207 protein-coding genes, 3 tRNA genes, 1 other RNA gene, 7 pseudogenes and 1 riboswitch are annotated in these 221,687 nt (G+C 71.0%); of the genes and pseudogenes, 135 read left to right on the top strand and 83 right to left on the bottom strand.

Annotation, left to right across the window (positions count from 1 at the left end):
• A pseudogene (locus ACGFH8_RS06780) lies at window positions 1-221 on the bottom strand (phytochelatin synthase); the annotation flags it as partial.
• A gap of 895 nt (window positions 222-1,116) precedes the next feature.
• A complete protein-coding gene (locus ACGFH8_RS06775; protein WP_393364385.1) occupies window positions 1,117-2,892 on the bottom strand; it encodes a family 20 glycosylhydrolase in 1,776 nt (591 codons plus the stop codon).
• 314 nt (window positions 2,893-3,206) lie between these two features.
• Here ACGFH8_RS06775 and ppdK point away from each other — a divergent pair, with 314 nt between their 5' ends.
• Window positions 3,207-5,969 (top strand): pyruvate, phosphate dikinase, encoded by a 2,763-nt coding sequence (ppdK, locus tag ACGFH8_RS06770; RefSeq protein WP_393364382.1) that lies wholly within the window; start codon window positions 3,207-3,209, stop codon window positions 5,967-5,969.
• A 49-nt stretch (window positions 5,970-6,018) separates the two neighbouring features.
• On the opposite strand, the gene ACGFH8_RS06765 is transcribed toward ppdK, so the two are convergent.
• Window positions 6,019-6,519: a roadblock/LC7 domain-containing protein gene (locus ACGFH8_RS06765; protein ID WP_393364379.1), complete on the bottom strand. Its 501-nt coding sequence runs from the start codon at window positions 6,517-6,519 to the stop codon at window positions 6,019-6,021.
• A 252-nt stretch (window positions 6,520-6,771) separates the two neighbouring features.
• Here ACGFH8_RS06765 and ACGFH8_RS06760 point away from each other — a divergent pair, with 252 nt between their 5' ends.
• Genes ACGFH8_RS06760 through ACGFH8_RS06750 form a run of 3 tightly spaced genes read left to right on the top strand, consistent with a single transcriptional unit; the run spans window position 6,772 to window position 9,273 of the window.
• The gene (locus ACGFH8_RS06760; RefSeq protein ID WP_393364376.1) at window positions 6,772-7,125 is read left to right on the top strand and encodes a VOC family protein; all 354 of its coding nucleotides are present in this window, start codon (window positions 6,772-6,774) and stop codon (window positions 7,123-7,125) included.
• A 42-nt stretch (window positions 7,126-7,167) separates the two neighbouring features.
• Window positions 7,168-8,424, top strand: a complete 1,257-nt coding sequence (locus tag ACGFH8_RS06755) for a deoxyguanosinetriphosphate triphosphohydrolase (RefSeq protein ID WP_393364373.1) — start codon at window positions 7,168-7,170, stop codon at window positions 8,422-8,424.
• A 15-nt stretch (window positions 8,425-8,439) separates the two neighbouring features.
• Window positions 8,440-9,273, top strand: a complete 834-nt coding sequence (locus ACGFH8_RS06750; protein WP_393364371.1) for a siderophore-interacting protein — start codon at window positions 8,440-8,442, stop codon at window positions 9,271-9,273.
• 6 nt (window positions 9,274-9,279) lie between these two features.
• On the opposite strand, the gene ACGFH8_RS06745 is transcribed toward ACGFH8_RS06750, so the two are convergent.
• Window positions 9,280-10,485, bottom strand: a complete 1,206-nt coding sequence (locus tag ACGFH8_RS06745) for a low temperature requirement protein A (protein ID WP_393364368.1) — start codon at window positions 10,483-10,485, stop codon at window positions 9,280-9,282.
• A 135-nt stretch (window positions 10,486-10,620) separates the two neighbouring features.
• Here ACGFH8_RS06745 and dnaG point away from each other — a divergent pair, with 135 nt between their 5' ends.
• The 26 genes from dnaG to ACGFH8_RS06615 all read left to right on the top strand — a co-directional run bounded on the left by dnaG (window position 10,621) and on the right by ACGFH8_RS06615 (window position 41,465).
• On the top strand, window positions 10,621-12,501 hold the full coding sequence (gene dnaG, locus ACGFH8_RS06740; protein ID WP_393364365.1) for a DNA primase: 1,881 nt from the start codon (window positions 10,621-10,623) through the stop codon (window positions 12,499-12,501).
• Window positions 12,502-13,038 carry a hypothetical protein gene (locus ACGFH8_RS06735; protein WP_393364362.1) on the top strand — a complete coding sequence of 179 codons (537 nt, stop codon included), beginning with the start codon at window positions 12,502-12,504 and terminating at the stop codon, window positions 13,036-13,038.
• A 161-nt stretch (window positions 13,039-13,199) separates the two neighbouring features.
• Window positions 13,200-14,132 (top strand): ABC transporter ATP-binding protein, encoded by a 933-nt coding sequence (locus ACGFH8_RS06730; protein WP_393364359.1) that lies wholly within the window; start codon window positions 13,200-13,202, stop codon window positions 14,130-14,132.
• A gap of 321 nt (window positions 14,133-14,453) precedes the next feature.
• A complete protein-coding gene (locus ACGFH8_RS06725) occupies window positions 14,454-14,993 on the top strand; it encodes a hypothetical protein (protein ID WP_393364356.1) in 540 nt (179 codons plus the stop codon).
• Window positions 14,994-15,214: 221 nt separating this feature from the next.
• Window positions 15,215-15,445 (top strand): Scr1 family TA system antitoxin-like transcriptional regulator, encoded by a 231-nt coding sequence (locus tag ACGFH8_RS06720; protein ID WP_393364354.1) that lies wholly within the window; start codon window positions 15,215-15,217, stop codon window positions 15,443-15,445.
• Window positions 15,436-15,627: a DUF397 domain-containing protein gene (locus ACGFH8_RS06715; protein ID WP_393364352.1), complete on the top strand. Its 192-nt coding sequence runs from the start codon at window positions 15,436-15,438 to the stop codon at window positions 15,625-15,627. The genes ACGFH8_RS06720 and ACGFH8_RS06715 overlap by 10 nt, the downstream gene beginning before the upstream one ends.
• A gap of 296 nt (window positions 15,628-15,923) precedes the next feature.
• Window positions 15,924-16,712 (top strand): ABC transporter permease, encoded by a 789-nt coding sequence (locus ACGFH8_RS06710; RefSeq protein ID WP_393364560.1) that lies wholly within the window; start codon window positions 15,924-15,926, stop codon window positions 16,710-16,712.
• A 171-nt stretch (window positions 16,713-16,883) separates the two neighbouring features.
• Window positions 16,884-17,693 (top strand): ABC transporter permease, encoded by an 810-nt coding sequence (locus ACGFH8_RS06705; protein ID WP_393364349.1) that lies wholly within the window; start codon window positions 16,884-16,886, stop codon window positions 17,691-17,693.
• Between the two features lie 63 nt (window positions 17,694-17,756).
• On the top strand, window positions 17,757-18,776 hold the full coding sequence (locus ACGFH8_RS06700) for a YihY/virulence factor BrkB family protein (RefSeq protein WP_393364345.1): 1,020 nt from the start codon (window positions 17,757-17,759) through the stop codon (window positions 18,774-18,776).
• 272 nt (window positions 18,777-19,048) lie between these two features.
• A complete protein-coding gene (locus ACGFH8_RS06695; RefSeq protein WP_393364342.1) occupies window positions 19,049-20,227 on the top strand; it encodes an ROK family protein in 1,179 nt (392 codons plus the stop codon).
• Window positions 20,228-20,360: 133 nt separating this feature from the next.
• Window positions 20,361-21,869, top strand: a complete 1,509-nt coding sequence (locus tag ACGFH8_RS06690; protein WP_393364558.1) for a sugar ABC transporter ATP-binding protein — start codon at window positions 20,361-20,363, stop codon at window positions 21,867-21,869.
• Entirely contained in the window at window positions 21,866-22,993 is a 1,128-nt protein-coding gene (locus ACGFH8_RS06685; RefSeq protein WP_393364339.1) for an ABC transporter permease, read from the top strand. The genes ACGFH8_RS06690 and ACGFH8_RS06685 overlap by 4 nt, the downstream gene beginning before the upstream one ends.
• A 98-nt stretch (window positions 22,994-23,091) precedes the next feature.
• Window positions 23,092-24,144 (top strand): substrate-binding domain-containing protein, encoded by a 1,053-nt coding sequence (locus tag ACGFH8_RS06680; protein ID WP_393364336.1) that lies wholly within the window; start codon window positions 23,092-23,094, stop codon window positions 24,142-24,144.
• 53 nt (window positions 24,145-24,197) lie between these two features.
• A complete protein-coding gene (locus tag ACGFH8_RS06675) occupies window positions 24,198-25,373 on the top strand; it encodes a Gfo/Idh/MocA family protein (RefSeq protein WP_393364555.1) in 1,176 nt (391 codons plus the stop codon).
• Window positions 25,374-25,854: 481 nt separating this feature from the next.
• On the top strand, window positions 25,855-27,021 hold the full coding sequence (locus tag ACGFH8_RS06670) for an inositol-3-phosphate synthase (protein ID WP_393364334.1): 1,167 nt from the start codon (window positions 25,855-25,857) through the stop codon (window positions 27,019-27,021).
• Entirely contained in the window at window positions 27,005-27,955 is a 951-nt protein-coding gene (locus tag ACGFH8_RS06665; protein ID WP_393364331.1) for an SCO3242 family prenyltransferase, read from the top strand. The genes ACGFH8_RS06670 and ACGFH8_RS06665 overlap by 17 nt, the downstream gene beginning before the upstream one ends.
• The gene (locus ACGFH8_RS06660; RefSeq protein WP_393364328.1) at window positions 27,952-28,926 is read left to right on the top strand and encodes a sugar phosphate isomerase/epimerase family protein; all 975 of its coding nucleotides are present in this window, start codon (window positions 27,952-27,954) and stop codon (window positions 28,924-28,926) included. The genes ACGFH8_RS06665 and ACGFH8_RS06660 overlap by 4 nt, the downstream gene beginning before the upstream one ends.
• Window positions 28,927-28,982: 56 nt before the next feature.
• Window positions 28,983-29,591: an EboA domain-containing protein gene (locus ACGFH8_RS06655; RefSeq protein WP_393364326.1), complete on the top strand. Its 609-nt coding sequence runs from the start codon at window positions 28,983-28,985 to the stop codon at window positions 29,589-29,591.
• A gap of 1 nt (window position 29,592) precedes the next feature.
• The gene (locus ACGFH8_RS06650) at window positions 29,593-30,450 is read left to right on the top strand and encodes a TatD family hydrolase (RefSeq protein WP_393364323.1); all 858 of its coding nucleotides are present in this window, start codon (window positions 29,593-29,595) and stop codon (window positions 30,448-30,450) included.
• Window positions 30,450-31,649, top strand: a complete 1,200-nt coding sequence (eboE, locus tag ACGFH8_RS06645; protein WP_393364321.1) for a metabolite traffic protein EboE — start codon at window positions 30,450-30,452, stop codon at window positions 31,647-31,649. The genes ACGFH8_RS06650 and eboE overlap by 1 nt, the downstream gene beginning before the upstream one ends.
• Window positions 31,646-33,061, top strand: coding sequence for an alkaline phosphatase family protein (locus ACGFH8_RS06640; protein WP_393364318.1), 1,416 nt, complete (start codon window positions 31,646-31,648; stop codon window positions 33,059-33,061). The genes eboE and ACGFH8_RS06640 overlap by 4 nt, the downstream gene beginning before the upstream one ends.
• Window positions 33,058-34,125: a polyprenyl synthetase family protein gene (locus ACGFH8_RS06635; protein ID WP_393364316.1), complete on the top strand. Its 1,068-nt coding sequence runs from the start codon at window positions 33,058-33,060 to the stop codon at window positions 34,123-34,125. Before ACGFH8_RS06640 ends, ACGFH8_RS06635 begins: the two co-directional genes overlap by 4 nt.
• Before the next feature lie 215 nt (window positions 34,126-34,340).
• Window positions 34,341-37,193 (top strand): PQQ-dependent sugar dehydrogenase, encoded by a 2,853-nt coding sequence (locus ACGFH8_RS06630; protein ID WP_393364313.1) that lies wholly within the window; start codon window positions 34,341-34,343, stop codon window positions 37,191-37,193.
• A 75-nt stretch (window positions 37,194-37,268) separates the two neighbouring features.
• Window positions 37,269-39,374 carry a ThuA domain-containing protein gene (locus tag ACGFH8_RS06625; protein WP_393364309.1) on the top strand — a complete coding sequence of 702 codons (2,106 nt, stop codon included), beginning with the start codon at window positions 37,269-37,271 and terminating at the stop codon, window positions 39,372-39,374.
• A 382-nt stretch (window positions 39,375-39,756) separates the two neighbouring features.
• Complete coding sequence (locus tag ACGFH8_RS06620) at window positions 39,757-40,245, top strand: sensor histidine kinase (RefSeq protein WP_393364306.1); 489 nt, start codon at window positions 39,757-39,759, stop codon at window positions 40,243-40,245.
• A gap of 212 nt (window positions 40,246-40,457) precedes the next feature.
• A complete protein-coding gene (locus tag ACGFH8_RS06615) occupies window positions 40,458-41,465 on the top strand; it encodes a sugar phosphate isomerase/epimerase family protein (protein ID WP_393364303.1) in 1,008 nt (335 codons plus the stop codon).
• 64 nt (window positions 41,466-41,529) lie between these two features.
• Here the strand turns inward: ACGFH8_RS06615 and ACGFH8_RS06610 are convergent, their stop codons facing one another.
• Window positions 41,530-41,937 (bottom strand): hypothetical protein, encoded by a 408-nt coding sequence (locus tag ACGFH8_RS06610; protein WP_393364300.1) that lies wholly within the window; start codon window positions 41,935-41,937, stop codon window positions 41,530-41,532.
• A gap of 261 nt (window positions 41,938-42,198) precedes the next feature.
• Here ACGFH8_RS06610 and ACGFH8_RS06605 point away from each other — a divergent pair.
• A tRNA-Asn gene (locus tag ACGFH8_RS06605) sits at window positions 42,199-42,271 on the top strand.
• Between the two features lie 42 nt (window positions 42,272-42,313).
• Here ACGFH8_RS06605 and ACGFH8_RS06600 read toward each other — a convergent pair.
• Complete coding sequence (locus ACGFH8_RS06600) at window positions 42,314-42,886, bottom strand: TetR family transcriptional regulator (RefSeq protein WP_393364297.1); 573 nt, start codon at window positions 42,884-42,886, stop codon at window positions 42,314-42,316.
• A 2-nt stretch (window positions 42,887-42,888) separates the two neighbouring features.
• Window positions 42,889-44,442, bottom strand: a complete 1,554-nt coding sequence (locus ACGFH8_RS06595; protein WP_393364295.1) for an MFS transporter — start codon at window positions 44,440-44,442, stop codon at window positions 42,889-42,891.
• A 237-nt stretch (window positions 44,443-44,679) separates the two neighbouring features.
• On the opposite strand from ACGFH8_RS06595, the gene ACGFH8_RS06590 reads away from it, so the two are divergent.
• The 4 genes from ACGFH8_RS06590 to ACGFH8_RS06575 all read left to right on the top strand — a co-directional run bounded on the left by ACGFH8_RS06590 (window position 44,680) and on the right by ACGFH8_RS06575 (window position 49,088).
• Window positions 44,680-46,797, top strand: coding sequence for an MMPL family transporter (locus ACGFH8_RS06590; RefSeq protein WP_393364292.1), 2,118 nt, complete (start codon window positions 44,680-44,682; stop codon window positions 46,795-46,797).
• Window positions 46,787-48,025, top strand: coding sequence for an FAD-dependent oxidoreductase (locus tag ACGFH8_RS06585; protein ID WP_393364289.1), 1,239 nt, complete (start codon window positions 46,787-46,789; stop codon window positions 48,023-48,025). The genes ACGFH8_RS06590 and ACGFH8_RS06585 overlap by 11 nt, the downstream gene beginning before the upstream one ends.
• 122 nt (window positions 48,026-48,147) lie before the next feature.
• Window positions 48,148-48,224 (top strand) — tRNA-Ile (locus ACGFH8_RS06580).
• Between the two features lie 348 nt (window positions 48,225-48,572).
• Window positions 48,573-49,088 (top strand): hypothetical protein, encoded by a 516-nt coding sequence (locus ACGFH8_RS06575; protein WP_393364286.1) that lies wholly within the window; start codon window positions 48,573-48,575, stop codon window positions 49,086-49,088.
• A gap of 215 nt (window positions 49,089-49,303) precedes the next feature.
• Here the strand turns inward: ACGFH8_RS06575 and ACGFH8_RS06570 are convergent, their stop codons facing one another.
• Window positions 49,304-49,687, bottom strand: coding sequence for an MmcQ/YjbR family DNA-binding protein (locus tag ACGFH8_RS06570; protein WP_393364283.1), 384 nt, complete (start codon window positions 49,685-49,687; stop codon window positions 49,304-49,306).
• Between the two features lie 180 nt (window positions 49,688-49,867).
• Here ACGFH8_RS06570 and ACGFH8_RS06565 point away from each other — a divergent pair, with 180 nt between their 5' ends.
• A complete protein-coding gene (locus ACGFH8_RS06565) occupies window positions 49,868-50,395 on the top strand; it encodes a GIY-YIG nuclease family protein (protein ID WP_393364280.1) in 528 nt (175 codons plus the stop codon).
• 158 nt (window positions 50,396-50,553) lie between these two features.
• On the opposite strand, the gene ACGFH8_RS06560 is transcribed toward ACGFH8_RS06565, so the two are convergent.
• The 5 genes from ACGFH8_RS06560 to ACGFH8_RS06540 form a co-directional block, all read right to left on the bottom strand.
• Window positions 50,554-51,021 carry an NUDIX hydrolase gene (locus ACGFH8_RS06560; RefSeq protein ID WP_393364277.1) on the bottom strand — a complete coding sequence of 156 codons (468 nt, stop codon included), beginning with the start codon at window positions 51,019-51,021 and terminating at the stop codon, window positions 50,554-50,556.
• A 293-nt stretch (window positions 51,022-51,314) separates the two neighbouring features.
• Complete coding sequence (locus ACGFH8_RS06555; protein WP_393364274.1) at window positions 51,315-52,226, bottom strand: hypothetical protein; 912 nt, start codon at window positions 52,224-52,226, stop codon at window positions 51,315-51,317.
• 83 nt (window positions 52,227-52,309) lie between these two features.
• The gene (locus ACGFH8_RS06550) at window positions 52,310-52,714 is read right to left on the bottom strand and encodes a PH domain-containing protein (RefSeq protein ID WP_393364272.1); all 405 of its coding nucleotides are present in this window, start codon (window positions 52,712-52,714) and stop codon (window positions 52,310-52,312) included.
• A 113-nt stretch (window positions 52,715-52,827) separates the two neighbouring features.
• A complete protein-coding gene (locus tag ACGFH8_RS06545; protein WP_393364269.1) occupies window positions 52,828-53,238 on the bottom strand; it encodes a squamosa promoter-binding protein 15 in 411 nt (136 codons plus the stop codon).
• A 35-nt stretch (window positions 53,239-53,273) separates the two neighbouring features.
• Complete coding sequence (locus ACGFH8_RS06540) at window positions 53,274-53,708, bottom strand: YybH family protein (RefSeq protein WP_393364266.1); 435 nt, start codon at window positions 53,706-53,708, stop codon at window positions 53,274-53,276.
• A 39-nt stretch (window positions 53,709-53,747) separates the two neighbouring features.
• Between ACGFH8_RS06540 and ACGFH8_RS06535 the strand changes: the two genes are divergently transcribed.
• On the top strand, window positions 53,748-54,116 hold the full coding sequence (locus ACGFH8_RS06535) for a winged helix-turn-helix transcriptional regulator (protein WP_393364552.1): 369 nt from the start codon (window positions 53,748-53,750) through the stop codon (window positions 54,114-54,116).
• A gap of 126 nt (window positions 54,117-54,242) precedes the next feature.
• On the opposite strand, the gene ACGFH8_RS06530 is transcribed toward ACGFH8_RS06535, so the two are convergent.
• Window positions 54,243-54,779, bottom strand: a complete 537-nt coding sequence (locus ACGFH8_RS06530; RefSeq protein ID WP_393364263.1) for a hypothetical protein — start codon at window positions 54,777-54,779, stop codon at window positions 54,243-54,245.
• A 245-nt stretch (window positions 54,780-55,024) separates the two neighbouring features.
• Here ACGFH8_RS06530 and ACGFH8_RS06525 point away from each other — a divergent pair, with 245 nt between their 5' ends.
• From ACGFH8_RS06525 to ACGFH8_RS06515, 3 genes are all read left to right on the top strand, one after another.
• Window positions 55,025-55,552 (top strand): excalibur calcium-binding domain-containing protein, encoded by a 528-nt coding sequence (locus tag ACGFH8_RS06525; protein WP_393364260.1) that lies wholly within the window; start codon window positions 55,025-55,027, stop codon window positions 55,550-55,552.
• 433 nt (window positions 55,553-55,985) lie between these two features.
• Window positions 55,986-56,492 carry a GNAT family N-acetyltransferase gene (locus tag ACGFH8_RS06520; RefSeq protein WP_393364257.1) on the top strand — a complete coding sequence of 169 codons (507 nt, stop codon included), beginning with the start codon at window positions 55,986-55,988 and terminating at the stop codon, window positions 56,490-56,492.
• 34 nt (window positions 56,493-56,526) lie between these two features.
• Complete coding sequence (locus tag ACGFH8_RS06515) at window positions 56,527-57,165, top strand: LysE family translocator (RefSeq protein ID WP_393364254.1); 639 nt, start codon at window positions 56,527-56,529, stop codon at window positions 57,163-57,165.
• 61 nt (window positions 57,166-57,226) lie between these two features.
• On the opposite strand, the gene ACGFH8_RS06510 is transcribed toward ACGFH8_RS06515, so the two are convergent.
• Together ACGFH8_RS06510 and ACGFH8_RS06505 are read right to left on the bottom strand one after the other, a co-directional pair.
• Window positions 57,227-58,357 (bottom strand): acyltransferase family protein, encoded by a 1,131-nt coding sequence (locus ACGFH8_RS06510; protein ID WP_393364251.1) that lies wholly within the window; start codon window positions 58,355-58,357, stop codon window positions 57,227-57,229.
• A 156-nt stretch (window positions 58,358-58,513) separates the two neighbouring features.
• The gene (locus tag ACGFH8_RS06505; protein WP_393364248.1) at window positions 58,514-59,590 is read right to left on the bottom strand and encodes an NAD(P)-dependent alcohol dehydrogenase; all 1,077 of its coding nucleotides are present in this window, start codon (window positions 59,588-59,590) and stop codon (window positions 58,514-58,516) included.
• Between the two features lie 115 nt (window positions 59,591-59,705).
• Between ACGFH8_RS06505 and ACGFH8_RS06500 the strand changes: the two genes are divergently transcribed.
• The gene (locus ACGFH8_RS06500) at window positions 59,706-60,509 is read left to right on the top strand and encodes a helix-turn-helix domain-containing protein (RefSeq protein ID WP_393364245.1); all 804 of its coding nucleotides are present in this window, start codon (window positions 59,706-59,708) and stop codon (window positions 60,507-60,509) included.
• Between the two features lie 8 nt (window positions 60,510-60,517).
• Here ACGFH8_RS06500 and ACGFH8_RS06495 read toward each other — a convergent pair whose 3' ends face one another.
• Together ACGFH8_RS06495 and ACGFH8_RS06490 are read right to left on the bottom strand one after the other, a co-directional pair.
• Window positions 60,518-60,973: a hypothetical protein gene (locus ACGFH8_RS06495; protein ID WP_393364242.1), complete on the bottom strand. Its 456-nt coding sequence runs from the start codon at window positions 60,971-60,973 to the stop codon at window positions 60,518-60,520.
• Between the two features lie 93 nt (window positions 60,974-61,066).
• Entirely contained in the window at window positions 61,067-61,825 is a 759-nt protein-coding gene (locus tag ACGFH8_RS06490) for a TetR/AcrR family transcriptional regulator (protein WP_393364240.1), read from the bottom strand.
• 125 nt (window positions 61,826-61,950) lie between these two features.
• Here ACGFH8_RS06490 and ACGFH8_RS06485 point away from each other — a divergent pair, with 125 nt between their 5' ends.
• Complete coding sequence (locus ACGFH8_RS06485; RefSeq protein WP_393364238.1) at window positions 61,951-63,141, top strand: DUF418 domain-containing protein; 1,191 nt, start codon at window positions 61,951-61,953, stop codon at window positions 63,139-63,141.
• Window positions 63,142-63,289: 148 nt separating this feature from the next.
• Window positions 63,290-63,997 (top strand): cytidylate kinase family protein, encoded by a 708-nt coding sequence (locus ACGFH8_RS06480; protein WP_393364235.1) that lies wholly within the window; start codon window positions 63,290-63,292, stop codon window positions 63,995-63,997.
• On the opposite strand, the gene ACGFH8_RS06475 is transcribed toward ACGFH8_RS06480, so the two are convergent.
• On the bottom strand, window positions 63,994-64,698 hold the full coding sequence (locus ACGFH8_RS06475) for a TMEM175 family protein (protein WP_393364233.1): 705 nt from the start codon (window positions 64,696-64,698) through the stop codon (window positions 63,994-63,996). The genes ACGFH8_RS06480 and ACGFH8_RS06475 overlap by 4 nt on opposite strands.
• A 196-nt stretch (window positions 64,699-64,894) precedes the next feature.
• Between ACGFH8_RS06475 and ACGFH8_RS06470 the strand changes: the two genes are divergently transcribed.
• On the top strand, window positions 64,895-65,458 hold the full coding sequence (locus ACGFH8_RS06470; RefSeq protein ID WP_393364231.1) for a hypothetical protein: 564 nt from the start codon (window positions 64,895-64,897) through the stop codon (window positions 65,456-65,458).
• A gap of 37 nt (window positions 65,459-65,495) precedes the next feature.
• Here ACGFH8_RS06470 and ACGFH8_RS06465 read toward each other — a convergent pair whose 3' ends face one another.
• On the bottom strand, window positions 65,496-68,567 hold the full coding sequence (locus ACGFH8_RS06465) for a BTAD domain-containing putative transcriptional regulator (RefSeq protein WP_393364228.1): 3,072 nt from the start codon (window positions 68,565-68,567) through the stop codon (window positions 65,496-65,498).
• A 214-nt stretch (window positions 68,568-68,781) separates the two neighbouring features.
• Between ACGFH8_RS06465 and ACGFH8_RS06460 the strand changes: the two genes are divergently transcribed.
• The 4 genes from ACGFH8_RS06460 to ACGFH8_RS06445 all read left to right on the top strand — a co-directional run bounded on the left by ACGFH8_RS06460 (window position 68,782) and on the right by ACGFH8_RS06445 (window position 74,179).
• Window positions 68,782-69,576 carry a hypothetical protein gene (locus ACGFH8_RS06460; protein ID WP_393364225.1) on the top strand — a complete coding sequence of 265 codons (795 nt, stop codon included), beginning with the start codon at window positions 68,782-68,784 and terminating at the stop codon, window positions 69,574-69,576.
• Between the two features lie 79 nt (window positions 69,577-69,655).
• On the top strand, window positions 69,656-72,436 hold the full coding sequence (locus ACGFH8_RS06455; protein WP_393364222.1) for a BTAD domain-containing putative transcriptional regulator: 2,781 nt from the start codon (window positions 69,656-69,658) through the stop codon (window positions 72,434-72,436).
• 92 nt (window positions 72,437-72,528) lie between these two features.
• Window positions 72,529-73,248 (top strand): hypothetical protein, encoded by a 720-nt coding sequence (locus ACGFH8_RS06450; protein ID WP_393364219.1) that lies wholly within the window; start codon window positions 72,529-72,531, stop codon window positions 73,246-73,248.
• Window positions 73,249-73,291: 43 nt separating this feature from the next.
• Window positions 73,292-74,179: a hypothetical protein gene (locus ACGFH8_RS06445; RefSeq protein ID WP_393364216.1), complete on the top strand. Its 888-nt coding sequence runs from the start codon at window positions 73,292-73,294 to the stop codon at window positions 74,177-74,179.
• A gap of 84 nt (window positions 74,180-74,263) precedes the next feature.
• Here ACGFH8_RS06445 and ACGFH8_RS06440 read toward each other — a convergent pair whose 3' ends face one another.
• Window positions 74,264-75,250, bottom strand: coding sequence for an AraC family transcriptional regulator (locus ACGFH8_RS06440; RefSeq protein WP_393364213.1), 987 nt, complete (start codon window positions 75,248-75,250; stop codon window positions 74,264-74,266).
• 429 nt (window positions 75,251-75,679) lie between these two features.
• Between ACGFH8_RS06440 and ACGFH8_RS06435 the strand changes: the two genes are divergently transcribed.
• The 3 genes from ACGFH8_RS06435 to ACGFH8_RS06425 all read left to right on the top strand — a co-directional run bounded on the left by ACGFH8_RS06435 (window position 75,680) and on the right by ACGFH8_RS06425 (window position 78,424).
• Window positions 75,680-76,498, top strand: coding sequence for a hypothetical protein (locus ACGFH8_RS06435; protein WP_393364210.1), 819 nt, complete (start codon window positions 75,680-75,682; stop codon window positions 76,496-76,498).
• Window positions 76,495-76,905, top strand: a complete 411-nt coding sequence (locus ACGFH8_RS06430) for a lasso peptide biosynthesis B2 protein (RefSeq protein WP_393364207.1) — start codon at window positions 76,495-76,497, stop codon at window positions 76,903-76,905. Before ACGFH8_RS06435 ends, ACGFH8_RS06430 begins: the two co-directional genes overlap by 4 nt.
• A gap of 592 nt (window positions 76,906-77,497) precedes the next feature.
• The gene (locus ACGFH8_RS06425) at window positions 77,498-78,424 is read left to right on the top strand and encodes an AraC family transcriptional regulator (RefSeq protein WP_393364204.1); all 927 of its coding nucleotides are present in this window, start codon (window positions 77,498-77,500) and stop codon (window positions 78,422-78,424) included.
• A gap of 8 nt (window positions 78,425-78,432) precedes the next feature.
• Here the strand turns inward: ACGFH8_RS06425 and ACGFH8_RS06420 are convergent, their stop codons facing one another.
• On the bottom strand, window positions 78,433-78,894 hold the full coding sequence (locus ACGFH8_RS06420) for a GNAT family N-acetyltransferase (protein WP_393364201.1): 462 nt from the start codon (window positions 78,892-78,894) through the stop codon (window positions 78,433-78,435).
• A gap of 33 nt (window positions 78,895-78,927) precedes the next feature.
• Here ACGFH8_RS06420 and ACGFH8_RS06415 point away from each other — a divergent pair, with 33 nt between their 5' ends.
• Entirely contained in the window at window positions 78,928-79,419 is a 492-nt protein-coding gene (locus ACGFH8_RS06415; RefSeq protein ID WP_393364198.1) for a YcxB family protein, read from the top strand.
• Window positions 79,420-79,463: 44 nt separating this feature from the next.
• Here the strand turns inward: ACGFH8_RS06415 and ACGFH8_RS06410 are convergent, their stop codons facing one another.
• Entirely contained in the window at window positions 79,464-80,408 is a 945-nt protein-coding gene (locus ACGFH8_RS06410; protein WP_393364195.1) for a GlxA family transcriptional regulator, read from the bottom strand.
• Window positions 80,409-80,461: 53 nt separating this feature from the next.
• On the opposite strand from ACGFH8_RS06410, the gene ACGFH8_RS06405 reads away from it, so the two are divergent.
• On the top strand, window positions 80,462-81,049 hold the full coding sequence (locus ACGFH8_RS06405) for a DJ-1/PfpI family protein (RefSeq protein WP_393364192.1): 588 nt from the start codon (window positions 80,462-80,464) through the stop codon (window positions 81,047-81,049).
• A 103-nt stretch (window positions 81,050-81,152) separates the two neighbouring features.
• Here the strand turns inward: ACGFH8_RS06405 and ACGFH8_RS06400 are convergent.
• Both ACGFH8_RS06400 and ACGFH8_RS06395 read right to left on the bottom strand, forming a co-directional pair.
• Window positions 81,153-81,341: pseudogene (locus ACGFH8_RS06400) on the bottom strand (cell division protein DivIVA); the annotation flags it as partial.
• Window positions 81,342-81,685: 344 nt separating this feature from the next.
• Entirely contained in the window at window positions 81,686-82,225 is a 540-nt protein-coding gene (locus tag ACGFH8_RS06395) for a TetR/AcrR family transcriptional regulator (RefSeq protein WP_393364189.1), read from the bottom strand.
• An 85-nt stretch (window positions 82,226-82,310) separates the two neighbouring features.
• On the opposite strand from ACGFH8_RS06395, the gene ACGFH8_RS06390 reads away from it, so the two are divergent.
• Window positions 82,311-83,204 carry an NmrA family NAD(P)-binding protein gene (locus ACGFH8_RS06390; protein ID WP_393364186.1) on the top strand — a complete coding sequence of 298 codons (894 nt, stop codon included), beginning with the start codon at window positions 82,311-82,313 and terminating at the stop codon, window positions 83,202-83,204.
• 9 nt (window positions 83,205-83,213) lie between these two features.
• On the opposite strand, the gene ACGFH8_RS06385 is transcribed toward ACGFH8_RS06390, so the two are convergent.
• Together ACGFH8_RS06385 and ACGFH8_RS06380 are read right to left on the bottom strand one after the other, a co-directional pair.
• Window positions 83,214-84,401: an NAD(P)/FAD-dependent oxidoreductase gene (locus tag ACGFH8_RS06385; protein ID WP_393364183.1), complete on the bottom strand. Its 1,188-nt coding sequence runs from the start codon at window positions 84,399-84,401 to the stop codon at window positions 83,214-83,216.
• Window positions 84,402-84,483: 82 nt separating this feature from the next.
• Complete coding sequence (locus ACGFH8_RS06380) at window positions 84,484-85,428, bottom strand: RNA polymerase sigma-70 factor (RefSeq protein WP_393364180.1); 945 nt, start codon at window positions 85,426-85,428, stop codon at window positions 84,484-84,486.
• Between the two features lie 84 nt (window positions 85,429-85,512).
• Here ACGFH8_RS06380 and ACGFH8_RS06375 point away from each other — a divergent pair, with 84 nt between their 5' ends.
• Window positions 85,513-86,709: an epoxide hydrolase family protein gene (locus ACGFH8_RS06375; protein ID WP_393364178.1), complete on the top strand. Its 1,197-nt coding sequence runs from the start codon at window positions 85,513-85,515 to the stop codon at window positions 86,707-86,709.
• Here the strand turns inward: ACGFH8_RS06375 and ACGFH8_RS06370 are convergent.
• The 4 genes from ACGFH8_RS06370 to ACGFH8_RS06355 form a co-directional block, all read right to left on the bottom strand.
• Entirely contained in the window at window positions 86,669-87,940 is a 1,272-nt protein-coding gene (locus ACGFH8_RS06370; protein WP_393364175.1) for an MFS transporter, read from the bottom strand. The genes ACGFH8_RS06375 and ACGFH8_RS06370 overlap by 41 nt on opposite strands.
• Before the next feature lie 74 nt (window positions 87,941-88,014).
• The gene (locus ACGFH8_RS06365; RefSeq protein WP_393364173.1) at window positions 88,015-88,494 is read right to left on the bottom strand and encodes a hypothetical protein; all 480 of its coding nucleotides are present in this window, start codon (window positions 88,492-88,494) and stop codon (window positions 88,015-88,017) included.
• A gap of 3 nt (window positions 88,495-88,497) precedes the next feature.
• On the bottom strand, window positions 88,498-88,956 hold the full coding sequence (locus ACGFH8_RS06360) for a GNAT family N-acetyltransferase (RefSeq protein WP_393364170.1): 459 nt from the start codon (window positions 88,954-88,956) through the stop codon (window positions 88,498-88,500).
• Between the two features lie 29 nt (window positions 88,957-88,985).
• On the bottom strand, window positions 88,986-89,612 hold the full coding sequence (locus ACGFH8_RS06355) for a TetR/AcrR family transcriptional regulator (protein ID WP_393364167.1): 627 nt from the start codon (window positions 89,610-89,612) through the stop codon (window positions 88,986-88,988).
• Window positions 89,613-89,712: 100 nt separating this feature from the next.
• On the opposite strand from ACGFH8_RS06355, the gene ACGFH8_RS06350 reads away from it, so the two are divergent.
• The 6 genes and pseudogenes from ACGFH8_RS06350 to ACGFH8_RS06325 all read left to right on the top strand — a co-directional run bounded on the left by ACGFH8_RS06350 (window position 89,713) and on the right by ACGFH8_RS06325 (window position 94,332).
• Window positions 89,713-90,732: an aldo/keto reductase gene (locus ACGFH8_RS06350; protein ID WP_393364165.1), complete on the top strand. Its 1,020-nt coding sequence runs from the start codon at window positions 89,713-89,715 to the stop codon at window positions 90,730-90,732.
• Window positions 90,705-90,899, top strand: a pseudogene (locus ACGFH8_RS06345) (Uma2 family endonuclease); the annotation flags it as partial. The gene ACGFH8_RS06350 and the pseudogene ACGFH8_RS06345, both read left to right, overlap by 28 nt.
• Window positions 90,900-90,940: 41 nt before the next feature.
• Window positions 90,941-91,735, top strand: a complete 795-nt coding sequence (locus ACGFH8_RS06340; RefSeq protein WP_393364162.1) for a class I SAM-dependent methyltransferase — start codon at window positions 90,941-90,943, stop codon at window positions 91,733-91,735.
• A 288-nt stretch (window positions 91,736-92,023) separates the two neighbouring features.
• Window positions 92,024-92,293, top strand: a complete 270-nt coding sequence (locus ACGFH8_RS06335) for a hypothetical protein (RefSeq protein ID WP_393364159.1) — start codon at window positions 92,024-92,026, stop codon at window positions 92,291-92,293.
• Window positions 92,293-93,333 carry a hypothetical protein gene (locus ACGFH8_RS06330; protein ID WP_393364156.1) on the top strand — a complete coding sequence of 347 codons (1,041 nt, stop codon included), beginning with the start codon at window positions 92,293-92,295 and terminating at the stop codon, window positions 93,331-93,333. The genes ACGFH8_RS06335 and ACGFH8_RS06330 overlap by 1 nt, the downstream gene beginning before the upstream one ends.
• Before the next feature lie 69 nt (window positions 93,334-93,402).
• On the top strand, window positions 93,403-94,332 hold the full coding sequence (locus tag ACGFH8_RS06325) for an LLM class F420-dependent oxidoreductase (protein ID WP_393364154.1): 930 nt from the start codon (window positions 93,403-93,405) through the stop codon (window positions 94,330-94,332).
• 32 nt (window positions 94,333-94,364) lie between these two features.
• Here ACGFH8_RS06325 and ACGFH8_RS06320 read toward each other — a convergent pair whose 3' ends face one another.
• The gene (locus ACGFH8_RS06320) at window positions 94,365-94,802 is read right to left on the bottom strand and encodes a hypothetical protein (protein ID WP_393364151.1); all 438 of its coding nucleotides are present in this window, start codon (window positions 94,800-94,802) and stop codon (window positions 94,365-94,367) included.
• 221 nt (window positions 94,803-95,023) lie between these two features.
• Here ACGFH8_RS06320 and ACGFH8_RS06315 point away from each other — a divergent pair, with 221 nt between their 5' ends.
• Window positions 95,024-95,674 carry a hypothetical protein gene (locus tag ACGFH8_RS06315; RefSeq protein WP_393364148.1) on the top strand — a complete coding sequence of 217 codons (651 nt, stop codon included), beginning with the start codon at window positions 95,024-95,026 and terminating at the stop codon, window positions 95,672-95,674.
• Window positions 95,671-96,954, top strand: coding sequence for an FAD-binding protein (locus tag ACGFH8_RS06310; RefSeq protein WP_393364146.1), 1,284 nt, complete (start codon window positions 95,671-95,673; stop codon window positions 96,952-96,954). Before ACGFH8_RS06315 ends, ACGFH8_RS06310 begins: the two co-directional genes overlap by 4 nt.
• An 81-nt stretch (window positions 96,955-97,035) precedes the next feature.
• On the opposite strand, the gene ACGFH8_RS06305 is transcribed toward ACGFH8_RS06310, so the two are convergent.
• The gene (locus tag ACGFH8_RS06305; RefSeq protein ID WP_393364143.1) at window positions 97,036-98,196 is read right to left on the bottom strand and encodes a site-2 protease family protein; all 1,161 of its coding nucleotides are present in this window, start codon (window positions 98,194-98,196) and stop codon (window positions 97,036-97,038) included.
• Window positions 98,197-98,322: 126 nt separating this feature from the next.
• On the opposite strand from ACGFH8_RS06305, the gene ACGFH8_RS06300 reads away from it, so the two are divergent.
• The 3 genes from ACGFH8_RS06300 to ACGFH8_RS06290 all read left to right on the top strand — a co-directional run bounded on the left by ACGFH8_RS06300 (window position 98,323) and on the right by ACGFH8_RS06290 (window position 99,712).
• Window positions 98,323-98,604, top strand: coding sequence for a hypothetical protein (locus tag ACGFH8_RS06300; protein ID WP_393364141.1), 282 nt, complete (start codon window positions 98,323-98,325; stop codon window positions 98,602-98,604).
• A complete protein-coding gene (locus ACGFH8_RS06295; protein ID WP_393364138.1) occupies window positions 98,601-99,014 on the top strand; it encodes a type II toxin-antitoxin system VapC family toxin in 414 nt (137 codons plus the stop codon). The genes ACGFH8_RS06300 and ACGFH8_RS06295 overlap by 4 nt, the downstream gene beginning before the upstream one ends.
• Window positions 99,015-99,097: 83 nt before the next feature.
• Window positions 99,098-99,712 (top strand): DUF6082 family protein, encoded by a 615-nt coding sequence (locus ACGFH8_RS06290; protein WP_393364135.1) that lies wholly within the window; start codon window positions 99,098-99,100, stop codon window positions 99,710-99,712.
• Between the two features lie 90 nt (window positions 99,713-99,802).
• Here the strand turns inward: ACGFH8_RS06290 and ACGFH8_RS06285 are convergent, their stop codons facing one another.
• The gene (locus tag ACGFH8_RS06285; protein WP_393364132.1) at window positions 99,803-100,657 is read right to left on the bottom strand and encodes an alpha/beta hydrolase; all 855 of its coding nucleotides are present in this window, start codon (window positions 100,655-100,657) and stop codon (window positions 99,803-99,805) included.
• 206 nt (window positions 100,658-100,863) lie between these two features.
• Between ACGFH8_RS06285 and ACGFH8_RS06280 the strand changes: the two genes are divergently transcribed.
• From ACGFH8_RS06280 to ACGFH8_RS06265, 4 genes are read left to right on the top strand one after another with little or no spacing between them, the layout of a single operon-like run.
• Window positions 100,864-101,763, top strand: a complete 900-nt coding sequence (locus tag ACGFH8_RS06280) for an ABC transporter ATP-binding protein (RefSeq protein WP_393364129.1) — start codon at window positions 100,864-100,866, stop codon at window positions 101,761-101,763.
• A gap of 1 nt (window position 101,764) precedes the next feature.
• Window positions 101,765-102,565, top strand: coding sequence for an ABC transporter permease (locus tag ACGFH8_RS06275; protein WP_393364126.1), 801 nt, complete (start codon window positions 101,765-101,767; stop codon window positions 102,563-102,565).
• Window positions 102,566-102,593: 28 nt separating this feature from the next.
• Window positions 102,594-103,724, top strand: a complete 1,131-nt coding sequence (locus ACGFH8_RS06270; protein WP_393364123.1) for a histidine kinase — start codon at window positions 102,594-102,596, stop codon at window positions 103,722-103,724.
• On the top strand, window positions 103,721-104,365 hold the full coding sequence (locus ACGFH8_RS06265) for a response regulator (RefSeq protein WP_393364120.1): 645 nt from the start codon (window positions 103,721-103,723) through the stop codon (window positions 104,363-104,365). Before ACGFH8_RS06270 ends, ACGFH8_RS06265 begins: the two co-directional genes overlap by 4 nt.
• Window positions 104,366-104,375: 10 nt before the next feature.
• Here the strand turns inward: ACGFH8_RS06265 and ACGFH8_RS06260 are convergent, their stop codons facing one another.
• Complete coding sequence (locus tag ACGFH8_RS06260; protein WP_393364117.1) at window positions 104,376-105,284, bottom strand: L,D-transpeptidase; 909 nt, start codon at window positions 105,282-105,284, stop codon at window positions 104,376-104,378.
• A gap of 188 nt (window positions 105,285-105,472) precedes the next feature.
• On the opposite strand from ACGFH8_RS06260, the gene ACGFH8_RS06255 reads away from it, so the two are divergent.
• The 4 genes from ACGFH8_RS06255 to ACGFH8_RS06240 are packed head-to-tail and all read left to right on the top strand — an operon-like array spanning window position 105,473 to window position 110,157.
• A complete protein-coding gene (locus tag ACGFH8_RS06255; RefSeq protein WP_393364114.1) occupies window positions 105,473-107,125 on the top strand; it encodes a hypothetical protein in 1,653 nt (550 codons plus the stop codon).
• On the top strand, window positions 107,122-108,588 hold the full coding sequence (locus ACGFH8_RS06250; RefSeq protein WP_393364111.1) for an NADH-ubiquinone oxidoreductase-F iron-sulfur binding region domain-containing protein: 1,467 nt from the start codon (window positions 107,122-107,124) through the stop codon (window positions 108,586-108,588). Before ACGFH8_RS06255 ends, ACGFH8_RS06250 begins: the two co-directional genes overlap by 4 nt.
• Before the next feature lie 37 nt (window positions 108,589-108,625).
• Window positions 108,626-109,246 (top strand): TlpA family protein disulfide reductase, encoded by a 621-nt coding sequence (locus tag ACGFH8_RS06245; RefSeq protein WP_393364108.1) that lies wholly within the window; start codon window positions 108,626-108,628, stop codon window positions 109,244-109,246.
• The gene (locus tag ACGFH8_RS06240) at window positions 109,243-110,157 is read left to right on the top strand and encodes a cytochrome c biogenesis CcdA family protein (RefSeq protein ID WP_393364105.1); all 915 of its coding nucleotides are present in this window, start codon (window positions 109,243-109,245) and stop codon (window positions 110,155-110,157) included. The genes ACGFH8_RS06245 and ACGFH8_RS06240 overlap by 4 nt, the downstream gene beginning before the upstream one ends.
• A 53-nt stretch (window positions 110,158-110,210) precedes the next feature.
• Here the strand turns inward: ACGFH8_RS06240 and serS are convergent, their stop codons facing one another.
• The 5 genes from serS to ACGFH8_RS06215 all read right to left on the bottom strand — a co-directional run bounded on the left by serS (window position 110,211) and on the right by ACGFH8_RS06215 (window position 115,522).
• Window positions 110,211-111,494, bottom strand: a complete 1,284-nt coding sequence (gene serS / locus ACGFH8_RS06235; RefSeq protein ID WP_393364102.1) for a serine--tRNA ligase — start codon at window positions 111,492-111,494, stop codon at window positions 110,211-110,213.
• A 96-nt stretch (window positions 111,495-111,590) separates the two neighbouring features.
• Window positions 111,591-112,679, bottom strand: a complete 1,089-nt coding sequence (locus ACGFH8_RS06230) for a MerR family transcriptional regulator (RefSeq protein WP_393364549.1) — start codon at window positions 112,677-112,679, stop codon at window positions 111,591-111,593.
• A 43-nt stretch (window positions 112,680-112,722) separates the two neighbouring features.
• Window positions 112,723-113,904 (bottom strand): saccharopine dehydrogenase family protein, encoded by a 1,182-nt coding sequence (locus ACGFH8_RS06225; protein ID WP_393364099.1) that lies wholly within the window; start codon window positions 113,902-113,904, stop codon window positions 112,723-112,725.
• Window positions 113,905-113,954: 50 nt separating this feature from the next.
• Window positions 113,955-115,088: an alcohol dehydrogenase catalytic domain-containing protein gene (locus tag ACGFH8_RS06220; RefSeq protein WP_393364096.1), complete on the bottom strand. Its 1,134-nt coding sequence runs from the start codon at window positions 115,086-115,088 to the stop codon at window positions 113,955-113,957.
• The gene (locus ACGFH8_RS06215; RefSeq protein ID WP_393364093.1) at window positions 115,085-115,522 is read right to left on the bottom strand and encodes a hypothetical protein; all 438 of its coding nucleotides are present in this window, start codon (window positions 115,520-115,522) and stop codon (window positions 115,085-115,087) included. Before ACGFH8_RS06215 ends, ACGFH8_RS06220 begins: the two co-directional genes overlap by 4 nt.
• Before the next feature lie 151 nt (window positions 115,523-115,673).
• On the opposite strand from ACGFH8_RS06215, the gene ACGFH8_RS06210 reads away from it, so the two are divergent.
• Window positions 115,674-118,613, top strand: coding sequence for a LuxR C-terminal-related transcriptional regulator (locus ACGFH8_RS06210; RefSeq protein ID WP_393364090.1), 2,940 nt, complete (start codon window positions 115,674-115,676; stop codon window positions 118,611-118,613).
• Between the two features lie 12 nt (window positions 118,614-118,625).
• On the opposite strand, the gene ACGFH8_RS06205 is transcribed toward ACGFH8_RS06210, so the two are convergent.
• The 3 genes from ACGFH8_RS06205 to ACGFH8_RS06195 all read right to left on the bottom strand — a co-directional run bounded on the left by ACGFH8_RS06205 (window position 118,626) and on the right by ACGFH8_RS06195 (window position 120,515).
• Window positions 118,626-119,174 carry a DsbA family protein gene (locus tag ACGFH8_RS06205; RefSeq protein ID WP_393364088.1) on the bottom strand — a complete coding sequence of 183 codons (549 nt, stop codon included), beginning with the start codon at window positions 119,172-119,174 and terminating at the stop codon, window positions 118,626-118,628.
• Entirely contained in the window at window positions 119,171-119,668 is a 498-nt protein-coding gene (locus ACGFH8_RS06200; RefSeq protein WP_393364085.1) for a redoxin domain-containing protein, read from the bottom strand. Before ACGFH8_RS06200 ends, ACGFH8_RS06205 begins: the two co-directional genes overlap by 4 nt.
• Before the next feature lie 160 nt (window positions 119,669-119,828).
• Complete coding sequence (locus ACGFH8_RS06195; protein WP_393364082.1) at window positions 119,829-120,515, bottom strand: BON domain-containing protein; 687 nt, start codon at window positions 120,513-120,515, stop codon at window positions 119,829-119,831.
• A 380-nt stretch (window positions 120,516-120,895) separates the two neighbouring features.
• Here ACGFH8_RS06195 and ACGFH8_RS06190 point away from each other — a divergent pair, with 380 nt between their 5' ends.
• Window positions 120,896-123,649 (top strand): cellulose binding domain-containing protein, encoded by a 2,754-nt coding sequence (locus ACGFH8_RS06190; RefSeq protein ID WP_393364079.1) that lies wholly within the window; start codon window positions 120,896-120,898, stop codon window positions 123,647-123,649.
• 261 nt (window positions 123,650-123,910) lie between these two features.
• Here the strand turns inward: ACGFH8_RS06190 and ACGFH8_RS06185 are convergent, their stop codons facing one another.
• Together ACGFH8_RS06185 and ACGFH8_RS06180 are read right to left on the bottom strand one after the other, a co-directional pair.
• Window positions 123,911-124,309: a hypothetical protein gene (locus ACGFH8_RS06185; protein ID WP_393364075.1), complete on the bottom strand. Its 399-nt coding sequence runs from the start codon at window positions 124,307-124,309 to the stop codon at window positions 123,911-123,913.
• Between the two features lie 141 nt (window positions 124,310-124,450).
• A complete protein-coding gene (locus ACGFH8_RS06180; RefSeq protein WP_393364072.1) occupies window positions 124,451-124,591 on the bottom strand; it encodes a hypothetical protein in 141 nt (46 codons plus the stop codon).
• A 485-nt stretch (window positions 124,592-125,076) separates the two neighbouring features.
• Here ACGFH8_RS06180 and ACGFH8_RS06175 point away from each other — a divergent pair, with 485 nt between their 5' ends.
• Window positions 125,077-125,439, top strand: coding sequence for an STAS domain-containing protein (locus ACGFH8_RS06175; protein ID WP_030330302.1), 363 nt, complete (start codon window positions 125,077-125,079; stop codon window positions 125,437-125,439).
• A gap of 19 nt (window positions 125,440-125,458) precedes the next feature.
• Here the strand turns inward: ACGFH8_RS06175 and surE are convergent, their stop codons facing one another.
• Entirely contained in the window at window positions 125,459-126,286 is an 828-nt protein-coding gene (gene surE, locus ACGFH8_RS06170) for a 5'/3'-nucleotidase SurE (protein WP_393364069.1), read from the bottom strand.
• Window positions 126,283-127,260, bottom strand: a complete 978-nt coding sequence (locus ACGFH8_RS06165) for a PfkB family carbohydrate kinase (RefSeq protein ID WP_393364066.1) — start codon at window positions 127,258-127,260, stop codon at window positions 126,283-126,285. The genes surE and ACGFH8_RS06165 overlap by 4 nt, the downstream gene beginning before the upstream one ends.
• A gap of 188 nt (window positions 127,261-127,448) precedes the next feature.
• On the opposite strand from ACGFH8_RS06165, the gene ACGFH8_RS06160 reads away from it, so the two are divergent.
• The gene (locus tag ACGFH8_RS06160) at window positions 127,449-127,916 is read left to right on the top strand and encodes an SRPBCC family protein (protein ID WP_393364063.1); all 468 of its coding nucleotides are present in this window, start codon (window positions 127,449-127,451) and stop codon (window positions 127,914-127,916) included.
• A 349-nt stretch (window positions 127,917-128,265) separates the two neighbouring features.
• On the opposite strand, the gene ACGFH8_RS06155 is transcribed toward ACGFH8_RS06160, so the two are convergent.
• From ACGFH8_RS06155 to ACGFH8_RS06135, 5 genes are all read right to left on the bottom strand, one after another.
• A complete protein-coding gene (locus ACGFH8_RS06155) occupies window positions 128,266-128,766 on the bottom strand; it encodes a hypothetical protein (protein WP_393364060.1) in 501 nt (166 codons plus the stop codon).
• A gap of 367 nt (window positions 128,767-129,133) precedes the next feature.
• Window positions 129,134-130,201 carry a coiled-coil domain-containing protein gene (locus ACGFH8_RS06150; protein ID WP_393364057.1) on the bottom strand — a complete coding sequence of 356 codons (1,068 nt, stop codon included), beginning with the start codon at window positions 130,199-130,201 and terminating at the stop codon, window positions 129,134-129,136.
• A 5-nt stretch (window positions 130,202-130,206) separates the two neighbouring features.
• Window positions 130,207-130,338: riboswitch (cyclic di-AMP (ydaO/yuaA leader) on the bottom strand.
• 111 nt (window positions 130,339-130,449) lie between these two features.
• On the bottom strand, window positions 130,450-131,367 hold the full coding sequence (locus tag ACGFH8_RS06145) for a cation diffusion facilitator family transporter (RefSeq protein WP_393364054.1): 918 nt from the start codon (window positions 131,365-131,367) through the stop codon (window positions 130,450-130,452).
• A gap of 106 nt (window positions 131,368-131,473) precedes the next feature.
• On the bottom strand, window positions 131,474-133,588 hold the full coding sequence (locus ACGFH8_RS06140; protein ID WP_393364051.1) for a HelD family protein: 2,115 nt from the start codon (window positions 133,586-133,588) through the stop codon (window positions 131,474-131,476).
• Between the two features lie 108 nt (window positions 133,589-133,696).
• Window positions 133,697-134,644: an alpha/beta fold hydrolase gene (locus tag ACGFH8_RS06135; protein WP_393364048.1), complete on the bottom strand. Its 948-nt coding sequence runs from the start codon at window positions 134,642-134,644 to the stop codon at window positions 133,697-133,699.
• Between the two features lie 160 nt (window positions 134,645-134,804).
• Here ACGFH8_RS06135 and ACGFH8_RS06130 point away from each other — a divergent pair, with 160 nt between their 5' ends.
• Entirely contained in the window at window positions 134,805-135,431 is a 627-nt protein-coding gene (locus ACGFH8_RS06130) for a carbonic anhydrase (RefSeq protein WP_393364045.1), read from the top strand.
• A 166-nt stretch (window positions 135,432-135,597) separates the two neighbouring features.
• Here the strand turns inward: ACGFH8_RS06130 and ACGFH8_RS06125 are convergent, their stop codons facing one another.
• Entirely contained in the window at window positions 135,598-135,927 is a 330-nt protein-coding gene (locus ACGFH8_RS06125) for a hypothetical protein (RefSeq protein ID WP_030330285.1), read from the bottom strand.
• Between the two features lie 309 nt (window positions 135,928-136,236).
• Here ACGFH8_RS06125 and ACGFH8_RS06120 point away from each other — a divergent pair, with 309 nt between their 5' ends.
• From ACGFH8_RS06120 to ACGFH8_RS06110, 3 genes are all read left to right on the top strand, one after another.
• Window positions 136,237-136,728 carry a DUF3145 domain-containing protein gene (locus ACGFH8_RS06120; protein WP_393364043.1) on the top strand — a complete coding sequence of 164 codons (492 nt, stop codon included), beginning with the start codon at window positions 136,237-136,239 and terminating at the stop codon, window positions 136,726-136,728.
• An 86-nt stretch (window positions 136,729-136,814) separates the two neighbouring features.
• Window positions 136,815-138,548 (top strand): glycoside hydrolase family 3 protein, encoded by a 1,734-nt coding sequence (locus ACGFH8_RS06115; RefSeq protein WP_393364040.1) that lies wholly within the window; start codon window positions 136,815-136,817, stop codon window positions 138,546-138,548.
• 144 nt (window positions 138,549-138,692) lie between these two features.
• Window positions 138,693-138,911: a hypothetical protein gene (locus tag ACGFH8_RS06110; RefSeq protein ID WP_393364037.1), complete on the top strand. Its 219-nt coding sequence runs from the start codon at window positions 138,693-138,695 to the stop codon at window positions 138,909-138,911.
• A 48-nt stretch (window positions 138,912-138,959) separates the two neighbouring features.
• Here ACGFH8_RS06110 and fabF read toward each other — a convergent pair whose 3' ends face one another.
• The 7 genes and pseudogenes from fabF to ACGFH8_RS06075 form a co-directional block, all read right to left on the bottom strand.
• Entirely contained in the window at window positions 138,960-140,186 is a 1,227-nt protein-coding gene (fabF, locus tag ACGFH8_RS06105; protein ID WP_393364034.1) for a beta-ketoacyl-ACP synthase II, read from the bottom strand.
• Window positions 140,187-140,188: 2 nt separating this feature from the next.
• The gene (locus tag ACGFH8_RS06100; protein ID WP_030330276.1) at window positions 140,189-140,428 is read right to left on the bottom strand and encodes an acyl carrier protein; all 240 of its coding nucleotides are present in this window, start codon (window positions 140,426-140,428) and stop codon (window positions 140,189-140,191) included.
• An 85-nt stretch (window positions 140,429-140,513) separates the two neighbouring features.
• Window positions 140,514-141,458 (bottom strand): beta-ketoacyl-ACP synthase III, encoded by a 945-nt coding sequence (locus ACGFH8_RS06095; RefSeq protein ID WP_393364030.1) that lies wholly within the window; start codon window positions 141,456-141,458, stop codon window positions 140,514-140,516.
• Between the two features lie 5 nt (window positions 141,459-141,463).
• A pseudogene (locus tag ACGFH8_RS06090) lies at window positions 141,464-142,381 on the bottom strand (ACP S-malonyltransferase); the annotation flags it as partial.
• A 78-nt stretch (window positions 142,382-142,459) separates the two neighbouring features.
• Complete coding sequence (locus ACGFH8_RS06085; protein WP_393364027.1) at window positions 142,460-143,761, bottom strand: PucR family transcriptional regulator; 1,302 nt, start codon at window positions 143,759-143,761, stop codon at window positions 142,460-142,462.
• 33 nt (window positions 143,762-143,794) lie between these two features.
• Entirely contained in the window at window positions 143,795-144,469 is a 675-nt protein-coding gene (locus tag ACGFH8_RS06080; RefSeq protein WP_393364024.1) for a response regulator, read from the bottom strand.
• Window positions 144,466-145,671, bottom strand: coding sequence for a sensor histidine kinase (locus ACGFH8_RS06075; protein WP_393364021.1), 1,206 nt, complete (start codon window positions 145,669-145,671; stop codon window positions 144,466-144,468). The genes ACGFH8_RS06080 and ACGFH8_RS06075 overlap by 4 nt, the downstream gene beginning before the upstream one ends.
• Window positions 145,672-145,790: 119 nt before the next feature.
• Here ACGFH8_RS06075 and ACGFH8_RS06070 point away from each other — a divergent pair, with 119 nt between their 5' ends.
• Window positions 145,791-146,333, top strand: a complete 543-nt coding sequence (locus ACGFH8_RS06070) for an orotate phosphoribosyltransferase (protein WP_393364018.1) — start codon at window positions 145,791-145,793, stop codon at window positions 146,331-146,333.
• A gap of 212 nt (window positions 146,334-146,545) precedes the next feature.
• Entirely contained in the window at window positions 146,546-146,866 is a 321-nt protein-coding gene (locus tag ACGFH8_RS06065) for a hypothetical protein (RefSeq protein WP_393364015.1), read from the top strand.
• Window positions 146,867-146,898: 32 nt separating this feature from the next.
• Here the strand turns inward: ACGFH8_RS06065 and ACGFH8_RS06060 are convergent, their stop codons facing one another.
• Window positions 146,899-147,549 carry a hypothetical protein gene (locus ACGFH8_RS06060; RefSeq protein WP_393364012.1) on the bottom strand — a complete coding sequence of 217 codons (651 nt, stop codon included), beginning with the start codon at window positions 147,547-147,549 and terminating at the stop codon, window positions 146,899-146,901.
• Between the two features lie 252 nt (window positions 147,550-147,801).
• Between ACGFH8_RS06060 and ACGFH8_RS06055 the strand changes: the two genes are divergently transcribed.
• Entirely contained in the window at window positions 147,802-148,416 is a 615-nt protein-coding gene (locus ACGFH8_RS06055; protein ID WP_393364009.1) for a copper resistance protein CopC, read from the top strand.
• 50 nt (window positions 148,417-148,466) lie between these two features.
• On the opposite strand, the gene gltX is transcribed toward ACGFH8_RS06055, so the two are convergent.
• From gltX to ACGFH8_RS06040, 3 genes are read right to left on the bottom strand one after another with little or no spacing between them, the layout of a single operon-like run.
• Window positions 148,467-149,876, bottom strand: a complete 1,410-nt coding sequence (gltX, locus tag ACGFH8_RS06050) for a glutamate--tRNA ligase (RefSeq protein ID WP_393364006.1) — start codon at window positions 149,874-149,876, stop codon at window positions 148,467-148,469.
• Between the two features lie 51 nt (window positions 149,877-149,927).
• On the bottom strand, window positions 149,928-151,205 hold the full coding sequence (locus ACGFH8_RS06045; RefSeq protein WP_393364003.1) for an MFS transporter: 1,278 nt from the start codon (window positions 151,203-151,205) through the stop codon (window positions 149,928-149,930).
• On the bottom strand, window positions 151,202-152,551 hold the full coding sequence (locus tag ACGFH8_RS06040) for a GH1 family beta-glucosidase (RefSeq protein WP_393364000.1): 1,350 nt from the start codon (window positions 152,549-152,551) through the stop codon (window positions 151,202-151,204). Before ACGFH8_RS06040 ends, ACGFH8_RS06045 begins: the two co-directional genes overlap by 4 nt.
• A gap of 188 nt (window positions 152,552-152,739) precedes the next feature.
• Between ACGFH8_RS06040 and ACGFH8_RS06035 the strand changes: the two genes are divergently transcribed.
• On the top strand, window positions 152,740-153,186 hold the full coding sequence (locus tag ACGFH8_RS06035) for an SRPBCC family protein (protein ID WP_393363997.1): 447 nt from the start codon (window positions 152,740-152,742) through the stop codon (window positions 153,184-153,186).
• Window positions 153,187-153,319: 133 nt separating this feature from the next.
• Here ACGFH8_RS06035 and aceE read toward each other — a convergent pair whose 3' ends face one another.
• Window positions 153,320-156,058, bottom strand: coding sequence for a pyruvate dehydrogenase (acetyl-transferring), homodimeric type (aceE, locus tag ACGFH8_RS06030; RefSeq protein WP_393363994.1), 2,739 nt, complete (start codon window positions 156,056-156,058; stop codon window positions 153,320-153,322).
• 178 nt (window positions 156,059-156,236) lie between these two features.
• On the opposite strand from aceE, the gene ACGFH8_RS06025 reads away from it, so the two are divergent.
• Window positions 156,237-156,731 (top strand): hypothetical protein, encoded by a 495-nt coding sequence (locus tag ACGFH8_RS06025; protein ID WP_393363991.1) that lies wholly within the window; start codon window positions 156,237-156,239, stop codon window positions 156,729-156,731.
• 26 nt (window positions 156,732-156,757) lie between these two features.
• Window positions 156,758-157,162: a YjbQ family protein gene (locus ACGFH8_RS06020; RefSeq protein ID WP_393321419.1), complete on the top strand. Its 405-nt coding sequence runs from the start codon at window positions 156,758-156,760 to the stop codon at window positions 157,160-157,162.
• Between the two features lie 122 nt (window positions 157,163-157,284).
• Here ACGFH8_RS06020 and ACGFH8_RS06015 read toward each other — a convergent pair whose 3' ends face one another.
• Window positions 157,285-158,931 (bottom strand): alkaline phosphatase D family protein, encoded by a 1,647-nt coding sequence (locus ACGFH8_RS06015; protein WP_393363989.1) that lies wholly within the window; start codon window positions 158,929-158,931, stop codon window positions 157,285-157,287.
• Between the two features lie 349 nt (window positions 158,932-159,280).
• Between ACGFH8_RS06015 and ACGFH8_RS06010 the strand changes: the two genes are divergently transcribed.
• The 7 genes and pseudogenes from ACGFH8_RS06010 to ACGFH8_RS05980 all read left to right on the top strand — a co-directional run bounded on the left by ACGFH8_RS06010 (window position 159,281) and on the right by ACGFH8_RS05980 (window position 164,209).
• Entirely contained in the window at window positions 159,281-159,685 is a 405-nt protein-coding gene (locus ACGFH8_RS06010; RefSeq protein WP_393364546.1) for a MarR family winged helix-turn-helix transcriptional regulator, read from the top strand.
• A 51-nt stretch (window positions 159,686-159,736) separates the two neighbouring features.
• Window positions 159,737-160,123 (top strand): annotated as a pseudogene (locus ACGFH8_RS06005) (transketolase); the annotation flags it as partial.
• Window positions 160,124-160,312: 189 nt separating this feature from the next.
• Window positions 160,313-162,283: pseudogene (locus ACGFH8_RS06000) on the top strand (thiamine pyrophosphate-dependent enzyme); the annotation flags it as partial.
• A gap of 112 nt (window positions 162,284-162,395) precedes the next feature.
• Window positions 162,396-162,833, top strand: a complete 438-nt coding sequence (locus ACGFH8_RS05995) for a DUF3052 domain-containing protein (protein ID WP_110565654.1) — start codon at window positions 162,396-162,398, stop codon at window positions 162,831-162,833.
• Between the two features lie 88 nt (window positions 162,834-162,921).
• Window positions 162,922-163,386: a peroxiredoxin gene (locus ACGFH8_RS05990; protein ID WP_393363986.1), complete on the top strand. Its 465-nt coding sequence runs from the start codon at window positions 162,922-162,924 to the stop codon at window positions 163,384-163,386.
• A 77-nt stretch (window positions 163,387-163,463) separates the two neighbouring features.
• Window positions 163,464-163,535 (top strand) — tRNA-Val (locus ACGFH8_RS05985).
• 110 nt (window positions 163,536-163,645) lie between these two features.
• Window positions 163,646-164,209 carry an SUKH-4 family immunity protein gene (locus ACGFH8_RS05980; protein ID WP_393363983.1) on the top strand — a complete coding sequence of 188 codons (564 nt, stop codon included), beginning with the start codon at window positions 163,646-163,648 and terminating at the stop codon, window positions 164,207-164,209.
• 254 nt (window positions 164,210-164,463) lie between these two features.
• Here ACGFH8_RS05980 and ACGFH8_RS05975 read toward each other — a convergent pair whose 3' ends face one another.
• The gene (locus ACGFH8_RS05975) at window positions 164,464-165,051 is read right to left on the bottom strand and encodes a TetR/AcrR family transcriptional regulator (protein WP_393363980.1); all 588 of its coding nucleotides are present in this window, start codon (window positions 165,049-165,051) and stop codon (window positions 164,464-164,466) included.
• Between the two features lie 83 nt (window positions 165,052-165,134).
• Here ACGFH8_RS05975 and ACGFH8_RS05970 point away from each other — a divergent pair, with 83 nt between their 5' ends.
• The 3 genes and pseudogenes from ACGFH8_RS05970 (at window position 165,135) to ACGFH8_RS05960 (ending at window position 166,415) form a co-directional block, all read left to right on the top strand.
• Window positions 165,135-165,551, top strand: coding sequence for a nuclear transport factor 2 family protein (locus ACGFH8_RS05970; RefSeq protein WP_393363977.1), 417 nt, complete (start codon window positions 165,135-165,137; stop codon window positions 165,549-165,551).
• Window positions 165,548-165,625 (top strand): annotated as a pseudogene (locus tag ACGFH8_RS05965) (hypothetical protein); the annotation flags it as partial. The gene ACGFH8_RS05970 and the pseudogene ACGFH8_RS05965, both read left to right, overlap by 4 nt.
• A gap of 238 nt (window positions 165,626-165,863) precedes the next feature.
• Window positions 165,864-166,415, top strand: coding sequence for a DinB family protein (locus ACGFH8_RS05960; RefSeq protein ID WP_393363975.1), 552 nt, complete (start codon window positions 165,864-165,866; stop codon window positions 166,413-166,415).
• 14 nt (window positions 166,416-166,429) lie between these two features.
• Here ACGFH8_RS05960 and ACGFH8_RS05955 read toward each other — a convergent pair whose 3' ends face one another.
• Genes ACGFH8_RS05955 through ACGFH8_RS05940 form a run of 4 tightly spaced genes read right to left on the bottom strand, consistent with a single transcriptional unit; the run spans window position 166,430 to window position 169,950 of the window.
• The gene (locus ACGFH8_RS05955; protein ID WP_393363972.1) at window positions 166,430-167,182 is read right to left on the bottom strand and encodes a hypothetical protein; all 753 of its coding nucleotides are present in this window, start codon (window positions 167,180-167,182) and stop codon (window positions 166,430-166,432) included.
• A gap of 43 nt (window positions 167,183-167,225) precedes the next feature.
• Entirely contained in the window at window positions 167,226-168,617 is a 1,392-nt protein-coding gene (locus tag ACGFH8_RS05950; protein ID WP_393363969.1) for a hypothetical protein, read from the bottom strand.
• Window positions 168,614-169,150: a SigE family RNA polymerase sigma factor gene (locus ACGFH8_RS05945; protein ID WP_393363966.1), complete on the bottom strand. Its 537-nt coding sequence runs from the start codon at window positions 169,148-169,150 to the stop codon at window positions 168,614-168,616. Before ACGFH8_RS05945 ends, ACGFH8_RS05950 begins: the two co-directional genes overlap by 4 nt.
• A 59-nt stretch (window positions 169,151-169,209) precedes the next feature.
• On the bottom strand, window positions 169,210-169,950 hold the full coding sequence (locus tag ACGFH8_RS05940; protein WP_393363963.1) for an SDR family NAD(P)-dependent oxidoreductase: 741 nt from the start codon (window positions 169,948-169,950) through the stop codon (window positions 169,210-169,212).
• A gap of 187 nt (window positions 169,951-170,137) precedes the next feature.
• On the opposite strand from ACGFH8_RS05940, the gene ACGFH8_RS05935 reads away from it, so the two are divergent.
• Together ACGFH8_RS05935 and ACGFH8_RS05930 are read left to right on the top strand one after the other, a co-directional pair.
• Window positions 170,138-170,596, top strand: coding sequence for a GNAT family N-acetyltransferase (locus ACGFH8_RS05935; RefSeq protein ID WP_393363960.1), 459 nt, complete (start codon window positions 170,138-170,140; stop codon window positions 170,594-170,596).
• Window positions 170,597-170,691: 95 nt separating this feature from the next.
• Window positions 170,692-171,834: a polysaccharide pyruvyl transferase family protein gene (locus ACGFH8_RS05930; RefSeq protein WP_393363957.1), complete on the top strand. Its 1,143-nt coding sequence runs from the start codon at window positions 170,692-170,694 to the stop codon at window positions 171,832-171,834.
• 8 nt (window positions 171,835-171,842) lie between these two features.
• On the opposite strand, the gene ACGFH8_RS05925 is transcribed toward ACGFH8_RS05930, so the two are convergent.
• Window positions 171,843-172,049: a hypothetical protein gene (locus ACGFH8_RS05925; protein WP_393363954.1), complete on the bottom strand. Its 207-nt coding sequence runs from the start codon at window positions 172,047-172,049 to the stop codon at window positions 171,843-171,845.
• An 83-nt stretch (window positions 172,050-172,132) separates the two neighbouring features.
• Between ACGFH8_RS05925 and ACGFH8_RS05920 the strand changes: the two genes are divergently transcribed.
• The 3 genes from ACGFH8_RS05920 (at window position 172,133) to ACGFH8_RS05910 (ending at window position 177,208) form a co-directional block, all read left to right on the top strand.
• Entirely contained in the window at window positions 172,133-172,651 is a 519-nt protein-coding gene (locus tag ACGFH8_RS05920; protein WP_393363951.1) for a DinB family protein, read from the top strand.
• A 152-nt stretch (window positions 172,652-172,803) separates the two neighbouring features.
• Complete coding sequence (locus ACGFH8_RS05915) at window positions 172,804-176,208, top strand: SNF2-related protein (RefSeq protein WP_393363948.1); 3,405 nt, start codon at window positions 172,804-172,806, stop codon at window positions 176,206-176,208.
• Between the two features lie 97 nt (window positions 176,209-176,305).
• Entirely contained in the window at window positions 176,306-177,208 is a 903-nt protein-coding gene (locus ACGFH8_RS05910) for an SWIM zinc finger family protein (protein WP_393363945.1), read from the top strand.
• Window positions 177,209-177,212: 4 nt separating this feature from the next.
• Here the strand turns inward: ACGFH8_RS05910 and ACGFH8_RS05905 are convergent, their stop codons facing one another.
• A complete protein-coding gene (locus ACGFH8_RS05905; RefSeq protein ID WP_355028062.1) occupies window positions 177,213-177,470 on the bottom strand; it encodes a DUF3040 domain-containing protein in 258 nt (85 codons plus the stop codon).
• Window positions 177,471-177,901: 431 nt separating this feature from the next.
• On the opposite strand from ACGFH8_RS05905, the gene ACGFH8_RS05900 reads away from it, so the two are divergent.
• The 5 genes from ACGFH8_RS05900 to ACGFH8_RS05880 are packed head-to-tail and all read left to right on the top strand — an operon-like array spanning window position 177,902 to window position 184,206.
• Window positions 177,902-180,004, top strand: a complete 2,103-nt coding sequence (locus tag ACGFH8_RS05900) for a DUF1800 domain-containing protein (protein WP_393363942.1) — start codon at window positions 177,902-177,904, stop codon at window positions 180,002-180,004.
• Window positions 180,005-180,012: 8 nt separating this feature from the next.
• Window positions 180,013-181,395 carry a DUF1501 domain-containing protein gene (locus ACGFH8_RS05895; RefSeq protein ID WP_393363938.1) on the top strand — a complete coding sequence of 461 codons (1,383 nt, stop codon included), beginning with the start codon at window positions 180,013-180,015 and terminating at the stop codon, window positions 181,393-181,395.
• Window positions 181,392-182,810, top strand: coding sequence for a ferric reductase-like transmembrane domain-containing protein (locus tag ACGFH8_RS05890; protein WP_393363935.1), 1,419 nt, complete (start codon window positions 181,392-181,394; stop codon window positions 182,808-182,810). Before ACGFH8_RS05895 ends, ACGFH8_RS05890 begins: the two co-directional genes overlap by 4 nt.
• Window positions 182,811-182,822: 12 nt before the next feature.
• On the top strand, window positions 182,823-183,434 hold the full coding sequence (locus tag ACGFH8_RS05885) for an FMN-binding protein (protein ID WP_393363932.1): 612 nt from the start codon (window positions 182,823-182,825) through the stop codon (window positions 183,432-183,434).
• A gap of 49 nt (window positions 183,435-183,483) precedes the next feature.
• Window positions 183,484-184,206 carry an FAD:protein FMN transferase gene (locus ACGFH8_RS05880; RefSeq protein ID WP_393364543.1) on the top strand — a complete coding sequence of 241 codons (723 nt, stop codon included), beginning with the start codon at window positions 183,484-183,486 and terminating at the stop codon, window positions 184,204-184,206.
• Between the two features lie 413 nt (window positions 184,207-184,619).
• On the opposite strand, the gene ACGFH8_RS05875 is transcribed toward ACGFH8_RS05880, so the two are convergent.
• Window positions 184,620-185,291 (bottom strand): bifunctional DNA primase/polymerase, encoded by a 672-nt coding sequence (locus tag ACGFH8_RS05875; RefSeq protein WP_393363929.1) that lies wholly within the window; start codon window positions 185,289-185,291, stop codon window positions 184,620-184,622.
• Window positions 185,292-185,539: 248 nt separating this feature from the next.
• On the opposite strand from ACGFH8_RS05875, the gene ACGFH8_RS05870 reads away from it, so the two are divergent.
• The 7 genes from ACGFH8_RS05870 (at window position 185,540) to mctP (ending at window position 192,249) form a co-directional block, all read left to right on the top strand.
• Window positions 185,540-186,769, top strand: a complete 1,230-nt coding sequence (locus ACGFH8_RS05870) for a helix-turn-helix domain-containing protein (RefSeq protein WP_393363926.1) — start codon at window positions 185,540-185,542, stop codon at window positions 186,767-186,769.
• Between the two features lie 16 nt (window positions 186,770-186,785).
• Entirely contained in the window at window positions 186,786-187,358 is a 573-nt protein-coding gene (locus ACGFH8_RS05865; protein ID WP_393363923.1) for a flavoprotein, read from the top strand.
• A gap of 121 nt (window positions 187,359-187,479) precedes the next feature.
• Window positions 187,480-188,316, top strand: a complete 837-nt coding sequence (locus ACGFH8_RS05860) for a Nif3-like dinuclear metal center hexameric protein (protein ID WP_393364540.1) — start codon at window positions 187,480-187,482, stop codon at window positions 188,314-188,316.
• Window positions 188,306-189,043 (top strand): zinc ribbon domain-containing protein, encoded by a 738-nt coding sequence (locus ACGFH8_RS05855; protein WP_393363920.1) that lies wholly within the window; start codon window positions 188,306-188,308, stop codon window positions 189,041-189,043. The genes ACGFH8_RS05860 and ACGFH8_RS05855 overlap by 11 nt, the downstream gene beginning before the upstream one ends.
• A 3-nt stretch (window positions 189,044-189,046) precedes the next feature.
• Window positions 189,047-190,189, top strand: coding sequence for a bifunctional RNase H/acid phosphatase (locus tag ACGFH8_RS05850; protein WP_393363917.1), 1,143 nt, complete (start codon window positions 189,047-189,049; stop codon window positions 190,187-190,189).
• 165 nt (window positions 190,190-190,354) lie between these two features.
• Window positions 190,355-190,597 carry a DUF3311 domain-containing protein gene (locus ACGFH8_RS05845; protein WP_393363914.1) on the top strand — a complete coding sequence of 81 codons (243 nt, stop codon included), beginning with the start codon at window positions 190,355-190,357 and terminating at the stop codon, window positions 190,595-190,597.
• Window positions 190,597-192,249: a monocarboxylate uptake permease MctP gene (gene mctP / locus ACGFH8_RS05840; protein WP_393363911.1), complete on the top strand. Its 1,653-nt coding sequence runs from the start codon at window positions 190,597-190,599 to the stop codon at window positions 192,247-192,249. The genes ACGFH8_RS05845 and mctP overlap by 1 nt, the downstream gene beginning before the upstream one ends.
• A 134-nt stretch (window positions 192,250-192,383) precedes the next feature.
• Here mctP and ACGFH8_RS05835 read toward each other — a convergent pair whose 3' ends face one another.
• Entirely contained in the window at window positions 192,384-192,839 is a 456-nt protein-coding gene (locus ACGFH8_RS05835; RefSeq protein WP_393363908.1) for a MarR family winged helix-turn-helix transcriptional regulator, read from the bottom strand.
• Between the two features lie 54 nt (window positions 192,840-192,893).
• On the opposite strand from ACGFH8_RS05835, the gene ACGFH8_RS05830 reads away from it, so the two are divergent.
• On the top strand, window positions 192,894-194,117 hold the full coding sequence (locus ACGFH8_RS05830; RefSeq protein WP_393363905.1) for an MFS transporter: 1,224 nt from the start codon (window positions 192,894-192,896) through the stop codon (window positions 194,115-194,117).
• Window positions 194,118-194,133: 16 nt separating this feature from the next.
• On the opposite strand, the gene ACGFH8_RS05825 is transcribed toward ACGFH8_RS05830, so the two are convergent.
• Together ACGFH8_RS05825 and ACGFH8_RS05820 are read right to left on the bottom strand one after the other, a co-directional pair.
• Complete coding sequence (locus ACGFH8_RS05825) at window positions 194,134-194,895, bottom strand: sulfite exporter TauE/SafE family protein (RefSeq protein ID WP_393363902.1); 762 nt, start codon at window positions 194,893-194,895, stop codon at window positions 194,134-194,136.
• Between the two features lie 143 nt (window positions 194,896-195,038).
• Window positions 195,039-195,287 (bottom strand): hypothetical protein, encoded by a 249-nt coding sequence (locus ACGFH8_RS05820; protein WP_393363899.1) that lies wholly within the window; start codon window positions 195,285-195,287, stop codon window positions 195,039-195,041.
• A gap of 210 nt (window positions 195,288-195,497) precedes the next feature.
• Here ACGFH8_RS05820 and ACGFH8_RS05815 point away from each other — a divergent pair, with 210 nt between their 5' ends.
• The 4 genes from ACGFH8_RS05815 to ACGFH8_RS05800 all read left to right on the top strand — a co-directional run bounded on the left by ACGFH8_RS05815 (window position 195,498) and on the right by ACGFH8_RS05800 (window position 199,350).
• Window positions 195,498-196,031 carry a hypothetical protein gene (locus ACGFH8_RS05815; RefSeq protein WP_393363896.1) on the top strand — a complete coding sequence of 178 codons (534 nt, stop codon included), beginning with the start codon at window positions 195,498-195,500 and terminating at the stop codon, window positions 196,029-196,031.
• Between the two features lie 68 nt (window positions 196,032-196,099).
• Window positions 196,100-197,056: a threonine/serine dehydratase gene (locus tag ACGFH8_RS05810; RefSeq protein ID WP_393363893.1), complete on the top strand. Its 957-nt coding sequence runs from the start codon at window positions 196,100-196,102 to the stop codon at window positions 197,054-197,056.
• A 112-nt stretch (window positions 197,057-197,168) separates the two neighbouring features.
• Window positions 197,169-197,584: RNase P RNA component class A (rnpB, locus tag ACGFH8_RS05805), an RNA gene on the top strand.
• 188 nt (window positions 197,585-197,772) lie between these two features.
• Window positions 197,773-199,350, top strand: a complete 1,578-nt coding sequence (locus ACGFH8_RS05800; RefSeq protein WP_393363890.1) for a protein NO VEIN domain-containing protein — start codon at window positions 197,773-197,775, stop codon at window positions 199,348-199,350.
• A gap of 720 nt (window positions 199,351-200,070) precedes the next feature.
• On the opposite strand, the gene ACGFH8_RS05795 is transcribed toward ACGFH8_RS05800, so the two are convergent.
• Window positions 200,071-202,941 carry a tetratricopeptide repeat protein gene (locus ACGFH8_RS05795; RefSeq protein ID WP_393363887.1) on the bottom strand — a complete coding sequence of 957 codons (2,871 nt, stop codon included), beginning with the start codon at window positions 202,939-202,941 and terminating at the stop codon, window positions 200,071-200,073.
• A complete protein-coding gene (locus ACGFH8_RS05790) occupies window positions 202,938-203,351 on the bottom strand; it encodes a hypothetical protein (RefSeq protein ID WP_393363884.1) in 414 nt (137 codons plus the stop codon). The genes ACGFH8_RS05795 and ACGFH8_RS05790 overlap by 4 nt, the downstream gene beginning before the upstream one ends.
• A gap of 787 nt (window positions 203,352-204,138) precedes the next feature.
• On the opposite strand from ACGFH8_RS05790, the gene ACGFH8_RS05785 reads away from it, so the two are divergent.
• Window positions 204,139-204,870, top strand: a complete 732-nt coding sequence (locus tag ACGFH8_RS05785; RefSeq protein WP_393363879.1) for a hypothetical protein — start codon at window positions 204,139-204,141, stop codon at window positions 204,868-204,870.
• 756 nt (window positions 204,871-205,626) lie between these two features.
• On the opposite strand, the gene ACGFH8_RS05780 is transcribed toward ACGFH8_RS05785, so the two are convergent.
• From ACGFH8_RS05780 to ACGFH8_RS05770, 3 genes are all read right to left on the bottom strand, one after another.
• Entirely contained in the window at window positions 205,627-206,517 is an 891-nt protein-coding gene (locus ACGFH8_RS05780) for a DNA-processing protein DprA (RefSeq protein ID WP_393363877.1), read from the bottom strand.
• 37 nt (window positions 206,518-206,554) lie between these two features.
• Entirely contained in the window at window positions 206,555-207,955 is a 1,401-nt protein-coding gene (locus tag ACGFH8_RS05775; protein WP_393363873.1) for an SIR2 family protein, read from the bottom strand.
• A 522-nt stretch (window positions 207,956-208,477) separates the two neighbouring features.
• Window positions 208,478-208,900, bottom strand: a complete 423-nt coding sequence (locus tag ACGFH8_RS05770) for a GntR family transcriptional regulator (RefSeq protein WP_393363870.1) — start codon at window positions 208,898-208,900, stop codon at window positions 208,478-208,480.
• A 543-nt stretch (window positions 208,901-209,443) separates the two neighbouring features.
• On the opposite strand from ACGFH8_RS05770, the gene ACGFH8_RS05765 reads away from it, so the two are divergent.
• The 4 genes from ACGFH8_RS05765 to ACGFH8_RS05750 all read left to right on the top strand — a co-directional run bounded on the left by ACGFH8_RS05765 (window position 209,444) and on the right by ACGFH8_RS05750 (window position 211,860).
• Window positions 209,444-209,788 carry a hypothetical protein gene (locus tag ACGFH8_RS05765; RefSeq protein ID WP_357079395.1) on the top strand — a complete coding sequence of 115 codons (345 nt, stop codon included), beginning with the start codon at window positions 209,444-209,446 and terminating at the stop codon, window positions 209,786-209,788.
• Between the two features lie 91 nt (window positions 209,789-209,879).
• Window positions 209,880-210,125, top strand: a complete 246-nt coding sequence (locus tag ACGFH8_RS05760; RefSeq protein WP_393363867.1) for a precorrin-4 C11-methyltransferase — start codon at window positions 209,880-209,882, stop codon at window positions 210,123-210,125.
• A gap of 149 nt (window positions 210,126-210,274) precedes the next feature.
• The gene (locus ACGFH8_RS05755) at window positions 210,275-211,096 is read left to right on the top strand and encodes a GntR family transcriptional regulator (RefSeq protein WP_393363864.1); all 822 of its coding nucleotides are present in this window, start codon (window positions 210,275-210,277) and stop codon (window positions 211,094-211,096) included.
• The gene (locus ACGFH8_RS05750; RefSeq protein WP_393363861.1) at window positions 211,084-211,860 is read left to right on the top strand and encodes a glycosyltransferase family 2 protein; all 777 of its coding nucleotides are present in this window, start codon (window positions 211,084-211,086) and stop codon (window positions 211,858-211,860) included. The genes ACGFH8_RS05755 and ACGFH8_RS05750 overlap by 13 nt, the downstream gene beginning before the upstream one ends.
• Here the strand turns inward: ACGFH8_RS05750 and ACGFH8_RS05745 are convergent.
• Entirely contained in the window at window positions 211,850-212,293 is a 444-nt protein-coding gene (locus tag ACGFH8_RS05745) for a hypothetical protein (protein WP_393363859.1), read from the bottom strand. The genes ACGFH8_RS05750 and ACGFH8_RS05745 overlap by 11 nt on opposite strands.
• Before the next feature lie 483 nt (window positions 212,294-212,776).
• Here ACGFH8_RS05745 and ACGFH8_RS05740 point away from each other — a divergent pair, with 483 nt between their 5' ends.
• From ACGFH8_RS05740 to ACGFH8_RS05695, 10 genes are all read left to right on the top strand, one after another.
• Entirely contained in the window at window positions 212,777-213,172 is a 396-nt protein-coding gene (locus ACGFH8_RS05740; protein ID WP_091402451.1) for a transcriptional regulator, read from the top strand.
• Window positions 213,173-213,347: 175 nt separating this feature from the next.
• A complete protein-coding gene (locus tag ACGFH8_RS05735; protein ID WP_393363856.1) occupies window positions 213,348-214,943 on the top strand; it encodes an FtsK/SpoIIIE domain-containing protein in 1,596 nt (531 codons plus the stop codon).
• On the top strand, window positions 214,940-215,206 hold the full coding sequence (locus ACGFH8_RS05730) for a hypothetical protein (RefSeq protein WP_393363854.1): 267 nt from the start codon (window positions 214,940-214,942) through the stop codon (window positions 215,204-215,206). Before ACGFH8_RS05735 ends, ACGFH8_RS05730 begins: the two co-directional genes overlap by 4 nt.
• Before the next feature lie 3 nt (window positions 215,207-215,209).
• Window positions 215,210-215,398 carry a hypothetical protein gene (locus ACGFH8_RS05725; RefSeq protein ID WP_393363851.1) on the top strand — a complete coding sequence of 63 codons (189 nt, stop codon included), beginning with the start codon at window positions 215,210-215,212 and terminating at the stop codon, window positions 215,396-215,398.
• Window positions 215,395-215,967: a DUF2637 domain-containing protein gene (locus tag ACGFH8_RS05720; protein WP_393363848.1), complete on the top strand. Its 573-nt coding sequence runs from the start codon at window positions 215,395-215,397 to the stop codon at window positions 215,965-215,967. The genes ACGFH8_RS05725 and ACGFH8_RS05720 overlap by 4 nt, the downstream gene beginning before the upstream one ends.
• Window positions 215,964-217,712 carry a replication initiator gene (locus ACGFH8_RS05715; protein ID WP_393363845.1) on the top strand — a complete coding sequence of 583 codons (1,749 nt, stop codon included), beginning with the start codon at window positions 215,964-215,966 and terminating at the stop codon, window positions 217,710-217,712. The genes ACGFH8_RS05720 and ACGFH8_RS05715 overlap by 4 nt, the downstream gene beginning before the upstream one ends.
• Window positions 217,712-217,894, top strand: a complete 183-nt coding sequence (locus tag ACGFH8_RS05710; protein WP_393363842.1) for a helix-turn-helix domain-containing protein — start codon at window positions 217,712-217,714, stop codon at window positions 217,892-217,894. Before ACGFH8_RS05715 ends, ACGFH8_RS05710 begins: the two co-directional genes overlap by 1 nt.
• A gap of 29 nt (window positions 217,895-217,923) precedes the next feature.
• Window positions 217,924-219,090: a tyrosine-type recombinase/integrase gene (locus tag ACGFH8_RS05705; RefSeq protein WP_393363839.1), complete on the top strand. Its 1,167-nt coding sequence runs from the start codon at window positions 217,924-217,926 to the stop codon at window positions 219,088-219,090.
• A gap of 72 nt (window positions 219,091-219,162) precedes the next feature.
• Window positions 219,163-220,896 (top strand): DUF262 domain-containing protein, encoded by a 1,734-nt coding sequence (locus ACGFH8_RS05700; RefSeq protein WP_393363836.1) that lies wholly within the window; start codon window positions 219,163-219,165, stop codon window positions 220,894-220,896.
• Window positions 220,897-221,418: 522 nt separating this feature from the next.
• Window positions 221,419-221,604, top strand: coding sequence for a hypothetical protein (locus tag ACGFH8_RS05695; protein ID WP_393363833.1), 186 nt, complete (start codon window positions 221,419-221,421; stop codon window positions 221,602-221,604).
• Window positions 221,605-221,687: the final 83 nt, after the last annotated feature.

Below are 221,687 nucleotides of genomic sequence, written 5' to 3'. Positions count from 1 at the left end.
TTACGGGTCGCGGCGGGCCCGCAGTAGTAGAAGTTCGGCTGCGCCTCGTAGCGCACACCCAGTTCCCGCTCACCGTGGGTCTTGCGGTCGGTCTGAGTCTGCGTGGCCGGCTTGGCCTCCGACGCGGCGTAGGCGGCGGTGACGGGTCCGGCGATGGCTCCGCCGGTGAACGCGAGGCCGGCGGCGGTCAGAGCGGTCTTACGGATCAGATCGGTACGCATGATGGCGTGCTCCTCTGCATCGGGGGAACCCACACAGCACTCAACGGGGGAGGTGCGGCCGTGCGGGGAAGTTCGTGCCCGGCAGCCCTGGAGGGGCCGGCGTCGGGCGGGGGTGTAACGGTGCGGGCTGGCGGGTCATGCCGCCTACCCGGGGGCTCGGCTGTCACGGGCCCTCGGCCGTCAGGGGTGCTCGGCCGTGTGGTGGTGTAACCGTCCGGACCGGCTGCGCATTCCGCCTTACCGGGGCCCGGCCGTTGTGGCGCTTGGCGGTGCGGGGGATGTAACCGGGCCGGGTCGGCGGGTGTTCCCGTTGGCCGTCTCCGGTGGGAGCACCTGGCGGCTGCCGTGCCCGGCCGTTGTGGTGCTCGGCCGTGCGGGGGACGTAACCGGGCCGGCCTGCCGGGTGTTCCCGACGAGGCCGCGCACTGCGACTCGACGGTCTCGGTAGCCGGCCGCCCTCGCCGCGACCTGCCAGGTACAACGACCCGGGCCGGCCGCCGATTCCACCACCGGGGTGGCCCCGGCAACCCGACAATCCCGCCCAAAACCGACAGCCCGTCCACCCAGCGAACGGACACGGCAGACGAGGCGGCGTGATCGACTCGGGTTCTCGAAAATTGCGGTGTCCGGGTGTCGGGGATGGCCCGACATCATGAAAGTCGAGTGGACCATGTCGGTCCGCGACGTTTGCGGCCGAACGGGGTCGACTCGGAGGCCAGACCGCCCCGCTCCGCGATCTTGCACTTTCTGTCCCGACACAAGGGGCATTGCACCTATAGGGACAACCGATAGTGCAAGATCGGCGCCAACTTCTCGCGAGACGGCGTGGACCGGATCGGCGTCCAACGTCCGCGGCGACTGCCGGGCGGGCCGGGGTGAACCGGCGCGCCGAGGGTCAGGGCGTGGCGCTGTCGGTTTGTGGCACGGTGCGCTGTGCCGGGATGGTCGGGGTGCCCGGCCAGGGGACCTCGGGTGCGCGGTGGAAGGCGATCCCGGCAGCCGCCCACCGCGGGCCCTGACCGGCCAGCCGGTCACGGAAGTCGGCCCAGTCGTGGGTGGCCCGGGGTGACCAGCCCAGCTCGGCGATGGCGGGGAGCCGGGGCAGGAGCAGGAACTCGATGTCGGCCAGCGAGGTGACCGACTCGGTCCAGAGCGGGGCTTCCACCCCGAGGACGGCCGTGGCGGGCACGTCGGAGACGTGTGTGCCCGGATCCCAGTCGTACGCCTTGCGCACGTCGATCAGCCCGGCCCAGTCGTGTCCGATCGGGGTGTCCGGGGCGTACTTCATGTCCAGGTAGGCGTGGTTGCCGGGGGAGACGATGAGGCGGGCGCCCCGGCGGACCGCGTCGGCCGTGGTGGGGTCGTCGGCGTTCGTGCCCCACCACTGCAGCACCCGTCCGTCGACGTGGCCGGCCGGCGCGAGCTGGTGCCAGCCGACGACGGTCTTGCCGAGGTCGGCCACGATGCGCTGGACCCGTTCCACGAAACCGGTGTAGACCTCGCCCTTCACCTTGAACGCCTCGTCGCCGCCGATGTGCAGCAACGGCCCGGGGGTGAGTGCGGCCACCTCGCCCAGCACGTCGGTGACGAAGTCGTACGTCCGCTCGTCGGAGGGGTCGACGTAGCTGAAACCGACCTCGGTGCCGGTGTACGGCGGTGGCGCGATCTTGTCCGGTGCCAGCTCCGGGTACGCGACAAGCGCCGAGTTGGTGTGCCCGGGGAGGTCGATCTCCGGGACGACTGTGATGTGGCGGGCGGCGGCGTAGGAGACGATCCGCCGGTAGTCGGCCTTCGTGTAGTGCCCCCCGGGGCCGCCGCCGACCTCGGTCGTCCCGCCCACGGCTGTCAACCTCGGCCAGGAGTCGACGGCGATCCGCCAACCCTGGTCGTCGGTGAGGTGCAGGTGCAGGTGGTTGAGCTTGTAGCGGGCCAGGTGGTCCACGACGCGCAGGACGTCCTCGACGGTGAAGAAGTGCCGTGCGACGTCGAGCATCGCGCCCCGGTAGGGGAAGCGGGGAGTGTCGGTGATGGTCCCACCGGGCAGCGCCCACCGTGTGGCGACCGGGGTCCGGCTCTCGATGGCCGATGGCAGCAGTTGGCGCAGGGTCTGCACGCCGTGGAACAGGCCGGCGGCGGTGGCGGCGGTGAGGCGTACCCCGTCGCGGGCGACGTCGAGCCGGTAGCCCTCCGCGCCGAGACCGGCGGCCGCGTCCAGCACCAGCGCGATACCGCCGACCAGCTCCGGCGCGACGGCGTCGGTCACCGACAGCGGAGGCGCGGCGGTGTCGGTGGCCGGCGGCGCAGGCGTGGTGGCGTCCGGCGGCGCAGGCGCGGCGGCGTCCGTGGCCGGCAGCGGAGACGTGGTCGGCAACGGACGGGAGGCGGCGTGGATCACCGGCAGCGGGTAGCCGGTGGCGGGCCGGAGCAGCTCGGCGAGCTGCGCGGCGACGGCGAGCGCGGCGGGGTCGGCGCTGGCCACGATCACCGCTTCGGCCGGGAGGACCCAGTCCTCGGTCGGGTCCGCCTCGACCTGTGCGGGAGCGGGCACGACGTCGGACAGCCGGTGCGCGGCCGATGGAGCGGTCCGGGGCGTCGGGGTGGCCGCGTCCGATTCCCGCGCCGGTGGCGGCACCGGACCGGTGGCGGGAGCGGGGGAGGGGATGGTCGACACGGCGGCGACTCCGGGGGGTGTATTCGCGTCGGTTATGGCAAAAGTGAGGTTCACCGGCTGGCGTGCCGTCAAGCGTACGACGCGCGGCCGGGATGCGTGATGGTGCGCGTGGAAGCGTTCCCAAAAACCGGTACGAACACGGATAGTCGTGACGGCTGTGCCAATTGTCACCGAACGGTCCCAGGTCACCCGATGTTCGCTTAGCCTTCGCCCACCGATCGGCGTCGACCCCGGGATTACCGGAGGTCCGTCCCGGGGTAGGAAAAAACTGAACCTTCGTTAAGTGTCCATCCGGCGCGTGTGTGGAGGCTTTGGTGGCAGCGCAAGAAACCGTCGACCACAAGTACGTCTACGACTTCTCCGAAGGCAACAAGGACCTCAAGGACCTGCTCGGCGGCAAGGGGGCGAACCTCGCCGAGATGACGAACCTCGGCCTGCCCGTTCCCCCCGGCTTCACCATCACCACCGAGGCCTGCCAGGCGTACCTCGCGACGGGACGGGAGCCGGACGGGCTCGCCGGTCAGATCGAGGCGCACCTGGAATCGCTGGAACGCGCGATGGGCAAACGACTCGGCGACCCGCGCGACCCGCTGCTGGTCTCCGTCCGCTCCGGCGCCAAGTTCTCCATGCCCGGCATGATGGAGACCGTCCTCAACGTCGGCCTCAACGACCAGAGCGTGGTCGGGCTCTCCGCGCAGGCCGGCGGCACCGGCGATCCGGCCGCCTCCGGCGGCGCGGCCGGCCAGGCCGCCTCCGGCGGCGCGGACAGGTTCGCCTGGGACTCCTACCGCCGCCTCATCCAGATGTTCGGCAAGACCGTCTGCGAGGTGCCGGGCGAGGAGTTCGAGCACGCGCTCGACGAGATCAAGAGCGCCAAGGGTACGCAGAACGACCTCGACCTGGACGCGGACGACCTGCGTGGGCTCGTCGACGCGTACAAGAAGATCTTTTTGAAGCACACCGGTCGCGAGTTCCCGCAGCAGCCGCGCGAACAGCTCGACCTCGCCATCCGGGCGGTCTTCGAGTCGTGGAACGCCGAGCGCGCGGTGCTCTACCGCCGCCAGGAGCGCATCCCGGCCGACCTCGGCACCGCGGTCAACGTGGTGACGATGGTCTTCGGCAACCTGGGCCCGGATTCCGGCACCGGTGTCGCGTTCACCCGGGACCCGGCCAGTGGGGCGCAGGGCATCTACGGCGACTATCTGGCCAACGCGCAGGGCGAGGACGTGGTGGCCGGCATCCGCAACACGGTGCCGCTGCAGGAGTTGGCGCAGCTCGACAGGGCCTCCTACGACGAGTTGCTCGGCATCATGGCCCGGTTGGAGGAGCACTACCGGGACCTGTGCGACATCGAGTTCACCATCGAACGCGGCAAGCTGTGGATGTTGCAGACCCGGGTGGGCAAGCGCACGGCCGCCGCCGCGTTCGTCATCGCCGGGCAACTCGTCGACGAGGGCCTGATCGACCTGGACGAGGCGCTGCACCGGGTCAACGGCGCGCAGTTGGCCCAGCTGATGTTCCCCCGCTTCCAACTCGACCACGAGTTCCAGCCGGTCGCCACGGGCATCGGCGCCTCACCCGGCGCGGCGTCGGGCACCGTGGTCTTCACCTCCGCGCGGGCCGTCGAGCTGGCTGCCGAGGGACGGTCGGTGATCCTGGTCCGCCGGGAGACCAACCCGGACGACCTGAACGGCATGATCGCCGCGAAGGGCATCCTCACCTCGCGCGGTGGCAAGACCAGCCACGCCGCCGTGGTGGCCCGGGGCATGGGCAAGACCTGCGTCTCCGGTGCCGACGCGATCGACGTGAACGTGCCGGCGAAGCGGTTCACCGTGGCCGGGCAGACCGTCGACGAGGGCGACATGGTGTCCATCGACGGCACGACCGGCAAGGTCTACCTCGGCGAGGTGCCGGTCATGCCGTCGGAGGTGGTGCAGTACTTCGAGGGCAGCCTCGATCCCGAGCACATCGACAACCCGCTGGTCCGGGCCGTACACCGGATCATGACGCACGCCGACGGCAAGCGGCGGCTGGCGGTCCGCACGAACGCCGACACCGGCGCGGACGCGGCTCGGGCCCGACGGTTCGGCGCCGAGGGCATCGGGCTGTGCCGTACCGAGCACATGTTCCTCGGCGACCGCCGCGAGCTGGTCGAGCGGCTGATCCTGGCTCGGGCTCCGGGCGAGCGGGAAGAGGCGCTGGCGGCCCTGCTGCCGTTGCAGCGGGCCGACTTCGAGGAGATCTTCCGGGAGATGGATGGCCTGCCGGTCACCGTCCGGCTCATCGATCCGCCGCTGCACGAGTTCCTGCCGCCGTTGGAGCAGCTCGCGGTCAACGTGGCGGTCGCCCAGGAACGCGGCGAGGACGTCGCCAAGGAGGAGGCGTTGCTCGCCGCCGTTCGGCGGATGCACGAGGAGAACCCGATGCTCGGGCTGCGCGGCGTCCGTCTCGGCCTGGTCATCCCCGGCCTGTTCGCGATGCAGGTCCGGGCCATCGCCGAGGCGGCCGTGAGCTGTGCCCGCGGCGGCGGGGTAGCGAAACCGGAGATCATGGTGCCGCTGGTCGGGGCCGTGCAGGAGTTGGAGACGGTCCGCGCCGAGGCCGAGAAGATCATCGCCGAGGTGGTCGGGGACAGCGGGGTCGAGGTGCTGATCGGCACGATGATCGAGGTGCCTCGGGCGGCGCTGACCGCCGGCCAGATCGCCGAGGCGGCACAGTTCTTCTCCTTCGGCACCAACGACCTGACCCAGATGGGCTGGGGCTTCTCCCGCGACGACGTCGAGGGCGCGTTCTTCTGGCGCTACCTGGAACTGGGCATCTTCGGCATCTCGCCGTTCGAGTCGATCGACCGCGACGGCGTCGGCCGGCTGGTGCGGATCGCCGCCGAGGAGGGCCGGGCCGCCCGGCCCGGCTTGAAGCTCGGGGTCTGCGGCGAGCACGGCGGCGACCCCGACTCGGTGCACTTCTTCCACGAGGTCGGTCTGGACTACGTGTCCTGCTCACCGTTCCGGGTGCCGGTGGCCCGGCTGGAGGCCGGTCGGGCGGTCGTGGAGACGGGCGGCTCGGACAGCCGGTGACGTGGGCCGGCGGCGGACCGGGCGACCCGGCCGCCGCCGGCGCCGACGATCAGATCGGCGGGCGACGCCAGGCCGGCCGGGTCGAGCGGCGTAACTGGGTGGGCAGGGTCGCCATCGGGGTACGCACGGCAAGCGGCGCGTGCCCCAACGGAACCGCACTGGCGCCGCCACCGCCGACGCGCGTGTCCAACACCGAGCCGGTGCGCCGGGCCACCGCCCGCGCCTCCTCGTGCAGCGCCTCCAGATCGTCCGCCGCCGACACGGTGACAAGGGTCAGCAGGGCGGTGCGCCCGGCCGGGTAGGTCACCACGCAGCCGGCCGTCGTGCAGACCACCGACTCCCGGAACTCACCCCGCCGGACGGTGTCGGCCACTCGGTGACCGAGCCCGAAACTGGCGGCGGCCAACGCGGCGAGATGGGTGGCGTCGGTGCTGGGCAGATCGCTGGAGATGAGCAACCCGTCGGTGCCGGCCAGCACCGTCCCGGCAACCTCGGGTCGGCGCCGACGCAGCCCCCGTAGCTCCGTACCCACCACCGTGTCTGCGTCCACGAGCTGCTCCCTTACCGGTCGGGATCTGCGTGTCGGTCGGCTCGTCACGTTCCGCGCTGGAAACGCTACCGGTGGCCACCTCTGCCCGCGAGCCCGTAACCCAGGGCGATCGGCCCACAACTCCGGGCCGATCGGCGGTTGTGGACGATTCATCGACGCGTCGGGGGCACGACGGCCAGCCGTGACCGGCGTAACCTTGGCTCGCTCGCAAACGGCTGATTGCGTACGCCGTCGAACGGGAAAGGTGACTGAATGACCAGCGTCTGGGAGAACCTGACCGTCGACGCCCGCGACCCGGCCAGACTGGCCCGCTGGTGGGCCGAGGCACTCGGCTACCAGGTCGTCACCGACAACCCCGACGAGGTGGAGATCCGCAAGTCCGCGGACCGTCTCCCCGGCCTGGTCTTCGTGCCGGTGACCGAGGGCAAGGAACGCAAGAACCGGCTGCACCTCGACCTGCGCCCCGCCGATCGGGAGGCCGAGGTCGAACGGCTTGTCGACATGGGCGCCCGGCACGTCGACGTCGGCCAGGGCGACGTCGAGTGGACGGTGCTCGCCGACCCGGAGGGCAACGAGTTCTGCGTCCTCCGTGAGCGCGAGGAGTGAGCCGGTCTTGCGAGCCCCGCAGTCGCGAACAGCGGCGGCTGCGTGAGAAGTGAGCCGGACGCACGGTGGGTGCGGGAGGCGCCCAAGGACACCGGGCACCGCCGCTCACCGTACGAGCGCGACCGTGCCCGGGTGCTGCACTCGGCGGCGTTCCGTCGGCTGGCCACCAAGACCCAGGTACACACCGCCGGGACCGACGACTTCCTGCGTACGCGGCTGACGCACTCGCTCGAGGTGGCGCAGATCGCCCGGGAAATGGGTGCCCGGTTGGGCTGTGACCCGGACGTGGTCGACGTCGCCGGGCTCGCCCACGACCTCGGGCATCCGCCGTTCGGGCACAACGGCGAGTCCGCTCTGGACCTGCTGGCCACACCCTGCGGCGGCTTCGAGGGCAACGCGCAGACGTTGCGGGTGCTGACCCGGCTCGAGGCGAAGGTGCTCGCCCCGGACGGCTCGCCCGCGGGCCTCAATCTGACCCGCGCGTCGCTCGACGCGATCGGCAAGTACCCCTGGCCGCGTCGCCCGGGGCAGCGCAAGTTCGGGGTGTACGCCGACGACGCACCGGTCTTCGGCTGGATCCGGGTCGGTGCGCCCGGCGACCGGCGCTGCCTCGAGGCACAGGTGATGGACTGGGCCGACGACGTCGCGTACTCGGTGCACGACGTGGAGGACGGCATCCACGGCGGGTACGTGACGCTGGGCCCGCTGCTGGCGGACGCCGACGAGCGGGCCGCGCTCTGCGCCGACGTGGCCGCAGCCTACTCCGGTGAGTCCGCCGCCGACCTGGCCGAGGTGCTGGTGGACCTGTTGGCCGACCCGCTGCTCGCCCCGCTCGCCGGGTACGACGGCAGCCACCGCGCCCAGGTCGCGTTGAAGGCCACCACAAGCGGGCTGACCGGCCGGTTCGTGTCGGCGGCGGTGGCCGCCACCGAGGAGCGCTCCGGCCCCGGCCCGCACCGCCGCTATGACGCCGATCTGGTGGTGCCGAGGCTGGTCCGGGCCCAGTGTGCGCTGCTCAAGGGCATCGCCCTGCGGTACGTGATGCGTCGTTCCGGGTTCCGGGGCCGCTACGAGCGGCAGCGGACGATGCTCGCCGAGTTGGTGGCCGCGCTGCTCCGGCGCGCGCCGGACGGGCTCGATCCGATCTTCGCCCCGCTGTGGCGGGCGGCCCCGGACGACACCGCCCGACTGCGGGTGGTGATCGACCAGGTCGCCTCGCTCACCGACCCGGCGGCGGTGACCTGGCACACCCGCCTGACCGGCAACGGCGCACCGCCGACCGACCACGCGCCAGCTTAGGCTAGCCTAACTGGTATGACGGAACGCCCCAGGAACGTCACCACGGTCCACGTGCTGCGCACCGAGCGGCCCACCCCGCACCTGATCCGGCTCGTCCTCGGCGGGGACGAGCTGGCCGGCCTGCCGGTGGGCGAGTTCACCGACCACTACATCAAGCTGGTGTTCCCGCAGCCCGGCGTCGCGTACCCGCGGCCGTTGGACCTCGCCGCGATCCGCCGGGACCTGCCCCGGGAGCAGTGGCCCCGGCTGCGCGCGTACACCGTGCGGCGGTGGGACCCGCTGGCCGAGGAGCTGACCGTGGACGTGGTGCACCACGGCGACGAGGGGTTGGCCGGCCCGTGGGCCGCCGCGCTGCGTCCGGGTGACCCGGTGCACTTCGTCGGCCCCGGCGGGGCGTACGCCCCGAGCCCGGACGCGGACTGGCACCTGCTGGTGGGTGACGAGAGCGCCCTGCCGGCGATCGCCGCCGCGCTGGAGCGGCTGCCGTTGGGCGCGCCGGCCCACGTCTTCGTGGAGATCGGCGACCCGGCGGACGAGCAGAAGCTGCCCAGCCCCGGCGCGGTCGAGCTGACCTGGGTGCACCGTGGCGACGGCCCGGTGGGTGCGGCGCTTGTCGCGGCGGTACGGGCGTTGGAGTTCCCGGCCGGCCAGGTGCACGCGTTCGTGCACGGCGAGGCGGCCTTCGTCCGGGACCTGCGCCGGCTGCTGCGCGGCGAGCGGGGCGTACCCCTCGACCGGCTCTCCATCTCCGGCTACTGGCGGCGCGGCATGGACGACGAGGGCTGGCGCTCCACGAAGGCCGACTGGAACAGCCAGGTGGCAGCCGAGGAGACCACCGCCGCAGCCTAGGCTCGCTCACTCCTCGGGCGCGCGGTTCGCCTCGCCGGCGCGGGCGAGTCGTCGGCTGAGCAGCACGGCGTACCCGACGACCGCCAGCGCGAGCAACGCCAGCATCAGCCTCGGCCCATGCACCGTCGCCGTGATCAGGCTGACCGAGAGCACCCCGTAGGCGGCGATCGCCAACCGGGCGAGGCTCGGTCGGGTCCACAGCCAGTACAGGGCCAGGCCACACACCGTCCACACGACCATCGCCCCGCCCAGCAGCAGCCGCAGTTCCAGCGGCAGCCGAGCCGCGTCGTCGTCGACAAGCCGGACCACCTGGCCGAGAGCCCAGCCGAGCAGCAGTAACGCGCCGCCGAGCGGGATGTGCAGGAAGCTGTACGCCTGCCCGCCGCGCAGCCGACGCTGGAGCAGGCGGGTGGTGACGAACGTGGTGTAGACCCACCAGACGGCCGCCGGGATCAGGAAGGCCATCGCGGCGGTGAGGATCATGTGGGGCGGGGGGTGGTCCGGCACCGCGAAGAGCAGGCTGGCCAGCGCGCTGCCCAGCACGATGATGGTGAACTGGCCGATCCGTTCCGGCAGGTGCCGGTTGTCCACCGGCCAGCGGTTGAGCCAGCGCACCCCGACCCAGGGCGTGGCCAGTTCGATGACCATCGCGACGATCCACAGGACGGGGCGCAGCTCGGTGGGCGTGAACAGCGACACCAGCCAGATCAGCCAGCCCGACCCGAAGCCGATCAGGTAGACGGTCGTCACCATGCGGGCCATCGCGCTGGTCGGGCGGGCCCGCAGGTACAGCAGGAGCAGCACGCCTCGCACGATCAGGTACCCGACCGGCAGCAGCACGCTCTCCGGCACCTCGTCGACCCCGAGCGTCATCGCGCCCGCGCCGACCAACGCGACGAGCACCAGCAGTCGGTGCGGCGCGTCGTCGGGGTCGAACCGGGTGTCGTAGTAGACCTGCCCCAGCCAGGCCCACTGGATCACCACGAAGAGCCCGATCACGGCCAGCACGGCCGTCGGCGACGGGGTCGGCTCGTTGCCCAGCCGGGCCGCCACCGCCGCCAGCGCGTACACGAAGATCAGGTCGAGGAACAGCTCCAGCCAGGTCGCGTGCCGGTGGCCGGCCTCGTCGGCCTGCGGGGTCAGTCCGCGCAGCCCGACCCTGTTGGCCAGCCAGTTCGGCACGTGGCGGGCTCCGGTCCGTACCCTGCGCATCTGGTCATGGTCCCCGTGCGGACCCGGCTTGCGGGCCGGAACCGCCCAGCCGGCAGCGGTGGCCGCCACACCGGCATCCCCCGGCCGGCGTGTCGTCGGTCCGGCAGGGCAGGATGTACGCCGAGGGGGTGGCGCATGGCTGGGCGGATCCGGGACGAGGACATCGCACTGGTCCGGGAACGCACCTCGATCGGGGATGTGATCTCCGAGACGGTCACCCTCAAGTCGGCGGGTGGCGGCAACCTGAAGGGCCTGTGCCCGTTCCACGACGAGAAGAGCCCGTCGTTCAACGTGTCCCCGGCCCGCAACGTCTGGTACTGCTTCGGCTGCGGGGCCGGCGGCGACGCCATCAAGTTCCTGATGGACGCCGACCACCTCAGCTTCGTGGAGTCCGTCGAGCGGCTGGCCGGCCGCGCCGGCATCCAACTGCGCTACATCGAGGACGACAAGGGCACCCCGCGCCCCCGCCCGCAGCAGGGTCAACGCCAGCGTCTGGTCGCCGCGCACGCCGCCGCCGTCGAGTTTTACCGGGCGCAGCTCAGCACGGCCGGGGCCCGGCCGGCCCGCGAGTTCCTGGCCAAACGGGGCTTCGACCGGGCCGCCGCCGAGCGCTACGGCTGCGGCTTCGCGCCGGAGGGCTGGGACCTGCTCACCAAGCACCTGCGCCAGCAGGGTTTCACCCACCAGGAGCTGGTCACCGCCGGGTTGTCCCGGGAGTCCCGCTCCGGCACGCTCATCGACAGGTTCCGCCGTCGGCTGCTCTGGCCGATCCGCGACCTCGCCGGCGACGTGATCGGCTTCGGCGCGCGCAAGCTCTTCGACGACGACGACGGCCCGAAATACCTCAACACCCCCGAGACGCCGATCTACAAGAAGTCGCACGTGCTCTACGGCATCGACCAGGCCAAGCGGGAGATCGCCAAGCAGGGTCGGGCGGTCATCGTCGAGGGCTACACCGACGTGATGGCCTGCCACCTCGCCGGGGTGACGACGGCGGTGGCGACCTGCGGCACCGCGTTCGCCGCGGACCACATCTCGGTCCTGCGGCGGCTGCTGTTCGACAGCGACGAGGTGGCCGGCGAGATCATCTTCACCTTCGACGGTGACGCCGCCGGCCAGAAGGCCGCGCTGCGCGCCTTCGAGGACGACCAGCGGTTCGTCGGGCGTACGTTCATCGCGGTCAGCCCGGACAACATGGACCCGTGCGATCTGCGGCTGGCCAAGGGTGACCTGGCGGTCCGGGATCTGGTCGCCCGCCGTGAGCCGCTCGTCGACTTCGCGCTGCGGCACGTGATCAGCCGCTTCGACCTGGACACCGTCGACGGCCGGGTCGAGGCCATGCGCCACGCCGCGCCGCTCGTCGCGCGACTCAAGGACCGGGAAAAACGCCCGGAGTACGTCCGCAAACTCGCCATGGACCTCGGGATGGAGATCGAGCCGGTGCAGCGGGCCGTGCTCGCCGCCGCCAACACTCCACCGCCCGGCGCCCGCGACGCCGGCCCCGCCGCCCGGCCCGCCTCGGCTCGCCCCGAGCCGACTCTGGACAGCCCGCAGTCGATGGTCGAGCGGGAGGCGCTGAAGCTCGCCCTCCAGCAGCCGGTCCTGGCCGGGCCGATGTTCGACGCGGTCGAGTCGCCCGAATACCGCCACCCGGTGCACGTCGCGGTGCGTGCCGCCATCGCGGCGGCCGGTGGCGCCGCGTCGGCGACCGGCGGCGCGGTGTGGATCGAGTCGGTCCGCGACGCCTGCGACGATCTGGCCGCGGCGGCGCTTGTCGGCGAGTTGGCGGTGGAGCCGCTGCGCATCGACGGCGAACCGGACCCGCGCTACGTGTCGATCACCATGGCGCGGGTGCAGTTCGGGTCGGTGACCGCCCGCGTCCGGGACCTCAAGTCGCGCATCCAGCGGATCAACCCGGTAAACAACAAGGACGAGTACTTCGCCGCCTTCGGTGAGCTGCTGTCCCTGGAGCAGCACGCCCGGGCGCTGCGCGAACAGGCCGCGGGAGGCCTCTAGATGGGACTGTTCAGCCGTAAGCCGAAGCTGCCACCTGCCGACCGGCCACCGCTGGTCGCCGACGAACGGGTGTTGGCCTGGGCGGCGGCCGGTAACGGCGAGGGCGACGGGGTGGTGGTCGCCACCAATCTCGGGCTGTGGCTGCCCGGTCGAGGGCACCGGCTCGGCTGGCACACCATCCTCAAGGCGGTCTGGTCCGGCCGGGAGCTGACCGTCACACCTGCCGAGACGGTCGCCGAACGCGACGGCTACGCGCTCGTCGCCGACGGCCCGGCCGAGACATACTTCCTCCTCGATCCGCAGGAGCTGCCGCACCAGGTGCGGGCACGGGTGACTCGTTCGGTGGCGTACACCGAGCACCAGCAGGTGCCCGGCGGCGCGGCGCGGGTCGCGGCCCGCCGCGTGGCCGGAGCCGACGGTCTGACCTGGACGGTCCGCCTGGATCCCGGCACCCCGGCGGACGACGAGGCCCTGCTGGCCGAGACCGACCGCCTGGTCGGCGTGGCCCGTGCCGCCACCGCCCCCGGCGACCTCTGACCACCCCGCCACCTCCGCTGCCGCGATCTTGCACTTTCTGTCCCGACATAGGGGGCAGGTCGTCGCATCTGGACGACAGAAACTGCAAGATCGACAGGGTGGGGGTGTCTGGCGTCGTATTTGCGTGGAGGCATGTCGGGCCCGGCCGTTAGGGTCGGGCGGTGACTTCGGGGCGGCCACTGATTCAGGCACGCGGGCTGGTGAAGCGGTTCGGCGACTTCACCGCCGTGGACGGCATCGACGTCGAGGTGCGCTCGGGTGAGGCCTTCGGTTTCCTCGGGCCCAACGGCGCGGGCAAGTCCTCCACCATGCGGATGGTCGGCTGCACGTCCCCACCCAGCGGTGGTGAGCTGCGCATCCTCGGCATGGACCCGGTCGCCGACGGGCCCGCGATCCGAGCCCGGCTGGGCGTGTGCCCCCAGTTGGACAATCTCGACCCGGAGCTGACCGTCCGGGAGAACCTGACGGTCTACGCGCGCTACTTCGGCATCACCCGCCGGGCGGCCCGGGAGCGGGCCGACGAGCTGCTCGACTTCGTCCAGCTCACCGAGCGGGCCGGCAGCAAGGTCGAGCCGCTGTCCGGCGGGATGAAGCGCCGGCTGACCATCGCCCGCGCGCTTGTCAACGATCCGGAGATCGTGCTGCTCGACGAGCCGACCACCGGGCTCGACCCGCAGGCCCGGCACCTGGTGTGGGAGCGGCTGTTCCGGCTCAAGCAGCGGGGCGTCACGCTTGTGCTCACCACGCACTACATGGACGAGGCCGAGCAGCTCTGCGACCGGCTGGTGGTGATGGACGGCGGGCGGATCGTCGCCGAGGGCTCGCCCCGGGCGCTCATCGAGCGACACTCCACCCGGGAGGTGGTCGAGCTGCGCTTCGCCGCCGATTCGCAGGAGCCGTTCGCCCGTAAGCTCGACGGCTTGGGGGAGCGGGTCGAGGTGCTGCCCGACCGGGTCCTGCTCTACGTGCCCGACGGCGACGCGGCGGTCGCCGAGGTCGCCGCGCTCGGGCTCGACCCGGCCAACGTGCTGGTGCGACGCAGCGGCCTGGAGGACGTCTTCCTACACCTGACCGGCCGCACCCTGGTCGACTGATCCACTCGGCTTCCGTGAAGTCGGGGTGTCCGAGTGGCGCTGACAGCCCGACTTCCCGGAAGCCGAGTCGGTCAAGCCGGCGGGACCAGGGCAGCCGGCCCGGCCCAGGCGGCCGGGAGAAGGGCAGGCGGGCGGGACAAGGGCCGGCGGGCGGGACAAGGGCAGGCGGGCGGGACAAGGGCGCGCCGGGCTGAGGGCGGGTGGTCGGGTCTGGCGGGATGGCTGGGCTGCGGGCGGACCGGAACGGCTGGGTGGAACGCGGGCGACAAGCCGACGGGGTCGTAAGGTGACCGGCGGACTGCCGTACCCCGAAGGAGTTTCATGTCTGATCTGGTGATCGCCAACCGACGTCAGGCCGGGCTGACCGCCCTCTACCTGGGCATCTTCGCGATGGTCTGGTTCAGCGTGCCGGCGGCGGAGCAACCCCTGCGCGCCCTGCTGGTGGTGGGCAGCATCGTCGCTCTGCTCACCGCCGCGCTGGGCGGCGTGCTGTCGGCCCGACTCCGGGGGGCCGGCGTCCCTCGGGACCGGGCGGCCGACCGTCCGTACGTGCTCATCGTCGTCGCCGAGTTCGCCGCCGCCGGCCTGGGTGCTGCCGTGTTGGTCGCGGCCGGCTGGTCGGAGTACGTACCGGTGCTTGTCTGCCTGGTGGTCGGTCTGCACTTCTTCCCGCTCGCCCCGCTGTTGCGCGACCCGCTGCTGCGGCCGCTCGGCGGCGCGCTGTGCCTGGTGGCGGCGGCGGGCCTCGTCACCGGCCTCGCCTCGGCGGTCTCCGCCGGCCTGGTGGTCGGGGTCGGCGCGGGCGTGCTGCTGCTCGCCTACGCGGTGCAGGCGCTGATCCGCGCGTACCGACCCGCCTGACCGCCAAAGCCCGACGAGGCCGACCGATCGTTGGCAGCTCAGCAGCAATCGTTCCGGCGTGTCGAGCTGCTGAGCTGCCAACGATCACCGCTCAACGGGCTCTGGCCCAGGTGATGAAACGGTCGACGAGTACGCGTTGCGTCGCCACGTCGGCGGGCGGGAGGTGATGCGGGAGCAGTTGCGGCATCGGTTCGTCCCTGCCCCGGGTCCGAATCCAGGTCGTGCCGCTGTCGGCCGGTGCGTACGCCGGGCTCGATGGTCCCTTCGTGATCGCCACGACAGCCACCGGGGAAGATGTGGTCTACCTGGACGGGCAGCGCCACGGGCAGGTGACCGACCGGGCCGAGTACGTGCGGCAGATGGTCGAGGTGGGAAAGTCGATCCGCGGTGAGGCACTATCGCAGCAGCAGTCCCTCGACCTGATCGCGGACGTGGCCGAGACATGGAGCTGACTGGCGCCCGATGGCGCAAGGGCACCCGCAGCAACAGCAGCGGCGGTGCCTGTGTGGAGGTTGCCGACAACCTGCCCGGTGTGGTGGCCGTCCGTGACTCGAAGGACCCGACCGGCCCAGTGCTGGCCTTCACGCCCGACGCGTGGCGCGCGTTCGTCGGTTCGGACGCCGTGGGCCGGTAGATAGCGACCACGCCGTCTAGATCGACTCGGTTTCCGGGGAGTCGGGGCATCGCGGGGGGCGTTGCTACCCCGGCTTCCCGGAAGCCGAGTCGATCAGGGGCCCGCGTCGGGGCGGGGGTCGCGCCGGGCGGGGTCCGGGCCGCTGGGCGAAAGTCGCGGGGCGAAAGCCGCTGGGCGAAAGTCGCGGGCGAAAGTCGCGGGGTGAAACCCGGGCGACACGTCAAGGGCGGCGTCGTAGGGTGGCCGGCGACCTGTCGTACCCCGGGGGTAGGAAGGTCGGGACGGGGGTGGTCGTGGTGCGGGTGGCGGTGCGGGCGCGGTCGCCGTGGGTGCCGGCGTGGGCGGTGTTCGAGCACTACCTGGTCGGTCTGCGGCGCACCTGGCGGGCCGGGGTGTTCTCCTCGTTCCTGCTGCCGGTGCTGACAGTCGTCGGCTTCGGGGTGGGCGTCGGTGGTTACATCGACCAGGGCGTCGGCGGGGTGCGCTACCTCGACTGGCTGGTCCCCGGGCTGATCGCCTCGACCGCGTTGCAGGTGACGGTCGGGGACTCGACCTGGCCGGTGTTCAGCAACTTCCAGTGGGTCAAGACCTACTTCGCGCAGAGCGCCTCGCCGCTGCGGGTGGGCGACATCGTGCTGGGGCACCTGGCCTTCGTGCTGTTCCGGGTGCTCACCACCATCGCGGCGTTCCTGCTGGTCACCGGGCTGTTCGGGGCGTTGCGCTCACCGTGGGCGGTGGCCACTTTGCCGGTGGTGGCGTTGCTGGGGTTGGCCGTCGCCGCGCCGGTCTTCGCGTACGCCGCGTGGGTGTCCACCGACAATTTTCTCGCGATGCTGTTCCGGTTCGCGATCATCCCGATGACGCTCTTCGCCGGGGTGTTCTTCCCGGTGGAGTCGCTGCCGGACGCGCTGCGGTGGCTGGCGTATGCGACGCCGCTGTGGCACGCCGTCGACCTCTGCCGCGCGGCCACGCTCGGGGTCGCCCCCCAGTGGTCGATCGCCGGGCACCTGCTCTACCTGGCCGCGTGGGCAGGTGTCGGTTGGCTGCTGGCGCTGCGCGCGTTCCGTCGCAAACTCGTCGTCTGAGGCCTGTGTCATGAGAACTGGCCGGCCTGCGGTGGGCCCGGACGACGACCGGCGGCGTTGCGGTTCCGCCCGGATACCACATCGGTATCCGAACGAAACCGCGCCTTGCCGGATCGCCGCTCGGACTCCGCCTCGGCTCGACCGCCCTCATGAAACAGTTAGGGAGATCCCATGATCACGTTGGTTCTGCCCCGGCTGGTGGACGTCTCCTCCGCCTCCCGGCGGTCCGCGTCGGTGGTGGGGCGCAACGTCGCGGCGCTGAAGCCGGTCTACTGGCTGCTGCTGCTCTCCGGTTTCGTGGAGCCGTTGCTCTATCTGCTCTCGATCGGCGTGGGCGTCGGCGCGCTGATCGGTGACCTGCCGCTGCCCGACGGGCGGCTGGTGTCGTACGCCGGGTTCGTGGCCCCGGCGATGCTCGCCTCCTCGGCGATGACCGGGGCGATCTCGGAGACCACGTTCAACTTCTTCGGCAAGATGAAATACATGAAGCTGTACGACGGGGTGATCGCCACCCCGGTACGGCCGTTCGAGATCGCTCTCGGTGAGCTGGGTTGGGCGATGCTGCGGGGCAGCTCCTACTCGGCCGCCTTCCTCGTGGTGATGGTCGCACTGGACCTGACGACCGTCACCCGTGCGTTGACAGCTCTCCCGGCCGCGATGCTCGTCGGGTTCGCGTTCGGGGGGATCGGCATGGCGGTCTCCACCCTCATGCGCAGTTGGCAGGACTTCGACCTGCTGGGGTCGGCGCAGTTCACCCTGTTCCTCTTCTCCGGCACGTTCGTGCCGGCGCAGGCGTACCCGACCCTGCTGCACTGGCTGGTCGAGATCACCCCGCTGTACCGGTCGGTGCACCTGATTCGCGGGCTCGCGTTGGGCAGCGGTGGCTGGGTCTGGTTGCTCGATGTGCTCTACCTGCTGGCGTGGCTGGCGGTCGGCCTGGTGGTGGCCTCGCGCCGGATGGGCAGGTTGCTCTACCAGTAGGGGTTACCGGCGCCCGTCGACGGGGCATGTCGGAGGTGACACCACCGACGAAGAGGAGGGGCGATGACCTCGGACGAGTCTGCCGCCCACCGGGCGCGCGCCGACGCCAGCGCGCCGGTCGGGCCCGACGCGGGGCCGGACAGCCCCACCGACCTGCCCGGCAGCGGGTGGAAGGCGGCGCTGCGGCGTACCGTCACCGAATTCCAGGACGACAGCCTGACCGACTGGGCGGCGGCGCTCACCTACTACGGGGTGCTGTCCATCTTCCCCGGCGTGCTGGTGTTGATCTCGATCCTCGGTCTGCTCGGCACGAGCGCCACCGAGGGGGTCAAGGAGACCGTCGACCAGGCGGTGCCGAACGACAGCATCCGGCAGATCATCACCGAGGCGATCGCCACGGCGGACAAGAACGGCGGCCTGGCCAGCGTCGCGGCGATCATCGGTGTGGTGGCCGCGTTCTGGTCCGCGTCCGGCTACATCGGCGCGTTCATGCGCGCCTCGAACAGCATCTACGACGTGCCGGAGGGCCGGCCGATCTGGAAGACGCTGCCGATCCGGCTGGGCGTGACCGCTGTGGTCGGGGTGCTGTTGCTGGCCAGTGCGGTGATCGTGGTCTTCACCGGCCGCCTCGCCGAAGCGGTGGGGGACGTGGTCGGCCTCGGCTCGGCGGCGGTCACGGTGTGGGACGTCGCCAAGTGGCCGGTGCTGCTGATCCTGGTCAGCCTGATGTTCGCGATCCTCTACTGGGCCTCACCGAACGCCCGGCACGGCGGGTTCCGCTGGGTCAGTCCGGGTGGGGTGCTGGCCGTGGTGATCTGGCTGGTGATCTCCGGCCTGTTCGCCCTCTACGTGAGCAACTTCGGCTCGTACAACAAGACGTACGGGGCGCTGGCCGGGGTGATCATCTTCTTGGTCTGGCTCTGGCTGAGCAACATCGCGATCCTGCTGGGCGCCGAGTTCGACGCCGAGTTGGAGCGGGGTCGGGCCATCGCGGCCGGTCATGCCGTCGACGACGAGCCGTACGTCGAGCTGCGCGACGACCGCAAGCTTCGCAAGAAGCGCAACGCCGCCGGCCGCCGCTGACGAACCCCGCGCCGACCTGCACCGACCGCCCCGCCATCGGAGATCGACCGGCGGGGCGGTTTCGTGTGTGTCGATGGAACTGCGGGCGAGCGAACGCGGGCAGCCCGTGATCCTTTTCTTGATCGACTAGTAGCTTTTGTTCTTTCGGACAAAAGTTCATCTCGGAACGGTTGAAGCTCTGGACACGCGGTGCAGAGCGCTCCTACTGTGTCGGACACAACACTTCGACATTGCGTCGATGTGAACGATGCCAATGAAGAGGTGACCCCCCGGTGCGCACCGACGACCCCCTGCACGTCCGACTGTTGCGGTTGCTCCGCGACGAGGGGGCCGTCTCCCGTGCCGAGTTGGGCGACCGCCTCCAGATGCCGCGCCCGCGCATGCTGGCCGAGCTGGATCGCCTGGTCGCACTGGGTTACGTCGCCGAGGCGGGGCTCGCGGCCTCCCGGGGTGGGCGCCGCTCGACCCTGGTCGAGCTGAACCCGAAGCTGCGCTTCGCCGCCGTCGACCTCGGTGCGAGTTCGATGGACATCGAGGTGGTCAACGGCCGCCTCGAACCGGTCGCCCAGTACGCCGAGCCGGCCGACATCCGCAACGGACCGAAGGTGACCCTGCAACGGGTCAACGAGTTGCTGCACAAGGCCCGGGTCGACGGCGCGTACGAGCGGTTGGACGCGGTGGGCATCGGCGTCCCCGGCCCGGTCAGCTTCCGCGACGGCGTTCCGGTCTCGCCGCCGATCATGCCGGGCTGGGACCGGTACCCGGTGCGCGAGTTGCTCAGCCGGGAGCACGGCTGCCCGGCGGTGGTCGACAACGACGTCAACATCATGGCGATCGGCGAGCGGCACGGTGGGGTGGCCCACTCGGTGGACGACTTCCTCTTCGTGAAGATCGGCACCGGCATCGGGTGCGGCATCTACCTCACCGGCGAGGTCTACCGGGGCACCGACGGCTGCGCCGGCGACATCGGCCACATCCAGGTCGACTCGCACGGTCCGATGTGCTCCTGCGGCAACGTCGGCTGCCTGGAGGCGCTGTTCAGCGGCGCCGCACTGGCCAAGGACGCCGCAGCCGCCGCCCGCAGTGGGACGTCGCCGGCGCTTGCCGAGCGGCTGGCGCTGCGCGGGGTGGTGACCGCGCTGGACGTCGCCGAGGGCGCCGTCGAGGGCGACGTGACCTGCATCCAACTGATCCGCGACGGCGGACGGCGGGTCGGCGGAGTGCTCGCCAGCCTGGTCAGCTTCACCAACCCTTCCATGATCGTGATCGGTGGCGGGCTGGCCCAACTCGGGCACATCCTGCTGGCCGAGATCCGCAGCGTGGTCTACCGCCGGTCGCTGCCGCTGGCCACCGGCAACCTGCCGGTCGTGCTGTCCGAACTCGGTGGACGTGCCGGTGTCACCGGCGCGGCGGTGCTCGCCGGCGATGTCGCCTTCGGGGAAGCCGCATGAACCTGATCGAAACCCTGTCGTGAGCGAGGAGGAGACTGTGGCTCTGCCCGAGGATGACCCCGCCACCGCGTCGGCCGAGGCCGTCGCCGAGGCACCGCTGGTCGAGGCTCCCGCCGACACCGTCGCGGGCGAGGTGGTCCTGCGCCTCACCGATGTCGTCAAGACGTTCCCCGGCGTACGCGCGCTCGACGGTGTGCAGCTCGAGGTGCGTGCCGGCGAGGTGCACTGCCTGCTCGGGCAGAACGGCGCCGGCAAGTCGACCCTGATCAAGGTGCTCTCCGGGGTGCACCAACCGGATTCCGGGCAGGTGGAGTGGCGCGGCGAGCCGGCCACGTTCACCAACCCGCAGGCCGCGATGAAGGCCGGCATCGCCACCATCTACCAGGAGCTCGACCTCGTCGAGGACCTGTCGGTGGCGGAGAACGCCTTCCTCGGGCACGAGTACCGCAGCTTCGGGTTCGTCCGGCGCGGCCGGATGGCCCGGCACACCCGGCAGATCCTCAGCCGGCTCGGCCACGGCGAGATTCCGCCCGGCCGGATGGTGAGGTCGCTGCCGGCCGCCGGCAAGCAGATCGTCAGCATGGCCCGGGCGCTGTCGCACGAGGCACGACTGATCATCATGGACGAGCCGAGCGCGGTGCTGGCCCACGACGAGGTCGGCAACCTGTTCCGGATCATCCGGGAGCTGACCGCGCAGGGCATCGCCGTCATCTACATCTCCCACCGCATGGAGGAGATCCGCGAGATCGGCGACCGGGTCACCGTACTCAAGGACGGTCGGACCACCGCGGCGAACCTGCCGGCGCGCGATACCCCGACCCGCGACCTGGTCAGCCGGATGACCGGCCGGACCATCGAGTACGTCTTCCCGGACCGGCCGGCCGAGGACCCCGCGGGCGCCGATCTGCTCGAGGTGGAGGGGTTGACCCGCGCCGGCGAGTTCGCCGACGTCTCGCTGAACGTGCGCGCCGGGGAGATCGTCGGCATCGCGGGGCTGGTCGGCTCCGGCCGCTCCGAGTTGCTGGAGACCATCTACGGTGCCCGTCTCGCGGAGGCCGGGTCGGTCCGGATGAACGGGAAGGCGCTGCGTCCCGGCGTCGGCGCCGCCGTGCGGGCCGGCATGGGGATGGCCCCGGAGGAACGCAAGAGCCAGGCGCTGCTGCTCGGCGAGCCGATCTACCGCAACGTCACGCTGGCCACCTTCGGCCGGTACGCGCGGCTCGGCTTCACGAACGCCGCCAAGGAGCGCGCCGAGGCGGACCGGATCGCGGAGAGCCTGGAGCTGCGGCCCCGGGACGTCGACCGGCCGGTACGCACGCTGTCCGGCGGCAACCAGCAGAAGGTGGTGGTCGGGCGGTGGCTGCTCGGCGGCACCAAGCTGTTGTTGCTCGACGAGCCCACCCGGGGCGTGGACGTGGGCGCTCGGGCTGAGCTTTACCAGGTCATCCGGGGTCTGGCCGCGCAGGGCGTCGGGGTGCTGCTGGTCTCCAGCGAGGTGCCCGAGGTGCTGGGTCTGGCCGACCGCGTGCTGGTGATGCGGGAAGGGCGGGTCGTGCGTGAAGCAGCGGCCGGCGAACTTGACGAAAACACTGTGCTTGACCTCGTGATGGCGGGGTCCTTGATGGAAGGCGCACCGGCATGAGCGACGCGACTCCCACTCCCACCGCGACACCGGAGCGCCCGCAGCTTCCGGCCCAGTCGCCGCCGGTGGACCCGGCGGAGACGGCGGTGGCCAGCAACAAGGCAGGGTCCACGGGCCGACTGTCCTGGTGGCGCGGCGACGGCGGTGACGGCGCGAAGCGCAACCTCGGCCTGATCGGGGTGCTGGCCGCACTGATCCTGGTCGGCGCGATCACCAAGCCGGACCTGTACGGCGACCCGAACTGGGTCTGGAACAACGTGCTGGCGATCCTGCAGCTCGCCTCGGTCGTCGGCGTGGTCACGGTCGGGATGACCTTCGTGATCATCGGCGGTGGGATCGACCTGTCGGTAGGTGCGATCGTCGCGTTGGCCGGGGTCTGGTGCACCACGGTGGCCACCCAGACCTACGGCGCCGGCGGCATGATCTTCACCGCCCTCGTGGTCGGTATCTGCGTCGGCCTGGTCAACGGCGTGCTCATCTCGTACGGGCGGCTCGTTCCCTTCATCGCGACGCTCGCGATGCTGGTGGCGGCACGCGGTCTCGCGGCGTCGATCTCCAACAAGCAGACCCAGGTGTCGAGCAGCACCTTCATCAACGACATCGCGGCGCGCAAGATCGTCGGTATCCCGATCCTGGTCTACATCCTGGGCGCGGTGGTGCTGGCCGGATGGGTCCTGCTCAACCGCACGACCTTCGGCCGGCGGACCATCGCCGTCGGCGGCAACCCGGAAGCGGCCCGGTTGGCGGGCATCAACGTCCGGCGGCACACCATGCTGCTCTACGCGCTCTCCGGCCTCTGCTGCGGCATCGCGGCGATCATGCTCACCTCGCAGGCCACCTCGGCGCAGGCGGCGATGGCCAACCTGTACGAGTTGGACGCGATCGCCGCGGCGATCATCGGCGGGACGTTGCTCAGCGGTGGCCGGGGCACGATCGTCGGCTCGCTGCTCGGCGTCATCATCTTCGCCACGATCACCAACCTCTTCGCCATCAACGGCCTCTCCATCGAGGCGCAGAACATGGTCAAGGGCGGCATCATCGTCGCCGCCGTCCTGATCCAGCAGTTCCAGTTCAAGTCCGTCACTCGGCTCTTCGCGCGGAACAGGGTCACCACCGCAACCTGACGCACCGCACCGATGTCCCTGGCCAGGTCGAGCAATTCGACACCGGCCGGGCCCCGCACACCCTTACTCACTCAAATCCCGCTCCCAGGAGGTCGTTCATGACCCAGCACAGTCGCGACCTGTCGCGCCGCCGGTTGCTCTTCGGTGGAGCCGCAGTTGGCGCCGCCACCCTGTTGACCGCCTGCACCAGCAACGAGACCCCGGCGGCCAGCACCCAGACCAAGGCCGCCGGCAACGCCGAGGGCAACAACGCCCCGGGCAAGAAGGTCGTCATCGGCTTCTCCGCCCCGGCCGCCGACCACGGTTGGATGGGCGCGATCCACGCCAACGCCAAGGCGCAGGCCGCCGCGTACTCCGATGTGGAGTTCAAGGAGGTCGACGGCGGGTCGAACTCGGAGGCCCAGCGCTCCACGCTCGGCACCCTGATCGCCCAGAAGCCGGACATCATCGTCGTGCTGCCGCACGACGGCAAGGAGGTCAACGCCGTTGCCCTCCAGGCGATGCAGGCGGGCATCCCGATCGTGAACCTCGACCGGGCGTTCCCCGACGCGCTGGCCTCCCGGCTGGTGATCAAGGGCGACAACTACGGCATGGGCGTGTCGGCCGGGCACTTCATCGGCAAGCAGCTCAAGGACAAGGGCGTCACCAACCCGATCATCGGTGAGATCGCCGGCCTGGAGATCCCGCTGACCGTCGAGCGCAGCAACGGCTTCAAGGCCGCCCTGGCGACCTACGGGTTCACGGTGAAGAACCGCCGTTCGGCCGAGTTCACCTCGGACAGCGGCCAGCGCGAGGCGTCCCAGCTGCTCCAGGCGCTGCCGAAGATCGACGCGATCTGGAACCACGACGACGACCAGGGCATCGGTGTGCTCGCGGCCATCAAGCAGGCCAACCGTTCGGAGTTCTTCATGGTCGGCGGCGCGGGCTCCAAGCTCGCGATCGACGCGATCAAGGCCGACAACACGGTGCTCAAGGCGACGGTCACCTACAACCCGTCAATGGCGTCCTCGGCCATCTCGCTCGCGCGGCTCGTCGCGCAGGGTCGGGGCCTGGGCGACCTGACGGAGCTGCAGGTTCCCAAGGAAGTAACCCTGGCCTCGGAAACGATCACCAAGGAGAACGCGAGCAGCTACGACAAGCTCGGGTTCTGACATACGGGGGGAGACCCACCTTGTCCACGACAGACAAAGAACTGCGGGTCGGCATGGTCGGCTACGCGTTCATGGGCGCCGCGCACTCACAGGCGTGGCGCACCGTGAACCGCGTCTTCGACCTGCCGGCGCGGGCCCGGATGGCGCTGATCTGCGGTCGAGACACAACAAAGGTGGCGGAAGCCGCCGATCGTCTCGGCTGGGACGCGTCCACCACGGACTGGCGAGACTTGATCAACCGGGACGACATCGACGTCGTCGACATCTGCACCCCGGGTGACAGTCACGCCGAGATCGCCCTCGCCGCACTGGCCGCCGGCAAGCACGTCCTGTGCGAGAAGCCGTTGGCCAACACGGTGGAGGAGGCACGGGCGATGACCGCCGCGGCGGACCTCGCCCGGGCCTCCGGGGTGCGATCGATGTGCGGGTTCAACTACCGCCGGGTCCCCGCGGTCACGATGATGCGTCAGATGGTCGCCGACGGACGGCTCGGGGTGATTCGACACGTCCGTGCGACGTACCTGCAGGACTGGATCGTGGACCCGCAGTTCCCGCTGGTCTGGCGGTTGCAGAAGGACAGGGCGGGCTCCGGCGCGCTCGGTGACATCGGTGCGCACATCATCGATCTGACCCAGTTCGTGACCGGTCAGCGGATCAGCGGGGTCAGCGCGGTCACCGAGACCTTCGTCAAGGAGCGGCCGTTGCCGGCCGAGTCGAGCGGGCTGGCGGCCACGGCCGACGGCGGTTCCGCGCCCACCGGGCCGGTCACCGTCGACGACGCCGCGGTCTTCGTGGCCCGGCTCGACGGTGGCGCCCTGGCCACGTACGAGGCGAGCCGCTTCGCCACCGGTCGCAAGAACTCGCTGCGCGTCGAGATCAACGGCTCGCTGGGCAGCGTGATCTTCGATCTGGAGCGGCTCAACGAGCTGGAGTTCTACGACGCCACCCGGCCCAGCGTGGAACAGGGTTTCAGCCGCATCCTGGTGACCGAGGGCGACCACCCGTACATGTCGGCGTGGTGGCCGCCGGGCCACATCATCGGCTACGAGCACTCGTTCACGCACGAGATGCGCGACTTCATCGAGGCGGTCGCCACCGGCGTCGACCCGACTCCTTCCTTCGCCGACGCGTTGCAGGTCCAGCTGGTGCTGGACGCGGTGACCCGCTCGGCGGAACTCGGCTCCTCCTGGACCGAGGTGGAACCGGCGCTGGTCACAGCCGCCGCCTGACAGTTTGACCATCCGCGATGGCGGTGTTCGCACCGCCATCGCCCGACCGGCTTTCCGAAGCCGACCGGCGAGGGACCGACCGCGGATTGCGCCCCGCGGCCGGGACGAGGTCGGCAGCGGAGAGCGTGCAGCCGGGCCGTACGGCCCGGTGGCGCACGAGCAGGACGGTCGTCCGGTGCGACCGGACCGGGATTCCCCGGCCGCACCGGAGGACCGCCACCCATCGGTGGAGACCGGATTCGGGGGAGGCAGGGTCGAGACGCCGACCCGACCCTGCCTACCAGCCCCGTCTGCCCGCACCCGTACCGGGAGCCGGTCCGGCGTCGTCGCCGCCGACGCCGTCGTCGGAAACCGGTGTCATCCCGGTGCGGGGCGGGCGGACGGGGCCCATCCAGGCACGGCCCATATCTTTCCGAAACTTATTCTGATATTCCTATATTTAGCGGTACCGACGGTTCCTCGTGATTGGGGAAGGAGCACCATGCGAACAGGTGTCTGGCTGGTAGGAGCGCGCGGGTCCGTCGCGACCACCAGCATCGTCGGGGGGCTCGCGCTGCGGGCCGGCCTGGCCGGGCCCACCGGCTGCGTCACCGAGCTTCCCGAGCTGCGTGGCCCGGCCCTGCCGGCCTTCGCCGATCTGGTCTTCGGCGGACACGACCTGGCCACCACCCCGCTGTGCAAGCGCGCCGAGGCGCTCGCCGACGCCGGCGTCATCCCCTGGCGGCTGGTCGCCGCGCTCCGCGACGAGCTGGGCGTGGTCGACCAGGAGCTGCGCCCCGCACCCGTGGGCGACACCCAGGCCGACCGGGCCGAGGCCGTGGTCCGCGACCTGACCAGCTTCCGCGAGCGGCACGGGCTGGACCGGGTGGTGGTCGTCAACGTCTCCGCCACCGAACCCACCCCGCCACCGCACCCCGGGCACGCCGACCCCGACGCGCTGCGCGCCGCGCTCAGCGGCCCGGACGAGGTGCTGCCGGTCAGCTCCCTCTACGCGTACGCGGCAGTGCTGGCCGGCTGCCCGTTCGTCGACTTCACCCCGTCCACCGGGCTGCGGCTGCCCGCGCTTGCCGCGCTCGCCGACGAGGCCGGCCTGCCGTACGCAGGGCACGACGGCAAGACCGGGGAGACGCTGGTCAAGTCGGTGCTCGCGCCGATGTTCGCGATGCGCAACCTGGACGTGCGCTCCTGGTCCGGGTTCAACCTGCTCGGCGGTGGCGACGGCGCCACCCTCGCCGACCCGGCCGCCAACGCCGCGAAGGTGCAGAGCAAGCAGCGGGTGCTCGGCGAGACGCTGGGCTACGTCCCGCAGGGCGGCACCCGCATCGAGTACGTCGAGGAGCTCGGCGACTTCAAGACCGCCTGGGATCTGATCACCTTCGCCGGCTTCCTCGGCACCGGCATGCGGATGGAGTTCACCTGGCACGGCTGCGACTCCGCGTTGGCCGCGCCGCTGGTGCTCGACCTGGCCCGGCTCACCGCCGCCGCGCACGCCGCCGGGCACGTGGGGCCGCTGACCGAGCTGGGCTTCTTCTTCAAGGACCCGCTGGGTTCGCCCAGCCACTCCCTGGGCGAGCAGTGGGCCCGGCTGACCGACTTCACCCGGCTCCTGCACGGTGGCGGGGACGGTTCCGATGACCACGCTGGCTGACCTCGCCGAGCTGGTCCGGGCACCGGCCGCGCTCTCGGTGCCCGGCGACGTGGTCGCCGGAGCGGCGGCGGCCGGCGCGTTGGGTCCGCGTACCCCCGCTCTGGCCGGCGCGTCGGTGCTGCTCTACTGGGCCGGCATGGCCGCCAACGACTGGGCCGACCGGGGTCTGGACGCCGTGGAGCGGCCCGAGCGGCCGATTCCCAGCGGGCGGATCACCCCGGCCGCCGCGGTCGGTCTCGCGGCGGGCCTCACGGCCGCCGGCGTCGGCCTGGCCGCCGTCGCGGGCGGTCGCCGCGCCGCCGCGCTCGCCGTGCCGCTGGCCGCCACCATCTGGGGGTACGACCTGCTGGCCAAGAACACCGCCGCCGGTCCGGCCGTGATGGCCGCCTGCCGGGGGCTGGATGTGCTGCTCGGCGCGTCCGGCGGCCGGCTGACCAGGGCGTTGCCGGCGGCGGTCACCGTCGCCGCGCACACCTGGACCGTCACCGCGCTGTCCCGCCGGGAGGTCAGTGGCGCCGACGCCGCGCTGCCGATGCGCACCCTCGCGGGCACCGCGCTCGTCGCCGCCAGCGCCGCCATCCCGCACGCCCGACGCGTGACCGCCCGAGCCGCCGACCGGAGCGAGGCCACCACCCAGGGCCCGGCCGACGAGGTCGGCGCGGGCGCGGGTCGCACCCGATGGGCCCGGGTCGCGGCCGTGCTGCCCGCCGTGCTGGCCGGGTGGTACGCCGCCCGCTACGGCGCGGCCCAGGCCGAGGTGATCCGGGACCCGTCGGCCGGACGGGTTCGCGCCGCCGTCGGCGCCGGGATCACCGGCCTGCCCGCCCTCCAGGGGGCGCTCACCGCGCGCGGCGGCGCCGGCTTGCTCGGCGTGGCGGTCGCGGCTGCCGCGCCGCTGGGTCGACGCCTGGCCCGGAAAGTCTCCCCGACATGACGGTCCCCCAGCCCCGATCCGCGCCGCCGGCGGCCGACGCCACGACGCTGCGCCTCGGGTACGGCACGAACGGCTTCGCCAACCACCGACTCGACGACGCGCTCGCCGTCCTCGCCGACCTCGGGTACGACGGAGTCGCGCTCACCCTCGACCACGACCACCTGGACCCGTTCGCGCCCGGACTCGCCCGCCGGGTGGCAGTCCTCGGCCGGCGGTTGGAGGAGCTGGGTCTGGCGGTGGTGATCGAGACCGGGGCCCGCTACCTGCTCGACCCGTGGCACAAGCACGCCCCGACGTTGCTGCACGACGACCCGACGCGGCGGATCGAGTTCCTGCGCCGGGCCGTTCGGATCGGTGCCGACCTCGGCGCGGAGGCGGTCTCGTTCTGGGCCGGTGTCCGACCCGAAACCGTGTCCCCGCAGTGCGCCTGGGACCGGCTGGTCGCCGGCTGCGCCACCGTTGTCGACGCGGCCGACAGCGCGGGCGTCACCCTCGGCTTCGAGCCCGAACCGGGGATGCTGGTGCAGGACATCGCCGACTGGCGGCGGCTTCGCGCGGCCCTCGGCGACCCGGCCCGCTTCGGCATCACCCTCGACATCGGCCACTGCCGCTGCCTGGAGCCGTGGCCGGTGCCGCAGTGCGTCGCCGAGGTGGCCGACCACCTGGTCAACGTGCAGATCGACGACATGCGCCGGGGTGTGCACGAGCACCTGGAGTTCGGCACCGGCGAGATCGACTTCCCGCCGGTGCTGGCGGCCCTGGCCGAGGCCGGCTACCGCGGCCTGGTCGCCGTGGAGCTGCCCCGGGACTCGCACGCCGCACCGGACGTGGCCGCCCGGTCCATCGATTTCCTGCGCGCGGCCGCCGCTACGGCCACCGGTGACCACTCTGCCAGCCCCCTTTGCTCTGCACCCGCCGAGGCGACACCCACCGAGGCGACACCAGCTGACGAGGCTTCGGCGCACATATAGGTGCAGAGCAAAGGGTGATGGTGGGGCACCTGGAGCAGCACGAGGGAGGAGACGGGATGACACCGGATTCACTACGGGCCGCGCTGGGAGGCGTACCCGATCCCGATTGGCTGGACACGGCGCTGAGCCGGGTCGCGGTCGAGCCCACCGCGATCACCCGGCTCTTCCCCGCCGCCGGCCGGCGGTGCGGTCGGGCCGCGCTGCCCGACGCCCCCGGCTGGACCGCCGACGACGCGGCCCGGGTGCTGCTGCTCACCAGCCTGCCCGGCGACCACGCGGCGTACGCCGAGAGCCTCTACCAGCACGGTGACGCGGCCGAGCGCCGAGCCGTGCTGCGGGCCCTGCCGCTGCTGCCGATCGGCGCCGCCGGGGTGCCGCTGCTGCACGACGCGATCCGCACCAACGACACCCGGCTGGTCGGCGCGGCCCTCGGCCCGTACGCCCGGCACCTCACTCCGGCCGCCTGGCGGCAGGCGGTGCTCAAGTGCGTGTTCAGCGGTGTGCCGTTGGCAGTGGTCGCCGACCTGGAGACCCGTGCCGACGGGGAACTGGCCGCGATGCTGGCGGCGCTTGCCGCCGAGCGGCACGCCGCCGGCCGGGAGTTGCCCGCCGACGCCACCGACCTGCTCGACCGGCTCACCGCCGCACTGCCCCGGGAGGCGTGACATGCGTATCTTCGACCCGCACATCCATATGACCTCACGCACCACCGACGACTACGAACGGATGGCCGCCGCCGGCGTACGCGCCGTGGTGGAGCCGGCGTTCTGGCTGGGTCAGCCGCGCACAAGCGCCGCCTCGTTCACCGACTACTTCGACTCGCTGATCGGCTGGGAGCCGTTCCGGGCCGGGCAGTTCGGGGTGCGGCACTTCGCGACGATCGCGCTGAACCCCAAGGAGGCCAACGACCCGCGCTGCCGCCCCGTCCTCGACCTGCTGCCCCGCTACCTGGACAAGGACGCGGTGGTGGCGGTCGGCGAGATCGGGTACGACTCGATGACGCCGGAGGAGGACGAGGCGTTCGCCGCGCAGCTCGCCCTCGCCGTGGCGTACGACCTGCCGGCGCTCGTGCACACCCCGCACCGGGACAAGGCGCGCGGGTGCGAGCGCACCCTCGCCGTGGTCGCCGAGTCCGGCATCGACGCGGGTCGGGTGGTGGTCGACCACCTCAACGAGGTGACCGTCAAGCTGGTCCGCGACAGCGGCTGCTGGCTGGGTTTCTCCATCTACCCGGACACCAAGATGACCCCGCAGCGGATGGTCGAGCTGCTGCGCGAGTACGGCACGGAACGGATGCTCGTCAACTCCGCCGCCGACTGGGGGCGCTCCGACCCGCTGCTGACCCGGGCCACCGGTGAGGCGATGCTGCTGGCCGGGTTCAGTGACGACGACGTCGACGCGGTGCTGTGGCGCAACCCGGTGGAGTTCTACGGGCAGTCCGGCCGGCTCGACCTCAGCGACCTGGACGTCGCCGCCAAGGTGGACCCGCAGACGGGCAACTCGATCCTGCGCGGCGGCAGCTGATGCGGCTGCGACACGCCGGCGGCGAGACCGTCCATCTCGGCTACTGCACGAACGTGCACCCCGCCGAGGACCTCGCCGGCATCCTCGGTCAACTGGACACCTACGCCGTGCCGGTGCGCGAGGCACTCGGCAGTGACCTGCTGGGCCTCGGCCTGTGGCTGGCCGCCCCGGTCGCCGCCGAGCTGGCCGCCGACCCGACGCTGCGTCGCCGACTGCGCTCCGAGCTGACCGCGCGAGGGCTGGAGGTGGTGACCCTCAACGGCTTCCCGTACGCGGCCTTCCAGGCGCCGGTGGTCAAGCAGGACGTCTACCACCCGGACTGGACCACCGAGCAGCGCCTCACGTACACAGTGAATCTGGCCCGGGTGCTCGCCGACCTGCTGCCCGACGACGCCGCCCGGGGCTCGATCTCCACGCTGCCACTGGCCTGGCGTCACCCCTGGGACACCGCTTCGGCCGACGCGGCCCGGGGCCGGTTGGACCAGTTGGCCGCCGGCCTGGCCGCCGTGCAGCGCGACACCGGCCGCGAGGTGCGGGTGGCGTTCGAGCCGGAACCGGGCTGCGTGGTGGAGAGCACCGGTCAGGCCGCCGCGCTGCTGTCCGGGATGGACACCGAGCGGCTGGGTGTCTGCGTCGACCTGGCCCACCTGGCCTGCGCCTGGGAGGACCCGGCGGAGGCACTGCAACGACTGCGGGCGGCCGGGCTGCCCGTGGTAAAGGTGCAGGTCTCCGCCGCCGTCGAGGCGGCCGACCCGGTCGGCGGCGTCGACGCGTTGCGCCGCTGGGTGGAGCCGCGCTTCCTGCACCAGACCCGGGGCGCCGGCTGTGCGGGCCGGCCCGACCCGGCCGACCCGACGTACGCGGCCGACGACCTGGACGAGGCACTGGACCGGGCGCTGCCCGGCCCGTGGCGGGTGCACTACCACGTGCCCCTGCACGCCCCACCCGAGGAGCCGCTCAGCTCGACCCTGCCGGTGCTCCGCGCAGCCCTGAGAGCGCTCTTCGAGGGCCCGACCGCCGGCTGCGACCACCTCGACGTCGAGACGTACACCTGGGGGGTGCTGCCGGCCGCCCGACGGCCCGGCACCGACGCGGAGCTGGCCGCCGGCATCGCCGCCGAGCTGGCCTTCGCCCGAGACGAACTGGTCGGCCTCGGCCTGACCACAGACCGAACCGTGAGCATGGGGGTGACGCGATGAGCCGGCGACTTGTGGTCCTCGACGTGGTGGGGTTGACCCCACGACTACTGGCGCACATGCCCCGGCTGCGGGGGGTCGCCGACGGCGGCTTCCGGGCCGAGTTGGGCACCGTGTTGCCCGCGGTGACCTGCTCGGTGCAGTCCACGTTCCTCACCGGCGAGACGCCCAGCGGGCACGGGATCGTCGGCAACGGGTGGTATTTCCGGGAGCTGGGCGAGGTGTTGCTGTGGCGGCAGCACAACGCGCTCGTCGGCGGGGAGAAGCTCTGGCAGGCGGCCCGCAAGGCCGAGCCGGGCTACACCGTCGCCAACGTCTGCTGGTGGTACGCCATGGGCGCGGACGTCAACTGGACGGTGACGCCCCGCCCGGTCTACTACGCCGACGGGCGCAAGGAACCGGACTGCTACACCGACCCGCCCGAGCTGCACGACGCGCTCACCGGCCGGCTGGGCACCTTCCCGCTGTTCACCTACTGGGGGCCGACGGCCGGACTGCCGTCGTCGCGGTGGATCTGCCAGGCGGCCGAGCAGATCCTGTCCGACGTGTCACCGGATCTCACCCTGGTCTACGTCCCGCACCTGGACTACGACCTGCAACGGTTCGGCCCGTCGTCGGCCCAGGCCGCCACCGCGGCGGCCGAGCTGGACGCGGTGCTCGGGCCCCTGCTGGACGCCGCCCGCGCCCGGGACGCCACGGTGGTGGTGCTGTCGGAGTACGGCATCACCGACGTGTCCCGGCCGGTGGACGTCAACCGGCTGCTGCGCGCCGAGGGGCTGCTGCACGTGCACACCCAGGCCGGCATGGAATACCTCGACCCGTGGACGTCGAAGGCGTTCGCGGTCGCCGACCACCAGATCGCGCACGTCTACGTCAAGGACCCGGCCGACGTGCCGGCGGTGGCGAAACTCTGCGCCGGCCTGCCCGGGGTGGCCGAGGTGCTCGACGCCGAGGGCAAGGCCGCACACGGGTTGGACCATCCGCGCGCCGGTGAGCTGGTGTTGGTGGCCGAGCCGGACTCCTGGTTCACCTACTACTACTGGCTGGACGACGACCGCGCGCCGGACTTCGCGCGGCTCGTGGAAATTCACCGGAAGCCGGGGTACGACCCCGCCGAGCTGTTCTTCGACCCGGCCAACCCCGGTGCCGCGAAGGCCCGCGCCGGGGTGGCCCTGGCCCGCAAGAAGATCGGCATGCGGTACCTGATGAGCGCTGTCGGCCTGGACGCCGGCGCGCGGGCGGTGAAGGGCTCGCACGGGCGGCTGCCGGACGACCCGGCGGACGCTCCGGTGCTGCTCTGCTCCGACCCGGCGGCGGCCCGGGACAAGATCGCGGCGACCGAGGTCAAGGCGCTGCTGCTGGAGTTGGCCGGGCTGGGTGGCGACCGTTCGACCGGGCCGGGGGAGGGGTCGTGACGGTGACCGTGGCACCCGCCGACGCCAGCGGGCTGCGGGCACGGTTCGACGCGGAGCTGGCCGGGTTCCTCGAACGGCAGGGCCCGGACTGGCCCGACGGCGCGCCACGCGGGGTGTTCACCGCACTGCAACGGTTCGTGCTGGCGGGCGGGAAGCGGTTACGTCCGCTGTTCTGCTACTGGGGCTGGCGCGGCGCGGGGGCCGCCGACAGCACCCCGATCGTGGTGGCCGCGGCGGCGCTTGAGCTGTTCCACGCGTTCGCGCTGATCCACGACGACATCCTGGACGGCAGCGACCGCCGCCGGGGCGAGCCGTCGGTGCACCGGCTCTTCGCCGACCTGCACGCCCGCTCGGCGTGGCGCGGAGACCCGGAGGCGTACGGGCGCAACACCGCCCTGCTCTGCGGGGACCTCTGCGCGGCCTGGTCGGACCAGATGTTCCACGAGTGTGGGCTGAGCACCGAACAGGTGCACCGCGGGTACGGCGTGTTCGCGCTGATGCGGACCGAGGTGATCGCGGGGGAGTACCTGGACCTGGTCTCGGGTGTGGGTGACGGCTCGGTGGCCAGCGCGCTCACCGTGATCCGGATGAAGGCCGCCCGCTACACGGTGACCCGGCCGTTGCAGATCGGGGCGGCCCTGGCCGGCGCGGGGCCCGAGTTGATCGCCGCGCTGGGCGAGTTCGGTGACCCGTTGGGCGACGCGTTCCAGCTCCGCGACGACGTGCTGGGCGTCTTCGGGGACCCGGCGATCACCGGCAAGTCGGTCCTGGACGACCTGCGTGAGGGCAAGCCCACGGTGATGATGGCGTTGGCCCGCAGTGCCGCCGACCGGTCGCAGACCATCCGGCTGCGGGAGCTGTTCGGCAACCCGGCGTTGGACGCCGACGGCGCGGCGGAGCTGCGCGCGATCATCGAGGAAACCGGTGCCCGGGAACGGATCGAGCAGATGATCCGGGTCCGGACCGAAGCAGCGCTCGGTGCCCTGCAGAGCGCCATGGTGGCGGACGAGGCGCGTGCGGCGCTCGTCGCGCTGGCCGGACAGGCAATCGACCGCCACGCGTGATCGGCCACTTTCGAACAGATCGACGAAAGTTGGCGTGGAATCACCGGAAGGTATGGACACATCGACACCCACAACTTAGTGTCGTGACCAACCCCACAATGTTTCATCGAGGTGAACCGGCGGCGCGGTAACACATCGACCACCCTCACCGCTACGGCACCGGCGCGACGGCGCGCGCCCGCCTGGCAGTCACTCGTCAGGAAGGGGCAGCACACATGTCCATGAAGGACGCTCCACACCATCGTTCCCGACGATGGTCCTCCGCCGGATCGGCGCTGCTGCTGGCAGTCGCCGCCGGCACTGTCGCACTCGCCGCCGGCTCGGCTCCCGCACAGGCGCACACGATCGTCGCCACCGACTTCCAGCAGGTCGAGCTGGCCCGCGGCGTCACCGACATGGGCGAGCCCATGTCGCTGGCCGTGCTGCCGGACCGCTCCGTCCTGCACACCGCCCGCAACGGCACCCTGCGCCGCACCGACGCGAACGGCACCACCTCCGTGGTCGGCACCCTGTCGGTCTACAACCACGACGAGGAGGGGTTGCAGGGCGTCGGGGTCGACCCCAACTTCACCAGCAACCGACAGATCTTCCTCTACTACGCGCCGCCCCTCTCCACCCCCGGCGGCGACGCGCCGGCCACCGGCACCGACTTCTCCGCCTGGCAGGGAGTGAACCGCCTCTCCCGGTTCACCCTCAACGCCGACTTCACGATCAACCAGTCGACCAAGGTCGACGTGCTCGACGTGCCGGCCGACCGTGGGCTGTGCTGCCACGTCGGCGGGGACATCGACTTCGACGCCGCCGGCAACCTCTACCTGTCCACCGGCGACGACACCAACCCGTTCGAGTCCGCCGGCTACTCGCCCCTGGACGAGCGGAGCAACCGCAACCCGGCGTACGACGCCCAGCGCAGCGCCGGCAACACCAACGACCTGCGCGGCAAGATCCTGCGGATCAAGGTGAACGCCAACGGCACGTACTCCATCCCCTCGGGCAACCTGTTCGCGCCCGGCACGGCCAGGACCCGGCCGGAGATCTACGCGATGGGGTTCCGCAACCCGTTCCGGATCAGCGTGGACAAGGCCACCGGGGTCGTCTACGTCGGTGACTACGGGCCGGACGCCGGCACCACGAGCTCCACCCGTGGGCCGTCCGGCCAGGTGGAGTTCAACCGGGTCGCCGCACCTGGCAACTACGGCTGGCCGTACTGCACCGGCACCAACACCTCCACCGAGACGTACAACGAGTGGGACTTCGCCAGCAACGCCAGCGGGGCGAAGTACAACTGCGCCAGCGGGCCGACGAACAACTCGTTCCGCAACACCGGCCTGACCACCCTCCCGCCGGCCCAGCCGGCGTGGATCCGGTACGCCGGCGACGCCGGCACCCCGACCGAGTTCGGCGGCGGCTCCGAGTCGCCGATGGGCGGCCCGGTCTACCGGTACAACGCCTCGTCGACCTCCACCACGAAGTTCCCGCAGTCCTTCGACGGGCAGTTCTTCGCCACCGAGTTCGGCCGGGGCTGGATCAAGCCGATCCACGTCAACTCCGACGGCTCCCGGGGCGCCATCGACACGTTCCCGTGGGTCGGCAAGCAGGTGATGGACTCGGCGTTCGGCCCGGACGGCGCGTACTACGTGCTCGACTACGGCACCGGCTACTTCAACGGCGACGCCAACTCGGCGCTCTACCGCTTCGACTACGTCGGCAGCGGCAACCGGGCACCGACGGCCGTGGCCAGCGCCAACCGGACCTCCGGTGCGGCGCCGCTCGCGGTGACCTTCTCCTCGGCCGGCTCGTCCGACCCCGAGGGCGGCGCGCTGACGTACTCGTGGGCCTTCGGTGACGGGACCACCTCGACCGCCGCCAACCCGACGAAGACGTACTCCACGAACGGCACCTACACCGCCACGCTGACGGTGCGGGACGCGCAGGGCGCCACCGGCAGCAGCAGCGTACGGATCAGCGTCGGCAACACCGCGCCCACCGTCACCATCAACAACCCCGGCAACGGCCAGTTGTTCAGCTTCGGCGACACGGTGCCGTACAGCATCACGGTGACCGACCCGGAGGACGGCACGATCGACTGCACGAAGGTCAAGATGACCTACGTGCTCGGGCACGACCAGCACGGACACCAGATCACCTCGAAGACCGGGTGCTCCGGCTCGATCACCATCCCGGTCGACGGTGAGCACGACGACGCGGCGAACATCTTCGCGATCTTCGACGCCGAGTACACCGACGCCGGTGGCCTGACCACGCACACCCAGCACACGCTGCCGCCGCGGCACCGGCAGGCCGAGTTCTTCGGCACCTCGTCCGGGATCAACGTGTTCAGCAAGGCCACGGCCGAGGGCGGCAAGACCGTCGGCGACATCAACAACGGCGACTGGATCGCGTTCCAGCCGTACCGGCTGGGCAACGTGACCTCGTTCAACGCCCGGGTCTCCTCGGCGGGCGCCGGTGGCACCCTCCAGGTCCGGGCCGGCTCGGCCACCGGCACGGTGCTCGGCTCGGCCACGGTCCCGGTGACCGGCGGCTGGGAGACCTTCGCGACGGTGACCGGCACGATCACGAGCCCGCCGACGGGTACGACCACCCTGTACCTGACCTTCGCCGGGTCGGGCACCGGGGCGCTCTACGACCTGGACGCGTTCACGTTCGTCACCGGCACCGCCACCGGCGGGAGTGGCCCGATCAAGGGTCTGGGTGGCAAGTGCCTGGACGTGCGCAGCGCCGCCACCGCCGACGGCACGCAGATCCAGATCTACACCTGCAACGGCAGCGCGGCGCAGACCTGGGCTGTCACCCCGAACTCCACGATCAAGTCGTTGGGCAAGTGCCTGGACGTCGCCGGCGCCGGCACCGCCGACGGCACCAAGATCCAGCTCTACACCTGCAACGGGACCGCGGCGCAGAACTGGGCCGCGCAGGCCGACGGCACGCTCCGCAACGCCGGGTCCGGCAAGTGCCTCGACGTCTCCGACAACAGTTCCGCCGACAGCACCGCGGTTCGCCTGTGGACCTGCACCGCCGCCGCCAACCAAAAGTGGATCCTGCCCTGAGCTGAGTGGTGGGGCCCCCTGTCTTCGCCTACGGTTGGGCAGGGGGCCCTTCCTAACCACAGTTAGGAGAGCGATATGCGCAGACTCCTGCGCCCCGTCCTCGGTGCGGGCCTGGCCGCCCTCGCCGTCATCGCCTGCACCACCCCGGCCAGCCCGGCCAGCGCCGCCGACGCCCCGTACGACGTGCTGGTCTTCTCCAAGACCGCCGGTTTCCGGCACGACGCGATCCCGGTCGGCATCCAGACCATCCGTGACCTGGGCGCGGCGAACAACTTCACGGTCACCGCCACCGAGGACGCGGCCGTGTTCACCACCGCCAACCTCGCCCAGTACGAGGCCGTCGTCTTCCTCAACACCACAGGAGACGTGCTCGACGCCAGCCAGCAGACCGCCTTCGAGTCGTACATCGGCTCGGGTCGCGGATACGTGGGCGTGCACGCGGCCTCGGACACCGAGTACGACTGGCCGTTCTACGGCAACCTGGTGGGCGCGTGGTTCGCCTCCCACCCGGCGATCCAGCAGGCAAACGTCAAGGTGGAGGACCGGGCGCACGCCGCGACGGGTCACCTGCCGCAGACCTGGACCCGCACCGACGAGTGGTACAACTACCGGACCAACGCCCGCTCGACCGCCCACGTGCTGGCGACGCTCGACGAGTCGTCGTACTCCGGTGGCGGCATGGGCGCCGACCACCCGCTGAGCTGGTGCAAGAGCTACAGCGGCGGCCGGTCCTTCTACACCGGGGCCGGGCACACCCAGGCGTCGTACGCGGAGCCAGCGTTCCGGACCCACCTGCTCGGTGGCATCCGGTACGCCGCCGGTCGGAGCAAGGCCGACTGCCGTCCGGAGACCGGCTACACCCCGCTCTACAACGGCTCGACGACCGGCTGGTCGCAGGCCGGCCCGGGCAGCTTCACCAACTCCGACGCCACCCTGACGTCGGTGGGCGGCATGGGGCTGTTCTGGTACAACGCCAAGCAGTTCACCAACTACTCGCTGAAGCTGGACTGGAAGCTGGCCGGGGACGACAACTCCGGCATCTTCATCGGCTTCCCGCCGTCGAGTGACCCGCAGTCGGCGATCAACAACGGCTACGAGGTCCAGATCGACGCCACCGACGCGGTCGACCGCACCACCGGCGCGATCTACACGTACAAGGCGGCCGACATCGCCGCCCGGGACGCGGCGCTCAACGCGCCGGGGGAGTGGAACACCTACGAGCTGCTGGTCGAGGGGGAACGGCTACAGGTCCTCCTCAACGGGGTGAAGATCAACGACTTCACCAACACCGACCCGGTCCGCTCGCTCGCCGGCCACATCGGCATCCAGAACCACGGCACCGGTGACGACACCTTCTTCCGCAACATCCGGATCAAGGAACTGGGCACCACCCCGACGCCCACCGGCACGATCCAGGCCGAGGCGTTCAGCTCGGCCAACGGCGTCTCCGCGTTCGCCAAGGAGGGCGCCAACGGCGGGCAGACCCTGGGCTACATCGAGCCGGGTGACTGGGCCGCGTACAACGGGGTCAACCTGACCGGCGTCACCTCGTTCACGGCCCGGGTCGTCTCCGGCGGGGCGGGCGGCACCATCCAGGTGCGCACCGGCTCGGCGACCGGCCCGGTGCTCGGCTCGGTGGCGGTGCCGAACACCGGCAGTTGGTCGACGTACGCCAACGTCACCACCACGCTCGCCAACGTCCCGTCCGGCACCCAGAACCTCTATCTCACCTTCACCGGTAGTGGTACGGGGCTCTTCGACCTGGACGACTTCACACTGGTCAAGGGTGGCGGCGGCACTCCCGGGGTCGGCCCGATCAAGGGTCTGGCGGGCAAGTGCCTGGACGTGCGCGGCGGCGGTACCGCCGACGGCACCCAGATCCAGCTCTACACCTGCAACGGAGGCGCGGCGCAGACCTGGACCGTGTCCGGCTCGACGATCAAGGCGCTGGGCAAGTGCCTGGACGTCAACGGTGGCGCCTCCGCCAACGGCACCAAGATCCAGCTCTGGAACTGCAACGGCAGCGCCGCGCAGAACTGGGCGGCCCAGTCCGACAGCACCCTGCGCAACCCGTCGTCGGGCAAGTGCCTCGACGTCTCCGGCAACAACTCGGCGGACAGCACCCCCGTACACCTCTGGACCTGCCTCGGCGCGGCCAACCAGAAGTGGACCCTGCCCTAACCGACTATGCAGGGCAGGGCCGACGCCACGGCGTCGGCCCTGCCCTCCCCGTCCCCACCCACCCCACCCCACCGCGCCCACCCCACCCCAGCGCGCCCACCCCACCCCACCGCGCCCACCCCACCCCACCGCGCCCACCCCACCCCACCGCCGCGCCGATCTTGCACTTTCTGTCGGTACTTATGCCACAATCCCGACTCTTCGACAACACAAAATGCAAGATCGGCGGGGCGAGGGTGGGGGCGAAGGGCGGGGCGAGGGCGGGGCGAGGCGGGGCGGGGCGGCGTGGGGAGTGCGGGGCGAGGGCGGGTCGGGCGGGTAAGGCGCGCGGGTCGGTGACGCGGGGGACCGGCGCACAGCCGGCTGCCGTACCTTGACCAGCATGGGGCGGTTCGCGCGGTGGCGCGGGATGGTGCTGGAGCAGGGGCACCGGCTGGCGGGCGCGCTCCGGCGTCCCGAGGAGCCGGACGACCCGTTCGAGCCGACAGGCAGCCTGAACCGGCTCGACGCGCTGGTGGAGGGCTTCGCCGCAGGTCAGCCGGTGCGATGGAGCCTGGCCGGTCAACCCCGGCCGCTCCCGGGACCTGTCGACGCGGTGGCGTACCGGATCATCGAGGAATCGTTGACGAACGCGTGCCGGCACGCCCCGGGCGCGCCGGTCGCGGTCCGCCTGCGCTACGACGCCACGGGCATCACCATCGAGGTCCGCGACGAGGGCGCCGGTGGTGGCACCCAGGGCGCCGGGCGGGGTCTGCTCGGGGTACGCAGGCGCGCCGAACGCCTCGGCGGCACGTTGTCGGCCGGCCCCCGCGCCGGTGGCGGCTTCGCCGTGCGGGCCGCCCTGCCGGCGCCCGAGGAGGTGGCCGAATGATCATCGGGCCGCAGGGCTTTCGCAATGGGGTGTCGCGGAAATAGGGTGGGGGCGGCGACCGTGCAGGTGGCCGGTGACCCGGTGGGAGGCGCAACCCGCCGGGCCCAGGTGTGTTCCGCACCCACCGGTGACCGCTCGGTGCCGCGTACGTCCGGTCACCCTCGCCCCGGTCCGCACCTGGAATCCCCCATGACAATCAGGGGAGAAGAACAATGGCGCGACCCATCACGCTCTTCACCGGCCAGTGGGCCGACCTACCTTTCGAGGAGGTCTGCCGGCTCGCCTCCGAGTGGGGCTACGACGGTCTGGAGATCGCCTGCTGGGGCGACCACTTCGAGGTCGACAAGGCGCTCGCCGACGACTCGTACGTCGAGCGCAAGCGGGAGACCCTCGCGAAGCACAACCTTGAGGTCTTCACGATCTCCAACCACCTGGTCGGCCAGGCCGTCTGCGACCACCCGATCGACGAGCGGCACCAGGACATCCTGCCCGCCCGGATCTGGGGCGACGGGGAGCCCGAGGGGGTCCGCCAGCGGGCCGCCGAGGAGATCAAGGACACCGCGCGGGCGGCGGCGAAGCTCGGAGTGAAGACTGTCGTCGGCTTCACCGGTTCGTCGATCTGGCACACCCTGGCGATGTTCCCGCCGGTGCCGCCGGCGATGATCGAGCGCGGCTACCAGGACTTCGCCGACCGGTGGAACCCGATCCTCGACGTGTTCGACGAGGTGGGGGTGCGGTTCGCGCACGAGGTCCACCCCAGCGAGATCGCGTACGACTACTGGACGACGAAGCGGACGCTGGAGGCCATCGGCAACCGGCCCGCGTTCGGGCTGAACTGGGACCCGTCGCACTTCGTCTGGCAGGAGCTGGACCCGGTGAACTTCATCTTCGACTTCGCCGACCGGATCTACCACGTGGACTGCAAGGACGCCAAGGTGCGCACCGGCGACGGCCGGCGTGGCCGGCTCGCCTCGCACCTGCCCTGGGCCGACCTGCGCCGCGGGTGGGACTTCGTCTCCACCGGCCACGGCGACGTGCCCTGGGAGGACTGCTTCCGCGCGTTGAACGCGATCGGTTACGAGGGCCCGATCTCGGTCGAGTGGGAAGACGCCGGGATGGACCGGCTGGTCGGCGCCCCGGAGGCGTTGCAGTTCGTCCGTCGGCTCGCCTTCGACGCGCCGAGCGCGGCGTTCGACGCGGCGTTCAGCAGCAAGGACTGACCGCACCTCGGACAGACCACGGGCCGGTCGCCCTGCGGCGACCGGCCCGTCGACGTGCGATTGGTCAGAGCGTGCTGGCGTTCGTGCCCGAGCCGGACGGCTTGGTGCGGGGGGTGTTGGTGGACGACGGCGACCCGGAGGTCGTGCCGACCGTGCTGGTGCCCGCCTTGGCGCCCACGGTGGCGGGCGTGCCGGCGAACGCGTCGTCGGCGGCGGTCAGCTCCTGCTTGCCGGTGCTGCCGTTGCCGGTGCCCAGCTTCTCGCCCAGCTTGGACTGGCCGAGCTTGTCCTTACCCTCGCTGTAGAGCTTGTTGGCCTGGGCCTGCGCGACCCCGGCCGCCTCCTGGACGGTCGGGTGGTCGAGCACCTTGCGGCCCTTGACCACGAGCTCTTCGTACTTTTCCCGGCCGGCACGGGCGCCCAGGACGAATCCCGCAGCCAGCCCGCCAAGAAACATGATCTTTCCGCGCATGGCGGCTCCTTCCGTACCTGACGCGCCGTCGCCCCGGCGAGTTGCCCCGTCGGAAGGCGACCTGTTCGCGCCTGCGTCCTCTGTCCGCAGCTAACTACCCATCCTGCTCTCCGCTCAAGCATGCTTGTGCCGGGATGGCGATTTACCCCTATTGTCAATGCGACGGTGGCAGGGAACCCACTGGACCACCACCCGGGGATGTCCTGTAGTCTTGTCCCGTCGCACGGCGTCGGGGAGATCCGATAGTCGCGCGGAGCATGATCCCCTGTAGCTCAATTGGCAGAGCAGCCGGCTGTTAACCGGCAGGTTATTGGTTCGAGTCCAATCGGGGGAGCGTTTACCCAGGCCAGGGGCCCACTCGGTGGCTCTCTTGGCGTCAGAGCGTCAGACCGCGCTCCAACTGCCCGAGGCCGGCATCCATCAGGGTGATGTAGTCGGCATCCTCGTCGGCGTACATCATGGCCGACAGTGACACTCCGATGAGCGCGCCGGCGAACGTGCGCACCTCCAGCTCGTCCGGGCTACGGCCGACCCGCTCGGCGACCGCGGCGGCGAGCATCCGGATGCTGTCGGTGAACGTCTGCAGCATCCGCGCCTGGAGCTCCGGCACTGAGCGGATCACCGCCTGCCGCTCGGTCTCCCAGGTCTTCACCTCCTGGGGAAGTGCGGTGAAGACCGTGCGGAATGCCTCGCGCACCGCCTGGATCGGGGTGAGCTCGGCTGGCTGGGCGCGGAACGCCTCAACGACCTGCTCGTCGAGGCGGTCGTCGAGCAGAACGTCCTCCTTGGTCGGGAAATACCGGAAGAAGGTGCTCGGGGAGACCTCGGCGGCTTCGCAGATCTGGTCGACCCGTGTGTTGGCGTAACCCTGCTGACGGAAGAGGCGTATCGCCTCCTGCTGGATCTGGGCATGCGTCCGTGCCCGCTTCCGTTCCCTCAGACCCGCCACGCTCAACCATCCTTCGCTTGTGCCGCTGCCCTCACCCCTCCCGCACCGGTGCTGGTCAGCTCCGGCTGTGACGCCTGCCGGGCACGGGGGAGGAAGACGACCGCGAGGATAACGCCAAGAATGCCGAATCCGGCACACACGACGAGCATCACGTCCATCGCGTGTACGAACGCGGTCCGCACGGACGTCAGCAGCTCATCCGAAGCGAACCGGTGCGCGACGATGACACCGGCCGCAGCGCTGTCCTCGACGCGGGTGGCGATGTCGCGGGGCACCCCGTCCAGATCGAGCCTGTCCTGGTAGACGATGCTCAGCACGGTGCCCAGCACGGCGACGCCGACGGTGCCGCCGACCTGGCGCAGCGCCTGGATGACCGCCGAGCCGATCCCGCTGCGTTCCTCGGTGAGGGTGCCCAGTGCGGTGTCCATCGCGGTGGGGAGCACGAATCCGATCCCGATGCCGCTGACGGCGATCCAGACCGCGACGAACCAGTAGTCGGAGGAGACCGTCGTCGTGCCGCCGATCAGCAGCCCGACCACGACAAAGGCGAAGCCGATGGAGACCACGAGACCCGCACCGATCTTCACGACGAGCATCTCGGCGATCTGCGCGCCGACGAGCAGCCCGCCGATGACCGGCAGGAGCCGCAGCCCGGTGCCGAGCGCGTCGGCACCGCTGACCGCCTGGAAGAACTGGGGGATCGAGAAGAGCAGGCCGAACGTGGCGAACGAGACGAGTGTCGCCATCGCGCTGCCCCAGGTGAACGGGCGGGAGCGGAACAGGGTGAGGTCGACGAGGGCGCTGCCGGGGCGTCGCTTCTCCCACACCACGAACACGATCAGCAGCACGATGCCGCCGACAAGCGTCGCGAGCACCAGGCCATCGCTCCAGCCCCGGCTGCCGGCCTCGGTGAGCCCGAACGTGAGGCCGGCCAGGCCCACACCCGAGGTGAGGATCCCCAGCAGGTCCAGGCTCGGCTTCTGCGCACTGCGCGATTCCGGCACGAGCATGGAGACCGCCAGCAGGCCGAGCACCACGACCGGCACGTTGATCAGGAAGACCGAGCCCCACCAGAACGTGTCCAGCAGGAAACCGCCGATGATCGGGCCGAGCGGGAAGCTCGCGGCGTTCGCCGTGACCCAGATGCTGACCGCCTTGGCGCGTTCCGCACGGTCGAACAGCAGCGGCAGCGCCGACACGGCGAGCGGGAGCACGAAGGCGGCGCCGAGGCCGAGCAGGGCCCGGGCGCCGATCAGCGTCTCCGGGGACGTGGCATACACGCAGGCCAGCGAGCCCAGGCCGAAGACGGTCAGGCCGGCGAGCAGCAGCTTCTTGCGGCCGAAGCGGTCGCCGAGCAGTCCGGCGGGCAGCATCAGAGCCGCGAGTACGAGGTTGTAGGCATTGGCGAACCACTGCAGGTCGCTGGTGGTGGCGCCCAGGTCGGACGCCAGGGTCGGCAGGGCCACGTTGAGGATCGTCAGATCGAGGCCGATCACCAGGCCGCTCAGCGCGAGAGCCGCGAGTGCCCACCATCGGAAGCGAGGGTCAGGCTGCATGGTAGTAACTCTCATTTAGAAGTAACTGTCTAAAGAAAGCTCTCACCATCAGAGTGTTGGCGTCAAGTGGTCTACGGCGAAGCGCCGTCCTGCGGGTGCGTGACGCCGGAGAATGGGGGAGCGCGTGCCGCGTTTCGGGGTGTGTGAGCCGGTTCGCCCTCCCACGACCTGCGTGGCCGGCAGGATGGTCGGCGTTGACGCAAACTCCCACCGCGTCGATCCATGGGGTGAGTGCGGATGTCCGGACGAGGCGGCAGGGCCACGCTGATCGCGGTGGCGGTCGTGCTGGCCTGGCTGGTGATCGGCGGCGTGGCCGGGCCGTACGCCGGGCGGCTCAGTGAGGTCGCCACCAACGACAACGCCGCCTTCCTGCCCACCGACGCCGAGGCGACCCGCGCCCAGGACCTCACCGGCGACTTCGTCGACCGGCAGACCATCCCGGCGCTCGTCGTCTACGAACGGCCGGCCGGGATCACCGACGCCGACCGGCAGCGGGTCAGCGCCGACGCCGCCCGGTTCGCCCAGGTGCCCGGCGTGCTCACCCCGTTGCCCCCGCCCATTCCGAGCCAGGACGGCCAGGCCCTGCAGGTCGTCGTGCCGGTGGATGACGCCGAGGGGGAGGAGATCGGCTCGGTCGTCGACCAGCTCCGCGACATCACCGGCGGTGACTCCGACGGGCTCAGCGTGGACGTCTCCGGACCCGCCGGCCTGCTCGCCGACCTGATCAAGGTCTTCTCCGCCATCGACGGGCCGCTGCTGCTGGTCACCCTGGTGGTGGTGCTGATCATCCTGTTGGTGGTCTACCGCAGCCCGGTGCTCTGGGTCTTTCCGCTGCTCGCCGCCGGCATGTCGTACGCCCTGGCCTCGGTCTTCGTCTACCTGCTCGCCGACGCCGACGTGGTGAAGCTCAACGGGCAGGCGCAGGGCATCCTCACCGTGCTGGTCTTCGGCGCCGGCACCGACTACGCGCTGCTGATGATCGCCCGCTACCGGGAGGAACTGCACCGCCACGCCCGACCGTGGGACGCCATGCGCACCGCGTGGAAGGGCGCCGCGCCCGCCATCATCGCCTCCGGCGGCACGGTCATCGTCAGCCTGCTCTGCCTGCTGCTGTCCAGCCTCAACTCCAACCGGGCGCTCGGCCCGGTCGCCGCCATCGGCATCGCCGCCACCCTGCTGGTGATGCTCACCTTCCTGCCTGCGCTGCTGGTGCTCGGCGGCCGGTGGGCGTTCTGGCCCCGACGGCCCCGGGAGGACCAGGCCGACCCGCGCGCCGAGCACGGCATCTGGAGCCGCGTCGCCGGTTTCGTGGCCCGGCACGCCCGACCGATCTGGCTGAGCACCGCCGTCGTACTGGCCGTCCTCACACTGGGCCTCACCCAGCTCGGCGCCACCACGCTCGGGCAGTCCGACCTGTTCACCCAGCGCACTGACTCGGTGGACGGGCAGGAGGTGATCTCCCGGCACTTCCCGGCCGGCACGGGCAGCCCGGCCACCATCTTCACCACTGAACAGACCGCCCGGCAGGTCGCCCAGGTGGCGAAGGACGTGCCCGGCGTCGCCGACGTCCGCCCCCTCACCGCCGGCCCGCAGACCGGCCCACCGAAGGAGAACGCCCCACCCAAGGTCGTCGACGGGCGGGTGCAACTGGAGGCCACCCTGGCCGACCCGCCGGACAGCGACGGCGCCGAGCGGACCATCCGGGAGCTGCGGGTGGCCGTACACCGGGTGCCCGGCGCGGACGCGGTGGTCGGCGGCTTCACGGCGATCAACGTGGACACCTCCGACGCCGCGAAGCGCGACCAGAACGTCATCATCCCGGTGGTGCTCGTGGTCATCGCGGTCATCCTGGCCCTGCTGCTGCGGGCGCTGCTCGCCCCGCTGCTGCTGATCGGCACCGTGCTGCTCAGCTTCGCGGCCACCCTCGGCCTCTGCGCGCTGCTGTTCCGGCACGCGTTCGACTTTCCCGGGGTGGACTCGTCGTTCCCGCTGTTCGCCTTCGTCTTCCTGGTCGCCCTCGGCATCGACTACAACATCTTCCTGATGAGCCGGGTACGAGAGGAGTCACTCAAGCGCGGCACCCGCGCCGGAGTGCTGGCCGGCCTCGCCGTCACCGGCGGCGTGATCACCTCCGCCGGCATCGTGCTCGCCGCGACCTTCTCCGCCCTCGCCGTGCTGCCGCTCGTGATCCTCGTCGAGTTGGGTACGGCGGTCGCGATCGGGGTACTGATCGACACGATCATCGTCCGGTCGCTGCTGGTGCCCGCGCTCGCGTACGACATCGGGCCGAAGATCTGGTGGCCGGGCCGACTGTCCCGGGCGAACGGTGAGCGGGAGGCGCGCGATGCTGGCTGAGACGGACGTGGTCATCGTCGGCGGTGGCCTGGCCGGCCTCGCCGCCGCCCGCCGGCTGCACCGCGCCGGCGTGCCCTGGCGGCTGCTGGAGGCCGGCGGCCGACTCGGCGGTCGGGTCGCCACCGACGTCGTCGACGGCTACCTCGTCGACCGCGGCTTCCAGGTGCTCAACACCGCCTACCCGCAGCTCGGCACACTGCTCGACATCGACCGGCTGCACCTCGGGTACTTCACCTCCGGCGTGCTGGTGCGCAAGGGCGACGACCTGCTGCGGCTTGTCAACCCGTTGCGCGAGCCGACCGGCGCCCCCGGCACCGCGCTCGCCGGAGTCGGCACCCTACTCGACCGGCTCCGCTTCGCCGCGCTCGCGACCGGCTGCGCCACCCTGCCGGTGTCCCGGCTGCTCACCGCCCCGGAGACCAGCGCCGAGACGGCGCTGCGCCGGGCGGGCCTCTCCGACGCGATCATCGAGGAGCTGCTGCGGCCGTTCCTGTCCGGTGTGTTCATCGACCGGGAGTTGGCCACCTCCAGCCACGTACTCGCGATGGTGTTGCGCTCCTTCGCCCGCGGCCGGATCGGCCTGCCCGCCGAGGGCATGGCCGCGCTGCCCCGGGCCATCGCCGCGCCGCTCCCCGCCGACCTGCTCGACCTGGACACCCCGGTCGCGGCCGTCGCGCCCGGCCGGGTCCGCACCCAGGCCGGCGACATCCGCTGCCGGGCCGTCGTGGTCGCCGTCGACCCGCCCGCCGCGCCCGCGCTGCTGCCGGCCCTGGCGACGGTACGCATGCACAGCTACACCACCTACTACCACAGCGCGCCGGAGCCGCCGCTTTCCGAACCGATCCTGCTCGTCGACGGCGACCGGCGGGAGATCGTGGCGAACACGGTCGTGCTCAGCAACGCCGCGTCGACGTACGCGCCCGCCGGGCGGCACCTGGTGGCCACGTCGGTGGTCGGCCCGAGCGCGCCACCCGAGCCGACCATCCGGGCCGAGCTGACCCGGCTGTACGGCCGATCCACCGCCGACTGGACACACCTCACCACCGTGGCCGTGCCACAGGCGCTGCCCGCCGCGCCGCCACCGCAGGGACGACTGCGCAAGCCCGTGTCGTTGGGGGAGGGCCTGTTCGTGGCCGGCGACCACCGGGACAGCCCATCGATCCAGGGCGCTCTCGCCAGCGGGTGGCGCGCGGCCGGCGCGGTGTTGGACGAGCTGCGCGCCGGCTGACAGGCGTACCCGAGCACGCTGTTATATTCCTGTAGCCCATCGTGCTGGCGCAGACGTGGGCGCCGGCCGGCGCGGTGCTGGCTGCTGATCGCCGAGCGGGATAAGATCCGGCGCGGTGTTTCGGGGCGGTAGCTCAGCCGGTTAGAGCAGGGGACTCATAATCCCTCGGTCGCGGGTTCGAGTCCCGCCCGCCCCACCACTAGCTCCTGAGCTGGGCCAGACGTGAGAGCGGATGCGGCGGTACACGAACCGCCTCTGCAAACGCGCCGTGACCTGGTGGATCATGGGCGTCAGGTGGGTGCGGCCGTCGTCGTGCGTGACGGCCGAGCGCTCCGAGGGCCGCGGTGATCGGCCGGATCAGGTACGCCCTCGGTAGGCCCTGCTCGTGTGAGCGGTGCCGGAGGTGGCGCCGCCTGGCGGTCCGCCGACGCTGGTGGACGGCTGCGTTGATGGGCTGCCGATCACCTGGCGGAGCTGACAGCGCGCCTTGTCTGCGGCAGATCCGGATACTTGTCGAAATCCGCTGGAGCGGAACTACAGTTCCCCGATGGCGTTCAACTTTGGGATCACCGGCTACCAGCCAGGTTGGCGCAACGGAATCGCTGACGTCGCCGGTCGTCACGGGCAGCGACTGCGAAGCCTTGTCGGCCGCAGGCTGACGTCCACCTGGGTGGTGTGGGATGACGACGACTCGTGGTTCGCCGACTGCCCGGTGGTGCTCGACTTCGATGAAGAGCGCTTGGAGGTCAACCATCAAAAGTTCGATGACCTGTCGATCACCTGGTGCACGATCGATGTGACCCGGGCACCGTTGTGGCCGACGTCGGATGGCTTCCTCCTGCGCTGGCGCGACGATGCTCCGGCGCGGTTGGCTGCCTGGCGCGGGCAGCGGATCGAGGCGGTAGAACTCCTGGAGTACGCCGGGGGCAACCTCGCTGACGGCAGCGTGGCGCTTGGCCTGCGATTCGCGGATGGCTGGCTGACGATCTACAACGCGCTGGACGAAAACGGGATCGAGGCGGGCGAACTCTCCCCGCAGTACCGCCGACACCAGTTGAGATGAGCCCGCAACTCTGCGACTCGACCAGCCGTGAACCCCCGTCCGTCAGGTGCCTTCCGGATCGATCGGACGTCGACGAGCCCGACCAGCGGCATGAGCGTGCACCGGATCAAGGGCGATCAGGGCGACGGAATCGGGCCCAGCATGCGAAGCCTGGTGCGGGCTGACCTGTCGTCGGCATCTTCGACTGAGACTGGCTGCCGAGCAGCTGCGGGTACTCAGGGCCATCGGGAGTCGAGCAGCGCGATCCTGCGGGCCCCGGCCGTACGTCGGTAGCTGGCGTCGAGTAGCTCGCCGACCTCATCCCAGCCGATGTCATCGGTGAGGTCCACCCCGACCCACCCGTAGGCCCCTAGGTAGGCCGGCACGAAGCAACGGTCTTCTGCCAGCAGCGCCGTGCGCTCTTCGGGGTCGACCAGCACGATCACCGACTGTTCGTGCTGTTGATAGACGCCGTCGACCTTCATCGATCCCCCGTAGTAGGCGAAGACTTTGGTGGTGTAGAAGGCGGGACGCCCATGGGAGACCTTCTCGGCCGCGTCGGGGAAGGCCAGGGCGAGCGTCCGCAGCCGGCCCAGGAGCGGGTCTGCCTCGTCAAACATGAGGGGGTGCGGCATACCAGAAGGTAAGCACATCCTGGGCAGCCACGGCGCCCTGCACCACGCGCCTCGCGGCGGATCAGGACGCGGTTCTCACCGCACTGTTCTCGCCGGGCCCGACATGGACGAGGCTCTGGACCGGTCGACCTCGATGTAATCATGCTCGCTCGATAGGGTCACGCCGTGCAGGAAGTCAAAGTGCAGGTGCTGTCCGTCGATGACCTCAGTCCTGCGCTGTCGGAGCACAGCGTGGAGGTCGGCGCGCATCGCATCTTCGGAATCGGCACCGGCGTGGACGAGATCGCCGCCGTTCCGAGGAAGCCTGGTGTCTACGTCTGGGATACGGATGGGGCGGTGCTCTACATCGGCTCGGCAGCCTCGCTCTATAAGCGGTTGACCGATTACGCTAAGTGGCTGGCGGGCTATAAGCCGAACGAACGCTGGGAAGTCAGCGTCATTCACATGCTGAAGATCCACCGCAGCACGGTGAGATGGGTGCAGACCACCGATCACGCCGAGGCGATGCGACTCGAACGCCGCCTAATCGAGTGGCATCGCGCCTCGGTCGGTATTGCGCCGCTGGTCGTGGGCTGGGAAGCGAAGGCGGGCAGTCCTCGCGCCGACGCCGAGAGGTGGGCACAAGGGCTGTGGAACCAGGTGCGACCGGACGTGGCGCCCCAGCCGGCCTCCACAGCAGCCGAACCGACGTGACTGCCGCCTCGTCATCTGCCGCCGCGCCCGCTCGGCGGCAGATGCGAGCGCCGAAATTCGCCAGTCGGCGGGTCCGCGGCATCTGGATCTGCGATGGGCGTCAGTACCGCGTCTTGCCTCACGTCCAGCGGAACCGTGCAGCTGCACCGGCGGCGGACTCAGTGCTGAAGCAGGCCACCGACCGGGACGGGGACGACGTGGCCGGTCGGGGGAAGGGTCTGCGCGAGTGCCAGCCCGACGTCGACCAGCGACGATCGGCGCAGGCGGGCCACATCCGGTATTGAGGTCCAGACCGACTCGGCGGTTTCGCCGTTCGGCTCGGGTCGCAGTGTGCCACCAGTAATGCGGACTCGGTAGAAGATGCCGATGTTCTGGTGCTCGATTCCCAGCCGCGCCTCGGTGGCGGGAATCACCCTCGAGTCCACGCCCAGCAAGCGTTCAACCAGCGCGTCGCAGCCGGTCTCTTCGGCGACCTCGCGGATCACCGTATCGAACGGATCCTCCGCGTGCTCCACCTTGCCCCCCGGAAGGGTCCAGTTGGTGTCGCCGGTCGGTGATACATAGCGGGCGAGCAGTACCTGCCCATCCTCGATGCACACGGCATAAGCCGCCAGCCGGAAACTCATCGGCACCTCCGGCCGGACCCTACGCCACCGTTGGGACAGCACCTGGTCCATGCGCCGGCGATCAGGTGCACGCTCATCGGCATGACAGTGCATCCGTGCCGACAGGAAGCCTGCGAGTTGGTGTGGTTGGCGGCGTCGGCGGAGGGTCTCATTCCCGTGTGGCCGGGGCCTTCGTTGTTCTGAGCATGGCGGGGACGAAGCGTCGTACGTCGATCGTGGTGGTGCGAGAGTCGAGGACGGCGCTTCACGGAGCTGGCCGAGGTCGCCGCCTGTCCGCTCGATCGCATCCGTGGTCACGAGGTCGTCGGGGCGCGGCCCCGACGGACTGCTTCCGGAAGCACGCCGGGCGGGATGATGCCGAACCAGGCTCCGGTGGCGACCATCGAGGCGACGACGTACGCCACCCACCACCCGAGCAGCCCCCACGCGCCTCGGGTGATGGCGCCGGCCAGGCCGGGCGTGACGAACATGAGAAAAAGGAGGGCCAGACGGCCGTACGAGAGGCTGTTCTTCTTCGGCAACCTCTGGGCCTTGCGGAACGGAATGAGTCTGACTCCGTGGGGACGACGGCGCAGCGTGAGACTCGCCGGCCAGAGCCGCCCGTACCCGACCACGTCGACCACGCTGACGCCGGACCCGTGCCGGACCGTGGCCTGACGCGGCCTGGTCAGCTCGCGCAACCACGGTTCCCAGACGACGCGTTGGTGCAGGACACCGCCGTCCCGGCCGTTCACCGTCAGCCACACGGAGTATCCCTTGGGACTGGCGTCGATCCCGCCGGCGGCGCTCACGGCGTGCGCCGCAGCGGTGACCCGCCCCGCACTTCCCGGCTGCGGCGACTGCGCCAGATGCGCGGTCACCATGACGCGCCTCGCGGGAGCACGAGCGGCACCCCACCACTGCACAAGGCGGATGAGCCAGGACAGCACCAGAAAGGCTCCCGGAGCCAGCGTCACGAGGATGACGCCCTCTCGCTGCTCGACCTGCGGGTCGATACCCAGCCGGTACCCCAGCGCGATGACGGCGGTCAACGCGACGACGCTGCCGATCACGACCATCGGCCCGCGAGCACGCCGATTCGCCAAGGCCGCTGCACTCCCGCTGCTGGCCACCGCGCCGTCCTCCCCGATCACCCCACCGGACGTCGCCCCGACGTTAGCAACGCCGGGCAAGGCCGACGTCGCGCGTCCGTTCCAGATCTTCACGACGTACGGCGACGGCAGGCTCTCGTGCGGTGCAGTGCATTTCCCTGTTCAAGGTCGTCCTCGAAGAGGTCCGCTTCACCGGCTCAGGCGCGACTCCGGCTGGCCGCAGTGATCGAGGCCGCTACCTCGTCAGCACGAGTTTGCCTGCCCGTCCACGTCGCGAGGTTGGACTTCTGCACCGCCCACGCGACGACGCGTTCACCCCTCGTGGTCGTGATGGTCAGACCGCCGTACCCGGGCTCGACAGTTGCCACATCGTTGAGGCTGACCTGTTGCGAGCCGTTCGGATTCCGCACGATCACTTTCTCGTCCGTCAGTGTCACTGCCGGGCGGAAGGCGAGCCGAAACCAGCTGACCAGCACACTGAGGCTCGCGAGGAGAGTCACCAGCACGTTGCCCCAGGCCAGCCATGTGAACGTGCCAAGTAGGGGAATGAGAGCCAGTACCCCGAACCGCCCGAGCGGTGAGACCTTCCAGACCTGGTGCATGAGCCGGGATCATACGGGCCATCGAGCAGCCTCAGGGTACGCGGCCGGGGCGTACCGGATCAGGTGGCACGTAGGGCCTGACAGCCGACCGAGCGCGCTCTTCCAAGCTGCGGCTACGACCCGGTGGCGGGCCAGAACTCGTCGTCCTCCTCGTCCGGCGACGAAGGGGCGTACTGCCGCAGAGCGCCGTCGCGGATCATCCAGACGCGGAAGAACGACTCCTCCTGGTCCATCACGAAGAGCTGCACCGCGTTGGGGTGGTGCCAGGCCAGGGAACCGAAATGCTTCACCACAGCAGTGAGGTCGGCGTGGTTGAGCGCCCCGGCGTACACCTCGCACTCGGGGTTCTTGTGTCCGCCCCACTGGTTGTTCGCATCGGTGATCGGGCGCAGGTTGCCGCAGCCGCCCGACCCCATGCCTGGCTCGCGACGGGGGCACTCCTCGTCGAGCCAACCGCTGAACGCCTCAGCGTTGCGGCGGTCCTCCGGATCCACCGACAGCATCACGTTGGCAACCCAGCTCACCGCATCCCCCAATCCATGGCCACGACACAGATGTTCTACCGCTCACCGTGGTGAGTCTCCGACTCGGCAGTGCCGAACGGGTTGTCGATGATGTACCGCCAGCGGCCGTCGGGACCGCAGCGGGCGACATCGGTGGCGGTGCCCTCGATGTGTACGGGTCGGCCGTCGCGGTCGGTGCCGTCGATGGTCCAGTCCACGATGAGCAGGGCGATGTCGTCGGCCACGTAGACGTGGCGGGGTCGCACCTCGATGGGGAGCCCGAGGTCGAGGAGGCGCTGATTGGCGGCAATCCGGGCGGTGCCGGTGACGGGCTGGCCGGGGACTGTGACGAGTAGGCCCTCGGGTTCGTAGACCTGCTCGACCGCCGCGACGTTCCCTGAGTTGAAGGCGCGGGCGAACACCGACGGGTGCTGGGCCGCGCTGTCGCTGAGCGGGACACTCGTGGAGTGGGTGGTGAGATCGTGAGACATGCTGACAGTCAAGGTGCTGCTCGCGGAGGTAACCAAATGGTGAGTGGCGGCTGGGATCGTGACCTGGTGCCGGACCAGCGCGGCGCGGCCCGCCGGCCGGAGCCCAACTGCCCTGTCGAGGTCGCCCTGGCCGCGGTGAGCGGCAGGTGGGCCACCCTGGTGCTGCGGGAGTTGATGCACGGCCCCCGATCGTTCGGCCAACTTCAGGCGGCGCTTCCCGACCTGAGCGCCAAGGTGCTCAGCGAGCGGCTCGCGTCGCTGGCCGCGCAGGGCCTGGTCGAGCGTGACCGCTCTCGCACCTTCCCGCCGAGTACCTGCTATCGCCTCACCCGCGCCGGTACGGAGCTGCGCCGGCTGCTCGTCGAGCTCTACCGGACCGGGGACGCCCTCCTGCGCGAGCGGGCGTGACTGGTGTTACGGGGCCGATGCCGCCACGGCGGTTGCCGCTATGACGGTGGCCACCGCGACCCCAAGCCACGAACGGAGGCGCACGGGGTCGCCTCATCGGGGACTGCCCGACGAGGACGTCCTGAATCAGCCCCAGGGCCCTGCGACCTGCTGAAGCCACGCTCTGTCGGCAGCATTCAACGTGTCGTCGTCCAGCAACGTATGAAGCAGGGAAGCATGTTCGGAAAATATGGCCCTGCACTGTGCGCGTTCCGGATGATCGCTGTCGTTGCCCAGCAGCAGCACCGCGCGCTCGTTATCCGCGTCGACCGGCTGCGATAGTTCAGCGGTGACGACCACGAGGTCGAACAAGCCGGACCGCACCGAGACATCTGGGTTGGCCACCAGCCGAAGCAGGAACGGCAACGCCGCCGGCATTGCCGCGCTCAGGTGGAAGACGCCGTCCAGCAGCACGTTTGTGAGCACGCGTGCAGCCTCGGGGGCGGCGACCTGATCGAGCAGCCCGTAGAACAGAGACGGGATGCCAGCGGGACAGCCGGGAATCTCGGACCAGGCAACCTCGGCGCAGCCCCGCAGCGAGGGATTCTCGCTGGCGGCGCGATCTCGTTGTGGATACTCCTGAAGGAACCGGGCGACAGCGGCCTCCTTGGCTGCGGCATCCATAATGCACATCCCTTGAGGCCCCCGTGTCACACGACGCCAGCTCCGGAGAGCCTCCCATGGATGGCATTCTTCCCGGCCGAGCCACGTACCCAAGCACAGCAAGCCGCTGCCGTCATTGGCGACCGGCCAGCAGCAGGAGGTGCCACCGTGCACTGGGCATCAGTCCTCTCCCGCGATAGCCGATCGGCGGATCACCGCCGCGGCCCGTCCTCGGCACACTCTCGAGGGTGAAGCCTTTACGACCCGTGCAGACGCTGGCCCTCACCGCCGCCGCGGTCGCGGGCATGGTCATCTGCGGCGCGAACATCGGCGACGACGAACCGACCGCCACCCAAACGCAGGTGTCGGCGTCGGCGGAGGTCCACCGCATCACCACCACCCAGACAGGCAACCCAGTGGCTGTGCCGGTACCGGAAGCCAGCGCCGTGGTGGTCGCTCCCCGCACGACGGCACCGCCGGCCCGCAAACCGCCGCCCACCAGCGGCCCATCCGAAGCCCCGTACTACGAGAACTGTGCTGCGGTCCGTGCTGCGGGGGTCGACCCCCTCTACCCGGATGACCCAGGGTTCCGCGCCGAACTGGACCGCGACGGGAACGGCGTGGCGTGCGAACCAGACGGCGGGAACGGGGACACCGGACCCGCACCGGACGGCAACGTGTACTACGCCAACTGCACGGCGGCGCGGGCTGCCGGAGCGGCTCCGATCCGTAAAGGCGACCCGGGCTACTCGCGGAAGCTGGACGGCGACGGCGACGGCATCGGCTGCGAGTAGGCGATACTGCGAAGCCCTGACCTCAATGCAAGGTGCGGGGCTTCGATCGATTCGGTGCTTACGCGGGTCGTCACAATCGCGGCGAAGCCGACGAAAACAGGCCATCGTCTCTTTCTACCGGCAGCTCGTTAAGAGTGAGGCGTGGCTCGTGACGCCCTCAACCGCTGGCGTCGCTAGGCTGTGCGCGAGTAAGGACCTCGACGGTGGCACGGCGTACATGAACCTTTCGTTTCCCGCGTCGGGCACCTTCGACCTGCACGTCGCCGAGTCGGCCGACTCGGGCGCGCAATGCTGACGAGTGCGCACTGAACAGGTGCTCGGTGTGGCCCGACCCGCACGGCATCGAACTCCGTGGCCAACGCCCGCAATCCGCACTGAGTCCGCGTACCGCGCTCGTGTTGGGCCCGCCCGGAACGGTGGGTAGCCTGCCGGGATGGCAAAGGTTGTCACTTACCTGGAGATGAACGACGTCGAGGATCTGCGACCGGGGAAGGTGGTGCCGGACCTTCTCCTGCGGCGCGTTGACGGTGGCCTGCCGCTCGTACGTGCCGTCAGTGCTCAGATCGGAGCCCCCTACGGGTGGCGGAGCGCGTCTCGCACCGACGAAGAGTGGCAGGAGTTGGAGCGGCGTCATCCGCTGCGCCAGTACTGGCTCATCAGCCTGAAGGACCAAACCGTGGGGATTGCTGATCTGGAACCCCACCCGGGCGGCGATGTGGAGATCACCACCTTTGGGTTGTTACCCGAACATGTCGGACGGGGTCTCGGTGGCCATGCGCTGACGCTTGCCATTCGGCAGGCATGGGACAGCGAGGCCGTGGAGTCTCCGACTGTTCGGAGGGTGTGGCTGCACACCTCCTCGTTGGACCACCCGAACGCACTGGGCAACTATCAGCGACGCGGCTTGACCGTCTATCGCACCGAGGTCGAAGACGAGTAACGAGCACCGAGGGCTGTGTGAGCAAGGAGAAGGTGTGATCAGCCGAAACCTGCTACTGCTCTTCCTCGCCACGACCACCCCGATCGTCTGCTTCCCCGGCCCGTCTGTCGCGTTCATCCTGACCAACTCGGTGCAGAAGGGCCGTACCATCGGCCTGTTCAGCTTGCTCGGAGTCGAGATCGGTTATCTGGTACACGTCTTCGGTGCTGTCGTCGGCGTCTCCGCTGTCATAGCAGCGAGCGCTCAGTTGTTCACGGTCGTCAAGCTTGCCGGCGCGGCGTGGCTGCTGTGGCTTGCCTGGAAGGCGTTCCGCTCCCGCAAGGAGGGGACTCTTGCCCAGGCGGGTGACGGTGCCCGCGGAGACCTGAGACGCGTCAGCGCATTCCGCAGTGGCCTGCTCGTCGGTGCGCTCAATCCGAAGACCGCCGTCTTCTTTCTGGCTTTCCTGCCCCAGTTCGTCTCCGCCGACGCGGGTCCCGTCCCCGTCCAGTTGCTGATCTTTGGTTTGCTGTTCATTGCGCTCGCCAGCATTCCCGACCTGTGCTGGGCGTTGGCCGGCGGATTCCTGCGAACGCTCACACCGAGGCTGCAATTACGTTCACTCGACCGGGCTGCCGGCGTGGTCTACTGCGCGCTCGCCGCCTTCGCGTTGACGACGACCACGCGGACGTGAGAATGAACCAAACGCAGATGCGCCCCCACCAACCGGTGGGGGCGCATCGTCCTGCCTGGGCTCAGCGGCGGGTCGCCATCTGCTCGAAGGCGTGCTTCAGGCCGCGACGGAACGCCTGGGAGCCGGGCCGTTCGACGAGCCGGTGCACCAGGTACGACAGCAACAGCACCCCGACCAGTGACGCGGCCAGCAGCAGCCAGCCCGGAAGGTGACCGACGCCGAGCCGCAGTGCCAGGAACACGACGTGGAAGTGGAGCAGGTACAACGGGTAGGTCAGCGCGCCCAGCGTGGCGGTCCCGGGCCAGCGCACCCTCCGGGTCCACCCGAGCGCGACGCCGATCATCAGGGCCAGGGACACGGCGAAGAGGGCCAGGGCGACGGGCGTGTTGATCGGGTCCGTCTTGGCGTGCTCTTCCGTCGCCAGCTCGATCGAGCGGGTCGACAGGATCGCGCTGACCGCCAGCATGCACCACAGCAGGGTGTTCGGACCGAACCGGTGGATCAGGTAGAGCACGATGCCGCACACGAACAGCGGCGCCCACTTCGGCTCCAACAGTTCGACGAGCAGTCGGGCCTCGGACACCTGGGCGAACAGGGCACCCACCAGCCACAGCCCACAGAACGCCACGACCCGGCGGTAGGTGAGGCCCGCCCAGACCAGCGCGGCGAAGAGCAGGTAGAACTTCGCCTCGACCAGCAGCGTCCAGTAGACGGTGTCCAGGTTCGGTACGCCGGCGAGCCCCTGCAGCATGGTCAGGTTGGTCAGTACCTGCGTGAACGTGGGACTGTCGAACCCGGGGGTCGGGTACACGACGAGGATCGCCGCGGTGATCAGCACCGCCACCACGTAGGCGGGTAGCAGGCGGACAGCGCGGGACGTCGCGAACTGGCTGAGCCGCCGGCCCCAGGAGCTCATGCAGATGACGAACCCGGAGATCACGAAGAACGCCGGCACACCCATCCACCCGTAGCGGCTGGCCTGCGCGACGACGTGGCCGAGATAGCTGTCGACGTTCACCCCGTACACGAATCCGACCATCGGCACGACGTGGAACGCGACGACCGACAGGGCTGCGGCGAACCGCAGGACGTCGAGCATGTGCAGTCGGTCCGCCTCGGGGCGGGCGGGGGCGGCGGGCCGCGTCGGTGCTGGGTCGGGGGCCGTCCGGATCCCGTTGTCGGTGATTGTCACCCACGCACCTTAACGACCTGTGCGTTCGCCTGGGCCGTGCGAACGGCCCGCTCTGCCGTCGCCTCGGACCCCCGGTGCTCGACCATCAGGTGAGCGCAACGTCGAACCCGTCCCCGACCAGCCGAAACAAGAGGATGATCTTGCCACGCACGCCGATTACCGGACCTCGATGACGACCTTCCCGAACGGGCGGGCCGACTCGTAGTGCCGGAACGCCTCGGCGGCTTGCGCGAACGGGAACGCACGGTCGGTGACGGGCCGAAGCTGGTGCGCGGTGATGACCTCGTTCAGCTCGACGAGCTGGGCGCGGCTCCCGACTGCCAACGCCCGGACCGTCGCGGCGACACCGAACAGCAGGCGCGGGTCCAGTGGTGGCCAGTCACCCGAGAGGGACCCGACGAACGCCACGTGTCCGTTGACGGCAAGCGACTTCAGCGACTGCTCCAACGTTCCGGCGGTGTCGACGACCCGGTCGACCCCTCGCCCGCCGGTGAGGTCGCGGACCGTGGCAGGCCAGTCGGGATCCGCGCGATAGTTGACGACCTCGTCGGCGCCCAGGTCACGAAGGCGCTGCTCCTTCTCCACCTGGCCCGTCGTGGCGATCACTCTCGCACCGCGGAGCTTGGCCAGTTGGACCGCGAACAGCGATACGCCGCCCGATCCGGTGGCCAGCACCGTGTGCCCGGGCTGGATCCCGGGACCGTCCCCGGTCAGCGCGTTCCAGGCGGTGACGGCAGCGCACGGCAGCGTCGCGGCTTCGGCGTAGGAGAGGTGTTCCGGGATCGGGACGAGGGCTTGCTCCGGCAGGACGGCGAGTTCGGTGAGCATGCCGTCGAGGGAACCTCCCAGTTGCGGCAGGTACGACGGTTGCAGGGGACCGTCCAGCCATTGGGGGAACAGCGCGGCGGTGACCCGGTCACCCGGTCGCACCCGCCGGACACCTGGCCCCACGGCAATCACCTGCCCGGCGCCCTCGGAGACGGGGATGACATCCGACTTGACCGGCAGCACGTACTGACCCCGCAGCACCAGCAGGTCGCGGAAGCTGAGCGAGACGGCGTGGACGGCGACCGCGACCTCACCGATACCTGGCGGGAGCGGTTCGTGGGTACGCAGCCTCAGGCCGGCAATGCCATCGCCGCTGTTCACCCGGTAGCTGCGCACGGACGGGGGCAGCGGCGCAGTCGTCGCGTCATCGCGGTCGGCGAGGGTGATCAGGTCGTTGTCGGCCATGCTGATCCTTCGGTCGTGGATGATCGGTGCGACCACGACTGTTCTGCGCCGCGCGCGCCGCGACAATTCCCCGGAGGGAATCGCCAACCGGCGTGGCACCCGGTACACCTGACGAATGATCACCGAATCCGCAAGCAGCGGGCTCGCGGCCGCGTTGCGCGCCTGGCGCACCCGACGACGGGTCAGCCAACTCGAACTGGCGGTGCGGGCCGGCACCACGCAACGGCACGTCAGCTTCATCGAGAGCGGACGCTCGAACCCCGGTCGGGCGATGGTCATCCGGCTGGCCGAATCGCTGGAGATGCCGATCCGCGAACGCAACGAACTGCTCCTCGCCGCCGGATTCGCGCCCGCGTACCCACAGCACGATCTGGACGACCCCCACCTCGCGCCGGTCCGAACCGCCCTCGAACGCGTTCTGCACGGCCACCTGCCGTACCCGGCCGTGATCGTCGACAGGCACGGCGACCTGGTCTCCGCCAACGCCGGCTTTGACATGATCACCAGGGGAGTGGATCCGCACCTTCTCACCCCACCGGTAAGCGTCCCCCGGGTTCTGCTGCACCCCCGCGGGCTCGCACCCCGCATCGTCAACCTCGACGAGTGGGCCTGGCACATCATCGACAGCGTCCGAGCCGAATGCGTCCGCAACCCGAGCGACCGGCTCCAGCGCCTCGCCGAGGAACTCGTCGACCTGGCACCTCCGCGGCCACGGCAGCTCTCGCCGCATCACCTCGGGTTCGCGGTGCCGCTGCACCTGCGCACGAGCGGCCCGGAGACCCGGGAGCTGCGGCTCATCACCACGCTCACCCACTTCGGCACCGCCACCGACGTCACAATCGCCGAACTGCGACTGGAAGCGTTCCTCCCCGCCGACGAGACCACGAGCGCCGCACTTGCCGAACTCGTCAGGTGGTAAAGACCGCTTCAGCCGAGGTGCAGCAGCAGGACCTGGTCGTCGCGGAGATCGGCGATGCTGTCGCGCAACAGCGTCACCCCCTCCAGACCGGCCACGCCACTCTCCTCGAAGTCCATCCCCATCTCGGCGAAGTAGGCTGCCAGCTCCTCCGCGCGGTGCGCGGCAGGGTCGAGCTGATCCAGGAGCTGCTGGTGGCCTGGCGTGATGAGTACGGTGTAGCCGAGCGCGCTGGTGATGGCATCCGACTCGGCATCGAACTCCGACTGTTGCAGGTCGACGCCGCGCTCGTCCAGATAGGTCAGCACGTACAGCATGCAGTAGCCGGACCAGCCGTACTCCTGCCGCGCCTCGCGCCCGTGCTCGGCCAGGTACGAGTGCAGCGACGACCTCGACGTGCGGGCCAGGCGGGCCAGCTCGGGGACGGTGTCCCTTCCGACCACGGTCAGTGACGCGATTGCGGACATCACACCCTCCGTCGTACGACCTCTGCCTTGCCGCCGTCGGTCGGCTCGCCGGCAGGCTACGGGCAGGGAGTGACACCGCTTCGGGCGTCGGTGTCAGGAGTCGGCGCGCTCGACCCGGACGGCGATGCCGTCGAGGATCACCTCCAGCCCGAGGGTGAAGTCCGCATCGGCGATCGTCGCGTCCGGGGTGTCGGACGGTGGCGCCTCGAACAGGGGCGAGGAGAAGAGGCGGGCTGTCTCGGGGAAGCGGGCGGGATCGACGAGCCGCGCCAGCGCCCGGCCGTATTCGCGTTCGGCGTCGGCCTGCCCCTGGCCTTCGGCCCTACCCTCGGTGAGTTCGCTGTACTGGCGTACCGACTGGACCACGTAGCCGCTGATCAGGGACAGTGCGCCGATCTTGTGTGCCCAGTCCAGGTGGGTGCGGGACATGATCGCCAGGGCGCTCTCCATCCAGGCGATCTGGTTCGGCCCGGCGGGTGGCCCGGAGGTGGGCACGCGCGTCAACCAGGGCCGACGCTGGTAGACCGCTCGCTGCGCGAACGCCCAACCGTATAGCCCTTTCCGCCAGTCGCCGGTGTCGATTGTCGGTGGCTGGCCCAGTGCGGCGTTGGCCATGAGGGTGAGCAACTCGTCCTTGGATCCGACATGCCGGTAGAGCGACATGCTCGTGAACCCGAGGCTCTCGGCGACCTTCGGGAGCGTCACGCCGCCCAGCCCGTCGCGGTCGGCGATCTGCACCGCCGCGGCGACGACCACGTTGACGTCGAGGGTCGCGGGCCGCCCGAGACGCGACGACTCTGGCATTCCCCACAGCCGGCGCAGTGGCACCGGGATGAAGTCCTCGCTGGTCATGGGCTCCCACGTTCGCCCGGACAGTTACCGCCCCATCATGCCAGACCTCATTAGTTTGCCCGTGATACTTTATGGCTGAAACTAAATGCCGAGCGGGGGAGACGACCATGGGCACGGACACCGTTGTGCGGACATCGAGAGGGCCGGTGCTGGGCGTCGAACGCGCCCTCGCGCCGGACCTGGCCCGAGGAGCGATGCTGCTGATCATCGCGCTGGCAAACGTCGCCGGAGTCGTCTTCGCCGGCGAGCCCGGCCTCGACGCCACGCCCGAAGGCGTCGACCGGGGCCTCAATCTCCTGCTCCTGGACCTCGTCCATGCCCGCGGATATCCCGTCTTCGCCGTGATGTTCGGCTACGGACTCGTCCAGCTCGCCCGCCGCCAGGACGCCTCCGGCGCCACTGCGAGGCAGGTCCGTTCCGTGCTGTTACGCCGTAACCTCTGGCTCGTCGTGTTCGGGTTCGCGCACGCCGCACTGCTGTACTACGGCGACTTCCTCGGCGCGTACGGGATCGTCGGCATCGTGATGACCCTGCTGCTCCTGCGCCGCGGCGACAGGTTCCACCGGGTCGCGCTGGTCCTCTGGGCGTTGGCGACAGTCGAGGTGCTGGTCATCGGCGCGATCGTGGTCGGCACCATCCTCGGCGGTTCGGGCGGTTCGGGCGGCTCGGCGCCGCTGCCGTCGACAGATGTCGACTCCCTCGCCGCGCCCGGGTACGCCACGGCGACGCTGGACCGCCTCGGCGAATGGCCGATGCACACGCTCACCGTCCTGCCCTTCATCATGATCGCCTGGCTGGGCATGTGGGCCGCTCGCCACCGCATCCTCGAAGAACCGGCCCGCCACCGGACCCTGCTCACCTGGACCGCCGTCCTCGGCCTCGGGGTCGCCATCGCCGGCGGCCTCCCGGCCGCCCTGGTCGGCGCCGGATGGCTGCACGTCGACGAGTCGGCCGCCAGCCTCATGTTGCTGCTCCACGGCGCCAGCGGCATGTTCGCCGGACCCGGTTACGTGGCCGTCTTCGGCCTGCTCGCCATCCGCGCCACGCGGTCCGGCCGTGTCGTCGGCGCACTCTCCGCCCTGGGCCAGCGCTCCCTGTCGGGATACCTGTTCCAGTCCGTGGCCTGGCTCGTCCTCCTGGCACCCTTCACGCTCGCCCTCGGCGACCGGTTCGGCAGCCCCACGGTGACCGGCCTGGTCATCGCGGTGACCGTCTGGCTCGCCACCGTGTTGATGGCCCGTCAACTCGACAGGCGCGGGCGGCCCGGTCCCGCCGAGGTCGTCCTGCGCCGCCTGACCTATCGGGCGCGGACGTGATCAAGGAATCGTGCGTCGAGCCGTGACCTGGCGCGGCTGTCGGCGGCGTACGACAATGTCCGGACGCCGGCGCGGTCGCGCGCGCAGGCCAGCCCGACCCCGGAAACACATGTCGAGTACGTCGACCTGACCCAGCAGGGACGTTCACATGGTCCACGGCACCCGCGTCGAGTTGCTCGAGCACCTGGCCGAGACTGTCGGATCCGTCGCGGTCGCCCACCCGACGCGGGTCGCCGTCGACGGACCACCCGCCGCCGGTAAGACCACCCTCGCCGACGAGTTGGCCGTCGTCCTGCGCGAACAGGGCCGGGACGTCATCCGCGCCACGATCGACGATTTCCTCCACCCCCGGGCACAGCGCTATCCGCGCGGCGAGTACTCGGCCGAAGGTTGCTACTACGACACCCACGACTACGACGCGCTGAACCGGGTCCTGCTCGATCCGCTCGGGCCGGGCGGACATCGACGCATCCAACACGCGATCTACGACCGCGTCGCGGATGCCGTGCTGTCTCCGGCGCTCACGACTGCCGCAGCGGACGCGGTGCTCGTCTTCGACGGCGTCTTCCTCCTACGCCCGGAGCTGATCGACAGGTGGGAGCTGCGCATCTTCGTGTCGGCGGCACCGGAGAAGACTGTGGATCGTGCCGTGATCCGGGAGCGCGGGGCGTCCACGCGGGCGGACGTCGAACGACGCTGGCGCGAGCGTTACATTCCCTCCCAGCAGCTCTATGCCGACACGGTCCGCCCGACCCGACACGCGGACATCGTCGTGCACAACGACGAGCCCGATCTGCCGGTCTGGGAGATCGCCCAACGAACGGGCTCGACGGCCCCGTTCCCACCGCCTGGCTAACCGTCACAGTGACTCTGCTCCCGGGTGCGCCTGATGCTGTCCACCTCGCCCCTGATGGGCAGCCAGTAGAAGGGGATGAACGCGGTGACCACGACGAGGCCCACGACCGGATGGAGAGCGCCCAGCGCGGTCCCGGCGGCGATCCAGACGGGCGCGGGGCGAAACCGCCTGCTGATCGCCCGGGCGGTGTCGTTGTCGGTGGCGGAGGTCAGCAGGCGGCGGCCTGATCTGGCGTACTCCCAGATCACGTTGAAGAGCAGGGCCGCCACCTCGTAGGTGGCCCCGTAGAAGATGAGCGCCGTGCGCTTGCCGTGGCCGGACTCGAACGCGTTGGCCAGCAGGGACGAGGCGAACGGCAGGAACGCGATCACCATCAGCAGCAGGGTGTTGAGCAGCAGCAGCATGCGGTCGGCGGAACGGATGTGGTCGAACATGACGTGGTGGTTCACCCACATCTGCCCGATCAGCAGGAAGGTGATGGCGTAGGCCACGTAGGAGGGCCACAGCTCGACGAGCCCGCCGAGCAGGTGCTCGGTGTCCTCCGGCGGCTTGATCTCCAGGACGAGCAGGGTGACGGCGATGGCGATCACCGCGTCGCTGAAGGTGACCACCCGCTGCGGATCTCGCTCCGCGCCGATCGGGTTGCTGGACCTGGTCGCGTTATTCGTCGAGGCGTCGTGGGCCGCGCGGAACCAGCGCATGAGCCTCCCGCCTACCGTTGTGTCACCGAGGCGTCTCCGGACAGCAGGACCCGTTGCCCGACCTCTCCGGTGCCGCGCGTTCCCGCCGTCGCACGAACCAAACCGCCGCGAAAATCGTCCAACCCCGGGGTGCACACGTGGGCCGGGCGCATGGTTGTCTGGATTCCGGCTTCAGAGAACACGCGGGGAGCACACCTTGACCGACCCTTACCAGGCCCAGCAGCCGCAGTCGCCCTACCAGCCGGGCGGCCCGGCACACCCGCCGCAGCAGTACCAGCCCCACCCGGTCGGGCAGCAGGATCCCGCGTCGGGTCAGCCCGGCCACCCGTCCTCGCCGCCGGCGGGCACCGCAAGCCGTAGGCCGCTGCTGATCGCCGGCCTCGCCTTCGTCGCCCTCCTGATGCTCACGGCCACCGGGCTCACGGTGTACGAGGGGTTCATCAAGGAGGACTCCGGGGTCGCCGCGTGCAGGGCGATGGCCGAGGGCAAGGACCCGGACGGCAGCGCCAAGGGCTCCGGCGGCAGCACGTTCACCGAAGCCCAGTATCGGAAGACGCGGGAGCTGTTCGAGGACTCCCGGCACGAGGACATCCGCCGACACGGCACCGCGCTCGTCGACATCGCCTGGCAGATCGAGCAACTGCCCAAGGGGCAGGAGATGGGTGCCGTCGCGTTCCTCGCCTCGGTGGAGGCCGCGACCACGGGTCTCCAGACGGCATGCGCCGACCAGGGTGTGACAGTCAAACTCAACGGCAGGTAGCGGAGCGCCGCCCGGTGGGCCCACCGCCCACCGGCTCTCACGCCGCCGCGCTGACCTCCGCCACCCGTCGGGCGAGGTCCCCGCGGGCCTGGGCCGGTACGCCGATGGCCGACATCGCCTCCACGTACCGTCGGTACGCCTGGGCGGCCTCGCCGTGTCGGCCCGCCGCCGTCAGCGTCCGGACGAACTCACCGTGCACGCCCTCGTCGTAGGGTTCCAGCTCCAGCGCGCGGCCGAGGTGCCGGACGGTCTCGTCGGTGTCGCCGAGGGCGTGCGCCAGCGCGGCCAGCTTGCGTACCACGCGCAGGTAGACCCGGCGTGCCTCCTCCCGGGTCGGTCGGGACCAGTCGTCGTACGGCTCGTCCTCCAGGAAGTCACCCCGGTAGCGCTGTTCGGCGAGGAGGAGCGTCGCGCGTGCGTCGTCGGTCGCACCGTGCTCGGCCAGGCGCAGGCCGTGAGCCGATTCGGTGAGGAACTCCTCGACATCCAGCTCCACGTGACCGACGTCGAGCGCCAGACTGGGGTGTACGGCGATGACGAAGTGGTCGGTCGACGCACGGCGCTCCGGGTCGAGCACACCGCGGAGGGTGGACAGGGCCACGGACAGTCGGTGGCTGACCCGGTCCGGGTCCTGGGCGGGCCAGAGCATCTCGCCAAGTTGCTCCCGGGGCACCGCGCGACCGCGCCGGGCGGCGAGGATGCGCAGCAGATCCCGTGCCTTACGGGACTGCCACGCGGTGGCCTGCACCTGCGCGCCGTCCACGAACACCTCGAAGCGTCCGAGGGTGCGGACGGTGACCTGGGCGACGCAGCGGGGGCGCTGCCGACTGAGCGACGGCATCGGCACGCCGGCGCTCGTCAACCGGTCGGCGGCCAGCCGGGCGTCGACCCGTTCCTGCGGGTCCGCCCCGGGTAGTCGGCTGAGCAACACCGCGAGTCGGTCCGCGGCCACGGCCGACCCGATGTCGCGCAGGGTCGCCGCGGCCTCCCGCCAGGCATGGCGGGTGTCGTCGGAGTCGACGGCGGCGGCCCCACGAAGCTCCAACGCCTCGGCGAGGGCCGCACGGTCCCGGTGCAGCCGGGCGGCGGTGGACGCCAGCAGCGCCACCTCGGCGGCCCGCTCATGGTCGCCAGTCTCCAGGGCCACCCAGCCGAGCGCGAGCCGGGCGGTCGCCGAGTCCGGGCCGCGTTCCAGTTCGACGGCGCGTTGGGCCAGGGCGAACGCCGTGGCGCCGTCCTCGGCGGCCAGCACGCGGGCCAGTCCGGCGAGCGCCGGCACCTGGATCTGACTGTCGTTGACGGGTTCGCTGGCGCGCAGCGCCTCCTCGTACGCCGCGCGGGCCAGGTTGGTCCGGCCGCGCAGCGCGTGGACGTCGCCGATCCCCACCAAGGGGTACGCCACCTTGCGGGATCCCATGCGTTGCAGCAGCGGTACGGCCCGTTCGTAACAGGCGGCGGCCTCGGCGAGCTGACCGAGGTGGAAACGGGCACCGCCCTCGTTGCAGAGTGCCAGCGCCAGCATCGCGGCGTGCCCGTTGGCCTGGGCCAACTCCACCGCCGGTCGCACCTCGGCGAGCGCTTCGAGGTATCGGCCCTCGCCGACCAGGGCGGACGCCCGGTTGGCGCGGATGCGGGTCACCTGGATGGTGTCGTGGGCCGCCTCGGCGGCCCGCAACGCCTTCTCGTGATGTTCGTCGGCCGCCGGTCGATCACCGCGCAGCTTGGCGTCGAGAGCGAGCGCGGTGTGCGCGACGGCGAGGGCCGCTTCGCTGCCGACCGCCGCCGCTGCCACGAGGGCCCGTTCGGCGTTGCTCCGGCACGCCTCGGTGTCCCCGGTCGTCCACTGTGCCGAGGCGGTCCAGGCGAGCAGCCGGGCGTTGTCGGTGGACGGGTGCGGGTCGAGCACACCGCGTCGGAAGACCTCGAGGGCGGACTGCGGTTCGCCGCGCAGGTAGTGCACGAGGCCGTACTGCCAGGCGAGTCCGGCGGCGAGGGCGCCCTGGTGATCGTCGAGCGCGGCGTAGACGGCGAGCGCCGCGTCGAAGTCGCCGCGCATCTGGAGCGCCTCCCCGTACAGCAGCCGCAGGCCGTCGGACCGGGCGTGCTCGGTGAGGGCCTGGAAGGCGTCCACGACGGCCTCGGCGCCGCCCGAGGCGAGCAGCTCCGCGCCGTGGCCGGCGAGGATCGGCGCCGTCGCGTCCCGGACACCCGATTTCCCGTACGAGTCCAGGGCCGGGACGAGGTGTCCGTGCTCCGCGTACCAGGCTGCCGCTCGCGCGTGCAGGCGTCGCGCCGCCGCCGGGCCCAACGGGAAGCGGCGGCGGGCGACACTGGCGACGACAGGCACCATCCGGTACGCGGACCCGCTCCCCGGCACCGGGACGAGGATGCCGCAACGGGCCAGTTGGTCCAGCCGATGGCCCCCGTGCCGGTGACCGAGGAAACGGGTCAGCTCGGGGTGGATCGGGTCGAGGCACGCCGCGTCGCGCAGCAGGCGGTGGACTTCGGGCGGCAGCTCCGCGAACACCTCCCGCACCAGATAGGACTCCAGTGGTGTCCCGGGCGCGGCCGGGTTGTCCCGGTCCGTGGCGGTGGCCGTTGGCGCGGCCAGTGTGACAAGCGCCGGCCAGCCCTCGGTCTCGGCGTGGACCCGGGTCGCGAGCGCCGGGTCGGTCCGGCCGCGGTCGGCGGCGAGCACGGACGCCACCTGCTCGGGGGAGAGCCGGAGATCCGCCGGACCGTACTCGGTGAGCAGGGCCGACTGTCGCGGCGACAGGGTTGGCGGGTGGCGCGTCACCAGGACGACCCGGAGCTGCGGGGGTAGGCGTTCCAGCGTGTCCAGCAGGGTCTGTAGCCGGCGGCGGGAGAGGCGCGGAACGCCGTCGAGCACGAGCCAGCTTGGTTCGTCGACGCGCGTGTCGATCGCCGCACCGAGGGTGGCGAGCCAGTCCGGCCCGGCCGTCGCCAGCGCCGCGACGTCCGGTCCGTCGCACCACCGCACCGGGCGGTCGCCCAGCCAGCCGCGCACGGCGACGGTCTTGCCGTACCCGGCCGCGGCGACCACGACGGTGCAGCGCCGGCTCCATCCTCGATCCGTCGTGGCGTTCATCAGTTGCCTTCCGGTCGACGCTGGTCTGAGTCTCATTGGGCGCTGTGCGGGTGCCCGTGCGTACGCGAGCGTCGCCGTTACGACACCGAATCCCGGCGTATTTGACGCCACCTTGACGGCGCTCTGAGCCTCGCCTCGAAGGATGTCCCGGCAAGGCACGCGGAGGGCGATCAGCCCGGTCCGCGTCTCACGATCGATCGGATGAGGAGTTGTGATGGCAAGAGTGCTGTCGGGACGCGCACTGCTCGCAGTGCTTGTCGTCCTACCGACGCTTACCGCGTGGAATGCCGCGCCGGCCAGCGCCGCCGCCGGGTCAGGACCGGTGGCGTACGACGACGAGCAGGTGGACCGCGACGTCGAGTTGGCGCGGCTGGGCTACCGCAACGGTGTGCGGGTGGTGTTCTCCCGCGACGAGCTGTCCGGCGACTGGGGTCTGCGGCAGGACGGGGAGATGGGCCGCAACGCACCCCTGGCGTACGACGACAAACAGAGCATGCTGCAGGCGTACCTGACGATCACGCCCCGGTCCGTGCCGGTGCCGCGGGCGCTGCTGTCGGAGCCGCCGGCCGGCACGCCGACCCCACCGGAGCTGGCCTACCGGACCATCGTGGCGTCCCCGGTCGTCGCCGACGATCTCGCCGCGCCCACGTCGAGCGCGATGTCCACCACGGCGGTGCGGACCTGCTGGGACCTGTACTGGGACCCGTACAACTGGGCCGAGCTGCCCGGCTATCCGAATCCGGCGTCGGTGTGGCACCCGGCGAAGACGTACTACTCGTCGGACTTCGGCGGAATGAAGATGTACTCCTACAGCTACCTCGCCAACTGCGGCGGCGACGCCCGGCACCGGATCTACTACAAGTCGGGCGGGTCCTACTACAAGCACCACGACTACGCGGTGGCATACGCCCACTGGCAGGCGGTCAAGAAGGGTTCGGTGCACCGCTACCGCAAGGTGCACTACGACGGCAATTCGGGGGACACCCGAAACGGCAAGTACGTTGGCTGACGGCGGGCTCTGTCGTCGACCGTGTCCAGTGCGCGACGAACAGAGCGAGGTCACCGGGCCGCGGAACTAGCCTGACCCCGTGATCTCGACGGCTGGCACGGGCGTGCGGATCAGGCTGCTCGGGCCGGTGGAGGTGGTCGTCGCCGACGGTCCGCAGCCGGTGAACGGCAAACGCCGCAAGGCGATACTCGCGACGTTGGCGCTGCACGTGGGCCGGGTGGTCAGCGTCGACCGGCTCATCGACGTCGTCTGGGGGGAGCAGCTACCGGCCACCGCGGCGAACACGCTGCAACGTCACGTCTCCTACCTGCGCGGAGTGCTCGGCGAGCCCGGATCGATAGTGGCGCGCCCGCCCGGTTACGTGCTCGACACCGGGCCGGAGTCCACGGACGTCCAGGCCGCCGAGCGCCTCCTCGAACTGGCCCGGCGGTCGTCGGACCGCAACGAGCGGGTCAACCACCTGACGGCCGCCGTGGCGCTGTGGCGTGGCCCGCCGCTCGCCGACGTGACCGGGTCGGCCTGGATCGAGGAGCAGGCCGAACACCTGGCCCGCCTCCGGTTGGAGGCCGAACGGGCGCTCGCCGAGGCCCGACTGTCCGTCGGCGAGCACGCTCGGCTCGTGCCCGGGTTGGAACGGCTCGTCCGGCAGCACCCCTTCGACGAGCACCTGCACGCGCAACTGATGCTCGCCCTGTACCGCGACGGCCGAGCGGTCGAGGCGGTCGCCACGTACCGGCGGCTGCGCGACACCCTCCGGGAACACCTCGGCATCGACCCGAGCCCACGGCTACGGGATCTGGAGTGCGCCATCCTGCGCCAGGACAGCGCGATCGCCGCACCCGCCCCGGCCGCGCCGGCGCCGCCGTCGGTGGCGGCGCAACTGCCTCCCCCCGTACCGACGTTCGTCGGGCGCGAGGCGGAGCTGGCCGCCCTGGACGCGCTCGTCGACCGGGGCGGGGCCGTGGTGGTGTCCGGGACCGCGGGCGTCGGCAAGACGGCGCTTGCCGTGCACTGGGCGCACCGGGTGGCCGAGCGTTTCCCCGACGGGCAGCTCTACGTCAACCTGCGCGGCTTCGACCCGGGGGCCACACCCACCGAACCGACGCGAGCGCTGCACGGGTTCCTGGAGGCGCTCGGCGTGCCGGCGGCGCGGATGCCGAGCGATCCGGACCAGATGGTGAGCCTGTACCGCACGACGGTGGCCGGCCGGCGTCTGCTGATCGTGCTGGACAACGCACGCGACGCCGAACAGGTCCGGCCACTGCTGCCCGGCTCACCCGACTGCCGCACGATCGTCACCAGCCGCGACCAGCTCAACCCGCTTGTCGTCACCGAAAGCGCCCAACCGCTGCTCCTCGACCTGCTGAGCCCCGGCGAAGCCCGGGACATGCTGGTCCGCCGGCTGGGGGAGCGCCAGGTCAACGCCGAACCCGCGGCGGCCGACCACATCGCCGACAGGTGCGCGCGGCTGCCCATCGCCCTGGCCGTCGTCGCGGCCAGAGTCGCCACCAACAGGCACTTCTCGCTCGGGATGATCGCCGACGAGCTGGACGACCTGGACGCCTTCCACGGCGGCGACGAGGCCACCGACGTGCGGGCGGTCCTCTCCTGGTCGTGCCGGACGCTCAGCCCCGCCGCGCTCCGGCTGTTCCGGCTGCTGAGCCTGCATCCCGGGCCGGACGTCGCCGCCCCGGCCGTGGCCAGCCTGGCCGGCGGCACCCCTCGGTCGAGCGGTCCCGCGCTCACCGAGTTGACCCGGGCGAACCTCCTCACCGAGCACACGTACGGGCGCTACGCGTTCCACGACCTGCTGCGCGCGTACGCCGCGGGCCTCGCCGACGAGACCGAGCCACCGGCGGACCGCCGTGCCGCCGTGCACCGGCTGCTCGACCACTGCCTGCACACCGCACACGCCGCCGACCTCGTCCTGCACCCGCACTTCAGCGAGATCAGCCTCGCGCCGGCGGGGTTGGGCGTGACACCGGAGAGTCCGCGCAGCAGGTCGGCCGCCACGGCGTGGTTCACCGCCGAACTGCCCGTCCTGCTCGCCGCGGTGCCGCTCGCGGCCCGCCTCGGTTTCGAGGGACACGCCTGGCGGCTCGCCTGGACCCTGGCCGGCTTCCTGCACCGGCAGGGGCACTGGCAGGACTGGCTCGGCACGCAACGCGTCGCTCTCGCCGCCGCGTCCCGGATCGGGGACCAGACCGGGCAGGGCCAGGCACACCGCAGCCTCGGCCTCGCCTGCTCCCGACTGCGCCGCTACGACGAGGCCGACGACCACCTGCGGCGCGCGTTCGACCTCTTCACCGAGGTCGGCGACGACGCCGGACGGGCACACACCTGCCTCAACCTCGGTCAGCTGGCCGAGCGGCGCGGCCAGCACCACGAGGCGCTGCACCATTCCCGGCGCGCGTTGACCCTGTTCCGGCGGGCCGGCAACCAGGCCGGGCAGGGCTACACCCTCAACGCCGTCGGTTGGCAGGAAGGGTTGCTCGGCAACCACCACGGTGCCCTCCGGTCGTGCGGGGAGGCGCTGCGGGTGTTGCAGGAGGTGGGCGACGTCCAGGGACAGGCCGACACGTGGGACAGCCTCGGCCACGCCCACCACCAGCTCGGAGACCACAGGCGCGCGGTTGCCTGCTACGGGCACGCACTCGACCTCTTCACACAGGTCAACGACAGGTACGCCGAGGCCAGCACGTACGTCAACCTGGGTGGCAGCCACCGGGCCCTCGCCGACCTCGACGCCACACGTGCCGCCTGGAGCCGGGCCCTGACCATCCTCGACGAACTCGGCGATGCCGACGCCGACTCCATCCGCGCCGACCTCGCACAGCTCGACGCCAGTCGCCTCCTCTGACGTACCGCGCTTTCCGCGCCGTTTCCGGGCCGCGTCAGCGCGGCCCGGCACTCTGCGGACACCGGTTTCTGTTCCGAGGAATGGAGCGTTCGATGAGTCGCTTGGCACGCCGCCTCGCGGTGCTCGGGGTGGTCAGCGCGACGGTGCTGGCCATGTCCACCGCCGCCGTGGCCCAGACCGACAAGCCGCCGACGAAGGGCACCGACTGTGTGGTCCAGCAGGTCGACGACCGTGGCGGGATCGTCCGCACCGAGACCGAGCCCGAGGGCCGGGAGCACGGCAGCTTCCGGTGCGTCGGCGGGCTGTGGACCTTCGCCTGGGACCCCTTCGGCGCGGACGACCTGATCACCGCCGACGCGATCCAGATCAGCCCGGCCGGTGCTGTCTCGGTCCGGCGGTTCACCGGCCCGGCGCTCGGCGACGACCTCACGGTCGGCGAGATAGCCGGCATCGTCCAGGCCGTCAGCGGCAACCGAGAGGTGGTTGTCGACCGCGCGATCGTGGCGGTCGACGACGGCAAGGAACGGACCCCCGAGGAGATCCAGGCGCTGCTGGCCGGCAAGGACACCACGGGCGTACGGGTGCTGGACATCATCGAGAAACCGAACGTCGCCATGTCGACCAAGGACGTCATCGACGAGGCCGGCGGCACCCCGGAGTCGACGGTCGTCTACTTCAGCCTCTGGGGCGCGATCACGTCGGTGTTCGCCTGGATCGTGGACACCATCGGCGAGGTCGGCGAGTGGATCGACGACCACTGCGACTGGGGGTCCCCGAACGACGACGGCGACCTGGTCACGTGTCGCTGGTAGCCCGTCCGACCCCGCCGACCCCGAGCACCGAGACGAGGACACCATGACAGCACTGCGGGACATCACCAGGCGCGTCACCATCGTCACGACAGCCCTGATCGTCGGGCTGACCGCGTCGTACGCCCCGTCGCAGGCCGCCGAGGACGAGGCCCGGACGACGGTCACCGACCATCCCGGCGCGCCGGGGACGATGCTGCAACGGTTCGAGGAACTGACCGGCCGGCCCGTCGGGGACCTGGACACGGTGCTGGCCGTCGACGCCGGAGGTCGTGATCTCACCAGCGACCAGCTCACGGCGCTGGTGGCCGGTGAGCGGGTGGACGGCGTCACCGTCGTGGGCACGATGCCGGGCAGCCGGGACCTCCTCGGCACGACAATGGCCGACCTCGCCGACGGCGCGTACGACGGCAGGGGTGACGGCGGCACGGCGACGTCGCTGCTGTTCGCCTCGTCCACGCCCGACGGCCGGGAGTGGTGCCTGACCATGTGCATCGCCTCGGGCAAGACCGTCTGGGAGTGCATCCTGTCGCGGCGGAAGACCGACCAGATCCTCGCCCTCGACTTCGCTGGCGACACCACGGTGGGCGCGACGAAGGCTGCCTTCGAGAAGGCCAACGGCGTCGCCGCCGAGGGGCCGTACGCCGTGGACACGCTCGTCGGCGACGGCACGCCCTCGGCGGACGAGATCAAGATGCTGCTCGACGGCAAGGACGTCGACTCGCTGCGTCGGGTGGCGACAGTTGACGCACCCGACCCCGGTTGGGCCCTGGCCGACATCGCCGAGAAGTCCGGCGTCCCGTACGTGAAGAAGACGAAGCTCCACATCTTCACCCTCGGGCTTCCCGTCCTCGGGAAGATCGTCGTGGTCTGCGTCTCCACGAACAACGGCAAGACCTGGAAGTGCGAGGCCTACCGGTGGGGCGGGTTCTAGTGCGGGTAGGCCACCGCTGATCGTCGCTTGTGATCGCCGTCCGGGCCCGGTCCGCCAGGCCCGGACGGTGGCCGTCCCGGTAAATCAGGAGTGCAGCGTGTCACTGGGCGACCGGCCGTGCACCACTCGATAGTCGGCGGCGAACCGGCCCGTGTGCGGGTAGCCCCAGCGGCGCGCGATCCCGGCCACGGTGGCTCCCTGGGTCGGATCGGCCCCGAGCAGGTCCTGGTGGGCCCGGTCCAGGCGCGTGCGCCGCAGGTACGCCATCGGAGTGGTGCCCAGCTGGCGGCGAAACGCCGCCTGGAGGGCGCGGGGCGAGACGCGGGCGGCCTCGGCGATCTGGGTGGCGGTGACCGCTTCGGCGAAGTGCGTCTCGATGAACGACACGGCACGGCGGACCGGGCCGGCGGGTAACGGGACGGCCTCCACCCGGTGCGGCACCGTCATCGCGGAGTTCGGAAAGACGGCGAGCGCGGCCGACGCGACCAGGTCGATGGCTGCGCCGACCACGAGCGGGCTGCCGAGCGGCTCCGCCGACCCGTTGAAGAGGTCATAGAGATGAACGGTGGTGCTGTGCCAGAACTGGCCCATCTCCCTGGAGATCGGCGCCATCGCCTCGAAGCGAAAGTCGACCGGATCGATGCCGGTCCGCTCGGTGGCGGCCTCGGTGACGACGCGCGGGTCCAGGTTGACGCAGTAGATATCGAAATCCCGGCAGATATTCGTGAACGGGCGGCCGGTCGGGTTCAGGAGCGCCCCGCCGGGACCGGTCCACGCCCTGTCCCGGCCATCGGTTGTCTCGACCTGACCGCGCAGTACCGAGAGGAACAACAGGTCGGTCAGCGGGTCGAAGAAATGGGCCTCGATGTCCGCGCCGCATCGCACCCGAGCCACCAGGACCGGCCCCGCCTCGGCCGACTCCTGCTGGTAGGTGAACTGCCCGGCGACGTTGTGCGACCGAAGCTCGATCCCCACGCACGCCTGGCTGATCACGTCGTGCGCCGCCGAGACCTCGCGGGTCTCGTACCTGCGCCAGATGGGCGGATCCGCCGACTCGACGTCATGCTGCATGCCCGGCTCCTCGTCGCCAAGCGAGGACCGTCAGACGCGTCTGCTTGGCGACGCACGGTGGGCGGAGATCTTGAAATGTGAAGACACTCCACTGTTCTCAACGATGCCGAGCCTCCGTCGACGTGGGCAGGACCGCACCCGCCACGCCGATGACCGGAATCGCGCTGTCCACAATCCGCACGAGGCGGGCCAGACAGCGCCGACCGGGGCCACGAAAGATCGCTACGGCGGGCCGGACGTGGTAGTTCCGAGAGAACGCGTTTCCGCTGCTCACAAGCCCGTACCATAGGTATCCGCCGGGCGGACGGCGCCGATCGTCCCCGACGGCCGAAACGCCGCGCCGAACACCCTCCGAGGCGGACCGGGCGCCGGGCGGGCAGCCGCACCCGGTGTCGGCCACGCGCCCGAGCGACACCAGGAGACGCACCCATGAGAACCGCCTACGGGCTGCACATCGAGGGACTCGACGAGGTCGTCGACCTGGACGCCGACACGTGCCCACCCGCGGGGAGCCGACCGGTGACCGTACGGCAGCGGAACGTCGTCCCGCCGCCGCCCGCGCCGTTGAACGCCGACCGGATGGTCCGGGTCCTCGCCGACGGCCGTACGCTCGATGTGGACCGGGCCAGCGGCAGCGCCACCTTCTACGGGCCGCCGCTCACCGCGGACCTGCTCGCCCACCCCTACCTCGCCCCGGTGGCCGTGGTGGTCAACCGGTGGGCCGAGCGGGAGACCTTCCACGCCGGGGCGTTCGTCCACGCCGGACGGGCCTGGGTGGTGCTCGGTGGCCGTACCGCCGGCAAGAGCACGCTGCTCGCGGCGCTCGCCGCCCGGGACGTGCCGGTGCTGGCCGACGACATCGTGGTCTGTGCCGGCGGCGACGTGCTCGCCGGCCCACGCTGCGTCGACCTGCGAGAGCCGATCCCCGGGTTCGGGTTGCCCACCCGGGTTGTCCGCGACGACAGCCGGCTTCGGCTCACCCTGCCCGCCGTCACGCCCCGCCTGCCGATCGGCGGTTGGATCTTCCTGCACTGGGGTGACCGGCCCGCGGTGGCCCCGGTCGGTCCGGCCGAGTTGCTGGCCCGCCTCGTCGCCCGTCGCTCCCTGCCCGAGCTGCCCTCCGACCCGGGCGCACTGCTCGCGCTCGCCGGCCGGCCGGGCCTGGACCTGACCCGCCCCCGTGACTGGGCTGCCCTCGATGCCACCCACCGACTCCTCGGCGCTGCGCTCACCGAGTCGTTGCCGTGACGGCCAGCCCCGGCCGCACCCTCGATGCGCTGGCCCGGCTGGTCCGGGGCCACGGGCCACGTGGTGTGGCAGTGGTGGCGTGGACGATGCTGGGCTGTCGGCGAGTCCGTCGCCAGCTCGCCCGAGGCGGGCTGAGCGCGGTACGCCTCACCGCGCCCCCGTCCGGCGGCACCGACACGTTGGTCCGGCAGGCGTTGTGCCGCAGCGGCGGCAACTGCTTGGAGAGCGCGTTGGTGCGGCAGCGCTGGTTCGCCGAGCGGGGGCTGCCGCGGACCGTGGTGATCGGGGTCAGCGCGCCGGCCGCCGGTTTCCACGCCCACGCCTGGCTCGACGGCGACCCCGACCCGCACCGGGACGGGCTGGCCGAGATCCTGCGGCATCCGGTGCCGGCGGCCTGGCTGCGCTGACCGTCGCGCCGACCACGCCAGCCCGGCGGGAACGAGAGGCGCTGGACCGACGAGGGAGACCGGCCGACCGGGGTCGCTTCGTCGCGGACCCCGACCGGCCGGCGATCGGGCCGACCCAGGGTGAGTGGCTCGGACAGCAGAGGGTAGAGCTGTGTGAACAGGGACCGACGTTGCCGAGCGAAGTCGGCAACCCGACAATTCTGTCCGGGAAAACGCGTAACCACATTGACACAATCATGCCGCTCATTCCGGAGACCGCCTCGGTCCAGCCCTGGGATGCGCAGCATCGAATTTGATTGTTGCGTGACAGCGAACCGTCACGCGACCTGTCATTCGTGAAATGGCCAGCCAGATACGGGAACCGGATCGACTTGTCGACTCGGATTGTCCCAGCCTCAGCGGATGTCGGTGCAGTGGGTCCGGAAGTCCCCGACAAGCCGTTGCGAACCACCGGGTGACGCGTTCAAACAGATCGGGCCGGATCGACGGCCGACGGAGGTGACGGCCCATGCCGTGGACGGGGAATCCTGACGGGCCCGAGCCTGTAACCCGAGACATCGTCGAGACTGACGACCCAGAAGAAGCGCACCATGTGATCGCACTGAAGTACGGAGAACACCGCGTGCGGATCTCCGGTCCACCCGCTCGATTCCACTACCGGCAGGCGACGCTGCGCGTCGACGACCTGGAATTCGGTGAGTCCCGATACACGATGCGCAACCGCTCCGAGGCGCTGCCCTATCGCGACTTCACGGCGGTGACGGTGGCGCACGGCCGGTACGCCGTCCGTACCGACACCGAGGAGTTGCGCCTCGGCCCCGGCATGACCGGTCGATACCCGGAGGTGGGTGCGGTCCACCTCATCGACGATCTGACGGCCGTCTCCGTCGGGCTGCCGATGCAACGGGTCGCGGCGGCCGCCTCGGTCCGCACCGGCCTGCCCATCGCGAACTTCCGGTTCACCACGATGGCGCCCCTGTCCCCGGCGATGGCCCTGCTCTGGCAGTCGGTGACGGCGTTCACCCGACGACAACTCGCCGTCAACGCGGTGGCCGCCAGTCCACTGGCCCGCGCCGGCCTGGTGGACCTGATGGCGACCACCGCCGTCGCGGTGTTCCCGAACACCACGATGACCATCAACTACCTGCCCGGACAGGCAGGCGTCGGCCGCGCGATCGTACGCCGGGCCGCCGAGTTCATCGAGGCCCACGCCGCCGCGCCGTTGACGGTGGGCCGGATAGCCGAAGCCTGCGAGGTCAGCCAACGCGCGTTACAGGTGGCGTTCCAGCGTTACCACGGGCAGACCCCGATGGCGTTCCTGCGTGCCGTCCGATTGCGCCAGGCGCACTGGGACCTGCAACACGCCAAGCCGGGGCAGACCGTGGCGGAGACGGCCCGGCGGTGGGGCTGGACCCATCCCGGACGCTTCGCCCAGGCGTACCGCGAGACGTACGGCTGCCATCCCTACGACACCCTCCGCGCGACGGGAGCGTCGGTGCCGACGAGGCCGGGCCAGTGACGATGAGATCATCCTGCGGGTTCGACCAACCGGAGATCGACGAACGGAATCGTGTCACCGTCGAGCACGTACCTGTCGATCTCCACATAGCCATGCCGCTCGGCGAACCGTAGGCCCTCCTCGTTGGAGGCCAGGACGACGGTCTCGATGACTCGGGCGCCGATCTCGTAGGCCGCGGTGAGTGCCTCGTCGTACAGCTGCCCACCAAAACCCCGTCGGCGGTGCTCCGGCAGCACGCGGACGATGACCGTCGCCGTCGCCTGGTCGTCCATCGGCGGCCGGACCGTCGAGCAGCCCACGAGGGTGTCGCCGTGATAGGTGACGTTCAGGCGGTTGCGGGCGGCACGTGCGCGGATCTCGTCGCCCGAGAGTGGGCTGGTCGGGATGATCAGGTTGTGGACGTACTGCCAGTCCGTGCAGACGGCGTCGTCGCCGTCGGGCCGTACCGCCTCGAAGCGAAGGTCACGCATCCGGACAGGCTAGTCGGGCACTATCGTTCTGGCGTGCGCATCCACTTCGACGTCCCCGCCGATCCCGCCTACCCGGGCCGGGTGGCCGCCGCGCTCAGCCGTGTTCGCCTGCGCAGGTACGGCTTGATCGGCGCGGTGCTGGTGGCGGTGGGGGCGATAGGTCTCGCCGTCTCGCGCGGGTCCGACCGGGCCGACCAGTTCTCGCCGCTCTGGATGGCGATGGTCGTGGCCGGCCTGCTGTCGATGCTGTATTCGCCGTGGGTGCGGTGGCGCGCCCGCCGCCGCTCCAGCGGCTACGCGGTCGAGGGCGCCTACGACATCACCGACGACAACATCATGATGCGCAGTGGCTCACAGTCCAGCGGCATCGCCTGGGACGGAGTCGACCAGGTGAAGGACACCCCCGAGTTCTGGATCGTGTTCGTCGGTCGGATGCCGGCCACAGTCATCCCACGTCGCCTGATGTCCGCCGAGGACGACGAGACGCTGCGTGCCCATCTGGCCGACCGTGGCCTGATCCAGTGACTACCCGGCACGGCCGTCGGCCCGCAACGGATCGCGCGGAGGCGTCACGGAGTGAAGGCGCGGCGGTAGGCGGTGGGAGTGGTGGCGAAGGCCCGCCGGAAATGGGCGCGCAGGTTCGTGGCGGTGCCCAGCCCGGTCCGTCTGGCGACCTCGTCGATCGTGATGTCGTCGCTTTCGAGCAGCCCGCAGGCCGCGCGTAGTCGTTGCTCGGTCAGCCATGCCTGCGGACTCAGCCCGAACCGGTGTCGAAAGGTGCGGTGCAACGTACGGGTGGACTGAAGGCCCTGCCGGGCTAGGTCCGCGACGGTGATCGGCAGGTGCAGGTTGGCGGTCGCCCAGCTGGTGACGGCGGTCATCTCGGCGTCGTCCCCGCTCGTGTGGGCGGGGACGAACTGGGCTTGGCCGCCGGCCCGGTGCAACGGTGTGACCATGAGACGGGCGCGATCGATCGCCACGTGCTGGCCGTGGTCCCGGCCGACCAGATAGAGGCACAGGTCGAGGCCGGCGGCGAGGCCGGCGCTTGTCAACACCTGTCCTTCGTCGACGTACAGCGCATTGGCGTCGACGGTGACCTCGGGGTGTTCGCGGGCCAGCGCCTCGGCGTGCATCCAGTGCGTGGTCGCCCGCCGACCGTCGAGCAGCCCGGCCTGGGCCAGTGCGAACGCGCCGGTGCAGATCGAGGCGACGCGGGCGCCACGCCGGTACGCGGCACGCAGGGCGTCGAGTGCCTGGGCCGGTGCGGGTCCTCGGCGGAAACCGGGAACGATCACGGTGTCGGCGTCGGTGAGGGCGTCGATGGTGGCATCGACGGTCAGGCCCAGCCCGGCGGTGGTGGTGGGGACCGCGCCGCCGTCCGGCGAGCAGACGGTGGTCGCGTACCGGCCGTGGCCTTCGTGGCCGAAGACGTGTGTCGCGATGGTCAGGTCGAAGGCGACGACGGGTGGCAGGGCCAGCACCGCGACCCGGTGCGTGGCCGATTGCTTATGCACAGTGGCGAGGATGCCACTCGCCGTCCACGACGGCAGGGCGGGATCCTCGTCGCATGCGGATAGAGATCGTGGTTTTCGACGGCTTCGACGAGTTGGACGTGTTCGGCCCCTTCGAGGTGCTGGCGATCGCCGGATTCGCGGTCGAGCTGGTCGCGGTCGAGCGGCCGGGCCCGGTGGTGAGCATGCGGGGGGTCCAACTCCAGGTGCCCGCGGTGCTCGGTCGGCCCGACGGTGTGGTCGTGCCGGGCGGCGGGTGGCTGAACCGGGCCGCTGCCGGTTCCTGGGCCCAGGCGCAGCACGGCGTGCTCCCCGCTCGGCTGGCCGCGCTGGCCCCCTCGACCCGCTGGATGGCGTCGGTCTGCACGGGCGGTCTGTTGCTGGCGGCCGCCGGACTGCTGGGCCAGCGGCGGGCGACCACCAACCGCAACGCGTACGACGAGTTGCGCTCCTACGGCGTCGACGTCGTCGACGAGCGGGTCGTCGACGACGGGGATCGCATCACCGCGGGTGCGCTCACGGCCGGGCTGGATCTGGCCCTGTGGATCACGGAACGAGAGCGTGACGCGGCCACCGCCGACCGCGTCGCGGCCACCATCGAGTACGCGCGACCGGCTCCCACCTGGCTCGCGCGGGGAAGGTAGAACCGCGAGCGACCCGCCGGCCCGAGAGTCAGCGGCTCGGATCCGCGTCCGTCGCCAGCGCTTGGGTGGGTGGTGTCGGAGGCGGTTCCCAGTGCGGGCCGGCAATGCCGGCCGCCTGTTCGCGTGCCCGGTCGAGGAGCGACTCCGCCTCCCGTCGGGCGGCGGTCACGATGCCCTCCGATTCGCGCCGCGCCTCGGTGCGGTGGTCGTTGGCCTGCTGCTCGGCGAGTCTGAGGATCTGCTCGACCCGGTCGCCCAGGCCGCTGAGGGTGGGCCGCCGCTGTAGGTCCAGCAGTAGTTGGTCCGTGCCGACCGGCGTGCCGGGGCTCGTCCCGGCTGCGGCGTCGTCACGGTCGACCAGGCCGTCCGCGACGAGACGGGATTCCGTGCTGCCCACGAGGGAGAGCACGACGCCGAGCATGGCGACCGCGATGCCGGACCACGCGGCGGCCGGCCCGAGGGACGGGCCGACCGCGACGCCGACACCGAGCCCGAAGAGGACAGCCGCGGTCTTGGCTGGCTTACGCACGAGTCCTCCTCGGGTGGCACGGGCGTGGGCTCCGGTTTCAGCATGACGAACGAGTCAAGCAGGTCGATCCTCGAAAGACCCGGCCCGAGGGCGGGAGATGGCACGGGTCACGCCCCGGGTGGCTGAATTCCCGCCAGAGCGAGGGTCAGGAGCCGCTCCGCCTTTGTCACGTCGGCCGGCTGTGCGGCGAGCGAGATCGCGTTGGCGAGGGTCATCACATCCGCCATGACGACGCCCGGGCGTACGGAACCCTGGTCCGCGGCCCGACGCAGCAGCTTCTCGCCTGCCGCGGTGAGCATCGCGCCACAGGTCCCGTTCTCCTCGGGTGGCGCGTTCAGCAGTGTCACCGCCAGGCCGCGGGTTGTCGTGGCGTACGCGGTGACCTCCCGCAACCAGGTGGTGAGTGCGGCGAGCGCGTCCGGCTCGGCCAGCAGGTCGTCGGCGCGGGCGCACAGGTTGCCGACGCAGGTGCGGAACACGGCTTGGAGCAGAGCCCAGCGGGACGGGAAGTGTCGATGCAGGGTCGCCGAACCCACCCCGGCGGTTCGGGCGATCTCCTCCAGCGACGCGTAGGCGCCGTCGCGGGCGATCGCCTCGGCGGCGGCCGTGACGATGAGGTCGTAGTTGCGTCGTGCGTCCGCTCGCATGGCCCGCCCTTGCCAAAGTGGGGTGGTCCCCCATATCGTAGCCGACGAAAAGTGGGGTGATGCCCCACTTCCTTGGGAGGCGATCATGACTGTCCTTGTCATCGGTGCGACCGGCAAACAGGGCGGGGCGACGGCCCGAGCGCTGCTCGACCGTGGCGTCGCGGTCCGCGCGCTGGTCCGCCACGCCGGCGCCGACAGCGCCCAGGCTCTGCTGAAGCGGGGTGCCGAACTGGTCGAGGGCGACCTGGACGATGCCGCGTCGCTGCTCGCCGCGGCCGAGGGAATGGACGGTGTCTTCTCGATCCCGTATCCCGACGTGGCGAACATGCAGGGCGACGCCGAGCTGAACCGTGGCCGCAACGTCGTCGAGGCCGCGCGACGGGCCGGCGTGTCGCACGTCGTGCACAGCAGCGTCTCCGGTGCCGGCGACTTCCACCGCAACCAGCCCGGCTGGGCCGAGGGGCGCTGGGACAGGCACTACTGGGAGAGCAAGGCGGCCATCGACGACATGGTGCGTACCGGCGGCTTCGCGCTCTGGACCGTGCTGTTGCCCTCCACCTTCATGGAGAACCTTGTCGGCTGGTCCTACCTCTTCGGCGACTGGTCCAGCGGCACGATCATCACCGGGTTCGCCGCGGACGCACGGCTTCCGTGGATCGCCGTCGACGATATCGGCGAAGCCGCGGCGACCGCGTTCACCAACCCGGAGAAGTTCGACGGCCTGGACGTCGAACTCGCCGGCGACCTGCTCACCATGACCGAGGTCGCGGCGATCCTCAGCGAGGTCACCGGCCGGACGATCGCCGCGCCCGTGCTCACCCCGCAACAGGCGGTGGAGCGCGGCCTGCTCCCGGCCATGGTCAACGCGGTCGAGCGGATCAATGAGAACGGAAGCCCCGCCCGACCGGAAATCGCCCGTGCGCTCGGCCTGCCGACCACCGATTTCCGCACCTGGGCCCGCCGCACGTTCTCCGGATAGTCACCCGGGTCACGACGTCGTCGCGAGGGTCTCCGTCCGGGTCACGACGATGCGGTGGCGGCGTACCGGGTACAGGATCGGGCGGGAGACGCTCCACGCCGCGCCCGCGCAGACGACCTCCTTGTAGCGGGCCGCCAACGCGCCCCTGAGTAGGGCGGGCCGGGCCCGGTCGTCGGCTGTCACGTACTGGATGATGCCGTCGCGGCGGCCGAGGCTGATGCACTGGTTGAAATAGCGCAGCGGCGCCTTCGGGATCTTCGTTCGACCGGTCAGCCGGGTGGCGATGGCGTCGGCGGCCTGCCAGGCCATCGGGGTCCCCGAGGCACAGGACATCCGCAGCGGTTTCCCGCCCGGCCCCTCGGCGATTGCGGCGTCGCCGACGGCGTACACGTCGGGGTGGGAGACCGACCGCATCGTGGCGTCGACGACGATCTGCCCGGTGTCCGCGACAGCCAACGTCGTGGCGGCGGCGATGGGGTGTACGGCGAAGCCGGCCGTCCAGACGGTCACCTCGGCCGGGATCACCCGTCCGTCGTCGGTGACCGCGCCGGTGGCGTCGACCCGGGCGATGTCGGTGTGCTCGTGGACGGTGATGCCGAGCCGGTCGCAGACCCCGCGCAGGTGCTGCCGCGCCCTCTCGGTGAGCCAGTCGCCGAGAGCGCCCCGGGCGGCGAGCGCGACGGCAAGGTCCGGGCGGACCTCCGCGATCTCGGTGACCGCTTCGAGGCCGGTGAGACCGCCGCCGACGACGAGCACCGTCGCGCCGGCCGTGAGGTGGGCCAGGCGGTCGCGCAGGCGCAGCGCCGACGGCCTGCCGGCGATGTCGTACGCGTGCTCCGCGACGCCGGGGACGCCGTGGTCCGCGCTGGTGCTGCCCAGGGCGTAGACGAGCGTGTCGTACGCGATCTCGTCGGCGCCATGGTCGGCGGCGAGTGCGACGGTCCTGCGGTCGGTGTCGACGGCGGTGACCCGGGCCACCCGGACCTCGACTCCGGTGCCCGCGTAGACGTCGGCGAGCGGTCGACGCTTGAGGTGCTGCCCGGTGGCGAGTTGGTGCATGCGGACCCGCTCGACGAAGTCGTCCTCGGCGTTGACGATGGTGATCCGCGTGTCGTCGGGGTGCAGCCGCTTGGCGAGACGCCCGGCGGCGATGGCGCCGGCGTATCCGGCCCCGAGGACGACGATCCGGTGCTTCATGGTGGCACTCCTGTCTCGGTGAGGGTCGCTTCCTGAACCGGACAGCGACCCGATTCCTGACAGGAGTCGGCTGAGAGCTGGGTCACCAGACGCGCAGCAGGGGCTCCCCGTGCGCGGAGGTGGACCAGTGGCGGGTGGCCCGTACGAGCTTGTCGGGGTTGACCTGGGTGTGCAGAGCCGCGACGCCGTCGGACGTCACCTTCAGCGACATGACCCCGACGACCTGTTCGTCGAGCACGACCACGAGCGCCGGAGCGCCGTTGACGACCTCGGCGTAGAGCGCGGGGCTGCCGCCCACGATGTCCCGCTTGGCGGTGCTGGGCGCGAACAGGCCCCGCAGGAACCTGGCCACCGCCAGCGCGCCGACGACAGGTGTGGTCCGCGCCGGGATCTTGCCGCCGCCGTCGCCGATGCTCGTCGCGTCGTCGGTGAGGAGGGTGACCAGTCGCTGCGTCTCGCCGTTGGCGGCCGCGGCGAGGAACTCCTCGACGATCCTGCGCGCGGTGGCGCCGTCGACCTGGGCGCGGGCGCGGTCACCGGCGACGTGTTGCCTGGCCCGCCGGTAGATCTGCTGACAGTTCGACTCGCTGACGCCGAGGATGTCGGCGATCTCCGTGTGTGCGTAGCCGAAGGCCTCGCGGAGCACGTACGCCACGCGCTCCTTGGCCGACAGCCGCTCCAACAGGGTGAGCACCGCCATCGAGACCGAGTCGCGCTGCTCGGCGGTGTCGAGCGGGCCGAGCATCCGGTCCCCGGCCAGCACCGGTTCGGGCAGCCAGGTGCCCACGTAGGTCTCGCGCCGGGCCCGCGCCGAGGTGAGCTGGTTGAGGCACACGTTGGTGAGGGCCTTCGTCAGCCAGGCCTCGGGCGTCTCGACCCGCTGCCGGTCGGCGGCCTGCCAGCGCAGGAACGTGTCCTGGACCGCGTCCTCGGCGTCACTCGCCGAGCCCAGCAGCCGGTAGGCGATCGCCTCCAGGCGAGCCCTGGCGCGTTCGAAGAGCTCGACCTCGTCCGGACTGAGCGGCATGGCTCGATAGTTAACCACGCCCGCGACCCCCGTCGGCCGAGCTGTGGGCATGCCGGCCGGCCTTGCCCGTGGAAAACTCTGGCGATGTCGTCTTCTACGGCCCCGTCCGGCTGGCCGCCGGCAGTCGCTGGCGGGCGATCCGTCGACATCCAGCCGTTCCGGGTGGACGTGCCAGAATCCGAGCTTGTCGACCTGCGCGCTCGGCTGGCGCGTACCCGTTGGCCGGAGACGGCGACCGCTCCCGGCTGGGCACACGGCGTACCCCTGCACGAGATGCGGGCCCTCTGCGCGTACTGGGCCGAGGGGTACGACTGGCGGGCCGCCGAGGCGCGGCTCAACGCCTTCCCGCAGTACCTCGTCAGCGTGGACGGCCTGAAGATCCACGTGCTTCACGCCCGGTCACCGCACCCGGGGGCGATGCCGCTGGTCCTGACCCACGGCTGGCCCGGATCGGTGCTGGAACTGGTAGACCTGATCGGACCGTTGACCGATCCCCCGAGGCACGGCGGCACCGCCGGGGACGCCTTCGACGTGGTGATCCCGTCGCTGCCCGGCTACGGTTTCAGCGCCCGGCCCACCGGACCCGGCTGGGGCGTCGAACGGATAGCCGCGAGCTGGGCGGAGATCATGGCGGCGTTCGGCTACGCCCGTTATGGCGCGGCCGGCAGTGACTGGGGCACCAGCGTCTCCAGCATCCTCGGGGCACTCGACGGCGAGCACGTGGCCGGCATCCACCTCGTACCGCCGCTCGCCGGCCCGGATCGGGGCGGAGACACAGACCACACCGATGCCGAACGCGAAGCGTTGGCGCAGATGCGACAGCGCGGCGAGTCCAGCTCGGCGTACTCCGAGGTGCACCGCACCGCCCCGCAGACCGTCGGTTACGCCCTGGTCGACTCGCCGGTCGGCCTGTGCGCGTGGATGGGCGAGAAGCTGCTCACCTGGGCTGACTCCGGTGGCCTCAGCCGCGATCAGATCCTCGACCAGGTCACGTTGTACTGGTTGACCGGCACCGCCGCGTCGTCCGCCCGCCTGTACGCGGAGAGCATCGACCGGGTGTCCGGGTGGATCAGCGGCGCGGACGCCGCCCCGGTACGCGTACCCGTCGGCGCGTCGGTCTTCCCTGCCGAGGTGCCCCGGCCGTCCCGACGTTGGGCGGCCCGCCGTTACCCGGACATCAGGTACTGGAAGGAGCACGACCGCGGCGGGCACTTCCCGGCGCTGGAGGTGCCCGAGCTGCTTATCGCCGACCTGCGCGCCTTCTTCCGGCTGCTGCGGTAGGCCGCCGCAGCACGCGCTTCCGCCGGCCGCCGGACGGCGGAGCCCAGCCGGAGTGACCAGGCCCGAGTGCCTCCCGAGTCGTCGTCGGCGGACGGGCTAGCGTGCCGGCCACCGCCGTCAGGCAGATCACGACGGCGGCGACGAGCGGTGGGCGACCGCCGAGGTGGACGGCCGCCGAGCCGAGGGGGATGGCCAGCACGAGTGGGCCGAACATCGCGGTGTTCGCCGTCGCGGAGACCCGGCCCAGCAGCGCCGACGGTGTGTGCGTCTGCACGGCCGTCACCGCCGCGACCAGGGTCCAGGGCAGGCCGACACCGGCGGCCACCGCCCCGGCGACCGTGACCAGCCACCAGGGCAGGCCACGCGCCAGGCAACCGACAGCGAACAGCACGGTCCCGGCGACGCCGACAGCACCCGGACCCCGGCCGGCCAGGAGTCTGCCGACGAGCAGGCCGCCGATGATGGAACCGGCGCCCTGTGCGCCGGTCAGCACGCCCAGGAACGTCGTCGGGAGGCGGAGTTCGGTGGTCACGATCGTGTAGATCGCCGCGGTCGTGAAGCCGGACATGGCGATCGACACGGCGGCGAGCACGACCGGCACACGCGTCGCCCGCTGTCCGAACAGGACCGACAGTCCGGTACGCAGGTCGGGGCGTCGCTTCGGCGGCGGGACCTGTGGCGTCCGGTTGAGGCGCACCGTCGCGTACAGGATGGCGACCAGGACCGGCATGGCCGCGCTGAGGACGACGACCGCGTGGCCACCGTGCCAGGCGTAGAGGCCCGCTCCGGCCAGGGGAGCGACGAGCTTCATGCCCTCCTGTGCGCTTGAGCGCCACCCGTTGACGTCGCCGAGTTGGGTGGGGGACAGCGCGGACGGCAGCAGCGCCGTCTCACCCGCGTCGATGAGCACGTAGCTGATGCCGTAGACCGAGGAGACGGCGAAGATGAGCCACGTCTGGCCGGGCCCGCGCACCGCGAAGAGGGCCAGCAGGGCGGCGGCCAACACGAGGTTGACCGCGATGACGAGCGGTCGTCGGGGTGCGGTGTCGAGCAGGCCGCCCAGCCACGGGCCGGCGAGCACCGGGGCGTACACGCACAGCCCGGTGAGGGCCGCGAGGCCGGTGGAGCCGGTCAGGTCCAGAGTCCAGATGCCGGCCACCAGGGACATGGCGCTGCTGCCGAAGCCGGACAGCAGGGAGATCGCCACGAACAGTCCAGCGTTGCGCCGCACGAGCCCTCCAGGTTGAGTCGGGACGACTCATCCTTTGGCCTTGAGGCGCGTCCGCGCAAGGGTGACGGCCCGCGTCAACGTGGCATTGACAACGCGGCGTCGATCTTCGCCGTGGCGGCTCGGGCGGGTGCCGGCAGCCGGTCGTCCGCTTCGGCGAGGTCGGCGACGAGGGACTGGGCCAGCGCGTACAGCGACCCCGGGGTGGCGTCCAGGGCGGCGTCCACGGTGCTGCGTACGAGCGCCGCTCGACGGAAGCGTGTGTTCCACAGTCGGTCCGCGGCGATCCATCGATCGAGATCAGCAACGGCGGCCCGCAGCGCGGCGATCTGTGCCGGGTAGCGCAGGTCGCGGTGCTGCTGCCGGGACCTGCGCGCCGCCACCAGGCGCTGCCGGCGCTGCTCGGCGGCCTGCCGGCTGCCGAGACCCAACGCCCGCGCCACCTGCGCCCACGTCGCGCCGTCGTGCCGCGCCCGGTCGATCAGGTCCAGCTCCCGCTCGTCCAGGCGGGCACGGGCGACCTGGACGTCCGCCAACTGCGCCAGCTCCGACGTCATCTGTCAACGATACGTTGACAGCGGCAGCGGTGCGCGCACCATGAACACGTCCACCGGATCCTCGGCCACGAGCGTGAATCCGTGCCGCTCGTACAGCCGCCTTGCCGGACTGCCCCGCAACACGTTCAGCCGGACCAGGGTGCCGTCGCTGTCGCACCGGTGCAGCAGCTCGCGCAGCACGGCCGTGCCGATGCCGCTGCCCTGCACGTGCGGGGACAGGTAGAAGTGCTCCAGCCAGTGGGCGTCGTCCGCCGGGCGCAGCGCCACGCAGCCGGCGAACGCGCCGCCCACCTCGACAACCCAGGTGTACGCCGGAGCGAAGCCGTCCCGCAGGCGCTGCCGCACGCGCGTGTCGTCGTACCGCCCGAGCCGCTCCAGATCCGCCCGCAGCACCACGGCCCGCAGCTCGGCCACGGCGTCGACGTCCGCCACCGAGGCCGGCCGCAGTTCCCACTCCACCATGATCACCACGCTATCGCCGCCGACGGGCCCTACGGGAGGCGCAGCCCGGCGACGAGGAAACCGACCATCCGGCGCGCGTCGTAGCGGGGGTCGGCCGCGCCGATGCAGAGATTGCCGACACCACGCAGTAACTCGAAGGCGTTTACGTCGGGGCGGATGTCGGCCGCCGTGGCGGCGGCGTCGAGCAGGTGGGCGCACACGGGGACGAGCCGGTCGATGAAGTAGGCGTGCAGGGACTCGAAGGCCGCGTTGTCGGACTGCAGCGCCTCGGCGAGGCCGTGCTTCGTGACCAGGAAGTCGACGAAGAGGTCGATCCACTGCGCCAGGGCGGCGTACGGGCTGCCGCTGGTGGCCAGCAGGGCCGGGCCGGCCTGGGCGCACGCCTCGACCTGGTGTCGGTAGACGGCGACGATGAGGTCGGCGCGCGTCGGGAAGTGGCGGTAGATCGTCCCGACACCGACGCCGGCCCTGGCGGCGATGTCCCGCACGGGCGCGTCCACGCCGGAGCTGACGAAGGCCGCGGCGGCGGCGTCCAGCAGGGTCGCCTCGTTGCGCCGGGCGTCGGCCCGCTTCCGGGGGGTGGGTTGTCCTTCCCCGCTGTCGTCGTCGGCCACCGCGCCGTTACCTCCACCACTCGACTTGGCAAACGGAACCATGTTCCGTATCTTTTTAGCGGAACATGGTTCCGTTTGCTCAGCATGACAGAGCGGCGGGGCCGGAGCCAAGCCACGTTGTCGTCGCAGGAAGGGAACGGTCATGCGATACCGCACTCTGGGTCACACCGGCGTCCAGGTCAGCACTCTTGTGCTGGGCGCCATGAACTTCGGCAAGCTGGGAGGAACCACCCAGGAAGAGGTCACCGCGATTGTCGACGTCGCCCTGGACGGGGGAGTCAACCTCATCGACACCGCCGACGTGTACGGCCAGGGCGAATCCGAGGAGATGGTCGGCAGAGCCATCGCCGGTCGCCGGGACGACATCGTGCTGGCGACCAAGGCAGGGCTGCCGATGGGCGACGAGCGCAACCGTCGGGGCAGCTCCCGCCGCTGGCTGGTCACCGCGTTGGACAACAGCCTGCGCCGCCTCGGCGTCGACCATGTCGATCTCTACCAGATCCACAGGTGGGACCCGAGCACGAGTGACGAGGAGACCCTGTCGACACTGACCGACCTGCAGCGGGCCGGCAAGATCCGCTACTTCGGGTCGTCGACGTTTCCCGCGTACCGCATCATGCAGGCCGAGTGGGCCGCCCGGGAGAACCACCTGAGCCGTTACGTCACCGAGCAGCCCAGCTACTCGATCCTGCAACGCGGGGTCGAGACCCACGTCCTGCCGGTGACCGAGCAGTACGGGCTCGGCGTGCTCGCGTGGAGCCCGCTCGCCTCGGGCTGGCTGTCCGGGGCGATCCGTGAGGGCCGGGAGGTCACCACCAACCGATCGGCCTTCATGCCGCAGCGCTTCGACACCACCATTCCGGCCAACCGGGCCAAGCTCGACGCCGTCGAGAAGCTGGCCACGGTGGCCGACCAGGCCGGCCTCACCATGATCCAGCTCGCGCTGGGATTCGTCACCGCGCACCCCGCCGTGACCAGCGCGATCATCGGCCCCCGCACCATGGACCACCTGCACACCCAGCTCGCCGCCGCGGACACCGTGCTCTCGGCCGACGTGCTCGACGCGATCGACGCGATCGTGGCGCCCGGCGTCGACCTCGCCGCACACGAGAAGTCCGACACCCCGCCCGCCCTGCTCGACGCGGCACGCCGACGTCGCTGAACCGCGAGTACGCGTCGGCGGGGATCCCGCGGTACTGGGTGGTGGACCGGGACGGCGTGCAGACGGTCACCCTGCATCGGCTGGGCGGGGACGGCGGCTACGAGGAGCGGGCCCGGATGCCGTTGGCGTGGCTGCTCCAGACGACGCCCACCGACCACCTCGACTGAAACTCGCCGCCGACCGGCAGCGCTCGTCGTATCGTTCCGGGATGACGCACCCGGTGTGGGCGGACGGTGACGCGTACGAGGCGTACGTCGGTCGGTGGAGTCGCCTCGTCGCGGCGGAGTTCCTGCGCGGGCTGGACATGGCGGCCGGGCGGCAGTGGCTCGATGTCGGCAGCGGCACCGGCGTGCTGACCTCGACGATCCTCGCCGACGCCGCACCCGCTCGGGTCACCGGCGTCGACCCCTCGGCGGGTTTCGTCGCGACCGCGCGGACCCGGGTCGCCGACGCGCGGGCCACCTTCCAGGTGGGCGACGCCCGCGCGCTGCCGGTGGGTGACCGCACCGCGGACGTGGTGGTGAGCGGGTTGACGCTCAACTTCGTGCCGGAGCCGGCGCGGGCGGTGGCGGAGTTCGCCCGGGTGGTCCGGCCGGCGGGGACGGTAGCCGCCTACATCTGGGACTACGCCGACGGCATGGCGATGATGCGGCACTTCTGGGCCGCCGCCGCGCAGCTCGATCCGGCCGCGGCGACGCTCGACGAGGAGAGCCGTGGCAGCGTGTGGCGGCCCGAGGCGTTGCGGGCGCTCTGGGAGGACGCCGGGCTGGGCGAGGTGTCGGTCCGGCCCGTCGACGTGCCGACGGTCTTCGCCGACTTCGCCGACTACTGGATGCCGTTCCTCGGTGGACAGGGCACGGCGCCGGCGTACGTGAGGGCGTTTACCGAACCGGCCCGGGAGGCGCTGCGGCAGGCGTTGCTGGCCCGTCTTCCGGTCGCGCCGGACGGCTCGATCCACCTCAGCGCACGAGCCTGGGCCGTACGGGGTGTCGCGGCGCAATAGCAACCACGACTCACGTTTCCCCAGGTCAATGGGGGTCTCTGTCGTGCACCGGACAAGACGGTAGGGCCTTCGGCGGAGCACTGTTGGGGCAGGTGCCGACTCCGCTGGGGGCGCCCACAGCGGGTTCGTCCTCACCGGGACAAGGACGTCATCACCGCCGACGCCGCCGCATGGCCGCGTCGCTTGGCCGGTGTTCCGCCTTCCCTCTCGCACCTGTGTGCGTCCCGTCGGTCCGGCGTCGCCCCGTGCGTGCCCGGACCCGGCGGTCTAGCTCAGAGAGGCACCTCCATGGCCGCTCCCACCGCAACCGCAACCCTGAACGCGCCGACCTACTCGCCGGGCGCCCAGATGCTGCTGACCGTCACCTACTCCGACGCCGACACCAAGCCGTTGACCGTCACCATCGTGGTCACCGACGCGCAGGGCAACAGCAGCGCGCCCGTGAAGGTCACCGCGGTCATCGACCCGCTCACCCTGACCGTCACCGACAACTCGGGGCGTACCTGGACCCGGGTTTCCGACAACGGCTCGGTCGCCGTCTACCGGGCGGTGGCGTGATGCCCCGCGTCACCGTGCAGGTGCGCGACGCCGCCGGTAACACCGCGACGGCCAGCGCCGACTACACAGTAGGTGGCCAGCCCATACTCGGCGGCTACTACCTCTCCGGAGGTGCCGACCCCACCGCCGACATGGCCGGCGGCAACTTCCGCTCGCTGACCCAGTACCGCAGCTTCGCCGACGGCTACATCTTCCCCGGCTACAACCGGCCCTGGCTGATCACCCTGGGCCGGGCGGGGATCCAGATGAACATGGTCCTGGAGCTGAAGCACTACGGCGCCCCGGACACCGGCCCGCAGACCTTCACCGTGGACGGCACCACCTACACCGTGCCCGCGCCGTCGATGACGATCCAGCAGCGCCCCGGCACCACCTGGCCGAAGGCGTACGGGTACAGCCAGGTGGTCAGCGGTCAGTGCGACGGGTTGTTCGCCCGCGCTCTGTCGCAGTACCGGACACTCGGCTTCGGCGTGAACATCCAACTCGCGTCCGAACTGGACACCGACCACGAGTTCGGCACCACCGAAAGCGGTGTCGGGTACACCTGGGCGCAGTCCGATGCCCGCGCGCTGCAGGCGCTCAACTACATGCTCACCTGGTTCAAGACGCGGACACTGCCCGGCGGCACGACCTTCTCGGTCGGGATCGGCGGTTTCGACCGGGCCTGCTTCCAGCGCATCCACACGGAGTCGCTGATGACCCGGCTGGATTTCCTGCAGTGGAACGTCTACGGCACCAACGCCAGCCACACCGCACTGGCCCGGTTCCGCCGTACCAAGGACTGGGCGGTGGCCGACCTCGGCCCGGTGGCGCTGTCCCGTCCGGTGCTCGTCGCCGAGTGGGGGGTGCGGGTGGCCGAGATACCCAACCAGGCCGCCTGGATCGCCACCGTACCGGCGGCCATCGCCCAGCTCAACGCCGAGCGCGGACCGCTGTTCGCCCAGACGAACTACTTCAACTCCGGTTGGGGGACGCTGACGCCGAAGGAGACCGGGCTGGCCGCGCTGCGCTCGGCCTACTCCACCCCGCCGTACGCCTGAGTTCACGACCGGTGGCCCGGTCGGTGCGACCACCGACCGGGTCCCACCGGGAAACCCTATGCTCGGATCATGGAACTGCGGATCTTCACCGAACCTCAGCAGGGCGCCACCTACGACCAGTTGCTCGCTGTCGCCCGCTGCGCGGAGGACGCCGGCTACGGCGCGTTCTTCCGGTCCGACCACTACCTCAGGATGGGTGACGGGACCGGGATGCCCGGCCCCACCGACGCGTGGACCACGCTTGCCGGTCTGGCCCGAGACACCAGTCGGATCCGGCTCGGCACGTTGATGACCGCGGCCACCTTCCGGCTGCCCGGCCCGCTGGCGATCACCGTGGCGCAGGTCGACCAGATGAGCGGCGGTCGCGTGGAGTTGGGCATCGGCACCGGCTGGTACGCCGAGGAGCACAGCGCGTACGGCATTCCGTTCCCGCCGCTGGGCGAGCGGTTCGACAGGTTGGAGGAGCAGCTCGCGGTGATCACCGGGCTGTGGGCCACGCCGCCGGGGGAGCGGTACGAGTACGCCGGTCGCTACTACCCGGTCCGGGACTCACCCGCGCTGCCGAAGCCCGTGCAGCAGCCGCGCCCACCGATCCTGCTCGGCGGGATGGGCCCGAAGCGCACCCCCGCGCTGGCCGCCCGCTACGCCGACGAGTTCAACCTGCCGTTCGCCTCGGTGCCCGACACGGCGGCGCAGTTCGACCGGGTCCGCGCCGCGTGCGCGCAGATCGACCGGGACCCGGCCGAGCTGGTCTGGTCCAACGCTCTGGTGCTCTGCTGCGGGCGCGACGACGCCGAGGTGGCGCGTCGGGCCGCCGCGATCGGCCGCGATCCGGACGAGCTGCGGGCCAACGGCCTGGCCGGGACGCCCAGCGAGGTCGTGGACACCATCGGCCGGTACGCGGAGATCGGCAGCGAGCGGCTCTACCTCCAGGTGCTGGACCTCGGCGACCTGGCGCACCTCGAACTCGTCGCCAACGAGGTCATGGCGAAGCTCTGAGCCAACGGGCCGCCGTGGGGTGCTCCAGGTGGTCAGGCGCGGCGGTGGGCGCCCACGCCCGACCCGGACGCGTGCGGGTCTCCCAGCACGGTGTCCAGCCGCCCGTCCCGGTCACTGTCCACATAGGTGATGTCGGGTATCCCGTCGCCGTCGACGTCGATCTGGACGACGTCGGCGACGCCGTCGCCGTCGAGGTCGGTGACCACCTCCACCGAGCCGTCCAGGTGCCGGGTCACGATCGACTGTGGCCCGGTGCCGGGCGCGCGCGGTGCCGGACCGGGTGCCGGCACCGGCGTCGGGGCCGGCGCGGGCGACGGGGTGGGTCGGGGACCGGGAGTGGGCGCCGGATGGCTGGCCAACCCGCCTGCCGACGGCGCGCCTGCCTGCTCGACGCCGCTGCCGGTCGGGTCCAGTTCCTCCTCGGAGGGGAACACGTCGCCCCGTGGGGCCGGATCACGGTAGCTGCTCATGGGCGTAGGGTTCCCCGGCGATGACGAGAACAACCGTGCCCGATCGACCGGTGTCCCCGGTGGGCGGTTTGGCGGAAGATGCTGGAACCGACGCGACGGTCATGAACGGGGGTCCGAGCGTGGAATTGCGCCGGAATCGGGGGGCCCGTGCGCTCGCTCTGGTGTGCGTACTCGGTGGAATGCTCCTGTTGGTCTATCCCAGTCACGGCGCGCCGCTAAGGATGATCATCGCCGGCGGTGCCGTCGCGCTCGGCGTGGTGGCGCTGGTCAGCGCGCTGCGACCGTTCCGGTTCGGGATCGGCGCCGAAGGGCTCACCATCCGACGGCCCGGCCTGCGTCGCGACATCCGGTGGGCCGACGTCGACGCGTTGGTCCTCGACGAGCCGCCCCGCCGCGACGGCTACCGGCGACCGCCGCGACTGCTGCTGGTGCCCGTGCCGGGGGTGTCGCTGGAGCCGGTGACCGCCCGTCACCCGCTCGACGGCCGCCCCGCCATCGAGTTGCTCGTCCTCGACCAGGTCCGCGAACAGCCCGATCAGGTGTCCGCCGCGCTCACGACGTACGCCGGTGACCGTTTCGTCGACCTGCTGGCGCTGCGCCGAGCCGCCTTCGCCGACCCGGACCTGCCAGTAGGCCTGCGTGGCTACCAGATGGACCGGGTCGACAGGTTGATCCGACGCGGCCAGGACGCCCTGCTGTCCGGGGACGCGTCGACCCGGCAGGCGGCTCGGGGTGAGATCGAACGTGCCAGCGCGGCAGGTCTGCCGATCGCCCAGCGTGGCTACAACACGTTCCAGACGGATACGGTTCTGGACGCCCTCGTCGCCGCGTTGGCCGACCACCCGTCCACCGATCGGGAGACCGCTACATGATCGCGCACGGACAGCACGACACTCCGACGACCGCGGCCGACGTCCCGCGCCGCAACTGGGCCGGCAACGTGCGGTACGCCGCTCGGGCGTTCCACCGACCGACCTCCACCGACGACCTGCGCCGACTGGTCGCCGGCAGCACCCGGATCCGGGCGGTGGGCAGCGGGCACTCCTTCAACCGCCTCGGCGACACCGACGGTGACCTGGTCACCCTCGCCGGGCTGCCCCCGGTGGTCGAGGTGGACCGCGAGCGCGGGCAGGTCACGGTGAGCGGGGCGATACGCTACGGCGACCTCGCCCGACACCTGCACACCCAGGGGTACGCGCTGGCAAACCTCGCCTCGCTGCCCCACATCTCGGTGGCCGGCGCGGTGGCCACCGCCACCCACGGTTCCGGTCAGGCGCACGGCAACCTCGCCACCGCGGTCGCCGGTCTGGAGTTGGTCACCGCGGCCGGCGACCTGCTGCGGGTCGACCGCGAGACCGACGCCGACACCTTCGCCGGCATGGTGGTCGGCCTCGGCGCACTCGGCCTGGCCACCCGGGTCACCCTGGACGTGGTGCCGGCCTTCGAGCTGCGCCAGTACGTGTCGCTCGACCTCGACCGGGAGGCGTTGGACGAGGCGCTCGGCTCGGCGTACAGCGTGAGTGTCTTCACCGACTGGCGTACGCCCCGGCTACGTGAGGTGTGGCGCAAGCAGGCGGTCGACCAGCCGCCGCCGTCGGCGGACTGGCTCGGCACCACCGCCGCCGACCAGCCACGGCACCCGGTGCTCGGGATGCCGCCGGAGAACTGCACCCCGCAGCTCGGCGAGCCGGGCCCGTGGCACGAGCGGCTGCCGCACTTCAAGCTCGGCTTCACCCCGAGCGGCGGCGAGGAGTTGCAGTCCGAATACCACGTGCCGCGGACGGCGGCAGCCGACGTGCTCGCCACGCTGGACGAGGTGGCGCACCTGATCGCACCGGTGCTGCTGGTGTGCGAACTGCGGACGGTGGCCGCGGACGAGCTGTGGCTGAGCCCGAACTACCGGCGGGACAGCTTCGTCGTGCACTTCACCTGGATCGACGACACCGCGGCCGTACTGCCGGTGGTGGCGGCGGTGGAGGCACGCCTGGCGCCGTTCGCGCCGCGCCCGCACTGGGGCAAGGTCTTCGTCACCGACCCGGCCGAGCTGGCCGACCGCTACCCGCGCCACGCCGACTTCGCCGCCCTGCTGCCCCGCCTGGACCCGACCGGCAAGTTCCGCACCGCCCCACTAGACCACCACTTCCCCCGCTAACCCCGTCCCGCCGCCCGGGACGGCTGTTGATCATGAGGTTATTGCCGCCCGGCCCGGCGTGTCGTGACGATAACCTCATGATCAACGGGGTTGGGTGGGGGTGGGGGTTGGGGTTGTTGGCGGGGTGCGGAGGGTGCTGCGTTGGACTGCTCGGCTGATGTCGCTGGGACTGACGATGCCTACCAACTGACCGTTGGTGACGACCAGGGCTCGGCCGTCGGCGCACTCGCTGAGCCGGGGGAGTAGGTCGTTGAGCTGTTCACCCGGCTGGGCGAGGACCAACTGGTCGGCCCGGCAGGCCACCTCGGCCAGGGTGGTCGACGCTCGCCGCTCGGCCGGCACGCCGCGTACCCGGTCGACGGTGACCAGGCCGGTCGGCCGGCCCTCCTCGGTGAGTGGCAGCGCCGAATGCCGGTAGGCGAACAGGTAGTGGTCGACGAAGTCGGCGACCGTCATCTCCGCCGTGACGGTCTGCGGCTGCGGCGTCATGACGTCGCCCACCCGGACCCCGCGCAGCGCGCTGCCGGTGCGGGCCTGCCGCTCCTCGGTCCCGGCGGCACCGATCAGGAACCAGCCGATCAGGGCCAGCCAGAGCCCACCGAAGCCGACCCCGGACAGGAACTGCCACAGCCCCAGGCCGATCAGCAGGACGCCCAGCACCCAGCCCGCCCGCGCCGCGACCACCGACGCCCTGGTCCGGTCGCCGGTGGCCTTCCACACCGCGGCGCGCAGCAGTCGCCCGCCGTCCAGGGGTGCGGCCGGCAGCACGTTGAAGATGGCCAACAGCACGTTGATGCCGGCCAGCCACGCCACCGCCCCGAAGAGCAGCCCGTCCTGCCCGGCCAGCGCGAGCAGCGCGGCGATCGCGCCGAAGAACGCCCCGAGCACCAGGCTGACCAGGGGGCCGACGCCGGCGATCCGCAGCTCCGCGCCCGGGTCGCGCGGCTCGCCCCGCAACTCGGCCACGCCGCCGAAGAGCCACAGCGTGATGCCGTCGACAGTGAGCCCGTTGCGCTTGGCCACCACCGCGTGCGACACCTCGTGGGCGAGCAGGCCGACGAAGAAGACCACCGCCGCGGCCAGCCCGGCAAGGGTGTACGCCACGGACGAGCGGTCCGGGTACGAGCGGGGGAACTGGTTGGCCGCCAGACCCCACGCGATCAACGCGAAGATGACCAGAACGCTCCAGTTGACGCCGACCGGCACTCCCGCGATCCGACCGAGTCGGAAACTGGCCCTCATCCCTCCGAGATACCCCGGGCGCGCCCGCCCATGTCCGGCCCGACTGAGCCGCGCGTCCGAAGTTCGGGAACGACACGCGACGCTGTCGTCGTCCCTGCCTGAGTATGCAACGAGTAGGGTCAGAGTATGACTCGCCGCATCACCATCAGCCTGCCCGATGACGTGGCCGCGTACGTGGAGCGTACGCAGGGCAATACGTCGGGCTTCATCACCGGGATCCTGCGCCGGAAGATGCGCGCCGACGGCCTTCGCGCCCGGTGGGCACAACTTGGCTACGTGGTGACCGACGAGGACATCGAGCGGACCAGGTCGCACCTCGCCGCACGAGCGCCGATCACCGACGAGCAGCACGCCCGCAACGCCGAGTGGCTGCGCCAGTTCGACCAGGACGGTTCGGCTGCGGCGTGAACGGCCTTGTCCTGGACACGTCGGCCCTCCTCGCCTATGCCTCCGGCACGAGCATCGAGCCGGGGGCGATCCTGACCCTCGCCGAGGAGGACCCGGAGCAGGTGGTCTGGATTCCCGCGCTCTGCCTGGGCCAGGCTCAGTTGGAGGCGGCTGGCACACCAGCGGTCCACCTGCTCGACCTGCTGCTCAGTGAGGAGCGGGACATCAACGTCGCGGTCTACGACGCGCCGACCAGTCGGCGGGTGGCCCGGATCGCCGCGCGGTTCGATGTGCCGCTGGACGTCGCCCACGCCGTGGCGACCGCTGTCCTCTACCGCTGCTGCCTGGTCACCCGTGACCCCAAGCGGGTGGCCCCAGCGGCACCGCCCGATCTGGAGATCCTCGACATCTCCCTGGGCTGGGGAACTTGACGATCAGGCGCCGGAGCGCACCGGCAGATGGGCGGTCGTGACGGATCTCGCTTAGCTTGGATGCGCCAACTAACCTCGCGTAGATGAGGAGCATTCGTGGCGTAGTTGTTGGGGTGGTGCTCGCACTTTTGGGAGCGCTCGGATTGTTGCTCTCTCCGCTCCTGATCGGCTATGCCGTTGATTCAAGTACCGATTGGGAGCGTTTGGCGGACATCGGCCAGGCGTACGGCTCGGTGTCCGTGCTGCTGTCCGCGTTGGCCCTGGTCGGGGTCGCCGCCGCTACCATCAGTCAGAATCGGCAGTCCCGCATCGCTTTGGAGTACGCACAGCGAGACCAGCATGCATTGCTGCTGAAGATGGCCATCGATGACGCCTCGTTGATGGAGTGCTGGGGGTCGCTAGCCCAGGAACCTGACCCGGAAAGACGGCGGCAGCATGCATACATCAATCTGACCCTCAATTTCTGGGCCTCGACCTGGCAGTTGGGTGGCATGCCCGAGAGTCAGGTGCGCGGGCTGCTGGCGGCCGAAATCTTCGCCACCGAGGTGGGGTTGAGCTTCTGGGATCAGGCCCGACTCACGCGCGATGTTGTGCATGCGGGAACGAAGACAAGCGTGTTTGACCGGATTGTTGAAGACGAGTACCTGCGAGCTTTGGCGAGGCTCCGAGAGACATCTGCGTCAGCCTCCGAGCGGTAAAGCTGCCGCTCCCAAAGTGGAAGCTTCTAGGGTAGCGCTGTCGCGGTGCCCTACGTCTGGCTCGCTTCTACAGCGCGGAAACTCGCCGTTTCAGCGGCGGGGGCTCTCGCTGGCGATTGTCGCCTCCCGGGGCAGGGCCGCCGCGCGCAGCGCCCAGTCCAGCGCGTAGTCGGCGACCTCCTCCCAGCCGTCCGCGCCGACGGTGAAGTGTGATCGGTCGGGAAACTCCTGGTAGGCGGTGAGCGCCCGGGACTTCTGGTAGAGCGCCGCGTTGGCCCGGACCACCGATGCCGGCACCACGTGGTCCGCTCCGCCGGCCAGCAGCAGTAGCGGCGCGCGGTCGTCGCGTGTGGTGTCGACCCGGGCCGGCGAGCGCGGGTCGACGTTGGCGAAGGCGCCCTCGAAGAACACCCTGCCCGCACCCGGGACGGCGTAGCGCAGCCAGGCCCGGTCGGAGTCCTCGCGGCTCATGGTGTTGCCGAAGGTGTAGGCGAAGTCGTCGGCGGTGAACGGGACGGCCTTGCTCCGGTTGGTGGGGCTGCGCAGGATCGGGAAGCCGGAGCGCAACTGGCTCAGCGGCACCTTCAGCACCCCCTTCACCGCCGCGGGGTGCACCCCGACCACTGCCGCGCCGAGACCCCGGTCGGCGAGGACCTGGGCGAACAGGCCGCCGAAGGAGTGGCCCATGATGATCGGTGGTCGCGGGAGCGCCCGGATGATCCTGTCGTAGTGCGCGACGATCGTGGCCATGCTCTGGTCGGCGATGGGTGTGGGATCGTCGCGCAACTGTTCCACGGATCGGTCCATCCCGGGCCAGGCCGGGGCGATGACGTGCATGCCGCGCTCGGTGTACCGCTCCACCCACCGCTGCCAGCTTCGTGGGGTCATCCAGAGTCCGTGGATCAGCACGACCGTGTCGACCTGGCCCTGCGGCGTGGCACCCATCGCGTCCTCCCGGTGTCGCGGCGTCCGGCCCGGCGGTTACCCGCTGCCGCGCCGGGAATTCCTCCCCGCCGGCGATGGACGGGTGACGACGGCGGCCCGCTCCGCTCCCGCCGTCGTCACCCGTCGATGGCCCCTGACAAATGTCACGGTCGGAACGTGACGACCGCTCCGGGTGGCGAGGTCCGCGTCGCCGGAGCATGAGTGCCATGACCAGTACGCATCCGGCCGTCGAGTTGAACGGCCTCACCAAGACCTTCGGCGCGGTCACCGCGGTCGACGGGCTGAGCCTGCGGGTGCAGCCCGGCGAGGTGGTGGCGTTCCTCGGCCCCAACGGGGCGGGCAAGACCACCACCATCGACATGCTGCTCGGTCTGGCCCGCCCGGACGAGGGCAGCGTCCGGATCCTCGGCGGCGCCCCGGACGACGCGGTGGCCCGAGGTCGGGTCGCCGCCGTGCTCCAGACCGGCGGGCTGCTCAAGGACCTCACCGTCGGCGAGACGGTCGAGATGTGCGCCCACTTCTACCGGCACACCCGCCCGACGGCCGAGGTGCTGGAGCGCGCCGGTATCGCCGACATCGCCGGTCGGGTCGTCGGGCGGTGCTCCGGCGGCCAGCAGCAGCGGCTGCGCTTCGCGCTGGCCCTGTTGCCCGACCCGGATCTGATGGTGCTCGACGAGCCGACCACAGGCATGGACGTCGAGGGCCGGCGGGACTTCTGGCAGGCCCTGCGCCGCGACGCGCGGGCCGGCCGGACCGTCATCTTCGCCACCCACTACCTGGACGAGGCCGACGCGTACGCCGATCGGATCGTGCTGGTCCGACAGGGGCGCATCGTGGCCGACGGCACCACCGCGGAGATCAAGAACCTGGCCGCCGGCCGCACGGTCCGGGCCACCCTGCCCGGTGCCGACCAGGCCGCGCTTGCCGCGCTGCCCGGCGTGGACGCCGTGGAGGTACGCGGGGACAGCGTGCTGGTGCGTACCGGCGACTCGGACGCGATCGCCCGGCACCTGCTCACCCGGACCGACGCGCGGGACGTGGAGATCACCTCCCGCAACCTCGAGGACGCCTTCCTCGCCCTGACCACCGCGCACCCCGGAGCCTGAGATGACCACAGTCACCCCCACCCCCACCCGTGTCGTCGAGCCGGACCGTCGGCTGCCCGCCCTGGGCGGCTTCGCCCCGGGCGTCCTGCGCATCGAGCTGCGCCGGGTGCTGCGCAACCGCCGCACCCTCGCCTTCACGCTGATCATGCCGGGCGTCTTCTTCCTCATCTTCGGTCTGCCGCAGGGCGGGCAGTCGCTGGACAACGGCCGCCCGGTCACGGCGTACGTCATGATCAGCCTGGCCGTGTACGCGGCAATGGTGGCCACCACGAGCGCGGGCGGGGCGGTCGCCACCGAGCGGGCCCTGGGCTGGAGCCGTCAACTGCGGCTCACCCCGTTGCGCCCGACCGCGTACGTGGCGACGAAGCTGGTCACCGCGATGACCCTCGGCCTGCTCGCCGTCGTCGTCGAGTTTCTGGTGGGCGCCGCGGCCGGTGTGCGCATCCCCCTGTACGTCTGGCTGTTGTCCGGGCTCGCCGCCTGGGTCGGCTCGCTGGTCTTCGCCGCGTTCGGCCTGTTCATCGGCTACCTGGTGCCGGCCGAGAACGTCATGCAGTTCATCGGCCCGATCCTGGCGGTGCTCGCCATGTTCGGCGGGCTGTTCGTCCCGGTCGAGGTGCTGCCGGAGGTGCTCCAGCAGGTCGCGAAGTTCACCCCGGTGTACGGCATGGGGGTGCTGGCCCGCGCCCCGCTGACCGGTGACGGGGTGAGCGTCGCGGCGGTGGTCAACCTCGTCGGCTGGGCGCTGGTCTTCGGTGTCGGTGCGGCCCGGCTGTTCCGCCGGGACACCGCGCGGGTCTGATCCCCGCGCGACGGCTAGCGTGGACCCGATGGACTCCCTGACGGGTCAGCCCCGACCGGTGAGCCGCCGATGGCGGTTCACCGGTTGGCTGCTGGCCGCGGTCTGGCTGTTCTTCCTCAATGTGCCGCTCTCCACCGCACTGCATCAGCCGCAGCCGTGGCGGCGGGTGGTCGGCGTCGCCACCCTGATCGCCTTCGGTCTCGGCTACGTGCTGCTGTTCCAGTGGGCCCGTCAGCTGCGTGAGCACCTCCAACCGATTCCCCCACGCCGGGCGGGGATCGCGCTGACGGGCCTCGTGGTGCTGGGTCTGGCCAGCATCCCGGGCACCGCCGGGGACTGGACGGCCACGCTGGTGTTCGTGGCCGCGTCCGCGGTGTTCCTGCTGTCCGCGGTGCAGGCACTGATCATCGTGGCGCTCTGCGCGCTGATTCCACTGGTGGGGGCCTGGCTGGTGCCGACCTGGACGGGGGAGAGCACCGTCACCGTCGCGGTCCTGCTCGCCTCGTTCGCCATGTTCGGGGTGTCCCGGCTGGCGCAGCGCAACAGCGAACTCCGGGCTGCCCAGCGGGAGATCGGCCGACTCGCGGTCGCCGAGGAGCGGGCTCGCGCCGCCCGCGACCTGCACGACATTCTCGGGCACTCGCTGACCGTGGTGGCCATCAAGGCCGAGTTGGCGGGCCGGCTCATCGAGGTGGACCGTGAGCGCGCCGCCGTCGAGATCGCCGAGGTGGAGGCGTTGGCCCGCGCGGCGCTGTCCGACGTGCGGCAGACGGTCGGGGCGTACCGCGAGGTCACCCTCGCCGCGGAGCTGGCCGGCGCCCGTTCCGCGCTGGCGGCGGCGGGCATCGCGGCGGACCTGCCGGCCGAGGTGCCGGCGCTGCCGGACGAGTGGGACCGGTTGTTCGGCTGGGCGGTGCGGGAAGGGGTGACGAACGTGGTCCGGCACAGCGGGGCGCGGTGCTGCACGGTCCGGGTCCACCCGGACCGGGTCGAGGTGAGCGACGACGGTCGGGGCCCGTCCACTCCCGACGCCAACGGGCACGGGCTCGTCGGCCTGCGTGAGCGGGCGCGGGAGTTGGACGCCGTGGTGAGCGTCGGGCGCCGGCGCGACGGGAGTGGCTTCCTGCTCCGGGTGCACGCCCCGGCGGAGGCCCGGTGAGTGCCTCCGGCGCGGGCCTGGCCCACCCGATCCGGCTGCTGCTCGCCGACGACCAGGCGCTGGTCCGCGGCGCCCTGGCCGCGCTGCTCTCGCTGGAGGAGGACCTGAGCGTGGTGGCGGAGGTCGGTCGGGGCGACGAGGTGGTGCCGGCGGCCCGCCGCAGCAACCCCGACGTCGCCCTGCTGGACGTGGAGATGCCCGGCCTGGACGGGATCGCCGCCGCCGCCGCGTTGCGGACCGCGCTGCCGACCTGCCGGGTGCTCGTGGTGACCACCTTCGGTCGACCCGGCTACCTGCGTCGCGCGATGGAGGCCGGCGCGAGCGGCTTCGTGGTCAAGGACACGCCGGCCCGGCAACTCGCCGACGCGGTCCGTCGGGTGCACGCCGGCCTGCGGGTGGTCGACCCCACGCTGGCCGCCGAGACGCTGGCGGCCGGGGTGAGCCCCCTGACCGACCGGGAGACCGAGGTGCTGCGGACCGCCCGCGGCGGTGGCACGGTCGCGGACCTGGCCGGGGCGCTGCACCTGTCCGAGGGGACGGTGCGCAACCACCTGTCGGCGGCGATCGGCAAGACCGGCGCCCGCAACCGGGCCGAGGCGATCCGGGTCGCCGAGCAGAACGGCTGGCTGCTCGGCGAGTGACGGCTGCCGGTCAGGCGGTCGGGGGCGGGGTGGGCAGCTTGTCGACAACCACCACGCTGCTGCCGGGGCGGACCTCGGCGAGCAACTCCCGCTGACCGCTGCGGGTCAGGCGGATACAGCCGTTCGTGGTGTTCTCACCCAACTCGTCGTCGTCCTGCCAGGTGTGCACCCCGATGTGGGCGCCGCGCAGCCCGGCCGGCACCGACTCGGGGTCGTCGGGCACCGCGCCGAGGGCGTAGATGTCCACCCCGCCGTAGACCTCCTCGGGCGGCGGGGTGCGGCCCAGGACGAAGGTCCGCCCGAGCGGGGTCTCCTGCCCCGACTGGCCGAGGCTGACCTCCCAGGAACGCACCGCCGTGCCGGCCCGGTACCAGGTGAGCCGGTGGGCCTTGCGTTCCACCACGATCTGGTCGCGCAGCGCCACGGTGTCGAACCCACCGGGCGGCAGCCAGGCGAGCCGCCGGTTGGCCGAGGGCAGCAGGACGGCCGTCCAGCCGGCACGCCGGTCGGCGATCGGCATGGTGAGGTCGACGCCGCTGATCATGGGTTCGAGGAAGGCCCGCGGACGGCCGCCGGGCGCGTCGTACGCGGCGATCCGCCTGGTGGGGTGCACGCCCTCGGTCAGCGGCGTGGTGTCCAGGGTGGCCGGGTCCGTGGGGAAGCCTCCGGGCGCGGGGTCGTAGTCGACGACCGGCAGCCCGGCCGGGGCGGGCGCGGCCGGGGGGATCGACTCGTCGGGGCTCTGCTCCGCGCTGCTCGGCGTCGGGTCGGCGGCGGCGATCCGTCGGTCGGGGGCCGTCGTGCCGGGGGTCAGGGCCTGGCCCACCAGGAGCGCGGCCACCAGCAGGGTCGGTACGGCGATGGCGGCGGCCACCCAGGGGCCGCGGCGACGGTACGGGGAGTTTCGGTCAAACGGCACTAAACCACTCTAAGGTGGCGGACGCCGCCGGGCTCCCGGTTCGGCGATACGCGCCCACCGAAGGTCCCGAGCGTGCGCCGAAACGCACGTCGACACGGTTCGGTTCGATCGCGGCCCAGAAATTTTTCCGGACGGATGATCCGCGCGCCCCGCCGGTCCGTACTGGATGGGGGAGCAGGGGTCGGCCGGTGGTACGCCGCCGCGAGACGATCGAGGAGCACATGGCCCGGGCACAGCAGAACCAGAAGGCGGCCACCGTCCGGACCAGCGCCAGCAGTCGGGGGGTACGCACACCGTCACGGTCAGCGACCACACTGCTGATCGCGTCGGCGCTCGCCGCGCTGTGGGCGGCGATCATGCTGACCGGCGCCGGGCAGACGGCGTACGCGTACGGTTTCTTCTTCACCGAGTTCTTCGCCGGGGTGGTCTCCCTGGTGACGTTGAGCCTCACCGTGATGCTCGGCCTGCTCGCCACCGACCGGCTGGTGCTGCGCATCTCGCACCGGGTGCTGATGCAGTCGGCGCACCGGGCCACCGGCGTGCTGGGCGTGGCCGGGCTCGGCTTCCACGTCCTCACCAAGATCGCCACTGGGCGGGCCGCCGCGACCGACGCGCTGGTGCCGTTCGTCGGCGGCCGAGGGCTCTACGTCGGGCTCGGCACCGTGGCCGCCCTGCTGATGGTCAGCGTGATCTGGACCGGCATCATCCGGGCCCGCTTCGCCGGCGTCGGTCCCAAGTGGCTGTGGCGCACGCTGCACTCCACCGCGTACCTGGCCTGGCCGTTCGCCGTGCTGCACGGCCTCAACGCCGGTCGGGCCGCGCAGCCCTGGGTGGTGTTCAGCTACCTGGGCTGCATCCTGCTCGTGGTGCTGGCCCTGCTGGTCCGGCTCTCGGTCACCATCGGTCGACGCAGCCGCGAACAGCACCAGGCGGCGGTGCGCAACGCGGTGCTCGCCGGGCGGACCAGCGAGACGAACAGCGGTCGGTCGCTGCTGGCCGGGCTGAGCCGGCGCAAGAAGGCCGACGCGGACAAGCGTCCCGCCTGGGCGGAGACCACCACCGCCACGTGGGCCGCCCCGGCCGCGCGACGCGACCCGGAACGGTTCACCGTGCCGGTGGTGCCCGAGCCCGGCTCCCTCGTGGAGCCGACCCGGCCGAGCCGACGTCGACGCGACGAGGAGCCGGCGGCCCGCCGCGACACCGAACGGACCTCGCGCGGACGGCGGGCCGAGGAGTCCACGACCGGCCGATCGGCCCGCCGCGGCGTGGAGGAGACCAACACCCGCCGCCGCGACGACGAGGACGAGCTGGAGCCGGTGACGCGGCGGCGCGGCTCCCGTACCCGGGACGAGGCCGTTCCGAGCGGTCGGCGACGCGCCGACGAGCCGGCCGCCGAGCGGTCCCGCCGCCGGTCCCGCGGCGAGGACGACGGCAGCCGCTACTCGGCGCCGCCGCAGCCGACGGTCGAGCCGGAGGAGCCGTGGGACAGCCCGCGCCGGTGGCAGGCCGCCGAGCCGATCTCCGCCGGCCCGGTCTCCGCCGAGCCGATCTCCGCCGGCCCGATCTCGGCAAGCCCCATCTCGGCGGCGCCGCGCAGCGGCAGCGGCCGGCACAGCGCCGAGGACGAGGTGCCGGAGGAGCCGGACTACTGGCGTCCGCCGGCCCGGTACGTGCCGGACGAGGTCGCGCCGCCCGTCGACGACACCCCGACCCTTGTCGACCTGGCGTCCCGGCGCGCTCGGCGGGCAGCCGGCGAGGGCCGGTCCGCCAAGCGCCGCAAGGCCAGCGCCGACGCGGTGGACGGGGCGTACTGGGCTGGGTTGCGAGGTGAGGCGAAGTGATGCGGACGACAGTGCCGCCCGTCGCCTGCGTGGGGGAGCCACGGCTCACCGCCGGCTTCGCCGAGTTCGGTCGGCTGGACCTGGCCGCGCACGAGGAGGTGCACGGCCCGATCGGCCCGATGGAGCCGGCGCAACTGCTCCGGCTCGCCGAGGGCATGCAGCTCAAGGGCAAGGGCGGGGCGGGTTTCCCGTTCGCCCGCAAACTGCGCGCGGTGCTGGAGTCCTGCGAACGGCAGGACCTCGCGGCCGTCGTGGTCGTCAACGCCACCGAGGGCGAGCCGGCGAGCTGGAAGGACAAGGTGCTGCTCACCCGTGCCCCGCACCTGATCCTGGACGGCGCGGCGCTGGCCGCGTACGCGTTGGACGCCGACGAGATCGTGATCGGCGTGGCCGACGACGGGGTCGGCCGGGAGTCGCTGATGGAGGCCCTCGAAGAGCGCCGGATGCCGGTGCTGACGACGATCGTCACCGTGCCGCACCGGTTCATCTCCGGCGAGGGCGGCGCGCTTGTCAACGGGATCAACGGGTTGCCGCACATCCCGCCCGGCACCAAGAAGCGCTCCAGCGACTCCGGGGTCAGCGGTCTGCCCACCCTGCTGTCAAACGCCGAGACGTACGCGCAGCTCGCCGTCGGCGCGCGACTCGGCCCGTACGAGTACGCGGCCCTCGGCACCGACGACGAGCCGGGCACCGTGCTGCTCACCGTGACCGGCGCGGCGGGCCGGCCGGCTGTGGTGGAGTGCACCGCGGGCATGCCGCTGCGCGACGTCCTGGACCTGTGCGAGGTGCCGGAGACCCAGGGCATCCTGATGGGCGGCTACCACGGCAAGTGGATCACCCCGGAGGCGGCGGACCGGGCCGAGGTGTCCCGCAGGGGCCTGGCGGCGGTCGGCGGCACCCTCGGCGCGGGCATCATCGTCCCGCTCGGTGTCGACACCTGCCCGCTCGGGGAGGCCGCCCAGGTGGTGCGCTATCTCGCCGGGGAGTCCGCCGGCCAGTGTGGACCGTGCAAGATGGGCCTGCCGGACCTGGCCCGCGCGGTGGACCTGGCCGTGGCCGGCAGCCAACCGGCCGAGGTGGTACGCGCCGCCGCCGGCGAGGTGAAGGGCCGGGGCGCGTGCAGCCACCCGGACGGCACCGCCCGGTTCGCCCTCTCCGCGATCGAGGTCTTCGCCGAGGACCTGCGGCTGCACAGCACCGGTGACGGCTGTGGCCGGCGGGTCAAGGGTGAGATGGGGCTGCCCGGCGCACCCGACGCGAACCCGCAGAAGCTCACCCTGGACTGGTCCCGCTGCGACGGGCACGGCCTGTGCGCGCACGTCGTACCGGACTTCATCCGGCTCGACGCGAACGGATATCCCGCCTTCCCGCCCACCCCCGTGCCGACCTGGCTGCGGGAGGGCGCGCTGAAGGCGGTAAAGGTATGCCCCGAGCTGGCTCTCCGCCTCGCCAAGGCCGAGTAGGCAAGGGCGCCTTCTCGCCGAACGAACGGAGACGCGCATGCCCAGCTGGCCCACACGGAGGCGACCGTCGGGGGTTGGTGCGGTCCGCCGTGCCGGCACCGCCGCAGCGCTGGCCGCCGCTCTCCTCGGCACGGTCTCCTGCACCGGCACGGCCAACCCGCCAGCGGCGGTCGCCGGTACCGCGCCGGCCACCACAGGTGCCGCGTCAACCCCCACCCCCACCGCGACCGGCTCGCCGCCCCCGGCGCAGGTTCCGGACGTGCTGCGCTTCACCGGCACCACCCTCGGCGGCGCCGCGTTCGACGCGGCGCAGCTCGCCGGCAGGCCGGTGGTGCTGTGGTTCTGGGCGCCGTGGTGCGCCACCTGCGCCAGCCAGGCCTGGACGGTGGCCGAGATCGCGCCCCGCTACCGGGACACCGTGCCGATCGTCGGCGTCGCCGGGCTGGGCGAGCGGAAGGCCATGAACGAGTTCGTCACCGAGTTCGACCTCGCCGGGACGCCGCAGATCGAGGACAGCAGGGGCGCGCTCTGGAAGCGGTTCAAGGTGACCGAGCAGAGCATCTTCGTGATCATCGACCGGAACGGCGCGGTCGTCCACAAGGGCTTCCTGGACGGTGAGGCGCTCAGCGCCAGGGTCGCCGCACTGGCCGGGGCGTGAGCGGCGCGCTGCTGCTCGCGCTGACCGCCGGCATGCTCGGCGCGGTCAACCCGTGCGGCTTCGCGTTGCTGCCCGCGTACCTCTCGCTGTTGGTCGCCGGGGCGTCGGACGTCCGCGGCGCGGTCGGCCGCGCGCTCACCGCGGCGGCCGGGCTGACCCTGGGGTACGTGGTGGTCTTCGGCGCGTTCGGCCTGGCGCTCGCGCCGCTGGCCGGCTGGTTGCGGCCCCGGCTGCCCTGGTTGACCGTGGTGCTCGGCGTGCTGCTGGCGGTGGCCGGCTGCTGGCTGCTCGCCGGCCGGCGGCTGCCCGCGCCCGGCTGGTCGGCCCGCGCGCCCCGGCTCACCCGCACCTGGCCGTCGATGGCGTTGTTCGGCGCGGCGTACGCGCTGGCGTCGCTCGGCTGCGCCATCGCGCCGTTCCTGGCCATCGTGGTGACAAGCCTCCAGGCCGGCTCGACCGGGCGCGGGTTGGCGCTGTTCGGCGCGTACGCCCTCGGGATGGGTCTGGTGGTCGCGGTCGCCGCGCTCGGCGTGGCGCTGCTGCGCGACGGCCTGGTGGCCCGGCTGCGCGTCGCCGGCGCGCTGGTGCCCCGGCTCAGTGGCCTGGTGCTGCTGCTCGCCGGCGGGTACGTCGCCTGGTACGGCTGGTACGAGCTACGCCTGTCCGCCGGCCACCGAGAAGCGCTACGGGACCCGGTGATCCAGGCGGCGTCCCGCCTGCAACACACCCTGGCCGGCAACCTGGACGCCGTAGGCCCACAGGTGCTGCTGGCCGCGCTGGGAACCCTGGTCCTGACCGCACACCTGATCAAGCGCTCCCACCACACCCCCACTCCGCACCCCGCCCCCACCCGGCCCAGCCCCGTTGATCATGAGGTTATTGCCGTGACACGCCGAGGCGAAGGGCAATAACTCCATGATCAACGGGGGGCGGGAGAGGGCGGGAGGGGGGGAGGGCCGGGGGACTAGCGCGGGGTTAGGCGGTCTGTTCCTAGGCGGTCTTGGAGGACCTTGGGGATCAGGACACTGCCGTCGGCCTGCTGGTTCTGCTCCAGGATGGCGGGGAAGAGTCGGCTGGTGGCAAGCGCCGAGCCATTGAGGGTGTGCACGAAGCGGGTCTGCTTGCCGCCCGGCTCGCGGTAGCGGATGGCCGCCCGCCGCGCCTGGTAGTCGCCGGCCCAGGAGACCGACGACACCTCCTTGTACTTGCCGGTGCTCGGCATCCACACCTCGATGTCGAGGGTCTTCTTCATCGACGCGCTGGCGTCACCGGCGGAGAGCAGGCTGCGCTGGTAGTGCAGGCCCAACCCCTCGACCAGGCTCTCCGCGTGGGCGAGCATCTCCTCCAGCGCCGCGTCGGCCTGCTCCGGGAGCGTGAACTGGAAGATCTCCACCTTGTTGAACTGGTGCCCGCGCACCGTGCCGCGCTCGTCGGAGTGCGAGCCGGCCGACTCCCGCCGGTAGCACGGCGTGTACGCGAAGGCCTTCAGCGGCAGCTTCGGGGTCTCCAGGATCTCGTCCTGGTACGCCCCGAGGATCGCCGTCTCCGAGGTGGGCAGCAGGAACTGCCCGCGCGGGGCGGACTCGGCGTCCAGGTGGTAGACGTCGTCGTAGAACTTCGGGAACTGCCCGGCGGCGAAGCCGGCCGAGTCGAGCAGCAGGTGCGGCGGGAGCAGGAACTCGTACCCGGCCTTGACGTGCTGGTCGATGAAGTAGTTGAGCAGCGCCCACTCCAGCCGGGCGCCGATGCCCGTGTAGATCCAGAAGCCGGACCCACCGAGCTTGACCCCGCGCTCGTAGTCGACGAGGCCCAGCGCGCGGCTCAACTCCACGTGGTCGCGGACCTTGTCGATCACCGGCGGCTCGCCGAAGGTCTTCACGACCCGGTTGGCTTCCTTGCCGCCGGCCACCACGTCGTCGGCCGGCAGGTTGGGCAGCTCACTCATCGCCGTGCGCAGCCGCGACTGCACCTCGTCCAGCTGGGACTCCAGCTCGGCGAGCTGCTGACGCTCGGCCTCCGGTGCGGCGGCCTGCGGCTCCTCGCCGGCCCGCTTCGCCTGCGCGTACGCCCGGGCCTCCGCCTTGCGGCGCTGCCGCTCGGCGTCGATCCCCGTGATCAGGGCGCGGCGTTCCTGGTCGAGCCGCTGGATCTCGTCCAGCGCCCGGCTGACCTCGGCGGGATCCAGACGCTTCGCCAGCGCGGTCGCCACCGCCTCGCGATCCTTCCGGATCAACTCCATGTCGAGCATGCTGCTCTGTACGCCTCCGTCCGGGGTTCACTGGTGAACCATCAGATGTTACCGTCGCGCACGTTTCCACCCGGGGACGGGGAGCGCGACTGGTTTCTACAGCCGGATCGGCATCAACACGGAGTAGGTGTCCTCGTCGTTCGGGCGGCGCACGGCCAGCGGGGCGATCGGCCCGTCCAGCTCCAGCACCAGTTGCGGGCCGCCGGCCGCGTCCAGCGCGTCGAGCAGGTACTCGCCGTTCACCCCGAATCGCAGCCCGCCCACCCGCTCGGCGGCCGGGTCGGCCGTGGACAGCTCGGCGGGGTGCAGCAGGCGCAGGCCGCCGGAGTCGTCGAGACCGAGGACGGAGACCGCCAGCGGCGTGCCGGCGTACTCGCGGGCCAGCGTGGGGGCGGCCGGATCCCGCAGCGCCGCGCGCAGCGCCACCACGTCCACCGGGATGCGGTACGCGGCCGGCCGCTCGCCGACCGCCTCGCGCAGCAGCCGACGGTAGTCGGGGAAGTCGTACGGCAGGGCGGTGCCGGTGAGTGTGTGACCGGCCACCAGCACCCGCAGCTCCGCTCCGGCCACGCTCAGCCACACCGGCCGGGCGTCGGTGGCGTCGAGCAGAGGCCGGAGCCGGTCGACGAGAGCCACCGGCACGAACACCCGCGCGGGCGGGCCGTCGACGTCCGCCGTGGCGCGGGCGAGCGCGATTCGGTACCTGTCGGTGGCGACGAGCCGTACGCCGTCCGGCTCCACGTCCAGCAGCACGCCGGAGAGCATCGGCAGCTCCGGGTCGACGCCGACGGCGAAGCGCACCGCGTCCAGCGCGGCGGCCAGGTCGGTGGGGGAGAGCAGCAGCGTGGTGGTGGCCGGCCGGGCCGGGTCGACCAGGGCCCGGAGTCGGGCGGCCTCGCGGCGCGCGTCGGTCAGCCCGTCGGCCAACCGGCGCAGGTGCGTGTCGAGCAACTGGCGCACCGCGGCCGGCTCGGCGCGTACCGCGGCGGCGATCTCCGGGACCGGCATGCCGATGCGGCGCAGCCCAGCCACCAACCGGGCCGGCGTGATCTGTTCGTCGGTGTACCAGCGGTAGCCGGTCACCGGGTCGACAAGGGCCGGCTCCAGCACCCCCGCCGAATCGTAGAAGCGCAGCGCGCTGACGGTCAGGCCACTGGCCCGTGCCATTTCGCCGATGCTGTGCAGGTCACTCACGCTGGGCATCCTGCCCCCTCGACCCGGTCGAGGGTCAAGCCGAGCGTTCCAGCACCCGGAAGGTGAGGCCGGCCCGGACGAGCCGGTCCAGCAGCGCGTCGCCCATCGCGGCGACCGGGGTGAGCTGGCCGGCGGTCGGCGGCAGCTCGTCGAGCGCCAGGCAGAGCGCCGACTCGGCGAGCATCTTCGCCGTCTCGTCGTACCCCGGGTCGCCGCCGGCCACCTCGGTGACCACCCGCTGACCGCCGCCGGTGCCGACGAACCGGACCCGGAACCAGGACGCCGCCCGTTGCTCGGGGGTCGGCCCCTGCCCGGAGGCGAGCCGGCCGAGCAGCCAGCGTCGGCTGGGCGGCAGCTTCACCAGCCCGATCAGCGCGCCGAGCCCGACCGCGCCGGCCAGCACGGTGGGCAGCCGCTTCACGGCGACGAAGTGCCGGTACCGGAAGTCCGGGCCGTACTCCGGTCGGGCCGCCGCCGACCGGCGGACCACCTGCGGGTCGATTGTCGGCAGCGGCACGGCCCAGGCGCCCACCTCGGCGGAGCGGGTCAGCCGGCCGGGCACCGCGCGGGCCCGGCGGTCGGTGGGGCGCGGCTCGACCGCCCGGCGCTCCCGGGCGGCCTGGCTGGCCTGCCCGGTACGGGCGAACGCGGTGAGCGCCGAATGGTAGGTGCCGGCGGAGAACCGGCCCCCGGCGCGGACGTAACCGTCCACGGTGAGCGGAGCGTCGGCGGGAAGCTGCTTGACCGTGAACCAGACGCCCAGGTCGTGCGGGACGGAGTCGAACCCGCAGGCGTGCACCAGCCGGGCGCCGGTGCGGGTCGCCTCGGCGTGGTGACGCACGTACATCAGGTCGACGAACTCCGGCTCACCGGTGATGTCCAGATAGTCCGTGCCGGCCGTCGCGCAGGCCGCGACGAGCGGCTCGCCGTGGTGGACGTACGGGCCGACCGTGCTGGCCACCACCCGGGCGCTTTCCGCCACCGCCCGCAACGAGTCGGCGTCGGTCACGTCGGCGGTGAGCAGCGGCAGGTCGGCGAGTGTCGGGTCGACCGCCGCGAGCCGGTCCCGGACGGCGGCGAGGCGGTCCGGGTTACGCCCGGCCAGCGCCCAGCGCAGCCCCACCGGCGCGTGTCGGGCCAGGTAGTCGGCGGTCAGGCCGCCGGTGAACCCGGTCGCCCCGAACAGCACCACGTCGTACGTCCGCTCCCCAGCCATGCCCAGAGTGTGCCATTCGAGGTGCCCGACGGCAGCTCACGAGGAGGGCGTCAGGGTGTGAACACGGCGCGTACGCAGCCATCGGCCCGGTCCCGGAACAACGCGTACCCCTGAGGGCCGTGCGCCAACGGCAGTCGGTGGGTGGCCAGATGCGCGGTGCGCAGCTCGCCGCGGGCCATCCGGTCCAGCAGCATCGGCACGTCCCGCAGGTCCGGCCGGCCGGCCCCGCGCAACGTCAGCCGTCGGTCGGTCACCGTGCCCAGCGGGAACGCGTCGACGAACCCGTCCGTCCCGCCCAGCAGCACCACCACACCGCCCTTGCGGCACGCGTACACGGCCTCGCGTCTCGCGTCCGGCCGGTCGGCATGGCCACCGAACCGCTCGGGCGGCGGCGGGCCGACGGCCACCACGCAGACGTCCGGACCCCGCCCACCGCTGCGGTCGTGCAGCTCCGCCGCGACGTCGGTGCGGCGGTAGTCCAGCGGCTCCGCGCCGACGTGCCGCTCGGCCATCCGCAACCGCTCCTCGTACCTGTCGACGACCAGCACCCGGGCGGCACCGCGCAGCACCGCCGCCCGCGCGGTCAACTGGCCCACCGCCCCCGCACCCCAGATCGCCACCACGTCGCCGGGACGCACGGCACCCAACTCGGCGGCCAGCCACCCGGTCGGTGCCGCGTCGGCGGCGAACACCGCCCCGTCGTCGTCGACCGCGTCCGGCACCCGGAAGGCGCCCACGTCGGCGTACGGCACCCGCACGTACTCGGCGTGACCGCCCGCGAACCCGCCCGCCGCCCGGGGACGGCCGAAGCAGCCGGCGTCCGCGCGTTCCCAGCCGAGGTCGGCGCTCGCCGGGTCGGCGTGGGCGTTGTCGCAGCAGGAGTGCAGGCCCTGGCGGCAGTACCAGCAACCGCCGCAGGCGACACTCGCGCCGACGACCACCCGGTCGCCGCTGCGGTGTCGGCGGACCCCGGGACCGACCTCGACCACCTCGCCCAGGAACTCGGCCCCGAGCACGTCACCGGCGCGCAGCAGCGGGTTGCGGCCGGCCAGCAGCGGCAGGTCACCGCCGGAGGTGGCGCTGCGGTGGACCCGGACGATGACGTCCCGCTCGTTGCGCAGCTCCGGGTCGGGCACCTCGCGTACCGCCACCTCGTCGGCGGCCACCCAGCACAGCGCCCTCACCCGCGGACCTCGGGGCGGTCCAGCGCCGATCGGTCGGCGCGCAGCACCTCGCCGGCCTCCACCCTCTGCTTGATCTGGCGCAGGGCCCGGCGGACGAGCAGACCCGGGTCGTCGCCGACCAGGTGGGCGGCCAGCCCGACCGGCGGGGTGGCACCGGCCACCGGCCGGGCGGCCAACTCGGTGCCCCGGTCGCCGGGCGCCGGCCGCACCCGCACCTCGACGGCGCCGTCCAGGCGGCGCAGCGGCTCCGGCCACGCACCAGCGGGAAGCACCTGCTCGGGCGGCCTGTCGACGGTCACCACCTCCCACCGGGGCGTGCTGACCGGGGCGCGGTCCGCGCCACCGCGGCCGTGCCACCGGGGTACGCGCAGCCGGCGCATCCCGATCCGCGCCGCGCCGCCGAGGGCGGGTCCCGCTCGCACCAGCCGTCCCATCGCTCCCACCGGTACCACGTCCTCCCCGTCCACGTCCCCCGATCGTCGGTCGCGGCCGGGTGAAGCGTGCTCGCCCGGAAGGGGTGAACCGGCCCGCGCCGGGTAACCGCTCGCCGACCGGGGGCGGAGCGCGTGGTGGGGGTGGGGCTGGGTGCCGGAACAGCAGAGTCGCGTACGCGTGGACACGGCACCGGAGCGACCGCTGCTGGCGTCGCGGCTGAGCCCGGCCGTGCCCCCGCAGCCGGTGCTGGCCCGGCCCCGGCTGCTGCGCCGGCTGGACGAGGGCGCTGCCGGACCCGTCACCCTGGTCGCCGCCCCCGCCGGCTGGGGCAAGACCACACTGCTCGCCACGTGGGCGCGGCTCGACGGTGGGACGCCCGACGTCGCGCCGGGCGCGGTCGTACCCGACTCCGGCGACCTCTCGGTCCCGGCCAGCCCGGTCCTGGCCTGGGTGTCGGTGGAGGTCGGCGACGACGCTTCGCGGCTCTGGGCGTACCTCGCGGCGGCGTTGCGGACCGCCACCGGGTCGGCGGAGGACGGTCCGGTGCCCGACCGGCCGCCACGTCCCGACCAACTGGAGGCGCTGGCCGCCACCCTCGCCGCCGCGGACCGGCCGGTGCTGCTGATCCTCGACGACCTGCACCGGGTCGCCGACCCGGAGGCGCTGAGCAGCGTGGAGTTCCTGCTGCGGCATGCCGGGCAGCGACTGGGCCTGGTGATCGGGGCGCGGGCCGGGCTGCACCTGCCCCTGCACCGGCTCCGCCTCGCGGGCGAGCTGACCGAGATCGGCCCGGACGAGCTGGCGTTCACCGACGACGAGGTGGCCGACCTGCTCACCGCGCACGGCGCGGCCCTGCCGGCGGCCGACGTGCGCCAGTTGCGCGAACGCGCCGGGGGCTGGCCGGCCGCGCTGCGCATCGCCGCCCTGGCGGTACGCGGGCAGCCCGACCCGGGGCGCTGGGTGGGGCAGTTCGGGGGCGACCAACCGGAGATCGCCGGGTACCTCCGCGAGGAGGTGCTGGCGACGCTCGACCCGACCGAGGAAGACCTGCTGCGCCGGACCGCCGTCGTCGAGACCGTCTGCGCGGACCTGGCCGCGGCGCTGACCGGGCGTGCCGACGCCGGGCAGGCGCTCGCCGACCTGGCCGGGACCGGTGGACTGCTGCACCGGGAGGACACCCGACCGCCGTGGTACCGCTGCGACCCGCTGCTCGCCGACCTGCTCCGCGCCGACCTGGCCCGGTTGCCCGGCCCCGAGGTACGCGATCTGCACGTGCGGGCGGCCGACTGGTACGCGGGCGACGGACGGCCGGCGGACGCGCTGCGGCACGCGCTGACCGCCGGCCGGTGGGACCTGGCCGGCGACCTGTTCGTCGCGCACTGGCCGGAACTGGTCCGGTACGACAGCGCGCCGGCGCACGCCCCGGCCCCGGTGGCCCCGTCGGCCGAGGTGGTCCGCGCCGACCCGGAGGTGGCCCTCGCCTACGCCGCCGAGCGCGCGTTCGCCGGCGATCTGACGGCTGCCACCGGTCACCTGCGGGCCGCCGCCGAGCACGCCAGAGACCTGCCGGTGCCGCGCCGGCAACGCTTCCTGCGGTTGGTCACCGCGTTGGAGCTGACCGTGGCCCGGCTCGCCGACGACCCGGTGGAGGTGCGGGCCGCCGCCGCCCGGCTGCTGCGGACCCGCCCGCCGGACGCCACGCCGACCCGTCTGGCGGACCCCGCGCCGCCCCGCAGGCCGGATTCCGCGCCGACCCGGCTGCCGGACGCTGCGTCGCCCCGCAGGCCGGATTTCGCGCCGATCCGGCTGGCGGACTCCGCCTCGCCAGCCGGTTCCTCACCGACGTCCGGTGGGGGCGGCGCCGCCGACGATGCCGACCTGCGGGCGTTCACCGGCACCGCTCTGGGGCTTGTCGAGCTGGCCGGCGGCGCGCTGCCGACCGCCCGGTTCGTCCGCGCCCGGGCGGCCGGTCGGGAGGCGGGCCGGCCCCGCACCGAACTGGTCGCCACCAGCCGTGCCGCGCTGTTGCTCGCGGTCCGCGGTGAGCTGCGAGCGGCCGAGCAGGCGGCCCGGGAAGCGCTGGGCATGCCGCCGTGTCGAGGCTGGTCGTGTCGGCTCGACTGCGCCTACGCGTACCTGGCGTTGGCCCAGGTGGCGCTGCTGCGCGACCAGCCCGACGAGGCCACGGCGAACCTCAACCTCGCCGGCCCGGCGCTCGGCGTCACCGGCGGCCGGGTCGGCGGCCCCGATCCGGACGCGGACGGCTGGCCTCCCGCCGTTCGCGGCGAACCGGTGGCCGCGGCGGTCGCCGCGCTGTGCCGCGCGCACCTGCACCGCGACTCGGGCGACCCGGCGGCCGGCCAACGACTTCTCGTCCGGGCTCGGGAGGCGCTTGTCGACAAGCCGTCCGCCGTCGAGTTGACAAGTCTGCTGCGGGCCGCCGAGGCCGAGCTGCGCGCCGAGCGGGGCGACCTGGACGCCGCCCGTGACCTGCTGGCCGACGCGGGCACCGACCCGGTGCTCGCGGTGGCGTCGGCGAAGGTCGAGCTGCTGGCCGGCGACGCCGCTGCCGCCGGCCGCCGGTTACCGGGCTGGCAGGCGCCGGCGGCCACGGCCTGGCCCCTGCCGGTACGCCTGGACGCGGGCCTGCTGGACGCGGTGCTGGCCGAGCGGGCCGGGGACGGGCGACGGGCGGGCCGGCTCCTGGAGCAGGTGCTGGATCTGGCCGGACCGCAGGGTTGCCGGCGGGTCTTCACCCACGCCGGAGGGCCGGCCCGGGACCTGCTGGCCGCCCACCTGGACGCGGGCACCGCCCACTTCACCCTGGTCAGCGACCTGGTACGCGGTGCCGGGCCGAGCACTGCCCGGCCGGCCGCCGAGCCGAGGGGCGGGCTCGACGAGCCGCTCACCGAGCGGGAGCTGACCATCCTGCGCTACCTGCAGAGCATCCTGTCCAACGTGGAGATCGCCAGCGAGCTGTCCCTGTCGGTCAACACGGTGAAGACCCACGTTCGCAACATCTACCGCAAACTCGACGCGACCCGCCGGCGTGAAGCGGTCCGGCGGGCGCGCGAGTTGCGGCTGATCTGAGCGGGTCGGCGGTCAGGCGTCGCCGGCCCCGTCGACTGCCGCCAGCAGATCGGCCAGGTCGTACCCGCCCTCGTGGCGGACACCGTTGACGAACAGGGTGGGGGTGCCGTTCACCCCGCTGCGGATGCCACCCACGAAGTCCCGGCGCACCCGGTCCGCGTGCGCCCGGTTCTCCACCTCGGCGTTCAACTCGTCCGGCGGCAGGCCGACCTGCTCGACACCGAGCGAGAGGTGCACCGGGTCGAGTTGGTCCTGGTGCTCGTAGAGCCAGTCGTGCATCTCCCAGAACCGGCCCCGGACCGCGGCGGCCTCGGCCGTCTCGGCGGCGCGTTCGGCGTACGGGTGCACGTTGGCAATGGGGAAGTAGCGGTAGACGAGGCGGACGGTGTCGGCCCGCTGCCGCAGCAGTTCGTGCAGGTTCGGGTACGCCGCACCGCAGAACTGGCACTGGAAGTCGCCGTACTCGACGACGGTCACCGCCGCGTCGGCCGGCCCGCGGATGTGGTCCTCGGTGGTGACCGGGTCCCGGAGTCGGGCGGTCACCTGCAGTGGCGTGGTCATCCGGTCATCACCTTCCGATCGGCGGCGAGTTGGTCGAGCGCGTCGAAGATGCCGTCGGCGCCCGGGTTGACGTCGGGCGGCGAGACGTAGCTCCAGGTCACCTCCCCGGCCGGGTCGAGCACCACGAGCGCGCGGTCCGACTCACCCTGCGCGTTGTACGCGCCGTAGCGGCGGGCCACCTCGCCCTTCGGCTCGAAGTCGGCCAGCAGGGGGAACTCGATGCCCCGGCTCTCCGCGAACGCCCGGTGTGACCAGATGCTGTCCACCGAGATGCCGAGCACCACCGCCCGGTACTGGGCGAACACGGGTGCCGCCGACTGGTAGAGCGACATCTGGTCGCCGCACACAGGGCTCCAGTCGGCGGGATAGAAGGCGAGCACGACCGGTCGTCCCCGGAACTGCTCGGGCCCGGTCCGGGCCCCGTCCGGGGTGGCCGGCAGGGTGAAACCGGGCGCGGGGCGCCCCGGTCGGATCAGCCCGTTCGGATCACTCATGCCCCCAGCCTGTCCCCGGGGTGGGTGAGTCCGGCTCACCCACCCCGGGTGGTTCCGCGCTCGCCCAGGGCGCGTCGGGTGCTCGCCCGCGCTCGCTCAGCGCCCGTCGGGTGCTCGCCCGCGCTCGCTCAGCGCCCGTCGAGTCCTCGCCCGCGCTCGCTCAGCGCAGCACCGGCGCGACCGCGATGTGGTTCTGCACCTCCCGGATGCCCGGGGCGGACCACGCCACCTGCTCGACCTCGGCCCGTTTGGGCATCGAGTGGACCAACCCGGCGAGTATCGCGGTGTCGCCGTGCACCCGGACGCTGATCCGTTCGGCCTCGGTCGCCCCGGCCCGGGCGAGGGCGTCGACGATCCGGTCGGCCAGATCTCGCCCGTCCGGTGCGGCGGTCGGCCGCACGGTGATGCCGTTGCTCAGCCCGCGAACGCCGGTGAGCCGTCCCACGGCCCGCTCGGCGGCTCGGCGCTGGTATTCCCACTCGACCTCGCCGTGCAGCGTCACCCAGCCGGCCGACACGGTGACCTGGAGCTTCTCGATGGGCACGAACGCGTCCCATTCCAGCGCGTGGCTGGCCGCCGCGGCCAGGTCGGGATCGGCGCGCTCGCCGCCGTCGGCCAGTCGTACGGCCAGGTCGTTGGCGACCGCCCGGACCCGGGCGACCCGGTGGGCGGCCCGTTCGGCGGCCCACTTCTTCGCGTAGCTGTCCACCCGGCCGCCAAGCGTGACGACGCCCTCGGCGACGGTCACGCCGATCTCGTGCGGCTGCACCCTCGGTTCCCAGGTCAGCTCGTCGAGCACGGCGGACTGGATGTCCTGGTCGGTGCGGTCGATCTCGGCGATCGCCATCTGGCCTCCTCCCTGCGTGGTTCGCTCGCCCTCGCGGCGGCCACCGCGTTCGTGGCGCCTCGACGGGCGTGGCGGACCGGTGGCGGCTGCGGCCGGAGGTCCGCCGGGGTCCGAGCCTGCCGCCGGGCCGGGTGAACCGTCCTCACCCGCACCGGGTGAAGGCACGGCTGGGACCTCGGTACTCGCAGTCGCTGGGAGCGCTTCCAAAGCGAGTCAACTTCGGTTACGGTAGTCACATTCCTCGATTGCGGGAGCCGTCGCGTCGGGTGGTGGGAGCCAGGGCAGCTCCGTCCGTCCCGTCGTTGTGCCCGTCCCCCGGGCACGGCGTTCCCAGGTGATCAACCCCGTCCCCCGGGGTTGCCTCCCGAGAGGAACCACAGATGCCCAGAAGTCTCGCCAGCACGGTCGTGACCGTGCTGGCAGCCGCCACAGCCGTCGTGGTGGTCCCGCTCACCCCCGCCGGGTCGGCCTCCGCCCCGACCGCGGCGGAGGCGTACACCTGGCGCAACGTCCCGGTGGGCGGCGGCGGCTTCGTGCCCGGCATCGTCTTCAACCCCACCGAGAAAAACCTGATCTACGCGCGCACCGACATCGGTGGGGCGTACCGCTGGGAGCAGGCCAGCCAGTCGTGGACGCCGCTGCTCGACTGGGTGGGCGCCGACCGCTGGGGTTACAACGGCGTGGTCAGCATCGCCACCGACCCGGTGCAGACCAACCGGGTGTACGCGGCGGTCGGCATGTACACGAACGGCTGGGACCCGAACAACGGCGCGATCCTGCGCTCGACCGACAAGGGCGCCACCTGGCAGACCACCGAGTTGCCGTTCAAGAACGGCGGCAACATGCCGGGCCGGGGCATGGGCGAGCGGCTGGCCGTCGACCCCAACCGGAACAGCATCGTCTACTACGGCGCCGAGGGCGGCAACGGGCTGTGGCGCAGCACCGACCACGGGGCGACCTGGGCCAAGGTCACCGCCTTCCCGAACGTCGGCAACTACCGGGCCGACCCCAGCGACCCGAACGGTTACAACGGGCAGAACCAGGGCCTGACCTGGGTCAGCTTCGACAAGAGCACCGGCACCGCCGGCTCCACGACGCAGACGATCTACGTGGGCGTGGCGGACAAGGAGAATCCGGTCTACCGCAGCACCGACGGGGGCGTGAGCTGGTCGCGCATTCCCGGCCAACCCACCGGCTACCTGGCGCACAAGGGTGTCGTCGACCCGGTCGGCGGTCACCTTTACATCGCCACCAGCGACACCGGTGGCCCGTACGACGGCGGCAAGGGCGACGTCTGGAAGTTCACCCGGTCGACCGGCGCCTGGACCCGGATCAGCCCGGTGCCCTCCACCAGCGGCGACGACTACTTCGGCTACAGCGGCCTCACCATCGACCGGCAGCACCCCAACACGCTGATGGTGGCCACCCAGGTCTCCTGGTGGCCGGACGCGATCTTCTTCCGCAGCACCGACGGCGGGGCGACCTGGACCCGGATCTGGGACTTCACCAGCTATCCCGAGCGGTCCCGCCGCTACACCATGGACATCAGTTCGGTGCCCTGGCTGACCTTCGGCGTCAACCCGGCGCCCCCGGAGGCCTCGCCCAAGCTCGGCTGGATGAACGAGTCGGTGGAGATCGATCCACACGACTCCAACCGGATGATGTACGGCACCGGTGCCACCATCTACGGCACCACCGACCTCACCAAGTGGGACACCGGCGGCCAGTTCACCATCCGACCGATGGTCCGCGGGCTGGAGGAGACGGCGGTGCTCGACCTGGTCAGCCCGCCCAGCGGCGCACCGCTGATCAGCGCGCTCGGTGACGTCGGTGGCTTCCGGCACACCGACCTGGACGCCATTCCGCCCATGCTGTTCACCCAGCCGGTGTTCACGACCACCACCAGCCTGGACTATGCCGAGAGCAAGCCGGCCACACTGGTGCGAGCCGGGAGCTTCACCGACTCCGACCGACCCAACGACAGCCATGTCGCGTTCTCCACCGACGGTGGGGCCACCTGGTTCCAGGGCACCGAACCGTCCGGGATCAACACCGGCGGCACGGTCGCCGCCGCGGCCGACGGCAGCCGGTTCGTCTGGGCGCCCGGTGACGCCGGTCAGCGGGTGGTCTACTCGGTGGGCTTCGGCAACTCGTGGGCGCCCTCGGCCGGCATCCCCGCCAACGCGACGATCGAGTCCGACCGGGTCGACCCCAACCGGTTCTACGGCTTCAGCGGCGGGCGGTTCTACCTCAGCACCAACGGTGGGGCGAGTTTCACCGCCACGGCGGCGACCGGTCTGCCCTCCACCGACGTCCGGTTCAAGGCGCTGCCCGGCCGTACCGGCGAGTTGTGGCTGGCCGGGCCCGGCGGCCTGTGGCGATCCACCGACTCCGGCGCCAGCTTCACCACGCTGGACGGCGTCAGCGCCTCCGGCAACGTCGGCTTCGGCAAGGCGGCGCCCGGGCGGACCAACCCCGCGGTCTTCCTGTACGGCACGGTCAACGGTCAGCCCGGCGTGCACCGCTCCGACGACGCGGGCGCGACATGGGTACGCATCAACGACGACCGCCACCAGTACGGCAACCCGGCCGAGGCGTTGACCGGTGACCCCCGTGTCTACGGCCGGGTGTACCTCGGCTCCAACGGGCGCGGCATCCTGGTCGCCGACCGGACCGATGGACCCCCTCCGACGACGCCGCCTCCGACGACGCCCCCTCCGACCACACCGCCTCCGACGACGCCGCCTCCGACCACACCGCCTCCGACCACACCGCCTCCGACCACGCCGCCTCCGACCACACCGCCTCCCACGACGCCGCCGCCGGCGAGTGGGTGTACGGCGACCTATCGGGTCACCGGCTCCTGGTCGGGTGGCTTCCAGGCGGAGCTGGTGGTCCGCAATGCCGGCAGCGTGTCCATCGCCGGTTGGACGCTCGGCTGGACCTTCCCCAACGGGCAGCAGATCACCCAACTCTGGGGCGGGACCCACACCCAGGCCGGGGCTGTCGTCTCGGTTCGCGACAGCGGCTGGAACGGCGCGCTCGGTGCCGGGGCCACCACCACCGCCGGCTTCCTCGGCTCGTGGACCGGCAGCAACGCGCCGCCGGCCACCATCACCTGCCTGAGTCGCTGACCTGGTGATCCGGCCCGGATCACCACCCGAACACCGGTCCGTCGGGCTGCCTGAGGGGTCCGGCACCCGGCGGACCGGTCCACCCCCGCCCCCCGGCCCCTCGCCCCGGCCCGACAACGTCGATCATGGAGCCGTGGCGGGGGAACAGAGGTGCTTGCGCCTTCTGTCTCCCAACACAACTCCATGATCGACACGTGAAACGCGAACGACGCAGGGCCGCACTCGATCGAGGTCGAATGCGGCCCTGCGTCGTTCGGTCGTTCAGACCGCCGGAGAGTTGGGCCGGTCCACGTCGACGAACTCCACGTCGTCGAGGGCGTGGTCGTCCCGGCTGCCGGCGGCCCGCGCGGCGGAGCCGACGGCCCAGCCAACGGCGGCGCCGACAAGCGCGGCGCCGATCAGCAGGGTCCAGGGCAGAGCCGGCTGCCGACCGGCGAGCGCGTCGAGAGCCAGCGAGGCGCGACGTCGCGCCTCCTCGGCGGCGGAGCCCACCAGGTCACCCGCACCGTCGGCGAGGTCGCCGCTGTTGCGACGGGCCGAGCGGGCGGTGTCCCGCACGCTGTCTCCGGCCGAGTTGACGGCGGAGAGCAGGTGCTCCCAGGCATGGTCCGCAATCCGCTCCGGTTTGCTGCGGCGGTCCAGCACGTTGGTTCCGAACATCGTGGTTACCTCCTCGGGTGCCGAAGCCGCCGGCCACTTCGGACTTCGGCGTCTGTTCAGCGCGTCACGGTTCGCCTACCCCGCCAGTGCCCAGGGCCGCCCGAGCGCAAACCCGGCCGGCCCCGTCGCGCCGCCGGGAACTCAGCGCACCCCCACCACGGCGACGCCGCGGGCGAAGTCGTCGTCATCGTCGTCATCGTCGTCCCCACCGCCGAAACCGCAGGCCAGTACGAGAGCGAGCAGAACGCCGACGCCGGCCAGACCGGCAAGTCGCTTGATCATCGAAGGTCCTCTCCGTTACGGGGGGTCTCCCGGCCCGATGCTAGGTGGCGTCGGCAACGGGGACCGGGTCCGGCGGGTGTCCGCGTGGCGTCGGCAGCGGTTCGGGCGGGGTGTCCGCGTGGCGTCGGCATCGGTTCGGGCGGGTCCGCGTGGCGCCGGCAGCGGGGGAACCGCGTGCGGGTGTCCGCAGGCGACACGCCGGTGGTGCGGGGCGGGACGTCGGTCGGGGTCGGTTGTCGGGCGTGTCGGACTCGGGCCGCTACCCTGGTTCGCGGCGCTCGGTCCGGACCGGTCGTCGAAGGTCAAATAACAAAAAGTCTTGAGCAATCAGATACTCAAAAGTACGGATATGGGTGCCTTTGTGGGGTCGGATCCGTGAATTGCTCATCCTGAGGGGTGGCGACCGAGGCCGTCAGAGGAATACTCTCGGTCGCGGCCCGCGTACTGATGAGGCGCCCGGGGGACGGGCGGGTGGAGGTGCTCGCGTGAGCCTGTCGATCGTGAAGTCGGTTTTGTCCGGTGGAGTCGTGGAGATCGCCCCGCGGGGCGAGATCGACGTCGACACAGCGTACGAGGTGCGCGAGGCGATCGCGGAGGTGCTGGCCAAGGGTCGGCCGCTCCGCATCGAGCTCAACATGAGGCTTGTCACCTTCATCGACTCCGTGGGCATCAGCGCCATGGTTGCCGGCTTCCAGACGGCCGAGGTCAGCGACGTCAAGCTGGTGGTCACCGAGCCGAGCCGGTTCGTGCACCGGCAGCTCTGGGTGACCGGCCTGCTCGGCCTGTTCGGTGCCCCGGAGCCCTACTTCGCCGGCGCTGCCACCCCCGAGGTGCTGCCCGGCGCCTGAGCGCCACCAGGCAGCACGGTCAGGGCTCGTCGTCCAGTCCGGTCAGGTCGATGTCCGTCGCCTCGGTGACTGCTCGGATGGCCGTCACCGACGCGTACCCGGCGGCCAGCAACGCCACGTCCGTGCCGGGCTGCGCGGCCTGCCCCGGCTCCTCGAGTGACGTACGGACAAAGCCGTGGCCGGACTCGGCCACCGTCATCTGCACCTGACCGAAGCTGGCAAGCGTGCCGTGTCGTACCCCGCGCAGCCGCCCGTGCGGCAGGTCCGGGGCGTTCACGTTGAGCACGCTCTCCATCGGCCCGGAGGTCAACCGGGGGAGCAGGTCCAGGGCGACCCGCGCGGCGGTGCTCCAGTGCCGCTCGGCGTCGCGTACCCGGGCGGCGGCGTCCACGGCGGCACCACCGCTGGCTGCCGTCGCCTCACCGGCGGAGAGCACGTCGAGGGAGACCGCCATCGCCCGGCAACCGTTCGTGGCGGCGGTGAACGCGGCACCGACAGTTCCGGAGTGCAGTACGGCCCGGCCCGCGTTGGCACCCCGGTTGATGCCGGAGAGCACCACCGACGGCGGTGGGCCGAACGCGCCGTGCAACGCGATCAGGGTGATGAAGGCGGGGGAGCCCCCCACCCCGTACGCCGGCACTCCCGGCAGGTCCGGCAGCGGGTGGTCGTTCACGACGACCCGCCCGTCGCGCTCGACGGCGCTCATCGCGGCGCTGGTGCCGCTCGCCTCCTCCAGCGGCGCGGCGACCACCACGTCCATACCCCGCTGTGCCGCCGCCCAGGCCAGTGCCTGGATGCCGGGTGCGGCGATCCCGTCGTCGTTGGTGATCAGCACCCGCAACGTCATCGTTCGACCACCCGGTCGGCCAACTCGTCCGGGGTGGTCCGTTCCTGTGGCCGGCTGTCCGCCGGCACCAGCCGGACCCGGTCGACCAGGCCGGTGATCGAGTCCAGTCGTCCGGTGCCCAGGCCGTGCCGGGTCACGTTCATCGCGCCGGCGGCCGCGCCGGTGCGGATGGCGGTCCGGATGTCCCCGCCGCGGGCCACGACGGCGGCCACCCCGGCCGTCATCGAGTCGCCCGCGCCACGCGGATCGGCGGCCTCCAACCGGGGCATCTCGACCTCGAACAGCTCCCCGTCGATGAGCGCCAGCGCCGGCTGGTCGGCCCGGCTCACCACCACCGTCTCGGCGCCGGCGGCGTGCAGGTCGTACATGGCCCGGGTCAGCTCCAGGCTGTCGTCGCTGCGGGCGCGGCCGTCGCGGATCAGCTCCTCGTGGCTCACCTTGAGGAAGAACACGCCGCTCTGCAGCACCGCGCCGAGGTGATCGCCGGAGAGGTCGACCACCACCCGGCCGCCGTTGGCGGCGAGGTCGGCGGCGAAGCGCCGGTACAGGTCGGCCGGGACCAGCCACGGCTCGTTCGGCCCACTGAGGACGCTCACCGCGGCCCGGAGGCCCTCGCCGAGAGCCAGGTTGTACAGCTCGTCCAGCTCGTGCCGGCTCAACGGCTGCCCGGGTACGTCGGCGATCTCCTGCCGCGAGCCGCCCCGGCGGTCGTGCACGTACCCGCCGCTGCCGGAGTCGCGGACCACCACCTTGAGGTCCACGCCCTCGCTGACCAGGAGCGGCTCCAGCACCTGGCCGATCTCGCCGCCGAGAGCCGCGCAGAGCACCACGTCCACACCCAGCGACATCGCCATCCGGGCCTGCCAGACGCCCTGCCCGCCGGGGTGCAGATGCAGCTCGGGGTGGTCGTTCGGCTGGTCCACGGTGACCGTGAGCTGCGGGGTGGGCGCGAAGACCATCACGTGCCCGCTCATCCGTCGTCGCCGCTCATGATGCCGCCCTTCCACCCGGTCGGATGATTCCTCACTAACCGACCCTAATGCGACAACTGGCGATGCGAGATCTCATCGGCGGCGGTTCGTCCTGGCATCGGCGGCCGTCGGGCGTTGCCAGCCGAACATCGGTACGGGACGATCGTGCGACAAACGACGGTGGGAGACGTGTGCTCAGCAGCGATACCTTCAGCTACACCGTCCAGGCCCGGTGCTCGCAGGCTGAGGCCGCGGCGATGCTCAGTGACCTGACCCGGCAGGGCGAGCTGCATCCGCTCATCGTCCGGGTCCGCCAACTGCCGCCCCGACCCGGCGCCCTGGCCAGCTACACGATCAACGACAGGCTGGTTGCCGGCCCACTGCGCTTCCGGACCACGTACCACGCGGACGTGCTGATCAGCGAGCCCGACGAGATCGTCATGGTGGCCCGCCAGTGGCCCGCCACCACGGTACGCAACCACACCCGACTGCGCACGGAGCCGGACGGCCTGGTCCGGATCGACGTCGAGATCACCCTGACCGCGCCGACGCCGCTGTTCCGGTACGCGTTCCGCCAGGCGCGAGCCGCTCACCTTGCCCTCGCCGCCCGCCTCGGCCCAGCCCTCGACCGCACCGGCGACGCCCCGCCCCCGGCCTGAGCGCCCGCGCCCGTCGCCTCGCCCACGATCGCGCACGATCCAGGTTGTCAACGCCGTTGCGTCAGGCGGAATGACTGCACGTCAACGGGCCCTGCATCGCGATCTTGCACTTTCTGCCCCGACATTTGGTGCATTAACGTCGAAAGCGGCGACAGAAGTGCAAGATCGACGCGATTATCCTGCTCGACACGTCTTGGTTTACAAGCCGTTAGTCAGCAGCGGGTTGACCTGTCGGGGGCACCACAGCCTTAACGCAACGGCGTTGTCCAGGATCTCGTGGTGGCGGCCCGGTCGCGGCGGCCCGGTCGCCCGGGGCGCGGTCGCCCGGGGCGCGGTCGCGGCGGCGCGGTCATGGGTTGCGGCCGTGCCCCGCGCGGGCGGGTTGGGCGACGGGGCGTCGGCCCCACGGCTTGTACGTGGACAGCACCGTCGCGATGATCATCAGGCTCGTCGACACCGCGGGTGCGATCACCAGGTCGACGCGGTCCCGGGCGGGGAGGGCGGCGCCAACCGCACCGGCGTGCCGCAGATTCGGCGTGAGCAGGAACAGCACCAGCCCGACCATCACCGTGGTGAGCACGAGCTTGGCCAGCACCCAGCGGTAGCGCCACAGGCCCCACGGGGTGAGCAGCGCGCTGGCGAGCCCGATCAGCCAGACCACAACGCTCAGCGGGGCGAACAGCACCGTGCCGACCAACGCCGTGACCGGGTAGACCACCGCCGGGTCGGCGCCACGCTGCACGGCGATGCCGAGGGTGAGGAGCACCAGGTCGGCGCCGAGCCAGCCGAGCGAGGTGACCAGGTGCAGGGTGAGGAGCCCCTTGCGGGCGGTGGGAGAAATCCGACGCATACCGCGATGCTGCCCGCCGGCCCGCGCCGGGTCGTCCGACCGCCGACGACATCAGCGGTACGCCCGGCAACGTAGCCCGCCTGCGACAGGCCGCCCGGCAACCGCCCGCCCGGCGACGTAGCCCGCCCGGCAACAGCCCGCCTGGCGACAGCCCGCCTGGTGGCAGCCCGCCTGGTGGCAGCCCGCCTGGTGGCAGCCCGCCCGGTGGCAGCCCGCCTGGCGACAGCCCTCCCGGGCGACGACGTCACCCGACGCCACGGTCAACACGACATCGCCGGCTCCGGGGTAACCCGTGGTCCGGATACCCCGGAGTCGGCGATCGCGCGTGGATCAACCCCGGCTCGGGCCGGGCCACCCGTCGGGTGGGTCAGTAGACCGACAGGTGCACGTGGTTGGTGTGGTCGGTGGAGGGGGTGCCACCCGCGCCGCTGTACGACTTCCACCCGCTGCTGGGCAGCCAGATCTGCCGGTACCAGATCACGTACAGCACGGCGAGCTGGTCGGCGTTGCGGATGAAGTACGCGGCCAGGTTGTTGCCGTACGTCTTGTCGCCGCCGGTGGCGTTGCCGCCGAAGCCGCTCGCCTGCGCGGCGAAGTCGCAGGCCCGGCCCTTGGGGTGTTCACCGGAGCCGCTGGGGCGGTGACAGGAGACGTACCTGGTGAAGCCCGCGGCCTTGGCCTGGTTGAGCGCGTGCAGGGTGCGCGGGGTGATGCAGCCGCTGGCGGGCGTGGGGTCGTTGACGCTGCACGACTCGGATGGCCACGAGCCGTCGGAGTTGCGCGGCGCCGCCTTCGCGTTGGCGCTGGAGGTGCCCCGGTTGGAGCCGGTGTCGGCGGTGGTCTTCGGCTTGGGGGTGTTGGCCACGGTCAGGGCTCGTTCGGCCTGGTCCTTGCGCTTGGCCATCACCGTGACCTGCTTGCGTTGTTCGACGATCTCGCCGTTCAGGGCGGCCCGGGTGCGACTGGCCTGGTCCTTGGTGGCGAGCAGGTCGCGCAGCACCCGGTCCTCGTTGGCGGCCACCGCGTCCAGCGCGGCGGCCCGGTCCATGAAGCCCTCCGGGCTGCTGCTGTTGAGCAGCGCCGACACCACGCCGAGCCGCCCGGTGCGGTATGCCACGCCGGCGATCTGGCCGACCTTGCCGTCGCGCTGGGCAAGCTCGACCTCGATCTCCTTCAGCTGGGTGGCGAGCTGCTGCTGCCGCTTGACTGAGGTGTCCAGAGCGCGTTTCGCGTCCAGGTAGCCCTTGCTGGCGGCCTCGAGTTGGGCGCGTAGCGAGGGGGTGCCGCCCTCCTCGTCGGAGTCGGGTGCGGCGGCGGCCCGCAGGCCGGTCGGGGGAGCGGCCGAGGCGGTGCCGGCCGGGAGCGCGACGCCGAGGGCGATCATCGCGACGATCAGGGCCGCCAGTCGGGCGGCGGGTGGTCGTGCTGGTGCCACTGCGCATGTCCTTCCGTCAGCCGCCGACCGGGTTAGCTGACGGGTTCGGGACGGAAGATCCCTACCGCTGACGCGGATGCACCCCAGGAACGTGGTTCCCCGGTTCGCCCGGTTGGGCGATTAGGCGGCGACCGCCACCGGCGCCTGGAGGGCGCCGCCTGGTGGAGGCCGGGACCGAGCCTACCGGTGCCGGTGGGGCTGCTGCAGCCGATGTGACAGACGGTGCGTGCGTCGTCACGAGAAAGCTGTCACCACTCGATCGAGCCGCAGGCGCCGGGGGCGGCGCCGGGCTCGATCTGCAACGTCGCGTGCTCGATCCGGAAGTCGTCGTGCAGGGCGGTACGCGCCGCGGTGAGCACCGTGCCGACCTCGGCGCCGGGTGCCATGGTCAGGTGCGCCGAGGCCACCTCCATGCCCGAGGTGAGCGTCCAGACGTGCAGGTCGTGCACCTCGACCACCCCGGGGACCGCGGCCAACCGGTCGTGCACGGCGGTCACCTGGAGGTGTTCCGGGGCGGCCTGCACCAGGATCCGGACGGCGGCGCGGGCCAGCCGCCAGGTGCGCGGCAGGATGAACGCGCCAATGGCGACCGCGACGAGTGGGTCGGCCCACCACCAGTCGGTGACGGTGATGAGCAGCGCCGCGCCGATCACGCCGAGTGAGCCGAGCAGGTCGCCGAGCACCTCCAGGTAGGCCCCCTGCAGGTTGATGCTCTCCCGGGCTCCGGCGCGGAGCAGGGCGAAGGCGGCGACGTTCGCGAGCAGGCCGAGCACGGCCACCGCGAGCATCGGGCCGGCGATGACCTGGTGCGGGTCGCCGAAGCGGCGGATCGCCTCGATCACCACGTAGATCGCGACGCCGGAGAGCAGGACGGCGTTGGCGAGCGCGGCGAGCACCTCGAGTCGGTAGAGCCCGAAGGTGCGCTGCGGGTCGGTGGTGGCCCGCCGGGTCGCGGTGATCGCGGCGAGCGCCATCCCGATGCCGAGCACGTCGGTGAACATGTGCCCGGCGTCGGAGAGCAGGGCGAGTGAGCCGGTGCGCAGGGCGGCCACCGCCTCGACCACCATCAGGGTGGCGAGCAGCCCGAACGCCGCCCAGAGCCGGCCCCTGTGCTGGTGTGCGGCATTGGCGACCGACCCATGGTGGTGGTCATGACCTGCGCCCACGAGATCCACCTTCCGCCGCCGGTTGGGGCCGGGTCAAATGTATGCTCACATCGCTATGTATGCAAGTGTGGCGTAGGCCGCTGGTCCGCGGGCGCGATGCCCCGGATCAGCCGGTCGGATCGATCGTGGTGAGTCGTTGCGTGGCCCGGGAGAGCGCCACGTAGAGAGTGCGTACCCCGGCACCCGGATCCGCCCGGATCTCGCTCGGGGCGACAAGCACGACACCGTCGTACTCCATGCCCTTGGCCTCCAGGCTGGTCACCACCTGGAGGCGCGGCGCGCCGAGCGCGTCGAGCCAGCCGGCGACCTCGTCGCGGCGGGGGACCGGCGTGATCACGCCGACCGTGCCCTCCACCTCGGCCAGGAGTCCGGCGGCCGCCTTCACGACGGCGGTCTCCAACCCGGTCGCGGGCACCACCAGCTCGACCGGATCGACCCCGGTGGAGCGTACGGCGGTCGGCAGCGGCAGGTCGGGGTAGAGCCGGCGGATCTCCGCCGCCGCCACCGCGAAGATCTCCGACGAGTTGCGGTAGTTGGTGGTGAGGGTGAAGTCGTGTCGCTTACGCCGGCCCAGCGCCTGGTCCCGGGCCTGGTTCAGCTCCTCCGGATCACCCGTCCACGCGGTCTGCGCGGGGTCACCCACCACCGTCCAGGAGGCCAGGCGGCCCCGCCGTCCGACCATCCGCCACTGCATCGGCGAGACGTCCTGTGCCTCGTCGACCACCACGTGCGCGTACTCCCGGTAGTCCTCCGTCCGCTCCCGGGCCGCCGCCCGAGCCGCCCGCTGCCGGTCGCTGGCGGTGCTCAGCTCGCGGACGCCGCCAGCGAGTTGGAACGGGTCGCGACGGGCCTTGGCCGGCTGCGCCGGCTTGCCGAGCAGGGCGTCCAACTCGTCCAGCAGCGCGATGTCGGCGATCGTCAACCCGTCCGTGTCCAGGTTCCGGTACGCGGCGCTGAGCAGCCGGATCTCCGCGCCGGAGAGGATCCCGCCGGCGTACCGCCGCAGCCGGTCCGGCCGGGCCAGCCAACCGAGCACGTGCCGCGGGTGCAGCCGGGGCCACCACGCCTTGAGGAACTCGCGAAACTCCGACCGCTCGGCGATCTCCGCCTCGAAGGTCCGCTGCTCCGGCAGGCGGATGCCCACCTCGCGGGCCTGCGCCCAGAGTGCGGCGAACACGCCGTCGAAGCCGGCCCGGCGCACCTCGTTGCGGCGGGCGCCGCGGTGCAGCGCGCGGTCCCGGATCCGGTCCAGGTCGGCCCGGTCCAGCCGCAGCAGCGTGCCCCGGTAGAGCAGCCGCAGCTCATCCGGGCCGCCCGGCGCCGCGTCGCGGACCGCGCGTTCCAGCACCCGGCGCATCCGCAGCGAGCCCTTCACGGCCGCCACCTCGGGCGGGTCGGTGCGGGTGGCGGTCATCCCCGGAAAGAGGGTGCCGAGCGAGTGCAGGGTGGCGGTGTCCTCACCGAGCGAGGGCAGCACCGAGGCGATGTACTCGACGAAGACCCCCGACGGGCCGACCACCAGGATGCCGCCACCGGCGTACCGGCTGCGGTCGGAGTAGAGCAGGAACGCCGCCCGGTGCAGGGCGACCGCCGTCTTGCCGGTGCCCGGGCCGCCCGCGACGATCGTCACCCCGGAACCGGGCGAACGGATCGCCTCGTCCTGCTCCCGTTGGATGGTCGCCACGATGTCCCGCATGCCCCGGCCGGTCGCCTTGGACAGGGTGGCCAGCAGGGCGCCGTCGCCGACGACAGTCATCCCCTCCGGGGCGGCCGTCGGGTCCAGCAGGTCGTCCTCGATCCGGGTGACCCGCTCGGCACGGGACTGGATCGTGCGGCGACGCACCACGTCCAGCGGCTGCGCCGGCGTGGCCTGGTAGAAGGCGGCGGCGGCCGGTGCCCGCCAGTCCACGACGAGCGTGCTGGCGTCCTCGTCGCGGATCCCGAGTCGCCCCACGTGCAGCACCTGCCGGTCCCGCAGGTCCAGCCGGCCGAAGACCAACCCCTCGTACTCGGCGTCCAGGACGTGCCGCCGCTGCGCCGCGTGGAAGACCATCGCGTCGCGCTCGACCAACGAGCCGTGCGTGCCCACCCGGGCGATCCGGTAGCCGTCGCGCTCGGCGCGGACCGCCGAGCGCCGCAGTTCGGCCAGTCGGGCGTACACCCGGTCGAGGTGTCGTTGCTCGGCGGCAATCTCCTGCTCCAGGCCGGTCTGGTCGGTCAACGCACGCTCCTTCGAAGGTCGCCGGCGGGCGGCGGGAACCGCGCAAGCCAACCGCAGAAGGGTACGGCCCCGCGCCGGGCCCGCCGCGCCCGAGGTGCGGGAACGCGCTCAGACGCCCGTCCCGGCGGCGGCCGGGCCGGAAATCCGGGGCGTCGGTTCGGCGAACACCCGACGCAGGACGCCGGTGAGCGCCGCGTTCACCTCGTCCGGGCGCTCCATCATCAACATGTGTCCGGCCCCCGGGCAGACGGTCAGCTCGGTGGCCGGCAGGGCCGCGGCGATCGACTCGGCGCACGGCGGCGGGGTCAGCCGGTCCCGGTCGCCGACCAGGGCGGCGGCCGGCAGGTGCGCCAACGCGGTGAGGGTGTCCAGTCGGTGCTGGGTGCCGATGGAGGCACGGAACCCGCCGATCGACCGCAGCGAGGCCCGAGCCACCGCCGACGTCACCAGCCGGATGTCGGCCGACTCGCAGCGGTCGCCGAACAGCATCCACCGGATGCTCGGTCGCAGCGCGTTCAGCAGCGCCCGGGGCGCTCGCCACGAGCCGCACCGGGCCAGCACTCCGGCACCTGTCGTCTCGGCCAGCCGGATCAGTCGGGCGATCCGCGGCGAGAGCCCGTACACGGTGTGGGTGTGCCCCTCGGCGGTGGTCGACACGAAGACCAGACCTGCCGTACGGGCGGCGAAGTGCGCCGGGTGGCGGTGGGCGTACTCCATGATCGTCATGCCGCCCATCGAGTGCCCGACCAGGACCACCGGCCCGACCGGCGCCACCGCGTCGAGCACCGCCGCTAGGTCGTCGCCGAGTTGGGCAAGGGTGGCCGTGGGCAACGCCATGCAGCTGGACCGACCGTGCCCCCGCGCGTCGTAGGTGACCACCCGCACCGACCCGCCGACCGACGCCGCGGTGAGCGCGTCGACCTGCCGGTGCCAGGCGCGCCCGTCCAACGTCCAGCCGTGCAACAGGACGGCGGTGACCTGGGCGTCCGTCGGCCCCGTCGCCTCGACGTTGAGTCGTACGCCGTCGGGCAGACCGACCTCGAACCGCTCCGGCATCGCCACCTCCCCAGGCCGCCCGGCACCCCACCAGTCCCTCCGATACCCGGCTACCCGCCAGGACAGCACGCCAATCGCGTCGCGGCTGACATTCCCCGACCCCGCCCGTGGGGCCCGGCGGCGGGCCAAGCTGGACGGCATGGGGTCGTCGGAAGCGCCCATGGGCGACATGTCGGGGCAGCGGCGGCAGGCCGGCGGCACTCCTCGCGCCGCGCTGGCCGACCTGCTCGCCGGTAACCGGCGCTTCGTCAGCGGGCAGCCGATCCACGGGCACGACGTCACGGCCGCCGCGGCCGCCGCCTCGGGGGACCAGCAGCCGTACGCCGTGGTGCTCGGCTGTATCGACTCGCGGGTGCCGCTGGAGGCGATCTTCGACCAGACCTTCGGCGCGATCTGTGTGATCCGTACCGGTGGGCACGTCCTCGATCGGGCGGTGTGCGGGTCGATCGAGTACGTGGTGGGCCAGCTCGGCGTGCCGCTGGTGATGGTCCTCGGGCACGAGCGGTGTGGTGCCGTCGGCGCCACCGTGGACGCGGTCCGCGCCGGGGAGCACCCCGGCGGCTCGCTGGCGTACCTGGTGGACGAGATCGCCCCGGCGGTGACCGGGGTGGGGATCGACGACCCGGCGGTGCTGCCGCTCGCGATCCGCCGGCACGTCCGGCGGACGGTGCGCACGCTGCGCGAGGACGATCTGCTGGCCGGGCCGGTCGCCGCCGACCGGGTGGCCGTGGTCGGTGGCCTCTACGACCTGGCCACCGGCGAGGTCACCCTCCTCGGTCCGGGCTGAACCCGCCCCGACGCCGCTGGACCGACTCGGGTTTGGTGATGTCGGGGTGTCCGGCCTGCGGGGACGCCCCGGCTTCCAGGAAGCTGAGTGGATCTCGCGCCGGACGCGCGAAACCGCCCGCCGGGAACTCCCGACGGGCGGCTTCGATGATGCGGTGGGGGAGGGCTCAGCCCTCGAAGACGCCGGCGGCGACCAGGCGCTTCTCGGTGGCCTCCCAGCCGTCACCCGGGTGGGTGGCGGCCAGGTTGTTGATCTCGGCCCGGATCTTGGCGGCGTGACCGGCCGCGGCCAGCACGCGGATCTCCTCGACGAAGGCGTCGGAGTCCGTGCGCAGGTGCGCGGTCTTGCCGTTGGTCAGGTTCCGCACGTAGGCGTGCTTGCCGCCGTTGAGCGGGATGAGGTACTTGAACTCGCCCAGCACGCTGAGGGCGCCACCCTGGCCAGCCTGGCCGGCCCGGACGGACGCGCGCGCGGTCTTAGAGGTGTTGCTCGCCACGGAGGTACTCCTTGCAAGACGTACGGGAGGACTGGACGTCCGGGGGCTGTGTGCGGGCCACACTGCGCTCGGCCCGCGAAGGTGTAACGCGGCATAAGCCGCCGGTGGAACTGTACAGGACCACGACATCATGCTGGTCGCCGCGGTGTCCTGAGAGGTAACGGCAGCCACCCGTCCGGCTATTCCGACAGGCGTTTTTTCCGATTCCCTGGCGCACCACTGGCCACACGAGTCATCATGTGTTGCAGCAGCCACCTGGTTGGACGAGGTCGTAGGGGAAGACGCACCTCGCTCTCCCGGGAGGTCACCGTGCCAACGCGTGGCGTCGTATACGTCCACTCGACCCCACTCGCCGTGTGCTCGCACGTCGAGTGGGCGATCGCGCGCGTCCTAGCCGCGCCGGTCAACCTGCAGTGGACGGCTCAGCCCGTCGACCCCGGCGCACGCCGGGCCGAGTGCGGGTGGACCGGCCGTCCGGGGACGGGCGCCGAGCTGGCTGTTGCCCTACGGCAGTGGCCCATGATCCGTTTCGAGGTCACCGAGGAGCCGAGTCCCGGCGCCGACGGCGAGCGGTTCATGTACGTGCCGGCCCGGGGCATGTTCCGGGCCACGGTCGGCGTGGCCGGCGACATCCAGCTCGGCGAGGACCGGCTCCGAGCCCTGATGGCCGCCTCCCGGGCGCCGGAGGCGCTGGCACACGCCCTGGACAAGGCCCTCGGCACCGCGTGGGACGCCGACCTGGAGCCCTACCGGTACGCAGGTGACGGTGCCCCGGTGACCTTGCTCACCCGCGTCGGCTGACCCGGTCGCCGCTGCGCTGGCGGTGGCCGTCGAGGTGCCCGCGACCGGTAAGGTCAAGTTGCCCCGATAAGGGGGAAGCTGGTGGGATGGGCGGCGTGTCGAATCGCCCGTGGCGCGCCACTGTCGCAGTCGCCGCCCTGACCGCCCTGCTCGCCTCCGGCTGCTCGGGTGGCCCCGCGCGGCCCACGCCGACGACCAGCCCGCTCGGCGCGTCCGCCGCCCCGAGCGGCCCCGCCCCGACGCCGGCCAGCGACCCCGCCGCCCGTGCCGCGGCGCTCGTCGCCACCCTGTCCGACGAAGATCTTGTCGGCCAGGTGCTGATGCCGTACGCCTACGGCGACTCGGCCACGAAGGTCTCCGCCGGCTCGGCTGCCGGCAACCAGGCACTCGCCGGGGTCGACACCCCCGCCGACATGATCGCCAAGTACCGGTTGGGCGGCCTGATCCTCGTCGGGTTCAGTGCCGACGACCCGACCAAGGGCAACCAGGAGACCACGAACGTCGACAACCCGAAGCAGGTGCACGACCTCACCAGCGGGCTGCGTGCCGCCGCCGGTCGGCTCGCCGCCGGCCCCGCGCCACTGCTCGTCGGCACCGACCAGGAGTACGGCGTCGTCACCCGGGTGACCGACGGCGTCACCGTGCTGCCCAGCGCCCTCGCGGCCGGCGCGGCCGGTGACCCGAAGCTGACCGAGGCCGCCTGGCGGGCCGCCGGCGCCGAGCTGGCGGCGATGGGAATCAACATCGACTTCGCCCCGGTGGCCGATGTGCTGGCCACCCGCAGCACCGTGATCGGCTCCCGTTCGTACGGCGCCGACCCGAAGCAGGCCGCGGCGCAGGTGGGCGGCGCCGTCCGTGGCCTCCAGGCGGAGGGTGTCGCGGCCACCCTGAAGCACTTCCCCGGGCACGGCCACAGCGCCGACGACTCGCACCAGGACCTGCCGGTGCTCACCCAGTCGGCCGCGACGTTGCAGAGCGGCGCCTGGCCACCGTTCACCGCCGGCATCGATGCCGGGGCGATGGCGGTGATGTCCGGGCACCTGGACGCGCGCGCGATCGACCCCGGGACCCCGGCGACCTTCTCCCACAAGCTGCTCACCGACGTGCTGCGCGGTCAGCTCGGCTTCAAGGGCGTGGTGATCACCGACGGGATGAACATGCCGCCCGCCAAGCGCTGGCCACCCGGCGAGGCGGCGGTCCGGGCGCTGAACGCCGGCAACGACCTCATCCTGATGACCCCGAATGTCGGTCAGGCGTACGACGGGCTGCTCGCCGCGCTGCGCGGCGGGTCGCTGCCCCGGACCCGGCTGGTCGAGGCGGTCACCCGGGTGCTGACCATGAAGTTCCGGCTCGCGGAGACCCCGGCCGCGCGGATGTCCACGCTCAACACCCCGGCCCACCGCGCCGCGGCCGACGCGCTGGCCGCCGCCGCCGTCACCGTGCTGCGCGGCACCTGCGGCGGCGCGGTGCCCGGGCCGGTCACCGTCACCTCCTCCGGTGGCCGGGACGGCACCCGGGCCACGCTCACCGCCGCGCTGAAGGCCGCCGGGGTGCAGGTCAAGGCCAGCGGTGGCACGATCGTGCACCTGGTGGGCTACGGCGACGGCGCCAAGGATCTGCGCCCCGACGCGGCGGTCACGGTCGCCATGGACACCCCGTACGTGCTGGGTGAGGCGAAGTCTCCGACGTTGCTGGCCACGTACTCCTCCAGCCGGGCGTCCATGACCGCGCTGGCCGCCGTACTGGCCGGCAAGGCCAAGCCGGGGGGCCGATCCCCGGTGGCCGTGCCCGGCCTGCCCGCCACCACCTGCGGCACCTGACCGGCCGGCGCGGCCAGGTCGGCGCCCACCTCACGCGCTCGTCGCGAGCCCTCGCACGGCGAGCCGGTACGCCGGCAGCACGTCGGTGCCCGCGCGACGGAAATCCGGTCGCCTCCCCCTCGGTCGGTCTGACAACCTCACCCCATGGGAGCGGCAGCGGGATTCCGGCACGTGCGACGGGCGGACGGCACCGTCGTGATCACCCACCACGGACGGGTCGCCGGCACGCTGCGTGGCGCCCGGGCCGCGGAGTTCCTGGCCGAGGTCGACGAAGACCCGCAGTTGGTGATGGCGCGCTGGACCGGCAACTACCGCCACGGCAACGAGCGCACCGCGAAACAGCACCCCCGTAACCGCGGCTGAACGACGCGGGGGCCCCTTCTCGACGAGAAGGGGCCCCCGCGCAGAATCTCAGGGTCGGGCGAAGACGAGCGCCACGTTGTGGCCGCCGAAGCCGAACGCGTTGTTCAACGCGGCGGGGATCTCCATGTGGCGTGCCTTGTGCGCTGCGACATCGAGCGTGAGGCCGGGCTCCGGGTCGTCGAGGTTGATCGTCGGAGGGACGACACTGTCGCGGATGGCCAGGATGGTGGCGATCGACTCCAGCGCGCCGGCCGCACCGAGCAGGTGACCGGTCATCGACTTCGTCGCGGACAACACCGGGTGGTCGCCGAGCGCCTTGTGCAGCCCGCCGATCTCCAGCATGTCGCCGATCGGCGTCGACGTGGCGTGGGCGTTGACGTGCACGATGTCCCGCTTGGCCACGTCCGCGTCCGCGATCGCCTTGGCGATGGCCCGGATGGCGCCCTCGCCCTCGGCGTGCGGCTGCACGATGTCGTACGCGTCGGACGTGATGCCGGCCCCGGCGAGGCGCGCGTACACCCGGGCGCCCCGGGCTGCGGCGTGCTCGGCCCGCTCCAGCACCACGATGCCGGCGCCCTCGCCGAGGACGAAGCCGTCCCGGCCCCGGTCCCACGGGCGGGAGGCGCGCTCCGGCTCGTCGTTGCGGGTCGACATGGCCCGCATCGAGCTGAAACCGGCGATCGGCAGCGGGTGGATGACCGCCTCGGTGCCGCCGGCCACCACCACGTCGGCCCGGCCGGAACGGATGATGTCCAGGCCCAGGGCGATCGCCTCGGCGCCGGTGGCGCAGGCGCTGGCCACCGCGTGCACACCGGCCTTGGCACCCAGTTCCAGCCCGACCCACGCGGCCGGACCGTTCGGCATCAGCATCGGGATGGTGTGCGGGGACACCCGCCGCGGCCCGGACGCTTCGAGGATGTCGTCCTGGGCGAGCAGGGTGGTGGCACCGCCGATGCCGGAGCCGACGCTGACGGCCAACCGCTCTCCGTCGAGGTCGGATCCGGCGAGGCCGGCGTCCGCCCAGGCCTGTTGCGCCGCGATGATCGCGATCGCCTCGGAGCGGTCCAGTCGGCGCAGTCGGACCCGGTCCAGCACCTCGGACGGGTCCACGGCCAACTGGGCGGCGATCCGGACCGGCAGTTGCGCGGCCCACTCCTGGGTGAGGGCACTCACCCCGGAGCGGCCGGCGAGCATGGCGTCCCAGGTCGACGCGACGTCCCCGCCGAGCGGGGTCGTCGCGCCGAGCCCGGTGACGACGACGTCAGGACGACTCATGATCAGGACTGCGCCGCGATGTAGCTGACGGCGTCACCGACGGTCTTGAGGTTCTGCACCTCGTTGTCCGGGATCTTGACGCCGAACTTCTCCTCGGCGGCCACCACGACCTCCACCATGGAGAGCGAGTCGACGTCGAGGTCGTCGGTGAAGGACTTCCCCTCGGCCACGTCGTCCGGGTTCACTCCGGCAACCTCTTCGAGGATCTCGGCGAGGCCGGTGGTGATCTCGTCACGGGTCATTGCGGTTGGTTCCTTTCATCGGGGTTGTCCGACGGACGGCGTCGCCGACCGCCATTCCTCGACGCGTACGCGCCGAAGGGGGTCATCAGGGGCAGCGGACGACCTGACCGGCATAGGTCAGACCGCCGCCGAAGCCGAACAGCAGCACCGGTGCGCCCGAGGGCACCTCCCGGCGCTCGACCAGCTTGGACAGGGCCAGCGGCACGCTCGCGGCGGAGGTGTTGCCGGACTCGACGATGTCCTTCGCGATGATCGCGTCGGGGATGTTGAGCCGCTTGGCGATGCCGTCGATGATCCGGGCGTTGGCCTGGTGCGGCACGAACGCGGCCAGCTCCGACGGGTCCACCCCGGCCCGCTCGCAGGCCTGCAGCGCGAGCGGCGCCAGCGCGGTGGTGGCCCAGCGGAACACCGACTGCCCCTCCTGCTGGACGTACGGGCGCCAGCCCTCGATGCGTACCGCGTCGCTCTTCTCCGGCGCCGAACCCCAGACCACCGGGCCGATTCCGGCCGGCTCGTCGTCGGCGGTGGCGGTGACCACCGCGGCGCCGGCGCCGTCGGCGAAGATGATGCAGGTGGAGCGGTCGGTCCAGTCGGTGAAGTCGGACAGCTTCTCGGCGCCGATGACTATCGCGTTGCGCGACGCCCCGGCCCGGATGGCGTGGTCGACGGTGCCCAGGGCGTACGCGAAGCCCGAGCAGGCGGTGTTGAGGTCGAACGCGCCGGGCGCGGTGATGCCCAGCTTGGCGGCGACCCGGCAGGCCACGTTGGGGCTGCGGTCGATCGACGTGCACGTGGCGACCACGACCAGGTCGATGTCGGCGGCGGTCAGGCCCGAGTTGGCAAGAGCCTTGCCGGCGGCGGCAGCGGCCATGTCGGCGACCGTCTCGGTGTCGGCGATCCGCCGGCTGACGATGCCGACCCGGTCGCGGATCCACTCGTCGTTGGTGTCGACGAGCTGCGCGATGTCGTCGTTTGTCACCACCCGCGAGGGCTGGTAGTGCCCCATCGCGACGATGCGACTGCCAGTCATGAACGACCTCCGATACGGGCGATCAGGTCCCGTGCGGCCGGCAGGTCGTCCGGGGTGTTCAGGGTGACGATCTCCGGCGCGCCCTCGCCCTTGAGGTCCCGCTTGACCAGCCCGGCGAGAGTGCCGGCCGGTGGTAGTTCGATCACGCCGGTGACCCCGAGGTCGGCAAGCGCACGCATGCACAGATCCCAGCGCACCGGCGCGGTGACCTGGCGGATGAGGCGCCGCACCATCTCCGGGCCGTTGTCGACGGCGGTGCCGTCGAGGTTCGACAGCAGGGTTCGGGCCGGATCGGCGGGGGTGATCTCGGCGGCGGCGGCGGCGAGCGCCGTCTCGGCCGGGGACATGTACGGGGTGTGGAACGCGCCGGCCACCTTCAGTCGGATGACCCGGGTCCGGGCGGGCGGCTCGGCGGCGAGCTTGTCGAGCCCGTCCAGCGCGCCCGCGGCGACGGTCTGCCCGGCGCCGTTGCGGTTGGCGGGATAGAGCCCCTGCGCCTCGATCGCGGCGAGCACCTCGTCCGGGTCGCCACCCAGCATCGCGGCCATTCCGGTCGGCTCCAACGCGCAGGCGGCGGCCATCTCCCGGCCCCGTACGCCGGCGAGGGTGATCGCGGCCTCGGGGGTCAGCACGCCGGCGATGGCGGCGGCGCCCAACTCGCCGACGCTGTGTCCGGCCGTGAGTCCGACGCCGTCCAGGGGCAGGTGCTCGGCCGCGAGCAACGCCGCGGCGACAAGCAGCGGCTGGGTACGGGCGGTGTCCATGATCTCGTCCGCGTCGGCGGCGGTGCCCAGGTGCACCAGGTCGACCCCGGCCAACGCCGACCACTCGCGCAGCCGCGCCTCGGTGCCGGTCAGGTCGAGCCAGGGGGTCAGGAAGCCGGGTTTCTGAGAACCCTGGCCGGGACTAAGTACGGCGAGCACGCCTATGACTCTCCCGGATAAAGGCGGGTAACGCGGTGCGGCCTTCGACCAAACCGTACTAGGACCTTTGGAGGTTTCCTACAAAGATCGGCGGGGATCATCCTCGTTTTGGGAGGATTTCCGGACGGCCGGGGTCATTGTCTGAGTCGGGACCGGCGAGGCGAGCGGGACGACCGGATCCAACCGGCCCACGGTCAGCGCGACCTGAAGCGCGAACGCGTCCCGGGGCGACAGCGGCGAGAAGCCGGTCACCTCGGCGATCCGCCGCAGTCGGTAACGCACCGTGTTCGGATGGACGAACAAGGCGCGGGCGGCGCTCTCCAGCGTGCCACCGGCGGCCAGGAAGGCGTCCAGGGTCGCCAGCAACTCGCCGCCCGCGCGCACGAGCGTCGCGTACACGTCGTGGCGCAACCGCCGCCGAGCCTCCGCGTCGCCGGCGAGGGCCCGCTCCGGCAGCAGATCGGCGGCCGGCACCGGACGGGGAGCACCGGGCCAGGCCGGCGCGGCCCGGAAACCGGACAGCGCGGCGCGTGCCGACTCGGTCGCCTCGTCCAGACTCGGTACGGCCGGACCGACCACCACCGGCCCGTCGCCGAACGCGCTGAGCAGCTTCGCGGTGGCGGTCAGCGGGTCCGCCGCCCCGCCCAGCACGATCACCAGCCGGTCGCCGTGCACCCCACCGATCACCTCCACGCCGATCCGGCGGGCCTGCCGGTAGACCACGTGCAGCACCGCGGAGACCTCGCCGCCCGGCGACCGACCGACCGCCACCGCCACCGGCGGCGCGTCCGCCCAACCGAGCGCGGCGGCCCGACTGGCCAGCACGTCGGGTGAGTCACCGCGCAGCAGCGCGTCGACGAGCAGGGCCTGCAACCGCGCGTCCCACGCGCCGCGTGACTCGGCTGCCCGCGCGTACACCCGGGCGGCGGCGAACGCGATCTCCCGGGAGAAGCGCAGCACCGCCTCGCGCAGTTGCTGCTCCTCACCCTCGGCGGCGAGCTGCGACACCTGCTCCTCGACCACGTCGATGGTCACCTTGATCAACGCGACGGTCTGCTGGAGGGTGATCGACCGGGCCAGCGCCTGCGGGGCGGCGGCGAAGACCTCGTCCGAGACCTCCTGGGTGCTGTCCGCGGTGCCGCCACCCTCGCTCAGCCACTGCACCAGCGACCGGGCGCCCGCCTGGGCCACGAGCATCACCCAGGAGCGCTGGTCGGCCGGCAGCGCCCGGAACCACGGCAGCGTCTCGTCCATCCGGGCCACGCTGGAGGTGGCCAACGCCCCCGCCGAACGCTCGATCCGGCGCAGCGTGGCCGCCAGCTCTCCACCCCCCGGCGTACTCACCGCCCTAGCCTGACACGTCGTGACCAGGCCAACCACGTCGGCACCGGTCAGCGGGCCGCCACGGGTGGGTCACGGTGGCGGCAACCCCAGCTCCTGGGCCAGGATCGCGGCCTGCACCCGGCTGCGCAGCCCCAGCTTCGCCAGGATCCGGCTCACGTGCGTCTTGGTGGTGCTCTCCGCCGTCGCCAGCCGGTCGGCGATCTGCTGGTTGGACAGGCCCAGGCCGAGGCAGGCCAACACGTCACGTTCGCGCGGGGTGAGGGTGCCCAGGGCGGCCCGGGTGTCCGCCGACGCGCCCGGCGCGGTGGCCGCGAAGGCCGCGATCAACCGGCGGGTCACCGCGGGGGCGATGAACCCGTCGCCACGCGCCACCATCCGCACCGCGGCCACCAGGCCGGCGGCGTCGGTGTTCTTGAGCAGGAACCCGGCCGCGCCGGCGCGCAGCGCCCCGAAGACGTACTCGTCGAGGTCGAAGGTGGTGAGCACCAGCACGTCGGCGAGCAGGTCGGCGACGATCGCCCGGGTCGCGGAGATGCCGTCCCGCCGGGGCATCCGTACGTCCAACACGGCCACGTCCGGGCGCAACTCCCGGCACAGCCGGACCGCCTCGTCGCCGTCGGCCGCCTCGCCGACCACGGTCAGGCCGGGGGCGGCGCCCAGGATCAGGGCCAGTCCGGCGCGTACCGCCGGCTGGTCGTCGGCGAGCACCACCCGCACGATCGTGTCGTCCGCCGGGCCGCTCACCCGCCCGCCCCGGTGGGCAGCGCGGCCCGGACCTGCCAGCGACCGTCGTGCGGCCCGGCGCTGAACCGCCCGGCCAGCAGCGTGGCCCGCTCCCGCATCCCGATCAGCCCGGCCCCGGCGCCCGGCAACCCGCCCCCGGGTGTGCGCACCGGATTCTCCACCGTCACCACCACCTCCGCCGGCCGGTACGCGATGGTCAGCTCCGCCTCACCCGTGCCGTGCTTGAGCGCGTTGGTCAGCGACTCCTGCACGATCCGGTACGCGGCGAGGTCCACCCCCACCGGCAGCGGGCCCGGGGTGCCGTCGGTGCGTACCCGCACCGTGAGGCCGGCGGCCTGGATCCGCTCGACCAGCCCGTCCGCCTCGGCGAGCCGGGCGGTGACCGCCTCCGGCACCGCCGGGCCGTCGCCCGCGGAATCCGTCCCGTCGCCGGTCGCCGGCTCCCGCAGCACCTCGATCATCTGACGCATCTCGGCGAGGCCCTGCACGCTGCTCTCCCGGATCACGTGCAACGCCGAGGAGACCTGGTCGCGGTCCAGGCCGGGTACGGACAGCACGGCGGTCGCGTGGATGGCGACCGCGCTGAGGTGGTTGGCGACGACGTCGTGCAGCTCCCGGGCCATCCGGGCCCGTTCGGCGCTGACCGCCTGTCGACGGTCCAACTCGACCAGCCGGGCGGTCTGCTCGGCCCGCGCCCGCTCGGCGGCGGCCTGGTCGCGGTACTGCCGCACGCTGATGCCGGTCAGCACCGGCAGCAGCCCGGCGAGCACCACGAGCACCCCGATGGTGACCCCGCGCCAGTTGTCGAAGGCGACCACCCCGACGACGGCGCCGACCAGGCTCAGTCCGATGCTCACCCGCAGCAGCCATCGCCAGAGCCGTGGCGGGCCGTACACGCAGGCGTCGTAGAGCACCTGCGTGTAGACCAGGATCGTGCCCAGCGAGTTGCCGAGCGCGGTGTCCACGACCAGCGCCCCGGTGCCCACGGCCAGGCTGGCGCGTGGGGCGACCCGACGCATGCCCACCGCCGCGCACATCACCAGCAGCGGCGGCAGGAACAGCGCCGACGGCACGCCCGTGTGCGGACGGACCTGCGGCTGCCAGCCCAGGGCGAAGAGCACCAGGCCGCCGGCCAGCGACGCGGCGGCGAGCGCGAGGTCGCGGCCGAGGGCGCCGGAGCCGAGCCACGGTGGCGGTCGCATGCCCCGATCCCACCACAGCCGCCGACGCTTCGACACCGCCTGGAGAAGGAGCCCGACGGCACCGACATGCGCCGAAAGGGGTACGCGGAGCGCGGCCCGACAGCGCAAGAATGATCATCATGACTGATCGGGAGAACCTGGCCGCGCTGGCTCGCGAGATCGACAGCACCTGCCGGCTGACCGGCACGTTCGTGCTCCGCTCCGGGCGGACCGCCGACGAGTACTTCGACAAGTACCGCTTCGAGGCGGACCCCCGCCTGCTGGACCGGGTGGCCGCCCACCTCGTGCGCCTGGTCCCGACCGGCACCGAGGTGCTGGCCGGGTTGGAGATGGGCGGGATCCCGGTGGTGACCGCGCTCGGCCGGCACACCGGGCTGCCCTGCGCGTTCGTCCGCAAGAGCGCGAAGCCGTACGGGACGGCCCGGCTCGCCGAGGGCGCGGAACTGGCCGGGCGGCAGGTGCTGGTGGTCGAGGACGTCGTCACCTCCGGAGGGCAGGTGGTCATCTCCACCGGCCAGCTACGCGAACTGGGTGCCCGGGTGGAGCACGCCCTCTGCGTCATCGACCGCGTCGAGGGTGGCGCCGAGGCTCTCGCCGGTCACGGCGTGGCGCTGCGGGCGCTCCTGCGCCGGGCGGACCTGGAGGCGCACCGCGTCCGCTGAGCCCGGCCCGATCGGGTTGCGACCTCCGCGTGAACGGCACGAAAAGAAGCTGTGAACTGCGCGACCGGGTTCCGAGCTCACCGCCGTCTTCGGGAGCTGGCCGGTGCCGACCCCGGGTACGCTGCGCGCGGCCCGTCGGTCCCGGCCAGTACGGTGACAGGGGCACGTCGGGGGAGCACCCGCGGGTGAGACGAGCGTGAGGGAGACCGGGAATGGCGCACGGGGAGGCCGAGCACGGCTGCGCCCAGGGCGAGTCCTGCCGGCCGGGGCACCACGACCCGCAGGTGGCTGGCAAGCACCGTCGACCGACCGCCGGCGCGCCGTCGCACCCGGTGGAGCCGTGGGCCGACGACGAGACCGCGCTCCCGCGCCAGCGCTCCGCCGAGGCCCCCGCCCGGAGCGAGCCCGACGCGGACGTCCCTGCTGGTTGCCTCAGTGAACTTCCCGGCTGGGCCGGGGCACATCGGCACGGCCCGGTCCGGCCGCGCCCACGGGCCACCCGCCGGGAGCGCCCACCGCGCCGCTGGTGCTGAGCCCGCGCCGCCTCGGCGAGGGCGGCCAGGAGCTAACGGGTACGACGGCGGATCAGCAGGGCGATCCCGGCGAGGCCGACCGTGATCGTCAGCATCACCCCGACGTTGAGCAGCAGCAGGCGCTGCAGGTCGCCGAGCGCGTCGTCGAGATCCTTCGCCGGGTCGAGCGCCTCCTCCGGGAGCACCCGTTCGCCACCGCCCGCGCCGCCACTCACCGTGTCGAACTGCCGCTCCAGCGGCACACCCGCGGTGCGCAGGGTCTCGGACATGCTGAGCCGACCCAGGAACCAGCCAGCACTGATCTTGCGGGCGTCCGGCTGCTTCGCCGGCCGGTAGACCCGCGGCCCGCCGGCCGCCTTGGGATAGAGGTCGAACGTCTGCTGCGGCGTCTCACCGACGACCACCACGACCGTGTACTTCGGACCGAGGTCGGCCGGCTTCGGGCCCGTCGGCATGCCGGTGCCCGCCAGGAAGTTGACCTGGTCGATGACCGCGCCCACGTGGGCGGGCTGCGTGTCCATGCGCAACCGCAGCGGCGCGGAGAGCCCCGTGCCGGTGATGTCCACCCCGGGCGGTGCCGGGTTCGGCGCCGCCGAGGCCGGGCCGGCGGTGCCGAGCGACAGCAGCGCCGTCGCCAGCGCGCCCGCCAACACGGTGGCCAACCGCCTCATGTGTCGGACCATCCCGCCTCCTCGCCCCGTTCGATGGATGGCTTCGGTGTGACGCCTGGAGCGGTCTGCCGATGCGACGCCGACCGGAGGGTCGGTCCTACACCTACAGACTCCGCAAAACGTCGATGAGTTGCAGCCTTTGGAACAGTATTTGGAACTATCTGCGATCTCTGCTCGACTAATGAGGAGCCGTTTGATCAGCGGGCGGATCGTACCCTTACGGAGGGGTTCATGGGGGGCAGGGTTACACGTACGGTGCGGGTCGTGCCAGTGGTGCTCGGCGTGGCGCTCGGTGTGTCGTTTTTGGCGCCGCCCACTCCGGCCGCCGCGCACAACTCGCTGACCGGCAGCGATCCGCGCGACGGTGCCCGAGTGGCGACGGCCCCTGCCCGGATCGAGCTGCGGTTCCTCGCCAAGCCGGCACCGGCTACGACGAAGATCACAATAACGGGACCGGACAATGTGGCCGCTGGCGGCCCGCCCGTCTTCGCCGGCAACCGCGTGCGGGTGCCGTTCACACCGGCGGCCGCAGGGCTCTACATCGTCGGCTACCAACTCGCGTCCAGCGACGGGCACCCGGTGAAGGGCGAGGTGCGGTTCACCCTCACGACCGGGACCGCCGCCAACCCGTCCGCGAGTCCGTCCGCACTGCCGGCGGCGGACGGTGGCACCGCCGTGCCGCCGGGCGCCGCGGTCGGCTCGCCGTCGGCCGGGTCGGCCTCGGCGACGCAGGGCGCCACCCCGACGGCGATCCTGCCTCGGGCGCAGGAGCGCGCCAACTCCGCCCAGCGCTGGTGGCTCTCGGGGCTCGGCGCGCTGGTGCTGCTCGCCGCCCTGGTGAGCGGCCTGCTGATCCGCCGTCGGGCCACCCGCGGCTGAACGCCGCCGCCGGCCGCCCCCACCGTGGAGCGGGGGCGGCGCGGCGGGTGTCAGACCAGGCGGAGCCGGGCGGCGCGCATTCGGGTCAGGGTGCGCTCGCGACCGAGCACCTCCAGCGACTCGAACAGCGGCAGGCCCACGGTGCGGCCGGTGACCGCGACGCGTACCGGCGCCTGCGTCTTGCCGAGCTTGAGGCCACGCTCGGCGCCGACCGCCTCCAGTGTCGACTTCAGCGCGTCGGCCTCCCACGACTCCAGCGCCTCGAACGCCGCGATGGCCTCGTCCAGCAGGTCCGCCGAGCCGTCCTTCATCGTCTTGGTCCAGGCGGCCTCGTCGATCAGCGGGGAGGCGAGGAACAGGAAGTCGACGTTCGGCACGATCTCGCTGAGCACCGCGAGCCGGGTCTGGGCCAGCGGGGCGACCGCGGCGAACGCGTCGGCGTCGTACTCCTCCGGCTGCCAGGGCGGCGGCGCGATGGTCCCGGTGCCGGTCAGCCACGGCTGGCAGGCGTCGATGAAGTCGGGCACGGACAGCGCGCGAATGTACTCGCCGTTGAACGCGCGCAGCTTCTTCTCGTCGAAGAACGCGGGGGAGGGGTTGACCTCCTCCAGCCGGAACTCGTCCTCGATGACCGACCAGGGGACGATCTCCCGGTCGCCCGACGGCGCCCAGCCGAGCAACATCAGGTAGTTGCGCATCGCGCCGGAGAGGTAGCCCTCCTCGCGGTACGCCTCCAGGGCGACCTTGTCCCGCCGCTTGGAGAGCTTCTGCCGCTTCTCGTTGACCACCACCGGCACGTGCGCCCAGATCGGCGGTTTGACCCCGAGGGCGTCCCAGAGCAACTGCTGCTTGGGCGTGTTGGGCAGGTGCTCCTCGGCGCGGATCACGTGGGTGATCCCCATGGTCATGTCGTCGACGACGTTGGCCAGCAGGAAGACCGGCGAGCCGTCGCCCCGGGCGATGACGAAGTCCTCGATGAGCTTGTTCTCGAAGGTGGGCTCGCCGCGGATCAGGTCGACCACCACGGTCGTGCCCTCGTCGGGCGTCCGGAAGCGCAGGGCGTGCCCCGGACCCGGGCCGAGGCCACGGTCGCGGTGGTAGCCGTCGTAGCCCTGGTACTGGGAGCCGGTGCGGGCCTGCACGTCCTCGCGGGTGCAGTCGCAGTAGTAGGCGCGGCCTGAGTCGTAGAGGCGGGCGGCGGCGGCCCGGTGCTCGCCGGCGTTCTCCGACTGGAAGTGCGGGCCCTCGTAGCTGCCCCGGGAGATGCCGATCCAGTCCAGCGCGGAGAGGATGCCCTCGGTCCACTCGGGCTTGTTGCGCGCCGCGTCGGTGTCCTCGACGCGCAGCACGAACACACCGCCCTGCTGCTTGGCGTAAATCCAGTTCTGCAGCGCCGAGCGGGCACCGCCGACGTGGAACATACCGGTCGGGGAGGGAGCGAAGCGCACGCGTACCGTCACGTCCCCCAGCCTACGGCGGCGGGCGACCGCTTTCGGCCACGGCCCCCTGACTCACGGCACCGAGCGGATCTTCACCACCAGGGCGCTGCCGATCAGGGTGACCACGGCGGTGACCGCGTAGAGCGTGGGGTAGCCGCCCAGGTACACCACGAGCGGGGCGGACAGGGCCGGACCGAGCACCTGCGGCGCGGAGTTGGCGATGTTTATGACACCGAGGTCCTTGGCCCGGTCGGTGGCTCGGGGCAGCACCTGGGTGATCAACGCGGCGTCCACCGCGAGGTACACGCCGTAGCCGGCGCCGAGCAGCAGCGCGGCGACGATCGCCATCGGCCAGACCGGCGCGACCGCGAGCAACAGCGCCGCCACCGCCATGATCAGCCCGGACGCGATGACGTAGATCTTGCGGCGGCCGGAGCGGTCCGACAGCCGGCCGGCGACCACGGCGGTCAGCATCATGCCGAGCGTGTAGAGCAGGATCAGCACCAGCAGCCCGCCCTCGGGGTCGGGGTGGCGCACCCCGTCGGTGAGGAAGTACAGCAGGTAGAGGGTGCCCAGCGCGTTGCCGAGCTGCACCAGGAAACGGGTGATCCAGGCCCAGGCGAAGTCCGGGTGCCGGCGCGGGCTGATCCACATCGAGGCCAGCAGCGCCCGGGTGCGCAGCACGGGCCGATGCGTACGTGGCAGCGGTTCGTCGGGGGTGAGCAGCGCGAACGGCAGCGACAGCACCAGGATGGCCACCGCGATGGCCAGGTAGCCGGCCGCGTTGCCGGTGACCACAGCGGTGACCAGCACCGCGCCGAGCACCAGCCCGAGCGCCTGCGGAATGCCCACCCAACCCGAGACGCCGCCGCGCTGCGTGACCGGCACCCGGTCCGGGATGGCCGCGCTGAGGCTGGCCAGCATCGCGTTGAAGCAGACCTGCGCGGCCACCCAGCCGAGGGCCACCCCCAGGATGGTCCGCTGGTGGGCCAGCAGCACCAGGGCCACCGCGCCGAGCAGTGCGCCGCCCGCCGTCCAGACGTGCCGACGGCCGAACTCCCGGCCCGCCACCCGCAGGCAGGTCCGGTCGGAGAACGCGCCCGCGAGGGGGTTGGCGAGCACCGCGGCCAGGGCGCCGAGGCCGGTGACCACCGCCAGCATGTTCTCCTTGTTGCCGGGCGCGATCTGCTCGATCTGTTGCGGCAGCAGCACCTGGATGGGCGTGAAGAACGCCATCCAGACCCCGAGGTTGGCCGCGAAGATCAGACCGATCCAGCCGCGCCGCACCGGCACGGTCGGCTCGGCGAGCGCGGCCGGCAGCGACGCCGGCGTCGGGTCGAGGGTGGTCACCGCGCCGACCCGTCCCGGGAGGCCGCGATCACGTCCCGCAACCAGGTGTACGACGACTTCGGCGTCCGCGTCTGGGTGGCGTAGTCGACGTGCACCAGACCGAAGCGCTTGGTGAATCCCTCGGCCCACTCCCAGTTGTCCAGCAGCGACCAGACGAAGTAGCCGCGGACGTCCACCCCGTCGTCGATGGCGGCCTGAACCGCCCGCAGGTGCCCGTCCAGGTACGCGATCCGCTCCGGATCGGCCACCTGCCCGCTCGCGTCCGGCGCGTCGTCGTACGCGCAGCCGCCCTCGGTGATCTCGATGGGTGGCAGGGCGTCGCCGTAGGTGTCGCGGAGCCAGCCGAGCAGCTCGTGCAGCCCGTCGGGGGCCACCGGCCAGTCGAAGGCGGTCCGTGGGTAGCCGTCCAGCGGCACCAGGTCGAACGGCAGTGGCGAACCCTCCTCGGCGGCCCGTACACCCGTGGGGTTGTAGTAGTTGACCCCGAGCACGTGGATCGGCGCGGCGATGGTGTCGAGGTCGCCGGGGCGGACGACGTTCGCGTCGAGGCCGGGCAGCTCCGGGTAGCCGCGGCCGAGCAGCGGGTCGGTGAAGAGCCGGTTGTGCAGCGCCTCGTACGCCGCCCCGGCGGCCCGGTCGGCGTCGCGGTCACCGAGCACCCGCACCGGTGAGTAGTTGTTGGCGATCGCCACCGGGCTGCTGGCGCGGGCCCGCAGCGCGGCGACCGCGAGCCCGTGCCCGAGCAGTTGGTGGTGGGCGGCCGGAAAGGCGTCGAAGAGCAGCGTCCGGCCGGGAGCGTGCTCGCCCATGCCGTACCCGAGGCTCATGTGGATGAACGGCTCGTTCAGGGTGATCCAGAGCCGGACCCGGTCGCCGAGTCGCGCGGCGGTCAGATCGGCGTACTCGGCGAAGCGGGCCGCGGTGTCGCGGTGCAGCCAGCCACCTGCGTCTTCGAGGGGTTGCGGCAGGTCCCAGTGGTAGAGGGTCGCCACCGGGTCGATGCCGGCGGCCAGCAACTCGTCCACCAGTCGGTCGTAGAAGTCGAGGCCGGCCGGGTTGGCCGGGCCGGTGCCGGTGGGCCGCACCCGGGGCCAGGCGATGGAGAACCGGTACGCGTCGACGCCGAGGCCGGCCATCAGCGCGACGTCCTCGGTGTGGCGGTGGTAGTGGTCGCAGGCGACCTCGCCGCTGCTGCCGTCGCTGATCGTTCCGGGGGAGCGCGCGAACGTGTCCCAGATGGACGCCGCGCGCCCGTCGGCCGTGGCGGCGCCCTCGATCTGGTGGGCCGAGGTGGAGACGCCCCAGCGGAAGCCGGCGGGGAACTCCGGCATCGGTGCGGTCGACATGCGCCCTCCCGGTCAACGTGAAACGTGTTCGGGACTTTAGGGCGCTCTCCATCAATGCGCCATAGGCCGGCTTGGCGCAATCCGCAATGGTTGATCGGCGTGTCTTTTTCCGAACCCGTCCAGGTAAGTCCGATTTAGCGCATAGAGTGCCGATATCGTGGGATGTCCTCACCGGAGGAAAGACGGAAATGATCCTCGTTGAACGCAGTGCGCACGTGGCGGCGCCAATTGAAGTGGTCTGGGATGTCGTACAGCGGGCGGAGCAGTTGCCGGCCTGGCTGGCAGGCGTCCGCGCGGCCGAAGTGCTCTCGGGAGAGGGCTTCGGCCGGCGACAACTGGTCCAGGCGGGGCGCGGCTCGGCGCACGAGGCCGAGGTGATCGCCTACCAGGAGCCGACGCTCATCGGCTGGCGGGAACGGGCCAAGGGCGCCGGTGCTCGGGCGGAGGCGCGCACCGAGATCTACGTCCAGCTCACCACCGACGAGGAGGAGGGCGGGACCATCGTGCGACTCATCGTGGTCCGCTGGCCGGCCGGCCCGGTCAAGGCGGCAATGCTGCGCCTCGGACTGCGTCGGGTCGGCGCCGACCTGGAGGACTCGCTGGCCCGGCTCACCGACCTGGCCGCCGTCGGCTGACGAGCGCCCATCCTCCCGGCGCCACCCGCGACGGCGGTGGTCCGGATCCCGGCCAGGGACCCCGGACCACCGCCGCTCCGTACACCGAGAAGGGCCCGGCGCCTGTGCGCCGGGCCCTTCTGTTCGCGTGTGACTAGCTGTCGCCGCCGGTCTCGCCCACCGGGGCGGCGTTGACGTCGTCGATCGCGTACTTCTTCGCGGCCTCGGCCGGCACGCTTGCCGCCACCGCGCCGCTGCGCGCGAGCTGTCGCAGCGTGGCCACCACGATCGACTCCGCGTCGACGTGGAAGTGCCGGCGCAGCGCGTGCCGGGTGTCCGACATGCCGAAACCGTCGGTGCCGAGCGACGTGTAGTCGCCGGGTACCCAGCGGGCGATCAGGTCCGGCACCGCGCGCATGAAGTCGCTGACCGCGACCTTCGGCCCGTCCGCGTGGGCCAGCTTCTGCTGGATGTACGGCACCTTCGCCTCGGCGCCCGGGTTGAGCAGGTTGTATTCCTCGGTCTCCACCGCGTCGCGGCGCAGCTCGGTCCAGGAGGTCACCGACCAGACGTCTGCGGCCACCCCCCAGTCCTGGGCGAGCAACTGCTGGGCCTTGAGCGCCCACTGCATGCCGGTGCCCGAGGCGAGCAGGTTGGCCTTCGGACCGTCCACCTGCGGTGCCGGCGAGTAGCGGTAGATGCCCTTGAGCAGGCCCTCCACGTCCACGTCGGCCGGCTCGGCCGGCTGCAACGTCGGCTCGTTGTAGACCGTCAGGTAGTAGAAGACGTTCTCCTGCGCGTCCCCGTACATCCGGTGCAGACCCTGCTCCAGGATGTGCGCGATCTCGTACGCGAACGCCGGGTCGTACGCCACCACGGCCGGGTTGGTCGCGGCGATCAGCAGCGAGTGCCCGTCCTCGTGCTGGAGGCCCTCACCGTTGAGCGTGGTCCGACCGGCGGTCGCGCCGAGCAGGAAGCCCCGCGCCATCTGGTCGGCTGCCGCCCAGAGCCCGTCGGCGGTCCGCTGGAACCCGAACATCGAGTAGAAGATGTACATCGGGATCATCGGCTCGTCGTGCGTGGCGTACGCCGAACCCGCGGCGGTGAACGAGGCGACCGAGCCGGCCTCGTTGATCCCCTCGTGCAGGATCTGCCCGGTGGTCGACTCCTTGTACGACAGGAACAGCTCCCGGTCGACGGAGGTGTAGCGCTGGCCGTGCGGCGAGTAGATCTTCGCGGTCGGGAAGATCGAGTCGAGACCGAAGGTGCGGGCCTCGTCCGGGATGATCGGCACCCACCGCTTGCCGAACTCCTTGTCCTTCATCACGTCCTTGAGCAGACGGACGAAGGCCTGGGTGGTGGCCACCTTCTGCTTGCCAGAGCCGCGCTTGATGTCGGCGAACCGCTCCGGACCGGGGATGGCCAGCCGCTTGGTGCTGGTCCGCCGGGACGGCAGGTAGCCGCCGAGCTGCTCGCGCCGCTCCTTCAGGTACTGGATCTCGTCGGACTTCTCACCCGGGTTGTAGTACGGCGGCAGGTAGGGGTTGTCCTCCAGCGCCTTGTCCGGGATGTCCAGGTAGAGGCGATCGCGGAAGGTCTTCAGGTCCTCCAGCGTCAGCTTCTTCATCTGGTGGGTCGCGTTGCGGCCCTCGAAGTGCGAGCCGAGCGTCCAGCCCTTGATCGTCTTCGCCAGGATGACCGTGGGCTGACCGGTGTGCTCGGTGGCCGCCTTGTAGGCCGCGTAGAGCTTGCGGTAGTCGTGCCCACCCCGCTTGAGGTTCCAGATCTCGTCGTCGCTCAGCGGGTCGACCATCTTGCGGGTCCGTGCGTCGCGGCCGAAGAAGTGCTCCCGCACGTACGCGCCCGACTCGGCCTTGTAGGTCTGGTAGTCGCCGTCGGTCGTGGTGTTCATGAGGTTGACGAGCGCGCCGTCGGTGTCCGCGGCGAGCAGCGGGTCCCACTCACGGCCCCAGACCACCTTGATGACGTTCCAGCCGGCACCCCGGAAGAACGCCTCCAACTCCTGCATGACCTTGCCGTTGCCCCGGACCGGCCCGTCCAGCCGCTGGAGGTTGCAGTTGATCACGAAGGTGAGGTTGTCGAGCTCCTCGCGGGCGGCCACGCCGATGGCGCCAAGCGTCTCCGGCTCGTCCATCTCGCCGTCGCCGAGGAACGCCCAGACGTGCTGCTGCGAGGTGTCCTTGATGCCGCGGTGCTGCAGGTACCTGTTGAACCGGGCCTGGTAGATCGCGTTCAGACCGCCGAGACCCATCGAGACGGTGGGGAACTCCCAGAAGTCCGGCATCAGCCGCGGGTGCGGGTACGACGGCAGCCCACCGCCGGGGTGCGACAACTCCTGGCGGAACCCGTCGAGCTGGTGCTCGCTGAGCCGCCCCTCCAGGAACGCCCGCGCGTACATGCCGGGGGAGGCGTGGCCCTGGTAGAAGATGTGGTCGCCGCCGCCCGGGTGGTTCTTGCCCCGGAAGAAGTGGTTGAAGCCCACCTCGTAGAGCGACGCCGAGCTGGCGAAGGTCGAGATGTGCCCGCCGACGCCGATCTCCGGGCGCTGCGCCCGGTGCACCAGCATGGCGGCGTTCCACCGGACGTACGCCCGGATCCGCCGCTCGACGTGCTCGTCGCCCGGGAACCACGGTTCGCGTTCCGACGGGATGGTGTTGATGTAGTCGGTGGTGGTCAGGGGCGGAACCCCGACCTGACGCTCACGGGCCCGCTCCAGCAGGCGCAGCATCACGTAGCGGGCGCGTTTGGCACCGCGTTCGTCGATGACACCGTCAAGCGACTCGACCCATTCGCTTGTCTCTTCAGGGTCGATGTCCGGAAGCTGGCTCGGTAGGCCGTCGCTGATCACCGGGCGCTTGCGTTCCGTAGCCACAGGCGTTCCCTCGGTTGTGTGTGGGATAGGTCTCTAGCGCCATCCTGCCCCCTGGTGCCACCCCTCGTCACGTCTAGGTCCCCCGGACGCGATGCTGAACACAGGTACTCGCCGGTAACTTAACGCGACGGCCCGGCGAAATCTGAGCGGTTTGACCGGGACTCCTACCGTCGGCGCCATGAACCGACGTTCTGCCGTGGTTGCCGCCAGCATGATTGTTTTGGGGGTGGTGGGCCTGGTCATCCAGGCGGTCCGCCTCGCCTCCGGCAAATACTGGCCGACGGTGGGACTGCTGGCCCTCGCGGTCCTACTGGTCGTGTTCGGCGTGGTCCTGCTGCGGGAGACGAGCCGCGCGGCCCGGCTGGGCGGCCCCGACGGCCGTCGCCGCCGTCGCTCGGACACCGACGGCGCGGCCGGGTACCCCTTCTACCCGATGCCCGCCGGGGACGCCGGGAGCGGGCACGTCGACCGCCAGCGCGACGGCGACCACGACCGCTCCGACGGTACGGAACCGGTCGGCGGCAGCGACTCCGGCGGCGGCTGGTCCGGCTGGGGCTGGTCCAGCGGTGACTCCGGCGGGGGCTCGTCCAGCGGCGGTGACTCCGGCGGCGGTTGGTCCGGTGGCGGTGACTCCGGTGGCGGTGACTCCGGTGGCGGTGGCGGCAGCGACTGACAGCGCTCTGCGGCAGAATGCGACGTATGCGCAGCGACGTGATCACCGTCCAGACCGGCTCCCGGCCGACCGTCCGGGACATCACCGCGGAGGCCCAACAGTTCGTCTCCGGGGAGGGCGACGGCCTGCTGCACGTCTTCGTGCCGCACGCCACGGCCGGCCTGGCGATCATCGAGACCGGGTCGGGCTCCGACGACGACCTGCTCAGCGCGCTGAACGACCTGCTGCCCACGACTGATCGCTGGCGACACCGGCACGGCTCACCCGGCCACGGTCGGGATCACGTGCTGCCGGCGTTCGTACCGCCGTACGCCACGCTGCCGGTGCTCGGCGGGCGTCTGGCGCTGGGCACGTGGCAGTCGATCTGCCTCGTCGACACCAACGGCGACAACCCCACCCGCCAGGTCCGCTTCTCCTTCCTCCCGGGCTGACCGCTGCCTGGGCCGGTGTCCCGCCTCAAGATCCGCGCAACATCCCCGAAAGTGCTGCCTCAGCGCGTGCCGAGGCAGCACTTTCCCTGATGTTGAGCGGATCTTGAGGCGTTCGGCGGGGGTTACGGGCGGACGGTTTCCTGCTGGACGGTCTGCTGGCCCGGGTCCGCGTAGGGCGCAGCGCTGCGGACCGCTGACGGGACCGGGTTGTCCGCCGTCTGGTGCAGGCCGGGCACGCGGTCCTCGATCACGAACGAGGCCCGGGTGTACGCGGGCGCGCCCGGCCGGCTGACGTACGGCAGCACGTCGAAGTCGGCGGTGAGCTGTCCCGGGGTGATCGTGGTGCGCACGTACCCCCGCAGGTTGTTCTGGAAGCGCAGGTGCGGGTTGAACGCGAACCACGGGTGCGAGCCGGACGCCGAGTCCGCGCCGTCACCGGTCGAGGTGATCGAGGAGCAGACCAGTTCGGTGCCGACGGTGCGCGAGGTCGGGTCGGCGTAGTCCAGCTTGAGATCGCTGGCCCAGTGCGCGTGCACGTCGCCGGTCAGCACCACCGGGTTGCGTACCCCCGCGGCGAGCCAGCCTCGGGTGATCCGGTCCCGGGAGGCCACGTAGCCGTCCCAGGAGTCCATGCTGGTGACGGTGAGCGGACCGGAGTTGTTGTCCCGCTGGGCGAAGAAGACCTGCTGGCCCAGGATGTCCCACTGGGCGTCCGAGCGGCGGAAGCCGTCCAGCAGCCACGCCTCCTGCTCGGCGCCGGTGATCGACCGGGCCGGGTCGGATGCCGCCGCGCAGTTCTGGTAGCCGTCGCCGCAGGCCTGGTCGTCGCGGTACTGCCGGGTGTCGAGCATGTGGAACGTGGCGAGCCTTCCCCAGCGCACCCGCCGGTAGAGCTGCATGTCGATGCCGCGGGGGATCGAGGTGCGCCGCAGCGGCATGTTCTCGTAGTACGCCTGGAACGCCGCCGCCCGCCGCGCGGGGAACTCCGGGTCCGGCGCCTCGGGCACCTCGTCGGCCCAGTTGTTCTCCACCTCGTGGTCGTCGAACACCACCGCCCACGGCGCCACCGCGTGCGCGGCCTGCAGGTCGGCGTCGGTCTTGTACTGGGCGTGCCGCTGCCGGTAGTTGGCCAGCGTCCGGGTCTCCGGTCCCTCGTGGTCACGCGGGTTGCCAGCGGGGACGTTGTACGTGTCCGGGGCGTACTCGTACTGGTAGTCGCCCAGGTGCAGGATCAGCTCCGGCTCGGTCTCGGCCAACCGCCGGTAGGCGGTGAAGTAGCCGTGCTCGTACTGGGAGCAGGAGGCGAAGCCCATTGCCAGGGCGGCCGGCATGCTCCACGGTGCCGGGGCGGTGCGGGTGCGTCCGGTCGGCGAGACGTGACGCTCGGCACGGAACCGGTAGAAGTACTCGCGCCCGGGCAGCAGGCCGGCCAACTCCACGTGCACGCTGTGCGCCGAGCGGTTGCGGGCGACGGCGACGCCGCGGCGCACCACATGCCGGAACCGCTCGTCGGCGGCCAACTCCCAGTGGACCGGCACGTCGCGGTCCGGCATGCCGCCGAGGCCGTCCTCGGCCAGTGGCTGCGGGGCCAGGCGGGTCCACAACACGAACCCGTCATGGTCGGGGTCGCCGGAGGCCACACCGAGGGTGAACGGGTAGGCCAGCGGCCGGCTCGCCGCCGCACCGGCCGCCGCCGGCAGCCCGGTGACCGCGCCTGCGGCGCCGATTGCGGCGCCGGACAGCAGGATGGTACGTCGGGACAGTGACACGAATCCTCCCCAGAGTCCGATCTGTGTGACTCTGGGAGCCTCGCGAGCCGCGGTGGCCGACAGGTGACGGCGAGTGGCCCTGTTCGTCGCCGGCAGTCGAACACCGACGACGCTGTCGATTCGTCCTGACCCGCTACGCACCGATCGGCCGTCCGACGGTCCGCCGTCCGACGGGTGGTCCGGCCGGCTGGTCCTCGACCGGCGATGCCCGTCCGGCCGGGTGCCCGAACCTGATCGCTGAGCTGCCCGACCGGCGACTGCGTACGATGTGGCCGTGCCGCAGGAGGTGGGTTCGGCAGCAGGTGGACCGGTGGATCGCGCTGGTCTCGCCGCCGATGTGCTGCGCCGGATGGCCCACGCGAGCGACGTCCTGCGTCACCGGCAGGGCTCCGCGTTCGCCGAGTTGGGGCTCACCCCGGCGACGGCCCGAGCGTTGCGCGAACTGGACCCGGACCACCCGCTGCCCGCCCGTGACCTCGCCGGTCGACTGGGCTGCGACCGGTCGAACGTGACGGTGCTTGTCGACAAGTTGGAGCAGGCCGGGCTGGTCGAGCGCCGCACCGACCCGGCGGACCGTCGGCAGAAGACGTTGGTGGTGACCGAGCGGGGACGCGTCGAACGGGACCGGGTGACCGAGGTGATGTCCGACTCCCGACTCCTGTCCGGGCTGACCGATCGGGAGCTGAGCACCCTTCGTGACCTGGTCCGGAAGATGTCCGACGGTGACCGTTCGGAGCCCTGCGTGCCGGAGTGAGTCGACAGGCGCCAGCCGTGTCCCACTGGGCGACAAAGGGTCTCGTCGGTAATGCTGTCCCACGTGACGACCCCGCAAGATCTCGACGACCGGTTCCGGGAGACGCTGGCCGCGCTGCCCGCCGCGGGGCGGCGGCGTGACCCCGCCGACCCGGTCAGCGACGATGCCCCACTGACCGGCGCGCAGGTGCTGGACCTGTTCGACGCGCAGGTGACCAGCCGGCAGCTCGACCTGGCCGGCCGTTGGCTGCGCGGCTTCGGGGAGGGCTTCTACACGATCGGCTCGGCCGGGCACGAGGGCAACGCCGCGGTCGCCGCCGCGCTGCGCCCCACCGATCCGGCGCTGCTGCACTACCGCTCCGGCGCCTTCTACTGCGTCCGCGCCGCGCAGGCCGCCGCCGACCCCGCATCGACCGCCGACCCGCAGCCGCCCGGATCCGTGCCGCCCGGGTCCGTGCCGCCCGACCCCGAGCGGCCGGCCGAGCGGCAGAGCGACCGACCGACCGAGCGGTTGACCGAGCGCTTGACCGACCCGGGCCGGCCGATCGATCCCGAGCAGCTGACCGACTCCGAGCCGACCGACCTCCAGCCCGCCGGGTCCGAGCCGCCCACCGGCGGGTTCGCGCCGTACGCGGACGCGGCCCGGGACGTGTTGCGCGGGATGGTCGCCTCCAGCCAGGAACCGATCGCGGGCGGCCGGCACAAGGTGTTCGGCCGGGCCGATCTGGCCATCGTGCCGACCACCTCCACCATCGCCTCGCACCTGCCCCGCGCGGTCGGGATGGGACTTGCCGTGGAGCGGCTGCGCCGGCTGGACAGCGTCGGGCGGCGTACCGGGGTCGGGGTTCGGGTCGGCAGTGGCGCGGCCGCCGCGGCCGCCCCGTGGCCCCCGGACGCGATCGTGGTGTGCTCCTTCGGCGACGCCTCGGTCAACCACGCCAGCGCCACCGCCGCGTTCAACACGGCCGGCTGGTACGACCACGCCGGGCTGCGCATTCCGGTGCTCTTCGTGTGCGAGGACAACGGGCTGGGCATCAGCGTCCGCTCACCGGAGGGCTGGGTCGAGGCGACCCTGGGGTCCAGGCCGGGCATCCGCTACTTCAGCGCGGACGGGGCCGACCCGGTGCGGACGTACGCGGTGGCGGCGGAGGCCGCGGCCTGGGTGCGCCGTAACCGGCGCCCGGCGGTGCTGCACCTGCGCACGGTACGGCTGATGGGACACGCCGGGGCGGACGCGGAGTCGGCGTACCGTGGCGCGGCCGAGCTGGCCGAGGACCTGGACCGGGACCCGGTGGCCGCCACCGCGCGGCTGCTCGTCGACGCCGGCGTGGCCAGCGGCGAGGAGCTGCTGGCCCGGTACGACGAGACCGGCTGGCAGGTCCGCCGGCTGGCGGAGGAGGTGCTGGGCGAGCCGAAGCTTGCCTCCGCGGCCGACGTGGTGTCGGCGCTGGCGCCCCGCCGTCCGGTGCGGGTGGCGCGGGCCGTGGCCGACGCCGCGGCGCGGGCCGGTGGGCCGGGCGCCGGCGCTCGGGCGGAGGCGTTCGGGGGTAAGCCGCCGGAGCTGGCCGGACCGATGACCCTGGCGCAGAGCATCAACGCGGCGCTCGCGGACGGGATGCTCGACCACCCGCAGATGGCGATCTTCGGCGAGGACGTGGCCGCCAAGGGCGGCGTGTACGGGGTGACGAAGGGCCTGCGGGACCGTTTCGGGGCGGCCCGGGTCTTCGACACGTTGCTCGACGAGACGTCGGTTCTCGGGCTGGGCCTCGGCGCCGGGTTGGCCGGGATGCTGCCGGTGCCGGAGATCCAGTACCTGGCGTACCTGCACAACGCGGAGGACCAACTGCGCGGCGAGGCGGCCACCATGCAGTTCTTCTCGCGGGGGGCGTTCCGCAACCCGATGGTGGTCCGGGTCGCGGGGCTGGCGTACCAGGAGGGGTTCGGCGGGCACTTCCACAACGACAACTCGGTGGCCGTACTCCGGGATGTGCCTGGTCTGGTGGTCGCGGTGCCGGCACGGCCGGACGACGCGGCGCCCATGCTGCGGACCTGCCTGGCCAGCGCGGCGGTGGACGGCAGCGTCTGCGTGTTCGTGGAGCCGATCGCGCTCTACCACACCCGCGATCTGTACGCCGATGGTGACGGGGAGTGGCTGGCCGGCTACCCGGAGCCGGGCGCGTGGGTTTCCGGGCACGTGCCGATCGGCCGGGCCCGGGTCTACGGGGTCGGCTCGGCCGACGACCTGACCATCATCACCTTCGGTAACGGGGTACGGATGTCGCTGCGGGCCGCGGCGGTCCTCGCCGAGGAGGGGGTGGGCACCCGGGTGGTGGACCTGCGCTGGCTGGCGCCGCTGCCGGTGGCCGACATCATCCGGGAGTCCTCGGCGACCGGCCGGGTGCTCGTGGTGGACGAGACGCGCCGCTCCGGCGGGGTGGGTGAGGGGGTCATCGCCGCCCTGGTCGACGCCGGATACGTCGGAGCCGCGCGGCGCGTGGCGGGAGTTGACTCGTTTGTACCATTAGGTCCGGCAGCACGTCATGTTCTGGTCTCCGCGGAAGCCATTACCGACGGTGCCCGTACGCTGCTGGCACGGTAAATTCCGTTCCACCCGGTGCGCCACTTGCGCGCGGACGCACAAGTGTGTGGACTTTGCCTGACGGCGTCGCGACGACGCCGCGAGCAGGGACGAGATGAGGAGGCACGCGACAGTGAGCGCGACCGCTGGTCAGGCCGCCGACGGGGTACGCAGCCTGGCGGACCGGTTCGGGATCGAACCGGGGATGGTCGTCATGGAGATGGGGTACGACGACGACGTCGACCAGGATCTCCGGGACGCCCTGACCGACCGCTGTGGAGAGCTGGTCGACGAGGACACCGACGAGGTGGTCGACGCGGTGCTGGTTTGGTACCGCGACGGCGACGGTGACCTTTTCGAACTTCTCGTCGATGCCCTCGGCCCGCTGGCCGACAACGGGGTCGTGTGGCTCCTCACCCCGAAGGCGGGGCGTGACGGGCACGTCGAGCCGAGCGAGGTCGCGGAGTCCGCGCCCACCGCCGGCCTTCAGCAGACCTCGACCGTCAACGCCGGCCGGGACTGGAGCGGCGCACGTCTGGTGCTGCGCCGAGGGGCCAAGGCCAAGAAGTAGCCCGCGCCGCTTCGCCGGCCCGGCGGTCCGCACCGTCGGGTGGCAGGCTGGCGCCGTTTCCCCGACTCGACCCCCGAGGAGATCACGCATGCCCATCGAGGTTGGTGCCGAGGCACCGGACTTCGTCCTGAAGGACCAGAACAACCAGGAGGTCCGACTCTCGGACTTCCGGGGCAGGCGCTCCGTCCTGCTGGTCTTCTACCCGCTCGCCTTCACCGGCACCTGCCAGGGTGAGCTGTGCGAGGTGCGGGACAACCTCGACGCGTACGTGAACGACGACGTCCAGGTGTTGACGGTCAGCGTCGACTCGGTCTACAGCCACAAGATCTGGGCCGACCGGGAGGGCTACCAGTTCCCCATGCTCGCCGACTTCTGGCCGCACGGTGGCGTCGCCCAGGCGTACGGGGTCTTCAACGACGTCGCCGGCATCGCCAACCGGGGCACCTTCGTCATCGACAAGGCCGGCGTGGTCCGCTTCGCCGAGATGAACGGGCCGGGCGAGGCCCGCGACCAGCAGGGCTGGCGCAAGGCCATCGCCGACGTCACCGGCTGACCGGAGTACGCCGTGCGCCGGGCCCGGCGGCGAGCAAGGTAAGCTTGCCAGCCACCGGCCCGCCGCACGGGCGATCCGGGCGCGTAGCTCAGTGGGAGAGCACTCGCCTTACAAGCGAGGGGTCGCAGGTTCGAAACCTGCCGCGCCCACCCGTCACCACAAGCGGTAACCGCCCCGAGAGAATCGTTCCTCGGGGCGGTGACAGCAACGAGGTCTACGAGAGCTTCCCGAGCGCCTGTCGCATCGCGTCAGGGTTGGCATGGGGCGCTTGGAAGCTACCCTCGTCGGTGTGCCCGTTAGTGATCATCCGTTGCCTCCCGCCTTCGAAGCGGTCACGGCCTGGGCTGGTACCGGGCGGGTGGTGCGTGCTACAGAGCGGGACGTGGCGATGTGGCGGCTTCCCGAGCCGCAGAAGGCCGCGCTGATCTCCTGTGGTGTACCGCTGATCGATGACCTCGTCGGCGCGGTGTCGTTCGACGCGGAGCCGACGACGTACCGGATGGCGTACTCCGACGACCCGCGCTGGGTGTACCGTGCCGCGCCGGGGACCGGCGAGGTGCGAATATGGTCGCCGGACGGCAGCGCCGGGTTCGTCAACTCGACGATCATCCACTGGCTGTGTTCGCTGCACCTGGTCGGTAGCTGGCTGACCAGTTCGACCGTCATCGACCGCTGGGACGAAGACGGACAGGCCGAGGAGCAGGCGCTCGCGGAGATCGCCGACCTGTTGGAGCGCATCAGGGACCTTGACCCGCCCGCGTTCGGGGACGGCGACCATGCAACCCACTTCTGGCCCGGAGTGCTCGACAGGTGGCTCTACTGATCGATGCGAACATCGTCTTCCCCCGCTATCAGCGTGCGGGGGTGTCGCGCATCAGGTGGATTCCGCTTGCTGTCCACCCCCGGGGCACTCCTCGGGCGGGGCGTAGGCGCGGATGGTGCCGTTGTGCCGCGCGACTTCTCCCTCAGCGGTGAGGGCTACCAGGCGTTTGCAGACGGGGCACCGGCCCCGCTGGTGCTGCGTCACCGTGCCTCCCCGGGTCGGCCGTTGCGCGTCACATTAGCGCCTACCCATGGTCATCCGCTGGGTCGCAACAGCTTGGTCAGGACGGTACGCAGCGCGTCGGCGGCCTCGGCCCGGGGCATCCGGCCGGCGTCGACCTCCTCGCCCACGGTGTGGCCGATCTTGATGGTGATCGCGGTGAGCCACCCGGCCGGGAGTCCATTGTCGAACTCGCCGCTCGCCTGTCCGCGCCGGATCACTCGGTTGATCCGATCGGCGACCGGCGCGTGGCGTTCCTCGTCGACCTGCGGACTTGCCGGCAGTGACGCGATCTGCTGGATCAGGACCGGATAGCGTCCGGCGGTCTGTGCGCCGGCTTCGAGGACGCGGAACAGCGCGTCCGTGGCGGATCCGTTGTCCGGCTCGGCGGCGTCCATCGCGGCGACGGCCTCGTCGGTGATCCGCCGGACGACGGCCGCCATCAGGTGCTCGCGGGAAGGGAAGTGGGCGTAGACGGTCTGCCGCGTGACGCCGGCTGCCCCGGCGATGGCGTCGAGGCTGGCGTCCGGCTGCGCGTCGAGCACTCGGATCGCCGCGTCGAGGATGGCACTGCTGTTGCGCCGGGCGTCGGCGCGTCGCCTGTGGTCCGGTGAACCACTCATCTTTTACACCTTGCCAAAGTTTTCGGAGATCGATATTTTACAAGCCGTAAAGGTTCGCCGGTTCACGAGCTGACGGTGGTGACATGGGCGGTCTCGATGGCATCAGCCCGAAGGAGTTCATCGCGAACTTCTTCACCTCTTTCATGAGCGAGCTGGTTCGCGGCGACGAGGACCCGGCGACGGTCGTGGACCGCTATCACACGCCCGACATTGTGCAGGTCGCCGACGGGCACCTGATGGACCGCGCCAAGCTCATCGCGCACACCCGCCCGGCCCGCAAGCATCAGACCGGCGCCCGGTGGGAGGTGCACGAGGCGATCGCGGACGGGGACCGGATCGCCGCCCGCTACACCCTGCACTTCCAGACATCCAAGCGGGAGGGCAGTGTGGACGTCTACTTCTTCGGGCAGTTCGCTGCCGACGGGCGGATGCGCCGGGCGCACATGCTCACCCGCCCCGTGCCCGTCCCGGCCGGCGACCCGGGGCAGTTGCCGGCATGACCGTCAGCAGCTATCGCGTGATCGGCATGGCCTGCGGGCACTGTGCGGGCTTCGTCACCGAGCGGATCGAACGGATTCCCGGTGTCACCGCCGTGTCGGTGGACGTCGAATCCGACACCGCCACGGTGACAGAGCGTCCGACCTCTCGACATCGCCGAGGTGCGGGCCGCAGTCGAGGAAGCCGGTTACGAACTGCCCTGACGTCCGACCGGAGTCTCGTCCAGCAGGACCGACAGTGGCTGCACAGGCGGAACTCTATTCGTATCGACGTGGGATGGACCGGCCTCGCTCGGCTCGTTAGCCTCGACCACCATGACCAACGCGGACGAGCACGGTCACCCCGAGCCGCCGATCGCGGGCGACGAGACCGCCACCCTGTTGGGTTCCCTGGACCGCCAGCGCGCGACTCTCGCCTGGAAGACAGGTGGGCTCGACGCCGACGGTCTGCGGGCGACGCTCGGCCCGTCGTCGATCACCCTGGGTGGGCTGCTCAAGCACCTGGCCTTCGTCGAGGATCTCTACTTTTCGCTGAAGCTGGCCGGGCGCTCACCCGGACCACCCTGGGAGACTGTCGACTGGGCCGCGAACCCCGGCTGGGAATGGCACTCCGCCGCCGAGGACACCCCGGAGCAGCTCTACACACTCTGGCGGGAGGCGGTGGCCCGTTCCCGCGCCACAGTCGCCGACCTGCTGACCGACGCCGGGCCGGAGCAGTTGGCTCGCGGCGAGTGGCCGGACGGCCGCGTGCCGAGCCTGCGCCGGGTCCTCGTCGACCTCATCGAGGAGTACGCCCGGCACGTCGGTCACGCCGACCTGATCCGGGAGTCGGTGGACGGCCTCACCGGCGAGGATCCGCCCCGCTGAGGGTGCGGACGATGTCACGTCAGTGCGGCGTGCAGCCGATCCAGCTCGCCTGGGGTGCCGATGGCCGTGCGGTGCTCGGGGTGCTCCACGTACTGCCGAATCGTGTTCGCGAGGAACCCCGGGTCCACGTGCAGCCGTCCGGCCGCCAGCGGATACGGGTAGGGCGGCTTGCCCTGCACCGGGTGCACCCGCAGCAGGGGGATGGTCGCGGCCTTCCGGGGCGGGGGAGGCGGTCCGCCGGGAACCAGGCGATCCCACGGTAGGAAGGTCCGACTGACAAGGCCCTGTGCCGTGATGCCATCGGGGTTCAGGGTGAGGCGTGGCCGGTTCAGCAGCAGGGTGAGCGCGATGCCGCCCAGGACGACGGCCGGGACAGCGATGGCCAGCGCCAGCACCCCCGGTATCTGGACGAGTTGTGCGCGATCCTCGCCGGCAATCCGTTCGGTCTGCACGAAGGCCGCCGCGACCCAGCCAAGGACCATCGCCCAGGGGCCCATCCACTTCGGGCTCGCCGGCGCGACGAAGCGGTTCCGCTCCGCGTCCGCCTGCCAGGTCGCGGGCCGCCGGTAGCTCCTGGTCAACAGGCGGTAGCCGACCCACGGCACCAGGAGCGTGCCGGACAGGACGACCACCCACGTCAGGAAGGCGACGCCCTTCGGATCGATCTGCCAGGTCAGCGGCTTGAACCACAGCTCGGCGCAGACCCGTAGGGCGAACGCGGCCACGGCGAAGGGCCAGACCAGCAGGCGCGCCGCGCGAAGGGACATGGTCGGCACCGTAGGCGGTCCGGTCAAGCCGCCCCGACGCGCCTCACCCGCCAGATCGACGCGCCCGTCTGACCCGCCGATCGTCGCGCCACAGCGCGATCCGTTGGCGGCCCGCGTACAGCACGCCCACGGTGACAAGCGCCGTGAGGAGTCCGGACCAGAGCCAGAACCGGCCACCCACCCCGCCGGGTGGTCGCGCCTCCCGGATGCGTCCGCCGCGGATCACCTGGTCGGCGACGTCGACGGCGACCACCTGGTCCGGTGCGGTCAGGACGGTTCGTGGCGCGGTGGCGTCGGGTGTCAGGGCCAGCACCCGCACGGTGCGTACCTGTTGGTCGCTCGTGGCCGGCGGGTTCGTCTGCTCCTCCAGCGGTGGGTCGGGGGCGAGGGGGTCCGGCTCGTAGGCCGCCACGAGCGCCGACCCGTCCGGCGCCCAGCCGAGCAGCCGGATGGCGACGACCCCGGACACCGCGGGCAGGCGCAGTGGCCCGACGTCCCGGCCGGTGGTGGGATCGACCTGGCGCAGGGTCCACTCGTCGGTCTCGGGACGGCGGGTGGCCAGGGTCAGCGCGGCGCCGTCGGGACGCCACGCGCCCTTGCCGGCCAGCCAGGTCTCGGCGGGCAGGGCGAACGAGGACTGCTCCCGGCCGTCCAGGTCGGTCACCGCTACCGTGCGGCCGTACTGGTAGGCGAGCCGGCCCGGCGCGGCGGCGACGACCGCGCCGACGTGCGCCTCCTCGGCGGTGGCGGCCAGCCGGGTCCATCGCCGGTCGGCAACCGTCACCGCGCTCAGCACCGTGGTGTAGGTGGCCCCCTCGAACGCGACCGGCACGTCGTCGCGGACCACGAGCGACAGGCCGTCGGCGGACCAGCCGACAGGTGAGCTCCACACACTGCGGTCGACCGGCGACGTCAGCCGCCGGGTCCGGCCGGTGACCAGGTCGACGACGTCGACGCCCGGATCGTCCTGGTCTCCATGCGGACGGGCCAGGTGTCGGCCGTCCGGGGAGAGGTGGACCGACTCGCCCGCCAACGACTCCCCGCCCATCCGCATGATCCGGTAGCTGTCGGAGTCCGCGTCGACCACACCGACGGTGTTCACGTCGTTCCACCCGTGCAGACGCGGTGCCGGGCCGTCGAAGATGACCGAGGCGGGACCGAGCCGGGGGCGGTCGGTGACGTGCAGCGTGCCGATCGGGGGCAGGGCGATCCGGTCGGGCAGCGCGGCGTCCGCGGTGGCGGCCGGCTCGGGCGCCTGGGTACGCGTCAACGGCAGCGCCACACCGGCCACCACGAGCACGAGCAGCGCCCCGGTGGCGGCGGCCAGCCGACGCCGACGGTCGCGGCGGGCGGTGGCGAGGGCCCGCTCGTACACCTGGTAGGCCGGCACGTCCTCGGCGGTGGACCGGAGGGCGTCGCGGAGTCGGGCGGTCATCGGGTGCTCCTCTCCGCCGCGGCGTCGACCAGCTCGGGAGCGATCGCCCGCAGCCGCCGCAGGCCGTCGTGGCCGTGTCGCTTCACGGTGCCGATCGAGCAGCCCAGCACCTCGGCGACCTGGGCCTCGGTCAGATCCTCGTAGTAGCGCAGCACGATCACCGCCCGTTGGCGTGGGCTGAGCTGGCCCAACGCCGCGTTCAGCGTCACTCGCAGCGTCGTCGCCTCGCTGTGGTCCACGGCGGCCTGCTCGGCGGGTTCCGCCTCCAACCGCTCGGCGAGCCGCCGACGCCGCCACCAGGAGACCTGCTGGTGGTACATGACCCGCCGCACGTACGCCTCGGGGTTGCCGTCGCGAACGCGCCGCCAGTGCCGGTAGGTCCGGGCCAGGGCGGTCTGCACCAGGTCCTCGGCGAGCTGGTGGTCACCCGTGAGCAGGTACGCGGTCCGCGACAGAGCCGGCGAACGGTGCACCACGAACTCGTGGAACGACTCGACCATGCCCACCCCCTCGCCCAGGAGAACGCCTCCCATCCGACGAATGGTTGAGGTCGGGCGGCGCCCGAGTGTGTGGAGGACGCCGCCCGGGATCCTCAGCTCGTGAAGCCGCCGTCCACATTGATCACCGCACCGGTCACGTATCCGGCCTCGGGGCTGGCCAGGTGCGCGACGGTGGCGGCGATGTCGGCGGGGCGAGCGTAGCGTCCGACGGCGGTGAAGCCGCTGATGGCCGCCGCGTTCGGGCCGTCCGCCGGGTTGGCGTCCGTGTCTGTCGGGCCGGGGTTCACCAGGTTGACGGTGATGTCCCGGGGGCCCAGCTCCCGGGCCAGGCCCCGGGTCAACCCGACCAGCGCGGTCTTGCTCATCGAGTAGAGCGTCAACCCGGGAAAGACGGCCCGTTCACCGACGTTGCTGCCGATGCTGATGATCCGTCCGCCCTCGCCCAGGTGCTGCAGCGCGGCCTGCACGGCGACGTACGGGGCCCGGATGTTCACCGCGATCGTCTGCTCCACCTCGGCCGTGCCCAGTTCGTCCACGGCACCGACCAGGAAGACCGCCGCGTTGTTCACCAGGATGTCCAGCCGACCCAGGTCGGCGGCGGCCCGGTCGACCGCGCCCCGCATGGCGCCCGGGTCGGCGCCGTCGGCCTGGACGGCCAGCGCCCGCCGGCCCAGCGCCTCGATCTGCCGCACCACTGTCGCGGCCCGCTCCGCGTCCTGTCGGTAGGTGAGCGCCACGTCGGCCCCGTCCTGCGCCAGGCGCAGGGCGATGCCGGCCCCGATGCCGCGGGAGCCACCGGTCACCAGGGCGACCTTGTCGTTGAGTGTCGTCATGCCAACGATCATGTGGCCGTGCCGACCTTCCGGTCTGGCGGCAATCGGACCCCTCGTTCCCACCCTCAGGTCCGATATCCGCGCGCTCGCCCACCGGTGAACCCGGTGGCGTAACCGGGTCGGATCTGCTGCACTCGGCACCGTCGACGACGGAGGGGAGGATTCGGTGGAGTTGACGCTGACACCGATGACGGAACAGGACCTGACCCGGCTGCTGGTGCCCCTGGAGGAGGAGTACGCCGAGGACCTGGTCGCGCACCGGGGGTTGACCCCGGAGGCGGCCTTCGAGCGGTCGGTCAGCCAGATCCAGGGGTCGCTGCCGGCGGGCGCGACGACCGAGCGGACGCTGCTGCGGCTGGGCCGGGTCGACGACGCCGAGATCGGTTGGATCTGGGTGACCCTGCCGACGCCGGACGCCCCGAGGCACGCCTGGATCCAGAACATCGAGGTGCACCCCGCGCACCGGGGGCGGGGCTACGCACGTCGGATGATCCACCTCATCGAGGTCGAACTCGCCCAGCTCAAGGTGCCCGAGCTGGGCCTGAACGTCTTCGGTACGAACGCCGTCGCGATCGGGCTCTACCGGAGTCTGGGCTTCGAGGTGACCTCGCAGCAGATGGCGAAGCGGATCGCCCCGGCGGGCTGAACCGGACGTCGCCGGCCCAGGACGGTCTCCCCGGCAGGACTGTTCACCTGCCCAGCGGGGAAACGGCGCGGACCGCACCTGGGGAGGAGCGACGGATGACGCACGGTGCCGGACTGACGATCGGTGTGCTGGGCTCGTACGGTGGGCGAAACCTCGGCGACGAGGCGATCCTCACCGGCCTGCTCACCGATCTGCGTACGCAGGAACCAAACGCCCGGATCATCGTGTTCTCCCGTAACCCCGAGCACACGCGGGCCGCCCACCCGGATGTCGAGGCGGTGCCCTGGGAGGGCGTCAGCCGCACCGACTCCGCCCTGGTGCTGGCCCAGCTCGACCTGCTCATCCTGGGCGGCGGCGGCATCCTCTACGACCGGGAGGCCCGCCGCTACCTGCGGGTGGTCCGGGTCGCCCAGGAGCGCGGCCTGCCCCTGATCACGTACGCCGTGGGGGTCGGGCCGCTCAGCGACGGGGTGGACACCGGCATGGTCCGGGAGACGCTCTCCGGCGCGACCCAGGTGACCGTCCGTGACCAGGAGTCCCGGATGGTGCTGGAGGAGGCGGGTCTGCTCAATCCGATCACGGTCACCGCCGACCCGGCGTTCCTCCTGCAACCCGAGGACTTCCCGGCCCACCTGCTCGCCGAGGAGGGCGTGCCGGTCGGTAAGCGGCTGGTCGGGATCAGCGTGCGGGAGCCGGGGCGGGCCGCCGAGCGGCTCGACGTGGACGGCTACCACCGGCTGCTCGCCCAGATCGGCGACTTCCTGGTGCACCGGATCGACGCGTACGTGCTGTTCGTGCCGATGGAACGCGACGACATCCGGCACGCCCACGGGGTGCTCTCCCACATGGTCGCCGCCGATCACGGTCGGATCCTGCACGGCACCTACACGCCGCAGCAGGTGCTCGGGCTGATGCGCCACTTCGACCTGGCCGTCGGCATGCGACTGCACTTCCTGATCTTCGCGGCGATGGTCGGCACACCGTTTCTGCCCCTGCCGTACGCCGGCAAGGTCTTCGACCTGGCCCAGCGGCTCGGTGTGCCGGCGCTACGCGGCGTGGAGCGGGAGGTCGAGGGGCCGCTGCTGGCCGAGGTCGACCGGCTGTGGGACGAGCGGGAGCAACGCGCCGAGGCCACCGCGCGACGGGTGGCGGAGGTGTGCGAGCAGGCGCGGGGCACCTCGGAGGTCACCCGCGGCGTGTTGGAGGGCCTGCGCAGCCACGCTCTCACCCGGGTCTGAGTGGGCGTTCACACCGCGGGGCCGGTCCACCGGTAGCGCCACTCGTCGGCCTCGTCGTGAGCGGTCTCCAGCTCGTAGATCTGTGCCTGGGCCAGCCCACCCGAGCCGAGGTGGTGGTGGGTCAGCGGCGGGCGGCCGTTGCTGTCCAGTTCGACGGTGATGGTCTGCCCGTCCGCCGCGCCGCCGACGAGAAGGATTCGCACGGATGAAGCCATGCGCCCATCCTGCCCGTCGTGCCGCCCGCCCGCAGGGGATAGCGGGGCAGCGGGGCGACCCGACCCGTGACTAGGGTCGGCGGATGGAGCAGACGATCGATCCGACGCTCGGCCCGGTGCTCGCGCGTACCGGCGACGAGCGCGCCGTACTGGACTCGTTTCTCGACTTCCACCGGGGTGTGTTGCTGCGCAAACTGCGCGGTCTCTCCGATGCCGACGCGGGCCGACGGCTGGTGCCCTCGGCGACCACTCTCGCCGGGTTGGTCAAGCACCTGACCCTTGTCGAGCGGAACTGGTTCCCGACCCTGCTGGCCCCCGAGCCGGGCGACGTCTACCTCACCTCGGAGGAGGACGCGGTGGCGAGCTTCACCCTCGACGACCAGGACACCGTCGCCGGGCTCACCGAGGCGTACGAGCGGGCCTGCGCACGGTCGCGGGCGATCGCCGCCCGCTTCGACCTCGACCACGTGGTGCCGCACCCGCAGCTCGGTGAGGTGTCGCTGCGCTGGATCCTGGTGCACCTGATCGAGGAGACGGCCCGCCACGTCGGACACGCCGACATCCTGCGCGAGCTGACCGACGGCGAGTCCGGCGCGATCTGAACCCCGCCGCCCCGCGATCTTGCACTTCCTGTCGCGGCATAAGGGGCATACAGCACACATCGTCGACAGAAAGTGCAAGATCGCGCGACGGGTGCGCCGGGGCCGCGCCGGGGCCGCCTATCCTGGGCGCGGGCGGCGACGAGGGGGAGCAGGTGCTGGTCATCCACGGGCTGTGGCTGCCCGGCGACGGCTCGACCGGCGGCCTCGCCGTCTGGGCCGAGGACAGCGCCGCGCCACAGGCGCCGACCCGATCCGGCCGACCACCCCGGGAACGCCCGCACCCCTTCGCCGCCGGGCACGCCGACCTGGCCGCCGTCCTCGGCGACGCCGCCGAGCCGACCCGCCCGGGCACCGCGCTGCTCACCCTGCCCACCCGGGCTGGCGCGCCGACCGACTCACCCGAGCTGATCCGGACCGCCGTCGCACCCCCGGCCCGCAGCCGGCTCACCCTGGCCGGGTGGCGGGTCCCCGTCCTCGTGTACGCCCCGGACGACGCGCTGCCGCTGCTATGCGCCCTGGACGAACTGCCGGCGGTGCCCGGAGGCACCCTGCGCCACCTCGCCGAACTGGCCGACTTCGCCGCTGACCTGGTCACCCGGGGCCGGTTGCTTCCCGGCGTCGCCGCGACGGCGGGGAGCACCACGCCGGCGAGCGTGACCGCGCCGGCTGTCCCGTCGGCGAGCGTGACCGCGCCGGCTGTCCCGTCGGCGAGCGTGACCGCGCCGGCTGTCCCGTCGGCGAGCGTGACCGCGGCGGCTGTCCCGTCGGCGAGCGGAGCCGCGGCGAACGGGACGCCGGCGAGCGCCGCCCCGGCGGGGAGCACCACGCCGGCGAGCGCGGCGGCGGTCAGTGGCACTGCCGTCGGGGCTTCGTCGGGCGGTGCCGCGCAGGTGTCGGCGCGTGCGATCTGGCGACCGCTGTTGACCGGCACCGACGCCGCCTGGGCACGGTCGCTGGCGTTGGCCCTGCCGCCAGCCGCCCGAGCCGCCCTGGACCCCGCCCTGTCCAACCCCGCCGGTGCCGGGGCCGTGGCCAGCGGTTCGGGCGGGAGTGAGCTGACCGCGGCCGAGGTGGTCGCGGATGCGCTCGACGCGCTCACCGACGCCGCCGCGCGCGCCGCTCTGGCGACCACCACCCTGGCCCGGGGACTGCGGCCGGGTGGCCCGGCGCCGGCCTGGTTGGCGGCGCTCGCCGGCCCGCAGCGGGACTTCACGGTCGATCCCACGGCGTTGACCACGCTGCGCGACGAGTTGGACGCCTGGCAGCGGGACGCCGCCGGCGGCCCGGTGCGGGCCAGTTTCCGGCTGGTGGAGCCCGCTCCGGACGAGGTCACCGAGCCGATCCTGGCCACCCGACCGGCACCGGCCGACATCGTGCCGGTCGAGTCGGTCGGTGGCGGGCGTTGGCGGCTGGAGTTCGGGTTGCAGGCGGCAGACGAACCCGGCCTGCACGTCGACGCCGGGGAGGTCTGGCGGGCGCCGCAGACCCTCGGCGGCCTGGCCGGCCGGACGACCAGCCCGCAGGAGACACTGCTCGCGGAGCTGGGCCGGGCCAGCCGGCTCTGGCCGGACCTGGACGCCGCGCTGCGGACCGCCGCCCCCGAGGCGATGGACCTCGACGTCGAGGGGGCGCACCGGTTCCTCAGCGAGGGCGCCCCGGTGCTGCACGCGGCCGGGTTCGGGGTGCTGTTGCCGTCCTGGTGGCAGCGCCCGTCGGCGCGGCTCGGCGCCCGGCTGCGCGCGCGCAGCCGTACCGCGCCCGGCACGGTCGGTGGCACCGAGGCGGGTGTCGGTCTGGACGCCCTGGTCGACTACCGCTGGGAGATCGCCCTCGGTGAGCATCCGCTGTCCGCCGAGGAGTTGGCCGCGCTGGCCGAGATGAAGACCCCGCTGGTGCGGCTGCGCGGCCGGTGGGTCGAGTTGGACCCGGGGCGGCTCGCCGCCGGTCTGCGTCTGCTCCGCTCGACGGGCGAGCTGAGCGTCGCCGACCTGCTCCGCCTCGGGCTGGCCGACGGCGAGGCCACCGGGGCGCTGCCGGTGCTGGAGGTGAGCGCCGACGGGGCGCTTGGCGACCTGCTCGCCGGGGCGGTCGAGCGCCGGCTCACCCCGCTGGACCCGCCGCCGGGTTTCCAGGGGACGCTGCGGCCGTACCAACAGCGCGGCCTGGCCTGGCTGGCGTTCCTGCGCTCGCTCGGCCTGGGTGGAGTGCTCGCCGACGACATGGGGCTGGGCAAAACCGTGCAGTTGCTCGCACTGCTCGCCGGGGATCCGCCGGAGGCCGGGCCGACGCTGCTGGTCTGTCCGATGTCGCTGGTCGGCAACTGGCAGCGGGAGGCGGCACGGTTCACCCCGGGGCTGCGGGTGCACGTACACCATGGGGCGGAACGGGCGCGGGGGGCGGAGTTCACCGCGGCCGCGCACGGCGCGGACCTGGTCCTGACCACCTACTCGGTGGCGGCCCGCGATGCCGTCGACCTGGCCGGCATCGACTGGCACCGGGTGGTGGTGGACGAGGCGCAGGCGATCAAGAACGCGTCGACCCGGCAGGCCGAGGCGGTCCGCGCGTTGCCCGCCCGGCAACGGGTGGCGGTGACCGGTACGCCTGTGGAGAACCGCCTCGCCGACCTGTGGTCGATCATGCAGTTCGCCAACCCGGGGCTGCTCGGGCCGGCGGCGACGTTCCGCAAGCGGTTCGCCGAGCCGATCGAACGGCACGGCGACGCCGAGGCCGCCGAGCGGCTGCGCCGGATCACCGGGCCGTTCGTGTTGCGCCGACTCAAGACCGACTCGTCGATCATCTCGGATCTGCCGGAGAAGCTCGAGATGGAGGTGGTCTGCAACCTGACCGCCGAGCAGGCCGCCCTGTACCGGGTGGTGGTCGACGACATGCTGGCCCGGATCGAGACGAGCGACGGCATCGAGCGACGCGGCCTGGTGCTGGCCACCATGACCCGGCTCAAGCAGGTCTGCAACCACCCGGCCCAACTGCTGCGCGACGGCTCGCCGCTGGAGGGCCGCTCCGGCAAGCTGGCCCGGCTGACCGAGATCATGGAGGAGGTGTTGGCGGCGGGGGAGCGGGCGCTGCTGTTCACCCAGTACGCCGAGTTCGGCGCGATGCTGCGCGGGCACCTGTCGGCACGGTTTGGCCGGGAGGTGCTGTTCCTGCACGGCGGCCTCGGCAAGGCCGAACGGGACGCCATGGTGCAGCGCTTCCAGTCCGCGGACGGCCCGCCGCTGTTCGTCCTCTCCCTCAAGGCCGGCGGCACCGGGCTCACCCTGACCGCCGCCAACCACGTGGTGCACGTGGACCGGTGGTGGAACCCGGCGGTCGAGGACCAGGCCACCGACCGGGCGTTCCGGATCGGGCAGCGTCGACGGGTGCAGGTCCGCAAGTTCGTCTGCGCCGGCACCGTGGAGGAGAAGGTGGCCGCGATGATCGCGGACAAGCGCAACCTCGCCGAGCGGGTGGTCGGCACCGGCGAGCAGTGGATCACCGAGCTGTCCACCGGCCAGTTGCGGGACCTGTTCGCCCTGGAGGCCGGGGCGGTGGTGGAGTGAGCGAGCGGAGCGCCGGCGTGAGCGAGCGGAGCGAGCGAACCATCAGGCACAGCAGCGTTGTGCCTCACGTCGGCGCGCAGCGCAGCGGAGCGCCGGCGTGAGCGACTTCGCCGACTACGGGCGCCCCCGGCGGGTCGACGGGGGCCTGCGGGCGCGCAGCGCCCGGGGTGCGATCGGCCGCTCCTGGTGGTCGCGGCGTTTCCTGGAGGTGCTGGAGTCGTTCGCGCTCGGCACCCGGCTGACCCGTGGCCGGTCGTACGCGCGGGCCGGTCAGGTGCTCAGCCTCGACATCGCGCCCGGACGGGTCAGCGCGGTGGTGCAGGGCTCCCGGCCGCAGCCGTACCAGGTGTCCATCGGGCTGAAGCCGTTCCCGGCCGCGCTCTGGTCCCGCGTCGAGGCGGAGCTGGCCGGTCAGGCGTTCTTCAGCGCCCGGCTGCTCGCCGGGGACCTCCCCGACGAGTTGGAGGAGCTGTTCGTCGCCGCTGGCGCGCCGCTCTTCCCGGCCGGCGTGGACGAGCTGACCCAGCGGTGCAACTGCCCCGACTTCGCGGTGCCGTGCAAGCATCTCGCGGCGACGTTCTACCTGCTGGCGGAGGCGTTCGACGCGGACCCGTTCGAGCTGCTGCACTGGCGCGGACGGTCCCGTGCCGAGTTGCTCGACGAACTGCGTGCCCGGCGGGTCGAGGCCACCGGAGCCGTCCTGCCCCCCGCGCCGACCGGTCCACCCTCCGAACCGGACGGTCCGGAGTCGATGGTGGACGTACCGGCGCCCGTCGGTGCGGCCCGTGCGTTGGCCGGGCTGCCGGCGACCCCGCTCGCCGAAACCGCGGACCGGTTCTGGATGCCGCCGGTGCCGCTGCCCGACCGGCCACCGCGACTGGCGACCGGCCCCGACCTCCTGCTGCGCCAGCTCGGCGCGCCAGCGCCGGCCATCGGTGGGCCGGGACTGCTCGAGCGGTTGCGCCGCGCGTACCGGGCGTTCGGCCCGGCCGACCGGTGAGCCGTCACGTCCACCGGCGGCGGAACCGCCACATGATCGCGGCGTTGGCCACCAGCACCACCGCGCAGATCGCGCCGGTCAACCGACCGGCGAACACGGCTATCGCCGGCAGCGACGCCCACAGCACGATCGTCAACAACATCAGGTAACGGCCCCTGCGGGCCCGAGCCCGGTGGTCCAACCGGGCGAAGAAGGCCGGGTCACTCTCCCGGAGCTGACGGGTGATCTGGTCGAACCTGCGCTGATCCTCTTTGCTGAGCATGGCGCTGCCTTCCCCTCACGCGTTCAGCGGTTCGGCGGCATACCCGCTGCTGCGGCGGCTCACGCTCACCCGCTGCTGCTACTTTTCCGGCACGCGAGGTCACCTCATGTCCGGCTTACCCAAACCTTAAGTTTGTCTGTGGTGGTGAACGGAGTGGAACGTGCCGCGTGTGGCCGCGCGGTCCGGTCTGTACCCGGCTGCCGCGCGTACGCCCTGCTGGGAAGGTCCGCGCGCGCCCGCCGCCCGCCGCCGGCCCGCGGTATCGCACTGAGCGCTGTCTTAAGTGCCCTCGCAAGGGTGTTCGGCCCACCTTGAAGGCACCTGAGCGCTTGGTTACCTTGCCGTAGCAACCCCCTCAGGCAACAGTCGCCGTACCTGCCGCACCTGCCCGGTCGCAGCTTCCGGCGCTCATCAGAAATCGGGATTGGTACATGGCCGACCAGAATGTGCCACCACGTCGACCGCGGGACGACCGCGGTTGGGACGGACGCCAGCACCACACCGCGGACGGCTACGGCGACCCCAGCGCGTCCGCGCCCTACGGGTACGACTCGCCCCACCCCTACCAGGGCGGCTACCCCGCGCAGGCCGACCCCCGCGGGCAGTACGGCGACGGTTACGCCCACGCCGGACAGCCCGCCCCCGGCCCGCGCGGCCCACAGTGGGTCGGCCCGGAGGGTCTCGGTCGGCCGGCGCCGGCACGACCGGCCGGTGCCGGACTGCCCGCCCTGGACGATGACGACACCTCGGGTGGCAAGGTCGGCCGGCGCAAGGCAATGGTCGCCCTCGGTGGCACCGCCGCCGTCGTCGCCGGTGGTGCGGCGCTCGCCATGACCCCGCAGATCCGTGGCCTCTTCGCCGACGAGTCGGCGGCTGCCGGCGACGCGACCGGCAGCACGGTGACCGACGGCACCGCGGCGCGGCCCAGCGGCCAGCAGCCCAGCACGGTGCGTACGTACACCGAGCAGAACGAGAGCTACATGGGCTCCCGGGCCGGCGAGGCGCTGAAGAAGAACGCGCCCACCACCGGACGGACCCTGTCCGGTCCCGCCGCCGCCGCTTCGGCGACGAAGGTGACAGTCAAGACGGTGCTGGACAAGGACCCGATCCTGCACCTGGCCCGGCGCGCCACCTTCGGGCCGACGCCCGCGGTGATCGCCGACATCAAGAGCCAGGGCATCGACGCCTGGATCCGCGCCCAGTTGGAGCCGGACAAGATCGAGCCGAGCAAGGCCGAGATCAAGCTCGCCGAGTTGCCCACCCTGAAGCTCGACCCCCAGCAGTTGCGCGCCCAGCGGGACCAGCTCAACGACCAGGGCGCCCAGCCGGAGCGCGAGATGGTCGACGCCACGATCGCCCGGCAGATCTGGTCCAAGCGCCAGCTGTTCGAGGTGATGGTCGACTTCTGGAACGACTTCCTGCACGTCGCCGCCGACTTCGACGGCGGCGAGCCCTACCGCAACTCGTTCGACCAGGACGTCGTACGCAAGTACGCGCTGAGCAGCTACCCGGAGATGCTTGTCGCCGCGAACAAGCACCCCGCGCTGCTGATCTACCTGAACCAGAAGGACTCCCGCAAGGACGCGATCAACGAGAACCTCGCCCGGGAGAACCTCGAGCTCTACTCGGTCGGCGTCGACGGTGGTTACGGGGAGCAGGACGTCCGGCAGGCGGCGATGCTGCAGACCGGCCGCGGGATCGACAGGGACGGCAAGTACGTCTTCAAGCCCGAGCAGCACTACGTCGGCAAGGTGAAGATCCTCGGCTTCACCCACGCCAACGACTCCGCCGACGCGAAGAAGGCCGACGCGGCGATCGACGCGTACATCGCCTACATCGCGCTGCACCCGTCGACGGCGAAGTACGTGGCGCAGAGCCTGGCGACCCGGTTCGTCTCGGACACCCCGCCGAAGTCTCTGGTGGACCGGCTGGCCAAGACGTACACCACCAACAACGGCCTGATCAAGCCCGTGTTGATGGCGCTGTTCAGCTCCTCCGAGTTCTGGGCCGGTGTGGGCCAGAAGGTGCGCCGGCCGATGGAGTACCTGGTCGCCACGTACCGCACCCTGGGTGTCTCGCCGGACGCGTCGCCGAAGCACAACAACGGCGACAACAAGCGCACCCCGTACGCGCGGGGCCTGCGGCAGATCCACGACAAGCTGCGCGAGCTGGGCCACTATCCGATGGGTCAGCCCACCCCGGACGGCTACCCGGATGTCTACGTCGCCTGGACGTCGGCCGGCACCATGGTCAACGGCTGGAACGAGGCGGGCGAGGTCATCGCCGGCTACCGCACCGCCTTCACGTACACGGCGCCGGAGAAGCTCATCGCCGCGCCGCCGGCCACCGCCGGGGCGTACGTGGACGCGCTCTCCCAGCGGCTGGTGGGTCAGAAGCTGAGCGCGCGGGAGAAGAACCTGATCCTCGGTGTGGCCGGTGTGCCGGCGACTGCCAAGGTCGACGCCACGTTCAACGGGGCCATCACCGCCGTCGCGCGGGCGATCCTCGCTTCCCCCCAGCACCACCTCCGGTGAGGCACCCGATGGAGAAGACTGTGTACAACTCTTTCCCCCTGCACCCCGAATGCCCCGACGTGCGACGGCTGGCCGACAACCCGGCCGAGGCGTTGCTGCGCGCGGAGGCCGACATCGTCGCCGCCGAGAGCGCCGCCGAGCGGGACCGCTACCGCACCCTGGAGAACCTGGAGGAGGCGCAGCAGGACGGTCGTGGCGTCACCCGCCGGACCTTCGTCGCGGGTGCCGCGGCCACCGCCACCGCCCTGGCCACCGCCCAGTTCGTCACCACGTCGGCGTCGTTCGCGGCGACTCCGACCGGCACCCTGATCCACGTCTTCCTCTACGGCGGCCTGGACGGGCTGAGCCTCGTCGCGCCGGACAACGACGCCGTGCTCGCCAAGGCCCGCCCCGACCTGCTGCTCGGCAACGACTCGCTCGCCCTGGACCGCGGCTTCAAGTTGACCAGCGCGTTCAAGCCGTTGGAGAAGTGGCTCACGGCCGGTCAACTGGGCTTCGTCCCGGGGACCTCGGACCCGCGGCTGTCGCGCAGCCACTTCCAGGCCGCGGACGCCTGCAACCTGGGTGGCCTGCCCAACGAGACCGGCGGCCGGGGCTGGCTCGACGGTCTGGTCGACCACCTGGGCAAGGGCACCGCGTTCCGGAGCGTCGGCATCGGCAGCACGCTGCCCCGCTCACTTGTGGGCACCAACGGCGCGCTGTCGCTGAACAACGTGGGGTCGCTGCGGCTCAACGGCGACCAGAAGTACCGGGCCGCCACCGAGGCGGCCATCAAGGGGCTCTTCACCGGGATCAACCACCCCGTGGAGGAGGCCGTGCAGGAGGGCATGGGCGCGCTGGCCACCGCCCAGCAGTTGGCCGCCAAGCCGTACGAGCCCGTCGAGGGCGTCAAGTACGAGGGCGTCGGCAACGCGTTCAAGCAGCTCGCCCAGCTCATCAAGGGCGGCGCGAACGTCCGGGTCGCCACCGTCGGAATGGGCGGTTACGACACCCACGAGAACCAGGGCACCGCCCCGGGCGGCCAACTGCACCGCCGGTTGAACGAGCTGGCCAGCGCGATGGCGGCCTTCTTCACCGACCTCGGCCCGCAGTCCGCCGACGTGACGATCATGGTGTCCAGCGAGTTCGGTCGCCGGGTCGGCTCCAACACCGGCGGCACCGACCACGGGCACGGTGGCGTGGTCACGATCCTCTCCGGCAAGAAGCTGGCCGGTTCGCTGCTCGGCACCTGGAACGGCCTGGACAAGCTGGACTCCGGCGACGTGCCGGAGAACAACAACATGTTCAACGTGTACGGCGCGGTGGCCCAGGGCCGGTTCGGGCTCACCAACGCGGAGGTCGAGAAGGTCTTCCCCCGCCAGAAGTACGCCCCGATGAAGCTGTACGCGTGACGTACCCGCACACCCACGCCGCCGGCCGTCGTACCGGGACCTCGTCCCGGCACGGCGGCCGGTCGGCTGCGCCCGTACCCCCGCAGGTCCCGGACCGGCGCGGACCCGGCGGCCGGCGACTGCTGGCCCTGCTGCTCCTGGTCGGCCTGCTCGCCAGCGTGCTGCCGTGGTGGCTGGGCACCCCCGCCAATTCGCTGCGCAGCACGGCGGCCACCATCACCGCGGCCGGCCGGATCACCGGCCTGATCGCCGGATACCTGCTGCTGGTGCAGGTGCTGATGATGAGCCGGCTGCCGGTGCTGGAGCGGTGGATCGGCGGCGAGCAGATCGCCCGCTGGCACCGCGACGTCGGCGCGACCCTGCTGGTCGCCGTGCTGGCGCACCTGTCGCTGATCCTCGTCGGATACGCGGACCTGCGGAACCAGTCGATCCTCGCCGAGGTCGGCACGCTGCTCGGCGACTACGAGGACATGGTCTCGGCGTTCGTCGCCGCGGGCATCATGATGCTCGTCGGGCTCAGCAGCATCCGGGCGATCCGCCGGGCGCTGCCCTACGAGCTGTGGCACCTGCTGCACCTGTCCAGCTACGTGATCCTGCTGCTCGGCTTCGGCCACCAGTTCACCCACGGCGCGCAGTTGTACAAGCCCGGTCCGGTCCGCACCGGCTGGATCGCGCTCTACGTGCTTGTCGTCGCCGCCCTGCTCTGGGGTCGGGTGCTCGCGCCGTTGACGTTCAACCTGCGTTACCGACTGCGGGTCGCGGACGTGGTCGCCGAGAACCCCGACACCATCTCCATCTATCTCACCGGCGAACGGCTCGGCCGGCTGACGATGCTCGGCGGCCAGTACTTCCGCTGGCGTTTCCTCACCCGGGGCGGCTGGTGGCAGTCGCACCCGTTCTCGGTCTCCGCCGCCGCGAACGGTCGCTGGTTGCGGCTCACCGTCAAGGTCGTCGGCGCGCACACCGCGGACCTGCGCGACCTGACCCCGGGCACCCGGGTCTGGGCGGAGGGCCCGTCGGGCACGTTCACTGCCGCGCACCGGGTCCGCGAGCGGGCCCTGCTGATCGCGGGCGGCAGCGGCATCACGCCGATCCGGGCGATGCTGGAGGAGCTGCCGCCGGGCGCGGCCCTGATCTACCGGGCCCGTACGCCCGCCGACGTGCTGCTCAGCCGCGAGTTGGACTGGCTGGCGCAGGAGCGCGACACCTCGGTCTGGTACGTCATCGGCTCCCGCGACGACCCCGGCCCCCGGCAGCTGATGAGCCCGGACGGGTTGCGGCAACTGGTGCCCGACGTGGCCCGGCGCGACGTCTACCTGTGTGGGCCACCCGGCCTGGTGGAGCAGTCGGTCCGCGCGCTGCGCCGCGCCGGCGTGCCCCGACGGCAGATCCACCTGGCCACGTTCGAGTTGTAGGAAGGCATCCCCATGCGTCGCGCGTTGCTCGCGATCACCGGCCTGGCCGCCAGCACCACAGCGCTTGTGGTGTTCAAGGGCTCGCCGGGCGCCACCCAGGTCGCCCAGAACCTGCCGACCGCCCAGCCGGTGAACCCCACTCCGCAGGATGTCGACCCGGGCGCCGATCCGGCCGCCGATCCGGCCGCCGCACCGGTGGCCGGGGCACCGAAGCCGTCGGTGGCGCCCAGCGCGCCGTCGTCGCCCAAACCCGGCAAGACCACCGCCCGGCCGCCCGGCACCGCCCGCCCCACCACGAAGGCTCCGTCCGCGCCGCGGACCACCACCAAGGCGCCGCAGCCGACCACCCGGCGGGTGACCGGGCCGGGCGTGGACAACGAGTACGGGTACGTGCAGGTGCAGATCGTCGTCTCCGGCAACCGGATCGTCGAGGCCGTCTCGCTGTCGCTACCCAGCGGCGGCGAGTCCGACATCCACAGCGACGACGTCAGCGACAGGTACGACGGCAGCGGCGGCGAGGTCGTGCAGAAGCAGAGCGCCAACGTCAACACCGTCTCCGGCGCCACCGAGACCAGCAACTCCTACAAGCAGTCGTTGCGGGGCGCGATCGAGGAGGCGTTCTGACGTGCCGGCCGCGATGATCCGACCCGGGCTGTGCCGGGTCGAGCAGATCATGGGTACGGCGATCACCCTGGACCTGGCCGACGACCTGCCGCCGGCGGCCCTGCACGAGTTGGCCGACGACGTCTTCGCCTGGATGCGCGAGGTGGACGCCAGGTTCAGCACGTACCAGCCGGACAGCGAGGTGTGCCGCTTCGACCGGGGCGAGGTGTTGCTCTCCGAGGCGTCCGCGGAGTTGCGGTTCGTGCTGGAGGCCTGCGCCGACCTGTGGGGCGCCACCGACGGGTTCTTCGACGCGTACGCCACCGGGCGGCTCGACCCGTCCGGCTTCGTCAAGGGCTGGGCGGCCCAGGTCGCCTCGGATCGCCTGCTCGCCGCCGGCGCCCCGAACCACTGCGTGAACGCGGGTGGTGACCTACGGGTACGCGGATTGTCCCCGGCCGGAGAACCGTGGCGGATCGGCATCCGGCACCCCTGGGACGCCATGGCCACCTGCCTGGTGCTCGCCGGCACCGACCTGGCGGTGGCCACGTCCGGCGTCTACGAGCGCGGCCGGCACGTGCTGGACCCGCGCCGGGGCGCCCCGGCCAGCGGGTTGCGCTCGGTGACGGTTGTCGGCACCGACCTCGGGGTGGCCGACGCGTACGCCACCGCGGCCCTCGCCATGGGGGCCACCGGTCTCGGCTGGTTGAACGGCCTCGACGGTCACACCCACGCGGTGGTGACCGACGACGCCCGCCAGTACCACTCCGCAGGCCTCCCGTTGACCGACTAACCCCGTTACCCCCCGCGCCGCCCCTCGCCCCTCGCCCCCGCGATCTTGCAGTTTCTGTCTGTCATTCGTTCTGTTTTGCGGAGATTGCCGGGGCAGAAAGTGCAAGATCGCGGAGGTCGGGCGGCTGGGCCGGCTGGGCCGGGGCCTTAGCGGACCGGGCGGTGGGTGCCGGCCGGGCGGGAGCCGGTGGGGCGTGGGCGGCCGGGGCGGGAGCCGGACGGTCGGGTGCCGGCCCACCTGTGGCGTGGGTGGCTGCGGCGCGGCGGTTCGGTGCCGTCGGGATGAGGCGCCCTGTCGTTCGTGGACATCGTTCCCCCGTTCGTGGCGCGCGTTCGCGCCGTCTCCCTGTCAACGAGGACCGGCGCCCCGGCGACGCTGTCGGGCACCTGATCGAATCGTCGACCGGGCCCGTCTCATCTGCCTCGTCGGGGCAGTGGCAGGTGACCGGGGAGCAGGTCCGGGGCGAGGGTCACCCCGGCGGCGCGCAGCGCTCCGATCAACGTGTTCTGCACGAGGTACGAATCCGGAAGTTGCCAGCGGGCCTGCTCGGGGGCGACCGCCCAGCGGACCGTGCCCTCCGGCAGCCTGGTGGGCGGGGCGGGCACCCACGAGCCGGGCCCGTGCCGGACCACGTGGAAACAGTGTTCCAACTCCGGCCGGAGCGGGTCGCCGGGGCGGACCAGGAACATCCACCGCCCGGTCGGGGTGACAAGCACCGGCCCGCGTACGCCGGTGCCGGCCGGGTGGATCCGCACCGCGTCGAGCACGTGCCGGCCCAGGTGGGCGGGCACCTCCAACACGTCGAAGGCCCGGCCGGTGGGCAGCAGCACCCCGTGTGGACGGTTCCGCCACCAGGTGGCCACCCGGGCCGGGTCGGCGCTGGCGGCCAACTCCCAGTTCTCCAGGGCGGGGTGACAGCCCACCGTGGGACAGCCGGCCCGGCCGCAGACGAAGCGACTGCGGGCGAGACAGGCCCCCGGCGTTACCTCCCACCCGTGTGTGGCGTACCGCATGGCGACCCGGCGCAGCCGGACTCGTTCCAGCGGCGACAGTTCGGCGACGCGCGGTCCGACGTTCCCCCACATGTGTGCTATCTCCCCTCGTCGGGCCCGGCGTTCGCCAGGTCGCATGTCGAGCACCGTCACTGCCGTAACCCACGATCGTTGAGGTTGACGAACGGCTCGTGCAACTTGCACGAAAAGTACGAGGACTGGCTGTACGGCTGACGTACATCGTGTGCGACCAGCGAAAACCTGAAAGCGAACGACAGTCACCGCACCCGCGGACATCGCCCCGGCTCGATCGGTCGGCGGCGGCAGGGGAGGATGGGCAGATGGACGAGCTACCCATAGGACGGCGAGTGGCTTACTGGCGGGGGCGCCGCAAGATGTCGCAGCAGGTCTTCGCCGACCGGCTGGGAAAGTCCAAGAGTTGGGTGGACAAGGTCGAACGCGGCGTCCGCCGACTGGACAAGTTCTCCGTCCTCTACGAGATCGCCGACATCCTCCAGGTCGACGTGCAACTCCTCCTGGGCAAGGACCCGGAGCGTCGCACCGACGCGCTGAACTGCATCGACCAGGTCGAGGTGCAGGAGATCCGGGCGGCACTGGAACGCTACGACTCGATGAGCGCGTACTTCGACGCGGTGCCGTGTCCGCCGCCGCTGGAGGACCTGCGCAAGGCCGTCAACCACGCCTGGCTGACCTACCAGTACGGCCGCTACGGCATGCTCATCCGGGCGCTGCCCAAGCTGCTGCGCGACGCCCAGGCCGCCGACGCCGCCTACGGCGGTGACCGGGCCCCCGAGGCGGCCCACCTGCTCGGGCAGGTCTACCAGATCGCCTCCTCGGTGCTGCGCAAGCTCGGCGAGTGCGACCTCGCCTGGTTGGCCGCCGACCGGTCGATGGCGGTGGCCCAGCGGGCCGACGACCCTCTGCTGGCCGGCATCGCCACCACCCGGGTCTGCAACGCGCTCGTCGCGATGGGCCGGGCCCGGCCCGCGCTGGAGCTGAACGTCCAGATCGCCAACCGGCTGGCCCCGGGCGGGAGCAACGAGGTCACCCCGGCCCGCCTCTCCGTCTACGGGATGCTGCTGCTCCAGGGTGCGATGGCCGCGTCGCGCATCGGTGACACGGCAAGCGTCGACGACCTGATCAACTGCGCGCAGGAGGCCGCCACACTGCTCGGTGGCGACCACAACCACTACTGGACGTCGTTCGGCCCGACGAACGTCGAGCTGCACCGGGCCGCCGCCGCGGTGGAGCTGGGCGACGGGGGTCGGGCCGTGGAGGTGCACCAACTGCGCATCTCGGAGCCCGACTTCAACGCGCTGCTGCCCGAACGCCGCGCCCATCACCTGCTCGACATCGCCCGCGGGTACGCCCAACTGGGCGACGTGGCGAACGCCGGCGAGATGCTGTTGCTCGGTGACCGACTCGCCCCGTCGGAGGTCCGCTGCCGCCCGATCGCCCACGAGGTGATGTCGGACATCCTTCGTCGCACACGTGGTGCGCCGCCTTCTCCGGTAGCGGAGTTGGCTGAGCACATGGGAGTAGGGGTATGAGCGCGGAGCCGGTGTGATGGCCGGTTCACCACGGCACAGCGGGCACCGTCAGGTGCTCTACGTCATCGCCAGCGGTTCACCGCTGGCCCGGCACGTCGGCCGTCTGGTCGACCTTGCCCAGCAGGATGGTTGGGACGTCTGCGTGGTCGCCACGCCCGACGGGGCGAAGTTCGTCGACCAGGCCGCACTGGCCCGGCAGACCGGCCACCCGGTGCGGACGCACTACAAGAATCCCGGTGACCCGGACGTGCTGCCGCCCGCCGACGCCATGATCGTCTGCCCGGCCACCGTCAACACGGTCAACAAGTGGGCGGCCGGGATCACCGACACCCTGGCGCTCGGGCTGCTGGTCGAGGCGCAGGGCAAGGGCGTCCCCATCGTCGCGGTGCCGTTCACGAACGCCGCGATGGCCGCCCACCCCGCGTTCCGTGCCGGGGTGGCCCGGCTGGCCGAGTGGGGCGTCACCGTGCTCTTCGGTGACCACGTGATCGCCCTGCATCCGCCCGGCATGGGGGAGCAGCACCTGCACGCCTTCCCGTGGGCGATGCCGCTGACCGCGCTGCACGCCGTCTCCGTGGGCGCCGTCTAGCGCGTTCACCCGCGCAGCCCGCCCGCGACGCGGCCGGGCCGGGTGTCACCGCTGGACCGCCTCCGCGCCGGTAAGCTGGCCCGCCGTGAGCACTAGCAGATCCGCCCCCACCGTGAGCGACGTGGTGGCCGAGCTGGAACGGCGCTATCCACCGGCCTGGGCCGAGGAATGGGACCGGGTGGGCCTGGTGCTCGGTGAGCCGGCCGCCCCGGTCCGCCGGGTGCTCTGCGTGGTCGACGTGGTGCCCGAGACGGTCGCCGAGGCGCTCGCCGCCGACGTGGACATGATCGTCGCGCATCACCCGCTGCTGCTGCGCGGGGTCTCGTCGGTGGCGCCGACGACCTTCAAGGGCCGGATCATCCACCAGCTCATCCGGGCCGGGGTGGCGCTCTACGCGGCGCACACGAACGCCGACGTGGCCGCCCCGGGCGTCTCCGACGCCCTCGCCGCCCGATTCGGGCTGACCGGGCTGCGCCCGCTTCAGCGACCCGCGCCCGGCTCGCCCGCCCACGGCGACGACCGGGGCTTCGGCCGGGTCGGGGAGCTGCCCCGGCCGATGACTCTCGCCGAGCTGACCCGGCACGCGGCCGCCGTGCTCCCCGTCACGTCCTGGGGAGTTCGCGCGGCGGGGGATCCCGGGCGTATGGTTCGTACCCTCGCCGTCAGCGGCGGGTCGGGGGACAGCTTCCTCGGCGCCGCGACCGCCGCCGGGGTGGACGCGTTCCTCACCGCCGACCTGCGGCACCACCCGGCCGGCGAGCACCTCGCCGCCGATGGTCCCGCCCTGATCGACGCCGCCCACTGGGCGACCGAACGACCGTGGCTGGACGACCTGGCCGCCCTCCTGCGGGAGGCGCTGGGCGTCGAGACGCTGGTGTCCGACCTGGACACCGACCCGTGGACCGTGCACGCCGCCGCACCCGCTGTGGACGACAAGGAGCCCGACCGTGAAGGCTGACCCTCAGGTGCAGCGCCGCCTGCTCGACCTCCAGGCGATCGACACCAACCTCGCCCAGCTCGCGCACCGCAGGCGAACGCTTGCGGAGCGGGCCGAGCTGGAGTCGCTGGCCCGGGAGTTGTCGTCGTTGGAGGATGAGCGGGTCCGCGCCCAGGTGGCGGTCGACGACCTGGACCGGGACATCGCCCGGTTGGAGAAGGACGTCGAGCAGGTCCGCGCCCGCAAGGAGAAGGACGAGAACCGGCTCGCCGCCGGCACCGGCCCGGCCCGCGAGCTGGAGGCGCTCCAGCACGAGCTGGTCTCGCTGAACCGGCGCCAGGGCGACCTGGAGGACGCCGAGCTGGAGCTGATGGAGCAGCGCGAAACCGCGCAGGGCGTCCTGGACGGCGTGGAGCAGCGGCTGGCCGACACCCGGGACAAGCGGGCCGCGACCGAGCAGCGCCGCGACGACGCGCTCGCCGAGATCACCAAGGAGGAGGAGTTCAAGCGGGGAGCCCGTCAGCCGCTCGCCGCCGACCTCCCGGCCGACCTGGTCACCCTCTACGACAAGATCCGGGCGGACACCGGGTTGGGCGCCGCGCTGCTCACCGCGGGCCGCTGCGGCGGCTGCCGGCTGGACCTGTCCGGTGCCGACCTGGCCCGGATCCGCAAGGCCGCCCCGGACGACGTGGTCCGCTGCGAGGACTGCCGGCGGATCATGGTCCGCACCAACGAGTCGGGTCTGTAGGTCGTGGCGCCGCGGGTGGTGAGCGTCGAGGCCGACGGCGGTTCCCGGGGCAATCCCGGCCCCGCCGGCTACGGCGCGGTGGTGCGTGACGCGGAAACCGGCGAGGTGCTCGCCGAGCGCTCCGAGTCGCTCGGCACGGCGACGAACAACGTCGCCGAGTACCAGGGGTTGATCGCCGGTCTGACCGCCGCCGCCGAGCTGGGCGCCGCCGAGGTGGACGTCCGGATGGACTCCAAGCTGGTGGTCGAGCAGATGTGCGGCCGGTGGCAGATCAAGCACCCCGGCCTGCGACCCCTCGCGGCCGAGGCCGCCGGGTTGGTGGGCCGGTTCACCGCGGTGCGCTTCGCCTGGATTCCCCGCGAGCAGAACCGGCACGCCGACGCGCTCGCCAACGCCGCCATGGACGCCGCCGCCGGTCGACCGGCGCGGACCCCGACGACGGGCCAACCCCCGGCGACGCCCACGACGGGCAGCGACCCGGCGACCGCCCCGGCCTCCTGGGAGCCGCGGCCGACCTTCACCGCCACCCGGCTGATCCTGGTCCGGCACGGCGAGACCGAGTACACCGAGCAGCGGCGCTACTCCGGCCGCGGCGACGTGCCGCTGTCCGCGAAGGGCCGGGCCCAGGCCCTGGCCACCGGCGCCCGGGTGGCCGCGCTGGCCCCGTCCGCCGCGGCCGTGCTCAGCTCACCGCTGTCCCGGTGTACGGCCACCGCGGCGGCGATCGCCGAGGCGCTCGACGGCGACGTGCCGGTGCGTACCGAGGACGACCTGATCGAGTGCGACTTCGGCCAGTGGGAGGGGCGGACCTTCGCCGAGGTACGCCAGCAGTGGCCGGGGGAGATGGACGCCTGGCTCGCCTCACCCCGGATCGCCCCGCCGGGCGGGGAGTCGTTCACCCACGTCGCCGAACGCGCGCACCGTGTCATCTCCGGGCTGCTCACCGCGTACCCCGGGGAGACCGTGGTGGTCGTCTCGCACGTCTCGCCGATCAAGCTGGTGCTGCGCGACGCCCTCGCGGCCGGCGACGGCTTCCTGCACCGGCTCTTCCTGGACGCGGCCGGCATCTCGCTGCTCGACATGTGGCCGGACGGCGGCGTCGCCGTCCGCACGGTCAACGACACCGCCCACCTCGCCGCCCTCTGAGCCGGCACACCCCACCTGATCTGGCCAGCCGGCCGGTCGCGCCGTTCGGCGCAGCCGGCCGGCCGTTCGGCGCAGCACCCTCCGCGCGGGTCGGGTGACCGCCGTCACAGAGTCGTAGCCTCCGGCCGTTACATCGAGAGCCTCGACTCCCCGGAGGTCTGTCAGATGGCTACACCGGAACCGGAGGCGCCCACCACGGCGCCAACCAGGGCGAAGGACCACAGCCCCTGGAACTGGTTGCTCTTCATCCCGATCGTGGTGCCGCTGATCCCGGTCTTCTTCAACAGCGACTCGCCTCGGGTCTTCGGCTTCCCGCGCTTCTACTGGCTGCAACTGGCGTACATCCTGCTCGGCGTCTCCACCACGACGCTCGTGTACCAGATGACGAAGAAGCGGGGAGGCCGCTGATGTGGCGCGACCATCTCACCGAGATCATCGTCTTTTCGTTCCTCTTCCTGCTGGTGAGCGTGATGGGCTTCGTGGCCGCCCGGTGGCGGGCGCCGAAGGACATGGCGCACCTGGACGAGTGGGGATTGGGCGGGCGCAGCTTCGGCGGCTGGATCACCTGGTTCCTGGTCGGCGGTGACCTCTACACCGCGTACACCTTCGTGGCGGTGCCGGCGCTGGTGTTCGGCGCGGGCGCGATGGGCTTCTTCGCGGTGCCGTACACGATCGTCATCTATCCATTGGTGTTCCTGGTGCTCTGCCGGCTCTGGTCGGTCTCGCACCGGCACGGCTTCGTCACCCCGGCGGACTTCGTCCGCAGCCGCTTCGACTCACCGGTGCTGGCCCTGCTCGTCGCGATCACCGGCATTGTCGCCACCATGCCGTACATCGCCCTGCAACTGGTCGGCATCGAGGCGGTGCTCAAGACGATGGGGGTGACCGGCGAGAGCGCGCTGGCCCGACACCTCCCGATCATCATCGCGTTCGCGATCCTGGCCGCGTACACGTACCAGTCGGGGCTGCGCGCACCGGCGCTGATCGCGTTCGTCAAGGACGCCCTGATCTACGTGGTGATCCTGGTCGCGGTGATCTGGCTGCCGCAGAAGCTGGGCGGCTGGGGCAGCATCTTCGACGCCGCCGAGGCGAAGTTCCAGGCCACGGCACAGAACCCGAACGACGGGATCCTGCTCAACGGCAACAACCAGCTTCAGTACGTGACGCTGGCGCTCGGTTCGGCGTTGGCGCTCTTCCTCTACCCGCACAGCATCACCGGTGTGCTGGCCAGCCGGAACCGCGACGTGATCAAGCGGAACATGTCGGCGCTGCCGGCGTACAGCCTGATCCTCGGATTGATCGCGCTGCTCGGCTACATGGCCATCGCGTCCGGGGTGAAGCCGCTGCCGGGGTCGAAGCCCGGCACCGCGGACGCGAACACGGTCGTGCCGGTGCTGTTCGACCAGCAGTTCCCGGACTGGTTCGCCGGTGTGGCGTACGCGGCCATCGGCATCGGCGCGCTGGTGCCCGCGGCGATCATGTCGATCGCGGCGGCGAACCTGTTCACCCGCAACATCTACAAGGAGTACCTGAAGCGGGACGCCTCCCCGGCCCAGGAGGCAAACGTCTCGAAGATCACCTCGCTGGTGGTGAAGGTCGGCGCGGTGGCCTGCATCGTCTTCCTCGACCCGCAGTTCTCCATCGACCTCCAGCTCATCGGCGGCGTGATCATCCTGCAGACGCTGCCGGCGGTGGCGCTCGGTCTCTACACCCGCTGGTTCCACCGCACCGGCTTGATCGTCGGCTGGGCGGTCGGCATGGGGTTGGGCATGTGGATGCTCTACCAGGTGGCCAGCCCGACCCGGAAGCACTTCGGCGGCTCGGCGTTCCCGCTGTCCGAGTTCGGGTTCGACACCACCAAGACGATCTACGTCGGCATCGTGGCGGTCCTGGTCAACCTGGCCGTCGCGGCACTCGTGACGCTGGCGCTGCGGGCCGCGAAGGTCGAGGAAGGAGCCGACGGCACCACGCCCGACGACTACTTCGCCGACGAGGGCGACCCCCGGGTCACCCCGGGCACCGACCGCGACGCCGACTCGGCCCGCGAACCAGTCGCCTGATCCCAGGCACGTACGCCCCCTCCCGCGCCGATCTTGCACTTTGTGTCGTAGAAAAGTCAGGATTTGTGGCATAGGTACCGACAGAAAGTGCAAGATCGGCGAACTCGGGGTGGGGTGGGGGTCAGGGCTCGGGGTTAGGGGCGGTTGCGGTTTATCAGGGCCTGGTTGAGGCGGCCTAGGAGGACTGCGAGGGTGGAGCGGTCCTCGGTCGTCCAGTCGGCCAGCATGTCGCCGTAGAGCCGAGTGCGGGCGGCCTGCACGGCGGCCATCCGTTGCAGGCCGGCGGTAGTGGGGGAGATGACCGTGCCCCGGCCGTCGGACGGGTCCGGGGTCCGCGTGATCAGGCCGTCGCGTTGCAGGGCGGAGACCTGCCGGGTCACCGTCGAGCCGTCCAGGTTGAGTCGGGCGGCGAGCGCGGAGACGTTCTGCGGGCCGGCGTCGGCCAGGTGACGCAGGATGACGTACGCCGCGCGGTCCAGCACCCGGTGCTCGGCGGTGCCGGTGGCCCGCCGGGTGGCCTCGCCGAAGCGCATCAGCAGGGCCACCTCGGTCTCGATCTGGCCGAGGGTGCTCTCGTCGTCGTCACTCATAGCTGTATGATACAGGATAAGTACCTGTACGATACAGCTAGTTGAGGAGTCGGAGTGGATCGGCGTACCGAACCGAACCGCAGTGCCATCTACGCCACCACACTGGTGGCCTTCCTCGCCATCGCCGGCATCGCCGTCGTCGACCCGATCCTGCCGGCCATCGGCGAGGCGATCGGAGTCAGCGCCTGGCAGGTCGAGTTGCTGTTCACCGCGTACATCGCGGTCATGGCTCTTGGCATGATCCCGGCGACGCTGGCCAGCGGCCGGTTCGGCTTCAAACCGGTGCTCATCACCGGCGTCTCCGTGGTCGGCCTCGCCGCGATCCTCGCCTCGTTCAGCGACAACATCGTGCAACTCTCCGTGCTGCGCGGTGTCTGGGGGCTGGGCAACGCGATGTTCTTCGCCACCGCCATGGTGGTGCTCGTCAACCTGGCCGTCGACCGGGAATGGGTGGTCGGCCTCTTCGAAACCGCCCTGGGCCTCGGCTTCGCCGTCGGCCCACTGATCGGTGGCCTGCTCGGCCAGGTCAGCTGGCGGCTGCCGTTCTTCGTCTGCGGCGTCTTCATGGTCCTCGCCCTCGGCGTGGCCTCCCGCAAACTCCGCGAGCCCACCAACCGGCAGGCCCCGGTACGCGTCGGCCAGATCTTCGCCACCTACCGCCGGCCGGCGTTCATCGCCCTCTGTGCGGTGACCGCCGCGTACAACTTCGTGTTCTTCGTGGTGCTCGGCTACACGCCGCTCTTCCTCGGCCTGGACGTCATCCCGCTGGGGCTCGCCTTCACCGGCTGGGGGCTGGGCCTGGCCGCCGGCATCATGGTGATCGGCCACCGGCTGGCCCACCGGATCGGCGCCGTGCAGACCGTCGGCGTGGCCATCGCCGGGCTGCTGGTCTGCATGGTCCTCTTCGCCACCTCCGGCAGCACCGCCGAGGCGCTCGTGGTGCTGGTGCTCGCCGGACTCTGCATGGGGCTGGCCAACGCCAACCTCACCGATCTGGCGCTCGGCCTGGGTTCCAGCGACCGGCGGGTCGCCACCGGCGCGTTCAACCTGGTCCGCTGGGGTGCCGCCGCGCCCGCGCCGATCATCTCCGGCAAGCTCGCCGAGCACTCGCTGTCGTTGCCGTTCTGGGTCGGCTTCGGGGTGCTCGCCGTCGGCGTGCTCGTCTACCTGGCGTTCGCGCACCTGATGGCGGCCGGCTACGGCGAACGGGTGCTCTGGTCCCGCTGGAACCGGGCCGCCGCCGACGCCGAACACGAGCCCGTCGGCGAAACCTACTGACCACCGGTCGGGCTGTTCAGCTCAGGGCGCGCCAGAGCAGGTACAGGCCGATCGTCGTGCCGAACACCACGATCAGCGTCTTGAGCAGCACCGGCGGCAGTCGGCGCACCAGCCGGGCGCCCGCGTACCCACCGACCAGGGTGGCCGGCGCGACCACCGCGACGGCCGTCCAGTTCACCGGGCCGAACACGGCGAACACCACGAGCGTGGTCAACCCCACGAGCGCGGAGAGCAGATTCTTGATCGCGCTGACCCGCGCCAGGGTCGCGTCCAGCACCAGGGCCAACCCGGCGACAAGCATCACCCCGAGGGCCGCCCCGAAGTACCCGCCGTACACCGCACCCAGCGCGACCATCGTCTGTACGGCGACCGTCCGCCGGCGTGGCGACAGGTCCCGGGGGTGACCGACCAGCCGGCGCAGCGGGTCCTGGAAGGCCAGGACCGCTGTCGCGCCGAGGACGAGGAACGGTACGACAAGCTCGAACGTACGAGCCGGGGTGGCCAGCAGCAGCAACGCGCCGAGAATCGTGCCGACGATCGTGGTGGGTAGCAGCGTGGCCAGAGCACGGGTGCGCGGAAGGTCCATCCGGCTGCCCGCCACGCTGGCCAGGTAACCGGGGAACACCGCGATCGAGTTGCTGACGTTCGCCGCGACCGGGGGCAACCCGACCGCGATCATCGCCGGAAAGGTGATCAACGAACCACCGCCGGCCACCGCGTTCACCGTGCCCGCGGCGAGACCCGCGGCGAGCAGCAGCGCGGCGTGGGAGAGATCCATAGCCCCACGAGGCTAGCGTCTGCCCGCCGGAGCGGATCCGCCGGACCAGCGACGTTGAGCTGCGTGATCTTGCTCAGGCGGGGCGGCAATACCGGCGGAGCGGAGTCGGCCGGATTGCCTCCGCGCGCCGCACGACTGCTGGGTCAGTTGTCGCCGGGGTGACGCAGATAGGCCTCGACCATCGTTCGCAGCGCGTACGTGAGACCGGCGTAGCGATCGTCGGCGGGGTCCATGGCCTGCCAGTCCCGTGCGAGCTTGTCGACCAGATCCAACAGCGGCAGGTGGCTGTCCATCAGCGCGTCCTCGCCGAAACGCTTGGCGATAACGGCATACGCGTGGTTGTCCGCCTCGTTGCATCGACGGAGGTACCGAACAAGCTCATGGTCGTTCATCCGCCCATCTTCGGGCAGTGGACGCGCCATCGGACCTGGGTGTGCCCCGCACCATTTTGGTAACAGCACGTCGGACCCCGGCTCGCTGACCAGGTCACGCGAAGCCCCAGCACGACGGCGGAGGAGCCCGGCGTGGAACCCTCGCCGATGCCGGTGTCTCCTCCAGGTTTTGCGGTGGCGCACTCCGGAAGCTGAGTGTGGAGTCGGGGAATGTCCTCGCATCTGGATTTCTTCGCCGACTTCGCGGTCAGCGGCATGGTCCTCGGCGTCGGTCTCGGCTCCCGACCGGACGACTGGCCGGGCGTACTGGGGTCAGACTTCGATGAGGGATCGTGGAACGATCGCCACCTGGTGCGGCAGTTCGGGTTCGTCAACGCCAACTTCCAGGACGGGTCGGGCGAGTGGGTCTGTGATTCCGTCGTCGTCCACGCCTGGAAGTTACACAAGTTCGACGACATGGTCCCCAATGCGATCGGCAGCCGGTACGGGAGCTTCCCGCCCCGGGTGCCGTTCGAGGAGGTGGCCGAGCGGCTCGTCAGCGCGGGCGTGGAGATCTATCACGTCCGGCGGGTGCATATGGCTTCCCTCGAGAATTATTGGATACCGGATTGCAAGGTCATGTTCTGGTTGATCTCCGAATACCAGCTGGAAGACTTCCCCGCGTTGCGGCTCGGGGACGTCGATTCGGTGTCCACCGCCACCGGCGTCGACCTTCGGGCGGAGCTGCTGACCCGGTACCGCTGATGGGGCATCACGTCGTCTGCTCCTGATCCACGGGCTGGCCTCTGCCGCTGCTGTGGCACGCTTCGGTGATGATCGAGCTCGCGGACATCGAGGCGGCCGCCGACCGGATCGCCGACCATGTGGTCCACACACCAACCGTGCCCAGCCCCGGCCTGTCCGAGCTGCTCGGCGTGCCCGTCACCGCCAAGCTGGAGCTGCTGCAACGTACCGGGTCGTTCAAGGCGCGTGGCGCGGCGGCGAAGCTGCTCGTCCTGGACGACGCCGAGCGGGCCGCGGGCGTGCTGGCGGTCAGTGGCGGCAACCACGGCATCGCGGTCGCGGTGATGGCCGGCGCCCTGGGCGTGGCCGCGACCGTGGTGATGCCCCGGACGGCACCGGCGCGTGCCATCGAGGTGGCCCGCGCGGCCGGTGCCGACGTCCATCTGACCGACGGCATGGCCGCCGCGTTCGCGCTCATGTCCCGGCTGCGGGAGGACGGCCTGACCCTGCTGCACCCGTTCGACGACCCGGTGGTGCTCGCCGGGCAGGGCACTGTCGGATTGGAGTTCGCCGACGATGCCGGTGAGTTGACCGACGTGCTGGTCAGCGTCGGCGGCGGGGCGCTGATCGCCGGGGTGGCCGCCGCGCTGCGGGCACGCCGGCCGGGGGTACGGGTCTGGGGCGTGGAGACCGAGGGCGCGCAGGCGATGTCGCAGGCCCTGGCCAAGGGTGGGCCGGTCGAGGTGCCGCTGTCGTCGATCGTCACCACGCTCAGCGCGCCGACCGTCTCGCGGCTCACCTACGACCATGTGACTGCCCTGGTCAGTGACGTACTCGTGGTCTCCGACGCCGAGGCGGTGCGGGGGACTGTGGAGTTGGCCGAGCATGGGAAGGTCTGGGCCGAGCCGGCCGCCGGATGCCTGCTGCCGGCCGCCCGCCTGGTACGGGAGCGGGTGGGTGACGATGCCCGGTTGGGTCTCGTGCTCTGCGGCGGCAACTCCACGGTCGCCGACGTGGTGTCGTGGACGGCGCGCCTGGGGGCCTGAGCGCCCTTGGGTAATCCCCACGGCCCGCCGGCCCCGCCATCGTCATCGGCCGAGCCGAGCCGGGGCGGAACAGGGCGTCCCCACCACGCCGTTAGGATGAGGGCGCGACGGACGAGTCGACCGGGCGGTCGCGTCGGCGGGCTCCGGCCCGCCGCCGAGGAACGTCCGGACTCCACAGGGCAGGGTGGTTGTTAACGGCAACCCGGGGCGACCCGCGGGACAGTGCCACAGAAAACAGACCGCCGACCCCAACGGGGACGGTAAGGGTGAAACGGTGGGGTAAGAGCCCACCAGCACCCCGGGTGACCGGGGTGGCTCGGTAAACCCCACCCGGAGCAAGGCCAAGCAAGGGCCGTCACCGCAAGATGACGACCCGGCGCAGACGCTTGAGGGCTGCCCGCCCGATGTCTGCGGGTAGGCCGCTGGAGCCTGCCGGCAACGGCAGGCCGAGATGGATGGCCGCCGCCGGCGCAAACCCTTCGGGGTACGCGCCGCGCACAGAATCCGGCGTACAGGTCGACTCGTCCGTCGCCCACCAGCTCAGAGCCGTGATCAAGGCTGTGAGCTGGCCGTTTATTGGGTGCCGTTGGTTGACCTTGGTCATCGTTGGGTGGCGTTTGACGGCCTGGCCACGGCCTGGGACGGCCTGGAGACGGCCTGGCTTGTGGCGGTGCGCGTCGCTGTCGTACATCGCTGGCAGTCTGTACGGCGTGCGGATGACCGATGACGACGGGCGCGTGCTCAACGCGGAATTTGCCGTCGAGCTGGACGGCTCGGGACTTGCGGTGATTTTGGAGAGTGCCGGCGGGACGAGTTCGACCGGACCCTCGCGTAACTCCGACTACATCCCGGCTCTTGAGCTGATCCTCGCTCGACTCCGAATGCTGGGTGCGGTGCTGGTTTCGGGTGTGGTCGACTCCCGTAAGACCGGGCATCTGCCCGAGTCCGAGCGCACGGTTCTCGACAGACCGCTCAGACTCTCCGTCGTCGACGATCTGGCGGCGCTGCGGCTACAGCTAACGAGCCGGCAAGGCCGCATCGGACAGACACCGAACGCGCCCAAGGCGGGGAACAACCGAAAGCGACTCCGGTTGCGAATCGAAGTTCCCGGATACGGCTCTACGGACGCTTCGCGGCTGGCCGCCGAGATTGCTCGTCCCGCCGCGGCCCCTGTCTCGTCGGGGTCCGCCACGGCGTTGCCGGCCCAGCGGCGCTCGGGGGAACCAAGCTCGGTACGGCTCAACGAGTGGTGGCAAGACGATCCGGCCGAGTGCTACTGGCTGGAGATCACCGACCGAGACGACCTCGGCGCAAACGTGCAGGCGCTTCAGCGCGACGGCAGCGGCCGGGAGAACTGGTCGTACGCGCTGGTGACGGCGCTCCGGCCGGGGGACATTGTCCTGCACTGGCACAAGACGCAGCACCAGGTGCCCGGCATCGTCGGCTACTCCCGAGCGGTTGACGGTCCTTTCGATGATGAGTTGGTCTGGCAGGCGCGAGGCACGTACGGCCAGAGCAGACCCACCAACCCGATGCCGCAGCCGTCCTGGCGGTACGAGCTGACCGGCTATACCCCGCTGCCGACGCCGGTGGACCAGTCGGCCTTCCAACGGGCAGAGACGGCCCTCAGGGAGATCAAGCGGAAGCTCGACGAGGCGTATCCGGCCCCGTTGTACTACCCGTTCGCGTTCTACGAGAGTCGCCCGGTACGGGTCATGCAGGCGTACATGGTCAAGTTCCCCGCGGCCATCCTTGATGCGGTCCCGGAGCTTGCTTCCATCCCACGAAGCCGTGCGCCACAACCGGTCCGGCCCACACCCCAGCCGCGCAGCAGCTCCCGGCGGAAGGCCCGTTCCAGCGGCTCGGGGTTCATCGCGGACCCTGTACTGAAGGTGGCCTTGGAACGGCACGCCGTAGAGCGAGCTGCGGCCCTGTATCCGGACTACGAGGTCGCCGACGTCGGTGCGAGACGGTCGTACGACTTGCACGCTGTGAAAGGTGCCGAGGAGATCCACATCGAGGTCAAGGGATCGTCCGGCACCGCGGAGAACGTCCAGCTGACCAGCGGCGAGGTAGACCACGCCCACGATGCGGCGGCGACCCACCTCGTTGTCGTCGACGAGATCGAGTGGACGCGCCTTCCCAATGGGGAGATCCAGACAACCGGCGGGCGGATACGACGCTGGACCTCCTGGACGCCGCACGACGACGACCTCAAGGCGACGCATTACCGCTACCGCCTCCCCGGCGGTGGCGTCGAGCTGCCCGATCCGCTCGCAGGTGCACAGGGCTGATCGCCGCGGCCTGAGCCTGGAGGAGAGTCGAGGGCAAGCCAGTCCTGGGTTTGGACTGGCGCGGCAGCCGGAAGCCCCAATCCGTCGACCAGGCCGACATCATCGGCTTCCGTCACGGCATCCGCGGACAGGCACACCAGGTGTCCGATGTGCTGCGGGGACGGTGTCCCGGCGGTTGTCGGTGGCTCACCGCCCCGGCGCCGGAGGCGGCCGGGGCGGCTTGCCGCCGGCCGGGCTTGCCGTGCCCGCGCCGCGCGAAGCGCGGCGCCTTGATCCAAAACAGAAGAACTCGGCAGTACTAACAGTTGCCCCTGAACCTCTGAATTGCTGGCAAGAAAGTTTGCTGACGGCTCCGTGCCTGGTCGCCTGCAAGGCCACCGGCGGCATCTCGCTAACAAGTTCCGGGCGTCGCGTTCGAACGCATGCTTGGAGGCTCATGCGTGCCGGCGTTCGTCGGCCTGTCGCGATTCGCCGCGCTGCTGTCGACAGCCGTTCTGGCCCAAGCCGGCCACCACTAGGAACTTGGTCGCCGTTGTCTTGTCGGAAAGGCCGAAATATCACACCAAGTGCGCCCGCTCGCAGCCCGCGTATCTCTCGTCTTACCCGCGACCGGAATGGCCCCAATAATGATTCCATACCTGGGGTTGCGGTGTTTAGCGGCTTCTGCTCCGGCCTCAAGCCTAAAGCTCCTCCGCCTTTCCCAACTGGCCGAGGGCGACCTCACGGCTGTTGTGCACCTTGAGCCTCTCCGGCCGGCGACGCCGCTTCGCTAATTTCCAGCGCCCGGTGCTGCAGCGCTTCCTCGGGCCGCCCCAGTTCACTCAAGATGAACCCGAGGCCGCTCAGCCGGGCTGCGATGTCTGGGTGGCCGGCCGGTAACGCCGCTTCGCTGATCTCCAATGCCCGCCGTTGCAACGGCAGCGCGTCCTTCAGTCGTCCCAGCTGACATTGAATGACCGCGAGATTGCTTAAGCGGGTCGCGATGTCTGGGTGGCCTGCTGGGAAGGCCGCTTTGCTGATTTCCAGCGCCTGCTGCTGCAACGTTAGCGCCTCCTCCAGCCGTCCTAGCCGCCCCAAGATGATCCCAAGGCCGCCCAGCCGGGATGCGATGTCTGGGTGGCTGGCCGGTAACGCTGCTTCGCTGATTTTCAGCGCCCGTTGCTGCAACGTCAGCGCCTCCTCCGGCCGCCCCAGCAGATTTTGCGTGTAGGCGAGGCCCTCCAGCCGGGATGCGATGTCTGGGTGGCTGGCCGGTAACGCTGCTTCGCTAATTTTCAGCGCCCGTTGCTGCAACGTCAGCGCCTCCTCCAGCCGCCCCAGTTTAACTAGCGTGTAGGCCAGGTTGCCCAGCCGGAGTGCGATGTCTGGGTGGCTGGCCGGTAACGCTGCTTCGCTGATTTTCAGCGCCCGTTGCTGCAAGGACAGCACCTCCCGCGCCTGCCCCAGTCGAGCTAGGGTGGTCGCGAGATTATTCAACCGGGTGGCGAGTTTGGGGTGACCGACCGGTAACGCTTCTTCGCTGATCTCCAGCGCCCGTTGCTGTAACGGCAGCGCCTCCGCGGCCTGCCCCAGCGCCGCCAAGGTGCTCGCGAGGTTGTCCAGTCGGATCGCGATCCCCGGATGGCCTGCCGGCAATGCCGCCTCTGTAATCTCCAGCGCCCGCCGCCGCAACGGTAGCCCTTCCGCTTCATGCCCCATCAGACTTAGCGTGTGCGCGAGGTTGTCCAGCCGAAGCGCGACATCTGGATGGCCTGCTGGCAACGCTGCTTCGCTGATCTCCAGCGCCCGCTGCTGCAACGGCAGCGCCTCCGCCGCCTGCCCTAGGTCCACCAACGTGTACGCGAGGTTGTCCAGCACGGTCGCAAGCTCGGGGTGGCCTGGCGGCAAGGCGGCTTCGTTGATCTCCAGCGCCCGCTGCTGCAACGGCAGCGCCTCCGCCGCCTGCCCTAGGTCCACCAACGCGTACGCGAGGTTGCCTAGCCGGATCGCGATGTAAGGGTCGTCTGGCGGCAACGCCGCCTCGGTGATCTCCAACGCCCTCCGCCGCAACGGCAGCGCCTCCGCCGCCTGTCCTAGGTCCACCAACGTGCCCGCGAGGTTGTCCAGCCGAAGCGCGATGTCCAGGTGTTCGGCTGGCAACGCCGCCTCAGTGATCTCCAACGCCCGCCGCTCCGATTGAACCGCCTTCTGATGATTGGCCTGGGTGTAGAAGAAGAATCCGAGCTGGCCCAGGAGCTGGGCAAAAATGAGGTCTCTAGTGCCCTCGGGAATGTGTCGAGCGAGCGCCTCGACGTGCGGCGCTAAGACGGACCACCGTGGCCAGGTTTCGACATCATCCGCTGGATTCCCTCGAGGCACAGCCTGATGCAACAGCGATAGTGCCTGGCCAACACTCTGCTTCCAAGACGGCTCCTGCTGACAATTCGGCTCGGCTAGTGCGTCTCGACTTGCAAGCGCTTGCGCGTGGCCGCGCACCACCGTTTGAACTAGCCGGTGAGTGGAAACGGTCTCTGGCGTTAGTGTGACCAGGCTGTATGACGCCAGCACCGCTAAGGATCGATCGATACTACCTGGAGTGTCCCCGTGTCCAACCAACACGCCGCGCGGTACATCGTCTGACGCATAGCATGACAACACTCGCAGTAACTCAATCGCGGTCGGCTGATCGCGGTGCAGACGCTCCAGGGATACTAACCAAACTTGCGCCACTGCCCGCTCTGCTCGGTCACCCTCAGCGATTGTATCTAGAAGTTCTGTGGGCTGATCTCGGAGTCGATCCAAATAGCTGGCAACTTGGAGCTGACTTTGTCGTAGATAGGCCGCAGCTTGTTGCAATGCTAACGGCAGGTTCCCCAGTTCGTCGGCCAACACTGCCGCCGTCAACTGATCCGACTGCTCGCCGCGCTCAATCAATAAACGTACTGCTGACGCTCGGTCGAGCGTTTCCAGTCGCAAACAACCATCTACGATGCTTTCCCAGTCCACATCGCGTCGTGTCGTGATCAGGACGTGGCCGTTGTCGACCCGCGCCAACAGCGGCTCCACGTCTGCGCGCTGTTCTACATTGTCCAAGACAAGAAGCCAACCCGAATGGTTCTGCAGCCAACCCACGGCCCACTCAGCCGCCTCTGCTGCTGTCATGACCAATGCGAGTTCAGCATTTACGCGGGCCGTCAACCCTGCGAGGCCGTCCTCAATCGCCGTCAAGTCCTCTGCAGTTACCCACCATCGAACTGAATATCTCTCCTTGTACCTATGCGCGTACTGCAACGCCAATTCGGTCTTGCCGACGCCGCCGAGGCCGTGTACAGCCTGCGAAATGACGCCATGTCCGGCTGACATCACAGCTTGGAGCTGCACCAATTCGCGCTCCCGCCCGACGAATAGTCGGGTCGGCGGCTTCGGGAGGTTATTCATTCGGCTGTGGATATCCGGCGCGGTCGACGGCCGATGCAGCTCGATTCGTCGAGCGTCGACCTTGGCGTTGTCGCCCGTAGCCGCGACACCACTGATGTTGTCGGCCGCGATCGCTCGGAGGCCGCTGGCGCGGGCACCTCCGCTGCCGGCGGCACTACCTAGAGCATCGGTCAACGTGTCACCTGAGCTCCGTTACCCGTAACCGCCACACCGCTGATGGTCTGTGCAGCGATTGACCGCTCGCCCGAGGCCGTCACCCGGACCCCCGCCTGCTCCAACATTTGCGCAACATCCGCGGCTAGATTCGGGTCCGAAGCCAGCGCCTTGCGGATCTGCAGTCGGAGAGCAGCCAGTCGATCTTCGTCCGCCGGGTCCTCTGCCAAGTCAACCGCCGCTGCTCTCACCGCGGGGGCAGACTCATGCCGCCGCAGTAGGCGCCGCAACAGCCGGCCACCCATTCCGACCGATGCATCGGCGGCAGCATCTTGCAGCCGGTCGACGACCGCTGCACCATATGCACCCACCGTCGCTGCCACGTACGGCACCACTGCGGTCGCGATCGCTGCCGTTTCAGAGTCCATCATTCGATCCCCTTGTTAGACCTTGTTCCTCAATACCACACGTAGTCACGCTTCGGAATCTCGCAGTCCGGAAACGGCCAACATTGTGCGACTAGGTGCCGTCCCGTTTGGTGTCGACCCGCTTTGCGGGAACGAGCCGCCGCCGGACCCGCCACGCTATGGGGACCCTTAGGCACCTTCGGACGTTGGCGGGTCGGGCAACGGCCTCGGCTTGTCGGGGTCGATGGCAGGCGTGATGGCCTTCCGCAGCACCTGCAGGCCATGACCGGCCGTAGGAGCCCTGGTCATCCTGAAGCCGGAGGGCCTAGAGGACACAGACCAGTCCCGGTCCACCACCACCTCGGCGACGCGGCCGGGGTGCGCTTTGCTACGCCGCGCGGGCTCGCAGCCCAGCCGGCTGCCGGCTCAACCCGGCCCAACTGGTCATCGGTCTGTCGTTCTGCGACGGTCCTCCGGGCTACCAGATTTCCTCTTTACCAACTGGCCGCGAGTCGCCTGCGGACGGCCGTGCCCATCTTCAGGCGAAGCTGACGCCGCGGTACAGCCGGCAGGGCGTTGGTTGACCGTTTAGGGTGTTTCAGTTTCAGCGGAGGTCTCGCCGGGCCGAGTGTTCAAGTCAGGTCGCCCCTGGCCGCCAGGGTCGCGGGGTGCCAGGTGGCTCTCGTCGCGGCGGTGCCAGCGGGCCGGGGAGATGCGGGCTACCGCCGCCCATCTTGTCGCACCACAGGGATACCCTCTGCAGTAGTCAAGGCTCATCCATCTTGTGTGAGTGTGACAAGGAAGGGGAGTCATGGCCGGTAACCAGCCTCCTTTGGACATAGTTGAGCTCCTACCTGACCTGCTCAGGGAGGTATCCCCACGGCCATCAGAACTGACAATCTTCGAACTGTCGGTTCCTCCAGAGGCCCAAAAACGGGTTGTGCATCGTCCTGAACTGAAAGCAGTGATCGAGGCTGCACTCCGCCTACGGTCTGAGCATGGTGTCCCCTTCTGGGATGCCATGATGCTCAATTCCCTCTCGCAACCTGAAGATATTAGGTCTGTGCTTCTGGACGCCTCTGGACTGCATCAGCCAATGTCGACCGCCGTGGTTCAGCACCGGCTTTCTATTGCAGACCTGAGCCCACTGGCGCTTCGAAGCCTTCTAGCGAAGGCGCAAGAGGGCAACATTTCGGTAGTTTCTTCACGACTTCTGATGCCCGACGGAACGGAGAGTCATCTGCCGCTGTTGGACTTCCGGCTTCCGGTCTCAGCGTCGTCCTCTGTAATCATTGAGGACATTGTGCGACGTCTTGGTTTTTCAGGGCTGGTCTTAGAATCAGGCAATTCATACCACTTTTACGGCCGAAGCCTGCTCTCGGCGAGCGAAATGAGAGAATTCTTGGGCCGGGCGATCTTGTATGCGCCAATCGTGGATTACCGCTGGATTGCGCACCAACTCGTGGAGGGTGCCTGCGCTTTGAGGATTTCCAAGGGGAAGGCGTTTGCGTATTCGCCTCGAATAGTGCTCGAAATCCGCTAAGCAGCACCCGAAACGCTCTATTGACGCCAAAATTGCCTCGCGAACGAGAATTTTAACGGTGCTTGCCGCCTCCATATTTGATCTGTCGCTTCACTGAAGTCGGGATTGATGCGCCTGCCCACTACCACGATCGCGCCGACGGTAGCGCCCGCTTGTTGAAGCGCAGAGGCGGCGCTTTGGCTCCGCGCTCCGGTCGTATAAACATCGTCAAGTATCAGAACGCGCAGCCCGACCACGTTGGTCGTTACCTCAAAGCCGTCATCACTTGGTGATCTATGCCCGATCATGTTCAGGGTGCGGCGGAGGGTCCTTCGCATCGGTGCGCCGAAGTCGATTAAGCCATTGGTGATTAGCTCCAATGGATGGGGCAGGGGGCGCAACGTTGATGGAACGACGGTCACTACATCCCAGTCTCCGACGAGCTTTCGTAGCTCCAAACCTGACTGTTGAAAATAGGCGCGAAGAATTCCTTGGACGAACCTCCCGTACTCGGGCTCGAAGCCATCAGCCTGCTGCTTGTAATACTTGAGCCAATCTCGTAGCGCCGAAGGTTTACGGTATAGGCTGATGGGGATTACGTTCCTGCAGGGTAGGAGGAGTTCGCTTGTGATCTGCTCGCAGTTCTCACACTTGGACTCCGAGATGCCCTTCGCGCTTCGGCAGATGGGGCAGACGTCCGAAGCGTTAGAGGGCGGCAGGACCAGATTCGCCGAGAGGAATTCTAGCGACGGCCAAGTCTGATCTTGCGTCATGATGCTAGTTCCTAACGGAACTTGCAAGGATGGCGATGACTTCGTCCGCGCTGCTCACCATCCGAACCCTCGGGTGGAGACTGTAGCGGCGGGCCCAATCTTGTCCGCCTAGGGTCGGTTCCCACAAGAGGACCGTCCTGTCTTGCTGCAGAGCATGGTCTGCCTCGCTACGGGTCCCGCTCTTCTCGGTAGCCTCGATTAGAAGACTAACTGTGGACAGTCCGCTAATAATCGCGTTGCGTGCGACGTAAGAACTCGCGGTCGCCGGCGAGCCTGGTCGGAATTGGGAAACGATGGCACCTCGGTCGGCGATCTTCGCTACCATAGGATTTATCGTGGTCCGGAGATAGTTGTCGAGCCCACTTCCTACTACCGCGATCGTTCGCCCGTGTCCTAGGGCCGCCTCATGTGCTGAGGAATCGATGCCTTCTGCGAGGCCAGACACTACCGTAAAACCTTCTTTTGCTGCCGCCTCAGCGACTGCTCTGGCCGCTGTCCTACCGAGGTCAGACGCGATCCTACTCCCAACGATCGCTACGGCATTACTGTCTGTTGTCGAAATTGTTCCGGCAACGAAAATGAACGGCGGCCTGCCATAGGCGCTACCAAGGTTGGAGGGATAGGCAGGGTCAGCGACGGAGAGTAGCCGAATAGTCGGCAGTTCCTTCGCCAGCTGATCCAAGCATCGGCGCCAGAAGCGGAGTCGTTCCGGAGCTATTCCTTGCCGTAGGAACGTCAGCAGTTCGCCATCTCTTGACGGCGGCACTGGTCCCGATTCCAGAAGAGCCGAGGGGCCGCCAAGCTTCTCAAGAACACTCGACAAGTCGCGCCACTCAGCGGGCAGCACTTCGGTAGCCGCCAGCAGGGCGGCCGCCGCGGGTGAGCTGATGTCCATGGAGCAACGATACAGGCGAGGTCCGACGCTCCCTCGGCTACCGGCGATCTAGGTACATTGCGGTGGTGATCAGACGTACCGCTGCTGCCGTGGCGATATCAAAATCCTCGTCGTTGAGCAGCTGCCAATCCCTACGAGCGGAGTCAGCTATATCCGTCATTCCGAACAGAGCGTCTATGGTTGACATTGACCAAATGTTCTCGGCGGCCCCACCTGTGCGGGGGAGTGGGATTATTGGTATTCCAGTAGTCTGCGCCGCCGCTAGCTCGGCCTCGGTATTTTTGCCGCCCCCCAAGACCAGAACCGCCCTGCTATCGCTCAAGACGGCTTCGCGGACGGCCGCCTGGTCTTGTCCGGTGTAGACCGCTGTGCCAATTCGCTGGGGCAATCCTGGGGCTTCTTCATCTCGGCGCCGAAAGTAAAACTTGACGCGTTCGGGGTTGTAGCGCCGTTGAGCAAGAAGCGACCGGCCGAGGGCAAACGAGACGGCCAGCCCAGCTTTGCCGCCCATAGACACAATCTGGACGTCAAGCTCGGATAGCCGGTGGCCGATGGACTGGCCGGCTCGCTCCGCGTCGGTATGAGGCTCGACCGTTCCGGACACAAAAAGCGCTGGCTCCCTTGTCCGACGAACTAGCCTGGCGAGAATTGTGTCTATCTCAGAATAGTGGTCGATTTCGCATACTGCCACACCCGACTGCTGCAGGTCCTTTACCCGGTGCTCGTGGAGCTTAATTAGATCCGGGCTGCTATCTGGGCGCTTGATAATCGTATAGTGCTCGGGCGCGCCAACGTTCAATAGTGTCCGTGACAGTCGCAACATTACCTCGATGTTCGGATCTACGAAGCTGAACCCGACGAAGAGGAAGGATTTCGTCAAGTAGCTCGCCCGCAGCGCGGACCAGATACGGGGGTGCTTGAACTCGTATTGCTCGTAATCCTGACGCGTGATCGTCGGCAGGGCTCGCCAGTCCACTACCGGCCCTTGGTTCAGGCTGCCGTGCATTTTTGTCAGTCTGCGGCGGGTCGGCATCTGCCTAGACAATAGGTCGTCCTCGTTGCAGATGACGCGTGCCTCGGGTAGGACCTCCTCGAGCAGGCAGTCGTAGTTTGTGGTCCAGATATCGTCCACCGGTAGCCGAGCGAGAGACCGGTGGCCGTCGGTAGGTGGGTAGAAATTCTTGGTCATTTCAGCCAATACATGGCTCTCCAAGGCCTCACGGCCGCCAGGCGTCGAGACAGTGAAGTATTGAGCCACGAGCGGAAGATCGTCGAGGTGATTCGGGATGTCGGCCCGGCTTCTTAGCTCAGCGACAAGCCCGGACCAATCTGGGTAGCCAGCGCTCTTCGATAGTCCGGCTCCCACGAACAGTGAGGCGTTGCCCGCCCGCACTGCGCTGCCGTACTGGCTCAGGAGTTCGTGTTCACTGATCGACATCTCAACAGAGTAAGCCGGACATATGTCTCCGACGTCAATCTGCCCCTGACACGCTGCTGCTGCTGCTGCAGCAGCAACCGGCCCGCCCCCGAGCTATGGACCCATGGAACCCGCGCATCCCGGACAGACCCCCGCTTGACGGCAACGCCGGCCCGACATGTCGCAGAGGCTCCGGGGTCGAGCGCTGCCGTCGGGGAGCGATGCGAAGCACCCTTGAGGTCGGAGGGGGTGAACTTTCACCCCTCCGACCTCATCCCGCCACCGCTAGGGGTAACTGGCACTACGGCGGCGGTGCGACCACTGCCGCGTCCCCGCGGGCTGCCGGAACACGAACGGCAGACCTTCTCACGCCTACCGTCTGCGGCGGCCCCGGGCTCGGGCCAGCCGTGGCCATGCCTCAATCAGTCTCGGCATCTTCTGGTGCCACTCCCTGTCCCCTGCAGTCAGGGAAGGGGAGAGAGGCGAGACTCGTCCGCCCCGTCGCGGGTCCTTCGGACTCCCGGTAGCCGAGCTTCGACCGCGCTACCTCGTGGTCTTCGGCAGTTTGTAAATCTTGGTGACTGTCTCGACGGCCCCATCGCTCCGCTGAATGCTCTCTTGCTCAAGCAGGGGTGCGCCGACCTCGATCCCGAAGAGTTTCGCTAGCTCTGCGCTGGCAGCAACTTCTCGCTTCCTGGTCGCTGAGTCCGATTCCAGCAGCCTGCAAGCCTTGAGTGGGCTGACCTGGACGTAGGTTCCTCGGCCGTGCTCGGTAGCTACCAGTCCGTCGTCTCGCAAAGCAGCTATTGCCTGACGAACTGTGCCACGACTTGCTCTGTACTCGGTGGTGAGCGTGCTTTCGGTCGGCAAGAGGGCTCCGGGTGGGATGACGCCGCTCTCAATGCGCTCTCTCAACTCTTCGGCAATGGCGCGGTAGCGGGGTAGTCCGTAGTGCGGGGTGGGCACCCGCTCACCGTACCTGGCACTTGTCTTACCAAGTGCCAACCAAGTGACCCGTTTCGACGTCTAGACAACTCGTCCACTTGTAGATACGTTTCCTGGTGTGCGGCTGGGGTGACGGCTCGTGTCAGGGGTGGTCTCGCGCCGGCCCTGGCCGCACCTGAAGCGCGGCGTCCTGTCGGACCGGTTGCGGTAGCCGCGCGTACACGTTGGCTCGGCGATACCCGACCCCGTCCGGCGTCGGACGGTGCGCCGTGCCTTCATCCGGGCCGGTGGCCGGCCGCATTCCCCCGTGGCTGACCACCGGCCCCCGTCTACCTGTGGAGGTGCGATGTCCGGCTCTCATCGTCGGTACCGTTGGTTCTCGTCCTGGTGGTCTCAGAGACGCCCGTCTGCCCGGGGTGTTACCGGCAACGTTGCGCCGAGTCCTCGCGCGGCTTCTACAACTTCCTCGCCGCAGTGGCAGGCGGGGGCCACCCGTGAACTGCCTGCACTCCGCTCCGTACCACTGATGACGCGGGCTCAGCTCTTCCGAGGCAACGGCGGGCGGTGGCCGCGGTGAGTCGTACGAACAAGCCGGCCGCCGTCACGAGCCACCCGGACTGGTGTGCCCCGGATCGCTGCGGCTACCTGGTGCCGCCGGTGATGTCGCACATGGCCCGCCGCCATCGCAGCTCGATGCAAAGGGTCGGCGAGAGTCGGGCCGGTGGGCTCGTCGCCTCGTACCTCATCAGTGCTGAGGCTCTGGGGGATGCCATGGTCGGTGTTCACGTGACGTGCCGGGGCGGGAACGCCTGGGCTGAGTTGTCGTTGTCGCAGGCGGTCGATCTGGCCGAGCAACTGAGCGGCCTGGTGAAGCAGGTGCTCGTGCAGCAGAGGGCCGGCGATGAGTGAGGGCGTTCCGATCCCGAGGGTTCGGTCGATGTCATCGGCTCCGCCAGTCGTTTGCCCGGCCTGGTGTCGGGGCTGCGGAGCGAACGACCCGATGCACCGCGGCTTCCTCGCCACGATCGGGCGAGAGCGGACCGGCTGGGTAACCGTCCAACTCCTCGTTGACCGCTTCGCCCGCCGCGACCTGGCCGTGAAGCTCGACGCGACCCGGTACGGGGCGATGCAGACCGTGCTCCTGTCGCCGAGGCAGGTGGATCGGCTCATCGACGAGTTGACGCATGCGCGCCTGGAGATGCTGACTGCCGCTGATGGGGATAAGCGGGCGGGAGGGAGACGGTGAACGCCAACAGCCGTCGGGGCGTTGCCGTTCCTCGTCCTCCTGGCCCGCGTCTTGGGCGGTCGCCGCGCGCAGCGGTAGCTGTGCCGCCTGTTCCTGAGCGGCCTGCCGGCGGGACCACCTGGCAGACGTTGGAACGTCTAGGGGGTACGGTGACCGGTGTGCAAGGCCGGGACTGGCGCCCTCGCTACCTGCAACTCGCCGAAGAGTTGCGGGCAAAGATCGTGAGCGGCGAACTGGCCCCCGGCACTCTGATGCCCAGCGAGACCGAGCTGGCCGACACCTCTGGCCTGTCGCGCACGAGTGTCCGCAACGCCATTCGGCAGCTCCGGGAATGGGGCCTGGTCCGTGCGGAGCAGGGGCGCGGCACCTACGTGCGGGCACCCCGCCAGCGGGTACGCCGTCGTAACACCGAGCGGTACCAGTGGGAGAAGGACCGCGTCCTGCTCGACGAGGGCGAGCGGTTGAAGACCGGTGCCACCGAGCACGACACCGGCCTGACCGTCGATGACCTGAAGTTCCACGCCGAATATTCGCGGGTGGAGGCTGATGCGGAGATGGCGGCGGCCTTGCAGCTCGAGCCGGGTACTCCGCTGCTGCGGCGGGTCTACTGGACGTCGTCGCGGCACGAGAATGCGCCGCTGACGGTGTCGTACTCCTATCTGCCGTATGACCTGGTGGCCGCGAACCCGGACCTGCTCGACGCGGGTAACGAGCCGTGGCCGGGCGGGACGCAGCATCAGCTCTACACGCTGGGCATCGAGTTGGACCGGATTGATGACGAGATCCGGGCGCGTCCGCCGTCGCCGGATGAGGCCGAGTTGCTGGACATCGACCCGGGCGTTTCCGTGCTCACCGTGCGGAAGACCTCGATCGACACCACTGGCCGGGTCGTTGAGGTTGCCGACGTGGTGATGCCGGGGGACCGCACCGAGCTTGTCTACTCCCACAAACTCCAGCGGTGGAAAACTTGACGCAGCTCGTCTCGGTCATCACCCCGGTCCACGCGCCCAGCATCGAGCACCTGCCTGGCGCCTACGAGTCGTTGGCCAAGCAGGAAATGCCTGACGGCTGGGACTGGGAATGGCTCGTCCAGGAGGACGGGCAGACCGGCGCCTTGGCCGACGCGCTGCCTGACGATCCCCGGATCAGTCTCGGTACCGGCCGTCCCGGTGGGCCTGGTGTTGCCCGTACCCTCGCTCTTTCCCGAGTTTCCGGGCAACTCATCAAGGTCCTGGACGCCGACGACCAGTTGACCCCCGGCGCCCTCGCCCGGGACATCGCCGCGTTCGACGCGCACCCGCAGATCGGCTGGACCACCTCGCGGGTACTCGACCTGCTGCCCGACGGCTCGACCGCCGGATGGGACAAGGACCCAGCCGGCGGAGTCATCGACCGCGGTTCGGTCCTGTCGTTCTGGCAGGCCAACGACTACCGAGCATCAGTGCATCCGGCGACCCTGTGCCTGCGGCGAGATCTCGTCTTCGCCCTGGGCGGCTGGATGGCGCTGCCGGCCTCCGAGGACACCGGCCTCCTGCTCGCCGCCAACGCGGTAAGCGCGGGCTACTTCACCCGGGAGTACGGCCTGCTCTACCGCAAGTGGCCCGGCCAGGTCACCAGCCAGGCCGCGCACCGGGAACCGGCCGAGTACCAGGCACGAATGAGGATCATCGAGGCCCGAGCCAACGCCCTGACCTCGATGATCCCGAACGGCTCTGACGGCACCACTACGGCGTAGCTTCGTGCCCCGGCATCCCGTGGGTACGCCGCCGCTCCTTCATCTCCGCCTCGAAGATGTGCCGCCGACCGCCGGCCAGCTTCTCCCGCGCGTCCCGCTCGATCTCCTGGAACGCGGCGTAGTAGCCGTCGTCGAACTCCTCCACGATCTGGAAGGTCCAGCGGCCCGGTAGGACGTTGCGTCCCAACAATTCATATTCGACCCGGTCGGCTACTTCTTCGTGGCCCGATTCCCGGAGTAACCGCACGACCCGATCGAGGGTAAGGTCCGCGCCCCCCACGAGTTGGTGTGCTGAGTACAAGTGCCCTCGAACCCGATGGATTGTCTCAAGCGCCTTGCTCAGTTCGCCCAGCGCTTCGACCGTCTTATCATCCAGGCCGGCGACCCTTGAGTGCTTCTCGTCAACGCCGCCGCCTTGCTGGTCACGTGCCATGTGGACCACGTTACCCAGGGGGAGGGTGCCCTACTCGCCGAGGGCTCTCTTGCTTACGGCACTTGCGCCACCCCGATGAGGCCGACCACCACCACGAGAATCACCACTATGACCTGCACTGCGATCTGCTCCGGCAGCTTCAACGTGAAGTTAATCTCCGCCACTTGTAGTCCAATCTGGTCCTTGGATGCGTGCTGTCTGGGCTAATCAGAATGCTAACGAATTGAGCGGCGAGCGCAAGAGTAAAACCTGCCGAACTTCAATTGGCAATTTGCCAATTCGAATCGTGCCACTAGGCAATTTTCCAAATGGCACGATTCGAATTGGCATCGTGCCAAAGTGCTGCGCCGTGTGGGCGACTGGATTAAAACGCGCAAACTGTGACTAATAGTTCCACTACCGACTGCTTGTTGACTTGTCTGCCAAGTGCCGTCTACCTTGGATGCAACTTGGCAGACAAGTTAACAAGTTGGAGGTTAAGCGATGGCTCTGCGAGGCGGCACGAGGTTCGCGGTGCGGTGTGAGGACGTGTTCCCGGCGGGGTGCGCGTTGGTGCCCGAGTCTCTGGGCGAGGTCGAGGACTACGACGAGAAGACCGGTCGGCGTAGCCCGGCGAAGGACAAGCTGACCGGCCAGCGGGTGTGGCAGGTCCGGGTGATGGACCTGGATCCGGAGCTGGGGAAGCGGTCGCGGGAGACGACGGTGAAGATCTCGGCGGACTACCAGCCGGTACCGCCGACGGGTGGCCTGTTCGAGGCGGTCGAGTTCGACGGCATGACCGTCACGCCGTACGTGGGCAACAACGGTCGGATGGCGTATTCGCTGCGGGCGACCGGGATGCGTGCCCCGGCGGGCGTCGCGACGAAGGCGGCGCAGTAGCCGCATCTGGTGGGGGCGGGGCTGTCAGGTCTTGGCGGACGGCAGCCCCGCCCTCTGTCTCTTTCCCCTGCTCTGTCGAGAGAGGTAGTGACATGTCCAAGCGTATGCCTGCCGTCCTGCGGCGGCCCACAGTGGCGGGTGCGCGATGATGCGCCGGCCGCGCGGTGAGGTCGTGATGACCACTGCGGGAGACCTGGTGGTGATCCGCCCGCGCAGGCTGGAGCTGCCGGTCTGGCTGATCGCGATCGGCCTGGTGCTGCGGTGGCTGTGGCGGGGCCTGTGGTGGTGTCTTCGCCACCCGGTCGCCGTCGGCCTGGTCGTGACCGGGGCGAGCCTCTACCGCGAGTTCGGCCGGTCCGGTGTGATCGTGCCCGTGGTCCTGGCCGCTGCCGTGTCGGCGCTGTGGCGGTGGCGGCACGAGTCGTCCTGGTGGACCTGGTGCGCCGGTCCGCTCCTCGGCCGGTTCCGTCAGCTCTTCGTCTACCGGCGGGCCTGGCGCGAGGCAATGACCCTCTGCGGCCTGGCCAAGGTGTACGACCACCGCACGGTCCTGCCGGAGCTGCTGCGGGTCCGCTCGGATCAGGCGCTCGACGTGCTGACCATCCGCATGGTCCGCGGCCAGACACCGGAGGAATTCCAGAAGGCAACGGCGAACCTGGCGTACGCCTTCGGTCGCCGGCACGCCTGGGTCTACTCCGAGCGTCCCGATGACCCGCCGGTCCGATCGGGCTACTGGGCGCTGGTCTTGGGCGCGGTGGACCGGCTGCGGTTCCGGGACCGGCCGTCGGTGGTCTACCTGGTGGTGGTCCGCACGGATGCGTTGCGCACCCTGGTCGACCCGTTCGACGTCCCGTCGGTGCCCGACTTCACCGCTCTGCCCCTGGCGCGGCGGGAAGACCTGCGGCACTGGTGCCTGCACCTGCTCGCCACACACGTACTCATCGGCGGCGCCACCCGCTCCGGTAAGGGCTCGGTGCTGTGGTCGCTAGTCCGTGTCCTGGCCGGCGGGATTTCCTCCGGGCTGGTCCGGCTCTGGGTGATCGATCCCAAGGGCGGCATGGAGTTCGCGATGGGTCGGCCGTTGTTCGCCCGGTTTGCCTGTAAGTCGTTCGAGGCCATGGCTGACCTGCTCGACGAGGCCGTGACGGTGATGCGGGAGCGGCAGGCCCGGCTTGCCGGCGCGGTGCGGGTCCACACTCCGACTCTCGCTGACCCCCTGGTCGTGGTCGTCATCGACGAGATGGCGGCACTGACCGCGTACCTCCAGGATGTGGACCTGCGCAAGCGCATTGCCGGGTCGCTCGGGCTGCTGCTGTCGCAGGGTGCCGGCGTCGGTGTTCTGGTGGTGGCGGCGTTGCAGGACCCCCGCAAGGAGGTGCTGCCGTTCCGGGACCTGTTCCCGACCCGGATCGCGCTCGGCCTGACCGAGGCGGCTCAGGTCGACCTGGTGTTGGGTGACGGTGCCCGCAACCGTGGTGCCCTCGCCGACCAGATGCCGCGGTGGGCCAAGGGCGTCGGCTACGTGATCCTCGACGGCACTCCAGAGCCGGCCCGGGTCCGCTTCTCCTACATCTCCGACGACCACATCCGGGAGCTGGCCGCCGAGTACCCAGCGCCGGCCGACGCGGCGGACATCCTCGCCCAGGTCGGCCGCGAGACCGCCACCGAACCGACCCGGCCGCCCCTGCCCCGGCAGCGTCGCGGACCGCTGCTGCCCGACTCGCTGCTGAACATCCTCGACCGGGACGCCGACGGGGGTGAGCCGCGGTGACCGCCCCGACCGACGGCCGAACCTTCTACCGGCTCCGCGCCCCCGGCACCGACGGCACCCCCAGCACGGCCGTGTCCGTGCGAGTCGACCCCGCCCGGCCCGACCCGTACCCGGTCTATCTCGCCGTCGGCGGCGGTCGACGCCGCATGTACCTGACCCCCGACGAGGCGTGGGCGCTGTGGCGCTGCCTCTCCGAAGCGGTGGCCTCCCTCGGCGAGCCACCCGACCACGTCCGTACCCGCGTCGCCCCGGCCCGGAGGTAACCGATGTCCCTCAAGAGCTTCTTCCTCGGCACCCACCGCCTCAAGCCCCTGCACGTCGAACTGGACGGTTCCCCGGACCGGCTCGCCGGTGCCCTGCACGGCCTGGCGCACATGGTCAACCGCCGCCGCGACCTCAACGGCCAACAGATCTGCATCACCCTGACCGTCCGCGACAACGGCAGCGGCCGATGATCCGCGAACGCGCCGAGTCCGGCGTTCGGGTGCTGATCCTGCTCGTCGTCGGCACCATGGCCGGCGCCGCCGCCTTCACCCACGTCCACGACCTGACCGTCGCCCACGGCCAACCCGACTGGATCGGCTGGGCCAACGCCGTAGCGGTCGAGCTGATGGCCATCTACCTCGGCCTGGAAATCCGCGCTCGCCGCCGCACCGGTCGGCCTGTCGGCCTGGTCGGCGTCCTGCTGATCGCGTTCGCGCTGCTCTCCCTCGCCGCGCAGGTGGCCGAAGCCGAACCCTCCGTCTGGGGCTGGATCGTCGCGGCGGTACCGTCGCTGGCCTTCCTCGCCCTCGTGAAGGTCGTCCTCTCCAGCGAACCAGCCACCCCGCCGGTACATGAGCCGGACCAACCGCAGGTCGACTGGACACACGACGCCTCGGAGCAGGTCATCGAGCCTGAGCCGCAGCGACCGACTCAGCCAATCGCGCCCGTGCCTGCGGTTCGCCCGGCTTCGTCCACGGTGCTGCCTCCGGTTGGCGTCGTCCAGCCCAACCGGCCCCAGGTCGTCGGGATCATCCGATGACGGCTCCGACTCTGCCCGGCCTCGAACCCGCTCCGACCCCGGTTGCTCCTCGGCCGGGGTCGCGGGCGGCCCGCATGGCGCTGCCCCGCTCGATCGACGTGCTCAAGGAGATCGCGGCCGAGTATGGCGTCTGCGTCCGTCCGCTCGCCATGCGCCGCACGGACCTGAACACTGGGCTGACCGAGGTCATCGACCTGCCGTGTGGGGCGACCCGTGAGGACAAGTGCGCCCCGTGCGCCAAGAAGAACCGCCGGCTGCGGCAGGCGCAGATCCGGGAAGGCTGGCACCGCGACGACGAGCCGCTACCGCCACCGGAGCCGGCGACCGAGGAGCAGAAGGCGCTTGTCCTGCTGCGCGGGCACCTGGAGTTCTCCCGTGACGAGGCGTCCCGGGCGAGCCAGTGGGACCAGGTCACCGACCTCGACGAGGCGATCCAAGAGGTGGAAGAGGCGATCGCGGCCGAAGGGCTCCGGGGCCGGGTCGCGCCGCAGCACTCGACCGACGATGAGGACCAGGGCGAAGAGGACAGCGGCCGGCGCCGCAAGCGTTCCACCCGGCGGCGGCAGGATGCCCCGGACTTGCCTCGGCGCAAGGTCGAGCGCCGTACGGTGGGCAAGACCTACGCCGCACCTGACGGCTCGACCTACCGGCCGTCGATGTGGCTGACGCTCACCCTAGACTCGTATGGCCCGGTCCGCCCCGACGGCACCCCGGTTAACCCCGCCCGGTACGACTACCGCCGCGCTGCCTGGGACGCGGTGCACTTCCCTCGGCTGCTGGACCGGTTCTGGCAGAACCTTCGGCGGTGCGAGGGCTGGAACGTCCAGTACGCGGGTTGCGTCGAGCCGCAACGCCGTCTCGCCCCGCACGCGCACTTCGCCATCCGGGGCACCATTCCTCGCGATGTGCTTCGGACGGTGGCGGCGGCGACCTATCACCAGGTGTGGTGGCCCTCGGTCGACGTGCAGCGGTACACCCTCGATCGGCCCCCGATCTGGGACGAGCAGGCAGCGGCGTGGGTCGACCCGGACACCCGCGCGCCGTTGAACACCTGGTCGGAAGCCCTCGACACCATCGACGACGACCCGGACGCCGAGCCAGTCCACGTCGTGCGCTTCGGCGCCCAGGTCGACGCCCGCGGCGTCATGCCCGGCACCGAGGACGCCGAACGGACCATCCGGTACGTCACGAAATACATCACCAAGCACACCGGCGACGTCCACAAGATCATCAGCGGTCGGCAGCGGGCACACCTGGACCGGCTGTGGCAGGAACTCCAGGTGACCCCGTGTACCGACCGTTGCGCGAACTGGCTGCTCTACGGCGTCCAGCCGAAGGGGTCACACGCGAAGCTCAAGCCGGGCCGGTGCAAGGGCAAGGCCCACCAGCGGGACACCCTCGGGATCGGCGGCCGGCGCATCCTCATCTCCCGCGACTGGTCCGGCAAAACGCTCTCCGACCACAAGCACGACGTGCGGGCGTGGGTGCGGGCTCTGCTCGGCGTGAGCGTCGGCCTGGATGGCGTTGAGGACCAGGGCGCGACTGTCAAACCGGTCCGGCACGCCTGGGAACTCGCCCGACCCGACGACCCCGACGTGCCGGCCATGGCCCACCGGCTGCTGCGGTCGATCAGCGAACGTGCCCGCTGGCGCTCGGAACTCCTCGCCGCGAAGGACCGGGCCGCGCAGCTCCCCCAGACCGGATCGAGAACGGAAGCAGACGGCGCGACGGGGGAGAGGCTTTGATGGCGGCGAACGATGGGCTCTGGACAGTTCAGGACGTAGCGGCGTACCTGCGGGTACCAACCGAGACGCTGTACCGCTGGCGGAAGGTCAAGTACGGTCCGCGGGCGGCTCGGGTCGGTCGACACCTGCGGTACGAGCCAGAGACGGTCCGGTCATGGGTACGTGAGCAGGCGGCGGCCTAATGGGACACGTAGAGGACCGCTGGTACAAGGTGATCCGGCACGAGGGCGGCCGGAAAGAGCGGATCAAGTCGGATCTGTTCGGCAAGGGGATGCGCTACCGAGTTCGGTACATCGGCCCGGACGGCCGCGAACGTAGCCAGTCCTTCCCGGACCGGGCGAAGCGCGAGGCTGACGCCTTTCTCGTCTCCACCGAGACAGACAAGCTCCGGGGCTCCTACGTCGACCCGTCCGCTGGTCGGATGGCCTTCGCCGAGTACGCCGAGAGCTGGTTGCGCACGCGCTCCTTCGACGAGTCGACCCGGGAGAGCACAGAGTTCCGGGTACGCAAGCACCTGCTGCCGTTCTTCGGCTCTCGGCAACTGGCGTCAATCAAGCCGGGACACATCCGCGAGTGGGACGCCGGGATGGTCGGCAAGCTGGCCGTGGCGACCCGGGCCGTCGTGTTCGCCCACCTGCGGACGATCCTGGGTGCGGCCGTAGATGACGAGCGCATCGCCAAGAACCCATGCTCGGCGGCCTCGGTAAAGCCGCCCCGGCCGGCGCAACGTCGTGTCGTTCCCTGGCGGGCCGACGAGGTCTCGGCAATCCGCGGCGGCCTCGCGGAGCGGTACCGCCCGATGGTCGACTTGGGCGCCGGCTGTGGCATGCGGCAGGGGGAGATCTTCGGCCTGGGCGTCGATGACGTCGACCTGGACTCGGGCTGGGTACACGTCGTCCGGCAGGTCAAGGTGGTTCGTTCCCGGCTGGTCTTCGGTCTGCCTAAGAACGATCGGGACCGCCGGGTACCGCTGCCCGATTCGGTGGCGCAGTCGCTCAAGGAGCACGCCGAGAAGTACTCCCCGCTGTCGATCACGCTGCCATGGGAACACCCGTTCAGCGACGAGCAGGTGACGGTACCGCTGATCTTCACCACCACCCGGCGGGGTGCGATCAAGCGGGCCACCTTCGACGGCAAGAGTTGGCGCCCGGCGGTTGAAGCGGCCGGCATCGTTCCCACTAGGGCGACCGGGATGCATGCCCTGCGCCACTTTTACGCCTCGGCGTTGCTCGACGCAGGGGAGAGCATCAAGGCTCTTGCCTCGTACCTCGGGCACTCCGACCCCGGTTTCACGCTGCGCGTCTACACCCACCTGATGCCGGCCAGCGAGGAGCGAACGCGAACAGCAATAGACAAGCTATTGCGCTTGCAAGGCTAGATTTCCGGATGCGACTACTTGTCCTCCATCCTTGACCGGGGTCTCCTCCTGCGAGAACATGACGTGTGCAAGATGGCCGATGCCCGATTAGGATCGAGTTCGCGCATGAGTGAATTAACAAGTTATCCAATCCGGAAACTATTGGATCACATCTATGGTGGACAAATCAGAATCCCCGCGTTTCAGCGGGGATTTGTTTGGGATGCTGATCATGTCGCGCATTTCCTGGACAGTATATATAAGGGCTATCCTTTTGGCTCTCTGCTGTTTTGGTTAACACAAGAGAATCTATCGTCGGAACGGAAGCTGGGTCCGTTCGAGCTGCCTGCCCCGCACGAGCGCTACCCGATCACATACGTGCTCGATGGGCAGCAGCGGGTAACGTCGCTCTTTGCGACGTTCCAGACTGAGTTTGTGCAGCCTGCCGACCCGGACTGGCGATCCATCCATTTTGATCTTTCTGCACGTGATAATGCTCAACAGTCGCAGTTTGTGGCGCTGAAGCCCAGCGAAGTTGATCAGTCAATGCATTTTCCATTGAACTCTTTGTTTGACTCTGTGTCATATCGGCTCGCTTCGGCTCGATTCACACGAGAGCGAGAAATTCGCAGGATTGATCGGTTGCACAGTGTTTTTAAGGAGGCGCAGCTTCCGATTCAAATGATGGAGACGGAGGATCGCGCTACCGTCGCGATTGTGTTCGAGCGGATCAATCGCATGGGAGTGGAACTCACTACTCTGGAGCTGCTTTCTGCTTGGACTTGGAGTGAAGAATTCGACCTCCGCAATAAGCTTGAGCAACTGCAGGAGGAATTAGAGAACTTCTCCTTTGGAGACATTGGCGCAGACCCAAATCTTGTTCTTCGATGTTGCGCGGCGATCTTGAAAGGTGATCCTTCCGTAGAAGTGCTTATGGACTTGGATGGAGCTGAAATTCGAGATAACTTCGAGCGGGTCGAAAATGGGATAAAGGGTGCCATCGAATTTCTCAAGAAACAGCTCAAGGTGGCTACCATCAAAACCCTGCCATACCCGCTGATGCTAGCGCCGCTCAGTGTCTACTTTGCGGTTCCTGGTGACGGGCTCCGAGTTACTCCGGAGAGGGAAACCAGGTTGCTGAAGCAGTGGTTCTGGCGGTCTTGCTTTTCTGAGCGCTATAGCGGCCAGTCGGTTCGAGCTGCGCGAGTAGATGTGACCGAGATGCAGCATCTGCGAGAAGGGCTGCCGAGTGCCCTCGGAAACTTCTCGGTCGACATTGGCTCTAGCTTTTTCTTGCTGACTGATTTTCGGATAAACAGTGCGAAGACGGCAACCTTTGTAACGATGCTTGCTCAGTTCAACCCAAGAAGCTTTATATCCGGGAGCTATGTTGACTTGGAGCGTGTACTGCAGGCGTACAATAAAGCTGAGTTCCATCACATCTTTCCAAAGTCATTCGTTGAGAAGCAAGAAGAAACCTCCGATTTTGCCCCCTTCGTCAACTCGCTAGCTAACTTCTGTTACCTTTCTCGCGCTGATAACAATAAAATTCGCGCCAGTGCTCCCTCTGAGTACAAAAAGCTGATGCCGTCAGACCCCGAGGTTTTAGCGGCTATTTTGGAGTCCGCGTGCGTAGACAAGGTCGTATTCGAGGACGATCTTGGAGCATTCTTGCGAATACGAGTCACTGCGCTGCTGATGAGTGCGTATCAGCTCTGCGAGATTGATCTTGCCGGCCGCAGAAGGACGGAGCACTCAAGAGTGGCGGAGGCCACTGTAAGGGAAGGTTTAACGCAGGCGGAGATTAGCGGGGGAACTGAACGTTAACGCGGTACGGCCGGGCGACGGCCTGCGATGGTTGTCGTCAGGCTCCGCCCCTGGTCAGCCGGGGTGTGAAGGTCATAATCCGGCGTACAGGTCGACTCGTCCGTCGCCCACCAGCTCAGGGACCTGATCAAGGCTCTGAGCTGGTTCTATGTCCGGGCGTCGATGGTCGTTCATGGTCAACATTGGGCGGCGTTTGACGCCCTGACGACGCCCTGAGCGCTGGCTCAGTTGACCTCTTCTCGGGTCGGGCTGGCGGTGACGCCGTGGACCGTCTCCGGGTCCACGCCTGACTGTTCCGGCTGGGCCGGCGGCTGTGTGTGTTCGGCACGTCCTGGTGGTGGAGCTGGTGCCGCGACCCAGTGATCCGGTGGCAAGCCAGTCCCGGGGTTGGACTGGCGCGCCAGACGGAAGCCCCGACGCGCGACCAGGCCGACCCCGCTGGCTTCCGTAGCGGTCTTGGTGGTCCCATTCGTGGATGAGGTGGGATGAGTGCGTGCCGGAGTTGCTGGAGCACCTGGGGGGATGGGTCTGGTCGGGCTGGTCAAGATTGACGGCGAGCGGGAGCGCAAGCCCTGGACCGTGGTGATCTCGGGTCAGCGGCTCGATGGTGCGGCGATAAGGGTCGACGGCCACAGCCTCGATTACTGCCTGCGGCATGTGGTCGCCGCGCTTCACGAGCGCTTCCCGGACGAACTCGCGCTGAGCTGAGATCCGATTGTGGGGCGGTGTCCCGGCGGCTGTCGGTGGCTCACCGCCCCGGCGCCGCAGGCGGCCGGGGCGGCTTGCCGCCG

The organism is Micromonospora sp. NPDC049175, assembly GCF_043197345.1.
Lineage (GTDB): Bacteria > Actinomycetota > Actinomycetes > Mycobacteriales > Micromonosporaceae > Micromonospora.
The sequence above is the reverse complement of the archived record's forward strand: the minus strand, read 5'-3'. Positions and strand labels throughout refer to the sequence as shown.

What these genes read in the sequence shown, in the direction of transcription:
- ACGFH8_RS05710 (WP_393363842.1), top strand. Translation starts at nt 217,712, where the DNA reads ATGGCGGCGAACGATGGGCTCTGGACAGTTCAGGACGTAGCGGCGTAC.
- ACGFH8_RS06395 (WP_393364189.1), bottom strand. Translation starts at nt 82,225, where the DNA reads ATGCGAGCGGACGCACGACGCAACTACGACCTCATCGTCACGGCCGCC.
- ACGFH8_RS06010 (WP_393364546.1), top strand. Translation starts at nt 159,281, where the DNA reads ATGGCCCACGCGAGCGACGTCCTGCGTCACCGGCAGGGCTCCGCGTTC.
- ACGFH8_RS06630 (WP_393364313.1), top strand. Translation starts at nt 34,341, where the DNA reads ATGTCCATGAAGGACGCTCCACACCATCGTTCCCGACGATGGTCCTCC.
- ACGFH8_RS06500 (WP_393364245.1), top strand. Translation starts at nt 59,706, where the DNA reads ATGATCACCGAATCCGCAAGCAGCGGGCTCGCGGCCGCGTTGCGCGCC.
- ACGFH8_RS06020 (WP_393321419.1), top strand. Translation starts at nt 156,758, where the DNA reads ATGCGCAGCGACGTGATCACCGTCCAGACCGGCTCCCGGCCGACCGTC.
- ACGFH8_RS05990 (WP_393363986.1), top strand. Translation starts at nt 162,922, where the DNA reads ATGCCCATCGAGGTTGGTGCCGAGGCACCGGACTTCGTCCTGAAGGAC.
- eboE (WP_393364321.1), top strand. Translation starts at nt 30,450, where the DNA reads ATGCGGCTGCGACACGCCGGCGGCGAGACCGTCCATCTCGGCTACTGC.
- ACGFH8_RS06155 (WP_393364060.1), bottom strand. Translation starts at nt 128,766, where the DNA reads ATGCGTCGGATTTCTCCCACCGCCCGCAAGGGGCTCCTCACCCTGCAC.
- ACGFH8_RS05700 (WP_393363836.1), top strand. Translation starts at nt 219,163, where the DNA reads ATGGCCGATGCCCGATTAGGATCGAGTTCGCGCATGAGTGAATTAACA.
- ACGFH8_RS06650 (WP_393364323.1), top strand. Translation starts at nt 29,593, where the DNA reads ATGCGTATCTTCGACCCGCACATCCATATGACCTCACGCACCACCGAC.
- ACGFH8_RS05970 (WP_393363977.1), top strand. Translation starts at nt 165,135, where the DNA reads ATGGGCGGTCTCGATGGCATCAGCCCGAAGGAGTTCATCGCGAACTTC.
- ACGFH8_RS06490 (WP_393364240.1), bottom strand. Translation starts at nt 61,825, where the DNA reads ATGACCAGCGAGGACTTCATCCCGGTGCCACTGCGCCGGCTGTGGGGA.
- dnaG (WP_393364365.1), top strand. Translation starts at nt 10,621, where the DNA reads ATGGCTGGGCGGATCCGGGACGAGGACATCGCACTGGTCCGGGAACGC.
- ACGFH8_RS05815 (WP_393363896.1), top strand. Translation starts at nt 195,498, where the DNA reads ATGTCCTCGCATCTGGATTTCTTCGCCGACTTCGCGGTCAGCGGCATG.
- ACGFH8_RS05875 (WP_393363929.1), bottom strand. Translation starts at nt 185,291, where the DNA reads ATGTGGGGGAACGTCGGACCGCGCGTCGCCGAACTGTCGCCGCTGGAA.
- ACGFH8_RS06310 (WP_393364146.1), top strand. Translation starts at nt 95,671, where the DNA reads ATGATCGCGCACGGACAGCACGACACTCCGACGACCGCGGCCGACGTC.
- serS (WP_393364102.1), bottom strand. Translation starts at nt 111,494, where the DNA reads ATGCTCGACATGGAGTTGATCCGGAAGGATCGCGAGGCGGTGGCGACC.
- ACGFH8_RS06165 (WP_393364066.1), bottom strand. Translation starts at nt 127,260, where the DNA reads ATGAGCGGGCACGTGATGGTCTTCGCGCCCACCCCGCAGCTCACGGTC.
- ACGFH8_RS05760 (WP_393363867.1), top strand. Translation starts at nt 209,880, where the DNA reads ATGCACCGCGGCTTCCTCGCCACGATCGGGCGAGAGCGGACCGGCTGG.
- ACGFH8_RS06705 (WP_393364349.1), top strand. Translation starts at nt 16,884, where the DNA reads ATGATCACGTTGGTTCTGCCCCGGCTGGTGGACGTCTCCTCCGCCTCC.
- ACGFH8_RS06750 (WP_393364371.1), top strand. Translation starts at nt 8,440, where the DNA reads ATGACGGAACGCCCCAGGAACGTCACCACGGTCCACGTGCTGCGCACC.
- ACGFH8_RS06570 (WP_393364283.1), bottom strand. Translation starts at nt 49,687, where the DNA reads ATGTTTGACGAGGCAGACCCGCTCCTGGGCCGGCTGCGGACGCTCGCC.
- ACGFH8_RS06440 (WP_393364213.1), bottom strand. Translation starts at nt 75,250, where the DNA reads ATGCAGCATGACGTCGAGTCGGCGGATCCGCCCATCTGGCGCAGGTAC.
- ACGFH8_RS06655 (WP_393364326.1), top strand. Translation starts at nt 28,983, where the DNA reads ATGACACCGGATTCACTACGGGCCGCGCTGGGAGGCGTACCCGATCCC.
- ACGFH8_RS06135 (WP_393364048.1), bottom strand. Translation starts at nt 134,644, where the DNA reads ATGCCGGAGCGGTTCGAGGTCGGTCTGCCCGACGGCGTACGACTCAAC.
- ACGFH8_RS05920 (WP_393363951.1), top strand. Translation starts at nt 172,133, where the DNA reads ATGGAGCAGACGATCGATCCGACGCTCGGCCCGGTGCTCGCGCGTACC.
- ACGFH8_RS06360 (WP_393364170.1), bottom strand. Translation starts at nt 88,956, where the DNA reads ATGGTGGAGTGGGAACTGCGGCCGGCCTCGGTGGCGGACGTCGACGCC.
- ACGFH8_RS05740 (WP_091402451.1), top strand. Translation starts at nt 212,777, where the DNA reads ATGGCTCTGCGAGGCGGCACGAGGTTCGCGGTGCGGTGTGAGGACGTG.
- ACGFH8_RS05905 (WP_355028062.1), bottom strand. Translation starts at nt 177,470, where the DNA reads ATGCTCAGCAAAGAGGATCAGCGCAGGTTCGACCAGATCACCCGTCAG.
- ACGFH8_RS06405 (WP_393364192.1), top strand. Translation starts at nt 80,462, where the DNA reads ATGCGGATAGAGATCGTGGTTTTCGACGGCTTCGACGAGTTGGACGTG.
- ACGFH8_RS06195 (WP_393364082.1), bottom strand. Translation starts at nt 120,515, where the DNA reads ATGGCGATCGCCGAGATCGACCGCACCGACCAGGACATCCAGTCCGCC.
- surE (WP_393364069.1), bottom strand. Translation starts at nt 126,286, where the DNA reads ATGACGTTGCGGGTGCTGATCACCAACGACGACGGGATCGCCGCACCC.
- ACGFH8_RS06550 (WP_393364272.1), bottom strand. Translation starts at nt 52,714, where the DNA reads ATGCACCAGGTCTGGAAGGTCTCACCGCTCGGGCGGTTCGGGGTACTG.
- ACGFH8_RS06225 (WP_393364099.1), bottom strand. Translation starts at nt 113,904, where the DNA reads ATGGCTGGGGAGCGGACGTACGACGTGGTGCTGTTCGGGGCGACCGGG.
- ACGFH8_RS05880 (WP_393364543.1), top strand. Translation starts at nt 183,484, where the DNA reads ATGGGTACGGCGATCACCCTGGACCTGGCCGACGACCTGCCGCCGGCG.
- ACGFH8_RS05900 (WP_393363942.1), top strand. Translation starts at nt 177,902, where the DNA reads ATGGCCGACCAGAATGTGCCACCACGTCGACCGCGGGACGACCGCGGT.
- ACGFH8_RS06450 (WP_393364219.1), top strand. Translation starts at nt 72,529, where the DNA reads ATGAGTCGCTTGGCACGCCGCCTCGCGGTGCTCGGGGTGGTCAGCGCG.
- ACGFH8_RS06385 (WP_393364183.1), bottom strand. Translation starts at nt 84,401, where the DNA reads ATGAAGCACCGGATCGTCGTCCTCGGGGCCGGATACGCCGGCGCCATC.
- ACGFH8_RS05845 (WP_393363914.1), top strand. Translation starts at nt 190,355, where the DNA reads ATGGCTACACCGGAACCGGAGGCGCCCACCACGGCGCCAACCAGGGCG.
- ACGFH8_RS06620 (WP_393364306.1), top strand. Translation starts at nt 39,757, where the DNA reads ATGGGGCGGTTCGCGCGGTGGCGCGGGATGGTGCTGGAGCAGGGGCAC.
- ACGFH8_RS05780 (WP_393363877.1), bottom strand. Translation starts at nt 206,517, where the DNA reads ATGGACATCAGCTCACCCGCGGCGGCCGCCCTGCTGGCGGCTACCGAA.
- ACGFH8_RS06540 (WP_393364266.1), bottom strand. Translation starts at nt 53,708, where the DNA reads ATGTCTCACGATCTCACCACCCACTCCACGAGTGTCCCGCTCAGCGAC.
- mctP (WP_393363911.1), top strand. Translation starts at nt 190,597, where the DNA reads ATGTGGCGCGACCATCTCACCGAGATCATCGTCTTTTCGTTCCTCTTC.
- ACGFH8_RS06275 (WP_393364126.1), top strand. Translation starts at nt 101,765, where the DNA reads ATGACCACAGTCACCCCCACCCCCACCCGTGTCGTCGAGCCGGACCGT.
- ACGFH8_RS05940 (WP_393363963.1), bottom strand. Translation starts at nt 169,950, where the DNA reads ATGACGACACTCAACGACAAGGTCGCCCTGGTGACCGGTGGCTCCCGC.
- ACGFH8_RS06305 (WP_393364143.1), bottom strand. Translation starts at nt 98,196, where the DNA reads ATGAGGGCCAGTTTCCGACTCGGTCGGATCGCGGGAGTGCCGGTCGGC.
- ACGFH8_RS06560 (WP_393364277.1), bottom strand. Translation starts at nt 51,021, where the DNA reads ATGAGTTTCCGGCTGGCGGCTTATGCCGTGTGCATCGAGGATGGGCAG.
- ACGFH8_RS06660 (WP_393364328.1), top strand. Translation starts at nt 27,952, where the DNA reads ATGACGGTCCCCCAGCCCCGATCCGCGCCGCCGGCGGCCGACGCCACG.
- ACGFH8_RS06025 (WP_393363991.1), top strand. Translation starts at nt 156,237, where the DNA reads ATGAACCGACGTTCTGCCGTGGTTGCCGCCAGCATGATTGTTTTGGGG.
- ACGFH8_RS06520 (WP_393364257.1), top strand. Translation starts at nt 55,986, where the DNA reads ATGGCAAAGGTTGTCACTTACCTGGAGATGAACGACGTCGAGGATCTG.
- ACGFH8_RS05745 (WP_393363859.1), bottom strand. Translation starts at nt 212,293, where the DNA reads ATGGCACGTGACCAGCAAGGCGGCGGCGTTGACGAGAAGCACTCAAGG.
- ACGFH8_RS06320 (WP_393364151.1), bottom strand. Translation starts at nt 94,802, where the DNA reads ATGAGCAGCTACCGTGATCCGGCCCCACGGGGCGACGTGTTCCCCTCC.
- ACGFH8_RS06205 (WP_393364088.1), bottom strand. Translation starts at nt 119,174, where the DNA reads ATGACCACGCCACTGCAGGTGACCGCCCGACTCCGGGACCCGGTCACC.
- ACGFH8_RS06180 (WP_393364072.1), bottom strand. Translation starts at nt 124,591, where the DNA reads ATGATCAAGCGACTTGCCGGTCTGGCCGGCGTCGGCGTTCTGCTCGCT.
- ACGFH8_RS05870 (WP_393363926.1), top strand. Translation starts at nt 185,540, where the DNA reads ATGGACGAGCTACCCATAGGACGGCGAGTGGCTTACTGGCGGGGGCGC.
- ACGFH8_RS06585 (WP_393364289.1), top strand. Translation starts at nt 46,787, where the DNA reads ATGCTGGCTGAGACGGACGTGGTCATCGTCGGCGGTGGCCTGGCCGGC.
- ACGFH8_RS06465 (WP_393364228.1), bottom strand. Translation starts at nt 68,567, where the DNA reads ATGAACGCCACGACGGATCGAGGATGGAGCCGGCGCTGCACCGTCGTG.
- ACGFH8_RS06735 (WP_393364362.1), top strand. Translation starts at nt 12,502, where the DNA reads ATGGGACTGTTCAGCCGTAAGCCGAAGCTGCCACCTGCCGACCGGCCA.
- ACGFH8_RS05785 (WP_393363879.1), top strand. Translation starts at nt 204,139, where the DNA reads ATGGCCGGTAACCAGCCTCCTTTGGACATAGTTGAGCTCCTACCTGAC.
- ACGFH8_RS06665 (WP_393364331.1), top strand. Translation starts at nt 27,005, where the DNA reads ATGACCACGCTGGCTGACCTCGCCGAGCTGGTCCGGGCACCGGCCGCG.
- ACGFH8_RS05825 (WP_393363902.1), bottom strand. Translation starts at nt 194,895, where the DNA reads ATGGATCTCTCCCACGCCGCGCTGCTGCTCGCCGCGGGTCTCGCCGCG.
- ACGFH8_RS06215 (WP_393364093.1), bottom strand. Translation starts at nt 115,522, where the DNA reads ATGGGACGGCTGGTGCGAGCGGGACCCGCCCTCGGCGGCGCGGCGCGG.
- ACGFH8_RS06100 (WP_030330276.1), bottom strand. Translation starts at nt 140,428, where the DNA reads ATGACCCGTGACGAGATCACCACCGGCCTCGCCGAGATCCTCGAAGAG.
- ACGFH8_RS05820 (WP_393363899.1), bottom strand. Translation starts at nt 195,287, where the DNA reads ATGAACGACCATGAGCTTGTTCGGTACCTCCGTCGATGCAACGAGGCG.
- ACGFH8_RS05720 (WP_393363848.1), top strand. Translation starts at nt 215,395, where the DNA reads ATGATCCGCGAACGCGCCGAGTCCGGCGTTCGGGTGCTGATCCTGCTC.
- ACGFH8_RS05885 (WP_393363932.1), top strand. Translation starts at nt 182,823, where the DNA reads ATGCGTCGCGCGTTGCTCGCGATCACCGGCCTGGCCGCCAGCACCACA.
- ACGFH8_RS06575 (WP_393364286.1), top strand. Translation starts at nt 48,573, where the DNA reads ATGGCGTTCAACTTTGGGATCACCGGCTACCAGCCAGGTTGGCGCAAC.
- ACGFH8_RS06380 (WP_393364180.1), bottom strand. Translation starts at nt 85,428, where the DNA reads ATGCCGCTCAGTCCGGACGAGGTCGAGCTCTTCGAACGCGCCAGGGCT.
- ACGFH8_RS05955 (WP_393363972.1), bottom strand. Translation starts at nt 167,182, where the DNA reads ATGTCCCTTCGCGCGGCGCGCCTGCTGGTCTGGCCCTTCGCCGTGGCC.
- ACGFH8_RS05895 (WP_393363938.1), top strand. Translation starts at nt 180,013, where the DNA reads ATGGAGAAGACTGTGTACAACTCTTTCCCCCTGCACCCCGAATGCCCC.
- ACGFH8_RS06445 (WP_393364216.1), top strand. Translation starts at nt 73,292, where the DNA reads ATGACAGCACTGCGGGACATCACCAGGCGCGTCACCATCGTCACGACA.
- ACGFH8_RS06285 (WP_393364132.1), bottom strand. Translation starts at nt 100,657, where the DNA reads ATGGGTGCCACGCCGCAGGGCCAGGTCGACACGGTCGTGCTGATCCAC.
- ACGFH8_RS05950 (WP_393363969.1), bottom strand. Translation starts at nt 168,617, where the DNA reads ATGACCGCCCGACTCCGCGACGCCCTCCGGTCCACCGCCGAGGACGTG.
- ACGFH8_RS06365 (WP_393364173.1), bottom strand. Translation starts at nt 88,494, where the DNA reads ATGACGTCGGAGCTGGCGCAGTTGGCGGACGTCCAGGTCGCCCGTGCC.
- ACGFH8_RS05935 (WP_393363960.1), top strand. Translation starts at nt 170,138, where the DNA reads ATGACGGAACAGGACCTGACCCGGCTGCTGGTGCCCCTGGAGGAGGAG.
- ACGFH8_RS06185 (WP_393364075.1), bottom strand. Translation starts at nt 124,309, where the DNA reads ATGTTCGGAACCAACGTGCTGGACCGCCGCAGCAAACCGGAGCGGATT.
- ACGFH8_RS06270 (WP_393364123.1), top strand. Translation starts at nt 102,594, where the DNA reads ATGGACTCCCTGACGGGTCAGCCCCGACCGGTGAGCCGCCGATGGCGG.
- ACGFH8_RS06075 (WP_393364021.1), bottom strand. Translation starts at nt 145,671, where the DNA reads ATGCGACCGCCACCGTGGCTCGGCTCCGGCGCCCTCGGCCGCGACCTC.
- ACGFH8_RS05790 (WP_393363884.1), bottom strand. Translation starts at nt 203,351, where the DNA reads ATGATGGACTCTGAAACGGCAGCGATCGCGACCGCAGTGGTGCCGTAC.
- ACGFH8_RS06300 (WP_393364141.1), top strand. Translation starts at nt 98,323, where the DNA reads ATGACTCGCCGCATCACCATCAGCCTGCCCGATGACGTGGCCGCGTAC.
- ACGFH8_RS06335 (WP_393364159.1), top strand. Translation starts at nt 92,024, where the DNA reads ATGGCCGCTCCCACCGCAACCGCAACCCTGAACGCGCCGACCTACTCG.
- ACGFH8_RS05835 (WP_393363908.1), bottom strand. Translation starts at nt 192,839, where the DNA reads ATGAGTGACGACGACGAGAGCACCCTCGGCCAGATCGAGACCGAGGTG.
- ACGFH8_RS05980 (WP_393363983.1), top strand. Translation starts at nt 163,646, where the DNA reads ATGGGGCGCTTGGAAGCTACCCTCGTCGGTGTGCCCGTTAGTGATCAT.
- ACGFH8_RS06390 (WP_393364186.1), top strand. Translation starts at nt 82,311, where the DNA reads ATGACTGTCCTTGTCATCGGTGCGACCGGCAAACAGGGCGGGGCGACG.
- ACGFH8_RS06190 (WP_393364079.1), top strand. Translation starts at nt 120,896, where the DNA reads ATGCCCAGAAGTCTCGCCAGCACGGTCGTGACCGTGCTGGCAGCCGCC.
- ACGFH8_RS06200 (WP_393364085.1), bottom strand. Translation starts at nt 119,668, where the DNA reads ATGAGTGATCCGAACGGGCTGATCCGACCGGGGCGCCCCGCGCCCGGT.
- ACGFH8_RS06595 (WP_393364295.1), bottom strand. Translation starts at nt 44,442, where the DNA reads ATGCAGCCTGACCCTCGCTTCCGATGGTGGGCACTCGCGGCTCTCGCG.
- ACGFH8_RS06435 (WP_393364210.1), top strand. Translation starts at nt 75,680, where the DNA reads ATGAGAACCGCCTACGGGCTGCACATCGAGGGACTCGACGAGGTCGTC.
- ACGFH8_RS06530 (WP_393364263.1), bottom strand. Translation starts at nt 54,779, where the DNA reads ATGGATGCCGCAGCCAAGGAGGCCGCTGTCGCCCGGTTCCTTCAGGAG.
- ACGFH8_RS06495 (WP_393364242.1), bottom strand. Translation starts at nt 60,973, where the DNA reads ATGTCCGCAATCGCGTCACTGACCGTGGTCGGAAGGGACACCGTCCCC.
- ACGFH8_RS06590 (WP_393364292.1), top strand. Translation starts at nt 44,680, where the DNA reads ATGTCCGGACGAGGCGGCAGGGCCACGCTGATCGCGGTGGCGGTCGTG.
- ACGFH8_RS06680 (WP_393364336.1), top strand. Translation starts at nt 23,092, where the DNA reads ATGACCCAGCACAGTCGCGACCTGTCGCGCCGCCGGTTGCTCTTCGGT.
- ACGFH8_RS06290 (WP_393364135.1), top strand. Translation starts at nt 99,098, where the DNA reads ATGAGGAGCATTCGTGGCGTAGTTGTTGGGGTGGTGCTCGCACTTTTG.
- fabF (WP_393364034.1), bottom strand. Translation starts at nt 140,186, where the DNA reads ATGAGTCGTCCTGACGTCGTCGTCACCGGGCTCGGCGCGACGACCCCG.
- ACGFH8_RS06700 (WP_393364345.1), top strand. Translation starts at nt 17,757, where the DNA reads ATGACCTCGGACGAGTCTGCCGCCCACCGGGCGCGCGCCGACGCCAGC.
- ACGFH8_RS06610 (WP_393364300.1), bottom strand. Translation starts at nt 41,937, where the DNA reads ATGCGCGGAAAGATCATGTTTCTTGGCGGGCTGGCTGCGGGATTCGTC.
- ACGFH8_RS06350 (WP_393364165.1), top strand. Translation starts at nt 89,713, where the DNA reads ATGCGATACCGCACTCTGGGTCACACCGGCGTCCAGGTCAGCACTCTT.
- ACGFH8_RS06325 (WP_393364154.1), top strand. Translation starts at nt 93,403, where the DNA reads ATGGAACTGCGGATCTTCACCGAACCTCAGCAGGGCGCCACCTACGAC.
- ACGFH8_RS06505 (WP_393364248.1), bottom strand. Translation starts at nt 59,590, where the DNA reads ATGGCCGACAACGACCTGATCACCCTCGCCGACCGCGATGACGCGACG.
- ACGFH8_RS06670 (WP_393364334.1), top strand. Translation starts at nt 25,855, where the DNA reads ATGCGAACAGGTGTCTGGCTGGTAGGAGCGCGCGGGTCCGTCGCGACC.
- ACGFH8_RS06315 (WP_393364148.1), top strand. Translation starts at nt 95,024, where the DNA reads ATGATCATCGCCGGCGGTGCCGTCGCGCTCGGCGTGGTGGCGCTGGTC.
- ACGFH8_RS06640 (WP_393364318.1), top strand. Translation starts at nt 31,646, where the DNA reads ATGAGCCGGCGACTTGTGGTCCTCGACGTGGTGGGGTTGACCCCACGA.
- ACGFH8_RS06480 (WP_393364235.1), top strand. Translation starts at nt 63,290, where the DNA reads ATGGTCCACGGCACCCGCGTCGAGTTGCTCGAGCACCTGGCCGAGACT.
- ACGFH8_RS06065 (WP_393364015.1), top strand. Translation starts at nt 146,546, where the DNA reads ATGGCGCACGGGGAGGCCGAGCACGGCTGCGCCCAGGGCGAGTCCTGC.
- ACGFH8_RS06340 (WP_393364162.1), top strand. Translation starts at nt 90,941, where the DNA reads ATGACGCACCCGGTGTGGGCGGACGGTGACGCGTACGAGGCGTACGTC.
- ACGFH8_RS06685 (WP_393364339.1), top strand. Translation starts at nt 21,866, where the DNA reads ATGAGCGACGCGACTCCCACTCCCACCGCGACACCGGAGCGCCCGCAG.
- ACGFH8_RS05735 (WP_393363856.1), top strand. Translation starts at nt 213,348, where the DNA reads ATGACCACTGCGGGAGACCTGGTGGTGATCCGCCCGCGCAGGCTGGAG.
- ACGFH8_RS06625 (WP_393364309.1), top strand. Translation starts at nt 37,269, where the DNA reads ATGCGCAGACTCCTGCGCCCCGTCCTCGGTGCGGGCCTGGCCGCCCTC.
- ACGFH8_RS06060 (WP_393364012.1), bottom strand. Translation starts at nt 147,549, where the DNA reads ATGGTCCGACACATGAGGCGGTTGGCCACCGTGTTGGCGGGCGCGCTG.
- ACGFH8_RS06280 (WP_393364129.1), top strand. Translation starts at nt 100,864, where the DNA reads ATGACCAGTACGCATCCGGCCGTCGAGTTGAACGGCCTCACCAAGACC.
- ACGFH8_RS05810 (WP_393363893.1), top strand. Translation starts at nt 196,100, where the DNA reads ATGATCGAGCTCGCGGACATCGAGGCGGCCGCCGACCGGATCGCCGAC.
- ACGFH8_RS06745 (WP_393364368.1), bottom strand. Translation starts at nt 10,485, where the DNA reads ATGCGCAGGGTACGGACCGGAGCCCGCCACGTGCCGAACTGGCTGGCC.
- ACGFH8_RS06095 (WP_393364030.1), bottom strand. Translation starts at nt 141,458, where the DNA reads ATGACTGGCAGTCGCATCGTCGCGATGGGGCACTACCAGCCCTCGCGG.
- ACGFH8_RS05725 (WP_393363851.1), top strand. Translation starts at nt 215,210, where the DNA reads ATGTCCCTCAAGAGCTTCTTCCTCGGCACCCACCGCCTCAAGCCCCTG.
- ACGFH8_RS05695 (WP_393363833.1), top strand. Translation starts at nt 221,419, where the DNA reads ATGGGTCTGGTCGGGCTGGTCAAGATTGACGGCGAGCGGGAGCGCAAG.
- ACGFH8_RS05975 (WP_393363980.1), bottom strand. Translation starts at nt 165,051, where the DNA reads ATGAGTGGTTCACCGGACCACAGGCGACGCGCCGACGCCCGGCGCAAC.
- ACGFH8_RS05865 (WP_393363923.1), top strand. Translation starts at nt 186,786, where the DNA reads ATGGCCGGTTCACCACGGCACAGCGGGCACCGTCAGGTGCTCTACGTC.
- ACGFH8_RS06245 (WP_393364108.1), top strand. Translation starts at nt 108,626, where the DNA reads ATGCCCAGCTGGCCCACACGGAGGCGACCGTCGGGGGTTGGTGCGGTC.
- ACGFH8_RS06460 (WP_393364225.1), top strand. Translation starts at nt 68,782, where the DNA reads ATGGCAAGAGTGCTGTCGGGACGCGCACTGCTCGCAGTGCTTGTCGTC.
- ACGFH8_RS06130 (WP_393364045.1), top strand. Translation starts at nt 134,805, where the DNA reads ATGGGCGACATGTCGGGGCAGCGGCGGCAGGCCGGCGGCACTCCTCGC.
- ACGFH8_RS06420 (WP_393364201.1), bottom strand. Translation starts at nt 78,894, where the DNA reads ATGCGTGACCTTCGCTTCGAGGCGGTACGGCCCGACGGCGACGACGCC.
- ACGFH8_RS06115 (WP_393364040.1), top strand. Translation starts at nt 136,815, where the DNA reads ATGGGCGGCGTGTCGAATCGCCCGTGGCGCGCCACTGTCGCAGTCGCC.
- ACGFH8_RS05925 (WP_393363954.1), bottom strand. Translation starts at nt 172,049, where the DNA reads ATGGCTTCATCCGTGCGAATCCTTCTCGTCGGCGGCGCGGCGGACGGG.
- ACGFH8_RS05930 (WP_393363957.1), top strand. Translation starts at nt 170,692, where the DNA reads ATGACGCACGGTGCCGGACTGACGATCGGTGTGCTGGGCTCGTACGGT.
- ACGFH8_RS05960 (WP_393363975.1), top strand. Translation starts at nt 165,864, where the DNA reads ATGACCAACGCGGACGAGCACGGTCACCCCGAGCCGCCGATCGCGGGC.
- ACGFH8_RS06760 (WP_393364376.1), top strand. Translation starts at nt 6,772, where the DNA reads ATGACCAGCGTCTGGGAGAACCTGACCGTCGACGCCCGCGACCCGGCC.
- ACGFH8_RS06615 (WP_393364303.1), top strand. Translation starts at nt 40,458, where the DNA reads ATGGCGCGACCCATCACGCTCTTCACCGGCCAGTGGGCCGACCTACCT.
- ACGFH8_RS06675 (WP_393364555.1), top strand. Translation starts at nt 24,198, where the DNA reads ATGGTCGGCTACGCGTTCATGGGCGCCGCGCACTCACAGGCGTGGCGC.
- ACGFH8_RS06475 (WP_393364233.1), bottom strand. Translation starts at nt 64,698, where the DNA reads ATGCGCTGGTTCCGCGCGGCCCACGACGCCTCGACGAATAACGCGACC.
- ACGFH8_RS06070 (WP_393364018.1), top strand. Translation starts at nt 145,791, where the DNA reads ATGACTGATCGGGAGAACCTGGCCGCGCTGGCTCGCGAGATCGACAGC.
- ACGFH8_RS06035 (WP_393363997.1), top strand. Translation starts at nt 152,740, where the DNA reads ATGATCCTCGTTGAACGCAGTGCGCACGTGGCGGCGCCAATTGAAGTG.
- ACGFH8_RS06375 (WP_393364178.1), top strand. Translation starts at nt 85,513, where the DNA reads ATGTCGTCTTCTACGGCCCCGTCCGGCTGGCCGCCGGCAGTCGCTGGC.
- ACGFH8_RS05775 (WP_393363873.1), bottom strand. Translation starts at nt 207,955, where the DNA reads ATGTCGATCAGTGAACACGAACTCCTGAGCCAGTACGGCAGCGCAGTG.
- ACGFH8_RS06355 (WP_393364167.1), bottom strand. Translation starts at nt 89,612, where the DNA reads ATGGTTCCGTTTGCCAAGTCGAGTGGTGGAGGTAACGGCGCGGTGGCC.
- ACGFH8_RS06040 (WP_393364000.1), bottom strand. Translation starts at nt 152,551, where the DNA reads ATGTCGACCGCACCGATGCCGGAGTTCCCCGCCGGCTTCCGCTGGGGC.
- ACGFH8_RS06330 (WP_393364156.1), top strand. Translation starts at nt 92,293, where the DNA reads ATGCCCCGCGTCACCGTGCAGGTGCGCGACGCCGCCGGTAACACCGCG.
- ACGFH8_RS05800 (WP_393363890.1), top strand. Translation starts at nt 197,773, where the DNA reads ATGACCGATGACGACGGGCGCGTGCTCAACGCGGAATTTGCCGTCGAG.
- ACGFH8_RS05945 (WP_393363966.1), bottom strand. Translation starts at nt 169,150, where the DNA reads ATGGGAGGCGTTCTCCTGGGCGAGGGGGTGGGCATGGTCGAGTCGTTC.
- ACGFH8_RS06110 (WP_393364037.1), top strand. Translation starts at nt 138,693, where the DNA reads ATGGGAGCGGCAGCGGGATTCCGGCACGTGCGACGGGCGGACGGCACC.
- ACGFH8_RS06725 (WP_393364356.1), top strand. Translation starts at nt 14,454, where the DNA reads ATGTCTGATCTGGTGATCGCCAACCGACGTCAGGCCGGGCTGACCGCC.
- ACGFH8_RS05715 (WP_393363845.1), top strand. Translation starts at nt 215,964, where the DNA reads ATGACGGCTCCGACTCTGCCCGGCCTCGAACCCGCTCCGACCCCGGTT.
- ACGFH8_RS06715 (WP_393364352.1), top strand. Translation starts at nt 15,436, where the DNA reads ATGGAGCTGACTGGCGCCCGATGGCGCAAGGGCACCCGCAGCAACAGC.